Below are 226,721 nucleotides of genomic sequence, written 5' to 3'. Positions count from 1 at the left end.
GAATGTCGACGACGCGGCAATGCTCGAGTCGGCCGACGGGCAGCTCAAACACGCCATCGCGATCACGACCGGGCTGGTGAGTTATCTGATCGGAGTGGCCCCGGGCGGTACGTCACCGGCCGCATCGCCGGCCGACAGTCCCGCGAGCGCGCCGCAGACCGGTGCATCGGAGAGCACCACGTCGCCGAGCGCCACCCCCCAGAGTCCGGCACCGCAGAATGCCGCGCCGGAAAGTGCGTCCCCGCAGGGATCGGCGACGCAGAATTCGGATGCCCAGAGTTCCGGCACACCGAATTCAGCCACCCCGAATTCCGGCACCCAGAATTCGGGCGCTCAGAATTCGGGCGCTCAGAATTCGGTTGCGCCGCAGCAGAATTCGGCAACCGACACGTTGCGTGGCGCGCCGAACTCCGGCGCCACGCAGTCCGCACCGGCATCCACCTCGCCGTCAGCGCCGGGCACGACGCAACCGGGTTCGAATCCGGCGGGCGCTCCGGCCGGTACCTATCACACGGCGCCGGGAACCTATTCGACCACCGAGCCGGGCACGTCCGGGGCCTCGCCGCAGACCTCGACCGCACCCGGAACCAACGGCACTCAGAAGACGCCGCAATCCGGTTCCGCCGCCGGTAATCTCGCCACCACCGCGCTGCGGTTGCTGCTGCCGCTGGCGAAATCGCTCGGCCTGGGCGACGGTGCGCTCGATTCCGAACTGGTGAATCTCGCCTACGCCCTGGTCTCCACCCTCCTGGGGCCGAGTAAGTAGTCGGTCCCGTTCGTGCCCGCCCCTCCGCACGAAGGGGCGGGCACGACCTCGTCCGGGCCTGGGTAAGCTCGGCCGAATGGATCGGCGCATACCTGTTCTGGTGGTCGCGGGATTTCTGGGAGCCGGTAAGACCACGCTGCTGAACCATCTGCTGCGGCGACGCGAGGCCCGGATCGGGGTCGTGGTCAACGATTTCGGCGCGGTGAACATCGACGCGATGCTGGTCGCGGGCCAGGTGGACGCCATGGTCTCGCTGGGCAACGGCTGTGTGTGCTGCGCGGTGGACGTGACCGAACTCGACGAGATGTTCGCCCGGCTCGCCGAGCCGCGCCACGGCATCGACGTGATCGTGGTCGAGGCCAGCGGCCTCGCCGAACCCCGCAATCTGATCCGCATGGTCATCGGCAGTGACAATCCGCGCATTCGCTACGGCGGACTGATCGAGGTCGTTGATGCCGAGCATTTCGACGACAGCCGCACCCGCCATCCCGAACTGGCCAGCCATCTACGCCTGGCCGATCTGATCGTTTTGAACAAGGCCGACCGGGTACCGGCCGCGCGGTTGGACGCGGTGCGCGCCGAGATCGAGCGGATCACCGCGGGGGCGCCGGTCTATGCCACCGCGCACGGCCGCATCGATCCCCCGCTGCTGTTCGATGTGCCCGAACGCGGTGAATCGACGGTCGCCCGCCAGTTGTCGTTCGACGAACTGCTCGACGATCACGACCACGACGCCCCCGGCCACCACCATCTGCACGACGGCTACGACAGCGTATCCTTCACCACCACAACCGATCTCGACCCGCGCCGCCTGGTGGGCTTCCTGGAGGATCCGCCGCCGGGGTTGTTCCGCGCCAAGGGCGCTACCGCCTTCGGCGTGGGTGGTGAGAGCCGAAAGTTCCTGCTGCACATGGTCGGCCGGCATGTGGTCTTCGAACCGGCGGCGTGGTCGCGCGGCGAAACCCGCGAAACCCGTGTGGTACTCATCGGATCCGGACTCGATCCGGAATCCGCGACCGCCCGTCTGCACGCCACCGTCCACACCGGACCCGAACCGCTGGACGAACAGGCGTTGCTGCCGGTGTGGCGGTATGTGCCGAGGGACGACACGGATCGGAGCGGCTGAAAATCAGAGCGCGTGAATATCGGGCGCCATCTCGATCAGGCGTTCCAGGCGCGGCGGGGTCCATGGCCCGTCCGGTCCGAGAATCACGTGGTCTATTCCCGTGGCGGCCAGAGTTTTCAGATGCTCCAGCACGGGTCCGTGACCCGCGTCGATATCCAGGGCCGTGGTGACGGTCTTCTCGATCGTGGAATAGTCGCGGCCGATCTCGTCGCACCGGCGCCGCAGCACCGTGAGTTTGTGCGCCAGATTGTCGGCGTAGCCGGTACCGGGGAGGTCGAAGAGATTGCAGGCGTCGGCATATCGCGCCACCAGCGGCAGGGTTTTGCGTTCGCCGCTGCCGCCGATCAGGATCGGCGGATGCGGGCGCTGGATCGAATTCGGTGAATTGAGCGGCCGCGCCAACTCGTAATGGTTGCCCCGAAAGGGCGTCTCGTCCTCGCTCCACATGCGGTGTGCGATCTGCAGGAGTTCCTCCAACTGTTCGAAGCGTCGCGGTAGGCGCGGGAACGGAATGCCCAGACCCTCGGCCTCGAACGTGGTGCGTGGTCCCATCGGTTCCGGGTCGAAGGGCGCCCCGGCGCCGACGCCGAAGATCAGGCGGCCGCCGCTGAGTACGTCGAGGGTGGTCGCGGATTTGATCAGCACGCCGGGGTGGCGATAGGGCACCGCCGTGACCAGGGTGCCGAGCCGGATGCGGTCGGTGATTCCGGCGAGAAATCCCAGCGCGGAGTAGGCCTCGAGCATGGGCGACTCCGGCGGATGCCCGCTGATGCCGATCTGGAAGAAGTGGTCCATCACCCAGAGGCTGTCGATCCCCGACGCGTCGGCGACCTGCGCGAGGTCCGTGACCGCCGAACCGATGCCGCTGCCCGGGATGGGCCAGGAGAAGTCGGTGAGCGCGATGCCGATGTGCACGTATGTCTCCCGTTCACAGTTATTAGCCGGGCAACGACTATAACGTGAGTCGGCTAACGAAAACAATAGCTCTACGCTGAACACACCATGACCGACGACGACTTCCAGACCGCGTTCTGGTCCACCAAACACGCCCTCGCCGTGGCGGCGGCCGCCGCCTACGCCCGGCACGGGGTATACGAGGGCCAGCAGTTCATCCTGCGACAGCTCTGGCAGGAAGACGGTCTGACGCCCGGTCAGGTGGCCAAACGACTCGGTCTGGCGACGCCCACGGTCACCCGGGCGACCACCCGGATGGAAGCGGCCGGACTGGTCCGGCGCGAACCGCATCCCACCGACCGCCGACTGGTCCGCCTGCATCTGACCGCGCGCGGGCGCGATCTCGAGCACGAGATCGAAGCCGAGAGTGCGCGGCTGACCGAACGGGCGCTGACATCGTTCAGCACCGCCGAACGCGCCGCGCTCTTCCGCGCGCTGCGCCGCATCGAAGCGAATCTCACCGACTCCGCGCCCGCCGCCGAGGCGAACCCCGGCCGGCAAGCGCGCTGACTCCGCCGGCCTAGCCGCAGGCGTTGACCCACTCGGACATGCCGTCGGCGAACAGTTGGCGCTTCCAGATCGGCACCTCGTGCTTGATGCGGTCGACCAATTCCGCGCACGTCTCGAATGCCTCGCGGCGGTGCGGCGCGGCGACCGCCACGGTGATCGCGAGATCCCCGACGGTCAGCGCGCCCACCCGGTGCACCGCCGCTACCGGTAGGCCGGCGGATTTGCCGACCTCGGCGCACACCCGGGTCAAGAATTTCTCCGCCTCGGGGTGGGCCGAATACTCCAGGGCCGAAACCGCCTGTCCGCCATCGTGATCGCGGACCTTGCCGGTGAAGACGACGACCGCGCCGTGTTCGGGTCCGGTGACCGCGCGCTCGACCTCGTCGGGCTGCAACGGCTGATCGCTGATGCGGGTGAGCGGGGTGTACTCACTCATGGCGGCCTCCTCCGGCGACCTGGGCCAGCAGATGATCCAGCAACGGTTCCAGGACCGCGATCCCGTCGCGGACCCCACCCGGTGAACCGGGCAGATTCACGACCACCGTAGTGCCGGACAGGCCGGCGACGCCACGGCTCAAGGCGGCCAGCGGAAACGCGGCCGTGCCACGCTGGCGGATCAGCTCGGCCACGCCCGGCAGTTCCCGATCCAGCACCGCCAGCGTCGCCTCCGGAGTGGCATCGGAGGGCGAGGCGCCGGTGCCGCCGGTGGTGATCACCAGTCCCGGCGTGCCGTCGAGTGCGTCGCGCAGGCCGGCCTCGATCTCGGCATCGGCGTAGACCAGCGGTCCGCGCACGGAAAATCCCAGTCCCGCAAGCCAGTCCGTCAGAACCGGACCGGTCTTGTCGACCCTGGTGCCGGCCGCGACGCCGGTCGAGGCGACGACCACGACGGCGGTCCGGGAGCCCTCGGCGTGCACCGCATCGCCGTGGTGGCGGCCGGAGTGCGCGCTCGCGGGCGACTCCGCGTGGTGCTGGGCCGGTCGGGTCTCGGCCGCCGCCTGGTGCGCGTGGTGTCGCCGGTGCCCCGTGGGCACCGCTGCTTGCGGTTGCGGAGGAGTTCCGGCCGAGTGGTGATCGGTGTCCGGCCGTTCCCAATGACCGCGCTTACCACCGTCTTTGGTCAGCAGACGCACCCCGTCCAGGACGGCCGCCGGATCCACCGCCTTCACCATGTCGTGCAGCGTGAGGCCGGCGATGGCGACCGCTGTGAGCGCCTCCATCTCGACGCCGGTGGGGCCCTTCGTCTTCGCGCGCGCTTCGATCGTGATCGCGGACTCGGCGAAACCGAAGCGCACATCCACCGATGACAGCGCCAGCTGATGACACAGCGGAATCAGCTCCGAGGTCTTCTTCGCCCCCGAGATACCGGCGATGCGGGCCGTCGACAGCACATCGGCCTTCGGCAGGTCGTCCGCGCGCACCAGCGCCACCACCTCGGGCGTCGTCCGCAACAGGCCGGCCGCGACCGCCACCCGTGCCGTCTCCGCCTTCGCGCTCACATCGACCATGCGCGCCCGGCCTTCCGCATCGACATGCGACAAAGCCGCGGCATCAGGCAGTTCGTTCACAGTTCGCGCACCCTCACCAGCGAACCGGCCGCCACCATCGTGACCTCGGCCGGAATTTCGATCAGAACATCGGCCTGGGCCATCGCCGCCACCAGATGCGACCCGGGCCCCGAGACCGAACGCACCCCCGCGCCTTCGCGCCGGCCCCGCAGGAACTGGCGCCGCCCCGCCGGGGAACGCACCGAATCCAGCAGCGCCACATCGTAATTCGGTACCGGGGGCAATCCGCTCAGCTGCCGCAGGATCGGCCGGGCGAACACCTCGAACGACACCATCGTGCTCACCGGATTACCCGGAAAACTCAGAATCGGAATCCCGTCGACCACACTGACGCCCTGCGGACCGCCGGGCTGCACGGCCACCGAACCGAACTCGCCGCCGAAGTCGGCCAGCACCTCCTTGACCACTTCGAAATCGCCCTGCGACACCCCACCCGAAGTGAAGACCACATCCGCGGCCGCCGTCGCGACCGACAACTTGCGGCGGAACTCGCCCGGATCGTCACGGCTGTGCGACACGTCCACCACATCGATTCCGTTGGCGCCCAACGCCGCAGCCAGCGCGATGCCATTGGAGTTGTAGATCTGCCCCGGGCGCAGCGCGACACCCGCCGACACCAGCTCGTCGCCCGTCGTCAGGACCGCCGCCCGGATCCGCCGCGCCGCCGTCACCGAGCTGATGCCCACCGCCGCCAGCGCCGCGATCCGATGCGGCGACAACAACGACCCGGCCGCCACCAGCAGCTCACCGCGCCGAATATCGGTACCCGCCTCGCGCACGAAATCGCCCGCGTTGCGGCCGCGTTCGATCGACACCCCGCCGTCGACGGCGCGGGTGTCCTCCACCGGCACCACACAATCGGCGCCCGGCGGAATCGGCGCACCCGTCATCACCTTCACCGCCGCGCCGTCCGGCAATCGGTCCGGGCCGCCCTGACCGGCGGCCACCACACCGGCCACCGGCAGCGTCACGGGCGTCACCGCCACCGACTCCGCCCGGACCGCATACCCGTCCATCCCCGAATTGCGGAATACCGGCAGATCCAGCGGCGACCGCACATCCTCGGCCAGCATCCGCCCGCGCGCCCCGTGCAATGCCAACTGCTCCACCTGCCGTGTCGCCAGCGGTCGCAGCAACTGTTCGATCCGCTCCCGATGATCCTCGACGGACCGAGCCACAGTCTTGGCGGGCTGACTCATAGACGTCAGCCTAGCTGGGTCTTTGGCCTCCGCTCCGCTCCGGCGGGTCTCGGCCCCCTGGGCCTCGATTTTTCACTCCTCCGCTCAATCGCTGCGCTCCCTCGCTCCGTCGCTGCGAAATCGAGGCGGGCCGAGACCTTCGGGGTTCACCGTTGCGGGGGCGCGGACTGGGTGATCGGCCTCCGCGTTCACCTGCTCGGGGGTGCTCGGCTACCTCACAGGTGGTGACTTGCGGGACGTGAGGTGGGGGTGGCCCCCATAATGGAGGAGTGACCGTCGTTCTCATGGGGATTCCCGCCGTCCGGGGCGGGCGGCCCTCGCTGGACGGACGGCCCGGCACGGACCTGCTCGTCGACAGATTCGGTCGCACGGCCCGGGATCTGCGAGTGTCGATCACCGAAAAGTGCTCGTTGCGTTGCACGTACTGCATGCCGGAGGAGGGGTTGCCGGCCATTCCGGCCGACGAACTGCTCTCGGCCACGGAGATCGTGCGGCTGGTGGAACTCGCGGTGCGTCGGCTGGGTGTCCGCGAGGTGCGCTTCACCGGCGGCGAGCCGCTGATGCGGCGCGATCTCGAGCAGATCGTCGCCGGATGCCATGCCGCCGTTCCCGACACACCGCTGGCGATGACCAGCAACGGCATCGGGCTGGAACATCGCGCGCGCGGGCTGGCGGCTGCGGGGCTCGGCCGGGTGAACGTCTCGCTCGATACCGTCGACCCTGCCGGGTTCGCCCGGCTCACCCGCCGCGACCGGCTCGGTTCGGTGCTGACCGGCATCCGCGCCGCCCATGCCGCCGGCCTCTACCCGGTCAAGGTCAACGCCGTCCTGATGCGCGAAACACTCTCGGGTGCGGTCGATCTGCTGCAATGGTGCCTGAACGAGGGATGCGAACTGCGCTTCATCGAGGAGATGCCGCTCGACGCCGATCACGAATGGGCGCGGACCAACATGGTCACCGCGGCCGAACTGCTCGACGTTCTCGGCACGGCCTTCACTCTCACCGAGGCCGGGCGCGCCGACCCGTCCGCCCCGGCGGAGACCTGGCTGGTGGACGGCGGTCCGGCCACGGTCGGCATCATCGCCTCCGTCACCCGCCGATTCTGCGGCGACTGCGACCGCACCCGCCTGACCGCCGACGGCATGATCCGATCCTGCCTGTTCAGCGACCAGGAATACGATCTGCGTTCACTGCTGCGCGCCGGCGCGAGCGACGACGAACTGGCGCAGCTGTGGCGCGGCGCGATGTGGAACAAATGGGCCGGGCACGGCATCGATGCCGCCGATTTCGTCCCCCCGGAACGCACGATGGGAGCCATCGGTGGTTGAGGTCAGATATTTCGCCGCGATCGCCGACGCGGTCGGCAAATCCAGCGAACATCTCGACCTGCCCGAGTCGGCAACGGTCGGTGATCTGCGCACGGCGTTGCGCTCGGCCTACGGCGCCGACGTGGATCCGATGCTGAAGGTCTGTGCCTATCTCGTGGGCGAGGAACTCACCCGCGACGACAGCACGCGCCTGACCGCCCGCGTCGACGTCCTACCACCGTTCGCGGGCGGCTGACGCGGATCAGCTCTCTTTCCACCACGTGTCCAGCGGCGACACCGGAACGGTGCGCTTGTGCCGGGTGTTGCGGTAGATCTCCTCGACGCGCTCGGCGACCTCCGGTGAGACGTCCTTACCCTCGAGGTAGTCGTCGATCTGGCTGTATTTCAGGCCCAGCGCCTCTTCGTCCGGCAGGGCCGGGCGGTCGTCTTCGAGGTCGGCGGTCGGGACCTTCTGCCACAGCTGTGGCGGCGCGCCCAGCTCCTGCAGCAGCGCCGCACCCTGCCGCTTGGTCAGGCCGGTCAGCGGAGTGATGTCCACACCACCGTCGCCGTACTTGGTGAAGAATCCCGTCACCGCTTCGGCGGCGTGGTCGGTGCCCACGACCAGCAGATTCAGCTGTCCGGCAACCGCGTACTGGATCACCATGCGTTCGCGGGCCTTGATATTGCCGCGGACGAAATCGCGCAACCGGGCCTGGTCGCCGAGCAACTCGCGCACCCCCTCGGCGGTGGCGGCCGCCACCGCGTCGGCGCCCGGTTTCACATTGACCTCGACCGAGCGATCGGGCCGGATGAAATCCAGTGCCACCTCGGCATCCTCGGCATCGGCCTGAGTGCCGTAGGGGAGCCGGACCGCGACGAACGTCGCCTCCCGGCCGCGGGCCCGCAGTTCCTCGGCGGCGAGCTGGCACAGTTTGCCGGTCAGCGTGCTGTCCTGACCACCGCTGATGCCGAGAACGAAACCCGTTGCCGGGGTGGAACTCAGATAGTCGGCCAGGAATTGGACCCGGCGCCGCACCTCGACCTTCGGCTCGATCTCGGCCGTGACACCCAATTCGGCGATGATCTGTTCGCGCAGATTCCCCATGGGGCCCCACTCTACTGGGCGGGTGCCACGAGTGCGCGCACCACGTTTTCCCAGTGGTCGGCGATCTGTTCGGGCCGATAACCCAGGACCCGCAGTTGATGCAGAACCAGGCCGGCGTCGAGGATGGCCAGCAGTGTGTCGGCCGTCAGCGCGATATCGCCACCCACCTCGAGCTGCCGAAGCAGCAGCGAGACATGAGTTTTCGAGATGTTGTACGGCGCGCTGGCGTAGCGGCCGGATTCGTCGGCGGCGCGGCGCATTTCGCCCTCCACCTCGATGCCGGCCAGGCGGGCGCGTCCGTAGGCGATCAGCCGCTGCAGCGGCGGAGCGCCCGGGCCCAGTGGCGGCGGCCCGAACATGAACGCCGCCTGCAGTTTCTGCTCGGACTGGTCGAGCAGCGCCAGCATGAGACCGGAGCGATTGCCGAATCGACGGAACACGGTGCCCTTGCCGACGCCCGCGCGTCTGGCGACGGCGTCCATCGTGACGCCGTCGGCGCCGAATTCGCGGACCAGTTCCTCGGCGGCGTCGAGCAGTAGTTGCCGATTGCGTACGGCATCGCTGCGCTCGGAGTGTTCGGCCACCGGCAGCGCGGTGGTGATCGCGGACGGCGGCAGTTCGATGGCCACGGCCTCCAGCGGCAGCGTGCCGGGACGTGGCGCCGCGGGGAAGACCGGATCCGAGGCGTGCGGATCGGACGAATGGGACGAATTCGATGGCGGCGAATCCGGAGTGTCGCAGTTCACAGTTCGGTTACCCCATGACCCGGGAATGAAAGCGGACCGTAGTCCGGTTAACGTGTCGTGAAAGCGGAAGCCACCGCCGCCCCACCGCACAAGGAGTGATCATGTCACAGACTCGCATTCTGGCTCTCGTCGGCAGCTTGCGTGCCGGTTCGATCAACCGGCAGCTGGCCGAGGCCGCCGCCCAGACCGCACCGGAAGGTGTCGAGGTCGATATCTACGACGATCTCGGGAATATTCCTTTCTACAACGAGGACATCGACGTATCGGGTCAGGTGCCCGCGCCGGCGCAGGCGCTGCGTGATGCCGTCGCTGCCGCCGACGCGCTGGTGCTGTTCGTTCCCGAATACAACGGCACCATTCCGGCCGTGCTCAAGAACGCCATCGACTGGGCCTCCCGCCCCTACGGCGCGGGTTCCATCAAGGGCAAGCCGGTCGCCGTGATCAGCGCCTCGATCAGCCAGAACGCCGCGAAGTGGGCGCACGGTGACACGGTGAAGGCGGTCGGGGTGGCCGGTGGCGCCGTCGTGGAGAGCGCGCACCTGCACTTCGGCACCATCGGCCAGCGCTTCGGCGAGGCTCATCCGCGCGAGGACGCCGAGGCTCTGACCCAGCTCGCCGCCGCGATCACCGAACTGGTCGCCGCGCGGGAATCGGTCAACGCCTGAGCGTGAGGCGGTAACCGGCTCGAGCTTTCGAGGGGTCGCACCCGACGGTGCGGCCCCTCGGCGGCGTTGGGGCGGTCATCGGCCGGGCGACGTGACGAGCGTCCTAACGGCCGTGGCATACGGCTCTATAGGATATGAAAACCATTTCCACTAGGAGGTCGTCATGAAGGTGCGGAACTCGCTGCGTTCATTGAAGGACAAGCCGGGCGCCCAGGTGGTGCGACGCCGTGGCAAGACCTATGTGATCAACAAGAAGGAGCCGCGGTTCAAGGTCCGCCAGGGCTGATCCGGCCCAGCGCCGACACGCCGGACAAGACTGGCGGGGTGCCGCGTTCGTTCTCTGGAACGGGCGCGGCACTCGCCTGTTTCGGGCGTGTCGCAGTGGGCATGTTGAGGTCCGCGTGACCGATGTGACCAAAGGTGGCAGTGGGTTTGCTGAGAAAGAGCTGGACATGAAATCGTGATCTGCGCCACTGTCGTGTCGGGTTGCGAATCGACTGTCCTGGTACTTACCGCCGTCGAATTTCATCTTTGTGGTTCGCAACATGTCGTGTCGTAGGAAACTGTCGGCCACTAGGTGTAGTGTCTTGAGCGCTGGAAGGAGAGACGAACTCCGAGCCGATCATCACCGTGTGATCGCCGGTGGTGCCCCTACTTCCAGGGGTTTGCGCAGTACCAGATGGATCGTGCTCAGTACGGATGCTCACAGCAGATGGCGTACCGATTCAAGGCTGCATCGGATAAGGCAAGGAGAGAGGGTCACCCATGAGTATCACGGTCTACACCAAGCCCGCTTGTGTCCAGTGCAACGCCACCTACCGCGCGCTCGACAAGGCCGGTGTGGAGTACGACGTCGTCGATATCTCCGAGAACCCCGAGGCCCGCGACTACGTGATGGCGCTGGGATATCTGCAGGCCCCCGTCGTCGTCGCCGGCGACGAGCACTGGTCCGGTTTCCGCCCGGACCGCATCAAGTCCCTGGTGACCGCCGCGGCCTGATCCGCTTCGGTCACCGTTCGTCCGATGTGGGAAGGGGGAGTGGGATGGCTGGGTTGTCCGGGGAAGGGACCCAATCGACGCCCGCTCTGGTCTACTTCTCGAGCGCTTCGGAGAACACGCACCGCTTCGTCGAACGGCTGGGTTTGCCGGCCGTTCGCATTCCGCTCCACACCGCCGATTCGCTGCGCGTCGACACGCCCTATGTGCTGATCTGCCCCACCTACGGTGGCGGCCGGCACGTGTTCGACGCGCAGCGCGGCGAGGGGGCAGCCGGGCGTTCGGACAAGGAATTCGTCCCCAGGCAGGTGGCGAAATTCCTCAACGATCCGCATAATCGTGCGCTGTTGCGCGGGGTGATCGCGGCCGGCAACACGAACTTCGGCGATACGTATTGCTATGCGGGAGAGGTGATCTCGCGCAAATGCGGGGTGCCGTACCTGTATCGCTTCGAACTGATGGGAACCGCCGAGGACGTCGAGCGCGTCCGAGAGGGATTGGGATTGTTTTGGCAACGACAACAGCACCGGCCGGAAAGACGGCCCGCCTAGAGCGCCCGGTCAGCACCGAGACCTCGACCGAGGGCTTGGACTATCACGCGCTCAACGCGATGCTGAATCTGTACGGACCCAACGGTGAGATCCAGTTCGACAAGGATGTCGCCGCCGCCCGGCAGTACTTCCTGCAGCATGTCAACCAGAACACCGTCTTCTTCCACAACATGGACGAGAAGCTCGATTACCTCGTGGAGGAGAACTACTACGAGGCCGAGGTACTGGATCAGTACAGCCGGGCCTTCGTGAAGCAGCTCTTCGATCAGGCCTACGCCAAGAAGTTCCGGTTCCCGACCTTCCTCGGCGCCTTCAAGTACTACACCTCCTACACGCTGAAGACCTTCGACGGAAAGCGCTATCTGGAGCGGTTCGAGGACCGGGTCTGCATGGTCGCGCTGACCCTGGCCGCCGGTGACGAGATCCTCGCGCAGCAGCTCGTCGACGAGATCATCGACGGCCGCTTCCAGCCGGCCACCCCCACGTTCCTGAACTCGGGCAAGAAGCAGCGCGGCGAACCGGTCTCGTGCTTCCTGCTGCGCATCGAGGACAACATGGAGTCCATCGGGCGCTCCATCAACTCGGCGCTGCAGCTGTCCAAGCGAGGCGGCGGAGTCGCGTTGCTGCTGAGCAACATTCGCGAGCACGGCGCGCCGATCAAGAAGATCGAGAACCAGTCCTCCGGCGTCATCCCCATCATGAAGCTGCTCGAGGACTCCTTCTCCTACGCCAATCAGCTCGGCGCGCGCCAGGGTGCGGGCGCGGTGTACCTGCATGCGCACCACCCCGACATCTACCGCTTCCTCGACACCAAGCGGGAGAACGCCGACGAGAAGATCCGCATCAAGACGCTGTCGCTGGGTGTGGTGATTCCCGACATCACCTTCGAGCTGGCGAAGAAGAACGAGGACATGTACCTGTTCTCGCCCTACGACGTCGAGCGCATCTACGGTGTGCCGTTCGCCGACATCGACGTCACCGAGAAGTACTACGAGATGGTCGACGACAAGCGCATCCGCAAGTCGAAGATCAACGCCCGCGAGTTCTTCCAGACCATCGCCGAGCTGCAGTTCGAATCCGGTTACCCCTACATCATGTTCGAGGACACGGTGAACCGGGCCAACCCGATCAAGGGCAAGATCACCCACTCCAACCTGTGCTCGGAGATCCTGCAGGTCTCCACGCCGTCGGTGTTCAACGACGACCTGTCCTACGCGAAGGTCGGCAAGGACATCTCCTGCAACCTGGGCTCGCTCAATATCGCCAAGGCCATGGACTCACCGGATTTCGGGCAGACCATCGAGGTCGCGATCCGGGCGCTGACCGCGGTCTCGGATCAGACCCACATCTATTCGGTGCCCTCGATCGAACAGGGCAACAACGAATCCCACGCGATCGGCTTGGGCCAGATGAACCTGCACGGGTATCTGGCGCGCGAGCGGGTCCACTACGGATCCGAAGAAGGTGTGGACTTCACCAACATCTACTTCTACACCGTCGCCTACCACGCGGTGCGGGCGTCCAACAAGCTCGCCATCGAGCGGGGCAGGGCCTTCGGTGGTTTCCCGGAATCGAAGTACGCCAGCGGCGAGTACTTCGACAAGTACACCGAACAGGCTTGGGAGCCGAAGACCGACCGCGTGCGGGAGATCTTCGCCGAAGCGGGCGTGCACATCCCGACTCAGGAGGACTGGCGCGAGCTGAAGGCCTCGGTCATGGAGCACGGCATCTACAACCAGAACCTGCAGGCGGTGCCGCCGACCGGGTCGATCTCCTACATCAACCACTCCACCAGCTCGATCCACCCGGTGGCATCGAAGATCGAGATCCGCAAGGAAGGCAAGATCGGCCGCGTCTACTACCCGGCTCCCTACCTGACCAACGACAATCTGGACTACTTCGCCGACGCCTACGACATCGGCTACGAGAAGATCATCGACACCTACGCCGCGGCCACCCAGCATGTGGACCAGGGCCTGTCGCTGACGCTGTTCTTCAAGGACAGCGCCACCACCCGCGACGTCAACAAGGCCCAGATCTACGCCTGGCGCAAGGGAATCAAGACCCTGTACTACATCCGCATCCGGCAGATGGCGCTGCAAGGGACTGAAATTGAGAATTGCGTTTCCTGTATGTTGTGATGTGTAGCACATAGACGACTCGATGCGGGGGGTTCGATGGGTAAGCCGAAAGACGGTGTCATCTACGGAGTTCGCCTCCGCACCGAGTACGACTATCGCTATATAGGGTTGACGACGAAGTCGGAGCATGTACGGCTCCGGCAACACCTCAAGGAAGCCGGTGCAGGTCGCAAGACGCCGTTTTACGACTGGCTGCGCAAACAGGACCGAGATGCCGTCATTGCGGATGTGCTGGACTGGGTATACGGCCTCCAGGAGCTGGGACGCGCTGAGATCGCGTGGATCGCTTATCTACGGAAAGAAGGTCAGCCACTACTCAACCTTTGCGAGGGCGGACTGGGGCCAGTTGGTGTGATCTGGACCGCGGAAATGCGGGAGGCCGCGCGGATTCGGTCGACCGGCCGTCGGGGTGTGAGTCGTTTCGGCGAAGAGAATCCGTTTTTCGGGCGTACGCATTCGGCGTCGCAGCGTGCGAAATGGTCGATGGAACGCAAAGGCTCTTTTCAGAATGAAGCGAATCCCAACTTCGGGAAGTTCGGCGCCGCGCACCCGGGATTCGGCCATGCTATGTCGGAAGAATCGCGTCGGCGTCTTTCGGAGATGCGCAGGGGGGCAGGAAATCCGAACTTCGGGCGGACAGCCAGTGCCGAGACTCGGGCGAAGATGTCCGCCGTCCGGAAGGGTCGGCCGATGCCCTCGAGTAGGCGCAGTGCTCATACGCGGTATCACACGAACAAAGGCGTCTTCAAGGATGCGTGCCGATACTGCGACGAGGATGCCGCCAAAACCAACGACGAGTGAAGCGGCGACTGGTTTCAGCGGTTCGGCAACGCAGCCCGCTGAGGTGTAACCTGCATGCCAGGCGTTGTACGCCCGCGCGATGATCAGGCGACGGTGCAGGTTATCGCGGGTGCCGGGTGGCGCGGAAATTCTCTGACGGTGAAGTGCTGGCGATGAGGAGGTGGGTGGCTGTGCGTAGCGAACCCCCGAGTCGAAGGCCGCGCGGCGCCGTCCTCCTGTTCTGCCGGTAGAGCTTTCGGTGGCGAGGTCGGTGCCTCGCGGTGTGATCCGTGACCCCGTACCCACTCGCAGTATGCCGAGGTTCTGTCATGTCGACCGATCTGTTCTTTGCCGCGCCCGCACGCCCTGATGTCCCGGATGACGGACACGTGGCGACCCCTGTGCCGGCCGATTCGGCGGTCTGCGGTGCCGCCACCGCCGAAACGACTGTCGCCGAACAGCATTCGGATCACGTCTCGCTTCGCGACCTCATCGACGACCGCCGCGTCGACGCCGCGCTGAACTGGCTGGACGACCACGCCCCGCATCGGATCGCCGACGAGCTCGCGCGCATGGACGCCGTGCACGCCGGCATCGCGTTCCGGCTGCTCGACAAGGACCGGGCGCTGGCGGTGTTCGAGGAGCTCGAGCCGGTCGACCAGCAGCAGATCCTGTCCGGAATGCGCGATCAGAGCTTCCGGGAACTGGTCGAGGGCATGGACCCCGATGATCGGGCCCGGATGCTGCGCGAGGCCCCCGCGACGGTCGCGAAGAAGGTGCTGGCCGGGCTGAGCCCGCGCGAACGCCGGATGACCGCGGCGCTGCTCGGCTATCCCGAGGGTTCGGTCGGTCGCTATATGACGCCGGAAGTCGTTGCGCTGCACTGTGATCTGACCGTCGAACAGGCGCTGCGGGTGGTTCGCGCCAAGGGCGCGCACGCCGAGACCGTGTACACCCTGCCGGTGGTGGACGGCGGTCGCCGGCTCACCGGCGTGGTCGAGATGCGTGAACTCGTCCTCAGTGATCCCGCCACGATGCTGACCGAACTCGTCGTCACCGCACCGGTTTTCGCCCGGGCGACCGATGCCGCGGAGAAGGCGGCGCGGCTCATGCGCGAGACCAACCTGATCAACCTGCCGGTCGTCGACAGTGAGGATCGGCTGGTCGGACTGCTGACCATCGACGACGCGGTCGAGGTCATCGAGGCCGCCGACAGCGAGGATATGGCGCGGCAGGCCGGTGCCAGCCCCTGGTCCGGGCACTATATGGCCGCCGGTGTATTCCAGCTGGCCCGCTACCGCGCGATGTGGTTGCTGTTGCTGCTGGTCGCGGCCACCCTGACGGTCACGGTCACCGACGCGTTCGAGGCGACGCTGGCCCAGGCCGCGAATCTGGCGCTGTTCATTCCGCTGCTGATCGGCGCGGGCGGCAATGCCGGTGCGCAGGCGGCGACCTCGTGCGTGCGGGCCTTGGCCGTCGGCGAGGTGCGGGTATCGGATCTGCTGAAGGTCATTTGGCGCGAATGCCGGGTCGGATTGGTGCTGGGCTCGATGCTCGCGGTGGTCGGCACGGTCATCGGCGCGGCGTTCGTCGGCGCGCAGATCGCACTGGTCGTCGGCATCACCCTGGTGATCATCTGTGGCTGGGCCGCGACCATCGGCGGCACGATGCCGTTGCTGGCCAAGAAATTACGCATCGACCCGGCGGTCATCTCCGCGCCCATGGTGACGACGCTGGTCGATGCGACCGGGCTGATCATCTACTTCACGACCGCGAAGCTCGTACTGGGGATCTGAGCCGGAACCGCGCACTTCGGGAGCAGATGCGGGGCACCCGGCGAGGTTGGCGTCGAACAGGTACCGAATGGCTTTCTATCGGTAGCAAGCCATACTCCCCGCCGGTGAGACTGTCTCCACGCGAAGTGATCGAGGCGGAGTGCCTCGACTCCGTGGCTGGAGAAAGTGGGAAAAGAACATGGGGACATACGTTTTGGTGCCCGGCGGTTGGAAGGGTTCCTGGTCGTTCGAGGCGGTGGTTCCGCTCCTGGAGCGAGCCGGTCACACCGTCCACGCCCTGACCCTGACCGGTCTGCGGCCGGACGACGACGCCGCCACGGTCGCGACGACCACCCTCGACACCCACGCCGGCGACGTCGTGCGGTTCCTCGACCGCGCCCACCTCACCGGCGTGACGCTGGTCGGTCACAGTTACGGCGGAATGGTGATCGCCGCGGCCGCCGACCGCGCCGGCGGCCGGATCTCCCGCCTGGTGCATCTCGACGCGTACGTCCCCCGCGACGGCGAATCGTGCTGGTCCGCAACGAACGACTACTTCCGCGAGGTCCTCGCAGCGGGCGCCGCGACCACCGGCTACGCCGTCCGCCCGCCCGGCAACGGCGACCCCCGCCGCCGCCCCCACCCCCTCGCGTCCTTCATGCAGGCGATCCGGCTCACCGGCGCGTTCGCCCGCGTCCCGCGCCGAGAGTTCGTCTACTGCTCGGGCTGGGAAGACCGCACCCCCTTCGCCGACCTCCGCACCCGCCTGAAGGCCGACCCCGAATGGCTGGTGCACGACCTCCCCACCGGCCACGACGCCATGCACGAGGCCCCACAGGCCGTAGCCGAACTGCTGCTCGGCGAGTGAGGGCGGCTCGTTCGGATCGCTATGGCAAACTCTCGGCATCGTTGCTGCGGTCTTGGCGGCGGCAGTAGCCTGTGCATCGCGCGCTCGTCATTCGCTCTCGGCCGCGGTGTGGAACTTCCCACCCCGGAACGCATTTGCCCAGGACATGGGAGACACAAGCCCTTGTGCTGTGCTGAGCGGAGGCCCACTAGGAGTAGTGTCCGAGCGTACAATGACCGGCGAAGCGGGAAGGGTGAGTGAGCGGGCGTGAAGCTGATCGATCGAGTGTCTGCGATCAACTGGAATCGGGTGCCCGACGAGAAGGATGCCGAGGTCTGGGACCGGCTCGTCGGCAACTTCTGGTTGCCGGAAAAGGTTCCGGTGTCCAACGACATTCCGTCGTGGAACACGCTGAACGCGCACGAGAAGCAGTTGACCATGCGCGTGTTCACGGGTCTGACCCTGCTGGACACCATTCAGGGCACGGTCGGTGCGGTGAGCCTGATTCCGGATGCGCGGACCCCGCACGAAGAGGCGGTGCTGACCAATATCGCGTTCATGGAGTCGGTGCACGCCAAGAGCTACAGCTCCATCTTCTCCACGCTGTGCTCCACCCGTGAGATCGACGATGCCTTCCGCTGGTCGGAGGAGAACCCGAATCTGCAGCGCAAGGCCGAGATCGTGCTCGAGTACTACCGGGGCGACGAGCCGCTCAAGCGCAAGGTGGCCTCCACCCTGCTGGAGAGCTTCCTGTTCTACTCCGGTTTCTACCTGCCGATGTACTGGTCCTCGCGCGCCAAGCTCACCAACACCGCCGACCTGATCCGCCTGATCATCCGCGACGAGGCCGTGCACGGGTACTACATCGGCTACAAGTACCAGAAGGGTCTCGAGGATCTCACCCAGCCCGAGCGTGACGAGCTCAAGAACTACACCTTCGAGTTGCTGTTCGAGCTGTACGAGAACGAGGTCGAATACACCCAGGACCTCTACGACGAGGTCGGCCTCACCGAGGACGTCAAGAAGTTCCTGCGCTACAACGCCAACAAGGCGCTGATGAACCTCGGCTACGAGGGTCTGTTCCCGCGCGACGAGACCGACGTCAACCCGGCGATCCTCTCGGCACTGTCCCCGAATGCCGACGAGAACCACGACTTCTTCTCCGGCTCCGGTTCCAGCTACGTCATCGGCAAGGCGGTCAACACCGAAGACGAGGACTGGGAGTTCTGAGTTTCGCTCTCGCGTGACGAACCCGGGCGTATCGCATTGCGTACGTCCGGGTTTCGCGTATGTGGGGAGGCTCCGTGTGCCGGCCGGCCCCTGCGGCGGATGGAGCCGTTCAGTGCCTCGTCGGATCGAGAGCTTCCGCGCACGTGGTCAGGTCTCGGTGCAGGCGTTCGGCGTCGCCTGCGGGCAGGGCCGCGATCATCCGGCCTTCGACCTCCGCGACGACGTGACTGGCCCGTGCGAGCAGGCGGGCGCCCTCGTCGGTGAGCCGAGTCGGTAAGGCCCGCCCGTGCGGTGCGGCCGACGGACGTGCGAGGAGACCGCGATCCTCGAGTCCTTGCAGCACCGTATGCATGGACTGGCGTGTGACGAACGTGCCGCGAGCCAGTTCCGCGGCGGACAGGCCCGGTCGCTGCCCCAGCAATTCGAGGCATGAGTATTGCGGCACGCTCAGGCCCAGCGGCCGCAGGGCGGTATCCATGGCGCCGCGCAGGGCCGCGGCGGCCTGTTTGAGGACATAGCCCACGGACGAATCGAGATCCACCTTCTCTTGCGACATGTCAGGATTCTGACATACTCTTCTATGTCAGAACCCTGACATAGAAGGAGAAGCTCATGTCGACTGTCACCGGACCCGACTTCATCGCCCTGCAGGTGCGTGATGTGAATGCGGCGGCCGAGTTCTACGAGACGCATCTCGGATTGCGCCGCGCTCCGGCGAGCCCGCCCGGTGCGGTCGTATTCGACACGGCCCCGGTATCTTTCGCGGTGCGGACGCCGCTGCCGGGCGTCGATCTCGATGCCGTCGCGCCGCGCCCGGGCGTGGGGGTCGCACTGTGGCTGCACGCCGGCGACGCTCAGCAAGTGCACGATCATCTGGCCGCGGCTGGAATCTCGATCCTCGCCGCACCCATGGACGGGCCCTTCGGCCGAACCTTCACCTTCGCCGATCCCGACGGATATGCCGTCACCATTCACGACCGCGCCTGAGGTGGGCGACATCCCGAGGGCTCCGCGGTCGACAATCGGATGGCGGCAACAGGTGGTAGTCGAGGCTGAGTCGCTGTGCGCAAGCGCTTCGACGTTGTCCGCGTCACTGAGGGGCTCGGGGTGGGCAGAGGCTCCGGTCGCTGCCGACATCTGGGATCGGTCAAGTGCGCTGGGGGGGAAGGAGATTCGATGCGCGGCCGGGTTCGGTATCGTCGGTGGCTCGGTCGATCCGTTCGGTCAAATCGGCGTAGTCGACCGGGATGGTCGTGTCGACGACGACGAGCGGGACGAGTCCCAAGGGCGTGGCCTGGTCCGCCCAGAGGTCCCAGTGCGTGCTCAGACGCTCGTTGTCGTGGAAGAAGTCGGCACGGCGCCGTCGCGTGTAGCGGGCCCTCGCCACCGCCGCCGGCGCGTCGCACCAGACTTCGACGGCCCGATCCGCGCCGACCTTCTCGATACCGGCGCGGGCGAATTCCCGGTCGCGCGGTACGAACCACCAGGAATCGATGACGACCGAGGTGGGGCTGGTCCGGGCCAGCGACCAGACCGCGTCCATCGCGACACCGCCCAGATCCGGGAGGCCGGCGGGGTCGTCGACGCAGGCCGCCAACGCCTCCTTGACTGTGTCCTTCGAGAGGAATCGGGCGCCCAGGACCCGTGCCAGCGCCTGTCCGACGGTCGATTTGCCAGCGCCCGGAAGGCCGTTCACCAGCACGAGAAGTCTTCCCACCCGTCCCATCATGACGTGCCCGGACGGGGTACGGCCCGGATGCGGTGGGTCGGGTGTCGATCGGGCCGACCGCTCGGTATCATTCGAATATGTGTTCGAGTTCCGGTGAGGGTGTGTCGTCGGAGCGGGCGGCCGAGGGGTTCTCCGGCCGGGCGCCGCGACGGCTTCCGGACGGTGTTCCGCGGACCGAGGGGACCGAACCGCAGCTGCAGTATCCGAACGAGGCCGGCTATTACTACCGGGTGCTCGTGCAGCCGCCGAAACCGGTGTGGGTGCGATTGGACGCGATTCTCATCCGCGATCCGGGCGCGCCCAAGCATGTCAACGGGGCGGGGCTGGATATGACGGGGGAGCGGCCGGGGACGCTGACGCACTGGGTGCCCTCGTTCAGCGGCGAGTGGCTGGGCCGGGTGAATTTCTCGGTCTGCTACGCGGACGGGCGGGCGCCGCTGCATCTCACCGACCAGTTGGTGCCCGCCTACGCGCTCCGCCCACGCGCGGCCGCCGACGATCCGCGCCGACCACCGGCGGGCCGGCCGAACACGTCGTCGCGTATCGAGCGACGGGCGGGTGACGCGGACGGTCGTTGAACCGCGGCCCGACGCGTGCCGCATCGGCGACGGCGTGTCATCGGCTCAGTCCGTCACATACCCGTTGAGCGTCTTGCGCAGGTCGTCGAGGATCGCCCGCGCCGCGGTGAGTCCGCAACCGTGCCAGAGGTCGTCCTCGACGGCGAAATCGCGTTTGTCGACGATCGCGCCGAGCTTTTTCCAGTCGTCGCTCTTCATCACTGATTCGCCGTGGCTCTTACCGTCGGGGCCGTCGAACATCAGATAGATGATGTCGCCCTCGATCTTGTTGCGGTCGCTCTCGGTGGCGAGGCTGTCCACCGTGAACGAGCGATCGCGCTGGGCGCCGGGGCGCTGCACGCCGGCGTCGGCGAGTACCTGTCCCGCGAACGTGTCGGTGCCCTGGACCTGAATATCCTTGGGGGAGAAGCGGATCACCGACGCCTGCGACAGGTTGGCGGCGATCGAGGCCCCGGTTTCGCGGGCGTCCGTGCGGTAGTCCGCGAGCGCCTTCGCCCCGGCCGAACCGCGGCCCAGGGCCTCGGCGTAGGCGGTGAAATCGTCCTGCCAGCCGCGATGGCCGACCAGCACGGTGGGGGCGATCCCGCGCAGCGCGGCGAGATCCCCGTCACCCGCGGCGCCGAGAATCAGATCCGGTTGCAGCGCGGAGATTTTGGCCGTGTCCACCGCGCCCGAGGTCCCCACGCTCGGGATCTTCAGGACACCGGTACCCAGATAGTTCGGCTGCGGTGCCGGTCCGGCCGGGGTGGTCGCACCGACGACCCGCTCCCACAGGCCCACCGCGCAGACCGCGTCCAGCGCCGCGGTATCCAGCACGACAATGCGTTTCGGATCCGCGGGCACCTGGGTCCCCGCCACCGTGTGGGTGCCCGACGCCTGGTCGGGGGCGCTGGGCAGCGCGCAGGCGCGGGTGGTGTCGCGCTCGATGCCGACCACGCTCGCGCCGGCGATATTGGTGGTGGTCCGGACGATCGAACTCGCCGCGTCGTCGCCCCCGGTCCCGCAGCCGGTGACCAGGACGGCCACGGCGCCCACGGCCGCACCGCCGAGCGCGAGCCGGCGCGCACTGGTGCGCTTGCGGGTCTTGGGCTTTCGGGTGGAGACGCGTTCGCTCACCGGCATGCAGCGTAGGGTACATGCGCCCACGTGCGGGATGAGTGCGGCACCGTCCGCGCGGCGAATACGACACAGAGTAGGACCCCGTCGGACGCCTGCGACGCCACGGTTTACGATGCCTCTAGCGCAAGCCACCGTCGTTTCGTCATGCGCCGGAACGCACGAGCGTGCGAAACGAGCAGAAGGCACACCTTCAGGAGGATCAGTGACTGCTGTAGAGCCCCAGCCAGTCCCCAAGCTGGAAGCGACACGGCCGTATCCGGCACGACTGGGCCCGAAGGGTTCGTTCATCTACAAGGCCGTCACCACCACGGACCCGAAGGTCCTCGGTGTGATGTACCTGGTGACCGCGATGTCGTTCTTCATGATCGGCGGTCTGATGGCCCTGCTGATGCGTGGTGAGCTCGCTCGTCCGGGTCTGCAGTTCCTGTCGCCGGAGCAGTTCAACCAGCTGTTCACCATGCACGGCACGATCATGCTGCTGTTCTACGCGACCGCGATCGTGTTCGGCTTCGCCAACATCGTGCTGCCGCTGCAGATCGGTGCGCCCGACGTCGCCTTCCCGCGTCTGAACGCGTTCAGCTACTGGCTGTATCTGTTCGGCGCGACCATGGCGACCGCGGGTTTCATCACCCCCGGTGGCGCCGCCGACTTCGGCTGGACCGCCTACACCCCGCTGTCGGACATCGTGCACTCCCCGGGTGTCGGCGCCGACCTGTGGATTCTGGGTCTGGCCGTCTCCGGTCTGGGCACCATCCTCGGTGGTGTCAACATGCTGACCACCGTCGTCTGCCTGCGCTGCCCGGGTATGACCCTGTTCCGGATGCCGATCTTCACCTGGAACATCGCCGTCACCAGCGTCCTCGTGCTGCTGGCCTTCCCGCTGCTGACCGCCGCGCTGATGGCGCTGGCCTACGACCGTCACCTGGGCGGCCACATCTACGACCCGGCCACCGGTGGTTCGCTGCTCTACCAGCACCTGTTCTGGTACTTCGGCCACCCCGAGGTGTACATCATCGCGCTGCCGTTCTTCGGCATCGTGTCCGAGATCTTCCCGGTCTTCAGCCGTAAGCCGATCTTCGGTTATACCACCCTGGTCTACGCGACCCTGGGCATCGCGGCGCTGTCGATCGCGGTGTGGGCGCACCACATGTACGCCACCGGCGCGGTGCTGCTGCCGTACTTCTCGTTCATGACCTTCCTGATCGCGGTTCCGACCGGTGTGAAGTTCTTCAACTGGATCGGCACGATGTGGAAGGGGCAGCTGACCTTCGAATCACCGATGTTGTTCTCGGTCGGCTTCCTGGTGACCTTCCTCTTCGGTGGTCTGTCGGGCGTCATCCTGGCCAGCCCGCCGCTGGACTTCCACGTGTCCGACACCTACTTCGTGGTCGCGCACTTCCACTACGTGCTCTTCGGCACCATCGTGTTCGCCACGTTCGCGGGTATCTACTTCTGGTTCCCGAAGATGACCGGCCGCATGCTGGACGAGCGCCTGGGCAAGTGGCACTTCTGGGCCACCATGGTCGGCTTCCACACCACCTTCCTGGTGCAGCACTGGCTGGGTAACGAGGGTATGCCGCGTCGCTACGCGGACTACCTGCCGACCGACGGTTTCACCACCCTGAACACGATCTCCACGATCGGCGCCTTCATCCTCGGTGCCTCGACGCTGCCGTTCATCTGGAACGTCTTCAAGAGCTACCGCTACGGCGAGGTCGTGACCGTGGACGACCCGTGGGGTTACGGCAACTCGCTGGAGTGGGCCACCACCTGCCCGCCGCCGCGGCACAACTTCTACGAACTGCCGCGGATCCGCTCCGAGCGTCCGGCGTTCGAGCTGCACTACCCGCACATGGTGGAGCGCATGCGGGCCGAGGCGCACGTGGGCTGGGGCTCGAAGTCCCAGCACGTGGCCGAGCTCGAGAAGGTGTCGAGCTAGTACGCATCGAGTAGCGAAGTCCCGGCGCGGCGGCCGTCCAGTGCGACGGTCGCCGCGTTCGGCGTTTCGGGGGGTGCCGCGCCGGGCGGGGGATGCCGGCGGTGCCTCCGGTGACCGGTGCGCGCCGGTGGCCGCACCCGACCTGAGAGAATGTCTGCTGGCCGTCGGCGGACCGCGATCGCCGGCGCGAGGAGCTGTGACGAAGAGATGGAGTTGCGCGTGGGCACGTCCGAGTCCGATCGTGGCACCGCCACCGAGACGACGGTGCTGATCACGGTCACCGGACCCGATAAACCGGGCGTGACCTCGGTGCTGCTGGCGGCGCTGTCCCGGCACGGCGTGAGCCTGCTGGACGTGGAGCAGGTCGTGATCCGGGGCCGGCTGACCCTCGGTGTGCTGGTGACGAGTCCCGGCGATCCGGAGGATCTGCAGGATCAGCTCGAGGATGCCATGGCGACGGTCGGCATGCAGGTCGACGTCGAGATCGGGGCCAACTCGGTCTCCGGGGCGCCGCTGTCCACGCACGCGGTGGTGGTGCTCGGCAGCCCGGTGACCGCTCGCGCGTTCAGCACGATCGCCCGCACACTGGCCGCGCAGGAGGTCAACATCGACTCCATCCGCGGCGTCGCCGACTACCCGGTGACCGGCCTCGAATTGATGGTGACAGCACCGGCGACCGAGGACGCCCTGGCCGAAACCCGCCTGCGCACGGCGCTGGCCGAGGTCGCCGCGAAGGAAAAGGTCGACGTCGCCGTCGAGCGCGCGGGTCTGGCCCGGCGGGCCAAGCGGCTCATCGTCTTCGATGTCGACTCCACCCTCATCCAGGGTGAGGTGATCGAGATGCTGGCCGCGCACGCCGGTGTCGAGGAGGAGGTCCGCAAGGTCACCGAGGCCGCGATGCGCGGGGAGATCGACTTCGCCGAATCGCTGCGCCAGCGCGTCGCCACCCTCACCGGACTGGACGAGACGGTGATCGATCAGGTCGCCGAGCGGATCGAACTGACCCCCGGCGCGCGGACCACCATTCGCACCCTGCGCCGGCTCGGATTCCGCTGCGGCGTGGTCTCGGGCGGCTTCCGGCAGGTCATCGAACCGCTGGCGCACGAACTGGAATTGGATTTCGTGCACGCCAACACCCTCGAGGTGGTCGACGGCAAGCTCACCGGCCAGGTCATCGGCGAAATCGTCGACCGGCCCGGAAAGGCGGTGGCGCTGCGGCGTTTCGCGGCCGAGGCCGGCGTGCCGATGGAACAGACCGTCGCGGTCGGCGACGGCGCCAACGATATCGACATGCTCAACGCGGCCGGCCTGGGTATCGCCTTCCAGGCCAAGCCCGCGTTGCGGGAGGTCGCCGACACCGCGCTGTCGCATCCGTTCCTGGACGCGGTGTTGTTCATCCTCGGTGTCACCCGCGACGAGGTCGAGGCCGCGGACGCCCGCGACGGTCTGCTGCGCCGGGTGCCGTTGAGCTGATGACCGAACCCGAGCTCGACGCGCCCGGCCCCGCCGCCGCACCGCCGCTGGTACTGGATGCGGGTTTCCGTGCCCGGCATGCGGAGCTGGCGCTCGGCTACGGTGGCGGCGGCGATCCGGACGACCCCGCGCAGGTGCAGGCGATGCAGATGGTCCTGCACATTCCGAAAGCCGAACCGCCGCTGCGCAGTGCGGTGCTGGAGGCGGCCGCAGCTTCGGCCGTCGCGCTGTGCCTGGATCCCCGCGTCGGCCCGGGCGGGGAGTGGGAGTCGCGTTATCTCGCGTGGAAGCGGTCACGGATTCGGAAGGTGGCGCGGCGAGCCCGGGGCGCGCAGTGGATCTCGGCCGGTGATGTCGACGGAATCACGATCGACGTGGGTGGTGCCCAGGCCCGCGCACTCGTGCCGGGCCCGGTGGGCGAGGTCGACCCGCGCATCCGCAAACTGCAGATCGGCGGCACCGACCTCGAACCCGACGAACCCGGCCCGCCGGATCCGGAATCGCCTGTGCTATGGGTGAATTCGGCTCTCGGGATGACCGTCGGCAAGGCGGCGGCGCAGGTCGGTCACGCGAGCATGTTGCTGGCCGGTGCGCTCCCGGTGGAACAGGTCTTCGCCTGGGCCGAGCAGGGATTCCGCTGCGCGGTCCGTGACGCGGAGCCGGATCGCTGGGCCCGGCTGTGCGCCCGAGTGAACGGCGGCGCCGGGCCGGAGACGATCGCCGCGGTCCGGGATGCCGGATTCACCGAAGTGGCGCCGGGCTCGATGACGGTGATCGCGGTGGCACCGTAGGGTGCTCAAACGTGCGGAATCTCACTGCGGCAATGGCCGATTCGGATCGTGAGGGAGCGGGAGGCCGACTATGACGGATAGCGTGCACACCGACCACGTTGGCAACGGATCGAGCGCGTCGGCAAAGATGGAGCTCGTGCCGCAACCGGATCCCGATCTGCTCATCGATTTCAACGAGGTGACCGTCCGGCGGTCGGGCCACACCCTGGTGGGTCCCGTCAGCTGGCAGGTGGAGCTCGACGAACGCTGGGTCGTGCTCGGCCCCAACGGCGCCGGGAAGACGTCGCTGCTGCGGATGGCCGCGGCCGAGTTGTATCCGACCTCGGGGTCGGCCACGTTGCTGGGCGAGGTGCTCGGCAAGACCGACATCAGCGAACTGCGCCCGCGCATCGGCCTGTCGTCGGCGGCGGTGGCCAGCCGGATCCCGCTCGACGAGACGGTGTCGGATCTCGTGGTGTCGGCGGGGTACGCCGTGATGGGCCGCTGGCGGGAACGCTACGACGAGGTCGACACCGACCGCGCGGTCGACATCCTGGAAAGCCTGGGCGCCGAACACCTTTCCGACCGCGCCTACGGAACCCTGTCCGAGGGCGAGCGCAAACGTGTCCTCATCGCCCGCGCCCTGATGACCGATCCCGAACTGCTGCTGCTCGACGAACCGGCGGCCGGGCTGGACCTGGGTGGCCGCGAGGAACTGGTCGAGCAACTGGGCGATCTGGCCGCCGACCCGGATGCGCCGGCGACCGTGCTGGTCACCCATCACGTCGAGGAGATTCCGCCCGGCTTCACCCACGCACTGCTGCTCAACGAGGGCGATGTGATCGCGCAGGGCCTGCTCTCGGATGTGCTGACCGCGGAGAATCTCAGCGAGGCCTTCCGCCAGTCCATCGCCCTCGATCGCATCGACGGCCGGTATTTCGCGCGACGCTCGCAACGCTTCGGCCGTCACCGCGCCTGAACCGGATCTCGCGGCGGGCGCCGGTGCCGCTTTCGGGCACCTGCTGCCGATCGGAACCGAGCGCGCGTTATGGTGCGATTGTGAGTGAATCTGTTGCGGAATCCCCGACCGAGCCACCGGCGCCGAAGGACGCTTCGACCGTAGTGCTCGTGCGTGACGGCGCATCCGGTCCGGAGGTTTTCCTGCAACGACGGGTCAAGGCGATGGCCTTCGCGGCCGGCATGACGGTCTTTCCGGGCGGTGGTGTCGACCCCTCCGACGCGGATGCGGAAATCGGCTGGGCCGGGCCGGACCCGACCTGGTGGGGTCAGCGTTTCGGGGTCGACCGCGCTCGCGCGCAGGCGCTGGTGTGTGCCGCGGTCCGGGAGACCTTCGAGGAATGCGGTGTGCTGCTGGCGGGCCCGACCGCCGACACCGTCGTCTCCGACACCGTCGCCTACCGCAGTGCCCGGGAGAAGCTCGAACGCCGCGAACTGTCGTTCGGCGATTTCCTGGCGAACGAGAACCTGGTCCTGCGCGCGGATCTGCTGCGCCCGTGGGACAACTGGATCACCCCGGTGGTGGAACCGCGCCGCTACGACACCTATTTCTTCGTCGCGGTCCTGCCCGAGGGGCAGCGCGCCGACGGCGCCACCACCGAGGCGCACGACGTCGCGTGGCGGACCCCCGCGCAGGCGCTGGATCGCTGGCGGGCCGGCGAGGACGTCCTGCTGCCGCCGACCTGGACCCAGCTGAGCTCGATCGCCGAATTCGCCTCCACGGCAGAGATTCTCGCGGCCGACCGCGCGATCAGCCCGATCATGCCGATCTTCGAACCCGTCGACGGTCAGCCGATGCTGCAGTTCCCGAACAACACCCGCTATTTCGCCGATATGCCGGACGCGTCCCGGCTGCAGGGTTCGAAGCGAGACTGAACCGGCGCGAACATCCCGACGTCCGGTGCGTCCCGCCGCGCACAGTAGGCTCGCCGCCGTGGCCGAATTCGTGACCGTGGACCGTGTCGAGGCGGGAATCGCCGTACTGCGTTTCGCGCGGCCGCCGCTGAATCTCATCGATCTGCAGCTGGCGCTGGAACTCGCCGCGGCCGCCGACGCCCTCGCGGCGGACGACGAGGTGCGGGCGGTGATCGTCTACGGCGACGAGCGGATCTTCAGCGCGGGCGACGACGTCGCCGAACTCGCGCGCTGGACGTCCGAGCAGGCCGGCGCGGTCGCCGCGGATCTGCAGCGGGCGCTGGGCTGCCTGGCCCGGATTCCGCAGCCGACGATCGCCGCGATCACCGGGTACGCGGTCGGCGCGGGCCTCGAGCTCGCTCTGGGCGCCGACCGCCGGCTGATCGGTGACAACGTCAAGCTGGGCTTGCCGCAGATCCGGGCGGGCCTGATCCCGGTGGCCGGCATTCGCCGGCTGGGGCTGCTCGTGGGCCCGGGCCCGGCCAAGGATCTGGTGTACACCGGCCGCTATGTCGATGCCGAGGAAGCGGCGGCGATCGGGCTGGTCGACGAGGTGGTCGCTCCCGACGACGTCTTCGGCGCGGCGCTGCGGTGGGCGCGGCAGTTCACCACCGGTCCGGCCCGCGCGCTGGCCGCCGCGAAACGGGTCTTCGAGGCCGGTCCGCACGGCCTCGACCGCGCCCGCGCCGAGTGGGCGGAGCTGTTCGACACCGAAGACCGCAGCGTAGGAACACGTTCTTATTCGGCGTCCGGTCCGGGCGCCGCGGAATTCCTGGGCCGCTGACCCACTCCGCGTGATCACTCGATACGCTGTGCGACCATGACCGCACGTCTTGACGACCCCGCGCCGAACCCGCACGCCACCGAGGCCGAGGTCCAGGCCGCGCTCACCGACAACAAGCTCGCGCAGGTCCTCTACCACGACTGGGAGGCGGAGACCTACGACGACAAATGGTCCATCTCCTACGACGAGCGGTGCATCGAGTACGCGCGCGGCCGCTTCGACGCCGTCGCCCCGAATGCGCCGCTGCCGTACGAGCGGGCCCTCGAACTCGGTTGCGGCACCGGCTTCTTCCTGTTGAATCTGATGCAGGCCGGGGTGGCGAAAACCGGTTCGGTGACCGACCTGTCACCGGGCATGGTCAAGGTCGCCACTCGCAACGCGCAGAATCTGGGGCTGGATGTCGACGGCCGCGTCGCCGACGCCGAGACCATTCCCTACGAGGACAACACCTTCGACCTGGTCGTGGGACACGCTGTGCTGCACCACATTCCGGACGTGGAGCAGGCGCTGCGGGAATGCCTGCGGGTGCTGAAGCCGGGCGGCCGCTTCGTCTTCGCCGGTGAGCCGACCACCATCGGCAACTTCTACGCCCGCAAACTGGGCCAGATCACCTGGAAGGTCACCACCGAGGTGACCAAGCTGCCGTTCCTGTCCGACTGGCGGCGACCGCAGGCCGAACTGGACGAGTCGTCGCGGGCCGCGGCCCTGGAGGCCGTCGTCGACCTGCACACCTTCGACCCCTCCGAACTCGAGCAGATCGCCCGCAGCGCCGGCGCGGTGCAGGTGCACGCCGAGACCGAGGAATTCGCCGCCGCGCTGTGGGGCTGGCCGGTGCGCACCTTCGAGGCCGCGGTGCCGGAGGAGAAGCTGACCTGGCGCTACCGGATGGCCCAGTACAAGGCGTGGCTCGGTCTGAGCAAGCTCGACGAGAAGGTGCTGCGCCACGTGGTGCCGCGCCAGTTCTTCTACAACGCCATGATCACCGGCGTGAAGCCGGGTGCCGCCGGAAAGTAGTGGGCGGCAGGCTGTTTCGCACCGGCCGGGGCCGCGCTGATGGGATATTCGTTCACCTCGCGAGACGTCGACTATCTGGCCAGTGCGGCCGGCCGGGACGCGCTGTCCGCGGTCGGTGAACACGCGCTGACTCCCGCGACGATGCTGCGGGATCTGGATACTCTGCGGCGCGAACACGGCGGCCGTACGGCCGCACTGGTGGAGACCGTGCAGCTGCGCCGGCGCGCGGCGGCCAAACTCGACGACGCGGCCGAGTGGCTGTTCACCGACGACGCCCTGCAACAGGCGACGCCGAGTCTCGTGGCGCGGCATCGGGCCCGGCGGCTGGCGGGGCGTGCCGTGCACGACGTCACGTGCTCGGTCGGCGCGGAACTGGCCGCGCTGCGGCGGGAATGTCCGGCGGTGCTCGGCAGCGATCTGGACCGGGTGCGGCTGGCGATGGCCGCGCACAATCTGGCCGACGCGCCGAATGTCGCTCTGCTGCAGGCCGATGCGCTGCGGCCGTGCAGTACCGGCACCGTGGTGATCGCCGATCCGGCGCGGCGCGCGGGAGGCCGGCGCACCCACGATCCGGATCGGCTGCAACCACCGTTACCGCAGCTGCTGACCGTCCATCGGGACCGCGATCTGGTCGTGAAATGCGCTCCCGGACTGGATTTCGACCGTTTCGCGCTGCGGCGGCCGGACGCGCGACCCCTGCCCGCGCGAACGGACCGGGCGGCCGCCGACGGCTACGAGGGGCTCTCCTGGGACGGTGAGGTCGAGGTGGTCTCCCTCGACGGCGCCGTGCGAGAAGCCTGCCTGTGGTCACGCGGACTCACCGAAGCCGGGGTGACCAGGCGGGCGACGGTGTTGCGTAGCGACGGTTCCTCGTGGTCGCTGACCGACGCCGAACCCGACGACCTTCCCGACCGCGAGCCCGGGACCTGGCTCGTCGACCCCGACGGCGCGGTGGTCCGGGCCGGTCTGGTCCGCCACTACGCCGCGAGATACGGCCTCTGGCAACTGGATCCGCGCATCGCCTATCTCACCGGCGACGCCGTCCCGCCGGGGGTGCGCGGATTCCGCATTCTGGATCGGCTGGAATTCCGGGAGAAGGCCCTGCGCGCCGAACTCCACCGCCGCGACTGCGGTCCGCTCGAGATCCTGATCCGCGGCGTCGACGCCGATCCCGACGCGCTGCGCCGCCGGATCAAACCCCGGGGCGACACGCCGCACACCGTGGTGATCACCCGGATCGGCCGGACCGCAACGGCATTCGTCTGCGAAACCCCGCCCGCCCGCTGAGCGGGGAGGTCAGCGATCCGGTGTGAAGGCGAACAGTTCGCCGATCCGGGTGCCGACCACGACCTGGCCGTCGGGCCCGATCGCGGTGGACACCGTCGTGCCTTGCGCGCCCGGCAGCGGGGCGGAGGCGATCGTCTTACCCGACTTCGTGTCGAAGGTCAGCAGATGCAGCGCCTCACCCATCGGCACCACCACGTAGCCGGTGTCGCCGGCGGTCTGCACCGGACGCCCGCGCAGCGTGAGATCCTTGCGCTCCCAAGCGATATCGACGCTGTCGCCGGTGTCGCGCAACGCCATCAGATGTCCGTCGTCGCCGGCCGGAATCAGCAGGCCGTCGAGCAGGGAGATGCCGCCGCGCGGACTGAAGCCCAGCGGCTGCGTCCACTTGGTGTGGCCGTCGGCGGTGTCGACGGCGAGCAGCCGTCCGCTGTTGTCACCCACGTACAGCGTCTTCCCGTCCACCGACAGCGCCGGGCTCGTCGCGCTGCCGTCGGTGAGAATGTCGACGCTCCAGTCCTGGGTGACCTTCTTGTCGGCGTAGTGCAGCGCCACCAGGGACGCCGTGGGGGCGCCCGTGCGCCACGCGGTCAGATAGAAACGGCCCGAATTCGGGTCGAGCGCAGACACATTCGCCACCGCGCACTGCGGACCGCCGACGGCGCAGTCCTCGATGCCCAGCCCGTCCGGCGGGCGCGTGACGTTCGGGTGGGCGAGGAAGTCGGGGTCGCCCAGCACCTGATAGGTCGACACCTCGCGATCGCCGGTCTGGCGGTCCAGGACGTCGACCTGGCCGGACTGCGACACCGACAGCACGGTGCCGTCGTGGGTGAACTGCACCGAAACCGGAACGCCGGCAACGGGAGTGCGCCAGCGCGGCTGCCCCAGCGGGTTGAACGAGAACACCCCGCCGTCGTCACCCACGTACACATTGCTCGCACCGTCGACGGCCGAGGCCGCCGCGACGGCATCCGGTCCCAGCGCACTGCAGAAGCGTTTGCGACCGGTGGGCATCTGGAACGAGAAGATCATGCCGGTGGTCCCCGGCTTGCCGACACAGTCGGTGGTGGTGCGGGAGGTGACGAACAGCTGGCCGTCCGGGCCGATCGTGGTCGCGTTCGCGAGCGGGCCGCCGATCGGCCGCGACCAGCTCAGGCTGAGATGGCGGGCGCCGGTGACCGAACTCGCGCCGCTGTTGCGGGCGTCGTGGAACGCCGACTGCCAGCCCTTGCCGGAACCGACCTTGATGTCATCGATGGTGCTGCTGCCACATCCGGTCAGCATCAGTAGGCCCAGGGTGCCCACCGCCGCGATCACGCGCCTCGGGGCGCCTCCCCGAATTACCGAGTGGCGCAAGATCGTCGGGTGGTGTCCGCCGCGGTCGTGCTCGCTGCGCTCGGGTCGCCGGCTGCCGCTTCGCACCTGCTGGACTCCCATCTGTTCGTAACGGGCCTGCACGAGACTAGAACATTCACCGCCGTGACAGCGGGCTGGGTGAGAATGCGACCGGCCCCCCGCCCGCCGGGGAGCGTCCGCGACCCGATTTCCCGGGGCGCAAGCGCGCGCTCGCGGCGCGAAAGTACGCTGGTACCTCGATCAGGTGACCACCGAGGTAACCGTCGCCCGAGGAAAGGGAGCTGGCCCGTGACGAGCATGTGGGGCGCACCGTTGCGTTCGCGTTGGCGGGGTTCGCGCCGCCGGGATCCGGAGCAGGCGCGCTTTCTGACCGTGGCGTCGCTGCGCTGGGTGCTCGCCAATCGGGCGTACACCCCGTGGTACCTCGTGCGGTACTACCGGCTGTTCAAATTCCGGCTCGCGAATCCGCATATCGTGCTGCGCGGCATGGTCTTCCTCGGCCGCAATGTGGAGATCCACGCCACCCCGGAGCTCGGCCGCATGGAGATCGGCAAATGGGTGCACATCGGCGACGGCAACGCGCTGCGCTGCCACGAGGGTTCGCTGCGCATCGGCGACAAGGTGGTCTTCGGTAAGGACAACGTCGTCAACACCTATCTCGATATCGAGATCGGCGAGTCGACCCTGGTCGCGGACTGGTGCTACATCTGCGACTTCGACCATCGGATGGACGATGTGACGATGCCGATCAAGGATCAGGGCATCGTGAAGAGCCCGGTTCGCATCGGCCCCGACACCTGGATCGCGGCCAAGGTGACCGTGCTGCGCGAGACCCGGGTGGGCCGGGGCTGCGTGCTCGGCGCCCATGCCGTGGTGAAGGGCGAGATCCCCGACTTCAGCATCGCCGTCGGCGCTCCGGCGCGCGTGGTCAAGAACCGCAAGAAGGCCTGGGACGACGCCGCCGAGGAGCGGGCCCGGCATGCCGCCGCGCTGGCCGATATCGAACGCAAGAAGGCGGGAGTCGGCGCCGGATCGGACTGATCCGACGGCTCGGCATTCCTGCCGCCCTTCAAGCGCTATCGGCTCGGTAGCGTGCGGGGCAGTCCGAACCACGGCAGCATCGTGCTCTCGAATCGGGCCAGAGCGCTGATGCGCTCACCGGTGAGCGACAGAACGTACAGGCCGGTCCCGTGACTGCTGCCGTCCCGGCCGCGCAGGTAGGCGCCGAAGGCCGGTTGGCCGTTGGCCCGGGTCGGAACCAGGTCGAAACGTCGCCCGGCCGCGAAGATTCCGGCGCAGAAGCGGGTGGCGGCCTCGCGGCCCACGTATTCGAACGGGATCGGCGGCATCGAGATGAAGACGTCGTCGGTCAGCAGTCGCACGAGCGCGTCCACGTCGGCCGATTCCCACGCGTGCGCGAATCTCGCCACGATCGCCTCCTCGTCGGCCGATCCCTGTGCCGGTGATCGGCCGATCGGGCGGCGCCGCTCGAGTGCCGCGCGGGCCCGGGCGAGGGCACTGTTGACCGAGTCGACGGTGGTGTCGAGCATCCGGGCGGTCTCGGTCGCGCGGAATCCGAGGACATCGCGCAGGACGAGGACGGCGACCTGGCGCGGCGGCAGCAGTTGCAGCGCGGTCACGAATGCCAGCGAGACGGACTCGCTCAGCTCGTAGCGTGTCTCCGGGCCGGGAGGCGCCTGCTCGAGCAGTGCGTCGGGACAGGGCTGCAACCATACGACCTCGCCGAGCCGGGAGGGCTCGGGCGGTTCCACGTTCGGCACGTCCCACTCCTTCGCCCGGCGCCGGCCCGCGGCCCGGCGGGCGTTCAGGCACCGGTTGGTGGCGATCCGATACAGCCAGGTGCGCAGCGAGGAGCGCTCCTGGAATGCGCCGATACCCTGCCACGCGGCCAGCATCGTGTCCTGTAAGGCGTCCTCGGCATCCTGGAGCGAGCCGAGCATCCGATAACAGTGCACCTGTAATTCCGCGCGGTACGGCGCGGTCAATGCCCGAAACGCCGTGCCGTCGCCCGCCCGCGCCCCGGCCATCAGTTCGCGGATCGCCGCCGCGTCGTCATCTCCGTCTGTCATGACACACCTCCACCCGATATGGACACCGCGGCGACGGTGAATGTGTCGGGCCGAACGCGACCATTTCGGCCGATGCGGCGGTGTCTGTCTCTGTGGCAGTCCCACCACCGACAAGAGGAGTACCCCATGGGAACGATCGTCGTCTTCGAGAATGTGTCGCTCGACGGAGTGACCCAGGATCCGACCGGTGAGGAGGGTTTCAGCGGCGCGGATTGGCGTGCGGCGCTGTCTCCGGACGACCGCGCGGAATGGGCCCGGATGATTCACGACGATGTGCTGGACGCGCAGGCACTGCTGCTGGGCAGGCGCAGTTACGAATACTTCGCTGCCCGGTATCCGCGGCGCACCGGCGCCACCGCGGACCGCATGAACGGTATATCGAAATACGTTGTGTCCGCGACGCTGTCGAATCCCGAGTGGAACAACACGACCGTGCTACGGGGTGATCTCGCGGAGCAGGTGTCGAGGTTGCGACATCTCGTCGACGGCGAGATCCGGGTCTACGCGAGCACCGAACTGGTGCACGCGCTGACGGGCCACGGGCTGGTCGACGAGGTGCGCCTGGCAGTGTTCCCGGTGGTGATGGGCGCGGGGACCCGGCTCTTCACACGCGCCGGCGACTCGGCACCGGTATCGCCGCGCCCCCTGCGGCTCACCGGCGTTCGCGCGGTCGGCACGAGCCTTGCCCACCTGACCTACGAACGCATGCCGGACGTGTCCGCCGGATAGCCCGTCCGGGCCGCCGAATCGAGGACTTCCTGTCGGTGCCGCCGGGTAGCCTTCCGCTCATGAACCGGTATGCGGCCTGGTTGCGGGGAATCATGCCCAGCAACCCGAATATGCGCAACGAGAAGGTGCGGGCGGTCTTCGAGGGACTCGGCTACGAGGGTGTCGGGTCGGTGCTGGCGAGCGGGAACATCGTCTTCGGCAGCACCGAAACCGATATCGCCGCAATGGAATCGCGTATTCAGGCAGCGTTGCAGGCCGAACTCGGCATCGCCGGTGGCACCATCATCCGCAGCCGAGACGAAGTGCAGAAACTGGTCGATTCGGATCCCTTTCCCGGCCTCACGCACTGCCGTGGCACCTACCTCACCGCCACGTTCGTGAAGGATCGCGCGGGTTCCGCGCCGCCCGAACTGCCCGGCGACCTGGAGTCGGCCGTACGGATCGTACGGTTCGACGAACCGGCGCGGGCCCTGCTGGCGGTCATCGACAACTCGGTCGCGGGGACTCCCAATCACATGGCGTGGCTGGAGACCGTCTACGGCAAGGACATCACCACCCGCACCTGGCTCACCGTCCAAAAAGTGCTCGCCAAGCTGTAGTTTTTCCTTCCTGAGGTCTTGACTGGAGAAAAATCAGGAGGAGACTTAGTGGTACACCGGAACACCGGAAACAATCACGTAGTCGGTTGAGACGTCGACCGACCAACGAGATGGTTTCCAGGATCTGGCCAGGCCCCCGGCAAGCCAGTCGAACATCCCGAACGATCAGCGACGACTGAAGTTCAGGCATCGACGGAGACTACCGGGGACTGCTCTGTCCGGGGGTATTCAGCCGAGAATCATTCAGCCGAGAGTCATTGCCGCGCGGACCTGTTCGGGGTCGAGCGCGCTGCCCGGCAGGGGATGGGCGGCCTCGGCGCGTAAGCCGTCGAGCAGGACCGTCAGATGCCGGCGCCACGCCTCGGGTGCGACGTCGCGCACGCCGTCGGTCGCGCGCACCACCGACCACAGCAGGAGACCGAGATCGGTTTCGGTGACGTCGCCGCGCAGCTGCCCGGCCTCCTGCGCCCGGGCCACCAGTTGCCGGAACAGCGTGTGGCCCCGATGTTTTGCCACCTCGATCGGACTGTCGGCGGGCAGCGAGTACACGCAGATATCGGTGAAGCCGCGATCGTTGGCCTGCCACTGCGCCAGCGTCGTCAGATGGTCGACCAGGCCCGTCCAGGGGTCGGCGGCCCGCAGTGCCTCCTCCGCGCTGCGGCCCGACGCCACGACCAGGTCCAGGAGCGCATCGTCGATCAACGCTTCGCGGGTGGGGAAGTGGTTGTAGAGCGTGCCGATGCTGACTCCGGCGTCGCGCGCGATCTGATTCAGTGAGGCGTCGAGGCCCTCGGCCGTGAACCGCCGCCGGGCCGCCGCGGCGATCTTGGCCCGATTGTCCCGGGCGTCACGACGCCGCGGACGCGCGCCGACCGTCGCATCCCGGGTACTCGCCACTTTCTCGGCCATGACCTCACATTAACAACTTGAAAACCCACTCGACTTGACCTTAACTTGAGATGGGACTCAAATTGAGTGCCCACTCATATTATGGAGGTTCGGTCATGCCACATCTGGCTGTGTTCGGTGCGGGTCCCGCGCTCGGATTGTCGGCGGCGCTGCGTTTCGGCCGTGCGGGCTATTCGGTGACGTTGATCGGGCGCAACCCCGAGACGCTCGAACGGCTGCGGGCACGGCTCGCGGCCGAGGAGATCGAGGTGGACGTGCTACTCGCCGACCTCGCCGACGACGCCCGGGTCGACCACGCGCTCGCCGAATTGCGGGCGGCGCACGGGCTGGCGGACGTCGTGATCTACAGCCCGGGTGATGTGAGCCGGCTACCGGTGGATGCGTTGTCGCTGGACGCGGACACCTTGCGCAGCTGGCTGCCGATCAACCTCACCACGCCGGTGCGCATCATGCACGCGCTACTGCCCGCGATGACGGCCCGCGGCTCCGGCGCCGTTCTCATCGCTCAGGGGGGATCGGTGCGCGAACCACAAGCGGCGCTGGCCAGTTCGAGCGTGCCGCAGTCGGCCTTGCTCAACTATCTGCACTCGGTCGACCAGCAGGTCCGCCCGAGCGGCGTGCGGGTGGGCGCTCTGCTCATCACCCGCCTCATCGAAAACAGCGCGGCGCAACAGCTGTTCGATTCCGGCCGTTTCGCCACGGTGGAACCCAACGACATTCGGCGCGTACATCCCGATGCCCTCGCCGAGGATCTGTTCGCCATGGCCACCACCGACGCGGAAGTCGAGCGGGCGGCCTGAGACTCCGGCGCCGTGTGTTCCGGCCCGCATCGTCGTCGCGGGCCGGAAGGGGGAACTTCGGTGGGAATACTCGGTGGGAATGACGCTAAGCCGCTTGCCGGTGCTCGGGTACCGTCGTCGCCCGCGGCTTGTCGCTCTCGTCGAAGCCCGGGCGGCCCGTGCCGATGAATGCCACCAGCCAGGACAGGACCGCGACGAAGCGGTTGCGGAAGCCCACCAGATAGAACAGGTGGACGGCGAGCCAGGTGGCCCAGGCGATGGTGCCGGTGAACTTGACGCGGTCGTTGAGCTTGGTGACCGCGCTGAACCGGCTGATCACCGCCATCGAGCCCTTGTCCCAGTACACGAACGGTGTGCCGGGCTGCTTCTTGCGGCGGATGATGTCGGCGACGTGGCGGCCCTCCTGCATGGCGGTCGGCGACTGGCCCGGATAACCGTTCAGCGAGGTCATATCGCCGATGGCGTAGATATCGGCGTGCCCGCCCACCGTGCAGTCCGGGTTGATGAGAAGCCGTCCGGCGCGGTCGGTTTCGCAGCCGGTGGCCTCGGCCAGCAGCGTGGCGAATCCGCCGGCCGCCACACCCGCCGACCACACCACGGTCTCGGCGCCGATACCGCGTTCGACACCGTCCTTGGTCTTCACGGTTACCTTGCCCGCTTCGATATCGGTGACGAAGGTGTCCAGGAGGACCTCGACCCCGTTGCGGCTCAACGAGGTGCGCGCATACTCCGACAGGCTGCCGCCGAACGGCGGCAACACCGCGCCGGCGCCCTCGACCAGGGTTACCGAGATTTCCTGGTGGTAGTGGCGTTTCGCGAGCTCCTTGAGCTGGCCGGCCACCTCGACGCCGGTCGGGCCCGCGCCGACGACGACGAAGCTCAGCAGCCGTTCACGGGTTTCCGGATCGGCCTTCGCCGCTTCGGCGAACACGCGCTCGATCTGTGCCCGCAGCAGTTTGGCATCGTCGATGGTCTTGAGCGAGAACGTCTTCTCCGCGAAATCGTCGCGGCCGAAATACGATTGAGTGGCCCCGGTGGCCGCGATCAGCGAGCCGTAGCGAATCTTGCGCTGTCCCTGCTCGGTGTCGTAGGTGAGTACGGCGGCATCGGCGTCGATATCGACGACCTTGCCCAGTCGTACATCCGAGCCCTTGTGCCGACGCAGGATCTGCGCGATCGGCGGGGCGATATCGGTGGACGGGAGCACACCCGTCGCTACCTGATAGAGCAGCGGCTGGAACAGGTGTTCCGGTGTCGCCGAGATGAGCACGTAATTGATTCCCGATTTGCTGAGCTGCTTCGCGGCGGCGAGCCCGCCGAACCCCGAACCCACGATGACCACATCGGTGGTTTCGATTCCCGCATCCACGTGTTGCATGACAGCCTCCTTCTGTCATGAGTAAACGCGATTCATAGGCTGGATGTTTCGGGGGTCAGGGCGCATAATATTGATGACTCTTATCTAGATCATTCATGAATGGAGATCTTGATGGAACTGCGTCAGCTCACCTACTTCGTCGCGGTATGCGAGGAGTTGAGCTTCAGTCGCGCCGCTGTGCGCTGCTTCATATCGCAATCGGCTATCAGTCATCAAATCGCGCGGCTCGAACATGATCTTGGTGTTCAGCTCTTCGAACGCTCTACGCGCTCCGTTGTTCCGACTGAGGCAACTATTCGGCTACTTCCCCTTGCGAAACAAATGCTGAGCCTCGAATCCGCTATTCGCGCAGCTGTACGCGACTCGGGGCCACGCATTCGCCTGGCGGCGAACATGTCTTTCGCAACAAGATCGCTATCGGCGATAGCCGGAGCACGCGAAGCGCATCCGGGTGCCGAAATCGAGTTCGTGATCAAGCCTTTCCGGCAGCGCATCGCTGCCGTCGCAGACGGTGATTGTGATCTTGCTCTCATCAGGGGCAGTGTCGAACAGCCCGGTCTCACCGTCGAACAGCTGTGGGTGGAGGACCTCGTCATCGCCGCTTCCACCGCTCACCCGTTGGCCGGCCGCGGTGATGTGACATTGGCCGAGTTGGGGAAATATCCGCTCCTGCTGCCCCCGGAAGCGGAACAGGTGCTTCTGCACAACGTCGTCCGGCACGCGTTCGCCGAACTGCCGACCCGGCCCAGCTACGGTCCGCCGATCCCCCCGGACCACACCGCGACGATGGAATTGATCAACCGGCCGGACGCCTGGACCATCCTGTACGCCGACAGTGCCACCGAAGGTATCGCCACCCTGAAACTCGCGGGCCGGCCGCTGCGCATTCCGGTATCGGCCGTGCTCCGCAGCGATATCCGGCGCTCACCCATCCTGGTCACCCTGCTGGCCGCCCTGCACAGCTCCTGAGATGAGCAACGCCGCACCGGAAGCCGGTGCGGCGTTGCTCGGGTCGGAAACGTTCAGGACCGCGGTTCGAGCCGGTGGAACAGGAATTCCACCAGCGTGATCAGCGAACGCAGGCAGGTGCCGCGGTCGCGGGCGTCCAGCGCGGTGAGCGGGGTGCCCGGTTCCAGATCGAGCGCATCGCGGATCTCGCTGAGCGGGAAGCGATGCGCACCGTCGAACTCGTTGATGGCCACGGAATACGGCACGCCGCGTTCCTCGAGGATGGACAGCACCTCGTCGGCCTTGTCGATGCGGCGGGTGTCGACCAGCACCAGCGCACCGAGTGCGCCGTTGGCCAGCTCCTCCCACAACGGCAGGAATCGGCGCTGCCCCGGTGTACCGAACAGATACAGCGCCAGTTGCGGATTGAGCGTGATGCGCCCGAAATCCATGGCCACCGTGGTGGTCTGCTTGCCCGGCAGTCCGGCCATATCGTCGATACCGACGCTGGCCTCGGTAATGGTCTCCTCCGTGCGCAGCGGACGGATCTCCGAGACGCTGCTGACGAACGTGGTCTTACCGACGCCGAAATTGCCTGCTACCAACAGCTTCACCGACCGCGTGACCGTTTCCGGTACATAGTCGACCGTACGGTCGGTCACAGCGGCTGGTCGTTCGGACAGGGCAGTCGGGCGCTCAGACGGCGAGAGCGCGGAGCCCATTCAGTACCTCCTCGAGCAGGGCGACCTCCGGCACATGATCCGCCGGGGTCGGGTTGACCAGATGGCCGCTGTCGAGCAGGTCCGATACCACGATCTTCACTACCGAGGGCGGCAGGTCGAGATATGCGGCCACCTCGGCGAGCGACAGTGCAGCGTGCCGACTGCAGACGTTCAAAACCCGGCGCGCGTCCGGACTGGCACCGGGCGTCGGATCCTGTGCTGCCACAACAAGTGTCACCAGGTCGACCGAACGACTCGCACGGGTACGTCCGCCCGTGCGTACGTAGGCACGGACCAGGTCGGGATCGCGCCGGTGCTTGCTCATGCCCGATCGCTACCGGGCCTGTGGCGGGGCAGGCTGCCGAGTTCGCGGCCGACTCTGACGGCGAGTTCGTTCATCCGGTGCGCGACCATGCTGACATCGACGTCGGGCATGGTCGAGACGCCGATCAGGGCGCCCTCACCGGCTGCGGTGATGAAGATCATGCCCTCGTCGTACTCGGTCATGTTCTGCCGCACCGTATTCGCGGGGCCACAGAATTCGCTGAGGGCCTTGCCCAGGGATCTGAGGCCGGAGGCCGCCGCGGCGAAGCGTTCGGCGTCGTCGAGGGAGATGGCGCCGACATGGGCGATGCGCAGGCCGTCTTCGGACAGTAGTACGGCGAATCGGACGCCGGGAACGGTCAGATCCTCGAGCATCCACGACAGCTTGTTGTCGCCGTCGGTCACAGTGGTGCCGGGTGTGGCCATCAGGATGTCATCCCTTCGGAGTTGTCATGTGCGGCTGCACGTCCGCTGGTGGAACCGGTCTGCCAGGCTTCGGCGATATCGACGCGGGGCAGGCCGGTATCGGTATGCGGCTGTCCGGTATCGGTGCGGGGCCCGCGGGCGGAGGCGGGCAAGGCCACGCTGCGCCGCCGCCGGCGCGGCAGCCCGCCCGGCGTGATCTCGTGCACCGTGGACGACTGACCGGTCGGTGTCGGGTCCGCGGCCGGCAGCGGTTCGGCCTCGGCGACCGGGGCGGCCGGTGCCGCGGCGAGGCTCACCGGGGCGGGGGCGGCGTTGCCGCTCGCGACCGCGGCGGGCACCGGGGCGACCTCGATCGGTGTGGAAATCGGTGGAGCCGTGACGCTTTCGAGGTTGTCGGGCCGCGCGGCCAGCAGTCCCTCGGGTACGTAGACCATCGCGCGCATACCACCGTAGATATTGGGTCCGTCGATGTACACGGTGAAGCCGTAGCGGCGGGCCAGCGCGGCGATGCCCGGGAAACCCACCCGCGGGGTCGGGCCCAGCTGGTGGATGTCGACGGTGCGCTCGCCGGCGAGGACCTGGCGGGCCTCTTCCATCTGCTCGGGGTTCATCCGCACACCGGCGTCGTCGATGATCACCGTCAGGCCGTGGTGGCCTTCCTGGAAGGTGACGTCCACGAACGAGGTCGGCGGCGAGTACCGCAGCGCGTTGTCCAGCAGCGTGGCCAGCGTGTGCACCAGCGGTTCGACCGCACGGCTGATGATCACCCGGTCGAGCTGCTGCGGCCGGATCCGGGTGAAGTCGCGGACACGGCCGATCGCGCCGCCGACGATGTCGGTCAGCGACTGCTGCGGCCAGCGGCGGCCGGGCAGACCACCGCAGACGATCACGTACGACTGCGCCTGGCGGATCATCTGCTGGACGCTGTGGTCGATGCGGATCAGCGTCTCGTAGACGTCGTCACCGCGGTGCTGGCGCAGTGCGGCGCTCACCACCTGGCCGACGTCGGCGCCCAGGCTGACCACGGAGGTGCCGAACGCGCGCACCGCGGCGCTGGTCGCCTCGCGGGAGGCGTTCTCGACCTGTTCGCGGATGCTGGCCTCGGTGGCGGAGATCGCCTGCTGCTTCTCGTAATCCAGCTCATGGCTGGTGCGTTCATGGGTTTCGGCGGCCACTCGGTGCAGGTCGTCGGCGTAACGCTCGGTCAGCCGCTGCAGCAGCTGGGCGAAGCGAGAACCGCCGCGGTCGATCGCGGGCAATTCGACCGTCGATTCGGCGCGGCGCACCGAGTCGGCCACCAAACCCATTGTGGTGCTCGTGAAATGTTCGAGCTCGTCCTCGTGGGCGCGCAATTCCGCCTCGGCACTGCGGGCGCGGGCGCGCTGCTGCGACGCGTAATACGCGGCATACAGAGCTCCCGCGATCGTCAGTATCAGAATTGCGGCGAGGATCCACGAAAGAGTCACGGCGGTAGCTTGATTCATCAGTTCCCTCGGTGCCGGATTTCCGGCCGCTTCGTCCTTCCCTACTCGACGACCGCGAACGACGCGGCCGGGATAACACTCAGGTCGGACGGCGGGAACGCGGCAGGCAGGATGATACTGCACCTAACCTGAATGGGACCTCGAAGCGCTTACCGGACAGGCGAATTCACCATCGACTTACCGGCGGAGGATCCCGATCGGCCCCAGCACCCGACGACAGCAAAGATAGCAGCAATTCCGGGTGGCAGCGACCGATTCGTTATCTACGGCTCGGTAGGGAATATGTTCATCGCCGGTGTTTCGGACTCGGCGGGTTCGCCGGGCCTCGATTCACCTCGAAAGACGCCGCGACGGCGTGCAGCGCGGTGGCGACGGCGAGGTGTAACCGCAGGTCTTCGGGTGCGTGATCATCGACGGCCCAGGTTATTTCCTCCATCGCCCGCAGAAACGCCCACCGCCATGCTCGCCCGGGGTCGACGCCGGTGGCCGCGGCGGTGGCGGTGACCATTCGTTTCGCGTGCTCGGCGGTCGGCAAGCGCTGAATCCGAATCATGATCAGGAAGCCGATATCGAATGCGGCCTCGCCGAGATACGGTTTCGGGTCGATCAGCAGCCACGGCTCCCGTTCGGCGGCAACGATATTGCCCAGGTGGGTATCGCGATTGACGACGACCAGCGGTTCGTGCGGCCGGGACAGTTCGGCGCATCGAGCCACCGCGGCGTCCAGCAGGGTGGACGGAACGGCGTGGGTCAGTTCGGGTTTCGGCCGTCCGAAGCGGACCGTCCAGTCGGCGACCAGGGCGGAAACGGTGGGAATGTCCGGATAGCCGTCGGGAAGCGCGACGGGCGGGCGGCGCAGACGCCGATACAAGCGGCAGGCCAGATCGACTTTGTCCGCATGTTCCGACAGACCTTCCAGGCTGGGGAATCCGGGCTGCGCCAGCAGTGGCGTACCCGGCCGCGCCCACTCCAGCAGCAGGGCGCCGCTGCCGGGATCGTAGGCGTGCAGGCGGACCGCCCCGTCGCCGTCGTAGCAGTACAACCCGGCCGCCTCACCCACGTTCTCCTCGTCGACCACCGGAATCTTCAGCACCGCCACCGAATCGTCGGCGCGGCGGACGGGAGCGGCATAGGAATGGGTGCCACCGGCGAACGCGGAGCCGAGCAACGTCAGTTGCCAGAGCGCGCACAGAGTCTCGACGCGCGCGGGGAGTTCGGCGAGCCAGGTCCGGCCGCGCGCGCCGAAGACCGTGGTGACGGTCTCGACGACCTCGGGTGGGAGCGCGATCGGCGGTCCGGTCGGAGTCGGCACCGCCTCAGCCTGGTCGAGCGCGGCGGGGGAGCGCAAGCGGATTACCGCCTGCCCGTAGGGGTTCCGGGTGATGTTCCCCGGCGCGTGGCGAGGGTCGCCTCTAGGCTTGGCCCGTGGGAAACGAGCACGTGCGGGCCTCGGACGCGGACCGGGAGAAGATCGTCGAGCGATTGCGCTCGGCGATGGACGAGGGGCGATTGAATCTCGCCGAATTCGACGACCGGGTCCAGCAGGTCTATGCCGCGCGCACCTACGGGGAGTTGTCGCCGATCCTGTCGGATCTGCCGGCGGTACGGGAGCGGCCGGACGCCGCCCGCGCCGGGCGGGTGCCGCCCTGGGTGCTGATCATGTGGACCCCTTGGGTCTTCGTCAACATCCTGTGCGTCGTGATCTGGCTGGCCACCGGCGCCGGCTACTTCTGGCCGTTCTGGGTCGAGGTGCCGTGGGGGCTCGCGCTGTGCATACCGACCGTCATCGGCATCACCGTCGGCAGGAACCAGGCGCCGCGTCCGCTGGACTGAACCGCGCGAACGCAGACGGCTCGCCGAACCGATACCGCGAGGTACCGATTCGGCGAGCCGTACTCCCTGCAGGGGTCTCGATCAGCCCTTGTGGGTCTTGACCGCCTCGGTCAGCTGCGGCGCGACGTTGAACAGGTCGCCCACGATGCCGTAGTCGCTGATCTCGAAGATCGGCGCTTCTTCGTCCTTGTTGACGGCGACGATGGTCTTCGAGGTCTGCATGCCGGCGCGGTGCTGGATCGCGCCCGAGATGCCCAGGGCCACATACAGCTGCGGCGACACGGTCTTACCGGTCTGGCCGACCTGGAACTGGCCCGGGTAGTAGCCCGAGTCGACGGCGGCACGCGAGGCGCCGACCGCGGCACCCAGCGCGTCGGCCAGCGGCTCGACGACCTTGTGGAAGTTGTCCTCGCTGCCGACGCCGCGGCCACCGGAGACCACGATGGTGGCCTCGGTGAGTTCCGGACGGTCGCCACCGACGACGGGCTCGCGGGAGGTCACCTTGGTGACGCCCTCTTCCTGAGCCGGAACCTCGACGGTGACCTTCTCGCCGGCGCCGGCCTGCGGGGCCGCCTCGATCGCGCCCGGGCGCACCGAGATCACCGGCACGTCGCCGGTGGCCTTGGCGTCCACGGTGAACGCGCCACCGAAGATGGAGTGCACGGCGGTGCCGTCGTCCTTGACGTCGATGACGTCCACCAGCAGGCCCGAGCCGATGCGGGCGGCCAGGCGACCCGACACCTCCTTGCCCTCGGCGGAGGCGGCGACCAGGACGGCGGCCGGCGACGCCGACTCGACCAGACCGGCCAGCACGTCGACCTTCGGGGTGACCAGGAAGCCCTCGACGTCGTCGGACTCGGCGACGTAGATCTTCTCGGCACCGGCCGAGGTCAGCGCGTCGGCCAGCTTGTCGGCGGTGCCGGGCGCACCCAGCACGACCGCGGCCGGGGTGCCCAGCGTGCGGGCGGCGGTGAGGAGTTCGGTGGTGACCTTCTTGGGGGCCCCTTCGGCGTGCTCGACGAGCACGAGTACTTCTGCCATGTTGGTTCTCCTGAAGTCTGTGGTGATTGCGCTCGGTGGGCTCAGATGATCTTCTGGCCGATGAGGTACTGCGCGACCTGGTTGCCGCCCTCGCCCTCGTCGACGACCTTCTCGCCCGCGGTGCGCGGCGGCTTGGGAGTAACAGCGGTGACACCCGTTCCCGCATTGCCCACGCCGACGGTCGACGGGTCGATGCCCAGGTCGGCCAGGGTGAACGTCTGCACTTCCTTCTTCTTCGCGGCCATGATGCCCTTGAAGGAGGGGAAGCGGGGTTCGTTGATCTTCTCGGTGACCGAGACGATGGCGGGCAGGTTCGCCTCGAGTTTGAACACGCCCTCGTCGGTCTCGCGCTCGCCGGAGATCTTGTCGCCGTCGACGGTCAGCTTGCGCAGGTGGGTGAGCTGCGGGATGCCCAGGTACTCGGCGATGATGGCCGGCACGGCGCCGGCGCGGCCGTCGGTGGCCTCGTTACCGGCGATGACGAGCTCGATGCCTTCGATCTGGCCCAGCGCACCGGCGAGCACCCACGCGGTCTGCACGGCGTCGGAACCGTGGATGGCCTCGTCCTTGACGTGGATGGCCTTGTCGGCACCCATGGACAGCGCCTTGCGGATGGCCTCGGTGGCACGCTCGGGACCCATGGCGAGCACGGTGACCTCGCCGCCCTGGGCTTCCTTGATCAGCAGAGCCTCTTCGACGGCACGCTCGTTGATCTCGTCCAGGATCGCGTCGGCGGCCTCCCGGTCGAGGGTGTAGTCACCATCGCTGAGCTTGCGCTCGGACCAGGTGTCGGGAACCTGCTTGATCAGTACGACGATGTTCGGCATTGGTCTTCGTCGACCTCCTGTTCTGGTGGCACGTGAGGTGGGGTCGCACGATCGGGTGGCCGTACGTCCACGTGAAAAGCTCCGTCACATCTAAAGCTCCGTCCGGGAGATTACCCTACATTAAGTTACTCACGGGTAACTTAGGGTGTGATGTTCTCCATGGCCGGTCCGGGCGCCGGTGTGATACAGGCAACCGCTAACCTCGTCCCAATGAGTGAGGCTGTCGTCTCCCCGGTGAGCGGGGAGTCTGCCGGGGTGGAGTCGCTGCCACTGACCGGCGAACGGACCGTGCCGGGTATCGCGGAGGAGAACTACTGGTTCCGCCGACACGAGATCGTCTACGCGCGCCTGCTCGAACGCTGCGGCGGGGCAACGGTTCTGGAGGCGGGTTCCGGCGAGGGCTACGGCGCGAACATGATCGCCGACGTCGCCACCCGGGTGATCGGGCTGGACTACGACACCAGCGCGGTGGAACACGTGCGTGCGGCCTACCCCCGGGTCGAGATGATCCAGGGCAATCTCGCCGACCTGCCGCTCGACGACGCCTCGGTAGACGTGGTGGTGAACTTCCAGGTCATCGAACATCTCTGGGATCAGGGGCAATTCCTGCGTGAATGCCTGCGGGTGTTGCGTCCCGGCGGGCAGTTGCTGATCAGCACGCCGAACCGGATCACCTTCTCGCCCGGTCGCGATACGCCGTTGAACCCCTTTCACACTCGCGAACTGAACGCCGCCGAACTGGCGGAACTGCTGGAGCAGGCCGGATTCCGCGTCGACGTGATGGCCGGTGTCCATCACGGCCCGGCGCTGGTCGCCCTCGACGAACAGTGGGGCGGCTCGTTCATCGACGCGCAGATCGAACGGGCGCTGGCCGGTGAACCCTGGCCCGCCGAACTCACCGCGGCGGTGGCCGGTGTGCGCACCGGCGATTTCGAATTGCGCCCCGCACCCGGGTCGGTCGTCCCGGCGTGGGATCCGGATATCGATGCCAGCCTCGATCTGGTCGCCGTCGCGGTGAAGCCGTGAGCGATTCGCGGGCGGTGCCGGGCCGGTTCAGCCTGGTCCTGCATTCCCATCTGCCCTGGCTGTTGCATCACGGACGCTGGCCCGTGGGTGAGGAATGGCTGTATCAATCGTGGGCGGCGTCCTATCTGCCCGTCGCCCGGGTATTGAGAACCCTTGCCGCGGAAGGACGTTCGCATCTGCTCAGCTTCGGCATCACGCCGGTGCTGGCCGCGCAGCTCGACGACCCGCACGCGCTGGCGGCCATGCACCACTGGCTGGGAAACTGGCAGATGCGTGCCGACGAGGCGTCGATGGCCGGCAAGCGCGAACTGGGCGGCTACGAACATGCACTGGCCGCCGAGGCGCTCGCCGATTTCGAACAGCGGTGGCGGCACGGCGGTTCGCCGGTGTGGCGGGAGCTGATCGAGGCCGAGGCGATCGAACTGCTGGGCGGTCCGCTCGCGCATCCGTTCCAGCCACTGCTGGATGCACGCCTGCGCGACTTCCAGTTGCGCGAAGGTCTGGCCGATGCACGGCATCGCTGGGGGCGCACCCCGGCGGGGATCTGGGCGCCCGAATGTGGCTTCACCCCGGGGATGGAACAGGGCTATGCCGCGGCGGGTGTGACGCATTTCATGGTCGACGGTCCGGCGCTGCGCGGCGACACCACCCTGGGCCGGCCCGTGTGGGACAGCGATGTGGTCGCGTTCGGGCGGGATCTGCAGGTCAGCTATCGGGTGTGGTCGCCGAAATCGGGCTACCCGGGCCAGGCTCACTACCGCGACTTCCACCACTACGACCACGAGACCGGTCTCAAACCGGCCCGCGTCACCGGCAAGCAGGTCGCCGGTCCGGACAAGGCGCCCTATGATCCCGCGGCCGCCGCGGCGGCGATCGAACGCGATGTCGCCGATTTCGTGGCGACCGTGCGCGAGCGGCTGATCACCGAATCCGAGCGGATCGGCCGGCCGGCGCTGGTGGTCGCGGCCTTCGACACCGAACTGTTCGGCCACTGGTGGCACGAGGGTCCGCAGTGGCTGGAACAGGTGTTGCGCGCCCTGCCCGAGGCAGGCGTCACCGTCGGCACCCTGGCCGATGCCCGGGCGGACGGATTCGTCGGCGCACCGGTCGAGCTGGCCGACTCGTCGTGGGGGTCGGGGAAGGACTGGCGGGTGTGGGCCGGCGATCAGGTCCGCGACCTGGTCGACCTCAATGCCGAGATCGTGCGCGCGGCCCTGGACACGCTGGACAAGATGGCCGCGCAGTCCGACGGTCTGCGTGATCCGGTCGCCGATCAGCTGCTGCGCGAGGCGATTCTGGCCGTGTCCAGCGACTGGGCGTTCATGGTCAGCAAGGACTCCGCGGCCGGATACGCCCGCGATCGCGCGCATCAGCACGCGCACGCCGTCCGCGAGATCGCCGCGGCCGTCACCGCGGGCCAACTCGCCAAAGCACGGCAGTTGGCGGCAGGATGGTACGCGGCCGACGGATTCTTCCCCGCTCTCGACGCGCGACGACTCGACGCACGCGGTACGGACATCCCCGCAGTCGGTCACGGCTCGGCGGGAGCAACAGAAGGACCGGCATGAAGATCTTGATGGTGTCGTGGGAGTACCCACCGGTAGTTGTCGGTGGGCTCGGCCGGCACGTCCATCATCTGGCCGTCGAACTGGCGGCCGCCGGTCACGAGGTCGTCGTTCTCGCGCGCCGGCCGATGGGCACCGATGCCACGACGCATCCCACCCACACCTTCATCGAGGAACGGGTGCTGGTGGTCGCGGTCGCCGAGGATCCGCCCGCCTTCGACTTCGGCGAGGATATGCTCGCCTGGACGTTGGCCATGGGGCACGCGATGGTCCGCGCCGGTATCGCACTGAGCAAACCGGGTATCGCCGAGGGCTGGACGCCGGATGTGGTGCACGCCCACGACTGGCTGGTCGCGCATTCGGCCATCGCCCTGGCCGAGTACTACGACGTGCCGCTCGTCTCCACCATCCACGCCACCGAGGCGGGCCGGCACAGCGGCTGGGTCTCGGGCCGCGTCAACAAGCAGGTCCATTCGGTCGAATGGTGGCTGGCTCGCGAATCCGACGCTCTCATCACCTGTTCGGCCTCGATGCAGGACGAGGTGGAGAAGCTCTACGGTCCCGAACTGGTGCCGGTGACGGTGATCCGCAACGGAATCGACGTGGGGGCGTGGACGTTTCGCGATCGGGCGCCGCGGTCGGGTCCGCCGCGACTGCTGTATGTGGGCCGGCTCGAATACGAGAAGGGCGTCCAGGACGCCATCGCCGCGCTGCCGCGGATCCGGCGCGCGCATCCGGGCGCCACGCTGACCATCGCGGGTGTGGGCACGCAGTTCGAATGGTTGCGCGAGCGCGCGCGAGTCCATCGGGTGGCCCGCGCGGTGAATTTCGCCGGCCGCCTGGACCACGCGGAACTGCTGGGCTGGCTGCACGGCGCCGACGCGATCGTGCTGCCCAGTCGCTACGAGCCGTTCGGCATCGTCGCCCTGGAGGCCGCGGCGGCCGGAACGCCGCTGGTGACCTCCACCGCGGGCGGCCTCGGTGAGCTGGTGATCGACGGCGTCACCGGGGCCTCGTTCGAACCGGCGGACGTGACCGGACTGGTCGAGGCGGTGACGGCCGTCCTCGACGATCCGATCGCGGCGCAGCAGCGCGCCTACGCGGCCCACGATCGGCTGACCGCCGATTTCGCCTGGGATGTGGTGGCGGCGGAGACGATTCAGGTCTACCAGGCCGCCAAGCGCCGGGTCCGCAACCCGCTGGGCCGCCCGGTGATCACCGAACGCCCACTGCCGGAACGGGATCCGAACAACCCGTTGTGATCGGCCGGGGCGCGGCGGCGGCCGCCGGGCGGCGGGGGCAGAATTTTCCTATGGCTGTTCCGACGACTCGACTGCTAGTGCTGGCCCTGGTGCGGCTGCTGCAACCCGTGCACGGCTACGACGTGCGGCGTGAGCTGCTGTCCTGGCATGCCGACGAATGGGCCAACGTCAAACCCGGCTCGGTCTACGGTGCGCTGAACACTCTGCAACGCGACGGACTCATCACCGTCGAGGGCGTCGGCCAGGACGGCGCGCGACCGGAACGGACCTCGTATCGGCTGACGTCCGAGGGGGAGAAGGTGCTCGCCGATCTGATCCGGGAGGGTTTGTGGTCGGCCGAGCAGCCGAAACATCCGTATCACGCGGCGGTGGCGTTGTTCCCGTTCGCGCCGCGCGGCGATGTGATCGCGGCGTTGCGCAGCCGCATTCTGAAGTTCGAGGCCGATCTGGGCTACTTCGAGCGGGAGGAGCGGCGGATCCTGTCCGGCAGCGGCGATCCGACCGAAACCGAGCCGTATCACGTGGCCGACGCGATCGCGCTGGCCGCCGCCCACACCCGTGCGGACCTGGAGTGGTCGCGAAAAACCCTGCGGCGCATCGAGAACGGCGAACTCGACGTCTGGTCCGCGGCACCGTACACCCTCTTCGACCATCCGCAACAGGACGCCGGAGCCGCAATTGATCAAGACTGAATAGTAAAGCTTGACTATTTGGGTCGTCGTTCCTACCGTGAGCGGTATGGAAACGACGGCTACCGTTCGTGACCGCACCCGCACCTCGGCGATCCGACTGCGGGGGCTGGCACGGACGTTCACGACGAAATCAGGACCGGTGCAGGCCGTGAACGGCTTGGACTTCGAGGTCCGCGAGGGCGAGATCGTGGGACTGCTGGGTCCCAACGGCGCCGGTAAGACCACCACCCTGCGGATGATCGCGACGCTGCTCGCGCCGACCGCGGGCCAGGCGCAGATCGCCGACGCCGATCTGCGCCGAGCCCCGCGTGAGGTGCGCGCCCGCATCGGGTACGTCGCCCAGGGCGGTATGACCAACGACGAGGAGTTGGTGATCGACCAATTGGTCCTGCAGGCAAGGCTTTTCGGGCTGAGCAAGGCGCAGGCCACGCAGAGCGCCGAACATCTGCTGCGGACGCTGGAATTGGACGGACTCGGCCGTCGCCGCTGCCGCGAACTGTCCGGCGGGCAGCGCCGCCGCGTCGATATCGCACTCGGCCTGGTACATCGGCCGCGGCTGGTCTACCTGGACGAACCGACCACCGGACTGGACCCGCAGAGCCGCGCGAACCTCTGGGACCACGTGCGGCGGTTGCGGTCCGAGGGCACGACGATCGTGCTCACCACGCATTATCTGGAGGAAGCCGACGCGCTGTGCGACCGGATCCTGGTCATGGATCACGGCGGCATCGTCGCCTCCGGTACCCCGGACGAGCTGAAACAGCGGATCTCCGGCGATGTGATCAGCCTCGACATCGCCGAGGCGCAAGCCGATCTCGCGATCGAGATCGCCGATTCGGTGCTGGAGTTGCGCTCCAAACTGCGTGCCGACGGACTGGTGCATCTGACGGTGGCGCGCGGCGATGCCGCCGTCGTGCCGCTGCTGCGCGCACTGGACGAGCACGGCATCGTGCCCGGTGCGCTGACCGTGAAACGACCGAGCCTCGACGACGTCTTCCTCACCGTCACCGGGCGTTCGCTGCGGGAGGGACGATGAGTTTTCTGCGGGAGACCGGGCTGGTGTTCTGGTCGCAACTGCGCACCCAGCTGCGCAATCCGGTGTGGGTGATCATCGGATTGAGTCAGCCGGTGTTGTACCTGGTGCTGTTCGGTCCGCTGGTGAAGGCGATCGCACCCGCGCTGGGTGCCGACACCGATCCCTGGAAGGTGCTGACGCCGGCATTGGTGATTCAGGTCGGGCTGTTCGGCTCCATGTTCGCGGGGTTCGCGATGGTGCAGGAACTGCGGGCCGGCGTGATCGAACGCCAGCGCGTCACCCCGGCCAACCGGGGCGCACTGCTGGTGGGCCGGGTGCTCAAGGACATGGTCGTGCTGATCGTGCAGGCACTGGTCCTGGTCGCGGTCGCGATGGCGGCGTTCTCGTTGCGCCCCAACGTTTTCGGTCTGATCGCCTCGGTACTGCTGATTTCGGTGATGGCGGCCGGGCTGGCCTCGGGCTCCTATGCGCTGGCACTGTGGGCGCGTTCGGAGGACACGCTGGCATCGGTGCTGAACAGTGTCTCGGTGCCCCTGATGCTGCTGTCGGGCATTCTGCTGCCGATGAGCCTGGCGCCGCACTGGCTGCGGATCATCGCCGACGTCAATCCGTTCCAGCACACCGTCGAGGCCGCGCGGGCACTGTTCCGCGGTGATTTCGGGGTCACCGAGGTCTATCTGGGTACCGGTCTGACGGTGGCGGTCGCCGTCCTGCTGATGGTGGTCGGCGCTCGCAGCTTCGCGCGCGAGAACGCCTGAGCCGCTGCTCACCGCCGCCGCGCCGGTGCTCCGGTGCGGCGGTTTCGGGCGCGTGGGCCAACTCGGGGGAACGACGCAGTGAACGTTCGGTGTGACGGGGATCTCGTTCACCGGACTGGCATTCGCTCGACACTCGAACGTCGCCGCCTCGCCGAATCGGACTGGCTTCATCGACATCATGACGCCATCGTCCGTGCTGAACCCGACCCGCACGACAGGCCCAGGGGTGGCGGCGCCACAGTACTCCCTGGTTGTGTCCTCCGATCTCGACCATCGCCGCGCCGCGCAGCGGCTGCGCTACCGGGTGTTCGCCGGCGAACCCGGATTCGACATTCCCTTCAGTGCCGAGGGCCTGGACGCCGACCGGTTCGACGAGCACTGCGACCATCTGCTGGTCCGCGACGAGGCGTCCGGCGACTTCGTCGGCTGCTATCGGATGCTGCCGCCGGACAAGGTGAGCGCGGCCGGCGGGTACTACACGGCGACCGAATTCGATCTGAGCGCCATGGATCCCGAGGGGCGCCGGATCGTCGAAATGGGCCGCGCCTGTGTGGTTCCGGACCATCGCAACGGCTCGGTGCTGACGCTGATGTGGGCCGGAATCCTGCACTACATCCAGCTCACCGGCTACGACTGGGTGATGGGATGCGTCTCGGTGCCGATGCGCGACACCCCCGCCGATCCGCCCGGCGCCAACGTCGCCGCGGTGCGGGACCTGTTGCTGAGCAAGCACGCCGGCGATCCGGCCCGCCGCGTGCGCCCCTACCGCCCGGTCGTGGTCGACGGCCGCGGCCTCGACGAACTGGCCGCCCCGGCCCGGCCGAAACTTCCCCCGCTGCTGCGCGGTTACCTGCGCCTGGGCGCCGAGATCTGCGGTGAACCGGCCCACGACCCGGATTTCGGCGTCGCGGATTTCGTCGCCCTCCTGGGCCTGGAAACCATCAACACCCGCTACCTGGAACGCCTGCAGAGCGCCGCGGGAGCCATGGACGCTCGTGCGGCGGACGCCGACGCCGCGCGGGCCCGCGGTACGGGCGGAGGAGCACGATGACCGAGACAACCGATTTACGAAGCAGCGCGGACACCGTCGGCCGGACAATGGCCGACCCCGCCGGCACGGCGGAGGCGCCGTTCGATCCTCGGCCGGTGACGGAACCGCCGGCGGTCCACGCGTGGATGCCCGCGAGTCCGTGCGGCGCCGGCTGTGTGGCCGTGCCCGATACCGCGGGTGCGGTGCGGAGTGTGGTGCGGATCGCGGGTGTGCTGGGGTTGCTGGTGGCGTTTCCGATGGTCAATGTGGTGACGCCGGCTGCCCGCCGGACGGGCTTGCATCGTCGGTACGCACGGGCCGTATTGCGCTGCTGCGGAATCGCTTTGCGCGTCGTCGACGAGCGCGGTGCGGACGCAGAGGGTACCTCGTACCGCACGGGTGCGGTGCGAGGCGGCGGCGGCCCGGGTGATTCCGGGCGCGGCCTGCTGGTAGTGGCCGGGCACGTGGGATGGGCCGATGTGCTGGCGTTGGCGGCGGTCTCGCCGATGGGCTTCGTGGCCCGCGGTGATCTGGTGTCGTGGCCGGTGCTGGGGCAACTGGCCCGGCTCATGCGCGTGATCCCGATCGATCGGGAGCGGTTGCGGCAGTTGCCCGAGGTGATCGCGGCGATGTCGGCGCGGCTGGCGGCGGGGGAGCGGGTCGGCATGTTCCCCGAGGGCACCACCTGGTGCGGCCGGGCCCACGGCCGGCTGCGCCCCGCCCTGTTCCAGGCCGCGGTCGACACCGCCACGCCGGTACAGCCGATCCGGCTGCGCTATCTGGACCCCACCGGCGAGACGTCGACGGTCCCCGGCTTCGTCGGCGTGGACACCTTCATCGACTCGGCCCGCCGCGTCCTGCGCGCCAAGGGGATCGTCGCCGAACTCGTCCTGCTGCCGATCGAGGAACCGGGCAGCGACCGCCACGACCTGGCCGAGCGCTGTGATCGCGCCATCCGCGGCCGCACCGAAGTGCGTATCGACGCCCACGCGACGGCCATCGGCACCGGCCCGACCCGCGAGATCGTCGTCGCCGAAGCGGCCTCCTGACCGCAACCGGGAAGGTCGTCGCGCCGAGCCCGGCGGCCGGTGCGCTCAGTCGTGCGGGATCAGGCGGTGGGCGGTCAGGACGATATGGTCGACGCGACTGCGCAGGGCGGTGTTCTCGCCGTTCAGGCGGCGGAACTCGCGCATGAACTGCGCGGCCAGATCCCGCAGCTTGGTGTTGGTCTCCTGGGAACGCCAGCTCAGCACCCGGAACGCCTGTTCGGGGCTGATGCCGTAGGCCAGCGTCAGCGCGCCCTTGGCCTGTTCGATCACCGCGCGCGACTCGATCACCTCGGGCAGCACCTCCGACAGCGCATCGTTGCGCTCCTCGGCGATCGTCTCGGTGACGTCGACGAAATATCCACTGGCTCCGACCACCGTGCCGTCGTCGCCGGTGAGCTGTTCGCCGACGACGATGATCTCGTGGGTGTCTCCGCCGGTGTCGACGATGCGGTGCTGACCGCAGATCGGCTCGCCGGTTTTCACCGAGACCGCGATGCGCGCCGCCAGTTCCTCCCGGTCGTCCGGGTGTTTGTGCGACACGAGCAGTTCGGTGGTGGGTTCGGTATCGGCGCTCGGATACCCGTACATCTGCGCCGCCTCGTCCGACCATTCCCAGCGCTGATCGGCGAACCAGAATCGGAACCAGCCGACATGATCGCAAGGTTGTGTGCCGAGCACGCTCGTCAAGGGGTCGAGCGGCGCGACGCGCGGCGACTGTTCCGTACTCACCTTCACAGTATCCGCTGTGTTGCGGTCGGTCGTTACACCAGGTCGGACGGGATGTGACGTGCCCCGCGCGCGTTATCTGTTTGGTATGAGGGTTTCGGGGCATCTTTTCGTCGGTACACAGCACATCCAACTCGAGAGGACCGGGACAGTCGTGGTTGCGTTGCTCATGGTGATCGGCTCGGTATCACTGATCGTCATCGCGGTGCATGCGGCGGTGGTCGCGGTGTGGACGGCGAAATTGCGCCTTCGGCGCACCTCCGCCGCCCTGCGCGCGGCGGCGCCTCTCGTTGCGAAAACTGTTGTCCAGCAGCCTCTTCTCCGGCCTCGGGCCGGTGCCGACGCGACGTCCTGATCGTGGCCTGCCCCCCGGTGCGCGCAGCGTGTTCGGCCGGGGTCCGATAGGATCGGCAAGCCTCACGGTCGAAAAACGGGCCGCTGAGCAAGTCGGCGTGCGCTCGGGCCGCCACTTCGTTGATCGGAGGCAGCATTGTCGAAGCGTGCCGTCCCAGGCACGGTTGCTGTTCCCTCGTCGCGGTCCGAAGCAGCCGGTGCGCTGCGGGCCGACACCGTGCGCATTCGTCGCATCGACGGCGCTCCGCGGCCCCGCACGGTCGCGGTGACGGAACAGACCCCGCGGTTTCGCGATGTATCCAGCCGTTCCGCGGGCTACTCGTCCGAGGGTCCGAAATCCGCATCCGTTCGAGACGAGAGCCGCGGCGCCACCGCGCGCCCACCCCTCGACGGCGTCACGCCGCTGGGCACCGCGTCGCCGCTCGGGCAGACGATCCTGCTGGTCGAGGACGACCCGGGTGATGCCCTGCTGGTCGAGGAACTCGTCGCCGACGGGGCGCCCGGGGTGCGCCTGGAACATGTGCGCTCGCTCGCCGAAGCGGGGGCGTGGCTGGCCGCGGGCCTGCCCGACTGCGTGCTGCTCGATCTGAATCTGCCCGACTCCCACGGCCTGGACGCGCTCGCGCGGTTGCGGGAATACACCGATCAGGTCGCGGTCGTGGTGATGACCGGCCTGGACGAAGAACAGACCGGGCTGGCCGCGATGGCGGCCGGGGCGCAGGACTATCTGGTGAAGGGCCGGGTCGAGCCGGAGTGGTTCGGCCGAGCCGTGCGCTATGCGATTCAGCGCAAACAGGCCGAGCGCACCACCGCGGCCCTGCGCGCGAGCACCATGCGCGCCCAGGAGAACGCGCGCCTGGAACGCGGACTGCTCCCCAAACCGCTGTTGCGCGGCGCGCCGATCGTCGATGTGGTCTCCCGGTATCGTCCCGGTCGCGCGCATTCGCTGCTCGGCGGCGATTTCTACGACGTAGTCCAGGAGGCCGACGGCACGGTGCACGCGCTGATCGGCGATGTGGCCGGTCACGGCCCGGACGAGGCCGCGATCGGCGTGGGCCTGCGATTGGCTTGGCGCACACTGGTATTCAGCGGCATCACCGGACCTCGTCAGCTGCGACTGCTGGAGGAGGTACTGGTCGCCGAGCGCACCGGCCCGCAGACGTTCGCCACGCTCACCACGCTGTACGCCCCGCCCGGCCGAGGCGCCGTCGAGGTGATCCGGGCCGGTCACCCCGGCATGCTCGTGCATTCGCCGACCGGCACCGAATGGCTGGAGGTTCCGGGCGGACCGGCGCTCGGCTTCATGCCGGGCCTCGCGGACTGGCCGGTCACCGAGGTGACCGTGCCCCCCGGTACCGGGCTGGTGCTGTTCACCGACGGCCTGTTCGAGGTGCGTACCGGCACCGGTGGCTGGCTGGGCGAGGACGGTCTGCTGGCCATGGCGAAGGGGGTGTCGGTCGAACAGCCCGGACGCTATCTCGATGAACTGCTGGGGCAGGTCGAATCCGCGGCCGCCCCGGCGGGCGGACTCGACGACGATCTGGCGATCGTCTATCTGCGCTGGCACGGGGGTGAGCAGATCCGGTGAACGACGTCCGACACCGCGACGGGATCGTCGGCCGGCTCACCGCGCAGACGTGGTTTCAGCTGGTCCTCGCCCTGATGCTCGTGGTGGTGATCGCCGGTGCGATCGCCGCCGCGCAAGTGATATCCCGCACCGACGCCATCGAAGACCGGCTGCTCGATCGTGCCCAGCCCGCCGCGACCGAGGCATACCGCCTGCAGGCGGCCCTGATCAACCAGGAAACCGGCCTGCGCGGTTACGCGATCTCGGCCGACGAGCAATTCTTGCAGCCCTACAACAAGGGTGTCGCCGACCAGACGGCCGCCGCGGCACGGTTGCGTGAGGTGGCCGCCGGCCACACCACGCTGCTCGATGATCTGGACGCCGTCGAGGCGGCCGCGCAGCGCTGGCGCACCGAATACGTGCAGCCGATGATCGCGGCGGCGGGCAAGGTGTCGCCGGCCGAATCCGCCGCCATGGTCACTCGGGGCAAGGCCCTGTTCGACGAGATACGCAAGAAGTTCGCCGTGCAGAACGCGGATTCGGCGGCCGCGATCGCCCGGGACCGCCACGACCTGGACCACGCGCGCACCCTGCGCGACGGTGTGCTGATCGCGGTGGTCGTCCTCATCCTGCTCACCGGCCTGGCGCTGACCGTGCTGATCCGGCGGCTGGTCGCCCGCCCGCTCGACGATCTCACCGAAGCGTCCCGGCGGGTGTCGGCCGGCGAATTCCATCATCACATCGAGGCGCACGGACCGGCCGACCTGGCAACCGTCGCCGAAGCGGTCGAGGAGATGCGCGTGCGCATCGTCTCCGAACTGGGGTCCTCGCGGGCGCAGGAGGAGCTGCTCGCACAGCAGGCCGACGATCTGGATCGCCAGACGGTGCAGCTGCGCCGCTCGAATGCCGAGCTGGAGCAGTTCGCCTACGTCGCCTCCCACGACCTGCAGGAGCCGCTGCGCAAGGTCGCCGCGTTCTGCCAGCTGCTGGAGAAGCGCTACGGCGATCAGCTCGACGAGCGGGCCAAGCAGTACATCGATTACGCCGTCGACGGCGCCAAGCGGATGCAGCGGCTGATCAACGATCTGCTGACCTTCTCGCGCGTGGGCCGGGTGATCGAGGGCAACGAGATCGTCGCCTTGGACTCGACGTTGAATTCGGCGCTGGACAATCTGTCCGGCGCGATCGAGGAATCCGGCGCGGTGGTCGAGCGTCCGGAGCAACTGCCCGACGTGGCGGGCCAGCCGACACTGCTGACGATGTTGTGGCAGAACCTCATCGGCAATGCCGTGAAATTCCGGACCCCGGGGACCGCGCCGGTGGTGCGCATCGAGTGCGAGCCGGGCGATCACCCGGACCAATGGCGATTCTCCGTGTCCGACAACGGGATCGGCATTCCGCCGGAATTCGCGGACAAGGTCTTCGTGATCTTCCAGCGTCTGCACAACCGGGAGGATTACACCGGCACCGGCATCGGCCTGGCGCTGTGCAAGAAGATCGTCGAGTACCACGGCGGAGACCTGTGGATCGACACCGAATACACCGGTGGCGCCCGGTTCTGCTTCACGATGGCGACGCAGGCCGCCGCACCCGCATCCACCGAACTCGTATCCGAAGGAGCCGACGCATGACCGCACCGGTGAGCCAGCCCATCGACATCCTGCTCGTGGAGGACGACCCCGGCGACGAGCTGATGACCCGGGAGGCGTTCGAGGACAACAAGATCGGCAATACACTGCACGTCGCCCGCGACGGCCAGGAGGCGCTCGACTTCCTGTACCGGCAGGGGGAATTCGCGCAGGCGCCGCGGCCCGATCTGATCCTGCTCGATCTGAACCTGCCGAAATACGACGGCCGCCAGGTTCTGGAAAAGATCAAATCCGATCCGGACCTCAGCCATATCCCGGTGGTGGTGCTCACCACGTCGGCGGCCGAGGAGGACATTCTGCGCAGTTATCGGCTGCACGCGAACGCCTATGTGACCAAACCGGTCGACCTGGATCAATTCATCGCCGCGATCAAGCACATCGACGAATTCTTCGTTCAGGTCGTCCGGTTGCCACGTCAGCGATGAAGCCGGCGAGAAACGCGCCCGGCGGGCGCCGGATCAGGCCGAGGTGGTCTGCTCCGGCGCGGCCAGCGCGTCCGCGACGGTCGGGAACAGCCGCAGCAACGCGTCCAGCGCGGTCACCTCGATCGGGCGCCGCACCGCGGGCGACGCGACCACCCGCAGGCCTCCCGTCGCGGTGGACTGCGAGGTGGCGAGCAGCACGCTCAGCCCGGCCGATCCGAGGAATCCGACCTCGGTCATGTCCAGCACCACGGCGGTGGGCTCGGCCTGTAGCGCCCGGTCGAGGGCCGATTGCAGCTCCGGCGCGGAGTTCATGTCCACCTCACCGGCCACGGTCACGACCACGGCCGAACCTTCCGTGCGCTGCTCGGTGCGCAGCAGTGGGGACACCCGTTCGCCGCTCATCGGGCCGACCCCAGCGCGAGGCGATTCGTACCGCATTTCGCCACTTCGATACCTCCGGCGTATTCCGATCTGCGCCGCTGTCCGCGGCGTGGCGACGATTCGCCGCTGACCAACATACCCGTTCCGGCGCGATCCGAACGGGGGCCTTCACCGCGATCGGAGGGCGCCGGGCGGGCGCTCGCGTACGCTGTGAAATCGTTTCGCGGCACGATATTTGGGAGCAACGAATGGGCATGGTCGAGAAAGTGTCCCCGGACGCGGGGACCACTGCGGTCGGATTCCAGGTGCCGGCCGACGCGGCGCAATTGATGATGGTCCGGGCATTGACCGAAACCGTCGCTCTGGTCGCCGATTTCGGTATCGACGAGGCCACCGATATCCGTCTGGCCGTCGACGAGGTGGTCAGCGCGCTGATCGTGGACGCGGCCGCCGAATCGGTGATCGATTGCACATTCAGCGCGACCGATACCACCATGGACGTGCGCGTCGCCGCCGTCACCACGACCGCGGGCGGCCCGGACACCAACAGCTTCGGCTGGCATATCGTCTCGACGCTGACCCAGTGGGTGAAGACCGAGAGTTCGGACTACGACGCGTCCGTGGGCGGGCACCCGACCGTCGTCGAGTTCCGCTGGGCACGTGGCGGAACCGATGTCGACTGAGAACGGGTCGGGTACCGCCCGCCATCCCGACGGCTACGACGACGTCGCACCGCTGTTCGTCGAGCTCGCCGCCCTGCCGGAGGACGATCCGGAGCACGACCGGCTGCGCGAACGAATCATCAACCGGTGTCTGCCGCTCGCCGAGCACATCGCACGCAAGTTCAGCGGGCGCGGCGAGAACTTCGAGGATCTTCTGCAGATCGCCCGGGTCGGCCTGGTCGCGGCCGTCGACCGGTTCGATCCCACGCAGGGCTCGCCGTTCCTCGCCTTCGCGGTGCCGACGGTGATGGGCGAGGTGCGCCGCCACTTCCGCGATCACACCTGGGCCCTGCGCGTGCCCCGGCGGATCAAGGAGATCCAGACCGCGCTGGGACCGACGGTGGAGACGCTGTCGCAACAACTGGGCCGCATGCCGCGGGCGCGCGAGATCGCCGAGGAGATGGACGCCGATCTGGGCGAGGTGACGCAGGCGCTGATCGCCCGCAACGCCTATCAGACCCAATCGCTGGACACGCCGACCTCGGAGGACGACAGCCGTTCCAATGCGATTCTCGACACGCTGGGCGACGTGGATCCGACGTACGGTGCGATCGATGACACTCTGACCGTGAAGCCGCTCATCGATGCTCTGCCGGAGAAGGAGCGGTACGTGCTGACCATGCGTTTCTTCGGCGGAATGACGCAGGAGCAGATCGCGCGGGAACTCGGCTGTTCCCAGATGCAGGTGTCGCGGATCCTGACCAGAACGCTCAAACAGCTGCGCGAGAAGGCGCTGCGCGACTGAATGTAGGCGCACGGCGCCGCATGGCGCCCGGGAAAGGGGGTATCGCGGATGCCGAGGAGATCATCGAGTGGAGATCATCGGTTGCGATCGGAATGAGGACATGAGCGGATTTCCAGATCCCCCGGGCGACCCCGCCCCAGGGCCCGCGATACGCGAGCCGCACCCGCTACGGGTGGCCCCCTTCGAGGCGAATTTCCCGTCGCAGGCCGACCGGATCGCCGAGGTGCGCCACGATCTGCGGGCCTGGCTCGAGCGCGGGGGAATCGGCTCGGAACAGATCTACGACCTGTTGCTGGCGGTGGACGAGGCGTGCACGAATGCCGTGGAGCACGGCTACCGCGAGGGCGCCGGCATGGTGGGGCTGCGCGGGGAGATCAGCGGGTCGGACCTGTACCTGACCATCGTCGACCACGGCAGCTGGGAACCCCGTGCCGAGGTCCCGGATCCGGTGCGCGGGCGGGGACTGGCGATCATGCGCGCGCTGGTGCGCGACGTCGAGATCACCACCGGCGCCGACGGCACGCGCGTCGCGATGCATACCGAAATCGTCTCGGCGCCAACGGGTTCCGAGTCGACCGCGGGGCTCGACCGGGGATAGCCCGTTAATTCGCCCGCAGAGCGGGTATGCGGTAGGCAGAAGGCGGGCGAGGCGAGCGCCGCGGCGGGATTTTTCGGGCCTCCACCGGGGTTGTACCGGTGCGAGACTTGGGGCGGGGACCCGATTCGAAGGAGGAAGCGTGACCGACACGCGCACGGCGATTCTGGCAGGCGGATGCTTCTGGGGTATGGAGGAGCTGATCCGCAAGCAGCCGGGTGTGATTTCCACGCGCGTCGGATACACCGGCGGGCGCAACGATCACCCCACCTACCGCAATCATCCGGGGCATGCCGAGGCCGTGGAGATCGTCTACGACCCCGCGCGCACCGATTACCGGGCCCTGCTCGAGTTCTTCTTCCAGATCCACGATCCGTCGACGAAGGATCGCCAGGGCAACGACGTCGGCAGCAGCTATCGGTCCGCGATCTTCTATCTCGACGACGAGCAGAAGGCGGTCGCGCTGGACACGATCGCCGACGTGGACGCCTCCGGGCTGTGGCCGGGCAAGGTGGTCACCGAGGTGACCCCGGCGTCCGATTTCTGGGAGGCCGAACCGGAGCACCAGGACTACCTGCAGCGTTATCCGAACGGCTACACCTGCCACTTCCCCCGGCCGGGCTGGAAACTGCCCAAGCGCGCCGCGACCCCGCAGTAGGCCGGCATGTCGGACCGCACTCGTCGCGCACGCATCGGCAATCCGCTGTCGGCCCTGGGACGGGCGATCGCGCGCATCCCGTGGGTGATGCGCACCGGCCCGGTCGTCATCGTGCTGGAGCGCGTCATCCGCCGGCTCACCGGCGGCCGGCACGGCGTGCTCGACCTGGCGGGCCTGCCGTCGATGGAGCTGACGGTGCGCGGACGTAAATCCGGGTTGCCGCGGACGGTGTCGCTGCTGTACGTACCGGACGGGCCCGAGCGGTATCTGCTGATCGGGTCCAACTGGGGGCGGCCGGAACATCCGTCCTGGTCGGCGAATCTGGCCGCCGCCTCCGACGCCGAAATCCACAGTGGCGGTAGGCGAATCAAGGTCCGGGTCCGGCAGCTGAGCGGAGCCGAGCGTGCGGACGCCTGGGCCCGCGCGGTGGCCTATTGGCCCGGATACACCATGGAACAGCGCCTGGCGGGCACGCGCCGGTTCCGGCTGTTCGAATTGACGCCCATCTGAGCCGAGTTCGACGGTGCGCACCGGCCGGTTTCGCTCCCGCGGCGAGCCGGCCTGCTGGACAATGGGGCCGAGCCGACGATGTGCGGCCCGGCCCCAGGCGCCGCCGGAACGCACGGTGCGGACCGAGCGGCGACGGGTGAGATGCGGATGCGATCAGGACAGGACAGTGCTCTGCTGCGGCGACGCGCGGCACTGGAACGGCAGTGGGCGCGCTGGATTCCGAGCCCGCGCGAAGCGGCCGAATCCGATGCGGCGCAACCCCGGGCCGAGGTGGCGCAGTCCTGGGTACGGTCCCGGGCGTTCGTCGACCCCGCCACCGACTGCGCGCCCGCGGTAGCGGGCGACATCGCGTCGACATGGGCCGATTCGCCGCTGCGCGGTCCCATCGCCGAACTCTCCGATCAGCTGCACAGCATCACCCACGACGCCGGATTCGTCGCCGCCGTCACCGACGAAGCGGGGACCATTCTGTGGTCCGACGGTGGTCAGGTGATGCGACGGCGCGCCGAGCGGGTCGGCTTCACCCCCGGTGGTCGCTGGGACGAGAACCACATGGGCACCAACGCGCTGTCGCTGGCATTGCACACCGGCCGCCCCAGCAGTGTGTTCTCCGCCGAACATCTGGTCGAGGCGTTGCACGGCTGGGTCTGCTACTGCGCGCCGATCCGGGGCGCCGACGGCCGGCAGCTCGGCGTGCTGGATCTGTCCACCACCTGGGATCGTTCGCATCCGCTGGCCATGTCGACGGTGTTGTCGCTCACCGCGGCGGTGGAGGCGAAACTACAAGGCGGCGTGACGAATACGGCCGCGGGGGTGCGTCTGGAATGTCTCGGCGCCGCCGTGCTGACCAGGGGTGGGCGGCCGCTGCGACTCCGCCGACGGCTGCTCGAGATCCTCACCCTGCTCGCCCTCGAACCCGACGGCTACACACCGGAACGGTTGCAGCTGGCCGTCTACGGCGACCGGCCCACCGGTTCCAGCACGCTCAAGGCCGACGTCTCGCATCTGCGCCGCGCCACCGGCGGTGATATCAGCAATCGTGTCTATCGGCTGACCACACCGGTCTCCTGCGATGTCACCGATATGCTCGCCGCCCTGGCCACCGGGGACACCGCGACCGCCGTGCGGCTGTATCGCGGCCCGCTGCTGCCGGGCTCGCAGACACCGGGCATCGTCGAATGGCGCGAACACCTCGAGGTGGGCATCCGCACCGCGGTCCTGTCGGCCGGCGAGGCCGAATACGCCCTGGACTACGGCGCGAAAGCGCCCGGTGACATCGAGATCCACGAACACGCGCTGCGGCTGCTGCCCGCCCGCGACGCGCGTCGCGCGGTGGCCGCCGCGCGGTTGCACAGCGCACTGCGTAGCTGATCGGTACCGCGTAGCTGATCGGTACCGCGTAGCTGACCGCGACGCGCCCGCCGCATTCAACCTTGTGCCAACCCTCGCGGCCCATAGTGGTCCACATCACGGCGAGCCCTGTCGTGATGCGACCCTTCGTGACTCATCGAGGAGCACCCGTCATGATCTACGCCAAGCCCGGCGCCGAAGGCAGCATCGTCTCCTACGCCGACCGCTACGACAACTTCATCGGTGGCGAATGGACGGCACCGGTCGAGGGCAGATACTTCGAGAATCCGTCGCCGGTCGACGGGGAAACCTTCTGTGAGGTGGCCCGATCCTCGGCCGCCGACGTGGACTTGGCGTTGGATGCCGCGCACGATGCCGCCGACGCGTGGGGTGCGACCTCGGCCGCCGATCGCGCCAACATTTTGAACAAGATCGCCGACCGGATCGAGGCGAATATCGACCAGCTGGCCGTCGCCGAAACCTGGGACAACGGCAAGCCGGTACGCGAAACCCTGGCCGCCGACCTGCCGCTGGCCGTCGACCACTTCCGCTATTTCGCCGGCGCCATTCGCGCCCAGGAAGGTGGCGTCAGCGAGATCGATGCCGACACCATCGCCTACCACTTCCACGAGCCGCTGGGTGTGGTCGGTCAGATCATCCCGTGGAACTTCCCGATCCTGATGGCGACCTGGAAGCTGGCGCCGGCGCTGGCCGCGGGAAACGCGGTGGTGCTCAAGCCCGCCGAGCAGACCCCGGCCTCCATCATGAAAGTGGTCGAGCTGATCGCCGATCTGCTTCCGCCTGGGGTTCTCAACGTGGTCAACGGTTTCGGCGTCGAAACCGGTAAGCCACTGGCGTCGAGCCCGCGGGTGGCCAAGGTGGCGTTCACCGGTGAGACGACCACCGGCCGGCTGATCATGCAGTACGCCAGCGAGAACATCATCCCCGTCACCCTCGAACTGGGCGGCAAGAGCCCCAACATCTTCCTGCCCGATGTGATGGCCGCCGACGACGCGTTCCTGGACAAGGCGGTCGAGGGATTCGTGATGTTCGCGCTGAACCAGGGCGAGGTGTGCACCTGTCCGTCGCGCGCGCTGATCCATTCCTCCATCTACGACGAGTTCATGGCGCGCTGCCTGGAGCGGACCAAGGCGATCGTCAGCGGCAATCCGCTCGACAGCGAGACCATGATCGGCGCGCAGGCCAGCAACGACCAGTACGAAAAAATCCTGTCCTACATCGACATCGGGCGTAAAGAAGGCGCCGAGGTGCTCACCGGCGGCAGCCAGCGCAAGGTCGACGGCCTGCCGAACGGCTTCTACGTCGAGCCGACGGTGCTGAAGGGCACCAACGACATGCGGGTGTTCCAGGAGGAGATCTTCGGCCCGGTCGTCGCGGTGACCACCTTCGATTCGACCGAGGAGGCGCTCGCGATCGCCAACGACACCCTCTACGGCCTCGGCGCGGGTGTGTGGAGCCGCGACGGCAACACCGCCTACCGCCTGGGCCGCGGCATCAAGGCCGGCCGGGTGTGGACCAACTGCTATCACGCCTACCCGGCGCACGCGGCCTTCGGCGGCTACAAGAAGTCCGGTATCGGCCGCGAGAATCACCGCATGATGCTCGATCACTACCAGCAGACCAAGAACCTGCTGGTGAGCTACTCGCCGAACAAGCTCGGCTTCTTCTGATGGGTACCCGCGTCGACCTGACCGAGGCCGCGCAGACGTTGCTGGACAATCTGATTCGTCAGCACGGGCCGGTGATGTTCCATCAGTCCGGCGGGTGTTGCGACGGCAGCGCGCCGATGTGCTTCCCACGCGGGGAATTCCGCGTGGGCGCCTCGGATGTGCTGCTCGGCCGGGTCGGCGCCGATACCCCGTTCTGGATGAGCGCCGACCAGTACGAGTACTGGAAGCACACCTATCTGACCGTCGACGTGGTCCCCGGGCGGGGGAGCGGATTCTCGCTCGAAGCCCCCGAGGGGGTGCGGTTCCTGATCCGTTCCCGGCTGCTCACCGATGCCGAAGTGGCCGAACTCGATTCCGGACCGCCGCCGCTCACGGGCGCGGACGCGGTGAGTTGACGAATGCCGCCGGCGAGGCGGATCCGCGAGCCCACACGGCCCGCGGATCCGCCTCGCCGCGGTGCGTGCGGCGTATTCTGGCCGGGATCGTCCGCCAGTATCCGTATCGAGGTGCCGCTCGACAACATGCCCGGCCCGCGGCATCGGTGACGAGAGGGGCCGCATGTCGGCACGTACGGCATTGTTCATCACCTGTGTCAACGACGTCATGTATCCGGGAACCGGCCGGGCGGCGGTGGCCCTGCTGCGCCGGCTCGGCGTCGAGGTCGACTTCCCGATGGCCCAGAGTTGTTGCGGCCAAATGCATGCCAACACCGGCTATCGGGCCGACACCGCGAAGATGGCGCGGCATTTCGTCTCGGTGTTCGGTGACTACGACCGGATCGTGGTGCCGTCGGCCTCGTGTGGGGCGGCGCCCGGCGAGTTCTACCGCGTGGTGGCCGAGCAGGTCGGCGACGCCACGCTGGCCCGCGATGCCGAGGCGCTGCTCCCCAGAATCCGGGAGCTGACCGAATTCCTCACCGACGACCTGGCTGTCGTCGATGTGGGCGCCTATTTCCCGCATCGGGTGACCTACCATCCGACCTGCCATTCGCTGCGCGTGCAGCGCATCGGCGACCGCCCCTACCGATTGTTGCGCGCGGTGGCCGGACTGGATCTGGTCGATTTGCCCGCGGCCGACGAATGCTGCGGATTCGGCGGCACCTTCTCGGTGAAGAATGCCGCCGCCTCCGGCGCGATGAACGCCGACAAGGCCGCGCACGTCCGCGAGACGGGCGCGAGCGTGGTGACGGCCGTGGACAATTCGTGCCTGATGAACATCGGCGGGCGCCTCGCCGCCGACGCGACCGCGGTGCGCGATCTGCATCTGGTGGAAATCCTGGCGCGCACGAAGGCCGACGGGCCGATGCCCGGGCTGCCGGTGGTCGCGGGAGCCCGTTCGTGAGTACGAGTTTCGTGGGCTGGCCGCCGTTCCCGCGGGCCGCGCGGACCGCGACCGCCGACGACCAGTTGCGCGCCAACGTGCACCGTGCCACCCACACCATCCGCGCCAAGCGCGATGCTCTGGTGGCGGAACGGCCGGACTGGCAGGAACTGCGGACTTCCGCGGCCGCGGTCAAGGACGAGGTGCTGCGCCGTCTCGACATCTACCTGGAGCGACTGGCCGATGCGGTGGAAGGTGCGGGGGGAGTGGTGCATTGGGCGACCGATGCCGCCGAGGCCAACGCCGTCGTCACCGCATTGGTCCGGGCGACCGGCGAAACCGAGATCGTCAAGGCGAAATCCATGCTGTCGGAGGAGATCGGCCTGGACGAGGCGCTGAGGGCGGCCGGAATCGATACCCGTGAAACCGATCTCGCCGAGATCATCCTGCAACTGGGCGACGATCTGCCCTCCCATATCGTGGTGCCGTCGATGCATCTGAACCGCAGCCAGATTCGCGACATCTTCCGCCGCGAGATGGGCAAGCACGGCCGTCCCGCGCCGGACGATCTGACCGACGATCCGCAGGCGCTCGCCGATGCGTCGCGGCTGCATCTGCGGGAGAAGTTCCTGCGCGCGAAGGTCGGCATCACCGGCGCGAATTTCCTTGTCGCCGAGAGCGGAACGATGGTGATGGTGGAGTCGGAAGGAAACGGGCGGATGTGCCTGACCCTGCCGGAGACGCTGATCACGGTGGCCGGCATTGAGAAGGTGATTCCGAGCTGGCGCGATCTGGAGATCTATCTGGAGTTGCTGGCCCGCAGCGCGACCGGCGAGCGGATGTCGCCGTATGTGTCGACCTGGACCGGCGTCACCGCCCAGGACGGCCCCTCGGCCTTCCACCTGATCCTGGTGGACAACGGCCGAACTCGCGCGCTGCGCGACGAACTCGGGCGGGAAGCGTTGCGCTGCATCCGCTGTGGCGCCTGCATGAATATCTGCCCGGTCTACGAACGCACCGGCGGGCAGGCCTACGGTTCGGTCTATCCGGGGCCGATCGGCGCCATTCTCAACCCGTTGCTGAAGGGTGCCGACGATCCGCAGACCGCCTCGCTGCCGTATGCGTCGGCGCTGTGCGGGGCCTGCGACGACGTGTGCCCGGTCCGCATCGATATCACCGGGAATCTGCTGGCCCTGCGTCATCAGGTGGCCGAGGGGGAGGCGGCGGTGAAGCATCGGGCCGAGCGGGTGGCCTTCGACGCGATGGCGGGAATCATGAGCCATCCGGCGCTGTGGGGTGCGGCGGTGCGTTCGGCGGCGCGCATCGGCGTCGCGGTCCCGAAGCGGCAGCTACCCGGCCCGCTGGGCGGGTGGACCGACAGCCGGCGGGTCCCCGACATCCCCGCCGAATCGTTTCGCCGCTGGTGGGCGCGCACCGAGGGCGGCCGTCACGACGACGCGCCCGCGCACGGCAGCACCGACGACGGGGGCCGCTCGTGAATGCGCGCGAGACGATTCTGCGACGCGTCCGCGAGGCCATCGGCGAACCGGCGGACGCGGTCACCGTGCCGCGCGACTATCTGCGGACCGCGCCGGGAGTGGATCCCGACGATCGTGCCGCGATCCTGGAGTTGTTCGAACAGCGACTGGAACGCTATGGCGCACAGGTGCATCGGACCACCCTGGCGGGGGTCGCCGCGACCGTGGACCGGGAACTGCGCAACGCGTCGGCGCGGGTGGTGCTGACGCCGCCCGGACTGCCGGACATCTGGACGGCGCTGTGGTCGGACCGCTCCGAGCACCGTGTGGTGACCGACGATCCGCCGCTGACGACGCTCGAACTGGACGAGGTCGACGCGGTCGTGACCACCTGCGCCGCCGCGATCGCGCAGTCGGGCACGATCATCCTCGACGGCGACGCCGGACAGGGCCGCCGCGCGCCCACCCTCGTGCCGGACTGTCACATCTGCGTGGTCCACGCCGAACAGGTGAAAACCGCACTGCCGGAGGTTGTTCCGCGTCTCGACCCCCGTCGGCCGACCACCTGGATCAGCGGTCCGTCGGCCACCGTGGATATCGAGATGACCCGCGTGCAGGGTGTGCACGGGCCCAGGCGATTGATCGTGATCCTGGTCGAGTGAGAACAGCCCGAATCGCCGCACCCCTGCGCTGTCGCGAGCGAGGGCAGAACACCTCGCCGGCGAGCAGACACCGGCCGCGTCGACCGGCAGCGTGTGCGCAACCGGATCCTCCGGCACGTCGCGGACGCGGCGGGAACGTCCTGCGGGCAGCGGTGGCCGAGGGGTGTTCGCCTGCTGGGAAGCGAGATCGACCGCTGCGTGAAGGAGGTGTCCGGTGACGGCGCAGGTGATGGGCCCGGGTGAGCTGGCGGCGCGGATCGTGCGGGCGGCGGAGGACGCGGGCGGGCGCCGGTACCTGGTCGGGGTCGCCGGTCCGCCGGGAGCCGGAAAGTCCACGCTGGCACAGGGTTTGGCGGATGCGGTGCGGAGTCTGGGAGTACCCGCCGAGGTGGCGGGGATGGACGGATTTCATCGGAGCTCGGCGCAGCTGCGTGACTCCGGTGCGCTCGGTCGCAAAGGGCAGCCCGACACCTTCGACGTGGCGGCGTTCGTCGCGCGGCTCCGGAGGCTGCGCGACAGTGCGATCGGCGTGCCGGTGCCGTGGCCGATCTACGATCGAGCCCGCCACGACCCGATCCCCGACGCGGTGACCTTCACCGGCGAACGGGTCGCGATCGTGGAAGGGAACTACCTTCTGCTGGATCGGCCGGGGTGGCGGGAGGTGCGGGCGTATCTCGACGAGGTCTGGTATCTCGATGCCGAGGAATCGGTCGTCGAACGGCGACTGCTGCGCCGGCATCGGCGCGGCGGTAAATCACCGGATCGCGCACGGGCCATGGTCGCCGGCAGTGACCTGCCGAATGCCCGTCTCATCGCGCAGACCGCGGACCGAGCCGATCTCGTGCTGCGCGCGGTCGCCGGCGGCTACCGTCTCCGCCCGGTCCGGTGAGCCTGTTTCGGCGCGAACCGCGGCCCGGTCACCTCATTCGGCCAACTCACCGAGCCGGTCGCCCCACGCGCGAGTACCGAAGAACCGGCACGACAGGGTGGCGACCGCGGCGGCGCGGGTGAGGGCGTCGACGAAGTCGTGGCCGCGCGCGTGGTACGCGCAGAACGCGCCGTGCAGGATGTCCCCGGCGCCGAGCGTATCCGCGCCGTCCACCTCACCCACCGCGATCTCGCCTCGAACACTGTTGGCGGAGTACATGATCGGTTGCCGCCCGCGCGTGACGGCGACCGCGTGGACCCCGATCCGGTGCAGGTGGTCGAACACGTCCTGGGAGCCCGGCGGCGTGAACGAGGCCGAGCAGATGGCGATGTCGACCAGCGGCAGCAACTCCGCGTGTTCCGGCTTCCAGCGCCCCCCGTCGAGCACCACCGGAATTCCCGCATCGCGCGCCACCCGCGCGATACCGAGGCCCAGTTCGATGTGATGCCCGTCGACGAGCACCATCGAGGCGTCCTGGAGGAGGGCCGCGAACTCGTCGTCGAACGACGCCTCGATGCGCGAACCGTCCAGCGAGACGACGGTTCTCGTCCCGGCGCCGGCCGCGACGACGATGGACGAGATCGGCGGCGGGTCGGTACGCCGCGTCGTCGTGTCGACGAGTTCGACACCGTGGGACCGCAGATCGTCGCGGATCAGCGCGGTGAGCGGATGCTGCCCGACGGCGGTGAGCAGGCGGGCGCCGCCGGTCAGTATCGCGCAGGCGACCGCGGCGTTGGCGGCCGGTCCACCGGCGCCCAGGAATTGTTCGCGCGCAAGGGTTTTGGTGTCCTCGACCGGGTAGGCGTCGACGGCGTAGGAGAGGTCGACGGTGGTGAGGCCGACGAATAGCGGGACGCTCATCTCATCCCTTCCGCGCCGGTCCGGCCGGACGCATCAGGAGCGGGGCGACGAACCGCTCCACCGTCCGGCGTTCCGCGGCGGCATCGGGCAGCGGCCAGGTGAGCAGCGACAACACCACCCGAACGATCCACTCCGCGGCGTCGTCGTCTCCGGCGATTCCGGTGAGTGCGATGGCGATGCCGCGCAGTTCGGGTGTGGCCACCACATGGTCGCCGGTGGCGCCCGCCCCCGCCAGGAACGCCGACAGCGTGGGTTCGGCGCGGATCGCCGCGAGCGAGGCGAGGACGGCCTCCACCACGCGCCGCGGGCCGCGCAGCGATGCCACGGTCGCCGCCACCCGTTCGGCGATATCCCGTGCCGCCGCCACCGTCACGATCCGGACCAGTTCCGGCTTCCCGCCGACGTGCCGGTACACGGTGGCCCGGGAGCAGCCCACGCGTTCGGCCACGTCGTCGATGCTCACCCGGTCGATTCCGCGTTCCAGGAACAGCTCGGCCGCCGCCGCCTCGATGCGGGAGCGCGCGACGGTGCGCCGCACCCCTCCCGCGAGCCAATCGACGTCGGTGGTTCGCATCGCCGGACAGGATCCCTTCGGTCTGCGGTGTCTCGTGTCGAGACGAGACAGCGTGATTGTCTCACGAGCTCTGCCGCCTGTATATGCCTGCGAAGTGGGCAAACAGCGCGACTCCGATCCCCCGGGGTGAACTCGGGGTAGGAGCGATGTCTTCGTGGTGTCTCACTGTGCGACGCCGATTGACACTCGTCTCCGCCGAGCGCACGGTGAGCGCACCCGTGCCCCGAGGGAGTTCACCGATGACCACGACAGTGCCGGACGGATCGGACCTGTTCCTGTCCGCCCATCTCGACGACCCGTACCCGCTCTACGACCGCCTGCGCGGTGAGGCTCCGGTCTTCCGGGTGCCCGGTACCGACTTTCATCTCGTGTCGTCCTGGGAACTCGTCACCGAAGCGGCCGCCCGCACCGCCGAGTTCTCCTCCCACCTCACCGCGGTGCTGCTGCGTCATCCGGGCGCCGCCCCGACCGCCTTCGACCTCGACGGCGGCGGTCGCGCGGTCCATGTTCTCGCCACGGCAGACGATCCGTCCCACGCCGGCCACCGCAAACTCGTCTCGAGTGTGCTGGCCGGGCGCATCCGGGAACTCGGCCCCGCGGTCGAGGATCTGGTGGACCGCCTGTGGTCGCGGCACGTGCGCGACGGCCGTATCGACTGGGCCGCCGATATGGCCGACCGGCTGCCACTGGCCCTCGTCGCGGCGGTGATCGGTGTGCCCGGCGACGATGTGCCCCAGCTGCTCGAATGGGCCTACGACAGCACCGAGATGCTCGGCGCCGTGGTGGACGCGCACCGTCTTCCGCGACTGGTCCATTCGGCGACGCTGCTCGCCGGGTACCTCCACGAACAGCTGCGGCGGACGCTGGGTGCGGGCGTTCCCGACGGTGCGCCGCGAACCGTGCTCGACGCGCTGGCCCGTGCGTGCCGCACCGGCACTGTCAGCGAGGAGGTCGCGGTGCTGATCCTCGTCCAGCTGGTCGGCGCCGGGGGCGAATCCACCGCCGGCCTGATCGCCTCCGCGGCCCGAATCCTCGCCACTCGCAGCGATATTCAGCACCGGCTCCGCACCGGCCCGCACCTGATTCCCGCCTTCCTCGACGAGGTGCTCCGCCTCGAGTCGCCCTTCCGTGGCCACTATCGCCACGTCACCACCGACACCGTTCTCGGAGATGTTTCCTTGTCCGCCGGAAGCCACCTACTGCTGCTGTGGGGCGCGGCCAATCGCGACCCGGCGGTCTTCCCGGAACCCGGCGCCGTCGAGCTGAACCGCCCGAACATCAAGTCGCACACCGCCTTCGGACGTGGTCTGCACTTCTGTGTCGGCTCGGCCCTGGCGAAACTGGAAGCCCGCGCCGCGATCACGGCCCTGCTCGACCGCAGCAGCGACATCGCGCTCGCCGCACCCCCGCGGTGGACCCCGAGCATCCTCGTCCGCCGCCACGCCGCCTTGCCGCTGCGCATCCGGGGTTCGGAATAGGACAGCGGCCGCCCCGGGTTGTCGGGAACGAAGACCCGACTCGCGAAAGGACGATCGATGCCGACCATGACGCGTACCGAACGGGAGCAGTTCCTCGCCGAATTGCATGTGGGGGTGATCGCCGTGGAGCGGCCCGATCGGGCGCCGCTGGCGGTGCCGATCTGGTACGGCTACGAGCCGGGCGGCGACGTGGTGGTGTGGACGGACGCCGGGACGGTGAAGGAGAAGCTCATCCGGGCGGCCGGGCGGTTCTCGATCACCGCGCAGGTGGAACAGCCGCCGTACCGGTACGTCACCGCGGAGGGCTCGGTCACCTCGATCGACGCGGCGTCGCCCGAGGTCGTCCGCGCGATCGCGGTGCGCTATCTGGGACCGGAGGAAGGCGCCGATTTCGCCGAGCAGAACCTCGGCCCGGATTCGGTGGTGATCCGCATGCGCCCCGAACGGTGGTTGAGCACCGACTACTCCAAGGAGTAGCGCGCCGAACGCCGCGAGCGGCGAGTGCGCACTAGCCTGTGAGTTTGCCAGGCCGGTGTGAACGATCGCGACCCCAGCTGCTCGACCGAGAGGAAAAGCGCTATGAAGGCTCTGCAGTACGTCACCGTCGGTGCCGAACCGGAAGTCCGCGAGATTCCCACTCCCGAGCCCGGGCCGGGGGAGGTGCTGCTGAAGGTCACCGCCGCCGGGGTCTGCCATTCCGACGATTTCGTGATGTCGCTGCCCGCCGAAGCCTTCACCTATCCGCTGCCCCTGACGCTCGGACACGAGGGCGCCGGGACGGTGGCGGCGGTGGGCGCCGGCGTGCGCGGCCTGGATCTCGGCACCAGCGTGGTGGTGTACGGACCGTGGGGCTGCGGCACCTGCTGGTTCTGCGCGCAGGGTCTGGAGAACTACTGTTCCCGCGCGGCCGAATTGGGTATCTATCCGCCCGGTCTCGGGGCGCCGGGAGCCATCGCCGAATACCTGATCGTCGATTCGTCCCGCCATCTCGTTCCGATCGGGGATCTGGATCCGGTGGCGACCGTTCCGCTCACCGATGCCGGTCTCACCCCGTATCACGCGATCAAACGGTCGCTGTCGAAGTTGCGTCCCGGATCCTGGGCCGTCGTCATCGGCAGTGGCGGACTGGGCCATGTGGCGATCCAATTGCTGCGTCACCTGTCGCCGGCACGCGTCGTCGCGCTGGACGTCAGCGACGACAAACTGGAATTCGCGAAATCCGTCGGCGCCCACGAGACGGTGTTGTCGAATGCCCAGGCCGCCGACAACGTCCGCAAGATCACCGGCGCGGCGGGCGCGAGCCTGGTGCTCGATTTCGTCGGATACCAGCCGACCATCGATATCGCGATGACCGTCGCCGGCGTGGATTCCGATGTGACCATCGTCGGTATCGGCGACGGAAAGTCCGCGGCGCGTATCGGTTTCGGCGTCAGCCCGTACGAGGCGACGGCGACCGCCCCGTATTGGGGTGCGCGCAGTGAGCTCATCGAATTGATCGACCTGGCGCACGAGGGCGTCCTCGATATCGCTGTCGAACGGTTCGCACTCGACGACGCGCCCGAGGCGTATCGCCGGCTCGCGGCGGGCACTCTGCGCGGACGCGCCGTCATCGTGCCCTGAGGCCGCCCCCCGCTAGTACCCCTTCGCGGGACGACCGGCGTCGGCCTGCTGGACGTTCGACGTCAGATTCGAGCCGTCCCGCGAGACGTGGTAGCGGTCCATCACGTAGTTCATGCTCGCCGCGATATTCGCCTCCGGATCGGTGATCTCGGAGGATGTTCCGGCGACGTGATATGCCTCGAAGGTGCTGGGAATGGTCTGGGTCAGGCCCTGTGACGGGTGACCGGCGGCGGCGTTGGAGTCGGTGGTGTTGATGGAGCCGGTGTTGCCGCTCGATTCGCGTTTGATGAGCGTCAGATAACCCTCGGTCCACCTCGCCCGTGCGGCGGGGTCGGTGATTCCCAAGCGGTCCAGCGCCTTTCCGATGTAGTACTCGAGTTCCTGATCACTGAGGTGACGGTTGGGCCCGCCACCGGTCGAGCTCACCGGCTGGGTGTATTGGCGGTCGTAGCTGCCGCTGCTGTTCGGCGGCACGTAGGTGCTGGGCAGGGCGCCGTAATTTCCGCCGCCGCCACCGCTGCTCTGCGGCTGGGTGGGAATTCGCGCGGAGTTCTCGTCGTGGAGTTTGTGCGCCTGAGAGACGACGAGATCGGCGTGTTCGACCGCCTTGTCGATCTTGTCGATCAAGGACAGTTGCAGTGCCACACTGGGGTGCGGTGCGACACCGCTGAGAATTCCCTTGATATCGGTTTCGAGTTGTTTGACCGCGGCGCGGGTCTCGTTGGCGATGCCGGCCGAATTCTCGGCGATATCGGACATCATGGTGTCCAGCGAGTTCCACTCCTCGTTGTACGTCCGGATCTTCTTCTGCCGATCGCCGTAGTCGGCGACCATCTCGCCGGTGATCGTCTCGGTCGGTTTGTCCGTCGCGGCGAGACTGGCCATCACGACCTTCTTGGCGTTGCCGTCGCCGAGGCCGTTCAGCAGCGCCTCCAGCACCTTCTCCAGGCGGCTGACGGCCGCGTTCAACAGCGGTGCGTCGGTCACCCGGGGCAAACTCACCGACTCGGTCATGACCCACCTTCCGCCACAGCCTGCCTGGGCCCCGCGTCGCCGCCGATGTCGCACTGCGACAGGCGTTCGCCGGAAGCATAGGTTCGTGACCGAGTCCCGCTATTCCCGTCGCTGGGAGTGCGCGCCTATCGGCGCGGGTGCGGGCGCAGGCGCAGCCCGGCGGGTTTGAGGGTCAGCGTTTCGCGCACGTCCAGCCGGTAGCCCGGTTCGGGTTCCAGGTCGAAGCGGTGCAGGATCGCGGCCAGGGCGACCATTGTTTCGTGCAGGGCGAACTGCCGGCCGATACAGGCGCGGGGGCCGGTGCCGAACGGTTTGTACACGCGCGGTCCCGCACCGCGAATGTTGCCCGGCAGGAAGCGGTCCGGATTGAATTCCTCGGCGTCGGGCCCCCACACCGGATCGCGGTGCGCGGCCTGCAGCAACACCAGCACCCAGTCCTTGGCCGCGATCCGGTAGCGACCGGAGCACAGGGTGGTGTCCTGTTTGGCGCGGCGGAAGTAGCCGGGCGCGGTCGGCCAGAGCCGCAGCGTCTCGTCGACCACCCGGCGCAGACCGCGCAACTTCGCCACCTCCTCGAACCCGATGGCGGGCGCGTCCGGCGCGGGCCATCGCTCGTCGATCTCGGATCGCACCTGCTGTGCGACGTGCGGGTGGGTGGCCAGGTAGTGCAGCGCGAAAGCGATGGTGTTGGCGGATGTTTCGCTACCGGCGATGAGGAAGGTAAGGATCTGATTGCGAATATTGGTGGCGTCCAGACGCTCGCCGGTATCGGGATCCACGCCGTCGATGAGCAGATCCAGAATGTCCTCGGACACGGCGTGCGGGTGCGCTTGTCGCGCCTCGATGATCGCGTCGACCACACCGTGCGCATGTGCCAGATCCGCTCGGTGGCGGCGGTACTCCGCGCGGCGGAACAGGCGTTCGAACCACGGCAGGACGTCGGTGCGGCGGTTGGCGTAGGTCAGCTCGCGGACCATCGCCGCCACGAACGGGTCGGCCGCGGAATCGGTCAGGGCGCCGAACGAATGCGAGAACCCGGCGCGCGAGATGATTTCGAAGGTCAGCGTATTCGTCGCGGCGGGAATGTCGATCCAGGACGAGTCCGCGGTCCACCCGGCGACCAATTCGTCCACCACGGCGACGATCGTGGCGTGGTAGTTCGCCATCGCCGTCTTGGTGAACGCCGGCAGCGCAATGTTGTGCGCCTTGGACCAATTGGGTTCCCGGTTGAACGCGGTGAACAGTCCGTCGCCGGCCAGAGGACGCAATTTCATCAGGGAATGGCCGATGTGTTTCTCCCACACCCGCTCGTCGTTGACCTCGTCGATGGCCTCGGCGCCGGTGACGATGATCGCCGGATAGCCGAACAACTTCTGCTCGAAGACCGGTCCGAGTTCGCGGCCCTGTTCCGCCAGCCGCTGGCACGGTTTCGCGAAATCGGTGGTCAGCACGTCACCGAGCAGCGGCAGTCGCCACGGCGGATGCGGCAGCGTTCGGGTGGACGTGGTGTCGGTGCGGACGGTCATCAGGCGTTCTCTGCTTCCTGCGCGGCGCGGGGGAGGGTGCGGGGACGGTCGGCGAAGCGGGTGGCGGCGGGCCACCACCGGGCGATGCGGAGCAGTTCGTCCACCTCGTCGTCCAGGGTGGCCGAATCCGAGACCGGCGTCGCCGCGGCGCCGCCGGGCGGATCGCCGGTGCGGGAGCGTTCGCCGGCGGCGAGCGCCAATTGCAGGGCGTACCCGGCCGGTTCGGCATCGTGCGGCGGAATGCGTTCGGCTGCGGCGAAATTCGCGAACTCCGCCGGATTCACCTCGGCACAGTAGGGACGCAGCTCGAGGATCGCGTCGCGGATCTCGACCGTGGTGCGGTGCAGGCGCAGCCGGGTGATCCGGCGCGAACCCGGTTCCATCGGCAACCGGCTGCCGGGGAACATCGTGGTCATCGACTCCCACAGCGGTCGCAGCCGCCGCCACCGCCGGCCGGTGGCATCGAAACCCACCACCCCGAGTAAGGCCTCGACGATCGGTGCCGACGAGACGATCGCGATCACCGTCGCGATCCAGAAGAAATTGCGGGAGTTGGTGCGCAGCCGGTAGTCCACCGAATCCAGCACGCCGATCTGCTGCAACAGGGCCAGCCCGGTCGCGATGGCCGTGGTCACTCCGATCGCCGCGCCGGCCAGCGCTATTCCCGCGAGGACCACCTTCTCACCGCGGGTGACGCCGTGCTGGCGATATTCCGACCAGCAGCGAGCGATCATGCGGACGGCGAGAAACAGCGGAAGAATCGAGAAGGCCAGCCAGACCAGCACTTCGGCCCAGCCGCCCGACACCTCGACCGGCCGCCGCTCGTGGCGGGCGCGGGTTCCGGCTGCCAGGACCGCGATCGACAGCGCCGCCGCGATCAGATGATACCGCCATTGCCGACTGCGCACTTCCCGGGCGGCGCGACCGGACAGCAGATCGATGACGCACAGGAACGGTGCGATCGAGACGACGATGGTGCACAACGAAATCTGTTGCACCGTGGTCACGGTCGTGGGCAGGACGGCGACGATCGCACGCTGTGCCACGTCCTCGCGCAGCACCTGGGTCGCCGCGATGATCGTCAGCGTCGCGTTGAGATACCGTTCGGCCGCGGTGCCGTCGAACCACACCCACCGCGCCGCCACCACCAGGACGGTCACGACGATGACCGGCCAGGCGATCATAACCGGCACCGACGAGGTCATCGCCCCTTGAACAGCACGTTGCGCAGGCTCTGCCCGCGACGACCGGCGGTTGCCGAGACCATGACCATGCTGGCGAACAGTTCGGCCTCCCGTTCGGGTCCGCTGCCGTATCCGGACCGGCCCAGTACCGCGCGCACGGTGCCCGGGTCGATATCGGGCAGCGCCGCGCTCAGGGTGGAATCGCATCCGCCGCCGGATGTTCCGCGGTCGTGGCCGAGTACCATATGCCCGATCTCGTGGCAGACGATCTGGTCGATGTGGTACTCCGAGGTGGCGTCCTCGTGGATGATCACGTCGTCGTCCTCGCGCACCAGCCACAACCCGCACGGGCTGTCGATCACGTCGTGCATGGCCATCGGAATCAGGGTGATCGGGCGCCCGCGGACGGCGGCCACCGCGGCCACGAAGCGAGTGCGATCCCAGGGATCCGGCACCGGCATCCGGTCGAGCACCTTCTTGATCCGCCTGGCCGATGCCCCCATGGTTACGGTCCGTCCTGGTCTTCCCGTTCGTCCCCGTCGATCGGGGGCAGATTTTCCAACTCCCGCGCGCGGTCCACGATCGACGCGATACTGGACAGAGTTCGCGGTGTCAGCCCCGACGCTCGCAATGCCAGATTCCGCACGCCCGCATCCTTCATAGCCTGTAACAGGCTCAGCTGCGAGTCGAGCGCCGCATCGGTGCCGCTGTCGAGCAGATAGGACGCGGGCACTCCGAAGAACTTGGCGATCGCCCGTAGGTGGGCGACCGTCGGATTCGATTTCACCCCCGACCGCAACTGCCACAGATAGGCCGCGCTGATCGAGGTGCCGGTGGCCTTGGTGATCGCCTCGGCAGCAGCCACATTCGACAACGGCGGCTCGGACGGTGGGTGCATCACCGCGAGCAGGCGATTGATCTTGGCGGCCAGCTCGGTCGGCTCACCGTCGGCGCGCGGCTTAGCGGTCGGGTCCTCGTCCACGGCCCTCCCTCCGAGTAGAGGCGGATTCGACAACAGTACATGAGCCGACGATTGACATATACCACCGTTCATGACACTGTCATGGGCGTCTACGTGAGTACACGTTGGGACACAACGTGTTCACTGGCGAGGAGGGGGAGTCAGTGCGCACGCCGACGGGCCGGCGCCGCTGCGCGCAGCGGGCCGGTCGCGGCGCTCCGGTCGACGATGCCCGGAGCGCTCCGGAGTTCTTCGCGTCGGTGTTCTACTCCGTCGCGCACTTGGACCATTTGTTGAACGGTCCCGATACCCCGTAGTTGTCCTGTGCGCTGGTGATGGCCTTGGATTCGGCCTCTTCCGCGGTGGTGCCCCAGGTGGAGGCCCAGCCGTTGTTCTGGCCGACGACCACCGCGACGCAGGCGTTGCGCGCCCACGCCGCCGGCTGTGCGCAACCGGGGCAACGGGTTTGGACCTGGTTGGTGGCGTCGTCGGAGCTGACCGTGCTGCGCGCCCAGGTCACCTTGCCGGTGTCGACGTCGTAGCCCGCGGCGATCCAGACGTCGGCCGGTGTGGCCGGGGGCGGGGGAGCGTAGCGGGTGGTCTCGCGGGTGGTGGGTGCGGTCGAGGTCGAATACGTCGGCGAGGGGCGGGTGGTCGTCGACTGCTGGGCGGCCGCATCGGTATCGCTGTTCTTGTTGTGGTTGTGCACCACGATCACCGCGACGACCGCGCCCAGCACGAGGACCGCCGCGACCACTGCCGCGACGATCGCCAGCACCTTGCCGCCACCCGAATTCTGCTGCGGCGCACCCGGATACGGGTAGGGCTGCCCGCCGTACTGCGGGTCCGGATACGGCTGCGCGTACGGTTGCCCGCCCGGATAGCCGCCTTCCGGATAGCCGCCCGGCGGATAGCCCTGCCCGTACATCGGGGGCTGATTCGGATCGCCCGGATACGGCACCCCGGCGGGATATCCCTGTCCCGCGTGCACGGTGGGATCGTCCGAACCGGGCGGTGGGCCCGGTTGCCCGCCGGGATACGCCTGGGTCGGCGGCGCCTGCTGCTCAGGGTAGGCCTGCGTCGGCGGGGCGGGCTGTCCCGGATAGGCCTGGGTGGGCGGAGCCGGTTGCTGCGGCGCGGGGCCGCCGGGTTGCGCGCCGGGATCCGGCACGCCACCGGGGTAGGCCCGGGTCGGCGGCGCCGGGGGCGGGCCCGACTCGCCGGACGGCGGCTGCTGCGGGGAATCCCGGCGATCGTCGGTGGCCATCGCCTACCGCGCCCGGCTCGTCGAAATGCGCTGTGTCGTGGTCGGTGTCGACATCGACCGTGCCCCCGTCCGTGCTGTGAATCGTATCGGCGAGCCACTGTAACGCATACCCATGACGTCGAGTTTGCCCGGAATAGCATTCTCGAATTTGGAGAGCAATATTGCCGACCCCACTATTCTGTGAAGTCGGAGCCTGAGACCGGGGACGCCCGAGAGGACAGCATCGTGACCGAGCACGCCGACGACCACAGACAGCCGCGCTACGACTTCGATCGCCATGCGCCGCAGTACCGCGACAACTTCGACGCGATCACCACCGACATGCACCGGGAGTGCCCGCTGGCCTGGTCGCCGACCTACGGCGGGCACTGGGTCGCGGCCGGCAGCCGGGAGGTGTTCAGCCTCGCGCGGTCGGAACACGTATCGAGCGACCACGATCCGAACGGGGAGCGCCGCGGCTACCGCGGCATCACCATTCCGTTCCCCGAGACCGGGAACGTCATCCGTAACGGCATCCTCGAGATGGATCCGCCCGAACAGCGGCTGTGGCGCCAAGCGCTCAATCCCTATCTGTCGCCCGCCGCGGTGCAGCGCTGGGTGCCGTTCGTCGACGAGGTGGTCCGGGCGAGCCTGGACGACCGGATCGAGAGCGGGCGGATCGATTTCGTCGACGATCTGGCCAATATCGTGCCCGCCGTCCTCACCCTGGCGATGCTGGGCATACCGCTGCGCAAATGGCAGTTGTACTGCGAACCCGCGCACGCCTCGGTCTACACCCCGCCCAATTCCCCTGACATCGAACGGGTTCGGCGTCAGCACGAGGCGATGGGGCTGGATCTGCTGATCAACCTCACACAGGTGCGGGAGAATCCGCGTCCGGGAATCATCGAGGCGCTGACCCGGCTCGAGATCGACGGGAACGCGCCGCCGGACATCGAACTGCTGGGAATGCTGGGCCTGCTGATCGGCGGCGGTTTCGACACCACCACCGCGCTGACCGCCCATGCGCTGGAATGGCTCTCGGACCATCCGGATCAGCGGGCGATCCTGAGCGCGGAACGCGAGTTGCTGTTGGACTCGGCGACCGAGGAATTCCTCCGGTACTTCACTCCCGCTCCCGGCGACGGCCGCACCATCGCCGCGGATTGCGAATACGCGGGCATCCGGCTCGAGGAGGGGGAGCGGCTGTGGCTGTCGTGGGCGATGGCCAATCGCGATCCGGAATCGTTCCCGGATCCCAACACCCTCGATCTGGAACGGAAAGGCAACCGGCACTTCAGCTTCGGTCTGGGCGTGCACCGCTGTATCGGATCCAATGTGGCGCGCACGGTATTCAAGCGCATGCTGGTCGCGGTGCTCGATCGGCTGCCGGATTTCCGGTGTGATCCCGGCGGCGCGGTCCATTACGACACGATCGGCGTGATCCAGGGTATGCGCCACCTACCGGCCACGTTCACACCCGGCCGCCGGCTGGGACCGGGGCTCGACGAAACCCTGGAGACCTTGCAGCTGCTCTGCGATGAGAATCGCTTGGCCGAACCGGTCACCGTCCGGCGCGACGGCGCCGGCCTCTGAGCGCGGAAGGCGCTGCGGCCGAGCCCGGTGCACCACGCGAACCGCTTCCGCGCAGACGCCCGTCCCGTAGTGGGACGGGCGTCGCTCGCGCTCGCTACCGGATGATCTGCCCGCCGTCGACGTTGAGGATGTGCCCGGTGACCCACGCCGCGTCGTCGGACAGCAGATACAGGCACGCACCCACCAGATCCTGCGGGGTGCCGATCCGCTTGAGCGGCAGGCGGTTCACCATGTCGTTCACGATCGAGCCGGGGGTGACGGTCTGCGTCGCCTCGGTGTTGATCGGCCCCGGCGCGATGGCGTTGATCCGGATGTTGGATCCGCCGAGTTCGACCGCCAGCTGCTGGGTGAGGCTGTTGACCCCGGCCTTGGCGAGGCCGTAGAAGTTCGAATACACCCATGCGGCGGTGGAAGACTGGTTCACGATGGACCCGCCGCCACCTTTCGACATGTGCTGCCATACCGCGCGGGTCATGTTCAGCGCGCCGTCGAGGTTCACGCTCATGAACTTCTTGTAGTAGTCCCACGGCACCGTCAGCAGCAGGTCCAGCTTCATCCCGCCGTAGATGGCGGCGTTGTTGACCAGATGGTTGATCGCGCCGAATTCGTTGTGCGTGTAGTCGGCCAGCGTGGTGACCGATTCCGGATCGGAGACGTCGACAGGATGGAAGACCGCGGTGGCGCCGCCGCTGCTGATCTCCTCGGCGACCTGTTTTCCCTTGTCTTCGTTGAGATCCGCGACGACGACGGTGGCGCCCTCGCCGGCCAGTGCTTTCGCGTATTCGGCGCCGATGCCCTGCGCCGCGCCGGTGACGATCGCGACGCGATCGGTGAAACGAGCCATGAGTTGCCTTCTCCTGTCGATAATTCGCGACGAGGTCGCGTGCTGTCTATTTCTGCGCGGTGGCGATCAGCTTGGTTTCGAGGTACTCCTCGAATCCGGCCACACCGAGTTCGCGGCCGATGCCGGACTGCTTGTAGCCGCCGAACGGGGCGTCGGCGCTGTACCAGATACCGCCGTTGACGCCGAACGTGCCGGTCCGAACACCGTTGACCACGTGGTCGATTCGCGCCTGGTCGGTGCCCCACACCTCGCCCGAGAGCCCGTAGGGCGATTCGTTGGCCAGCCGGATGGCGTCGTCGTCGCCGTCGTGCGGGATCACCACCAGCACCGGGCCGAAGATCTCCTCCTGGGCCACGGTCGAGGTGTTGGATACGCCGCTGATCAGGGTCGGTTCGATGAAATACCCGCGCTCGCGATCGGGACTGCCGCCACCGGTGACGATGGTGCCGCCTTCGGCGCGTGCGATATCGATGTAGCGCTGCACGCGTTCACGCTGCCGCGCCGAGATGACCGGCCCGCAGACGGTGCCCGGTTCGTTCGGATCGCCCGGGACGATGCCGCCCATCGACTTCGCCGCCGCCGCGACCGCGGTGTCGTAATGCTCGCGCGGGACGAGCAGGCGAGTGGTCAGCGCGCAGCCCTGGCCGGCGTGGACGCAGACGGTGAAGCCCGCGTAGCTCGCCGCGGCGGCCACGTCGGTGTCGTCCAGGACGATGAAGGCCGACTTGCCGCCGAGTTCGAGGAACACCTTCTTCAGGCTCTGCGCCGCACCGGCCATGATGGTCCGGCCCGTCTGCGTCGATCCGGTGAACGAGATCATGTCCACCCGCGGATCGGTGACCAGCTGGGCGCCGAGCTGGTGGTCGTCGGAGGTGACGATATTGATCACGCCGGCCGGAATGTCGGTCTGTTCGGCGATCACCGTGCCGACCAGCGCGGCGACCCACGGCGTGTCGGGAGCCGGTTTGAGCACCACCGTGCACCCGGCCGCCAGGGCGGGACCGAGCTTGGCGAAGTTGATCTGATGCGGGAAATTCCACGGCGTGATGGCGCCGACCACGCCGATCGCTTCCCGGCGCAGCGTGCGCGCCGTGGGGATCCCCATCGGCTTCGCGACGCCGAGATCGCTGACCCATTGGTAACTTTCGGCCAGATCGGCGAAGTAGCCGAGATCGCCGATCGGGCCCTCCAGTTGCGGGCCGCTGGTCAGCATGCGCGGAGCGCCCACCTCGGCGATGGTGATCTCGCGCAGTTCCTCGATGTTGTCGCGTAGCGCGTCGCGCAGTTGCCGCAGGCAGCGGGCCCGGAACGCGTGATCGCGCGACCATTCGGTGTTGTCGAAGGCCGCGCGGGCGGCGGCGATGGCCGCGTCCATATCGGCGGCGTCGGCGTTGGCGGCCTGGCCGAGGACTTCCTCGGTCGCCGGATTGACCGTTGCGAACACCCCCGCGCCGCCGGCGACCAGTTTGCCGTCGATCAGAAGCCGGGATCCCTCGCCAGGGGGGAGCAGTTTCGTCATTCGCCTCTCCGATAGGGCTGTCTGGACACCTGTACGGAATATAGTTTGGACGGAGCTGTGAATACAAGAACGTGTTGCAGAGTGATCGAATCGTGAGAGGCGGGTACCGGCGATGACCGGAGATGCGGCGGTGGCCGGCAAGGCGGCGATCGTGGTGGGCGGCGGCAGCGGTATCGGCCGGGCCGTCGCCGTCGAACTGGCGCGCCAGGGGGCGGGCGTGGTGGTCAATTCGAGGACCGAGGCGGCGGTGGACGCGGTGGTGGACGAGATTCGCGCGGCCGGTGGTCGCGCGGTCGCGGTCGCGGGCTCGGCCGCGGACGAAGCGATCGCGGACGCGCTGGTGAACCGGTGCGTGGAAAGTTTCGGGGCCGTCGATGTTCTCGTCAATTGTGCCGGGATCGCCGAACCCGCGCACTCCTCGATTCTCGATATCTCGACCGCGGACTGGTGCGCCCAGCTGGATTCACACCTGACCACGGTGTTCACCACCTGCCGCGCGGTGGCGCCGCTGATGGTGGCGCGCGGCGCGGGTTCGATCGTCAACACCGGCTCGTTCGCCTACCTGGGCGACTACGGCGGCACCGGCTATCCCGCCGGGAAAGGCGCGGTCGCGAGCCTGACGCTGGCCCTGGCCGCGGAACTGAAAGAGCACGGCATCCGGGTGAACGCGATCTGTCCCGGGGCCAGGACGCGCCTGTCCACCGGCCCGGAATACGAGGAGAAGATCGCGGAGTTGCGCGAGCGCGGCCTGCTCGACGAGTTCACCGCGCAGTCGTCACTGGACGCGCCGCCGCCGGATTACGCCGCCGCGCTCTATGTCTATCTCGCCTCCGACCTCGCCACCGCGACGGGCCAGATATTCGTTGCCGCAGGCGGTTTCGTCGGTCGCTTCGCGCGACCGAAGCTCGAGTCCATCGGCTATCGCGACCATCCCGACACACCGCCGTGGTCGGTGGCCGAGTTGCAGCCGCTCCTCGGCGACGGGGCGTGAGGGGGATGGCGGCGCCCGCCTGTCCGGCGACCGTGCCCACTCTTGCGAGACCGCTCGCCCATTGTCCGGATTCCGGTCCGGTGGTAGCGTCCAGACACATGTCCAGTCCTGTGTCTCGGTTGGCGGTGTGCGGATGAGGCTCGATGTGAACGCGTTATATTTCGAGAGGTGGGTGTGATGACTGTGGCATCTGCGCAACCGGTCGTATTCGATCCCTACGACTACCGATTCCACGAGGATCCGTATCCGGTCTATCGGCGGCTGCGGGCGGAGGCGCCGCTGTACTACAACCCGGACCTGGACTTCTGGGCCCTGTCGCGCCACGCCGACGTGACCGCCGCGTTCCGCGACGCCGCCCGCCTGTCCAGCGCCAACGGCGTCTCCCTGGATCCGGCCGCGTGGGGCCCGCACGCGCACAAGACGATGTCGTTCCTCGCCATGGACGATCCGCGTCATCTGCGCATGCGCCAGCTGGTCAACAAGGGCTTCACCCCGCGCCGGATCGCCGGCATGGGCGACCGGATCCGGGAACTGACGCTGCAACATCTCGAACCGGCGCTCGAGCGTGGCAGTTTCGACTGGATCGAGGATTTCGCGGGCAAACTGCCCATGGACGTCATCTCCGACATGATGGGCGTGCCGGAACCCGATCGCGCGGAGATCCGCCGGATGGCCGATCTGGTGGTGCACCGCGAGGAGGGCGTACTCGACGTGCCGGAGGCGGCCATCGAGGCCTCGCTCAATCTGGTCGTCTACTACTCCGACATGGTCGCCCAGCGTCGTCGCAGCCGCACCGAGGACCTCACCTCGGCGCTGCTCGACGCGGAGATCGACGGCGACAAACTCACCGACGACGAGATCATCGGCTTCATGTTCCTGATGGTCGTGGCCGGTAACGAGACCACCACCAAACTGCTCGGCAACGCGCTGTACTGGGCCGGCCGCAATCCCGACCAGTTCGCCAAGGTGGTCGCCGACGGCGATCTGGTGCCGGACTGGGTGGAGGAGACGCTGCGCTACGACAATTCGAGTCAGATGGTGGCGCGCTCCGCGGTCGTCGATGTGCCGTTCGAACACGGGGTGATCCCCGCCGGTTCGAAGGTGGTGCTGCTCATCGGCTCCGCCAATCGCGACGACGCGGTCTTCACCGACGGAGATCGCTACGACATCGAACGCACCGACAAGAGCGCGCTGGCCAGTTTCGGCGGCGGCGTGCACTTCTGCCTGGGCGCGCATCTGGCCCGCTTGGAAACCGTGGTCGCGTTGCGCGAGTTCGCCTCCCGCGTCCGGGAGTACTCGGTCGACGAGTCCGCCATGGAGCGGGTGCATTCGACCAATGTCCGGGGGTTCGCGAAACTCCCTGTCACCGTGGAGGTTTCGTAATATGCCGCGTTTCGATCCGCATCCGGATGTGCGACCGGTTCTGATCGCGGGGGCGTCGTCGGGAATAGGCGCCGCGACCGCGATCATGCTGGCCGAGGCCGGATTCCCGGTGGCGCTCGGTGCGCGCCGGGTGGAGACTTGCCGCGAGCTCGCCGACAAGATCACCGCCAACGGCGGCACGGCCTTCGCGGGCTCACTCGACGTCACCGACGACGCGTCGGTCGACGCCTTCGTCACCGCCGCCGAGGAGTCGCTCGGCCCCATCGAGGTCGCGGTATCCGGTGCCGGGGACATCGAATTCGGCCTGGCCTACGAGATGGACCCGCAGACCTTCCTGAAACAGGTCGACGTCCATCTGGTGGGCGCGCAACGGCTGGCCCACCGCATCCTGCCCGGCATGATCTCCCGGCGTCGCGGCGATTTCGTCTTCATCGGCTCCGACTGCGCCGACCAGGTCCGCCCCCGTAACGGCGCCTACAACGCCGCCAAGACCGGACTCGAAGCGATGGCCCGGCAGCTTCGGATGGAGTTGGAGGGCACCGGTGTTCGCGCCTCGATCGTGAGGCCGGGCGCGACCCAGACCGGCATGGGGATGAACGCCGCGCCCGACCAGGTCGGACCGCTGCTCGACGACTGGGTGAAGTGGGGCTTCGCCCGCCACCCCTTCTTCCTGCGGGCCTCCGACCTCGCCGCCGCGATCGCCGCGGTCGTGAACACGCCGCGCGGTGCGCATCTGGTGCTGGTCGAGGTGCAGCCGGAGGCCCCGCTGCGCGAGCCGGCGCAGGCAGATGAGGAGGCACATCGGCGGGCCGATGAGGAGGGACATCGGCGGGCCGATGAGGAGGGACAGAGCTGATGCGTATCGAAGTGGATCTGGACCTGTGTCAGGGCCACGCGATGTGCCAGGCCGAGGCGCCGGACTACTTCGACGTGCCCAAACACGGCAAGGTCGAAATCGTGCGCGCGGAGGTGGACGAGGCCGATCGCGCCGACGTGGAGAACGCGGTGCGCTACTGCCCGACCCAGGCCCTGTCGATCGTGCGGGATCAGTGATGGGCGCGATCAGGGTGATCCAGTGGGCGACCGGCGGTGTCGGGCGGGCGGCGATCGAGGGCGTTCTCGATCACCCCGAACTCGAACTCGCCGGTGCCTGGGTGCACAGCCCCGACAAGGACGGCGTCGACCTCGGCACCCTCGTGGGCCGCGACCCGGTGGGCGTCACCGCCACCACCGATGCCGAGGCCCTGCTCGCCCTCGACGCCGACTGCGTGGTCTACAGCCCGGTCTTCGCCGACACCGCGGTCCTGCGCGCGATCCTGCGCTCGGGCAAGAACGTGGTGACTCCGCTGGGCTGGTTCTATCCCCGGCAGCGTGACCGCGAGAAATTCGACGCGGTCTGTGCCGAGGGCGCGGTCACATTGCACGGCACCGGAATTCACCCGGGCGGTCTCACCGAACGTTTGCCTCTGGTGGTCTCGGCGCTGTCGGGTTCGGTGACCGGGATCCGTGCCGAGGAGTTTTCCGATATCCGCACCTACGGCGCCCCGGATGTGGTGCGGCACTGGATGATGTTCGGCGCCGATCCGGACAAGGCCGGTCAGAGCACGGTCGCGGCTATGCTGGCCGGCGGCTACAGCCAGTCGGTGTGGATGCTCGCCGACGAACTGGGATTCGATCTGGATCCCGATATCCGCACCACCCACGACATCGCGGTCGCCACCGCGCCGATCGATTCGCCGATCGGCATCATCGAGCCCGGACAGGTTGCGGCCCAGCACTTTCGGTGGGAGGGCACGGTCGACGGCGAACCGGTGATCACGGCGGCGGTCAACTGGTTCATGGGGGAGCGGGACTTCGACCCGGCGTGGAGCTTCGGGCCGAACGGGCAGCGGTTCGAGGTGGAGGTGCGCGGCGACCCCGGCTGTGTCCTGACCCTGTCCGGGCTGCACGCCCACGATCCGGCCGAGGGGGCCCGGCGCAATCCCTCGATCGTCGCCACGGCGCTGAACTGTGTGAATGCGATCCCCGATGTCGTCGCGGCCGCTCCGGGTCTGCGGACCTATCTCGATCTGCCGCTGCCGGCGGGGCGGGCCGCGCCGCATCTGCATCGCGACCGGAGAACGAGGTGAGCGGATGAACGAAACCCGCCGTTGAATTCCCGTGTGCTACTCGGGCTTTCATCGACCGAACAGTGCGATACAGACGAATAGTGTTGGGCGATGTGCGTCCGGACGATCGGGAAATCCCTTCGATCGGACTTTGTTTCGTATGCTCGAAATAGTTTTGTCATAACTTCTGTTCTTCCGGAATGCGCGCGTCCGCAGCCCTTTTCCGCTGCAGTGCAACGTGTTCTAATCAAGGAAGAACACGTTTCGAAAAAATCCATGATTCGCAGTGCAGCGGACACGAGGAGGAACTGTGGCTGCTCCGTCGATACCGGCCGGATTCGATTTCACCGACCCGGGACTGTGGGCCGCGAGAAGTCCGGTCGCCGAATTCGCGGAATTGCGGCGTACCGCGCCGGTCTGGTGGAACGCCCAGAGCGAGGAGCAGGCCTACCCGTTCGAGGACGGCGGCTACTGGGTGGTGAGCCGCCACGAGGACATCAAGGAGATCTCCCGCCGCTCGGACGTCTTCTCCTCGGAGAAGAAGGGCTCCATCATCCGGTTGCCCGGTTTCGCGACGCCGGAGCAGTTGTCGGTCACCAGTGCGCTGCTGGTGAATATGGATCCGCCCAAGCACACCAAGATCCGCCGCATCATCTCGAAGGGTTTCACGCCGCGCGCGGTGGAGAGCCTGCGCGCGGCGTTGACCGAGCGGGCCGAGCGAATCGTGCGCGCGGCCAAGGAATCCGGCGGCGGCGACTTCGTCGAGCAGGTGGCCTGCGAGTTGCCGCTCCAGGCCATCGCCGAACTGCTCGGCGTCCCGCAGGACGATCGGCACAAGCTTTTCGACTGGTCGAATCAGATGCTCAACTACGACGACCCCGAATACGGGGATTCGGTGGTCGCCTCCGCCGAAATCCTCGGCTACGCCTGGAATATGGCGGAGGCGCGGCGGGCGGAACCGGTGGACGATATCGTCAGCCGATTGGTGAGCGCGGATATCGACGGTGAGGCGCTGGGATCGGACGAATTCGGATTCTTCGTCATTCTGCTCGCCGTCGCCGGAAACGAAACCACCCGCAATGCGATCACCCACGGGATGAAGGCGTTCGTCGACAATCCGGACCAGTGGGAGCTGTACCGGCAGGAGCGCCCACGCACCGCGGTCGACGAAATCGTGCGCTGGGCGACTCCGGTCACCGCGTTCCAGCGCACCGCGACCGAGGATGTGGAACTCGGCGGGCAGCTGATCAAGGCCGGCGATCGGGTCGGATTGTTCTACAGCTCGGCCAATTTCGACGAGGCGGCCTTCGACGAGCCCTTCGACTTCGACGTGCTGCGCGACCCCAACCCGCATCTCGCCTTCGGCGGCACCGGCGCGCACTTCTGCGTCGGCGCCAACCTCGCCCGCCTGGAAATCGACCTGATGTTCAACGCCATCGCCGACGTCATGCCCGACCTGCACCAGGTCGCCGACCCGCAGCGCCTGCGCTCGGGCTGGATCAACGGCATCAAGCACTGGCAGGTCGGATACTCCTAGACCCGGGGAAAAGGGCTGGGGGACAACCGAGGGCCGCACGATCATTCGTGCGGCCCTCGGTCGTGTGCACGACATGCACTGTGGCCCGGCGTTGTTCCCGGCGCGGTGGGTCGGGGCCGGTGGCCGTCACGCCGGTGCTCGGTGGTCGGGTACGCGAAGACCGTCGAGCACGACGGCGATCAGAGGGTTCGGTGCGTTGCGCGCCCGGGCGCGGCGTTCGACCGTCGCCGCGCCGATGACCAGGTCGAGCACGTCGGCGACATCGACCTCGGAGCGTACGGCCCCTGTCTCTTTCGCCCGGGAGAGCAGGGTGTCGAACGACCGGATGAACTCTTGCCGGAGCCGGTCGGGGATCGCTACGGCCGTGTCACCGTCGTCCAGCGCTTCGCACAGGGCCTGGTTGAGGGCGACCTCACCGACGAGGTGGGTGAAGTAGCCGAAGAACGCGTCCTCCGGCGCGGTATCGGCGCCCGTGAGCACGCGTGCCCGTTCGGTGAACTCCTCCACCCGGCCGACGACGACCGCTTCGAACAATGCGGAACGGGTCGGGAAATGCCGGTACACGGTGCCGACGCCGACGCCCGCTCGGCGTGCGATCTCGTCGAACGACGCCGACGAGCCGTCGACCGAGAGCATCTCCCGGGCGACGGCCAGCACCTGGTCTCGGTTGCGTCGCGCGTCCGCGCGCAGTGGCTTGGCACCCTGCTCGGCGTCGTTGCTCATCGCTCGATCGTAGCGGCGACCATTGCGAAACGGAGAAGGCTCTCCGTATAGTGGCTCAAACGGAGATCATTCTCCGTTTACTGCGGCTTGTCGGCGCGGTATTCGAAGATCCGCCTACGGAGGGCATATGGAGCAGGTTGTTTTCGTCACCGGCGCGACCGGACAGCAGGGCGGGGCGGTCGCGGATCGTCTGCTCGCCGACGGATGGCGGGTCCGGGTGCTGACTCGCCGCCCGGACAGCGACAGGGCCCGGAACTTGGCGCAAGCGGGCGCGCAGGTGGTCGCGGGCTCGCTGGAGGACCCCGCGACGATCGACCGCTGCGTCGACGGCGCCTACGGCGTGTACAGCGTGCATCCCGGGCCGCTGGCACCGGAGCAGGACGAGGTGAAGGCAGGCAAGGCCGTCACCGACGCCGCGGTGAAATATGGTGTGGCACATCTGGTTTACAGCTCGGGCCTCGGCGCCGACCGCGGCGGCCAGCCGGCCAAATGGGAGATCGAGCAGTACATCGCCGCGTCGGGTGTCTCGGCGACGGTGCTGCGGCCGAGCTCCTTCATGGAGAACCTGATCACGCAGTCCGACACGGTCGGGATCCGCGACGGCGCACTGCGCACCGCCGCCGCCGCGCACGTGCGTCAGCAATTCATCGCACTCGACGATATCGGCGCGTTCGCCGCACTCGCGTTGCGGAATCCGGACGACTATCGCGGCCGGACACTGGAACTGGTCGGCGACGTGCTGACCCCACCCGAGGTGGCCGTGCAGGTCAGCGCCGCTGTCGGGCGAACGGTCCCCTATATCCAACGTCCGATCGAGGAGCTGCGTCGCATCAACGAACGATTCGCTCGCGGGTACGAATTGCTCAACAGCGGTGACGGCAGCATCCCCGACGTGGACATCGATGAACTACGGACGTTGCACCCGGGATTGACGACCTTCCGGGACTGGCTCGATGTCAAGGGCGCGACGCTGATCCGGTCCCTGCTCGACACCCGGCCATGATCATCGCCGATGAAGGACGGTCTTGCTGTCCGGTGTCATGATCCTGACCCTACTGCCGTGAGGGCCGGTAAAGGCTTGCGCGGCAGGTTCTTACGGCTGCTCAGCCGAAGTGGCAGACGTAGTGCAGGGTTTCCCGCACGTCGATGTCGAACGAGCTGTCGCCGGGCACGGAGAACGATTCGCCGCCGCGGTAGGTCGTGGGCTCGGTTTCGCCGGGCAGAGTCACGGCGCATTCACCCTCGACCAGCTCCATGATTTCCGGGGCGCCGGTGGTGAAGGTCAATGCCGCCGGCAGGATCACGCCGACCGACTTCCTGGTGCCGTCGGGCAGCGTGATGTCGTGGCTCACGCATTTGCCGTCGAAGTACACATTGGCCTTCGTGGCCACACTGACGTTCTCGAACTGCGACATGATCTCTTTCCCGGAGGTGATGTGGAGTAGTCAGCCTACTGACGCCACCTCCGGGCACCGCGCGGCGGGATCGAGATGCGGTCGATGGTTACCGCGCGGGTCGTCAGTGTCCGCGCTTGATCCACTCCGGCAGGTGAGGTGCTTCGGCGCCGATGGTGGTGGAGTCGCCGTGGCCGGTCAGGACGGTGGTGTCCGCGGGCAGATGCAGCAGGCGGGTGCGGATGGATTCGATGATCGTCGGGAAGCTCGAGAACGAGCGGCCGGTGGCGCCGGGACCGCCCTGGAACAGAGTGTCGCCGGTGAAGACCGTCTTCTCCGAGGCCAGGTACAGGCTCACCGCGCCGGGGGAGTGGCCCGGTGTGTGCAGGACCTCGATCTCGCTGCCCGCCACCGGGATTCGCTCCCGATCGTGCAGCGGTTCGTAGCGGGTATCGGGGTAGAGCGCGCTCCACAGCACCTCGTCGGCCGGATGCAGCCGGATCGGCGCCCGCAGCGCCGCGGCCAGTTCGGTGGCCACGTTGATGTGGTCGTTGTGGGCGTGGGTGCAGACGATCGCGCGCACCGTGCGATCGCCGACGGCCGCGATGATCGGCTCGGCCTGGTGGGCGGCGTCGATGACAACGGCCTCGCGGTCGTCACCGACGACCCAGACGTTGTTGTCGACATCCCAACTGCCGCCGTCCAATTCGAACTTTCCGGAGGTGACTACGCGGTCGATCCTCACAGCGTCACCACCGATCGCAGGACGTCGCCGTGGTGCATGGTGGTGAAGGCCTGTTCGACCTGATCGAGAGCGACGCGCTCGCTGACGAACCGCTCCAGCGGCAACCGTCCCTGGCGGTAGAGGTCGAGCAGCATCGGGAAGTCGCGTTCCGGCAGGCAGTCGCCGTACCAGGAGGACTTCAGCGAGCCGCCGTGCGAGAAGAAGTCGATGAGCGGCATCTCCAGCTTCATATCCGGCGTCGGCACGCCGACCAGCACCACCGTGCCGGCCAGATCGCGCGCGTAGAAGGCCTGCTTCCAGGTTTCCGGCCGCCCGACCGCGTCGATCACCACGTCGGCGCCGAAACCGCCGGTCAATTCCTGCACCCGCTCGACCACGTCGTCACCGGCCTCGAGGGCGTGGGTGGCGCCGAGTTCCTCGGCCCACTCCAGCTTTCGCGGATCGCGGTCGATCGCGATGATGGTGGTGGCGCCCGCCAGCCGCGCTCCCGCGATGGCCGCGTCACCGACGCCGCCGCAGCCGATGACCGCGACCGAATCGCCGTAGCTCACGCCGCCGGTGTTGATGGCCGCGCCCAGGCCGGCCATCACACCGCAGCCGAGCAGTCCGGCGACGGCGGGATCGGTCTCGGGGTCGATGACGGTGCACTGCCCCTCGTGGACCAGGGTCTTGTCGGCGAAGGCGCCGATGCCGAGGGCCGGGGTCAGTTCCGTGCCGTCGGCCAGCGTCATGGGCTTACTGGCGTTGTGGGTGTCGAAGCAGTACCACGGCTTGCCGCGTTTGCAGGCGCGGCACTGGCCGCACACCGCACGCCAGTTCAAGACCACGTGATCGCCGGGCTGAACGTGGGTGACGGCATCGCCGACGGTCTCCACCACGCCGGCCGCCTCATGGCCGAGCAGGAAGGGGAATTCGTCGTTGATACCGCCCTCGCGGTAGGTCAGATCGGTATGGCACACCCCGCAAGCCCGCACCCGCACCACCACGTCGTGCGGACCCGGATCGGGAATGACGATATCGACGATCTCGACCGGGGCGCCCACACTGCGGGCGATGACGCCGCGAACCTTCTGGGACATGGAATCTCCTTTACGCGTCGAGGGTGCCGGTTCACCTACGGGTCAGTGTATGCCCGCACCGGCCGCCTCGGACATGTGTCCAGACGATAGTTCGGTTTCACCGGTCGTATCGCCCGCGTGCTGGTGGAAACCATTTTCATCTCCACCGTCGGGTGGCCGCGGACCGTCGGGCGCATGGCGGGCGCGAACGTTTCGCCGGCGCGAGGGAGTCTCGGTGCGGCCGTTGCCGTGCCGGTCCCCGGTAGCGGGCGGAGTTACCGGCGTCGTTGCCGGGGCCTGCGGCGGGCACGCGTCAGGAGGCGAACCGGCGGCGGAACTCCTCGCTCACCGCGCACCACAGTGCGTGGTAGTGCGGCAGCAGGGAATGTGCTTGCGCCAAACTCGGCGTGTCGATGAACACCACGCCGTGGCACGAATACCGCACCACCCGGAAATTCTCGAAGCATGCGGTGGCGAGGCTTGTTTCGTAATCGGTGAGGTGCGTGATCTCCACTTGCTCGCCGTCGCCGACCCGCCACCACGCGGAGGATGCTCCGACCTTCGTCCGGAAGTGGCCGCTATTCGCGGTATCGGTCACGGTATTTCGCCTCTCCGGCGCGGTTTTCGCGCGCGATCCGGTCGATGATCGCGCGCACGGAATCGCGCGATTCGGGTTTGGAGATCTGCTCGGGCCAGAACACCGCGAGCACGATCACAGCGAGCGGAATACTGATCAGCAGAACGAATTCCCAGAACATCGGCCTCACTCCCTACCTGAATCCGGTACCAGGTGTTTCGCTTCGATAAGCCGCTGCTTCGCCTGCTGTTTCACCGGGCACACGCACAAAGCGCAGTCGATGTGCAATTGCATGATGATGTGCGCGTACGAGACGGTCATGATCGGCATTCGATCGTGGTTGAGCAGTCCCATGGTGGATACTTTCCCTGCGATGTGAAAGTGATTGTCGGCGTTGAGGTTGCATCGACTCGGCCGCGAGTTGTAGTCGAATGGCGGGGAATTCGGGCTGACGTTGCCATCCCGATTGTTCGAACCTGTCCGGTAGCAACCTGTCCAGTGGGGACCTGTCCAGAAAACCGGGACACAATCGATAGGGGAGCTGACGACATGGGGTCAGGGAGCACGCTCGCGCAGCGAGCATTGGGGCGCGAACTGCGACGGCTGCGAAACCTGAAGGGAATCGGGCAATCTCAGGCGGCGCGCATCGCGGAGACATCGCATCAGACGATCGGCCGCATCGAAGAGGGGCAGACGACGAGGATCACGCAACTGCAAGTGAACGCACTGTGCGACAACTACGGCGCGACCGACGAGGAGCGGAGGATCTGCCTGGATCTGGTGAAGGAAATTCGCGCGTCGCGGGAGGGGAAGGTGACGGCCAGTTGGTGGAGGGCGTATGCGGACCAGATTTCGACCGGGTTCAACCACTACCTGGCGTTGGAGGACGCGGCAGACCGGCTCACGATCTGGAAAACGACGATTGTTCCGGGGTTGCTGCAAACACCGGACTATCGCCGCGCTCTGGCATGGGCTGAACACCCAGATCTGCCTGGTGAGCAGTTGGAACGTCGGATCGAGTGGCAGACACATCGCCAGGAGCGACTGAACGATCCGAGTCTGCAAGTCACGGCCCTGCTGCACGAGGCTGTTCTGGCTGATCAAGTGGGAGGCGAAGCGGTGATTCGTGAACAGCTGAAGTTCTTCGTATCGCTGTCCGAGCGATCGAACATCAGCATCCGCGTTGTTCCGTTCACGGCATCGAGTGCTCTCGGTTCCTACGTCGGTTCATTTACATGGCTGGAGTTTCCAGACCTGATATCCGGATTGGCTCAGCCTCCGATCGTGTACGTCGAGGGTTGGGCCGGCGACCTCTATCTCGAACGGGAGGCTGAGCTGCAGCGATATATGCCAGCGCTCCGGGAGATTCGTCGTGTAGCGTTGTCCGAAGGTGATTCTGTAGCACTGATCAAGGAGCGCATGCAGTGAGCAACGACCTGTCCGGGGCGAATTGGTTCAAGTCCAGCTTCTCGGGATCGACCAAGGACTGTGTCGAGGTGGCGTTCCTCGATGACGCTGTGGGCGTTCGTGATTCGAAGAACCCCACCGGCCCGGCCCTCATCTTCGCACCCGCCGAATGGGCCGCCTTCACCACCAGTGTCCAGCGCGGCCGGTTCGATCGGGCGTAGCTGCTCCGCTCACCACGGTTCGAGAACCCCCGAAGCCCGTATCTCCCTTGGGCTTCGGGGGTTCTCGGTGTTCTCAGCGGAGATGCCGGTCGGCGAGGGCCCGAGCGGCGGCATCGGGCACGTGTGTCGCACACGCGGTGATGAGAGCCCGGATCCCGCGAACGGTTTCGGTGGTGAGCGCCGCATGGCGTACCACGTCGAGTTCGTTGGCGATGGTGAGAAGTGCGAAGTCCGCGAGATCGGTGCCGTCTACGGCGACCACCTCGCCGGTGAAGCGGTCGGTGATCGGAAGCGGGGTGGTGCCGAGGTGGGGATAGGTCTCGGCACGGTCGCACGCGCCGTAGCGGTAGACCAGAGTTTCCGCGCCGTGACCGATTGCCGCGCGCAGGCGTGATCGCCGGTCGGGTGGCAGCAGCGAGTGTGGGAAGCCGTCCGTGCCGTAGGTGGCGTGGGTGAGTGCGGCCAGCCGAACCCGGTGACCTCCGCCGAGGTCCGCGACCAGCTGCCGGACCCGCTCGAGGTGATCGAGGAGATCCCCACCGGGATGCTCCACCCCGGCCGCGCCGAGTTCGCGCAGCAGCGCCAGCGCCGGCCACGGTGTCGTGAGATCCGCGATCGTCCGCGCCAACGCCTCCGGCTCGTCACGGGCGACCAGATGGCCGGCGCCCGGTATTCGGGTCACCGTGGCGTGCGGAGCCAGCTGGAGCAACCCGTCCGCCTCGACGTCGGTGAGCGGCGAGTCCCGACCGGCACGGATCAGAAGGATGGGGATATCCAGTTGTGCGGTGATCTGTCGCAGGTCCGGGACGTGGGCCAAGACATCGTCGATGAAGTCCGGGTAGACATTCGACAGGCCACCGGCATCGAGAAAGCGCCGCACCCGGCCCGCATCGAGATTGGGCACCACATCCACCAGAACCAGCCCCGTGACCTTCGCTCGGGTGCGCGGATCACCCAGTGCCGCAACGGCGGCGAGCCCACCCAGTGAGGCGCCGACGAGCACGCATCCGGGTTCCGCGTCGACTATCGCGGCAATATCGCCCCCGCACTCGTCCAGCCTCCTGAGTGACCCACCGCTGTCGCCGTGGCCGCGCTGATCGAAAGCGACACACCGCATTCCGTCTTCGACAAGTCGCTCCACGACGGGATCCCACACCTGCCGCCGCTCGCCCCCGGCGTGCAGCAAGACCACCGTCGGCCCATCGCCGACCTCGTCCCCGTACAGGTCTACGTCGGGACGCGCAATATGCCGCGCTCGCACCACATCCATGGTCTACCCCCGTGCGATAGTCAGGCCGTTCACGATAGTGCCACGCTCTGATTCCCGCCGATCCCGCGTCCGGCTGAACTTTTCGTGCAAACCTCGCCGCCGATGACAAATCGCCACATTTCGCCGAGGTTTGCACGATGAGTTCACCCCCGCACCGGCCCACACGTTTACCTGCCACATCGGGGGTAGGACCTGGACATGACGACTACACCGATGCTGACCCTGAACAATGGCGTCCGGATGCCCGCGATCGGGCTGGGGGTTTTCCAGACGCCCCCCGACGAGACGGCCGCGGCGGTCGATGCGGCGCTGGCGACCGGGTATCGGCATATCGACACCGCGGCGGCCTACGGGAACGAACGCGAGGTGGGGGAGGCGATCCGGGGCTCGGGCGTGGACCGTTCCGAGGTCTTCATCGAGACCAAGATCTGGATCAGCGACTTCGGTTACGACGCGACGTTGCACGCGTTCGACAAGAGTGCCGGCAAACTCGGTGTCGACCGGATCGACCTGCTGATCCTGCATCAGGCGCTGCCCTCGCGATTCGATCTCACCGTCGACGCCTACCGTGCGCTGGAGCAGTTGCTCGCCGATGGTCGCGTCCGTGCGATCGGGGTCAGCAACTTCATGCGCGAGCACCTCGAGAATCTGCTGAAGCGGACCTCCGTGGTCCCGGCGGTGAATCAGATCGAGGTGCATCCGTATTTCCGCCAGCCCGACGTCCTCGCCGCCGACGACGAGTACGGAATTCTCACCCAGGCCTGGTCGCCGATCGGTGGCATCACCTTCTACCGCGACAGCGGACACACCAGTACCCTCGACGACCCCGTCATCACCGCGATAGCCGAGGCGCACGCGAAGACGCCGGCCCAGGTGATGCTGCGCTGGGGCCTGCAACAGGGCCGCTCGGTCATCCCCAAATCGACACGGCCGCAACGCATCGCCGAGAACTTCGACGTCTTCGACTTCGACCTCACCGGTGCCGAACTCGCGGCGATCGACGCCCTCGACACCGGGCAGCGCGGCGGCCCCGAACCCGCCGACGTCACCCTGGAAACCTTCGGCATCGACATCCCGGAACCCTGAAGGTCGAGGACATCTTCGCGACCCGAGTGCACGCCAGCTGAGGTCATCCGCATGTGAGTAGGCATTTCCGTCACGGGGTAGCGAATTGTTGCCTCGAAGGCTTGACGAACGGGTACTTAGCGGAGATAAGTTAACCGTGATGCGCGCTACAGTGGCGCTTGGGCGACGACTCGTCCGCCGGTTGACGACCCAGGGAGACCTACCTATGCCCGATGACGTGCAGAAGGCCGAGCGTAAACGGCGGCTCGCGGCGGCGATGGCCGACGACGAGGTGCGCGCGGCCTGGCCGGATGCGGACGTCAGCGCCGCACTCGCGCGTCCCGGGCTGCGGCTGGCCGAACTGATCGACACGGTCGTGACCGCGTACGCCGACCGTCCGGCCGTCGGGCAGCGGGCCGGTGAGATCGTCGTCGATGCCGAAGGGCGCCGGGTGCGGCGGCTGCTGCCGCGCTTCGAGACGCTGAGCTATCGGCAGCTGTGGTCGCGCGCCGGTGCTCTGGCGAGTGCCTGGCAGGCGGCGGGGGTGCGGGCCGGGGATTTCGTGTGCACCGTCGGATTCGTCAGCAGCGATTACGTCACCGTCGACCTCGCGGGGGTGCGGCTCGGCGCGGTCGCGGTGCCGCTGCAGGCCACTGCCGCTGTGGCCCAATGGCATTCGATCATCGCGGAGACCGAGGCGCGGGTGCTGGCCTGCAGTGCCGAACTGCTCGACGCCGCCGTCGAGGCCGCGCTGACGAGTGCGACGATCGGGCAGCTGGTCGTCTTCGACAGCGCCGACGACGATGCCGAACGCGAGGCCGTCGCGGCGGCTCGCACCCGGCTGGCCGAATCCGGTCGCGATATCACGATCGACTCGCTGCACGACCTCGTCGAGCGCGGTCTCGCCTTACCGGCCGTACCACTCGCGAGCGCCCCCGGCGACGACCCGTTGTCGCTGCTCGTCTACACCTCCGGCAGCACCGGAACACCCAAGGGCGCCATGTACACCGACCGCCTGGCCGCCGCCATGTGGCTGTACACCGCGAAGGCGCCGGTACCCGCGATCACACTCAACTACTTGCCGCTCAGCCATGTGGCCGGGCGTCTGCAACTGGGCGGCACGCTCGCCCGCGGCGGCACCGCCTACTTCACCGCACGCAGCGATATGTCGACGCTGTTCGAGGATCTGGAGCTGAGCCGGCCCACCGAACTGGTCTTCGTGCCGCGCGTCTGCGAGATGCTGCTGCAGCACCACCAGGGTGAGGTGGAGGCCCGCATCGCGGCCGGCGGTGAGCGCGCCGTCGTCGAGGACGAGGTGAAAACCGAACTGCGCGAACGACTTCTCGGGGGCCGCTTCCTCGGCGCGATGTGTGCCAGCGCGCCGCTGGCGCCGGAGATGCGCGCCTTCATGGAATCCGTCCTGGGCATCGGCCTGCACGACGGATACGGTTCCACCGAGGCCGGCGGCAGCGTCATCGTCGACAACAAGGTCCGGCGCCCACCGGTGCTGGACTACAAGCTGGTCGACGTGCCCGAACTCGGCTACTTCGGCACCGACCAGCCACATCCGCGTGGGGAACTGCTGCTCAAGACCACCACCATGTTTCCGGGATACTTCAAACGCCCCGAGATCACCGCGGAGATGTTCGACGAGGACGGCTTCTACCGCACCGGCGACGTGGTCGCCGAACTCGGCCCCGACCATCTGGTCTACGTCGATCGCCGCAACAACGTGCTCAAGCTGTCGCAGGGCGAATTCGTCACCATCGCGAAGCTGGAATCGGTGTTCTCCACCAGTGCGCTGATCCGCCAGATCTTCGTCTACGGCAGCAGCGAACGCGCCTATCTGCTCGCGGTGATCGTGCCGTCCGAGGAGGCGCTGACGCTCCCCGATCCCCGTGCGGCACTGGCCGAATCGCTGCAGGAGCTGGCGAAGGAGGCCGGGCTCGACAGTTACGAGATTCCGCGCGACTTCCTGCTCGAGACCGAACCGTTCACCCAGGACGACGGCCTGCTGTCGGGAATCGGAAAGTTGTTGCGGCCCAAGCTGAAGCAGCGGTACGGCAAGCGCCTGGAGCAGCTCTACGCCGAACTGTCGCAGGAACAGGCCGACGAGCTGGCCGCACTGCGCCACGGCGCCGCGGACCGTCCCGTGCTGGAGACGGTCGGCCGGGCCGCGCGGGCCCTGCTGGGCTGTGCGAGCACCGATATCCGGCCGGAAGCGCATTTCACCGACCTCGGCGGCGATTCGCTGTCGGCGCTGTCGCTGTCGAATCTGCTGACCGACCTGTTCGGCGTGCAGGTGCCGGTGGGCACCATCGTCCATCCGGCGAATACGTTGCGGCGCTTGGCCGAATACATCGACGGCGAACGGAACGAGGGCGGCCGCCGCCCCACGCTCGCCTCCGTGCACGGACCCGGCACCCGCGTGCGGGCCGCGGATCTGACCCTCGACGCGTTCATCGACCACGAAACCCTCACCGCCGCACAGTCTCTGCCGCCCGCGTCGACCCCGCCGCGCACGGTTCTGCTGACCGGGGCCAACGGCTACCTCGGCCGGTTCCTGTGCCTGGAATGGCTGGACCGGCTCGACACCTGCGACGGCACGCTGATCTGTGTGATCCGCGGCCGTGACGCCGAAGCCGCGCGGGCGCGTCTGGACGAGGTGTTCGACAGCGGGGATCCTGTTCTGCTGCAACGGTATCGGGAGCTCGCGCAGCGGCGGCTGACCGTCCTGCCGGGCGATATCGCGGAACCGAATTTCGGACTGGACGAGGACCGGTGGCGTGAACTCGCCGAAACCGTCGACCTGGTGGTGCACCCGGCGGCGCTGGTCAATCACGTCCTGCCCTACGACCAGCTGTTCGGGCCGAACGTGGTCGGTACGGCCGAGGTCGTGCGCCTGGCCATCACCGCGCGCCGCAAACCGGTGACCTATCTGTCCACCGTCGCGGTGGCCGCCCAGGTCGACCACTTCACCGAGGACGGCGATATTCGCGAGGTCAGCCCCGAGCGGGTCATCGACGGCGGCTACGCCAACGGGTACGGCAACAGCAAGTGGGCGGGTGAGGTGCTGCTGCGCGAGGCGCACGACCTGTGCGGACTGCCGGTCGCGGTCTTCCGGTCCGATATGATCCTCGCGCACAGCGACTTCGCGGGGCAGTTCAATCTGCCCGATATGTTCACGCGGCTGCTGCTCAGCGTGCTCGCCACCGGTCTCGCGCCGGAATCGTTCTACCGCCCCGCCCCCGGCGGGGGCCGCGCTCGCGCCCACTACGACGGCCTGCCCGCGGACTTCACCGCCGCCGCGATCACCGCGCTCGGTCCCGGCGCCGACAGTGGATTCGAGACCTTCGATGTGCTCAACCCGCACGACGACGGCATCGGCCTGGACACCTTCGTCGACTGGCTGGTCGACGACGGTCACCGCATCACGCGCATCGCCGACTACGCCGACTGGCTGGCGCGGTTCGAGACCGCACTGCGCGCCCTGCCCGAACGGCAGCGGCGGCATTCGGTGCTGCCGCTGCTGCACGCCTTCCGCCGCCCCGCCCCGGCTGTTGCGGGATCGGCGCTGCCGGCCGAGCGGTTCCGGGCCGCGGTGCGCGCGACGCGGACCGGTCCAGACGGCGGCATACCGCATCTGAGCCGAGAATTGATCGGCAAATACGTTCGGGATCTGACCGCCGCCGGTCTGCTGTGAAGATTGCCGAAACCGGACACGGCCGGGGCGTGCCGGGCGTACCGTTTTGCCCCACAGCGTTGGTCGGCGTAGGCGCCGAGGGTGACTGCGTCGCCCCGAGCGCTCGCCGAGTGCGACAAGGAGGTCGATTCCGGTGCACCGACTCGAGAAGTCCGCTCTGTGGCGCTGTGTGCTGGACGGATTGTCCGCCCTGGGTGCGGGATTCGGCGCGATGGTTCCGGTCTTCCTGAACGAATGCCACGTGGACGACTACCGCGACGCCGAAGCGGCCGAGGCCGAATGGGATTGGTCGATCCCGTACCGGTGGTTCGACCACGCCAACGGATGAGCGTGCCGCCCCGGCGCCGGTCGATGTGGGCCGATCGTGGCCGGGCCGTCGCCGCGCGGCGACAGCTGGTCGGCTCGGCCGTCCGTGAACGGTGGTCGCTTCGCCGCGAGGGGGCGGAGCGGGGCCGTGGCGGTTCGCCCGACTCCGCATCCGACGATCAGGCAGTCGGATCGGCCGCGGTGGCCAGGTAGTCGGCCCCGCCGACGTGGACCGTGTGGCCGGGCTCGGTCTCGGCGGTGGTGGCGTCGGCGATCGCGGTGGCGAATTCGTCGATCGTCGGCAGCGCGCCGTGCGCGGTCCGCGCCGCCACCGCGTCCGGATCGCGGCGTTCGAGGAGGCGCACGATGATGGTGCCCTCGATCATGTCGCCCGACACGACCGTGAAACCGATACCCCGCGAATCGAATTCGCCGATCATGGCGCGCAGCGCGTCCTCACCCGCCCGCTTGCTCAGCGCGATGGGCTCGTAGTCCGGCGGGGTGGGTTTGCGGCCGTGGAAGTGCGCCTGGTGACTGGTGACGAACACGATGCGTGAACCCGGGGCCAGCAGCGGCAGAGCCAGCCGGACCAGCCGTACCTGGGCGTCGCGGTTGATCGCCATGGCGTAATCGGGCGCCGCGCCGTGTTCCAGCCCGCCGGAGGCGTTGAGGATCAGGACGTCCAGCCGCCCCAACCGGGTGCGGATCTCCTCGATCATGGCCGCGGCCGCCTCGGGATCGGACAGATCGGCGCCCACCGGTGTCGCCACGCCGCCGTCGGCCGCGATCGCGTCGGCGAGATCACTTGCCCGCCTGCGCTTCTCGCGATAGTTCAGGACGACGTGATCGCCGCGCCCCGCGAGTATCCGGGCGGTCTGCGCCCCGATACCGCGGGAGGCGCCGGTGATCAACACGATGCGTTGTGAATCCACCCGGTACTCCCAGTCGTCGCTTCTATTTTAGAATCACTATGGTGGTTCGAAATGAGAAGTGCAAGAGAGCGCGAGGGCGGCCCGCAGGCGGCGATGGAACTGCTGGGGCAGCGCTGGATGCTGCGCATCGTCTGGGAACTGACGCCGGGACCGCTCGGTTTCCTCGAGCTGCGCCGACGCATGGACAACTGCTCCTCGAGCATGCTCTCGGTGCGTCTGCAGACCCTGTGCGGCGCCGGTGTGATCGTCAAACGCGCCGACAAGGCCTACGAATTGACCACGGCCGGAAGCGAACTCGTGCGCGCACTGGAACCGCTGTGGGTGTGGGCGGCGGGTAATCTCTCCGCCGGCGCGGTGGTGGGGGAGCAGTAGCCGCTCTCCGGTCCTGGTGACGAGGATGCGGATTGCGCATGTGCGCCGGTGTTGTGAGCGCCCGCCCGCCGAATCGATCCACTAGGTTTGTGAGACACGCCCACGGGCGGCGGGTGGAGTTCGACGAGATCTGGGGACTGACATGAACGGTGACACGATTCGGCGCGGTGGCCGCCCGCTGTTTGGCGCGGCCGCGGCTGCCGCCCTGCTGATACTGGCCGGCTGCGGCTCGTCCGACTCCGGGAACGCCCGCCCGGCCGACCCGGTCGCACCGAAGGCGACCACCACCAGCACGGTCCCGGAAGTGATCGACTGTTCCTTCAGCAAGCCGGCGGTTCGGCCGGAGAACATGATCCTCGCCTGCGCCGATCTGGGTGCCCAGGTGGAACAGATCGTGTGGCAGAGCTGGGGCCCGGATCAGGCGCAGGGCGACGGGATCGAACGGGACAACACGTGCGAGCCCAACTGTGCCGCCGGCAAGTACGTCACCAAAAAGGTGCATCTCACGCTGACCGGCGTCGCGCGGCCGGGCAATGTCTTCACCAAGGTGACCACCGTGGATGCCGACGGCCACACCTACACCTGGCCGAGAACTCCGCGCTGATCCGCTCCGGCGGCCAGAATTATGTGGTACTCAGGGTGTCGCTTACCGTCCGATAATTGCTACGCTGCTGTAGCAACGGTGCCGGTGCGGCCGGAACCGATGGCCGAGATGACGACCAGGAGTACCGATGAAGTTACTTCCCATGCGCAACCGTGGCGTGGGCGATCCCGGTGAGGTGGCACTGCACGCGCGCAACGTGCAGTTCGACTGGCGAGCCACCCCGCTGCACTGGCTGGCCGCCGAACCCATCGCCTCGCACGTGTTCAACTCGCTCAACCTGCTGCTGCCCGAGGGCGAGCGGATGTTCATCCAGACCTTCTCCGAGGCGCTGCCGCTGATCAAGGACGAGACGTTGCGGGAACAGGTCATCGGCTTCATGGGGCAGGAGGCCATGCACGCCGAAACCCACAACGATTCGCTGCAACAGGTGTTCCGCGCCCACGGCGTCGACGTCGACAGCTACGCGCGGCAGATGGAATACATCTTCCGCAAGGCGCTGGGGCCGCGGGACGGGCAATCGCCGCGCGAGGAGTTCCAGACCCTGGTCGAACGGCTGGGCTTCATCGCCACCCTCGAACACTTCTTCGCCTTCCTCGGCGACTGGATCATCAACGCCGATCTGGAGCGGTTCGACGCCGCGCCCAACATGCTCGACCTGTATCGCTGGCACGGCGCCGAGGAGGTCGAACACCGCTTCGTCGCCCACGATGTCGCCACCTACTTCGAGGTCGGCTACGTGCGCCGCTGTGCGCTGATGGCGATCACCTTCCCGATCTTCGTGGCGCTGCTGCTGCGCGGCACCAAGTACCTGGTGCACCAGGACACCGAGTTGCCGAACATGGGGTATCCGCGCATCGTGGGCAAGGCGCTCGGGGCGATGTGGCGGGGCGCGCTGCCCGGAATTCCCTCGCTGCTGTGGTCGGCGCTGTCGGTGGCCAAGCCCGGGTACACCCCGGCCTCGGTCGGATCGACCGCGCAGGCCGTGGCGTATCTGGCGAAATCGCCTGCGGCACGGGCACTCGCGTCGTGACGACCCGCAGACCCGTGCCCACCGACCTGCCGCCCGACCTCTACGGCGGGCGCGGTTCGGACCGGCCGATCCGCATCATCGGCGCGGTCGCCGAGGCACGGATGCGGTGGGCGTCGCTGATCCACCGGCGTCCGGTGACCGGCGCCGTCGACAGTGGTCGCTTGCGTGTGCGGGTGGTCGAGCGGCGGATCGAGGCCCACGACGCCGACGTGGTGAGCCTGGTGCTGCGCGCCACCGACGGCAGCGCGCTGCCGACCTGGCGACCGGGCGCCCATCTGGACCTGGAACTGCCCTCGGGCCGGTTGCGGCAGTACTCGCTGTGCGGTGACCCCGCCGATCGGTATCGCTATCGGGTCGCGGTGCGCCGGATACCCGGCGGGCTCGGTGGATCGGTCGAGGTGCACGACGAACTCGGGGTCGGCGCCGAACTCACGATCCGCGGGCCTCGCAACGCCTTCCCGTTCGTCCTGCCCGGTCACGGATCCTCCGCTGCCCGTGTGCATTTCGTCGCGGGCGGCATCGGGATCACGCCGATCCTGCCGATGGTGCGGATGGCGCACCGGCTGGGCGTGGACTGGACCATGGTCTACACCGGCCGCAGCCGCGACACCATCGCGTTCCTCGCCGAAATCGAATCCTTCGGCAGCCGGGTGACGGTGCGCACCGACGACGACGGCGGTCTGCCGGCGGCGGCGGATCTCCTGCCCGGCGTCGGCGTCGACACCTCGGTCTATTGCTGCGGACCGGTCCCGATGACCGCCGCGATCGCCGCGGCGGTGCGCGAAATGCCCGGCGTGGAACTGTATTCCGAGCGCTTCTCCGCCGCACCGGTGGTCGACGGAAAGCCGTTGCGTGTCGAACTCGCCCGCACCGGTGAGGTACTCGACATCCCCGCCGACCGCACGGTGCTCGACGAAGTGCTGCGCGTGCGGCCCGATATCGCCTACTCCTGCCGGCAGGGTTTCTGCCGCACCTGCAAGGTGCGGGTGCTCGACGGGCAGCCCGATCATCGCGACACCGTTCTCACCCCCGCCGAGCGCGCCGAGGGCGAACTGCTCATCTGCGTCTCACGGTGTGCGGGTGAACGTCTGGTGCTCGACCTCTGACATCCACTCGCCCCCCTTCGAGGAGATTCTCGTGACCGACACCGCGCCCGTCCCGGACACCGAACATTTCGTCCGCAACGGTGAATTCGATATCGCCGTCTACGAATACGGCGATCCCGCCGCACCGACCATGCTGCTCGTCCACGGCTGGCCCGACGACCATCACCTGTGGGATCGCGTGATTCCCAAGCTGGCCGGGCGTTTTCACGTCGTCGCCTACGACACCCGCGGCCACGGCCGCTCCACCCGCACCGACCGCACCGAGGACTACGGCCTGGACCGTTTCGCCTCCGACTTCTACGCGGTCGCCGACGCGGTGAGCCCGGACCGGCCCGTGCACGTGCTCGCCCACGACTGGGGTTCGGTACAGGTGTGGGAGGCCGTGTGCGAGCCGCAGGCCGCCACCCGGGTGGCCTCGTTCACCTCGGTGTCCGGCCCGAATCTCGATCACCTGGCGAAGTGGACCCGGAATCGGATGGGCCGCGGCGCGGTGTGGGGGCCGGCCACCCAGTTGCTGTCGTCGGCCTACACCTTCCTGTTCATGACCCCGGGACTGAACAAGGCGGTGATGCGGCCGCTGTCGTCGGAGAAGGTGTGGAAGCGGTTCATCGGCCTGATGAACGAAACCTCCCCGGAGAACGTGAAACTCGGCCCGGCGTTCCGCCAGGACTTCTTCGACGGGATGCGGATCTACCGCGCGAACATCCTGCCGCGCATGCTCGGCCCGCGCGAGCGGCACACCGAGGTTCCGGTGCAGCTGGTCATCGCCCGCCGCGACATCGCCGTGCGCCCGGCCGGGTACGACGACACATCGAAGTGGACCGATCGGCTGTTCCGGCGCGAGATCGCCGGCGGGCACTGGCTGCCGTTCTCCCATCCGGAGCTGCTGGCCACCTCGGCCACCGAACTCGCCACGGCCGTCGACACCGGTGACTATCCGCGCACGCTGCGCCGCGCCGAGGTCGGGGCGCAGGCCGGGCCGTTCACGGATCGGCTGGTCGTCATCACCGGCGGCGGCAGCGGCATCGGCAGGGAAACGGCGCTGGCCTTCGCTCGTCGCGGCGCCGAGGTCGTCCTGTCGGATCTGAACCTGGACGCCGCCAAGGAGACCGTCGAACTGATCACGGCGGACGGTGGCCGTGCCCACGCCTACGCCGTCGACGTCTCCGACGAAGCGGCGATGAGCGAACACGCGAGCGCGGTGATCGCCGCCCACGGCGTGCCCGACATCCTGATCAACAACGCCGGCATCGGCCAGGCCGGAGACTTCTTCGACACCTCCGCCGCCGAATTCGACCGGGTCCTGCGGGTGAACCTCGGCGGTGTGGTCAACGGCTGCCGCACCTTCGGCGCCGCCATGGCCGAGCGAGGGCTCGGCGGACATATCGTCAACCTGTCCAGCATGGCCGCCTACAGTCCGCAGCAGGGTTTCAGCGCCTACTCGACCAGCAAATCCGCGGTCTTCATGTTCTCCGACTGCCTGCGCGCCGAACTGGCCGGCAAGGGGATCGAGGTGCACACCATCTGTCCGGGCATCGTGCACACGAATATCGTTGCGACGACGAAGTTCTCGGGCCTGTCCGACGCCGCCGAGGCCGCGAAGCAGGCCCGGTACGACGCGCTGTACCGCAGGCGCGGCTACGGCCCGGAGAAGGTCGCCGACCGCATCGTGCGCGCGGTGGAACGTCACCGCGACATCGTCCCCGTCACCCCGGAAGCCCATCTTCAGTACCACTTCAGCCGATTGGCTCCGGCGCTGCACCGCTTCGTCGCCGCGCGGGTGAAGCTGACGTAGGACGCGTGGGGCGTCCGGTTCTCCGTGCGGTTTCCCGCCCAGCGGACCGGTGCGAAACTTCCGCGATCAGCCTCGCGACCGCACCTGACCACATGCCGCGGCCGCGGAAGACTGGGCATTCACTCCGGATGGGCCGGGTTCTGCTGTGGTGTTCGTTCCGCCTCCGTCCAGGACGGTCGGACATCCAGCGGTCTGCGGTCCTGGCCGGGATCGGCGGTGCTCTCGGTCTCGGTGGATCTGTCGGCCTGCGGCGCATTCGCGTCCGCGGGGGTCGACCGTTCCAGGAAGCGCAGCAACTCCACGGGGAACGGGAGGACCAGGGTCGAATTCTTCTCTGCCGCAACCTCGACGACGGTTTGGAGCAGCCGCAGCTGCAACGCCGCCGGGGCGGTCGCCATCCGTTCGGCGGCGTCGGTCAGCTTCCGCGAGGCCTGGAGCTCGCCCTCGGCGGTGATGACGCGGGCGCGGCGTTCGCGCTCGGCCTCCGCCTGCCGCGACATCGACCGCTTGAGCGATTCCGGCAGTGCCACATCCTTGATCTCCACCCGGTCGATGTGCACGCCCCAGGCGAGGGCCGGACTGTCGATCATCAACTCCAGCCCCTTGTTCAACTGTTCGCGGTTGGACAGCAGATCGTCGAGTTCGCTCTTACCGATGATCGAGCGCAGCGACGTCTGCGCCACCTGCTCCACGGCGAACAGATAGTCCTGGACCTCGACCACCGCCTGCGCCGGGTCGATCACCCGGAAGTACACCACCGCGTCGACCCGCACGGTCACGTTGTCGCGGGTGATGCCCTCCTGGCCCGGCACCGGCATCGTCACGACCTGCATCGGCACCTTGCGCATCTTGTCCACGAACGGAATGAGCACCCGTAACCCCGGATTGCGCACCCCTCGTACCCGCCCGAACCGGAACACCAGTCCACGCTCGTACTGCTGAACCACCCGCAACCCGGTGCCGAAGGCGATGCCGGCGCACACCGCCCCCGCACCCACGATGAATGCGGCAAACGTCGCAACGTCCATAGCGTCACCACCATGCGAAACGCCCGGCACGCCCGCGACCGGGCTCCTGCCATCGATCATGGCACCGTTGCGCCGAGCGGGCTATCGCGCTTTCGGGCGGGGCACGACCGGCCGGATCGCTCGCAGCGGGGGCCGCGCCACAACCGGCTCAGCGGGCGGAGGACGGGTTGTGCGGTTACCGTCCGCTCATGCTTTTCGTCGTCATCGCCGCCGTGGTCGGCACACTCGTCTGGATCTCGGTGGCGGCCGTCCGCCATGAAATATCGTCGGCGACGCGCCGCCGCCGATGGCAGGCCGGCGATCCGAGTGGTGGCGGCCGCAGATCCGGCGGAAATGATTGCGGCGGAGGCGGTTGCAGTACGGCCGGCTGTGGTGGGGGCAGCGGGGGCAGTAGTTGCTCTGGAGGCAGTAGTTGCGGCGGGGGCAATAGTTGTGGTGGCGGGAGTAGTAGTTGTGGCGGGGGAACCAGTAGCAGTTGTGGTGGCGGAAGTAGTTGCGGTGGGGGGAGCAGCTGTGGCGGTGGGAGTAGCAACTAGGCGAGCGGTCAGATCGGGGCCCGCGATCGGGCGACCCAGCGGATCGCTGGTGATCGTGGCCGGGCCCGGTCCGGGCGCATACAAGGCCGACTTGCAGATCGCCGAATTGCGCCCGGTCTCTTCACGCCGACCCGAGTGAATGCGGCCGGAGTATGTGGCCGGAAATCTTCGTGCCGAGTGATGCTCGATGTCGCCGACCGGCGTGATGGTCACTGTCCTCGGCCAGGTCCGGGCCCGTCAGGCAGGGGAGCGGTGCGGTGAGCCCGGGATGATCTCACCCAGGGCGGTTTCCACCTCGGTGACCCGCCCCGGCGACACGCCCCACGGATTCTCCACTCCCACAACGGTATCCAGATCCCACAACACACACTCCTCGCCCGGGTCGGCGACGATGGACCAGGCGACGACGGTGCGGCCGAGCTGAGTCGCCATCGGCACACCGCTGCCGCCGCCGTAGCCGTCTCCCTCGGGGAAATGGTGCAGGAACCGGCCGTAGGCGGCATCACAGAAGTCGCGATATCGCTCGGTGCACAGGATCAAACCGTGCCATGCCTCGTCCACGGCGCGGGACGGCATTCCGATCACCTGGTCGTCGGCCATTGCCGCACCGCAGCACCGCAACCATTGCCGCAGACCGGTTTCCACCACGTCTCGCGGCTGCCAGGGACAGGTTTTGAAGACGGCCTCCGGCAATCGCAGCGCATCGACGGCGCGCCGGGTGCGGACCGGATCGATACGCCGGAAGCGGGACAGCACCGGCCCACGGTACGGCGGAATTTCGGTGAGGGACAACTCCGGGGCCCACCGGTCACGTACTTCTCATCGAGCGGGAGTGTCGACGGTGGGGGAGTCGCCGTCCTTCTCACTCCGGGTTGCCAGCAGGCTGGTCACGGTCACCGCGCCGAGCACCACCACGATCACCAGCAGGGAGGCGGCGGTGGGGATCTCCGGCAGCCAGTCCCAGTAACCGTGTGCCCAGTGCAGTACCAGTTTGACGCCGATGAAGCCGAGGATCACGGCCAGGCCGTAGGCGAGGTGGACGAGGCGGGCCAGGACGGCCTGCAGGACGAAGTAGAGGGCGCGCAGCCCCAGCAGGGCGAAGGCGTTGGTGGCGAACACCAGGTACGGGTCGCCGGTGACGCCGTAGACCGCGGGCACCGAGTCGATGGCGAACACCAGGTCGGTCGCCATGACGGCGGTGACCACCAGGGCGAGCGGGGTCAGGGCGCGGCGGCCCGCCTCCCGCACGGTCATCTTCGTGCCCCGGTAGTCGTCGGTGACGGGCATCAGTCTGCGCATCAGGCGCACCGACCGCATCCGGGAGATGTCGACTTCCTGTTCGTGCCCGGTGACCGCGTCGCGGATCAGCTTGAGCGCGGTGAGCAGCAGAATCGCGCCGAACAGCAGGAACGCCCAGTCCAGCGAGGCGAGCGCGGCCGCGCCGACGGCGATGAAGATGCCGCGCAGCACCAGCGCGCCCACGATGCCGAACAGCAGCACCCGCTGTGCCAGCACCGCCGGGACCGCGAAGGCCGCCAGCAGCAGCATGAAGACGAACAGGTTGTCCACCGAGAGCGACTTCTCCAGCAGATAACCGGTGATGAACTCCGTGGCCGGCTTCGACCCGAATCCGGCCCACAGAATGCCGAAGAACGCGACCGGCAACGCCAGGTAGAACACGGTCCAGCCGACCGCCTCCCGCATCGACACCTCGTGCGGTTTGCGAGTGACGACGAAGTCCAGCGCGAGCAGCACCAGCACGCCGGCGATGGTGGCGACCCACAGCCACGGACTGCCGATGGTGTGCAGCTGTTCGGCTGCGAGAACGGACGAATTCACAGGTCTCCTCGGGTATGCGAAAGCACCCGAGGTCTCCTTCACCCGATATCCGGGTGGCCATCCGGGGATCCCGACGGCGGAATCCGTACTGACCGGTGTGGCGCTTGGGAAGTACTCCCCTCGGAAGCGAGGATAGCGAAACCTTTGCCCGAAAACCAAGCGATCCGGACGAATGTGACCGGTCCGACCGCCGCCCGCGTCACCTCCGCGGGCTGAGCACCACGACCGATATGGGCCGATCGGTCATCGTCTGATACTGCGTGTACCGGCCTTTGTTGACCTTGTCGACCAGCGTCCACCGCCGCGCGTACTCGGTGTCCTCCGGATACGTCGGCCGCGCGGTCACCGGAATCCGCCGATGTCCGACCTGGATCTCACACTCCGGCGCCGCCTTCACATTCGCCAGCCACCCCGGCGGCCGCGGCGACCCGCCGTTGGACGCCGTCACCAGATAGTCGTCACCGTCTCGCGCATAGGTCAGCGCACTGGTCCGCGGCTGCCCCGTCTTGCGCCCCACCGTCCGTAACAACAGGGTGGGATTTCCGAACAGCAGCCGGTGCCCCAGATACCCGTCCGACTTCTCGTAGATCCACTGATGAGCCCGCAGCGCAGTGGAAAACAAATCAGCCATCCCACACCTCCGATCAGGCAACCCCTTTGCCCAACCCTAACCGCCTCGGACCGCGAAAGCCCGCAACGAGATTCAGCCGCACCCCGTGCACGAGCGATCCACGCGAAAGGCCGGGACGCGGCTGCCGGGAGCTCAGATCGTGAAGCGTCCCGCGAAGCTGCGCAGCGGCAGGTCCGCGCTGGTGATGATGCCGGGGCGCGCGGCCACGACGGATCGGATGGCGTTCAGGGCCGGCAAGCCGGTGACGGTCATGCCGATCGAGGCGAAGTTCTCCGGGTTCGACAGGTCGAATCCCTTGCGCGGGAAGATCATGTGTTTGCTGTAGATGTTGGGGTCGCCGGTCACCTGAGTGATGTAGCAGCCCTTGATCTCCCACGACGGGTCGGTGTGCGGCGTCATCTGCCATTCGAGATGGGTCTCCACGCGCGCGACGCCGTCGACCATGCCCTGATACTTGATGTAGTTGGCGCCGAGCGAGCCCTTGGGCATGAAGTACCAGCCGAGGTCGACGTCCTTGGTGCAGGCGCCGAGTTCGTAACTGAACTTCACCTCGTCGAGCTCGAGGCCGAAGGCGTCGGCCATGAGGTAGACCGAGTCGGCGAACACCGCGGTGTACCGGTAGAGCGAGTCCGGAATCGTCGGGTCGTCGATCGGGCGGCCGTAGCCCACCGCCTTCCAGGTATCGACAGAGTGATGGCAGGAGACGTCGACCGATTCGGTGACGGTGATGTTCTCGATGTCGGCGACGTCCGCGGTGTGCACGATGCCCAGAATCTGGCACAGGCCCGGGTTCATGCCGGTGCCGTAGAAGGTGGCATTACCGCGCTCACAGGCGGCCTGGATCACCTCGCTGACCTTGCGGCCCGAGGGATGGGCGTGGTTGGTGTCGCGGTGGAAGCCGGTGATCCAGTCCGCGGTGGTGACCACGTTGATGCCCGCTTCGAGCACCTTCTCGTAGAGGTCTTCGTCGGGGAAGACACCGTGGAAGGTGAGGACGTCGGGTCGCGCGGCAATGATCTCCTCGACGGTCCCGGTCGCGGTGACCCCGATCGGGTCGAGGCCGACGATCTCACCGGCGTCGCGGCCGATCTTCTCGGGCGTGTAGCAGTGCAGGCCGACGAGTTCGAGATCCGGATGGTTCCGGATCCGGCCGATCATCTCGGTGCCGAGATTGCCGGTGGCGACCTGGAATACCCGGATCGTGTCGGAGGTGCTCATCGCATGCCTTTCGGTGTGTTCGGTGACGGTACTCGAGCGGTCGCGTCGGCCGCGGGATGGATTGCCCCGCTGTGGGGTCGGCGCGGGCCGGTGCCCGCGGGGCCGCCGTCGGGATAGAACTGCAGCGCCCATTCGCGCAGCGCGGTGAATCCCTGAAATTCCTTGCGGCTCAACGCGGGTGGGTCGGAGTAGCGCTGGTGGGCCCAGATGTCGATGTCGGCCTCGAACTGTTCGATGACGAAATCGGCCATCGTCTTGCCGTATCGGGTGATCTCCGGGCTGTCGTCGCCCGGCTTGCGGCCGATCCACACGGTGAACCGGACGTCGGAGGTGAATTCGTCCACCGGGGTCACCGCGGGCATGGTGCGGTTGTCGACCATGCCCCAGCTCTTGGTGATCGAACAGCCCAGACCGGCGTTGATCGACTCGACGCCGCTGTTGACCTCCGATTCGCTGACACCCTCCTCGAAGGCGATGGTGAAGTCCACGAAGGAGACCGGGCCGGAGAAGTCGTGGCGGGTGAATTCCGGCACGAACGGCGTTTTGTGGACGACCTTGAAATGCGCGAAGTCGACGCCGTTCTCCATGATGTATTGCGGATGCAGTTCCAGCCCCGGCCGGAACAGCGTGGCCGCGGGCACCGGCGGGTAGTAGTCGGCGGCGGTCTTGTCGTCGCCGAACGCCTCGAAAATATCCGGCACCTCGAAATACGGTGCGCGACCGTCGATGTCGTACCAGATCCACACGGCCTCGTTGCGTTCGACGACCGGATAGCTGCGGATGCGGCGGCCCTTGTTGGGATGTGACTCGTAGGGGATGCAGACGTTGCGCCCCTGCCGATTCCACTCCCAGCCGTGGAACGGGCACACCAGGTTCTCGCCGTCGACGCGCCCGCCGTAGCCCAGGTGCGCACCGAGATGTTCGCAGTAGGCGTCGAACACCGCCAGCTGCCCCGATGCCGAACGCCACGCGACCATCTCGCGGCCGAAGTACTTCATCTTGTGGACGGCGCCGACCGGGATCTCGGTGCACCAGGCGACCTGGAACCAGCCCGTCGGCTCCATCGACAGAGGTGGTTTCGCCATCTCGATCCTCCACGTTCGGCGAGGGCTGCACATCGCGGCGCGGACCGCTCGACGCGCGCCCGGCGACACAAGGGTAGAACCCTCTATGAAAGAAAACAAGAGGGTTCGTTGAAACTGGATGCCGCAGATCAGGCGCGGTATTATCGACCGTCGTGACGGATGTAGCGGTGACCGGGAGGCGTGCGAACAAGCGCGGTATCCAGTCGCGTGAGGCCATGCTCGAGGCGGCGATCGCCTCGCTGGCCACCGGCGACCCCGCGGCTGTATCCGGCAACCGGATCGCCCGTGACATCGGCGCTACCTGGGGAGTCGTGAAGTACCAGTTCGGTGATATCGACGGTCTATGGGCGGCGGTCCTCCGGTACACCGCCGACAAACGCGGCGACCTGCCCGCCGGCATCGCCACGGAAGGCACCCTGGCCGAACGGGTCGGCGCCCTGATCAACACGATGGCGATCGGCTTGCGCCGCCCCGAATCCCTCGCCATCGAAACCCTGCGCGCCGCGCTGCCCCGCGACCACGCCGAACTGGAGCGCGACTACCCCCTGACCGCCGCCGAACTCGCGTCGTGGAAACCCAACTGGGACAAGGCCTGTGAACGCGCCTTCGCCGACCTGGGTGTCGACCCGGTGAAAATCCGCCGCGTCGCCGCCCTCATCCCCGCAGCCATGCGCGGCATCACCTCCGAACGCACCCTCGGCACCTACGGCAACCTCGACGACGCCATCCAGGGACTCGTCGACGGAATGATCGCGTACCTGGAGACGTGAGGGCCGGGCCCCGAGCCGCCGCTACGACCGGCTCAGCGCCCGGTGCAACCAATCCTGCGCCGCGCCCGTGGTGGTCGTGCCGGTGATCTCGGTGGTGAGCGTCCAGTACCGGCGAATGCGCGGATCGTCATCGTCGGCGCCGGAGAGAAGTCGGCGCCGGAACTCGGCCGTGGGACGGACGCCCCGGGCGGCGGCGTGAGCGGCGAGAAACCGATCGAGTTCGGCTCCGGGACGCGGTTCGACGTGGGCGGCCACCAGCGGGTCCACGATCGCGCAGGCCTCGGCGATACCGGCAAGCAGTGCGCGTTTGTCGCGAACATGGGTGGGGTCGTGCCGCCAGAGCTGTTTCGCCAGCGCGGCGGTCAACACCGGATCGGTTGCGGCGGTGGCGAGTTCGGCGTAGGCGACGACCTGCCCGGGGGTGGGATCGGCAGGCGGGGCCGGAATGTTCATGTCGACGAAGGCGTCGAACAATTCCGGTGCGATCGGGGTGAGCAGGCGGCGCCAGAACGCGACGAGATCGTCGTAGGCGCGCCGGCGGTCACCGACGGCGGCCAGCAGTTCCAGCCGCGCGGGCGATGCGTCCCGGACCGCCGCCAGCGCGGCCCTTCGCCAGGTCAGGGCCGCCAATTCGGTATCCAGGGAAGCCTTTTCGATGGCGACGGCGTCGGTGATCGACGTGGCCCCGGTGAGTACGCCCATGATCGCGTGCAGCCCGAGGCCCAGCGCCCGCAGCCGTCGCACCAGCTGCAGTCGATCGACCGCGGTCGCCGCATCGAACAGTCGATGCCCGGCCGCGCTGCGGTGCGCTTCCAGCACCCCTTCGTCGCAGTAGAAGCGGATGGTGCGGACCGGGACGCCGGTGCGCCCGGACAGCTCCCCGATGGTCATCAGACCGTCTCGACGTGTGCTGTAGGTCACAATTGCTGGAACCTCCACCCGACTGGAACTCCTACGGTACTGCAACACCGATCAAGCGAGGAGTTCCGAAAATGGCGAGAAGGACATCGATCGATACCGAGCAGATCTGGCAGGCCGTCGCCGCCGAACGCACGAGTCTCGTCGAACTGTTGCGGTCGCTTCCCGACAATGGGTGGGAGCAGCCTTCGCTGTGCGCGGGCTGGCGGGTTCGCGATGTCGTCGCGCACCTGATCCTGTCGGCCGATTCCGGCCTCGGGGCGATCCTGCTCAATCTGATCCGAGCCCGAGGCGACTTCGACCGGATGGTCCGCGACACCGCCATCCGCCACGCCGACCGCCGGACCACCACACAGTTACTCGCCGAGCTGCACGACAGCATCGGCGCCCGGATCACACCCGTCGGCACGACCGCCGTCGACCGGCTGATGGATCTACTGGTGCACGGTCAAGACATCGCCATCCCACTCGGCATCACGCGCGAAATGCCGGTAGCGGCAGCAGAATTGGCACTCGACCGCATATGGAACGGCGGCTTCCCGTTTCACGCCCGCAAGAAGTTCGGCAGTTACCGCCTCGTGGCCACCGACAGTGCATGGACCGCCGGCGCCGGACCGGTGATCGAAGGCTCGGTCACCAACCTGCTCCTGCTCATCACCGGCCGCCGGCCCGCCCCGGACCGGCTCACCGGCGACGGCGCGGCCCAGCTGATGGCGAAGCCTGCGCGGACGCGACAGTCCTGACGGCGGCGTCGCCCCTCGCTGTGGCGAGAATGCTTGTTCCACAGTGTAATTCGCTCCCTGTACGGCAGCCGACAGCTAGGGCGCGCCGAGCGGGACCGACGTGCCCGACGGACCACGGCCGGCCGGGTACTCATCGGTCGCACCGATGAATTTCGGGTGGGCCCGCCGTCGATGTCTGTGAACGCACCGACCGACAGGAGTTCAGCCATGGCCAGACCGTTTCGATTCGGGGTTGTCGCCCCGCTCATGACCGACGTGCCGACGTGGCGGGATCGCGTGCGCCGCATCGCCGACAGCGGATACTCCACGCTGCTGGTGCCCGACTTCCCGCTCACGCAACCGGCGCCCGGCCCCATGCTGGCCACCGCCGCGGCCCTGACCGACCTGCGCGTGGGCACCTGGGTGTACGCCTCTCCGCTGCGCCCGCCCTGGCAGACGGCGTGGGAAGCGCACTCGCTGTCGCTGCTGACCGAGGGGCGGTTCGAGATGGGCATCGGCACCGGCAGGCCGGGAATCGAGGACGAGCTACGCGATAAAGGGCTGCCCGTCGTCTCGCCGAGCGAACGGCTGGCCGAGGTGCGTAAGACGGTGGAGGCGCTGCGAGATCTCGACGGCTCCGACCGTCACACCCCGGTGGCGATGGCCGTCCTCGGTGCGAAGGCCCGGGCGCTGGCGGCCGAGATCGCGGACACGGTCACCTTCGCGCTGGGAGCTCAGCCTCGCGGCGAAGTCGAGGAGCTGGCCCGCGACTTCCGCATCACCGGAGACCTGGAGCTCGCCCTCGCCGTGCCGGTCGTCGGTGACTCCGTCGCCCCGCATATGGCGCCCCCCGACACCGACCCCGCCGCACTGCGTGCGGTGGACGCGCTGGCCGTGCTCCCGGACGACCCGGCGGCCGCGGCCGAGGAAATCCAGCGGCGGCGCGAGGAGATCGGCTTCTCCTACTTCATTTTCGGGGCCGACGTCGCCGAGCGGCTGGCTCCGGTCGTCGCCGAACTCGCGGGGCGATAGGGCGCGCCGGTCATTGCAGAATGCGCTGTCGCGGCGATCGGACGGTGGTCCGGGTGGCCTCTCGGCGGAAATGACGTCAGAAACGCAAGTCGTGCGGCCCTGCGGCCGGGTCGGTCGACGGCCCGCCGGCATTGCGCGCTTCGACGGCATGAATGGTCTTGACGAGTTCTCTGTCCAGGACGCGTTTGCCGACCGTGCCGATCACCGCCCCGAGGAGATGTCCCGTCAAGTTCTTGCCTTCGCGCACCACGACGGCATCGACTTCGGTGGTCCCGTCGGGCAGCGGTGTGAGGGTGTAGGTGTGGCTGGATGCGCCGCCCCACATGTTGGAGTCGGTGGTCGTCATGACGACGTGGTGCGGGTCGGACCAGTCGTAGCGCAGCCGCTCCCAGATGCGGTGCGAGCCCTCGGTGACGTCGGCGTGGGTGGCGTCCTGGGCATGGACGTGGAGGTATTCGTCGGTGCTGTTGCCGAACAGCTTCGACCGGCCCGGGCCGAAGTCGGTGAGGGCAGCGACGAACTGCTCCGGTGTCGACGTGGTGGTGTGCGTGAGGTGGATGGTGGACATCGTGTGCTCCCTGAAACGAGTGGTCGAGGTGGTGAAACGACGGCGGCAGGCAGCCTCCTACCCGCTCGGCGGCCATGTCGTACCGGAGGCGGGCGGACCGCAGCGGCGCCGGGTGTCGAAACCAGCCTTGCACCATGGCCCCGCCGCTGCACCCGGAACGGATCTCCTGATTCAGTGTGGTTACCCTCGCAGACGGCCGTGTCGCGGCTCGCCCACATCCTTGTGCGGGCAGCTCGCCCCGGCGGCACCTCGCGGTCGAGTAGTACGTTCAAGCGACTCGATCGGCGGCCCGGGCACCTGCTGTTCCGTACATCAGGCAGGGATCGGCCATCGAGCGGATATGTCCGAGTCCGAGCAGGCGCTGTGGCGGATCGACCCGGCTGAACCGTTCACTGTTGCCACTGGTGAGAGGAATAAGTGGGGCGGGTGGGGCTCGAACCCACGACCAGCGGATTATGAGTCCGCGGCTCTAACCGACTGAGCTACCGCCCCTCGCCGCGCTGCACGCGCGTGGGGGATGCTACCGGGTCGGGGGTGCCACGGCCTAGTTGGGCTCGGGCGGGCGGCCGCTCGCGGTGAAAACGGATGGCGCGAAGGTGGTTTCGCTGTTTCGCGTCCGTAGCCGGCGAGCAGGGCGTGCAGTCTGGTCAGCTGGGCGGGAGTGAGGAAGCTGCGGAAGCCGGGGTGGCTGCGCAGAGCCGACCGCGTTGCCGACCATGACGTAGCACGCCTGTCACTCCAGCGCCACAGTCCGATAGCGAACGGGCTGCAGGATCGGCTGATGACAGCCATCTACGCGAGTGAGCAGGTAGTCGAACAACCGAGTCCGTGCATCGGGCCCGTGCAGTCGCGGTATCGGGAGATGTTCGGTCACACCTGGTACGAGGAACGGATCGGCGCGCTGGTCATGCGGTCGGGGCGGCTGTGCGCGGTGATGACACCCGCCGGGCTGGGCGCCTCGGTGCTCGGCGTACTCGGCGATCTGCAGGTGCCGGTGATGGCGGTCGGGGTGGGGGATCGGTGCGTGTGGTCGTTTCTCGCCGAGAATCCCCGCTGTGGTGAGGGCGCGGGCTGGTGGTCTGTGGACCTGTTCCGCTGCTTCGTGACCCAGACCAGACCCGGCGCATTGATCGCCCTCCCGACACCCGGCAATCCGCGCCGGAAGTGGGTGCGCGAACCGCAGGGCATCATCCCGGATCTCCGCCTGGTCGCCGATACGATCGTCGCTGCCTAGGGCGATCACACAGATCGCCCGTAAGCGAACGGCACGGCCGACAGCGTCGCGGAATGACCGACTTCGAGACACCCCGGCAGCTCTATCGCAAACTGAGTGCCGTCGCCGACCTCGAGTCCGCGGTCGATCTGACCGACACCACCGGATTCACGGTCGACGACCTGGACGACGACGATCCCGTACTGCTTACCGCCGCAGACGGTTTCGTCGTCGACACCTGGTGTGAAGGCTATCCGTACGACGAACGCCTCGGGCGTGAGGTCTACGAGGACGACAAGCGCATGGGTCAAGGCCACGGGCCGGCGTCCGGTCATCGTGTTCTAGGGACGCGACGTCGCCGGCAAGGGCGGCACCATCGAGCGCTTCATGGAGCACCTCAACCCGCGGCGCCCTCGACGTGGTCGGTCCTGAGGCCGTTCACGGCGTGCGATCCAGCACGAGATCCGACAGCCGCACCGCATACATCGAAACCAGTACGGCCTCTTCGTGTCCCGGCACCCCGGGCGGGACATACGCGCACACGGTTTCGGTTTCGCGCACCAGATCCAGCAGCGCAGCCCGCAGTACCTCGGGGCGAGGGGAGGTGGTCAGGGTGTGAAAGCTGTAACGCCAGCGGTAATCGTCGATCAAGCGGTGCAGCCGCTCGGCCTCGACCACATGGTGATGCCGCACCCCTTGCGAATGGGAGTCCATGGCGATCAGCAGCTGCTCGACTTCGGCCAGCCGCTCCTCGGTGCCGACCGGTGGTGCGCTGTAGGCGATCTCGCCCGAATCGCGGACGGCGTGTGCGCAGGCCTGCGGCAGATTCCACGGCAAGGACAGCTGCGCCGGCGAGCCCTCTTCCGGTCCCGGCCAATGCGAGCCCGGACCGGTGTCGACGGCGAACAGCACCGCGTAGGGATAGCCCGCGCGGTGCAGCGGTTCGTTGTCCTGCCACGCCGGTCGCTGCGCCGCATAGTCCAGCATTCGCCGGCGTAACCGGACCATCGTGCGCAACGCCCGGTAGCGGTCGGGCCGGGCCCAGCCGAAACCGTTGGCGATCAACTCGTGACGCACCGTCGCGTTCAGCCGATCCCAGCCCGGGCCGTCGGTGCAGGCGGCGATGCGCACGGAGTATCCGTTGCCGAACAGGTGGCGCAACAACTGACGCTCCTCCGCGGCCACCGAGTCGGGCGGGCCGGGCAGCAGGACCGCGCGCAGCGAATCCGCCCCGTCGAATCCGTCGCTACCGATATGCACATCGATATGACCACGGATCGCGAGTGCCGCCAGCTGCGCGGCGACAATGCGGCCGTAGCGGGCGGCACCTTGTTCGTGCATCGTCGGCGCGAGCAGCATTCCGGCCTGCAGCACCGTCATTCGGGCCGATAATCGTTCGAACGCCGCCGTCATCTGGCCGGGATCCGGAGGCATGCACACCACTCACTCTGTGACACAGGGCAATCAGGTCCGCACCAGTGTAGAGCCCGGTGTGGCGTACATTCGGCAATATCGGGACCGATCCCCTGTCAGACCGTGATCCCGGCCCGGATCAGCTTTCCGGTGATGTTGCGCGGCAAGGGCTCCGCGGTGATCCGCCATCGTTCGGGCACCTTGAAATAGGCCAGCCGCTCCCGGGCGAATTCGCGGAGATCCGCCTCCGACGCCGTGGACCCCTCGGCGAGGACGACGACGGCCGCCACCTGCTGCCCGAGATCGGGGTGCGGTTCCCCGACAACGGCACATTCCACGACGTCGGGGTGTTCGTCGAGGCACTGCTCGATCTCGACCGGGTAGATGTTCTCGCCGCCGCGCAGGATCAGATCCGATCTGCGGCCGGTCAAGCGCAGGCGGCCCTGTTCGACGACGCCGAAATCGCCGGTGCGCAGCCAGCGCTCGGCATCGATCGCCGCCGCGGTGGCTTCCGGATCGCGCCAGTACCCCAACATGACGAAGGGGCTGCGGACGTAGACCTCACCCTCGACGCCCTCGGGCACGGGAGTCCCGTCGGCATCGCGGATCTCGAGTGCCACGCTGATGATCGGCCGGCCCAGGGTGCCGGGGGCTTGGGCGAGGTCGGCGGGGGTCGCGACGGCGACGGCGGTACTGCATTCGGTGAGGCCGTAACTGTCCACCAGGGCGTCGGCGGCGAACGGAACCTCCTCGCGCAGACGCTGTTTGAACGCCGGTGACGACGGCGCCGACGCCAGTGCGAACGCGGTGAGCGAGGAGGTGTCGTAGCGTCCGATATCGCCGTGTTCGAGCAGCCGGGAGGCCATGGTCGGCACCGCACCCCAGTTGGTCACCCGTTCCTTCTCGATCAGGCGCAGAATCCGGTCGGCGTCGAACCCGCCCCGCGGCATGATCACGGCACTGCCGGTGGCCAGCCGCGGCACCACCAGATTGTGCAGGCTCGCGATATGGAACAGGGGAGAGGTCAGCAGGCAGCGCAGATCCAGCGGTGCACCGGGCTGTGGCGTCGTCCCGGTGAACGCGGCGGCGAGCGCGTCGGTGTATTCGAAATAGCCGGTGACGGCGAGCAGGTTGCGCTGGGAATGCAAGGCCGCCTTGGGTTTTCCGCTGGTACCGCTGGTGAACAGGATGACGGCGGGATCGTCCTCCGCCACGTCCGGGACCGTGGGTTCGGCGCCGGCGTGGGCGGCGATCAGACGCGGCAGATCCTCGTCCATGGTCACCACGGCCGCGGAGCTGTCGATATCGGCGAGCAGTTTCGCCCGCTTCGCGTCCACGACCACCACGGCCGGTTCGGTCGAGGCCAGTCCGTACTCGATTTCGCGCGGGACCCACCACCCGTTGAGCCCGACCGCGATCGCGCCGAGGCTCTGCGCCGCCCAGAAGGTGATCACCCATTCGACGGTGTTCGCGGCGAGGATCGCGACCCGATCACCGCGTCGCACCCCGAACTCCTCGTGCAGCGCGGCCGCGAGAGCGGCTGCGGCCGTGGCATGTTCGCGATAGCTCAGCCGCCGGTCCTCGGTGACGAGATAGTCCCGGTCACCGAAGCGCAGCGAGTCAGCGAGCAGTTCCGCGACCGCGCGTCGGCGGTGCCGCAGCACCGGCATACGCGCGCCGAGAACCTCCTCCTCGATGAGCTCGAACCGGCCGCCCGGACCGGTCAGCTCGCGCATGACGGCGGCGATATCAGGCATGGACGTGGTCATGGGTGGTCCTTCTGTGTGGAGCATCACAACCACCGCACTGTGTCACGCCCGCCGAAGGCAGATGCCGGCGTTTCCGCTCAGCGAGACTCCCGCCCGGTTACGCGCGACTCGGCGAGGAGGCGAGCGGGCGGCCGCCCGTCCGGACCGCCTGACCGCGCCGCGCGGCCGGCATCTGCCGTCGCCCGTGGGTCTCCGCGGCCAGCACGCGCGAGGTGCGCGAAGCCGCCTCCGCGACCAGCGGGGCGAGTCGTTCCATGGTGGCGAAGTTCGTCTCCCCGCACAGGCAGATCGCGGCCAGCGGGCCCTGCGGACCCCGGATCGCGGCGGCCACACTCGGAAGTACCCGGCCCACCATCGCATTGGCGTATTCGCCGCGGTCGAACGACAATCCGCGGTTGCGGCGGATCCGGTTCAATTCGCGATGCAGGCTCGCCACATCCCATCCCCGGCCCTGCACCGGATCGGAGAGCTGTTTGCCGAGCAGCGCCTCCACCTCCTCCGGGGGCAGCCAGGCCAGCATGGCGCGGCCGCCGGTGGTGAGGTGAGCGAAACTGCGGCGTCCCACATGCGATTCGAGTGTGCGCGCGAACGGGCCGCCGAGTTTGTCGAGGAACACCTCGTCGGCGCCCTCCAGCGCCGCCAGGTGGACCACCAGTCCGGTCCGCAGCTGCAACTCGTGCAGATGCTCGGCCGCCGCCTCGCGGATCTCGCCGTGGCGGCCGTCGTACCCGCCGAGTCCGAGCGAGCGCCGGCCCAGGCAGTAGCCCGAGGGGGTGTGCTCGAGCCAGTGCAGTTTCACCAGCTGGTCGAGGATGCGATGCGCGGTGGAGCGGGGGAGTCCGCTGTGTGTGCAGATCTCCACGAGGCTCAGCCGCGTCGACCGGTGCTCGAACATGTCGAGAATGAGCGTCATCCGCTCCACCATCGATGGCGGCAGGGGCCCGGGTGCCGAAGTGGCCAGTGGCATCGATGCCTCCGATCGTGAGTCGCTTCCATCCTGCCCGTCGAAGCTGGGCGAGAACCGGAATTGAAGCCCGAGTGTAGTGACGCCAGACACACCGCGCGATGGCGGTCTGTTCCGTTCATCCGGTATCCCGCTGACCGGAACGGCGCCGGAACCGGTCTGACGTACCTGACAGCGCGGGATTTTTCGGAGCGAGAGGAATGGGCGTGATCGAGGCCGGACCCTGATGGTCGACGGCGGCTCGATCAAACTCCGCTGAGGCCGTTTCCGTCCCCGCGCGCGGACGGACAGGCGGCTATCGTGGGGTTATGGGCGTGTTCGGTGAGATATTCCCCGGCAAGAAGCTGACCGACGAGAGCGGCGGTGACAGCGACGGGCAGCAGCATCGGCCGCGGCTGGATCTCGACCTGGACGCGGGCGTGATCCGGCTGTCGGGGACGCCGCGGTCGGATGAGGAGTCGTCCGAGTAGTCGGTCCGGTCTGTCACTTCGTGGAGTTCGTGTGGACCTGGATCTAGCAATCTAGATTGCTAGCATGTTAGCGTTCTCTCGTGGGTGCCGAGGAAGTCAAGCAGTTCAACGTGTATCTCCCGGTGGAGCTGATCAAGCAGGTCAAATACCGGGCGGTCGAATCGGAGATGTCGCTGTCGGCTCTGGTGGCCGAGGCGCTGCGGGCGTACCTCGGCGCCGAACCGCCGACGCGTGAGAAGGAGAAGTGATATGGCCGCCAGAGGTGTCGAGGCGATTTTTCTGGAGACCCACAACTGGGGGAAATCGGCGAAGTTCTTCCAGCAGTTGGGCTTCGAACTGGAATTCGCCACCGACCACAACTCCGGACAGCTCCGCAACGGGGACGGTCCGTACCTGTTCATCGCCGAGGTGCCGGCGGACCGCGAACCCGGAATGCAGGTCGTGCTGAAAGTGCAAGCGGAACAAGACTTTCCGGCGCCGGTCGAGGTGGTGTCGCCGTTCGCCGACACCCATTACGGAACCCGCGAGATGACGGTGCGCGACCCGGACGGGCGGGTGTGGACGCTACAGGCTCCCGGTGGTGACCGATGAGCGATACCCGGACCGGTGCGGTGCCCGAGCGCACCGTGGTACCCGACCAGACCGCTGTGCGGGTTGCGCTGTGGCGCGCGCTGCACGTCCAGCTCGATCCGCCGCCGCATGTGCTCGACGACGAGATCGGCCTGCGACTGGCCGATCCGCCGGCGGGCTGGCGTGAGCGCGGTGATATGGATCCGGTGGGCACCAGCCGCTTTCGGGCGAGCATCGTGGTGCGCTCACGATTCGTGGAGGATCTGCTCACCGAACAGGCCGGGCGCGTGGACCAGTACGTGCTGCTGGGCGCGGGACTGGAGACGTTCGCGCAGCGCAGACCCGAGATCGCTTCTCGCTTCCGGATTTTCGAGGTCGACCAACCGCAGACGCAGGAGTGGAAGCGCCGGCGCCTGGTCGAGACCGGCTATGAGCTCCCGGACTGGTTGCGTTCGGTCCCGGTCGATTTCGAGAAGGATTCGTGGTGGGAGCGTCTGACCGCGGCCGGCTTCGATCCGGCCCGGCCCGCGACCGTCGCCTCGCTGGGGGTGAGCATGTATCTCACCGACGAGGCCAACCGTGAAACGCTGTCGCTGCTGGCGGCCTCGGCGCCCGGTTCCACGGTCGTCATGTCCTTCATGCCGCCACTGGAACTGCTCGAGGAACAGGACCGAACGAGCCGGGAGTTCGCGGAATCGGGCGCGGCCGCCTCCGGCACGCCATTCCGCAGCTTCTACGCCCCGGCGCGGATCGTCGCCATGGCCCGGGAGGCCGGTTTCGCTCAGGCGCACCACATTTCGGCGGACGAGCTCAACAACCGGTACTTCCCCGGGCGCCCGGACGGGCTGCGCACTTCGAACGGCGAGGAGTTGCTGGTGGCGGCGACCTGAGTCCCGCCTACGATGAGCCGATGGCGAAATCCCAGCGCTTGCACATCGTGCCGTCCCGCTTCAGCGTCGACCACATTCCGGCCGCGACCTTCCCCGAGGACGACGAATGGGTGGCGCTGGTGCGAGCGCCGGAGGGACTGACGGTCGTCCGCGAGGCTCCGCCGTGGGAGCGGGAGTCGTGCTGGCTCGGGCTGTACGCCGCCACGCCGCGCGAGCTGGACACCTCCGGCGCGCTGACCGCGATCCTGGAACCGTTGGCGCAGCACGGAATTCCGGTGTTCGTCGCCTCGACCTACCACGCGGACCTGGTGCTGGTCCCCGAATCGCGCAGTGCCGCCGCGACCGATGCGCCGACCGAGGCCGGATTCGAGATCGCCGGGGACGCGGGCTGACACCGGTTCAAATGTGGTCGCCCTTGTCGCGGTTGCAGCCGCGGCACAGGATCTGCAGATTCGCCGCACTGGTCGCCCCGCCGCGGCTCAGCGGAATGATGTGGTCGAATTCGAGGTAGTGGGTGGCGCCGCATTCCACACACCGGCCGCCGTCGCGATGCCACACCTCGGCCTTGATATCGGGTGCGATGGACCGGCTGTCGCGTCTGCCCGGTGCGACGGTGAGCCGTTTCGCCACGCGTAGTGCGCCTTCCACGATCGCGGCCACCAATTCCGGCTCGTCGACATCGAATTCGGCGCCGCCGCGCGCCGAGGTGGCCGCCACCGTCACGCCGGTCTCGGTGGCCGATACGGAAACCGCTCGGGTCCAGGGGATTTCGATACCGGCGTCCGGCCCGATGAAGCGCAGCTTCCGGTTCGAGCAGATCAACCGCCCGGGGGACGCGTGGGTGCCGCGCCCCGTCCGTCGGAGGCGGGTGGCGGCGGTGTCGAGGTGGACGCGTTCCTGCGGGTCCAGATGCAGATCGGGCACCGCGATCACCGGAAGCTCGCCCGCCCGCAGCCGGGACAGGATGCGCAGCCGGCGCAGACTGCGCCGCAACTCGTCCACGGCCCCGTCGCGCACCCGGAGCGCGGCGACCGTCGCGTCGAATCGTTCCAGTTCGGCGCCGGTGATCGTGCCGTCGGCCAGGGCGAAGGCCGCCGTGCGCTCGAGATGCGAGACGGCGGGTCCACGCAGGGCCGCGCGGGCGGTGTCGGGGTCGATGCGCTGATGGCGGATCCGCGTCCACAGCTCGTCCCAGTCGGGTCCGCTCGGACCGGTGGTGGTCAGGACGCGAAGCGCTCGGATGCGCCAATCGGACAGAAAGTCCTCGACCTCCGCCGCGCACGCGCGGCAGGGCGCGGCGCCGAGCAGTCGCCAGCCCCGCCGTCGGCCGCAGCGAGGACAGCCGCGCGGGTCGGCGGGCGGACGTGCCACCGTCTGCCCGGTCCATCGGGAGCCGTCCCACCAGCGCAGTGATGCCGCGTCCGCGGGATCGGGATGCCAATCGGGGCGTTCGTCCGGCGGCGCGGCCATCGGCGGGGCGAACCTGGTGCGCTGCAACGATAGTCGCTGCGATCGGTGCTGCGCCGAATCCGCGACGGGTGCGCCGAAGGTCGTGAACAATTCCGCCGCGTCGGCGTGTTGCGGCCCGCCCCGCACGAACCACCAGCGGTTCTCGGCCCGGCGGAACTCTCCGAACACCGCGGCCCGCGCATCCGGTGCCGCGGCGACGTCGGCGCGCGCCACCAGGCCCTCGGCGTCCTCGATCGACACCGAGAGCCCCGGGAGCACCGCCAGGGGCTCGTCGGGACCGGACCCGGTGATCAGGATGCGGACGATCTCCGCCTCGGTGCGGGGTAGTGAGATCGACAGCCGCGCGGTGCCGGGCTGCGGATCCTGATCGACGGTCACCGCCTGGGAGGGATGGCGCGGCGCGTTGAAATACACCACGTCGCGGGCGGAGCGGACGCGCCCGCCGGCGGTCAGCAAGACCGCATGCGCATCCAGCGGCGCCGTCGAACGCCATGAAACCAGTACCGACAGAAGCGAAGTCGGTACCGGCGTGGCGTCGCCGTCGACGGTGGGGCGCGTGGTTGTCATCGCCACGAACTATGCCAGGCCGTCCCGACACGAACCGCGGGGTCGGCGCGGAGCTTTTCGTGACCGTCCGGGTGCGGCACAGTGGAACCATGACGAACCCGAAGGGTGACTCCGGGCGCAAGCCCGGCGGCGCGCGGGTGCCGGGTGCGACGGAAATCCTCGCCGCCGCCCAGGCCGCCGCGCAGGCCGCACAGACCGCCGCGGGCCAGGCCATCGACGCCGCGCAGGTCACCGCCGGTACCGCCTTCGGCACCGCGGTGCGGCTCCCGCCCGCGTCGGTACAGCTGGCCGCGCAACTTCCGGATCTGATCGAGAATCTGGCGACCGCCATCGACCGGCTCAATTCCACCATCGACCGCCTCGACCGGACCCTGGCCCTGGCCGATCCGGCCTTCGCGGCCTACGACCGGCTGCTGCCGCGGCTCGAGGCCGTGATCGCGCTGGGCGAAGACGTGCTCAGCCGGCTGTCCAAACTTCCGGGCATCTCGATGCTGGGCCGCCTCACCGGCCGCGAGGCCGAACCACCGCAACCGGAGCCGAAGTCACGTCGACGCGGAAAATAGACCCGCCCCGTCCGCCGATCGCGGCATATCCACCGTGGCGATCACCGCGCGAGCCGCGGCAGCGGCCTTGAGCACCATCTCGTGGAATTCCGCGTCGGCATCGGAGTCCAGCACCACCGCGCCGCCCGCGCCGACACGCCAGCCGCGCTCGTCCCGGACCGCCGTGCGGATGACGATATTGAGATCCGCCGTGCCGCCCAGTCCCAGAAATCCGATCGTGCCCGAGTAGATGCCGCGCGCCTCGGTTTCCAGCCCGTCGATGATCTCCATGGTCCGCAGCTTCGGGGCCCCGGTCATCGAGCCGCCCGGGAAGCAGGCTCGCAGGCAATCGATCGCGTCCACCTCGGGGCGCAGCCGGCCGCGCACGGTGCTCACCAGCTGATGCATGGTCGTGTAGGTCTCCGCGACCATCAGCTCGGGGACGTGCACACTGCCCAGCTCGCACACCCGGCCCAGATCGTTGCGCAGCAGATCGACGATCATCAGATTCTCGGCACGGGTCTTGGGGTCCAATTCCAATGCGCGGCACAGGTTTTCATCGGCTTCCGGGGTGGCGCCGCGGGGAGCGGTGCCCTTGATCGGTTTGGTCTCCACCGTGCGGGTGCGGTCGACCTTGAGGAAGCGCTCCGGTGACGAACAGGCGATATGGAGTTCGCCGAATCTCAGGTACGCCGCGTACGGGGCAGGATTGCTGCGCCGCAGCACCCGGTAGACGTCGAGGCCCGGCGCCTCGGAATCGATCCCGGCGCTGTCGGTGAGGTTCACCTCGTAGGTTTCCCCGGCGCGTAGTTCGGCGTCGATCGCCGCGATGTCGGCCAGATAGCGGTCCCGGCCACGGCTCAGGCGCGAGACGACGGCCTCTTCGTCGGCGGGCAGTGTGAGCGGTTCCGGATTCTGCCGATCCGGCAGTGTCGTGACGATCGCGCGGGTGTCGGCCAGCCAGCGGCGATTCGCCTCGGCGGACTCCGCGTCGGTGACGGCGAGCAGATGGGTGCGGCCCGCGACGTGATCGACCACGACCAGCCGATCGGCGAAGATCCACTGCGCATCCGGATAGGGCGATCGATGCCCGGCCCGCGCACCGCAGTCGGCCTTCATCTCATAGCCCAGATAGCCGACGTAGCCGCCCACGAAATCGAAAGGCACATCGGGGAATCGGATGTTCAGCTCGTTCAGCCGCGCCGACAGATAGTCGAGCACCGGCCGCGGATCGGTGCGGGTCCCGGATCGATCCTCGATCACGCATCCCGCGCCGACCCGATATCGCACCACCTCCGCCAGCGGCCCGGACGCATCACCGGCGAAACTGAACCGATCCAGGCCCGGCTCCACATGCGCACTGTCGAGCCAGAACACGGTCGGTGAATCCGGATACATCCGCAGCACAACGGATTCCGTGTCCACTGCGCGGTCGATCACCTCGTGGAGGACGGTGAGGGTGGTCGCGGAGCGGATCGAGGACGGCGAGGTCGCGGCCTCGGCGGGACCTGTGCCGGAACCCGGCTCGGAAGCAGAGGCCGGCGCGAAGTCTCGGACTCGCGTCGCCGAGTCGTCCCGTGGGCTACCCGCACCGTCTCCGGAACCGGTGCTCACCGACACCGACCGATACCGCCGCCCTTCCTGACGTGCCCACCACTCCCGCGTCAGCCGCGCGAAATTCCCCAGCACTGCGGCGCCGAATTCACTCGACACCGATTCCGGATGGAACTGCACACCCCACTGCGGGCGGTGGCGGTGCCGAACGCCCATCACCACCCCGTCGGGCGCGGTCGCGGTGATGGCCAGCGCGTCCGGCAGCGGCTGGGCGGCGCACAGCGAGTGATAGCGCACGGCCAGGAAGTCGGCGGGAAGTCCCGCGAACAGATCCCTACCGTCATGGCTGATGCGGTCCGGATAGCCGTGCCGGGGGGCGGGCGCCGGAATCACCTGCCCGCCGGCCGCCAGCACGATGCCCTGATGGCCCAGGCAGACGCCCAGCAGCGGGAGCTCCGCCCGCTCGATCAGCGCCTGAGAGATTCCGAAATCCCTCGGTGTATCGGGGCGTCCGGGCCCGGGGGAGACGACGATGTTGTCGAACCGGTCGAGATCCAGCTCGGCCAGGGTGTCGATCTCGTCGTTGCGCAGCACGGTCGGTGCGGCTCCGGTCACCGTGCCGATCAATTGGAAGAGGTTGTAGGTGAACGAGTCGTAGTTGTCGACCAGCAGCGTGCGCACGGGGGTCCGGGTCCGGACCCCGTGGTCGAAAGTGGTCTCGCCCGCATGCCGAGACCAGGACGTGCTCATGTGCATCACCGTATCGGGCATCTCGGACCATGCAGTGAGGGCATATGCCTTCAGTTGACCGGTCGTGGTGGTGCACAATGTGGGACATGTCTGTGGTGCAACCGGCCGAGGTCGAGCGCGAGGTCGTCGACTTCGCGGCCGTCGGCGAATGGATGGATGAACAGGGCCTGCCCGGCGGTGACTTCGAGGATGTGACCTCACTCGGCGGCGGCACCCAGAACATCATGCTGCGGTTCCGCCGGGGTGGCCGCGATTTCGTGCTGCGCCGCGGACCGAAACACCTGCGTCCCAAGAGCAACGACGTCATCCGCCGCGAATCCCGCCTGCTCGGCGCGCTCGCGGGCACCGGCGTGCGCGCCCCGCGGGTGATCGCCGCGGGCGCCGACGAATCGGTGATCGGCGCGGTCTTCTACCTGATGGAGCCGATCACCGGCTTCAACCCGCAGAACGAACTGCCCGCCCTGCACGCCGGCGATCCCGAGGTGCGGCGGCAGATGGGACTGTCGGCGGTGGAGGCCATCGCCCGGCTCGGATCGCTCGACTACGAGGCGCTGGGCCTGTCCGATTACGGCAAGCCGGACGGTTTTCTGGAACGTCAGGTACCACGCTGGCTCGGCGAACTCGAGTCCTACAACAGCAACGACGGCTACCCCGGCCCGCAGATTCCGGGCGTGGACCGAGTCGGGGACTGGCTCGACCGCAACCGGCCCGCGCGGTGGCGGCCGGGCATCCTGCACGGCGACTGCCACCTCGCCAACATGATGTTCTCCTACGACGGGCCCGAGGTCGCCGCCATGGTCGACTGGGAGATGTCGACGATCGGCGATCCGCTGCTGGATCTGGGCTGGCAGATCGCCACCCGGCCCGAACCCGGAACCACCGGCGCCGCCCTGGTCGGCAAGCTCGGCGCCGCGGGCGGCCTGCCCACCGCCGAGGAGATGATCGCCCACTACGCGACCTTCTCCGACCGCGACCTCGGCCACGCCACCTGGTACACGGTGCTCGCCTGCTTCAAACTCGGCATCGTGCTCGAGGGCACGCACGCCCGGGCCTTCGCCGGCAAGGCGTCCAAGCAGACCGGCGATTTCCTGCACGCCATCACGCTGGAACTGTTCGACAAGGCCGACCGGCTCTGCGAATGAGCCGACGCGGCACGGCGTCAGCCGGCGTCGAGCAGGTCGGCGACGATGGCCAGATCCTTGTCGCCGCGGCCGGACAGGCACAGCAGGATCAGCGCGTCCTCGGCGATCCCGCCCTGTTCGGCCGCCTCCAGCAGATATCCCACGGCGTGCGCGGATTCGAGCGCGGTGATGATGCCTTCGGTCCGGCACAGCGTATCCAGTCCGCGCAGCGCCACCGCATCGGTCGCGACAGCGTGATCGATGCGCCCGATGTCCTTGAGGTGGCTCAGTTCCGGGCCGACCCCCGGATAATCCAATCCGGCCGCGATGCTGTGGGTCCGCGCGATCTGCCCCTCGTGGTCCTGCAGGACGTAGCTGAACGCGCCGTCCATCTCACCCGGTGTCCCCGCGCTGAGCGTGGCCGCGTGCTCGCCCGTGTGTAATCCGCGGCCCCCGGCTTCCACGCCGATCAGCCGCACCTGCGCATCGCCGGTGAACGGGTGGAACATGCCGATCGCGTTACTGCCGCCGCCCACGCAGGCGATGACGTGGTCGGGCAGCCGCCCCGTCGCCGCCAGCAGCTGGGCCCGGGATTCGATGCCGATCCGGCTCTGATGGTCGCGCACCATGCGCGGATACGGTGCGGGCCCGGTGGCGGTGCCGAACAGGAAATGGGTGCTCTCGGTGTGCGCCACCCAATCTCGCACCGCCTCGGTCACCGCGGCCTTCAGGCGGCGATCACCGGAACGAACGGCGCGCACATCCGCCCCGAGCAGGCGCATCCGTACGACGTTGCTCTGCTGACGGGCCATATCGTCGGCGCCCATGTAGATCACACACGACAGGCCGAGCATGGCGCAGACGGTCGCCACCGCGACGCCGTGCTGCCCTGCCCCGGTTTCGGCGATGATGCGGGTCTTGCCCATCCGCACGGCCAGCAGCGCCTGCCCGAGCGCATTGTTGATCTTGTGGGCGCCGGTGTGCGTCATATCCTCACGCTTGAGGAATACGCGCACCCCGGGCACTCCCAGCGCCCGCGCGAGCCGCGGCGCCGCATGCAGCAATGTCGGCCGGCCGACGCGCTCGCGCAGCAACCGGTCGAGTTCGCCGTGGTATTCGGGATCCGCCCAGGCCGCTCGATGGGCGTTCTCCACGTCGGTGAGCGCCGCCATCAGCCCTTCGGGAACGTAACGCCCGCCGAAGGCGCCGAATCTCCCGGGGTCCCGGATGCCGTCCCGAGTGGTGGCGTGGGTTGGCCTGTGTCCGATCACCATTCGCATCCGCGCTTTCTTCTCGCCGTCCGGCTCGGACAGTGTGTGCGATCCGCTCGCACACCTGGTCACCTGCCGGCAACGAGTGAGTTAACAGCACGGAAGCGGTCATCGTCAGTGGTGGTAAGTCGGCGCGGGTGGCGAGATCAGCCGCAGCGGAGTAATGCGTCCCGGACGGCACGGGCCCGCGCATCGTCGAGAACGGCGGTGCCGAGGCGGTTCATCACATAACCGAAACCCAAACCCGTTGCCGGATCGGCGAATCCGAACGACCCCCCGTAACCGGTGGTGCCATAGGCGCGCTTGTCGCTGCCGAAACGGAAGCTGCCACAGGATTTGCGGAACCCCAGGTGGTAGCGGCTGCGGGTGAGCAACACCAGATCGTCGGCGGGCACATCGTCGACGGTGTCCGCGCTGGCCAGCCGGCCGAGAATGCCCGGTGCGATGGGCAATTCACCGGTGCGTCCCGCCGCCGCGCCATAGACCCGCGCCAGGGACCGTGCCGTGCCCACGCCGCCCGCGGCCGGGCTCTCGACGCCGAGGAATTCGCGGCGGGTGGCACGTTCGGGCGCGCCGGTGCGGGGGCTGCTCAACGCGCGATAGGTCAGACCGCGCCGCAGCAACATCTGAATCGCGATGCGCAGCGGCACGTCTCGCTCGTACCGCAGCACGTCCAACCCGGAGGTGGACGCGAGCGTGGCGACGCGATCGAGGGATTGTTCCTCCGGCAGTCCGATGAAGAAGTCCAGCTCGAGCGGGCCGGCGAAGTCCTCGGCGAAGATACGGCCCAGGGTGCGGTGCCGCGGATCGACGCGGCGGAGCAGTTCGCCCTGATACAGCCCGGCGGTGATCGGGTGGTAGCCCTGCCGGGTGCCGGGACTCCACAGCGGTTTCTGGTCGGCCAGGATCTCCGCGAGCCGATCCCGGTCGGCCATGTCCGACAGCCGCACCACCCGATCGAGCACCGGCAGGCCCGCACGATGGTCGAGCAGCTGCCGCACGGTGATCGCTTCCTTACCGTGCGCGGCGAATTCCGGCCAGTACTGCGCGACCGGCGCCTGGTAGTCGAGCACCCCGCGGGAGACGGCACTCGCCACGGCGAATGCCGTCATCCCCTTCGTCGAGGAGAACACCGGAACCATGGTGTCGCGCTCCCACGGCAGCTGTCCGCGGCGATCGCGGAACCCCGCCCACAGATCCACCACCGGCCGGTCCCCGTCGTAGACGGCCACGGCCGCTCCGATCTCGCCGAACCGGGCGAAGTTGCGCCGGAACGCGTCCGCGACCGGCTCGAAACCGCTCGCCACCTCACCGTGTACCTCAGCAACCTCGCCCATAGTGCAACCGATGGTAACGGTCAACGCTGCGGTGTCGTACGGTGTCCAGCCGGATCGGAAACCGATCAGGCCGCGTGGATCCGGGAGCTGTCGGCGAAGTAGTCGAGGACGGCGCGATGCCACGCCTCCGGCGCCTCGTGCATCAGCACGTGTCCCGCCGCCACCTCGATGTAGTCCGCGCCCGGAATCGCCGCCGCCAGTTCGCGCGAATTGGCGGGATCGACCAGCAGATCCGCCGTGGCGGCGATGACCCGGGTCGGCACCGCGACCCGCGGCAGATCGGCGCGGGTGTCCACCCGGGTCACCAGATCCGCCTGCGCCGCCGCCCCACCCGGAACCTGGGCAGCGATCTGCTCCAGATACTGCGAAAACATCTCGTCCGACAGCGAATTGGTGAACGCGGCACTGTATCCGGACAGCAGCACCACGCGGGCGAACGCGTCGTGATCGCGCGCGGCGAGCGCATCGAGCCACAGATCCAGCACGAGCCGGGCCCGATGGTCGGCTCGCGCCAGCCCGGCCGCGAGCACCAACCCGGTGACCCGATCGGGATGACGCACGGCGGCCCGCACCGCCACCGCGGTGCCGAGCGAGAACCCGATGATCGGGAACCGCTCGGCGCCCGCCGCCACGGCCTCCTCGACCAGTGCGTCGGCCAACCCGTCGAGGGTCAGGACGGTGTCGTCGGCCGGATAGTCGGAGCCGATCACGGTGTGGCGCTCGGCGAGCAATGGGATCAGAGAACCGAAGTTGGCCTCGATCCCGCCGCCCGCGCCGTGCGCGAGAACGACCGCGGGACCGCTGCCGATGACGGATGTGGATAGTGAAATGTTCGTCATGGCCGCGACGTTAGGGCTTGACATGAGTGTGAAGGTCAAGCTCGGGAGGGTGCGATGCTGATCGGCGAGCTGGCGAACATTACCGGCGTCAGCACCCGCCTGCTGCGCTACTACGAGGAACAGGGACTGCTGAACGCCCGCCGCGACGGCAACGGCTACCGCGTCTACACCGACGACGCACCGCAGCGGGTGCACCGCATTCGCGAGTTGCTCGCTGCCGGACTGCCGACCAGCGCCATCCGCGAACTGCTGCCGTGTGCGACCGCCACGGGCTTGCAGCACTGCGATCTCACCCGAAAGATCATGCGGGAAGGCATGTCTCACCTCGACGCGCAGATCGCCGAGCTGATCCGGCGCCGCACGCTGCTGGCCCGTCAGGACGAGCAACTGGTGGCCGCGCCCTATCGCAGCGACGGCCCGGCGTAACCGGCCTCCCCGCGGCGGTGGGCTCGGGCCCTTCTCGTAGGCTCGGTGCCGTGCGAGCACTGGAACAGATTCGCGACTGGCCCGTCCGGCACGCCGCCGCGGGCGTCGTCGATACCCATGGCGTGGTCGGCACCGAGGGGGACCTCGATCGCGTGTTCGCCCTCGCCTCCGTCACGAAACCCCTTGCCGCCTATGCGGTTCTGGTGGCGGTCGAAGAAGGTGCGATCGAACTGGACCAGCCCGCCGGACCGCCCGGCTCCACCGTGCGGCACCTGCTGGCGCATACGGCCGGACTGGCCTTCGACACCACCGTGATCATGGCCGAGCCCGGGCAGCGCCGCATCTATTCCAGCGCCGGATTCGACGTGCTCGCCGAGTTCCTCACGCGCGAGACCGGAATCGAATTTCCCGAATATCTGCGGCAAGCGGTATTCGAGCCACTCGGAATGAAATCCTCGGTACTGGCCGGATCCGCCGGCCACGCCGGCCGATCCACGGTGAACGATCTGCTGCGTTTCGCCGGAGAATTGCTGAACCCGATCTTGATATCCGGTGACACCCTCACCGCGGCGACCTCCGTGCAATTCCCGGGCGTCGGCGGAGTACTTCCCGGATACGGATCGCAGCGCCCCAATGATTGGGGTCTGGGATTCGAGATCCGCGACCACAAGACTCCGCATTGGACGGGGGGAGCCAACTCGCCGCGAACCTACGGGCATTTCGGGCAGTCCGGCACCTTCCTGTGGGTGGACCCGGAGATCGAGGTGGCGTGTGTGGCGTTGAGCGACGAGAATTTCGGCGATTGGGCCCGAGCGGTGTGGCCGACGCTCAGCGATGCGGTCATCGCCGATATCCAGCGGATTCGCGACACGGCCGAAAAGTAACAGCCGTAACATCGGGCACTCCAGTAAACTCGGGCAACGCCTGCGCTCGACGGGATGTTGGGGAAGACGTCCGACGTCGAGGCTGGAGGTGTACAGGTGCGCGCATCTGATCAGTTCGCGGATGTGACGTGTGGTGTGGTGTACATCCACGCGTCACCGGCCGCGCTGTGCCCGCACATCGAATGGACGCTTTCCTCCACTCTGAAATCGCCCGCGTCGCTGCGCTGGACCGCCCAGCCGGCCGCCGCGGGACAACTGCGCGCGACCACCGACTGGGTGGGTCCTGTCGGCACCGCGGGCCGAATTGCCAAGGCGTTGCGGGATTGGCCGGTGCTGCGCTTCGAGGTCACCGAGGATCCCTCCGAAGGCGTCGACGGCGAACGCTACAGTTTCGTTCCCGGCCTCGGATTGTGGACCGGTGCGATGAGCGCCAACGGCGACGTCATGGTCGGCGAGATGCGCCTGCGGGAAATCGTGCGCTCGGCCCGGGCTCGTGGCCGCCACGGCGACATCTCCGCCGATATCGATCGCGCCCTGGGCACCGCCTGGGACGACGAACTCGAACCCTTCCGCACCGGCGGCGAAGGCGCCGAGGTCACCTGGCTGCGCCGCGACGTCGGCTGAATCCCGCAACCATCGGAAAACACGACGGGTGGCCTCCGCAGCGGAGACCACCCGTAACGTATTGCCGCCGAAGGCTTTACAGCGGAATGTTCTTGTTGTGGCTGGGCCGCGCCGGGGCCGAGGCCAGCGCGGCGGCAATGGTGGACCGAGTCTTGGCGGGGTCGATGACCTCGTCCACGACGCCGATGGACAGCGCCCGCCCGACTCCGCCGGCGATGGTCTCGTGTTCGGCGGTGAGACGCTCGATCAGAGCCTCGCGCTCCTCCTCGGGAGCCTTCGCGATGGCCTTCTTGTGCAGGATGCCGACCGCGGCCTTGGCGCCCATCACGGCGACCTCGGACTCCGGCCAGGCGTACACCGCGGTGGCACCCAGCGAGCGGGCGTTCATCGCGATGTAGGCGCCGCCGTAGATCTTCCGGGTCACCAGCGTGACGCGCGGAACGCGGGCCTCGGCGAAGGCGTGCAGCAGTTTCGCGCCGCGGCGCACCACGCCCTCCCATTCCATGCCGACACCGGGCAGATAACCGGGCACGTCGGTGATCACGACCAGCGGAATGCCGAAGGAGTTGCACAGGCGCACGAAACGCGCTGCCTTCTCGGCGGATTCGCTGGTGAGGCAGCCGCCCATGCGCAGCGGGTTGTTGGCGAGCACACCGACCGTGCGACCACCGAGGCGGCCGAGACCGGTGACGATGCTGCGGGCGTAACCGCCCTGCAACTCCTCGAAGGACGATTCGCCGTCGCCGTCCGGCGAGGGGATCTTGTCGAGTAGCTCGCGCACGACCGGCTTGACGTCGTAGGCGCGCTTGGCCGACTCCGGCAGCATCGCCTTGAGGTCCACATCGCCGTGGGCGGCGGCGGACAGGTCGAATTCGCCCTGTTCGGCGAACATCGAGACCAGGCGGCGGCCGCGGTGCATCGCGTCGTTCTCGTCGTCGGCGACGATATGGCACACGCCGGACTTCTTGCCGTGGGTCTCGGGACCGCCGAGGGTGGCCATGTCGACGTTCTCACCCGTGACCGACTTGACGACGTCCGGACCCGTCACGAAGACGCGGCCCTCGGGCGCCATGATGACGACGTCGGTCAGCGCGGGACCGTACGCGGCGCCGCCGGCGGCGAAGCCGACCACGATCGAAATCTGCGGGACCAGGCCCGACGCGCGAACCATGGCCTCGAAAACGGTGCCCACCGCGTGCAGTGCCTCGACGCCCTCCGCCAGGCGCGCACCGCCCGAATGCCAGATGCCGACCACGGGAATCCGGGAGTCGATGGCGGTATCGATCGCGTCCACGATGTGCTTGCATCCGTCGACACCCATGGCGCCACCCATCACGGTGGCATCGGAGCAGTACGCGACGGTGCGCACGCCGTCGACCTCGCCGATGGCGGCCAGCACGCCGGACTTGTCGCGGGGGTGGAGCGGGAGGACGGTTCCGGGATCGAAGAAGCGCTGCAACCGGCCCAGCGGATCACGGGGATCGGTCGTGGCGTCCGCCTGCGCGGGGGCCATGATGGTCATCGCGGTCTCTCCTCGAGGGAAATGTGGAGTCGCTGACGCGGCTGCGAAAGATGAAAATCCCGGTGGGGCTTTTCGACGAGGGGATCTGCCTTGGCCGAAAAGCCCCACCGGGTTCGCTGAAGTTGTCGACAGACGTTGTCGACGAGTCGGATCAGTACCGTCCGAAGGCGAGCGCCACGTTGTGGCCGCCGAAACCGAACGAGTTGTTGATCGCGTACTCGATGTCCTGGCGACGGGCCTCACCGTGCACGACATCCAGGTCGATCTCCGGGTCCTGGTTCTCCAGGTTCAGCGTGGGCGGAACGATGCCGTCGCGAATGCTGAGCACTGTGAGTACCGACTCGAGGGCGCCCACAGCGCCGATCGAGTGGCCCAGGGCGGACTTGGGCGCGTAGACCGAGGCGTGCTTACCCACGGCCTTGTGGATCGCGTTCGCTTCCGCTGTGTCCCCGATCGGGGTGGCGGTCGCGTGCGCATTGATGTGCGTGATGTCGGACTTCGTCAGTCCGGCGGTCTGCATGGCGCGCTCCATGGCGCGCGCCGCACCGGCACCCGTGGGATCCGGGGCGACCAGATGGAAGCCGTCGGAGGTGATGCCGGCACCCAGCAGGCGAGCGTGGATGGTGGCCCCGCGCGCCTTGGCGTGCTCTTCGGTCTCCACGACCATCAGCGCACCGGCCTCGCCGAAGACGAAGCCGTCACGATCCTTGTCGAACGGCCGCGACGCGCCCTTGGGGTCATCGTTGCGGGTGCTCATCGCCCGCATCATGGAGAACGCGGCGATCGGCACGTCGGAGATGTATCCCTCGACACCGCCGGTGACGACCATGTCGGCGTCGCCCATGACGATCATCCGCCACGCGTTGGCGATGCCCTCGGATCCCGACGAACATGCCGAGACCGGGGTGACCACTCCCGCCTTGGCCCCCAGTTCGAGGCCCACGACAGCGGACGGCCCGTTCGGCATGACCATCTGAACGGCCAGCGGCGAGATCTTGCGGTAGCCGCCGTTCTTCAGCTTGTCCACCGAGTCGATGAGCGCGTCGCCGCCGCCGAGGCCGGTGCCGATCGCCACGGCCAAGCGCTCGGGGTCCACCTCGGGGCTGCCGGCGTTCTTCCACACCTCGCGCCCCAGCACCATCGCCAGCCGCTCGACATAGGCCATGCGGCGGATCTCGACTCGGCTGAGCAGGGTGTCCGGCGAAACCTTCAGGTGGCCGCCGATGCGAACCGGGAGGTCGTATTCCTCGATGAAGGAATCCTCGAGAACGTCGATGCCGCTCTCGCCGTTGAGGAGTCCCTTCCACGTCGCATCGACGTCACCGGCGATCGACGTGGTCGCCGCGAGACTGGTGACGACTACGTTCGGGAAGTTCCCGTTCAAAGTGGAAGGAGTGGTCACGGTATCGGCCCTTTACTCGGCGCTACCGAACTTGGCCTTGAGCTCAGCGGCCGCGTCGGAGTTCTCGGCCTCGAGCTTCTGGATGTAGGAGACGGCGTCACCCACGGTCTTGAGGCTGGCGAGATCCTCGTCGGGGATCTTCACGCCGTACTTGTCCTCGGTCTGCACGGCGATCTCGACCATCGACAGCGAGTCGATGTCCAGGTCATCGACGAAAGACTTCTCGATCGTCACCTCGGAGGGCTCGATGCCGGTCACCTCTTCGATGATCTTGCCGAGCTCTTCGACGATCTGTTCCTGGGTCAGAGCGGCCACTTGGTGGCTCCCTTCTTGTTCTTTCGTTGGTCCGACGTGAATCGGAGGTCCGATTATTTTTCGGTACGAGCTGGACAAACGTTTCGTCCTGCTCGCTCGCGGTCGCATCACTACGAGCCGCGAGGAAAGCTAGCCGGTTGCCGAGAGCTCGACAAACGCGGGGATGTTCTCGGGGGTCTTCAGCGCCAGATTCGGGGTGCCCTTGAGCTCCCGCTTGGCGATGCCGACCAGGGTTCCGGCCGGTGGCAACTCGGCCACCGCGGAAACCCCTGCCGCGCGAACGGTTTCGGTGCACAGATCCCACCGGACGGGCCGGGTCACCTGTGCCGCCAGCTTCTCGATGGCGTCTGCGCCCGAGTCGACCGGCTTGCCGTCGTAGTTCGACAGCAGAGTACGGGTCGGCTCACCCGGAACCATCCGGGAGATGGCTTCGGCCACGGCGTCCTGGGCGGGTGCCATGAACGCGGTGTGGAAGGCCCCGGCGACGGGCAGTGCGCGAATCCGCGCCTTCTCCGGCGGGTTCGCGGCCAGTTCCGCCAGCGCATCCAGCCGGCCTGCCGCCACGATCTGGCCGACCGCGTTGCGGTTGGCCGGAACCAGGTCGAGCTCGGCGAGCCGGTCGAGCACGGCGGCCTCGTCGCCACCGAGCACGGCGGACATGCCGGTCGGAACCAGCGCGCACGCCTTGGCCATCTCCGCACCGCGGATCGCGGCCAGTTTCACCGCGTCGTCGGAGGAGACGACACCGGCGACGGCTGCGGCGGCGAGCTCGCCGACCGAATGTCCGGCGACGATGGTATCCGCCGGAACCGCTTCGTGCGGAATCTCGGCGAAAGCCAGCAGCGCGGCGGCGACGACCAGCGGCTGGGTCACCGCGGTATCGGTGATCTCCTCCGCGGTGGCGGTGGTGCCGAGGCGGAGCAGATCCAGGCCGGACGCCTTGGACCACAGTTCGAGGCGGTCACGCGCGCCGGGAAGATCGAGCCATGGCGCGAGCATGCCGGGTGTCTGGGAGCCCTGTCCAGGGGCGAACAACGCGATCACGCCTCTAACAAAACACCGTGAGGGGGCTCCGTGGAGATGTCGGTGCCGATGATGTTTGAGGGACGCTTTTGTGTGGACCCCACAAAACGCCACGTGGGTTGTCGCGATCGACCGATTCCCGAGATCCGTTACAGGCGATCTTCGTAGAAAGTTGCCGGCGAGTCCTCTGGGGCAGGTGTTGACGATTCGTTACGGGTTCGTGTCAAACGACCCACTGTTGCCGCGATTCGGAGCACATAGGCGTCGCGAGGATTCATCGGATCCCGGCCCGTGACCTCGGCGATGCGCTTGAGCCGGTAGCGGACCGTATTTGGATGAACGAACAGCTGCCGCGCACATGTCTCGACCGCTCCACCGCAATCGAGGTAGGCGTCGAGAGTGTCCGACAAGGCCGACCCGGCGGCGGCCAACGGTAGCACAAGATACTCGTTGAGAGCGTCGACCGCAGCCCGATCGCCGAGCAGTGCTCGCTCGGGCAGAAGTTCGGAGGCGTGCACCGGTCGCGGCGCCGCCCGCCAGCCCACCACGGCCTCCATTCCGGCCATCGCCTCCACCGCGCTGACGTGGGCAGCCGACAGCGTGCGCGTGGTCGGGCCGATCACCACGGGCCCCTCGGAGAACGCCTCGGCGAGCAGATCCATCAGGAACGGCGAGGGATAGCCGGTATCGCCGAGATTGCCGCTGACCACCATCACCAGCCGCGAACCCTGTACCACGGCCAGCGCCGCGCGGCCGTGCCGGGCGGCGATGACGTGCACCGAACTCACCACGGCCACTTGATCTTTCGGCGGCGTGCCGACCAGCACCGTCGCCGCGGCGGTGGCGTCCCAGTTCAATGTGGCCGCGCGCGAGAGCATTTCGGCACCGGTATCGCCGCGCACCACCGCGTCGACGACCAGCGCCTCCAGACGGGTGTCCCAGGCGCCGCGGGATTCGGCCGCCGAGGCGTAGACCGAGGCCGCGGCGAAACCGAGTTCGCGGCCGTAGCGCAGCACCGCCTCGGTGAGCGCCACCAGCTGGCGGTCGTTGCGGGCCAGCGCCGGCAGCCACTGCTCGAAGAACTCCATCGCGACCCGGACCATGTCCACGGTCTGGCGCAGGGTCAGCCGCCGGGCGAGGTCCTGCGGGATCACCTGGAACGCGTCGAGGCTGAAGCGGATATCGCTTTCCGGATCCTGCAACCACTCCAGGAAGTTGACCACCGCGGTTTGCACCAGCATCTGCACGCCCGCACGCTGGGCGGCATCCAGGTCGCCGAAGAACGGTAACCGGTCCTCCATCGAGGCGATCGCCTCGGTGGACAGCCGCCCGGAGAATTGCTTCACCCTCTTGAGCAGGGTGTCCGGCAGCGGATCGCGGGTTTGCCGATTGGGTGACAGGGCCCCGGTCGGCAGATAGACCTCGTGCTCGGACGACCCCTCGGAAACCCGGCGAGGTCGCGGCGGTTTACGTTCCACTGTTCAATATTCCGTCATCGCGCTGGTCGGTCTCCGCAACCCCCCGGTGGGGGCGCGATTCGCGCCCCCACCGGACCGGTCACGCGAGCTGTTCTTCGCTGCTCATCGATTTCGGTGCGGCATCGACGTCGTCGATGCGGTAGCGGGCCGCGGCCTGCGCGACCACCGCCGGATCGATACCGCCGGTGCGTCCCAGGGCCTCCAGCGCCGCCAGGGCGATGGATTCGGCGTCGACGTTGAACACCCGCCGCGCCGCCTGCCGGGTGTCGGAGAACCCGAATCCGTCGGTGCCCAGCGTGGTGTAGTCGCCGGGGACCCACTTGCGGATCTGGTCCGGCACCGCGCGCATCCAGTCGGATGCCGCCACGAACGGCCCCTGCGCCTGCGACAGCACCCGCGTCACGTACGGCGCGTCGGTTCCGGCGTCCGGATGGCGCAGCGTGTGGATCTCCTTGGCCAGCGCCTCCCGGCGCAGCTCGCTCCACGAGGTCACCGACCACACGTCCGCCTGCACACCCCAGTCCTGCGCCAGCAGCTCCTGCGCGCGCAGGCCGTCGGGCAGCGTCACACCCGCGACCAGGATCTGGGCGCGCACATCGCCACCGCGGCGAGCCGCGTCATCGTTACCGCCGCCGCGGCGGTACAGGTAGATGCCCTTCAGCAGGCCCTCGACGTCGAGGTCGTCCGGCTCGGCCGGCTGCTGATACGGCTCGTTGTAGAGGGTGATGTAGTAGAAGACGTTCTCGCCGCCGAACGTGTCGTTCGGCATCACCGGATGGGTACCGGGCGTCTCCGAGGCGAGGGTCCCACCCGGGCCGAGTTGCGGCCGCCCGCCCCCATACATCCGGCGCAGGCCGTCGCGGACGATATGGGCGATCTCGAACGCGAACGCCGGATCGTAGGCGACCACCGCCGGATTGGTCGAGGCCAGCAACAGCGAATGGCCGTCGTTGTGCTGCAGACCCTCACCGGTCAGCGTGGTGCGCCCGGCGGTCGCGCCGAGGACGAAACCGCGGGCCAGCTGGTCGGCGGCCGCCCACAGTCCGTCGCCGGTGCGCTGGAACCCGAACATCGAATAGAAGATGTAGAGCGGGATCATCGGCTCGCCCTGGGTGGCGTACGACGTGCCGGCGGCGGTGAACGATGCGGTCGACCCGGCCTCGTTGATGCCCTCGTGCAGGATCTGGCCGACTTGGCTTTCCTTGTAGGCCAGCATCAACTCCGCGTCGACGGAGGTGTACAGCTGTCCGTTGCGGTTGTAGATCTTCAACGAGGGGAACCACGAGTCCATACCGAAGGTGCGGGCCTCGTCCGGGATGATCGGCACGATGCGCTTGCCGATCTCCTTGTCGCGCAACAGTTCCTTCATCAGCCGCACGAACGCCATGGTGGTCGCCACGTTCTGCTTGCCCGAACCCTTGCGCACCGAGGCGTAGGGCGCGTCGCCGGGCAGCTGCAAAGGCTTTGCCGCCGAACGTCGTTCGGGCAGGTAGCCGCCCAGCGCGCGGCGCCGGTCCAGCATGTAGCCGATCTCGTGCGAATCCATGCCCGGGTGGTAGTACGGGGGCAGATACGGATCGGCCTCGAGCTGGGCGTCGGTGATCGGAATGCGCTGCACATCGCGGAACGCCTTCAGATCGTCGAGCGTCATCTTCTTCATCTGGTGCGTCGCGTTGCGCGCCTCGAAGTGCTTGCCCAGGCCGTAACCCTTGATGGTCTTGGCCAGGATCACCGTCGGCTTGCCCTGATGCGCCAGCGCCGCCGCGTAGGCCGCGTAGATCTTGCGGTAGTCGTGGCCACCGCGCTTGAGGTTCCAGACCTGCTGATCGGTCAGGTCCTTCACCAGATCCTTGGTGCGCGGATCGCGGCCGAAGAAGTGCTCGCGCACGTAGGCGCCGTCGTTGGCCTTGTAGGTCTGATAGTCGCCGTCCGGGGTCGAGTTCATCAGGTTGACCAGTGCGCCGTCGCGGTCGGCGCCCAGCAGCGCGTCCCACTCGCGGCCCCAGATCACCTTGATGACATTCCACCCCGCGCCGCGGAAGAACGATTCCAGTTCCTGGATGATCTTGCCGTTACCGCGGACCGGGCCGTCGAGCCGCTGCAGGTTGCAGTTGATGACGAAGGTCAGGTTGTCCAGCCCCTCCAACGCCGCGACCTGCAGCAGACCGCGCGATTCGGGTTCGTCCATCTCGCCGTCGCCGAGGAAGGCCCACACATGCTGATCGGAGGTGTCCTTGATCCCGCGATCGTGCAGGTAGTGGTTGAAGCGGGCCTGGTAGATGGCGTTCATCGGGCCCAAGCCCATGGAAACCGTGGGGAATTCCCAGAAATCGGGCATCAGCCGCGGATGCGGATAGGACGACAAGCCGTGTCCCGGACCGCCGTGGCTGTATTCCTGGCGGAAGCCGTCGAGCTGATCTTCGGTCAGGCGGCCCTCGAGGAAGGCACGGGCGTAGATGCCGGGGGAGGCGTGGCCCTGGATGAAGATCTGATCGCCGCCGCCGGGATGGTCCTTACCGCGGAAGAAGTGGTTGAAGCCGACCTCGTACAGCGCCGCGGACGACGCGTAGGTCGAAATATGGCCGCCCACACCGATTCCCGGCCGCTGCGCGCGGTGCACCATGACCGCGGCATTCCAGCGGATCCAGGCGCGGTAGCGGCGCTCGACCTCTTCGTCGCCGGGGAACCAGGGCTCGTTCTCGGTGGGGATGGTGTTGACGTAATCGGTGGAGGTCAACGACGGAATGGTGACGTGACGTTCACCGGCGCGCTCGAGCAGGCGCAGCATCAGATAGCGCGCGCGGCCGGGGCCTTCGCGCTCGAGCATCTCGTCGAAGGAATCGAGCCACTCGCTCGTCTCCTCCGGGTCGATGTCCGGTAGATATGACGCCACCCCCTCGCGGATCACGCGCACCCGCGCACCGGCCGGGCGGGCGGGCGCCGACTGGTGGTCGGCGGAACCGTTGCTGCTCGTCGGCTCGGGGTCGGATGCAGAACTTGACGAAATCGGGTGCATCAGGTCGGTCAAAATCAATGCTCCTCGTACAGGGGTGGACAAGCTGATGGCTCTAACCCCGGGCAGCACCGCTGGTGTGCGGGCCGTCCGTCGCTCACGGTTTGGGGCGCACCTCACATCCTTGTCGATGATGCGTCCCAGGTCATCATGTCAGCCGTAAATCCAGTACCGTTCGCTAGGCTGTGACGCTCGTTGCAGCGAAGCTCGCCACAGAACATTCTTTCGACTGCTCGAGAAGCGGGGAGGACGATGAAACTGCTGAACCCACGTGGGTTCGGACTGATGTGCGCGACCTTGGCGGTCGGCACCGGACTGGTGGTGGCAGGATGCTCTACCGCTGTCCACGGTACCGCGACGGTGAACCAGGCGGACGCGGCCGCGTTCCGCACCGAGATGGCAGCGTCCTCGGCCGCGGCCACCTCGTCGAAAAAGGCTGCCGCACAGACGAAAGCCGTCGCCGACAACTGCAATCCGTTCCGTGAGACCACCGGTACCGCGGTGACGAAGTACAACGACTTCGTCGACGCGCACGACGCGAACGCCCCCGACCAGGACGCCAAGCGCGATTCCGCCGCCCAGACCCTCGAGGACGCCGCGCGGACCGTGGAGGGACGAGTCACCGCCGCCGGCGACGCGTTACCCCCGGAGCTCGCGCAGAAGTTCACCGAATACGTCAACGCCGCCCGCGGCCTGGCCGACGAATCCCGCAAGATGACCTACACCGCGCCCGTCGGCACGCTCAACGACGCCAGCAAGCGAGTCAACGACGCGCTGAACGCGGTGCGTACCGCATGCCCGGCGCGATAGCCGGAAACGGGTGTCCCGGGGCCGCTCAGGGCGTTGCGAACCGCCTCTGCGCGCTTCGCTCCGGGGCATGCATCCGCGACATTTCGGAGGTTATTTGGGCGGATCGGCTTGCGTTGCGGCCGATAACCATGTTCGCTTGCAACTATCTGTTGTCGGGAGTTGAGGAGGACACCACCGTGGTCGCCGCGGCGGACGCGCAGAACTACGCTCAGAAGCTTGGCATTGCCCACGGCATGGCGGTTCAGGAGTTGGGCTGGGACGAGGACACCGCAGACGAGTTGAGGGCGTCTGTCGAGGACGCGATCGGCTCCGAACTACTCGACGAGGACACCGACGAGGTGATCGACGTCGTACTGCTGTGGTGGCGCGACGGAGACGGCGACCTGGTCGACGAACTGATGGATGCCATCGGTCCGCTCGCCGAGGACGGTGTCGTATGGGTGCTCACTCCCAAGACCGGCCGGCCCGGGCATGTCGATCCCAGCGAGATCGCCGAATCCGCCCCCACCGCGGGGTTGACGTCGACCACACCGGTCAGCCTCGGCACCTGGACGGGCACCAAGCTGATGCAGCCCAAGACGCCCTCGAAGCAGCGCTGACCCACCGCGTGACTATTGTTTCGCACGGGCGGCCGCCGAGTACCGGAACAGCCCGCCGTCGAAGACAGGAGGACTGCGCATGCCGCTCGAAGTGGGTACGGCCGCACCGGATTTCACGCTGAAGGATCAGAACAACCAGGATGTGAGCCTCGCCGATTACCGGGGCCACAAGAATGTCCTGATCGTCTTCTACCCGTTGGCGTTCACCGGCATCTGCCAGGGTGAGCTGTGCAAGGTGCGCGACGAACTGCCGAAGTTCCAGAACGACAACGCCGAGATCCTCGCCATCTCCGTCGGACCCCCGCCCACCCACAAGATCTGGGCGGCCGAGCAGGGCTACACCTTCCCGCTGCTGTCGGATTTCTGGCCGCACGGCGCCGTCACCCAGGCCTACGGTGTCTTCAACGACAAAACCGGCTTCCCCAACCGCGGCACCTTCGTCGTGGACAAGGACGGAATCATCCGTTTCGCCGAAATGAACGGCCCCGGAGAGCCCCGTGACCAGGCGGCTTGGGAGAAAGCGCTCACTGCACTAGATTCATGAACCGCCGCGCACGGACCCGGACACCCGGCCCGCGCGGCACATCATCTTCACCGCCGCCCGGCCGGTGAAGTCCGGGCGTATAGCTCAGTGGTAGAGCACTGGTTTTACACACCAGCGGTCGGGGGTTCGAACCCCTCTGCGCCCACTTCATTTTCCCAGGTAGAAGATCCTTTCTTCCACGATCTCGCGCCCCATGCGGGTGGCGCGAGCTGTGAAGTGGCCGATAAGTGGCCAACGTGCGATGCCATCATTCGGCTGTTTCCACGGGGACGCGACGTCACCAGGCAATCGGTCGGCAAGAAATAGGTATACGCGGAGGTAGTTCTACCGTCGCGGCGCTGCCCCTCGGTGACGAGGCTGGAGTGCGTTCTATCGGTCACGTTGCGGAGGATTCGATGTCTGCACCCAAGCTTCAGCACAGGTCTCAGATCGGCACGACGACCTCGGAAGAGGTCTTGATGATCCGGCGATGCGCGAAATGTGACAAGTTGTACGCGCCGCTGACGGCGGGATGTTCCTCGTGTGCGTCGGATGTCCTGGAACGGGTGCCGTCGGCGGGGGAGGGCTCGATCGTGTCGTGGCGGGTGGTGGAACGTGCCGGCCGGGGTGGTGTGCTGACTCAGTCGACGGTCGCGATCGTCGAACTCGACGAGGGCCCGTGGGTCTACACCTCGCTGGAGGGAGAGGTGCCGTTGCTCGCGGATCGGCCGGTGCGTGTGCATTTCGAGCCGCGTCCGCGAGACGACAGGTTTCCGGTCTTCGTCGTGTGTGCCGACCGCCGGCACAGGCAATGCCGGCGCGAATCGGTGACTTCCTCCGACCTCGGTCGAGGGCACCGTTGACAGAGATCCAGCTCCAGCCGAGGCTCGCGTAACGCTGGGCTCGAACCGCTGATGCCGCGCCTCTCGCGCGTCCCGAAACAACCATCCCTGCCCACGTAGGGTTCGGGTGTACGCGCCTGTGTGCCGGCGGCGGAGGCAGCTGCCCCGGCCACCCCCCACGGTGAAGGAGTGTCAGCTGTGCACATCGACTTGACGGGTAAGACCGCGCTGGTGACCGGGTCGACGCAGGGGATCGGGTTGGCGATCGCCGGTGGGCTGGCGCGCAGCGGTGCTCGGGTCGCGGTGAACGGCCGGACTGCGGATCGGGTCGAGGGCGCGGTGTCCGCGCTGCGGGAGGCGGGGGGTGACGTGATCGGTGTCGCCGCCGATGTCACGACCACCGCGGGAGTGGAACAGTTGCTGACGGAACTTCCCGAGGTCGATGTCCTGGTGAACAATCTGGGGATTTTCGGTGCGGTGCCGGCCCGGGAGATCTCGGATGACCAGTGGCGCGACATCTTCGAGGTCAATGTGCTGTCGGCCGCTCGATTGATTCGTGCCTATCTGCCCGGGATGATCGCGAGGGGCCGGGGGCGGGCGATTCAGATCGCCAGTGATTCGGCCGTGGTCATCCCCGAGGAGATGATTCACTACGGTGTGTCCAAGACGGCGATCCTGGCGTTGTCGCGCGGGTTCGCCAAGGATGCGGCCGGCACCGGCGTCACGGTCAATTCCGTCATCGCCGGTCCGACCCACACCGGCGGGGTGGAGGACTTCGTCTATCAACTCGTGGACCGCGACCTGCCGTGGGACGAGGCGCAGCGGGAGTTCATGCGCGAGCATCGGCCGCAATCGTTGATCCAACGGCTGATCGAGCCGGAGGAGATCGCCAATATGGTCGTCTACCTCAGTTCGCCCTTCGCCTCGGCGACCACCGGGGGCGCCCTGCGCGTCGACGGTGGATACGTCGATTCCATCCTCCCGTAGCGCAAGCTCGTACGCCGTAGTGGCCATTTCGTCCACCGTGCGCACTCGACCGGAGTCGCCGGGGAGCGTGCCGCCCGGCGGACCGATTACGCCGCTGTTCCCGGAACCAGGCGCACCAGGCCTCCGTCGACGAGCAGGTCCTGACCGGTGATGTACGACGCCTCGTGCGAGGCGAGGAATGCCACCGCATCAGCGATGTCCTCGGCCGAGCCGATCCGCCCGGCGACGATATCGCCGACCACCGCGCTCTGCGCGGCCGCGGGCAGTTCGGACCGCAGCGCGGGCGTGTCGATATATCCCGGGCTCACCGAATTGACCCGAATTCCCTTGCCGCCCAATTCCGCTGCGAGTGTGCGCGCCAGATTGTGCGCGGCGGCCTTGGTCGCCGAGTAGAGCGAGCCGAACGGCATGCCGCGGTGCAGTGCCCACGAGGCGTTGATCACGACAGCGGCGCCCGTGGACAACAGCGGGATCGCCTTCTGAATGGTGAAGAACACCCCTTTGAGGTTGACGCCGACCACCCGATCGAAATCGGCCTCGGTCACCGCGCCGGTCGGCGGGAAGAATCCCATGCCCGCGTTCACGAAGAGCACGTCCAACCGGCCGTACCCGTTCTGGATGGTGTCGAACAGGGCATCGAGAGCCGGGAGATCGGTCGTATCGGCGGTGATCGCGAGCGCCTCCGGTCCGAGTTCAGCGGCGGCCGCGGCCAGCCGTGCCTGGTCGCGGCCGGTGACGATCACTCGCGCACCCTCGTCGCGCAAACGCCGCGCGGTGGCCAGTCCCATACCGCTCGTACCGCCGGTGACCAGTGCGATCTTGCCGTCGAATCTGTTGTGTGCCATGCCGAGAAGCCTGCCGACGATCGCCCTGGACAACCAGTGCGAGGTCAACGTGGGATCACTGCCACCAGGCTATGCGGGTGCGGCCGACCGTTCCGGCGTCAGCAGGCCGAGTCGCTGCTCGGTCTCGGTGCCCGGCCGCGGGTTGTACAGCACCAGATGTAGATCGGGATGGTCCGCGACGATCAGCGTGGTGGTGTCGAAGTACAGGTCGCCCGCGTCCGGATGGCGCACCGCGTGTACCGCCTGCGTCGGGGCGCCCACGTCGTGCCGTGCCCACAATTCGGCGAATTCGGTGCTGACCGTGCAGAGTTCGGTGATCACCCGATCGAATTCGGGGTCGCCCTGCGCCGCATCGGCACGATAGGCGGCGACGACCGCGGGTGCGGCGGCGATCCAGTGCGGATGCATCTGCCGGTAGCTCGCGTTGGTGAAGAACGAGACGAGACAGTTGTAGTCGTGGCAGTCGTAGCCGAAGGCCGTGCGCGCGCCGGCGTTGACGGCCAGGATGTTCCAGTACCGGTCACGCAGCACCGCGGGCCGCGGCGACCATACCGTGAGCAGGTGCCGCAGTTCCTCGGTGACCCGCGCGTCCCGATCCGCCACGGCCCGAGGCGGGTTCAACCCGGCCAGGACATACAGGTGGGCCAGCTCCCACTCGGTCAATCGCAGTGCTCTCGCGACCGCGTCGAGCACGTCTGCCGACACCGTGATATCGCGCCCCTGCTCGAGCCAGGTGTACCAGGACACGCCGACCCCGGCGAGCTGTGCGACCTCCTCGCGCCGCAGTCCCGGCGTGCGGCGCCGCCCGCCCGGCGCGAGCCCGACCTCGGCGGGGGTGAGCCGCTCCCGGCGACCGCGGAGGAACTCGCGCAGCTGTTCCCTACGCCGGTGCGCGTCGTTGGTCATGAGAAACAGTAACAACGCGCACTCCGCCTGCTGCCCACGCGGCCTGGTCACCGCTCATCCGACGACATACGCGCCGCAGCGATGGGACGAGGTCCGGGACACGTGCTGTGCCGCCCCATCATGTCGATCACTCTCCGTATTGCGCGCTGTGCGCGCGCGATCCACAGGATTCTCGTGCCCCGACTCGTAATGTGGACCGTGCCTTCGGTTGACCGCCGTTCCCGCGGCCGACTCGACGGTTGGAACGCATTTCAGATCATTTTCTGGAACTCCCGGGACCCGCGAACATCGTCGTGACCCTAGGTCACGATCCGCAGCGGGTGCTCGACCAGCTCCTTCAGTTGGGCGAGGAATTGCGCGGCGACGGCTCCGTCGATGGCGCGGTGGTCGGCGGACATGGTGACGCGCAGGACCTTTCGGCTCACGACCTCGTCGCCGTCGAGTCGCAGTTCGTCGGTGGCGGCGCCGATCGCGAGGATGGCGGCTTCGGGCGGATTGATGACGGCGGTGAAGTGTTCGATGCCGTACATGCCGAGGTTGGAGAGGGTGAAGGTGCCGCCGGTCATCTCCTCGGCGCGGAGTTTGCGGTCGCGTGCGCGTTCGGCCTTGTCGCGGGTTTCGGCGGCGATGGCCGACACCGTTTTGCGGTCGGCGTCGCGAATGACCGGAACGAGCAGGCCGGCGGGGGTGGCGACGGCGACCCCGAGGTGAATGCCGTGGTGGCGGCGCAGGGTGTCACCGGCGAAGGAGACGTTGACCGCGGGGTTGGCGCGCAGTGCCGTGGCGACGGCTTTGACGAGCAGATCGTTGACGCTGACCTTGCCGGCTCCGGCGCCGGCGAGTGTCTCGTTGATCCGGGTGCGGAAGGTGAGGAGTTCGGTGACGTCGATGGCGCTGGTCAGGTAGATGTGTGGTGCCTGCTGTTTGCTCTCGGTGAGGCGAGTGGCGGAGACGCGCTGGATGGTGCTCAGCGGGATTTCGTCGTAGTCGCCTGTTGCCGGCGTGGCGGTGGTGCCCGGTTCCGTGTGTTCCGGTGCGGCGGTCGTGTGCGATGTGTCGGAAGAGCTTGCGGTGTGGGCGTTTTCGACGTCGAGTCGGGTGATGCGGCCGCCGGGGCCGGTTCCGGTGACGGTCGTGATGTCGACACCGAGTTCCTGCGCGATCTTGCGCGCCAGCGGCGAGGATTTGCGGCGGACGGCGCCCGAGGCGGAGGACGCAGCGGACGCTGCCGGCGCTTGCGGTTGCTCGGTGTGCTGCCGTGCCGATGCGGCCTCGGTCCGCTGAACAGTCGAAGACGGCGCGGGTGACGCAGCGCTTCCACTGCCGTCGCCGAGGATGGCGATGGGTTCGCCGATCGGCACGCGGGTTCCGGGTGCGGCGATGATGCGTTCGAGGATGCCGTCGTCGTAGGCCTCGAGTTCCATCAGGGCCTTGTCGGTTTCGATTTCGGCGAGTACTTCGCCGCGGGTGACGGTGTCCCCGACCTGTTTGAGCCAGGTGGCGACGACGCCGTCTTCCATGGTGTCGGAGAGGCGGGGCATGGTGATGTCGGACAACGGTCTTTCCTCTCAGCGTCGCTTGCCCACGGCCGCAAGGGTTTCGACGGCGGCGGTATAGAGCGATTCGACGGACGGCAGGGCCAGCTTCTCCAGCGGCTTGGCGTAGGGGAGCGGCACTTCGGCCATGGCGACGCGGCGCACGGGGGCATCGAGATAGTCGAAGGCGCCGTCGGAGATCGAGGCCGCGATTTCGGCGCCGATGCCGTAGGTGAGCCAGTCGTCCTCCCCGACGACCGCGCATCCGGTGGTGCGGACCGAGCGGACGAGGGTGTCGCGGTCGAGCGGCCGGAGGCTGCGCAGGTCGATCACCTCGGCGGAAATACCCTCGGTGGCAAGTCTTTCCGCGACCTGAGTGCAAACCGTGGCCATCCGCGAGTAGCCGATGAGTGTGATGTCGGTGCCCTCGCGGGTGACAGCGGCCTTGCCGATCTGCGCGGGCGGGAGGTCGTCCGGTACCTCGCCCTTGGTGTTGTAGAGCGACAGGTTCTCCAGGAACAGCACCGGATCGTCGTCGTCGATGGCGGCTTTGAGCAGGGCGCGGGCGTCGGCGGGGGTGCTGGGCGCGACGACTTTGAGGCCGGGCACGAACGCGTAGTAGAGCTCGATGTTCTGGGAGTGGGTGGCGCCGAGTTGTTGTCCGCCGCCGCCCGGGGTGCGGATGACCATCGGCACACTGGTCTGCCCGCCGAACATGCCGTAGATCTTGGCGGCGTGATTGACGATCTGGTCGAGGGCCAGCAGCGAGAAGTTGATCGTCATGATCTCCACGACCGGGCGTAACCCCAGCATGGCGGCGCCGATGGCCGCGCCGACGAACCCTTCCTCCGCGATCGGGGTGTCGCGAACTCGCTTGTCGCCGAATTCGTTCAGCAGTCCGGCGGTGATCTTGTAGGAGCCTTCGAAGACGCCGATCTCCTCACCGATGAGGAAGATGTCGTCGTCGCGGCGCATTTCCTCGCGCAGGGTCTCGCGCAGCGCTTCGCGGTAGGTCATGACAGGCACGGGTGATCCTCAGGCGGTGAAGAGCGGGTCGGCGGGCAGGCGGCGGGAATCGCCGGGGACCGGGGTGGCGTAGGTGTAGTCGAACAGGCTCGACGGCTGTGGGTGCGGACTGGTGTGGGCGAACTCGACGGCGGCGGCGACCTCGGCGATGATCTCCGCGTCCAGGGCGGTGGCCGAATCTTCGCTGAGTGCGCCGGTTTTCAGCAGCGCGCTCTTCCAGATCTCGATCGGGTCGTGGGATCGCGCCGCGGTGACCATTTCCTCGGTGCGGTATTTCGCGGGATCGACCACCGAGTGGCCTTTCAAGCGGTGGCTGACCGCCTCCAGCAGGGCCGGCCTTCCCTCACGGCGTGCGGTGTCGATGAGCTGCCCGGCGGTATCGCGAACGGCGAGGACATCGGTGCCGTCGACGCGTTCGCCGCGCATGCGGTAGGCGGCGGCGCGCTTCCACAGATCGGGTTCGGCGGAGGACTTCTCGACGGTGGTGCCCATGCCGGTCTGGTTGTTGACCACCAGGAAGACGATCGGCAGATTCCACAGCGCGGCCAGGTTCAGCGATTCGTGGAAGGCGCCGATATTGGTTGTGCCCTCACCCATTTGACAGACGACGACGTCGTCGCCGCCGCGGTAGTCGATGGCCAGTGCGGCGCCGACGGCGAGCGGTACCTGGCCGCCGACGATGGCGTAGCCGCCGAGCAGCCGGGTCTGGGTGTCGTACATGTGCATCGATCCGCCCCACCCTTTGGAGGTGCCGGTGGAGCGGCCGTACAGTTCGGCCATGACCCGGCCGGGTCCGATGCCCTTGGCGAGCGCGTAGCCGTGTTCGCGGTAGTTGGTGAACAGGTAGTCGGTGGGCCGCATCGCCGCGCCGAGGCCGATCACGGTGGCCTCTTCGCCGAGGTTGAGGTGGCAGTAGCCGCCGATCTGGGCCTGCTGGTAGCTCTGCGCGGTGCGCTCCTCGAATCGGCGCACGAACAGCATGTCGCGATAGAGCTTGCGCAGCGTGCCGGGGTCCTCGGCCGCCACTCGTGCGTCGAATGATGCTGTCTGGGAGGCGGTTCGGTCGTCCGGCAGAGATTCGCTCGATGCGATCCCGGTCGTCTCGGTGGTCACGGCCGGTTGTTTCGGTGCGCGCCGGGACGACGTGCGCGTGGCCTTCTGTGGGGTTGTGGTAGTCACGGTGGTGCTCCTCAACGTGAACGCGGCGGGATGTGGACCGGCAGGCCGAGCCCGGTCAGGGCCGCTTCCATACCGATCTCGCCGAGGGTGGGGTGGGCGTGGATGGTGTCGGCGAGTTCGTCGAGCGTCGCTTCGAGCGACATCGCCAGCGCCCCTTCGGCGATCAGGTCGCTCGCCGAGGGGCCGATGATGTGCACGCCGAGCACTTCCCGATGGCGGGCCCCGGCCACGATCTTGCAGAAGCCCTGGGTATCGCCGAGCGCTTCGGCTCGCCCGAGCGCGGCGAACGGGAACTTCGCGGTGACCACCTCGTGGCCGCCGCCGCGAGCCGCGTCCTCGGTGAGGCCGACGCTCGCGATCTCCGGATGGGTGAACGTCGCCGCGGGGATGACGGTGTAGTCGATGTGGGCGTCGTGACCGGCGATGACGTCGGCGGCGGTGAGTCCCTGGTGAGAGGCCACGTGGGCCAGCAGCGCCTTTCCGGTGACATCGCCGATGGCGTAGACGTGCTCGACCGTGGTCCGCAGCCGGTCGTCGACCGGAATGAAACCTCGTGCGTCGGTGTCGATTCCGGCGTATTTCAGGTCGAGGTCGGCGGTGTTCGGTCGTCGTCCCACACCGACGAGCACGACGTCGGCCGCGACCTTCCGAGTCGTCGCGCCGCTCACGTCGACCGCCAGCGCCTCACCGATCCGGTCGATGCCGGTGACGGTGCAGCCGGTCAGGACGGTGATGCCGCGCTCGGTGAACGAGCGGCCCAGCGCGGCGCCGATCTCGCTGTCCTCCGCGGGAACCAGCCGGTCCTGCACCTCCACGACGGTCACTTCGGCGCCGAAGGCGGCGAACAGGCCGGCCCATTCGACGCCGACCGCGCTGCCGCCGATGACGACCAGCCGCCGCGGCACCTCGGTCAACCCGAACGCGCCGTCGGAGGTGATCACGCCGGGCAGGTCGGCGCCCGGCACGGGCAGGACCGCGGGCACGGACCCGGTCGCGACGATCACGTCGGTGGCCGTCACGGTTCGCGTCGGGGTCCCGGTCGGGGCCGCGGCGTAGCGCGGACCGTCGGCGAAGACCGGCGAGGGACCCGGCTCGAATACCTCGACCGTGGTCGGTCCGGTGAAACGGGCGTGCCCCTCGATCACGGTGACGCCGTTGGCCCGCAGGAGCCCGGCCACGCCGCCGGTGAGTTTGCCGACGATCCCGTCCTTGCGCCGGCGCACGGCCGCGAAGTCGAACCGCACGTTGTCGGCGTGCACACCGAAATCAGCTGCGGCGCTCAGTGTTTCGAATACCTCCGCCGAGCGCAGCATGGCCTTGGTGGGGATGCAACCCCAGTTCAGGCACACCCCGCCCGGGCGTTCCTTCTCCACCACGGCGACATGCAGGCCGCGCTGGGCCGCGCGGATCGCGGCGACGTACCCGCCCGGCCCGCCACCGATGATCAAGAGATCGAATTCCGGCACTTGTGGTGCTCCTCGTCCTGAATCGCGTGACCCGAACCCGGTTGCGGTGTGGGCCATCAGGTGTGGAGTCTTATCCGCGGACGGGCGCCGGACAATTCCCGGCAAGCCCAGGTTTTGCGACCCGCGATTGGGCGCTGCGCCCAATATCGCTTCCGCCCGCGCCGCGCGAAACGTTCAGCCGGCGGAGTGATCGAGCAGGTCGCGGGCGGTGAGCGCGAGGGCGAGTTCGAATTGGTGGCGCCGGCCCTCGAGCGGCCGCCCGAGCAGCGTCGCGGCGCGCTGGAGCCGGTTGATGACGGTGTTGCGATGGCAGTGCAACAGCGGTGCGGCGTGCGCGGCCGAGCAGTTCTCGGCCAGCCATACCGTCAGCGTGCGCAGCAGGATGTCGCGCTCTCTGGCGGGCAGCGCCAGAATCGGGCCCAAGCACCGCTGGACCAATCGCTGCGCCAGGTCGGGCGCGCGCACCAGCAAGGCTTCCGGGTAGCGATCGTCCAGCAGCGTGAGGGTGGCTTCGCGGGCTCGCGGCGCGGTATCGAGTGCCAGCGTGGCGAGTGCGTGGGCGACGTCGATCTCGGCCACACCGTCGACCGCCGGGGAGAGCCCCGCGCGTCCGAGAACGAGCGGCCCCAGCAGCTCCGCCACCTGCTGCGGCGAATGCTGTTCGAGCGCCACGATGCCGACCGTGTAATCACCCCGATCGTGGCGGACCGAACGAATCCCCATGGCCGCCAACGCACTTTCGGTGCCCGGCCGCAGCGGCTGCGGCTCCCCGCGAGCGACGACCACCAAGTAGCCACCACCGGCGGGAAGGTCGAGTTCCCGCGCCGCATACGCCGCGAAGGCGGCATCGCGACCACGTCCCGAGAGGACGTCTTCGATCAGGGCGTGGCGGCGGCGCTCGTCGCGTCGAACCCGGTCGAGTTCGGCGCCGCGATAGGAGGTCACCAGCGCCGAGGACATCCCGTCGACAACCGCCCACATCGCGGTCCCGATTTCACGGAAATCGGCAGATGACATATTGCCGGCACGATCCATCAGCGCTTCCCACACGATGCGCCCGCCCAGGCGGAAGGTGCGCTGCATGGCCTCGAGCGGAACACCCTGCGCGGCGCGCTGGCGGCCGATCGCGGCGGCCACATCGTCGCGCTCGGCGCCGGCCCCCTTCGTCGCGAGCAACTCCAGTACCCGCGTCAGGAACCGCCGGCATCCGTCCCGCAGGTCGGTTCTGCTCACCGCCGAATAGTCGGTCCACTCCGGGTTGTCGGTGAACACCGCCGCCATGAGCCGGGCGGTGAGCTCGGCGATATCGCTCCCGCACGCCCTCGCCAACTCCGCGGAGTCGGGCACGGGTTCGGGGATTTCTGCGGGCGCCACGACGGCCACAGTACGTCGAGAGCGGATGCGCGGACGACGCCGGTAGGAGGGCGCGGGGACGGTTTCGCCCAGCCCGATGTGCGGTAGCACCAGCCGTCGCGACGGCGGAGGCGGTCACGGCGGCCGGATACGTGGTCCGATGGGCGGATCCGGCCGGGATCCCCGGCCGCCGCCGTTTCCACACCACCGATCCGGTGGGCAATCGCCTGGAATTCCTGGCCGGCTGAGGTATCGGGTCGAAGGTGGGCGTACGACAGTGCCTATCGGTTTCTGTCCGGTTCGGACGTGATCTCGGCGCTGTGGTCGCGGAGGGCGCCGACGATGGCGGTCAGGACGCGGTGCGTGGCTTGCAGGTCGGAGTCGGGGAGGTCGGCGAGTGCGGTTCGGGTTCGCAGGCCGATGGGGGTGAAGAAGCCTGCGGCCACGGTCATGCCGTGGTCGCTGTAGTGCAGTAGCACTCGGCGTTTGTCGGTGTCGTCGGCTTCGCGTTCGATATGGCCCGACTCGATCATGCGCTCGATCAAATAGGTGATCGCGCCGGGGGAGACGCCCAGCAGCGCCCCGAGTCGTCCGGCGGTGAGGGGTGTTCCTTCCGCGTCGGCGGTGGCGATATGCATGAGGGCGCGGAAGTCGTTGGGGCGCAGATCGTTCGAATGGGCGAAGAGGTGCGAGATCTGGTCCGAGACGGCGCTGAGCGCGCGGATGTCACGGGCGATCGCCGTCTCGAGGTCGTCGCGGTCGCGATCGGTGGGCGCCGCGTCGGTCGAGCGCTCGGTCACCTCTGTCTCCCTTCTCCCGCCGGTGTGCGTGCACACAGGGTAATCGGCCCGGAGGTCGAACCCTTTGCAAACTATTTCAGTTTCTGAAATAGTTTCGGGATGGGCGGATGGGACCGATATGCGCAGATCGTCTCCGCGCGGAGAGGGTGGATCGTCCTCGTCGCGTTGGTTGTCGCCGCCGTCGCGGTGCTCGGCTTGTCCGGTGGGGGCGAGTCGGGTGGCTCGGCGCCGAACTCGCTGCCGGATGACGCGGAATCCGCGCAGGTGCAGCGGTTGCTGCGACAGTTCCCCGGCGGGGATTCGGCGGCGGCGGTCCTGATCGTCACCCGCGCCGACGGCGAAGTCCTCACCCCCGGCGATCGAGCGCAGGCCGACGCGGCGCTGGCCCGGATTCGCTCCGGTGCGAGTGGGCCGGGTCTCGTGCTGTCGCCCGACCAGCGCGCCGCGCTCGGGCAGACACCGATCCCGGCCGAGCTGAACGGCTTCGCCCTGACCGACCGGATCGACGAATTGCGCACGGCCGCGCGGGCGGGCGCGCCCGCCGATCTGCGGGTGCGAATCACCGGCGGCCCGGCCTTCGGCGCCGATATCGCCGACTCCTTCTCCGGCGCCGACACCCTGCTGCTCGCGGTCACCGCCGCCGTGGTGATGGTGTTGCTGATAGCGACCTACCGTTCCCCCGTACTGTGGCTGATTCCGCTGTCGGTGGTAGCGGTTGCCGACCGGGTCGCCTCCGCGGCGGGAAACGCCCTCGCCCAGGTGAGTGGTCTGACGTTCGACGGTTCGACGGCGGGAATCACCAGCGTGCTGGTATTCGGGGCGGGCACGAACTACGCGCTGCTGCTGGTCTCCCGGTACCGCGACGAGTTGTATCGGACCGAGGACCATCGGACCGCGCTGCGAATCGCCACGCGGCGAGCCGGGCCCGCGGTGCTCGCCAGCAATCTGACGGTCGTGCTGGCCCTGTTGACATTGCTGCTCGCGCTGCTGCCCAATACCCGCGGCCTGGGCGCGTTCGGCGCACTGGGCCTGGTGATCGCCGCGGTCTTCGTCCTCGTCGCGCTGCCTCCCGCGCTGGCCCTGTGTGGACGAAAGGTGTTCTGGCCGTTCATTCCCCGAGTCGACGGCCACGACACCGCGACCTCGGGCGCCTGGCATACCGTCGCGGAGAAGGTGGTACGGCGACCCGCCGCGGTGGCCGGTCTCTTCCTGGTGGTCGCGGCCGCGTGTGCCGGCGCGCTGCCCTTCGCTCATGTCGGCCTCGCGCAATCCGAACAGTTCCGCGTGCACGCGGAATCGGTCGACGGTCTCCGGGCGGTGAGCGAGCATTTCTCCTCCGGCGCAAGCGATCCCGCGATCGTGCTGGCGCGCACCGAAACCGCGCCGCAGGTGCAGGCGGTCCTCGACGGCACCCCGGGCGTCGTGCGCGCGACCCCCGCCGGCGTTTCGGACAGCGGCTCGACGCGCTGGTCGGTGATTCTGGATGCGCCGCCGGCCTCCGATGCCGCGTTCGCCGATGTGAGTCGCCTGCGCACCGCACTGTCCTCGGTGCCCGGTGCCGAGGCACTGGTCGGCGGCTCCGATGCCGTCGCCATGGACACCCGGGACGCGGCCCGGCGTGATCAGCACCTGATCATTCCGCTCATTCTGGTGGTCGTCCTGCTGGTGCTCCTGGTGCTGTTGCGGGCGCTGCCGGCCGCGATACTGCTGGTGGCGGTCACGGTGCTCAGCGCCCTGGCCGCGCTGGGGATCGGAAGCCTGCTCAGCACTGACGTTTTCGGGTTCCCGGCCCTTGATACCAACGTGCCGTTGTTCGCCTTCCTGTTCCTGGTGGCGCTCGGTGTCGACTACACGATCTTCCTGGTGACGCGAGCACGCGAGGAGACGCCCGGCCACGGCGTGACCGGCGGCATCGTCCGCGCGGTCGGCTCCACGGGCGGGGTGATCACCAGCGCCGGAATCGTGCTGGCGGCGGTGTTCGCCGTCCTCGGCGTCCTCCCGCTGATCACGCTGACCCAGCTGGGCATCGTGGTCGGCGTCGGAATTCTGCTCGACACGTTCGTCATCCGAACTTTGGTGATCCCGGCGCTGTTCGCGCTGATCGGCCCCAGGATCTGGTGGCCGGGACGCTGGATCCGAGAGGTGGGCGCGGCACCGGACGCGCCCGGATCGCCGGCACGATCGGTCGTCACGGCCGATGCGTCGGCACCCGACCGAAGTCGGTGACCAGAACCACCTTGCCGGTCAGATCGAACAGCTCGTCGGCATATCCCACGGCGTCGTCACCTCGACAGCCACAGATCGGCGGGCGCGCAGGGCAATCCCACCTCTTTCAGCGTCGAGATGCCGGCGGGCGCGCGGGCGACGTCGAATACGGAGTTCACCGCGGGCATCGCGGTCATGGTGTCCCACTCGTGATTTCCCCAGCTGTCCGGCGGGACGAACCTGATCCGGGTCCGCACCTCGGGTTCTCCCTCGATGACGATGTCATAGTGATCGTCATCGAATTCCCAGCTCTCGTTCAGCTTTTCGGTCAGATACCAAGCGACGTTCGAGCGGACGACGGATTTCTCGCCGACTTTGCCGGCCCATCCGCCGCGCACCGCGGCAATGGTGTCCTTCTCGATGCGGATCCAGCCCAGATCCACCGTCTCGGCGGCGGTCGCGTACTCGATGGAGAAATCCATATCATCGAATTCGTATCCCAGGGCCGCGCCCATGCGCCGCACCGAATCCCGGAAGGTGCTCATCCACAGTTTCGCGATCTCGATCAGCTCCGGGGTGGCCTCGGGTCGTGAAATGCCCAGGGCCTGCCATGTTTCCGCGGATTCGTAGACCGAGACATCGGCCGATTCGCAGATCGAAATCGATCGGACGTCACGGCACACCGCGGTCAACGCGGTGGTCACGGCGTTGACCCAGCCGGGGTTGATGCCCGTGATGTGCAGCGAGCTGTTGCCGCGTTCGCAGGCGGCGGCGAGTTTCTGCTCCGTCTCGCCCTGAATTCCGCCGACGTTGAGGAACAGGTTGGTGCTGATGACGTCGTGGCCGCTCTCGAGCAGCCGCGTCGCATGGTCGAGGTCGGCCATGAACGGCGTGTAGATGACGGTGTCGGCATCGAGCGCGATCAGCGCATCGATATCGGCCGTGGCGAGTACCCCGGTATCGGGCCGCCCGCACAGCCTGCCCGCATCTACCCCCACCTTGTCGCCGGAATAGGCGTATACACCGGCCAACTCGAGGCGCGGATCGTCGAGAATCCCTCGCAGACTGAGCTTTCCGACCTTCCCGGTGGTCCATTGAATGACGCGCACGTGATCGACCTTTCGAGCTGCCGGTGCCGAGAATGCAATTCTCCTAATTGGAAATTAGCATCACGAGCGCGGGGGAACAAGGTCCGCGCCGATCTCGCGGCGACGTCGGAGCGAGGTGGTGCGCCCGCCGATCACTGTCGTTGTGGCGAAACCTCTGCCGGGGCGGCGCCGGTCAACTCCGACAGTGCGGAGGGGAGGCTCTTGACGATTTCGGCGGTGTCCGGTGCGGGCACGTCCTCCCAGCCGGGGCCCGCCAACAGGACGCGGGCGCCGCGTTCGGCGCATGTGCGCACGGCCGAGAGGAGGGCGGTCGATTCCTGCTGTGACCAGAGCACCGCTGCCGAGTCCGGCGCGCTGCGATCGAGGGCGTCGCCGAGGGCGGGGGTGGGGACATTGGGGCCGAGCATCGTGGCCGGGACGTCGCGCTCGGCGAGGGCCGCGCGCAACACCTCGAGTGGCAGGGAGTGTGTTTCACCACTGGTGCAGGCGAGCAGCACGGGTGTTGCGGACGTGTCGGCCGGCGGTGGGACCGCGCGATGCAGTGCGGCCGAAATGCACCAGGACAGAAGGTGTTCGACGTCGATGCATCCGATGCCCGCCCCTTGTCGCTGGACGATCTCGGCGAAGGCCGGACGGCACAGTCGATCCCAGGTGTCGACTACGCCGAAGGCGTGAATGTGGGCGAGCAGCAACGACTGCAGAGTGGTGGGGTCGGAGGTGAAGGCGGCGTCGAGGAGTGAGGCGTGGTCTCCGGCGACCGGTAGTGGTCCGCGCACGGACTCGGCCGCTCGCGCCGGACTCGATCCGCCGCGTACGAGCACGACCATGCGCTCGAGCCGGGCGATGTCGGCCTCGGAGTAGAGGCGGTGGCGACCGCGCCGATGCTGGGAGGGTCCGATGCCGTAGCGCTGATTCCAGCTGCGCAGGGTCGCGGTGGGAATGCCGATGCGCTCCGCGACGGTGCGTACCGAGAATCCGGTCGCGTCGTTGTCGGGGGGCGAGGCATCGGACATGACGATCATTCTGCCTTTCGCGGGCATGGGCGTCGCATCGTCGCAGTGCTGCGACACCCGCGCGGGGGCGGCGCGTGGGGTGACACTTCCAGTATGCATCGATTACGCATCGATTGCTGTAGGATCGTCTGTGTCGTCGAACCCATGCTCATCGAACAGAGGAGTCGCAGGTGCTCGGACATCGTTCGCAGGTAGATCGGCCCGCTGACTTCGACGGGAAGGTGGGGGGAATGCTGACCGAAGGTGTCCGCCGCGTGACCGCGTTCGCTGCGGCAGCGATGCGCCCGGCTCGGCTGGCAGGTGTCGCGGTGCTGGCGGCGGTCGTGTTCGGCGGCGTCGGGGCGCCCGCCGGTGCGAGTCCGGCGGACGGTCCCGCGCCGGTTACCTCGCTCGATCTGAGCCGTTACGTCGGAACGTGGTACCAGGTCGCCGCGATTCCTCAGTATTTCAATCTCGTCTGCGCCCGCGATACGCGCGCCGAGTACGCGGCACTGCCGAACGGTGATGTGTCGGTGCACAATTCGTGTACCACGTGGTCGGGCGGGAGCAACGACATCCAGGGTGCGGCGCGCGTGGTCGATCCCGTGACGGGCGCGCAGTTGCGCGTGGCGTTCCCGGGGGTGCCGACGCAGGAAAGCCTGGACGGTCCGCCCAACTACATCGTGACCGCACTCGGCCCGGACTACTCCTGGGCCCTGGTCACAGACCCCTACCGGATCTCCGGATTCGTACTCTCCCGCACACCCGCACTGGACGCGGTGCAGTGGAACAACGTGGTCGCCGCGATCGAGGCCGCCGGTGAGCAGCCCTGTCTGTACCTGACCTCGCCGGTGACCGGTGGGCGCGAGGACATCACTCCGCTGTGCCGGCTGTGAGCCCCGGGGCGACGTACCAGTCAGGACAGGCGCGGTGAGTGGAGGTGAGTAGCGATGGGTGTGGCGGTAGCTCTGTTCACCCGTGATCTGCGGGTTCACGACAATCCGATGCTGACCGCGGCGCAGCGTGCCGGCGATGCGGTGGTTCCGCTGTTCGTTCTCGACGAATCATTGGTCGCCGGCTCGGAGGCCGCGCCGAACCGGGTGCGATTCCTCGCCGCGGCGCTGGACGAACTCGACGACGAATTGCGTACGCGCGGTGGGCATCTCGTTCTACGGCGCGGCAAGGTTGTCGACGAGGTCGAACGGATCGTCGCCCAGACGCGGGCGGAGTCGGTCCACCTCGCGGCCGAAGTCAGCTACTACGGCAAACGACGCGCGTCGGCCTTGCGTGACAGGCTCGAATCCCACGGTTGCCAGGTGCATACGCACGCTGCCATTGTGACCAGTGTGGACCTCGATGCGATCGAGCCGAGCACCGGACGCGATCATTTCGCGGTGTTCACGCCGTACTTCCGGCGCTGGGAAGGCGCTCGCCATCGGCGTCCGCTGCCGCCGCCCAAGAACCTCGAGGTGCCGCGACTGGACGGCGAACAACCGGGTCTCGACACACTCCGCACCGCGCGGACCTCACCGAACCTGCGCGTCGGCGGCGAGACGACCGGGCGAAAGATGTTGCGCCGCTGGCTGTCCGATGCGGTCACCGCCTATGACGATGCCAACGACGATCTCGCTGCCGACGCCACCTCACACCTGTCGCCGTACCTGCATTTCGGATGCCTGTCCGCCGCGGAGGTGGTGTGGCGCCTGGACATGTCGGACCCGGGCGCCCACAGTTTCGCCCGGCAATTGGCCTGGCGCGACTTCCATCATCAGGTGCTGGCGGCCCGGCCCGCGGCGGCGTGGTCCGATTACCGCTCGGGTCCGGTCGAGATCCGCACGGATGAGCAGGCATTCGAGGCGTGGACGCACGGTCGCACCGGTTTCCCGATCGTCGACGCGCCGATGCGCCAACTGCGCGACGAAGGATGGATGCCGGGACGCGCGCGGCTGATCACCGCATCGTTTCTGGCCAAAACCCTGCGGCTGGATTGGCGAATCGGCGCAGCCCATTTCCGGTACTGGCTGGTCGACGGTGATGTGGCGAACAACCAGATGAACTGGCAATGGGTCGCGGGCACCGGAACCGACACCCGCCCCAATCGCACGCTCAATCCACTGCGGCAAGCGCATCGTTTCGATCCGGAGGGTGAGTACGTCCGCCGCTGGCTGCCCGAACTCGCCCACCTGTCCGGCGCGGCGGTGCACCGCCCGTGGCGCGAAGACATCGACGAGGCGACCTATCCGGCGCCGATCGTGGAAGTGCCCGGCATGTAACCGATGCGGTGATCAGGAGACGGTATGCGATGTGTGGTGTTCGGTGCGACCGGCTACATCGGTGGCCGATTGGTGCCCGAGCTACTGGCCGCGGGCCACGAGGTGCGGGTACTGGCCCGCACACCGGCCAAACTCGACGACGCCGCCTGGCGCGACAGCGTGGAAGTCCTGCGCGGTGATGTGCTCTGCGCCGACGATGTGGCCGCGGCCTGCGCCGAGACGGATGTGCTCTACTACCTGGTGCATTCGCTGACGCGAACGGATTTCGACGATGTCGACCGCCGCGCGGCGACCCTGGTGGCCGAGCAGGCGGCCCGGGCGGGGGTAGGCAGGATCGTGTACCTGGGCGGCATCGTTCCGCCCGGTCAACGACTGTCGCGGCACCTGTCCTCCCGTGCCGAGGTCGGGCGAATCCTGCTCGCGGGATCGGTTCCGGCGATAGCGATGCAGGCCGCGGTGATCATCGGATCCGGTTCGGCCAGTTTCGAAATGCTGCGGTATCTCACCGAACGGCTGCCGGTGATGGTCACGCCGCGCTGGGTGCGCAACCGCATCCAGCCGATCGCGGTGCGCGATGTGCTGTACTACCTGACGCGGGCGGCCGAACTACCGCCGGATGTGCGCGGCGCCTTCGATATCGGCGGCCCGGATGTGCTCACCTACGAGCAGATGATGCGTGACTACGCCGAAGTGGCGCGGCTGCCGCGGCGTGTGATCGTCCCAGTCCCGGTGCTCACCCCCTGGCTGTCGGCGCAATGGGTCAATCTCGTCACCCCGGTTCCCAGGTCGATCGCGGTGCCGCTGATGGAATCGCTGGTCAACGACGTGGTCTGCGAAGATCACGCGATCGCCGAGCACATCCCCGATCCGGAGCGCGGACTGATCGACTACCGCACCGCGGTCGAACTGGCGTTGACGCGCATCCGCGACCTCGACGTTCCCACCCGCTGGTCGGATGCCGACCAGCAAGGTCGTGAACCGTCGTCCCCGCTGCCCACCGACCCCGCGTGGTCGGGCGGTTCCCTCTACGTCGATGTGCGAGAACGCCACACCCGCGCCGATCCGGCGACGCTGTGGTCGGTGATCGAATCCATCGGCGGAGAATACGGCTGGTATTCGTTTCCGCTGGCGTGGTCGTTGCGTGGCTGGATCGACCGGCTGGCCGGCGGTGCCGGATTGCGCCGGGGAAGACGGGATCCGCATCGGCTGCACGCCGGTGAGGCGCTGGACTGGTGGCGAGTGGAACGCATCGAGCGACCGCGCACCTTGGTGTTGCGCGCGGAAATGCGGGTGCCGGGGCGGGCGTGGCTGGAGCTCAGCGTGGACACCGATGCGCGTGGCACGGTCTATCGGCAGCGGGCCGTATTCGATCCGCACGGCCTGGCCGGTCATCTGTACTGGAAGGCCATCGCGCCCTTCCACGCGCTCATCTTCGGCGGAATGACCCGCAACATCACCGGAGCGGCCGAAGAGGCTGTGTCCCAGCCGGTTTCATAGCACCGGCAACGCGACTCCGAGACCAGGCGGCAGCGGCGAGACCGCGGGTTCCCACCGCGGCACGTCGTGCAATACCGACGCGGGCACGGTGAACGAAGATGTCGAAGTCCAGGCTCTCGATACGGTCCAGGATTTCCGAATAGAGGGTGAGCGCGGCGGCGACGCACGGGCGCGACCGCGGATCGAGCAGGGCGATACCGGCACGGGCGTAGTCGTAGATGCCGCGCGTGTGGGCGTGCTGGGCGATCAGGGCACGCCGGACGCGGGGGTCGGTGCGGCGGTGCGCCTGGCACCACAGCAGCAGATCCCGGTCGACGCCGTGGGCCGCGAGTTCGTCCGCCGGCAGATACACCCGATCCCGGACGAGGTCCTCGTCCACGTCGCGCAGAAAGTTGGTCAGCTGGAAGGCTTTTCCGAGCGCGGCGGCGTAGGGGGCGGCCTCGTCCACCGGGCACACCGTGCCCAGCACCGGTAGTACCTGTAATCCGATGACTTCGGCGGAACCGTAGACGTAGCGGTCCAGCGCGCGCCGATCCGGATAGTCGGTAACAGTGAGATCCATGCGCATCGAATCCAGGAACGAGTCGAACAGCGACGCAGCGATGCGGTAGGAGTGTGCCGTGTGCAGGACAGCCGGGAGGACCGCGTCGGCATCGGCGTCCTCGGTGGTGAACTGCGCGGCCAGCGCGTCCAGTCGCGCCGCGCGCTCGGTGACCGGGCGGCTCGGGTCGATGTCGTCGAGGATGTCGTCGGCGCGGCGGGCGAAGCCGTAGAGCGCGTGGATCGCCGGACGCTGATCCGGGGCGAGTAGCCGGGTGGCGAGGAAGAAGGTCTTGCCGTGGCGCGCGTTGAGCGTCCGGCAGGCGCGATAGGACCGCTGCAGCTGCGTATCGGCGCGGCCGTTGTCGAGGAAAGCGATGGTGGACATGAGTTTCCGATCAGCGGACGATGGCGGCGGTCGGTGTGGGAAGGGCGGGCGCGGGCCGGCGTGTGTGCCGTGGCGAAGAAATCGGTCCGGTGACGCGGTCCGCGGCAAGCCGTCCGGAGATCAGCACGGGCGGTATGCCCACGCCGGGGACGGTGCTGCCACCGGCCAGCACTACGTTCTCGAGACCGCGGATCATGTTGGCCGGTCGGAAGGGGCCGGTCTGGGTGACGGTGTGCGCCAACGCGAAGGGGCTGCCGGCCAGCATGCCGCGCCGTGCCCAGTCGGCGGGCGTGGTGATGTGCAGCAACCGGGGATCCGACAGCGGGAACGGCAGGCGATCCCGGACCGTGGTCAGGATCTCCTCGGCGTAGGCGGGACCGAAGCGGTCCCAGTTGATCGGTCCCCGAACGAGATTCGGTACCGGAGCGAGGATGTAGAGCAGGTCGCGACCGGGTGGGGCGAGGCTCGGATCTCCCGCGGTGGGCCTGGTGAGTAACAGCGACGGATCCGCCATGACGCTGCCGCGGGCGATGATGTCGTCGAAGGCGTCGTCCCAGGCGCGGCCGAAGAGTAGATGATGGTGTGCCGCCCGGGGCATCGCCTCACAGCCCACGTGCAACACGACGGCAGACGGTGCCGCCGTGGGACGCAGCGGACGGCGCGGGGAGTGGCCCGTCAACCGGTAGGTCTCGGACAACTCGGTGGTGAGCACGACCGCATCGCACGGGATGCGCTCGCCGGACGAGGTGACGACCGCGCGGATCCGGGATCCGCTGCGGTCCAGGCTCGTCACGGCGGTGCCGTAGCGAATCTCCACGCCGGCGTCGAGTGCGGCCGCGGCGAGCGCGTCGGGCAGCGCTCGCATACCGCCGCGCGGGAACCAGACACCGGCGATCGTGTCCATATAGGCGATCACCGCGTACGCTGCTATCGCCCGGCTGGGGGCGACGCCGGCGTACAGGGACTGAAACGTGAACAGGCGCCGCAATTCCGGATCATCGATGTGCTGTGCGACCGCACGGTCCCAGCGGCGAAATCCGCCCATCGCCGCCAACCGCGCCAGCGAGGGACGCAGCGCCGAGAGCGGTGAATCGAAATTCGCCGCGACGAACGAGTCGAATTCGGCCCGGTAGAGCCGGGTCAGCCAGGCGCGCAGTCGCCGGTAACCCGCCGCCTGCGCGGGCCCGGCGAACTCGGTGATCGCGGCGGCCATGCGGTCGGCGTCGCTGTGGACCTCGAGATGACGCCCGTCGGCGAAATGGGCCCGATAGGCCGGATCCACCGGCACCAGCGACAGGCGGTCGTCCATCCGCTCACCGACCGCGGCGAACGTCTCCTCGACCAGGTGCGGCATGGTCAGCACGGTCGGGCCCGTGTCGAGGCGGTAGCCGTCCACATCGACGCGGCCGGTCCGGCCGCCGGGAACCGCATCACGTTCCAGCACGGTGACTGCGCGGCCGCGGCCGGCCAGATGCAGTGCCGCCGACAGTCCGGACAGCCCCGCTCCGACTACGACGATATGGTCGCTGCGACCTGTGGTCGTGCGCATGGTCTTCCTCCTCAGGGGTGGCGGGTGACGCAGATGAGTCCCATGCCGTCGAGTACGCGGCGCATCGGTTCGGGCAGGGTCGCGCTCTCGGTGGCGTGCCGCGCCTCGCCGATGCGGTCGCTGATCATCGCCTCGATCCGGGCGGGCGCTCCGGAGGCGGTGATCAGGGCGCGCAGTCTGTCGGTGGTGCCGGCATCGACGACCGGTGCCGACAGGAGGGTGTCGAGTTCGCGGCGGGCGGCGGGTTCGGCGAGTTGTCGGGCGGCGATCACCACGGTGGTCGCCTTGTGCTGAGTCAGGTCTCCGTCACCGGGTTTGCCTGTGGCGTCGGCGCTTCCGAAGACGCCCAGCAGGTCGTCGCGCATCTGGAACGCCTCGCCCACGGCGCGTCCGTACCGGCTCAGCGCCGACAGGGTCGGCTCATCGCATCCGGCCATCGCCGCGCCGAGTTCGAGTGGCCGGCGCACGGTGTAGTTGCCGGATTTCGCACGTGCGAGCGCCAGTACCTGCCCGAAATCCGGTTCCGTGCGGACGTCGTTGAGGAGATCGCCGAACTGTCCCACCGCCAGCTCGATACGCATAGCGTCGAAGCGGGGCCACACGCGGAAGAGGCAATCGGGGCGAATTCCGCTGTCGCGCAGCATCTTGTCCGCCCAGACCAGGCAGATGTCGCCGAGGAGCACGGCCGCCGACTCGCCGAAACGTGCGGCGTCGCCGGGCATTCGGCGATCTCGGTGCGCGTCGGCGAAGGCGACGTGTCCGGTGGGCGCGCCGCGACGCAGCGCCGACGCGTCCATCACATCGTCCTGGATCAACGCGAAGGCGTGGACCAGTTCCAGCGCGGCGGCGGCTCGCAGGGCGGCGGCATCCGGGGCCTCGCCACACAACCAGCCGATGTACATGAACGTCGATCGCAGGCATTTGCCGCCTGCCACGTATCGGCGCGCGACATCGTCGACCGCGATCCCGTGGACGGCGCCGATCCGGTTCTCGCGCAGGAAGGCGTCCAGTTCGGTCAGCACTCGATCCCGCACCGCGGTACGCCATCGTGCGACACCGTCCGCCACGTTCACCGGGTGATCGGCCAGAATCGTTGCGGGGGAACACAATCGGCGTGAATTGTCGATGGTGACGCTCACGTCCACTCCTCGGTTCGGCGGTGCGGCGATACGGGTGCCGGCTTGGTCTGCGAGGCGGGGATCGGGATCGTGCGTTCCGGCCCGGGTGGTGGATCCTCCCTCGACGTCCGAGCCCCAGGCTACCGCAAACGATGCATAAATGATGCGCTGAAAACCGTATTCATCTGCGATGGTGCCCTGTGTGCCGCGCAGCAGGGGCGAGGTTCGGCGATCGACTCGTGCGAGGTGGGTGCGGTTCGGCAGCCGCTACCGCGTTCGGGGCGAGCATTGCCCAAATTGCATCGTTTATGCATCGAACTGCGGGTATTCTGGCTGAGACGAACCAATCAGAGGAGGCCCTCATGTCTCGTTCTTCCGCGCGTCGCGCGCTGTTCGCTCTCGTCTCCGGTGGCGGTATCGCATTGACCTCGGCCGCGTTGCTGGCCGCGCCGGCCCAAGCCGACTCCACCAGCTGCCCGGCGCCGGGCGCCACCTCGGTCGCCGACACGGGAGCCGATGCCGCGTGTTCGGCCACCAGCACCGGCGGGGGTGCGGCTGCCGCCTACGGCATCAACGGTACGGCTACCGCGAACGCGGGGCCGACGAGCTTGTCGCTGGCCATCGCGCAAGGCGGGGGCACCGCCCGGTCCACCTCGGGGCCGTGGTCGGGGCCCGCGGCGATCGCGGTCGGTTCCGGCGCGACCGCCGACCTGAGCGGTGTCCGGCCGGGTCTGGCCATCGGCATCGCAGGGCCGGGCGCCACGGTCACCGTCTCCGGCGTCGGGACCCCGGTGTGTACCGGCGGCCCGGGCTTCGCGGGCGATTTCCAGACCCTCCAGGGCTGCCTGTCGATGCGGTGACCCCACACCGCCACGGCACGGTCCTCGTGCCGGTTCCGTGCTGGCGTGGGGTGGCGAGTGATCCGGCGTGACCGCGGCGGAAGTGCGAGCGATCGGGATCTCGGCGCGTAATCTCGAACGCGGCAACCCGCCGGCGTCTATGTCTGGTTGTGCCGGCTTCCCTCGAACTCCCGGGAGTCGACGTGGAACCACTGACCGAGCAGCTGCGCCGCGACCGCGCGGATCGGGCGAGCGCCGTCGCCGCCGCCCTGAGTGCCCGGGATGTCGACGCCGTGGCCGTCACCTGGGTCGACACCGGCGGCATCGTCCGTACGAAAGCCGTTCCGGTGGAACGGTTCTCGCACGCGGCCGCCTGGGGTATCGGCGCGTCGCCGGTCTTCGACGCCTTCCTGGTCGACGACTCCATCCTGACCGAACACGTCGCCGGTGGACCGACCGGTGACCTGCGGCTGTATCCCGACGTCGACCGGGCCACCGCCGTGGCAGCGCTACCGGGCTGGGGTTGGGCGCCCGCGGATCGCTACACGCAAAGTGGCACCCCGCATCCACGCGATCCCCGGTTGCTACTGCGCCGGCTTGTCGCCGAACTGGCCGGCGACGGCTACGAATTGCGTACCGCGATCGAATTCGAATGGACGATATCGCGCCCCGACCCACTCGACCCGGACGCTTTCACCCCCGCCACCTCGGCGCCCGCCTACGGCATGGCCAGACTCGGCGAACTGGCACCGTACCTGCGCGATGTGGTGTCGAAGGTGCGCGACGGCGGTATCGGTGTCGAGCAGATACATCCCGAATACGAGGTGGGCCAGTTCGAACTGTCGATTGCCTCCGCCGATCCGGTCCGCACCGCCGACAACGCCGTGCTGGTGCGCGAGGTCGTCCGGGCCGTCAGCCACGCCCACGGATTGCGGGCGACCTTCAGTCCGATGGTGGTGCCCGGTGTCGTCGGCAACGGCGGCCACGTGCATCTGAGCCTGTGGCGCGAGGGTGTGAATCGGATGTGCGGCGGTCCCGGTCCGTTCGGCATCGGTGCGGAGGGGGAGCACTTCGCCGCGGGGATCCTGGACCATCTGCCCGCGCTGCTGGCCGTCGGCTGCCCGGCGGTGGCGAGCTATCTGCGGCTACAGCCCAGCCACTGGGCGGGGGTCTTCCGATGCTGGGGGTTGGAGAACCGAGAGGCCGCCCTGCGCTACATCACCGGAAGCGAGGGTGAACGCGACCGCGCGGCCAATATCGAGATCAAGACGTTCGACGCCGCCGCCAACCCCTACCTGGCGCTGGCGGGCCTGCTGGCGGCGGGCCGGGCGGGCTTGCGCGCGGGCGCGACCCTGCCCGAGCCGGTCGCCGGCGATCCGGCCCGCCTCGACTCCGCCACGCGGTCCGCGCGCGGGATCACTCCGTTGCCCACCACGCTCGCGGACGCGGTGGCGGCTTTCGACGCCGACGAGGTGCTCTGGGCGGCATTCGGCGACGATCTCGCCGACACCATCGGCAGCGTCCGGCGCGGTGAGATCGCGTTGTTCGCCGACGCCACGCCCGAGCAGATCACCGACGCGTGCCGGTGGAGGTACTGACCCGCGCGGTCGTCAGCTCGCCGCCGGCTCCGTACTGCCGGCTCGTTCGAGCAGTGAACGCACGAACGCCAGATGGCCGGGCACCACGCCGAACCACACGTCCGGCGCGCGGGTGCCGCGCATGGCCACGAAGGTCGACAGTGTGACGACGCCGTCGCGGACCTCGAGTGCCAGTTCGCCGTGGAAGCCGAGTCCCGAATCGGCCCGCAGCAGAAGGCAATCCGGTGCGGAGAAGGTGATGCGCCAGCCGGCGACGGTCTCCGGCGCACCGGGGGTGAGGTCGAGTTCGATACCGGCCCACGCCGCACGCAATCGCACCCGGACCTCCTCGGGGACGTCCTCCATGATCGTGCGGGCCCACTGCTCGGCGGTGCGGCCGGTGGCGGCGGGGGTTTCCAGCACGTGGCTGTCGATGTAGACGACGTCGTCCAGGGTGGTGAGGGTGAGCAGCTCGGCGGTGATTCCGCGTTGGCGGACGCTGGGGGAGGTGTGCGTGGACATGACGAGAACCTTCTGGTTTCGGTACTGCACGATAGATACAGAACAGTACTGTATCTATCGATAGGTGATCTAATCAAGGGCGAGCCGGTCGAGAAGGAGGACGTGATGGCACCACCGGTGCGAACTCCGCGGCAGGCGTGGGTCGATGCCGGCCTCTCCGTGCTCGAGCATCAGGGTCCCGACGCGGTCCGGGTGGAAGCGCTGGCGGCACAACTCGGCGTGACCCGCGGTGGTTTCTACCGGCAGTTCCGCTCCCGCGACGAGCTGCTCGAGGCGATGCTCGACGACTGGGAGCGCCGTGCCGTCGACGATGTGCGCGAACAGGTCGAACGCGAGGGCGGCGACCCGAAGCGCAAGATCCGGCGGGCGGGCACGCTCACCTTCGCCGAGGACTTGACCCCGCTGGACCTCGCCATCCGGGCCTGGGCCCGGCGCGACCCGGACGTGGAGGCGCGGCTGCGGAAAGTGGACAACGCCAGAATGGACTACCTCCGCACGCTCCTGCGGAACTCCGGCGTCGCCTCGGAAGACGTGGAAGCGGTTGCGCTGCTGTCGTTTTCGACGGTCATCGCCAATCACCTGATCAAGGCCGAACACCCCGGGCAGAGCAGATCGGATGTGCTCGCCCACGCCGCGCGGCTGCTGTTCGGCTGACCGCGCGGGCATACTGGCGGGGTGAGCGATGAACAAGGCGTTCCGTCCTTCCACATCGACCAGGTCGACCACCCGGAACAAGACCTGATCGTCCGAATACTCGACAATCAGGCCGCCTTACCCGGCGTGGTGCGGATGCGCGCGTGGGCGCGCGCCGCGCTGGACCCGCGACTTGGCGAAACCGCCCTCGACGTGGGCTCGGGCACCGGCACCGAAGTGGTGGAGCTGGCCGCTCTGGTGGGAGAGTCCGGGCGGGCCATCGGTATCGACCCGAATCCGTCGATGCTCACGGTGGCACGCGAGCGCGCCGCCGACGTGAAGGCCGAATTCATCGAGGGATCGGCCTACGATCTGCCGCTGCCGGACGCATCCGTCGACGCGGTTCGCTGTGAGCGGGTCTATCAGCACCTCGACGATCCGGCGAAGGCCACCGTCGAGATCGCGCGGGTGCTGCGGCCGGGCGGACGAGTGGTGCTGATCGACAGCGACTGGTCGACGGCGATCTTCCATCCCGGCGATCCGGAGGTCGTCGCGGCCTTGCAGCAGCGGATGGAAACCAACAGTCCGAATCGCAACTCGGGCAGGCATTTACGAGGCCGGCTGGTCGAGGCGGGACTGGTGATCGACGATATCGGTTCCGAGGCCGTGATCTGGGAGCCGGAGGCGATCCTCCCGATGTTCACGGCGGTCACCGAGCGAGGTGTGACCGACGGAGTGATCACCGCCGCCCAGCGCGATCGCGTTCTCGCCGATGTCCGGCGTGCTGCCGAGAGCGGCGACTATCACTTCTCGGTGACCATGTTCGCGGTGGTGGCGCACAAACCCTGACTCTGGCTCACGGCGCGACCGGATCCGCCACCGGCGGCCGTCGCGCCGCGAGCGCGGCAGCAGCCGCCGCCGCGACGATCGTCACCAGCGCACCCAGCATCATCGCCGCCGCCTCGGCCGGAACCAGCACGTGCAGCTGGGTGCCGACGGTGACGGCCGCGACCGGCACACCGATCTGAGCGGCGGCCAGCGCGCCGAGGGCGACCGGCTGTCCCAGCATCCGCATGAGCAGATGCACCAGCAGCGCACCGGCCCCCAGCGCGAGTCCGAGCAGGATCAGCCGCGGGCGGTCGGCGAATTCCCGCAGATTCAGCCGAGCGCCCAGCCAGACGAAGAACAGAGGAGCCAGGAATCCGTCGGTCGCGGCGAACAATTGCCGCGCCACCCGGCGCGGTTCGCCGACGGCCGCGACGGCCAGTCCGGCCGCGAACCCGGCCAGCATGATCGAGACGTGCGTGCGGGTGGCGAGGGCGGCCATCCCGAAGACGATGGCCAGACTGACCCGCAGTTCGAGCGCGAATTTGCGGCGCTCGGAGACCCGGTGCGCCTGCCGGCGCAGACCGGATCGTTCCAGCCACCGCAGCAGGAAGAACAAGACCAGCGCGGTGCCGATCACCGCCAGCGCTCCCAGTGCCGCGCGTGCGGCGTTGCCCGTGTCGATCACCAGCGGTAGCGCGACGATCGATGCGGTATCGGCGATGGCCACCTGCGCCGTGAGCTCCAGCACCGATCTGCCCCCCAGCCCTTGGGAATCGATGATCGGCAGCACCAATGCCGCGGAGGAGGAGGCGAGCAGGACCGCGTAGATCGCGCCGTGGCCGGTGCCGAAGAACCCGGCCAGCAGGTAGCCGACGACGGCCGCGGCCGCACCGACCAGTACGGCGCGCACGGCGCCGATTCCGAGTGCGGAGCGGATCCGCGGATCACGAATCGGGACATGAGTGCCGGCCACGAACATCACCAGTGCGAAACCCATATCGGCCAGGAAGGCGAACACCGGATCCGAGGCATCGAGCAGCCCGAATCCGGTGACGCCGCAGATGATTCCGGCCAGCAGTTCGCCGACGATCACCGGTATGTGCCAGGCTTCGCGCCACGCCAGCAACGGTCCCGCCAGCCCGAGCGCCAGCACCAGGGCCAGGGTGGACAAACTCATCGGTGCCTACTTCTTCCGCTCGACCTTCTGCCGCTCGACGTCGTGGACACTGTCCGCCGTGCACCACTCCCGGTCACGCCGACACGCCGTCGCCTGCTGTCCGGCGCCGTGCCCGGCTGCTTGCGCGGAGAGCCGGGCACGGCGGTGGCTCAGTGCGTGACGCCCTGGGCGTGTTCGGCCTGCAGCTGGTTGTACTTCTGTGTGCCCGCGGCGATTCCGACCGGAATGGCGACCGCGATTCCGCCGACACTCGCACCGAGGCCACCCACCGCGACCACGCCGACCAGGCAGGCCGCGGCCATCGCGGGCACGGTCATGGTGCCGGCGGTGGCGACGGAGATCAGCGTGCCGCCGGTGGCGATACCCAGGGGGCAGCCGATGGCCGCGCCGATCACCGACCCGGCCATACCACCGACCGCCATCGCCAGACCCATGTGCGGTCCGGCCGCCGCGACGGCCTGGTTGAGATCCGACATCTGCGTGTCGGCGACCTGATTCGGCTGTGCCGCAGTGGTTTCCACGGTACCGGCGACGGTCTGGGTGGGTGTCACCGGCGAGCTGGACTCGGCCGTCGCGGGAACCTCGATCGGAGTTCCGAGCAGTGTCCTACCGGCGCCGTCGCGAATGTCGAACTGTCCGGGGCGCACTGCCACCGCGCCCAACGGAGTCTGTAGCGCCGCGGTGCCGGTGGTCGTGTCGTCCTGGTAGCGGATGCCGGGACCCAGATCGGTACCGGTCCAATTCGATTGCGGGGCAACAGGTGCGGGGACGGCGGGGGCGGGGGCAGTGGGCGCCGGCGCGAGGGCCTCGCCCTGAGCAGCCCCGGCCGCCGCGACGACGGCGGTGGCCAGCAGGGTGGACACGGCGATGGTCCGGGTGGTGGTCTTCATGTATTCGTCCGCTCTGATCGGTGGGTGAATGTCGATTACCGTGCGTTGCCGTCGGCCGGCATCGACTGTGCGATCAGGCCTTTCGAATGTAGCGAGTTGTACTGGTCGCCCACCGCGTTCGCCAAGCTCGGCCCGCCGGTGACGATGCCGCCGGCCATACCACCGAGGAATCCGAGTGTGCCCGCGCCGAGAATGCATCCGCCCACGACGCCGATCGGTGTCAGCACCGGCACCGGAATGGTCAGCGTGCCACCGGTGATCGCGCCGAGGGGACAGCCGACGGCCAGGCCGGCTGCCGTGCCCACGACCTGACCGACCGTCGAGTCGTCGGCCCACGCACCGGCGATGGTGTCGAATGCGTTCAGATACTCGGTGGTCGGGTCGACCGGTGTACCGGCGGGGGCGGCCGGATCGGCCGGTGTGCCCTGCTCGCCCGCGACCGTGGCGGTCGCGGGCGACCCAGACTCGGCGAAGGCCGGAGCGGCGATGCCGACCGTGGCGGATGTGGCGAGAACCGCGATCGCGGCTGCGCGAATGACGTGACGCATGATTCTTCTTTCTCGATGTCTGATATCGCCCGTGCCCTCTCGGTCGGTGAACCGAGGGTTCTCACGAGCCGTCCGTACATTAGCCACCCGCGCTTCGCGCCGGCGCGGGGCGGTCGGAGGCGATCGGACCGAGAGATCTACATCGGCACCACGGTTTTCAGCCAGCCGGTCCGGCGCAGATCGAAGGCCTCCTAGGCGTCGGTGATGAACCGGGTGGAATCGGGATCGCCGCGCCGGAACCGATGTGGACGCCCTACCCGCACGGTGCCGAGATATGCCCGGGCTGTCGGCCGGCTATTCGGCGCGGGCCGTCGCCAGCGTCGCCCACACGACCTTGCCGGTCGGCCACCGCCGGACGCACCCCCAGGCCGAGGCCAATGCGGCCACGATGTGCAGGCCGTGCATCCGGTGCCCGTCGGCGCCCGGCACCGATTCCATCAGGACGGCCTCGTGCGGGTCCGGATCCGCGATCGCGATGGTGAGCAGGTCGTCGCGAAATTCCAGCCGTACGTCGATATCGGGAACCCCGGTGAACAGGCCGTGCAGGTCGGCGTTGTCGACGAATTCGGTCGCGATGATCTGGGCTACCTCGCTGATGTCACCGATGCCCCATTCGGCACAGACGTCGTCGATCATTCGGCGCACTCGATGCCCGGTGACCGGGGAGAGCGCCACCGTCAAGTCGGTCCGCCGGCGGGGCGGTGGCTCGGCCGCCGCGGCGACAGCGGCGGCGACAGTCGGTTGCACCGCCAGAAACCGGTGGACGGCGCTGCGCCCCAGCCGGCGTCGTAGCTCCGCGTCCTCGGTGACCAGCAGGAACGGCACGCACGGCCAGTTCAGTGTGCGCAGCCAGGCAGTGGTGAACGCGGTGAGTGCGGGCTCGGACGCGATGGTCATGCCGTCGACGCGCACGATGACGGCCCGAGGTTGGCCGGCCGCGAATTTGACCAGGTCATCGCTGAATTGGCGATAAGTCCCCGCATCGAGGGTGAGATCGGGTTCGAGCACCACACAGCGATCGATGTCGGTCGGCTGCCACCGAATGGGGGGAACGGAATTCACGGCCGGTCGCATCCGCGTGCCGACACCTCGACACCTGAGCCTGCCCGGCGACCGGCACCCGTGGATGAGTGCGTGATGCACATGACCCGACCCTACGCCTGTCGAGGCCGCCGGCGATCGGTCTCAGCGGACCGGGGCCCCGTCCCCGGTGAGCGCGCGGGAGAGTCGGTGCAACCCCGCCGGCGTCGGCCCGGCGCCCCGAGACCACTGCTAGTCGGCCGAATACCTGGCCGTGAGTTGCTCGGCGGCATCGAAGTCACTCGAATTATCGTGTCCCAGTTGCACATTGAGCTCTTCGGCCGCGGCGCCGACCACCACCGGGGTGTGCACCGGTGCGTAACCGCTCGCCACCACCGTGTAGGTGCCGTCGTGCAGGTCGGCGAAGGTGTAGGCGCCGTCGGGGCCGGTGACCATGGTGTCGACGACGGTGCCGTCCCAGTCGGTGAGAGTGACCAGGGCGTCGGGCAGGGGACGGCCGTCGCGTCCGCGCACCACGCCGTGCAGGCGGGCGCAAGGCCGCAGCGTCACGTCGAGGCGCGGTGTGTCGCTGCCACCTGCTCGCACCGGAAGGGCGGTCGGGTGAAAGCCGTTGGCGCTCACCGCGATCGTGAAGTCGCCTTCGGGCAATTCGGCGAGGCCGAACGCGCCGTCGTCGGTGGTGGCCGCGGAGGAGAGCACCTCACCGCGTGCGTCGAGGGCCGACACCCGCGCGCCCGCGATGGCGGTGCCGTCGTCGCCGCGCGACACGGTGCCGGCCAGTCCGGCCATCGCGGTGAGCACGACATCGCAGGGCACCGGATGGTGCGCGAGGTGCACCGTGGACGCGTCCGGGCGGCGCCCGTCGATCGAGGCGATCAGCACGTACGAGCCGGGTTCGGGAGCGGCGAGTTCGAAGTAGCCCTCGGCATCCGTCAGCGACCGGCCGATCTGGCGGCCCGACATCGAGATCAGAGTCAGCACCGCATTCGGCAGCGCCGCACCGCGGGAGTCGTGGACGCGACCGAAGGCGACCGGTCCGGACCCAGTGGGCCGGCGCAGCGTCTGCGCGATACCGTTGCGCTGCACCGTATCCGGCGCCGACGCGACGGTATGTTCCGTGGAGTGCGAGCTGTGCTCGGCATCCATGTCCACCGCGGCGGTCGCGGCGATCGCGGCCGACCGATGCCCCGGAATGAAGGTCGCCACCAGTGCGCCGGCCACGGCCACACCACATCCGATCAGCAGCGACACGCGGAATCCGTTCTCGCTGGCCACGGCATGCCCGCCGAGCGAGATCGTCATCTGCGCCAGCACCGCGCCGACGACGGCGGCCGCGACGGAGGTGCCGATCGCGCGGACCAGCGTGTTGAAGCTGTTGGCGGCGGCGGTTTCCGACTGCGGCACCGCGGCCATCACCAGGGCCGGCATGGCGCCGTAGGCGAATCCCACGCCGGTGTTGATGATCAGTGTCACGATCAGCAGGCCCCAGGTGCTGCCCATCAGCGCCATCGAGGATCCGTATCCGGCGGCGATGATGACGCAGCCGACGATCAGGGTGATCTTGGGTCCGCTGCGGGCGGAGAGTGTGGCGCCGACGGGGGAGACCAGCATCATCATGAGCCCGGCCGGTGCCATCCACAGACCCATGGCCATCATCGATTGCCCGAGTCCGTAACCGGTGGCCTTCGGCAGCTGCAACAGCTGCGGCACCACCAGCGACTGGGCGTACATCGCCATGCCGACGACCATCGAGGACGCGTTGGTCAGCAGTACCTGAGGTCGCGCGGTGACGCGGAGATCGACGAGAGGGTTGCGGGCGGCCAGTTCCCACCATCCCCACAGGAGCAGGACGACGACGGCGGCGACGAACAGGCCGATGGTCAGGCCGCTGCCCCAGCCCCAGCTCGACCCCTTGGACACCGCGAGCAGCAGGCACACCAGGCCCACCCCGAGGCCGAGGGCGCCGAGCACGTCGAACCGTCCGGTGGCGGCGGAAGTCGGCGGGGTGGCGGGAATCAGGGTGAAGATCAGCACGCCGATCACCGCCGCGAGCGCGGCCATCGTCCAGAACAGCACCCGCCAGTCGGAGTACTGGATGACCGCGGCCGCCATCGGCAGGCCCAGCGCCCCGCCGATACCGAGCGAGGAGCTGATCAGCGCGATACCCGATCCGAGGCGTTCGCGCGGCAGCAGATCACGCAGTGCGGCGATGCCGACGGGCACGATGCCGGCGCTCATCCCCTGCAGGCCGCGCCCGACGATCATCGGCCACAGCGAGGAGGACACCGCGCAGATCACCGATCCGACCAGCAGTGGCACCGTCGAGCCGAGCAGCACGAGGCGTTTGCCGTAGAGGTCGCCCAGTCGGCCCGAGACCGGTGTGGTGACCGCGGAGGCCAGCAGGCTCACGGTGACCACCCAGGTGGCGTTGGCCGGGCTGGTGTGCAGGATTTGCGGCAGCTGGCCGAGTAACGGCACGACGACCGTCTGCGTCAGCGAGACGACGATGCCGGCGAATGCCAGCACCGCCAGTATCGCGCCGGAACGTCCGGCGGTATGTGCTTTCTCCACGCCCTACTCCTCGATCATCACCAGGCCGAAGTTTGCATCATACATATGAGATGCATCATGCACATCTGATGAAAATCGCCCGTTTCGCCCGCCGGCCCGTTGTGCCGCGCACCCATATCGGCGCTCGGACTTCGTGAGTTGTGAACGACCGCCGCCCGATCGGCTCTCCGCCGTACCCGCCGACCGTATGGTGTGCCTGCGTCGGGGCAGTCATTCACAAAGGGGCACAGTGATTTTCGGTGTAACATCCAAATCTCGCCGGCGGTTCCTCCCGGCGGCTGTTCTCGCCGCCGGCGTCGTCGTGGCCTACGCGGTCGGCGGCATGGCGGTGAGTTACGCGCAGGTGCCGTCAGCTGGGGATATCGTGGTACCCGGCGGGTGCTTCGAACCCGATCTCGGCTCCAGTCACTACCGCCCCGGCACGGGGCTGGTCGATCGGTTGTGGAGGTTGCTGTGAAACGAGCCAGGACGCTGCTGATCGTCGTGCTCGCGGCATGCGCCCTGCTGGCGTCGATGACGGTTCGCCCACCGCTCGGTCGTGCGGACAACGGCCCGGCGCCCACGGACTCGACCGAATGGCAGCAATGGATCGATCGGACGATCCCGGCGCCGAACCTGCCACCCGCGCCGTCGCCGCCCAACGCACAACTGCGGCCCGAGCTCGCCGCGCTGTGGCGGTCGGTGTTGTCGCCGCCGGCCGGTGATCCGCTGTTCGATCAATGGCCGGCCGGACTCGATGCCATGCGTCCCGGCGATCCGATCGAGGTGCGCGATGTGACGGCCACGGCCGCGCCGCTGGCGGTGGTGCCGATCGCCCGCGCGCTGCTGCTGAAATTCCGCTCCACGGGCGCGACCGGTGCGCCCTCGTTCGGCACGGCGACGCTGCTGATTCCCGCCGCGAACTGGACCGGTCCCGGACAGCGGCCGATGCTGGTCAATGCCATCCCGATCAATTCCCTGGGCCTGCGCTGCACCCCCGGTTATGCGATGGCGCACGGACTGCATCCCAAATTCAGCGCGGGTGATCTCTTCCCGCCGACCACATGGTGGGCGCTCTCACGCGGGTACGGAGTTCTCGTACCCGACCACGAGGGCCCGTGGATGGCCTATGCCGAACCGCATGTCGCCGGGCATGTGATCCTCGACGCGATGCGCGCGGTGCGCACGGTCGAACCGAAGACGTTGGGAGACAGCAAGTTCGCGATCGGCGGCTACTCCGGCGGTGCGATCGCGGCCTATGCGGCGGATATGCTGCTCGGCGAGTACGCGCCGGAACTGGCGGGGTCGATCGTCGGGGTGTCGGTGGGTGGTCTGGCCACCGACTACAGCGAGGTGGCCCGTCATTTCAACGGAAATATCGCGTCGGGAATCCTGATGGTCGTCGCGCTGGCCTTCGCCCGGGAACACCCGGAACTGCTGGACCAGCTGAACCATCTGGGGGAGTGGCTGGCCACCTCCCCGGTGAAGGACACCTGCGGCGACAGCAACGGGCCGCTGGGCGTGACCGGCGTGCCGATCGAGCTGGCGACCGACACCGCCCATCCGCTCGACACCGACGCGGCCCGCGCGCTGTTCGCCGCCACCGATCTGCGCGACCGCACCTCCGCCGCGCCGCTGTACATCTACCACGGCCTGCTCGACATCTGGATTCCCGAGGTCGAGTCGACCGATCTGTTCCGCGCGCAGTGCGCTCGCGGCGTGCCCGCCGTGTTCCGCAGCGTACTGGGAGAGCATTCGATCACCCTGATGGCCGGTTTCCCGGGTGCGATCGACTGGCTCGATCAGCGACTGCGCGGTCTCCCCGCCCCGAATGAATGCCCCGCCCGCTGAAAAGTGATGCGGCGGAACAATTCCGGCATCAGTTCGCCGCGGCCGACCCGGGTCGCGGCAATCCGAAGTGGTCACGCAGCGTGGTGCCGGTGTATTCGGTGCGAAACAGCCCGCGGCTGCGCAGAATGGGCACGACGGTGCTGGTGAACACCTCGAGTCCGCCCGGATAGTAGGGCGGCATGACGTTGAATCCGTCGGCGGCGCCGTGGCGGAACCAGTCCTCGATGGTGTCGGCGACCTGTTCGGGCGTACCCGCGAAGACCCGGTGCCCGCGCGCGCCCGCGAGCCGGTGCAGCAGTCCGCGCAGTGTGGGTTGCTCGCGGGTGACGATGCCCGCGATCACCTGCCGGCGGCTGGCCGCGTTGTCGGTGACATCGCCCGCGTCGGCGAACAACGCGGCGGGCACCGGTTCGTCGAGCGCGAGATTCCGCAGCGATTCCCCCGCGAGGCTTTCCAGCTGGCCGAGACCGTATTCGGGCACGGTCAGCTCGTTGAATTCGCGTTGCAGCTGTTTCGCCCGCGCCTCGGTATCGGCGATGAACGGGCTGATCCCCGGCAGGATCTTCACATGCTCGGGGTCGCGGCCGAAGTCGCGGGCCCGGCGCTTGATATCGGAGTAGAACGTCTGGGCGTCCTCGAGCCGCTGGTGCGCGGTGAAAATGGCCTCGGCGTAGCGGGCCGCGAAGGCTCGTCCGTCGTTGGAGGCGCCGGCCTGCACCAGGACGGGATGGCCCTGCGGAGTGCGCGCGGCGTTGAACGGTCCGCGCACGCGCAGATATTCGCCGCGGAAATCGATGCGATGGATCTTGTCGGGATCGGCGTAGATGCCGGCGGCACGGTCGAGGAGCACCGCATCGTCGTCCCAGCTGTTCCACAATCCGACGACCGCGTCGACGAATTCGCGTGCGCGCGCATAGCGTTCGGTGTGATCGGGGTGGCGGTCGAGGCCGAAATTGGCTGCGGCGAGGTCGGTTCCGGTAGTGACGATATTCCATCCGGCGCGTCCGCCCGAGATGTGATCGAGGGAGGAGAACAGCCGGGCCAGATTGTAGGGCTCGTAATAGGTCGTGGACGCGGTCGCGATCAGGCCCAGATGCGTGGTGGCCGAGGCGATGGCCGTCAGCAGCGTGATCGGTTCCAGACCGGGTGCGGCGTTGTAGCGCACATCGGTGCGCAGCGCGGGGCCGTCGGCGAAGAACACCGCATCGAGGGTGGCGGCCTCGGCGGTGCGGCCGATCTCCTGGTAATAGGTCACATCGTAGATGCGATCGGGCCTGCTGTCGGGATGCCGCCACGCGGCCTCGTGATGGCCCGCGGGATAGATGAAGGCGTTCAGATGCAATTGCCGTTCACTCATACGAGCACACCCGTCCGATAGTCGCGATGCGCCCGGTCTGCGGACCGGGCGAGGGCAGTCAACCAAACGGGTGCGGTCGCGTAAACGGTTTGTGCGGGGCCTGATTCGAATTCCGCCGGTGCCTGCTACGCCGGCACAGAATCGTGCTGATCGTAAGGATTCTCCGCCGCCGGGGCGCGGGCGAGTATTTCCGTCGGGCATATGTCCGGCGACGGTTTCGGGCCCGTTTTCGAAGGAGTACGGCGATGAGCGAGGCATGGCAGATCGATGCCGATGTGCTGGTGATCGGTGGTGGACCGGCCGCCTGTTGGGCCGCGATCCACGCCCGCGAGGCCGGGGCCGAGGTGGTGCTGGTCGACAAGGGGTACTGCGGCACCAGCGGCGCCACCGCACCCGCGGGGACGGGTGTCTGGTACGTGGCGCCGGATCCGGCGGCCCGCGCGGCGGCCAAGGCCAGTCGCGAGGAGTTGGGCGGCTTCCTCGCCGATCACCACTGGATGGACCGAGTCCTCGACCAGACCTACGCGAACATGCATCGACTGGCCGAGGAGGGCCGGTATCCGTTCCCGGTCGATCCGAACACCGGCAACCCGATTCGCACCGGCGTGCAAGGCCCGGAATACATGCGCCGCATGCGCGCGTGGGTGCGGCGGCTGGGCGTGCGGATCGTCGACCACGCCCCGGCCCTGGAGCTTTTGGTCGATCGGGACGGCACGGTCCGCGGCGCGGCCGGCTACCTGCTGCGCGAGCACCGCGACTACCGCGTGCACGCCGGTGCGGTGGTGCTGGCCACCGGCGGCTGCGCCTTCCTCTCGCGCGCGCTCGGCACCAACGTCGACACCGGTGACGGCACACTCATGGCCGCCGAGGTGGGCGCACGCTTCTCCGGGATGGAATTCTCCAACGCCTACGGCATCGCCGCGAAGGGCTCGACCGTCACCAAGACCGCCTATTACCGCTACGCCACCTTCTTCCACGAGGACGGCAGCGTTCTCGACGGCGCCGGATCGGTGCAGGGACGGTCGGTCATCGCGCGAACCTTGTTGCAGGAGAAAGTGTTCGCGCAACTGGACCGGGCGGATCGGACCACTCAGGAGCAGATGCGGCGCGGACAGCCGAACTTCTTCCTGCAATTCGATCGCCGCGGCATCGACCCGTTCACCCAGCGCTTCGAGGTGGATCTGCTGGCCGAGGGCACGGTGCGCGGCACCGGCGGGATCGAGGTGGTCAGCGACGAGTGCGCGACCTCGGTGAGCGGACTGTATGCCGCGGGCGACGCGGCCACCCGCGAACGCATCTGCGGCGGATTCACCGGCGGCGGCAGCCACAATGCGGCATGGGCGATGTCGTCGGGCAGTTGGGCGGGCCGGGGTGCGGCACGGTTCGCGCGGCGCGGTGGACGGCCGGACGGCTTGACGCGAGCCGGGCGAACGGGATTGCGGCCCACCGGGTCCGGACGCATCGGCGCGGACGAGGTGCTCGCCGCGGCACGCGCCGAACTGCTGCCGGTGGAGAAGAACTATCTGCGCCACGGCGAGCGGGTTCGTCCGGCACTGGCCACCCTGGACACGGTGTGGACGGAGTCGGCCGCGGGGCTGCGGGCCACCGGCGCCGACCGCGTGCGGGCGCGCGAGGCCGCCGCGATCACTGCGGTCGGGCGGCTGATGTACCGATCCGCGCTGGCGCGCACCGAATCTCGCGGTATGAGCAAGCGGGCCGACCATCCGGAGCTGGATCCCGCACAGCACCACCACATCCTCAGCGGCGGGCTCGACGAGGTGTGGACGGTGGCGGCGGCGCTGCGGTCGGCCGATGCTCCCGCGGTCGCGGCGGTGGCCTGATGATCGAACTGGTTCACGCCCCGGCCTGCATCGCCTGCGACAAATGCGTCGACGTCTGCCCGACGAACGTCTTCGACCGCGGGGGCGACGGAATTCCGGTCATCGCACGGCAATCCGACTGCCAGACCTGCTTCATGTGTGAGGCGTACTGCCCGACCGACGCGTTGTACGTGGACCCGCAATCCACGCCGCTGCCGCCGCAACAGGCGGTCCCGCGCGAGCACATCGGCGCGTATCGGCGCGAGATCGGCTGGGGAAAGGGCCGCCGGCCGGGCAGTCTGAGGGCGGTGGGGCCGGAACTTCCGCCCGGCCCGGCTCCGCGGCCCTCGGGAGCGTGAGCCGGTCGCCTCGGCAACGGCCGGTATCTCCTCGCCGCGGACGCACAACTCGGGCGCGACGAGGTGAAACAATCGGGCTCGCAACACAATTCCCGATTCGCGTGAAATGATCCGGCTGAATGCAACCGGTGGCGTCGAGGGCGGCTATCGATACCGTCGGGGGATGGGTAGCAGTGCGCGACGCCGGCCGCTGAAGATCGTGACCGGGGTCAGTGGTTCGCCGAAAATCTACGATGCCGCGATCGATCCGCGGCGCTCGACGCTCGACGATGCGCTGGGTGTCGCGAAACTCGCCGAGGAACACCGCTTCGACGCGTTGTTCGCGGCGGATCTGCTGAGTTTCGGCGCGCAGGGCGCCATCGGGGCGCAGGAACCGCTGATCTTCCTGTCCGCCCTCAGTGCGGTGACCCGGCATGTGGGCCTGATCGCCACGGTCACAACGACTTTCCATCATCCCTACAACCTGGCGCGACTGTTCGGAACGCTGGACCACATCAGCAACGGGCGCGCCGCGTGGAATGCGGTGACCTCCTCTCTGGGCGAGGAGAACTACGGTGCCGGGGACCTGCCGAGCCCGGAGGAACGCTACGCCCGCGCGACCGAAGTCCTCGAAGTCGCGAACGCGCTGTTCGACAGCTGGCAGCCGGGGGCGCTCACGCCGGACGGTCACGGCGGCGCTGTCCTGGATGCCGAGCTGGTCCGTCCGATCGACTATGCCGGACGGTATTTCACCGTGCGCGGCCCCCTGAACATTCCGTCGCTGCCGCAGCGACGCCCGGTGCAGTTCCAGGCCGGGCAATCCGAGGGCGGCGTGGAATTGGGCGCTCGGTTCGCCGAGGTGGTGTTCACCTCACTGGCGACGCTCGACGACGCGCTCACCTACACCAAGAAGATCCGCACGCGCGCAGCGGATCTGGGCCGCGCCGACGGACTTCCGTACATCTTCAGCTCCCTGCACACCACCTACGGCGCCACCGAGGAGGAAGCGCGGCGGCTGGTTCGCGAACGTGCCGAGGCCACCGATTTCGAGGCGGGCCGCCACGCGCTGGCCGATATGCTCGGCGGCGATATCGACCTGTCGGAACTGCCGCTGGACCGGCCGATCCCGGACTCGCTGCTGCCCGATGTGCGCGCCGTGAACCGCCGCCGCGGCCGCGTGGAGATCTTCACCGCGCTGGCCCGATCCGGAAAAACGTTGCGTGAGTTGATCATCGCCGCCAAGGACACCGGACACTGGGCCGCCGCCGGCACTCCCGAACAACTCGCCGACGCGATTCGGGAACGCTACGACGCCGGCGTCCTCGACGTGATCGGCCTCGGTGGCCTCGACGACCCACGCAACCGCGACTTCCTGCTCGAGGGCCTGCTCCCCGAACTTCGCCGCCGCGGCATCGTCGGCTCCGACTACGTGGGCGAGACCTTCCGCGACAACCTCGAACTTCCTCCGTTGCCGCCGCGGAACGAGTAACGCGCTCTTCAGAATTCGAGGACGATGCGCCCGCGGACACCGCCGGCTTCGAGCAGCTCATGCGCTCGAGCGGCCTGTCCGGCGGGGAAGGTCCGGGCCACGCGCAGGGTGAGTGCGCCTTCCGAGGCGAGCCGGCTCAATTCGCTCAGCGCGTGCGGTTCGTCCAGATGGTCGGCGACCATCACGAGGTGGACCGAAATGCCGCGCTCCGGAGTGGCTCCGCCGCCCAGGGCCGCGGGCCGCAGGATGACGAACGCACCGCCGTCGCGCACCGCCGCGAGCACCGCGTCGCCTTGTAGCGCGGTGTCGATCAGCGCGTCCACGCCGTCGGGAGCGTGGGCGCGGATGCGGGAGGCGAGATCGTCGCCGCGTGGCAGGACGATATCGGCGCCGAAATCGCGGACCAACTGTTCATCGGCCGGTTTCGCGTCGGCGATCACGGTGTAGCCGCGCGTCTTCGCCAACTGGATCACGTAACCACCGACCGCACCGGCCGCCCCCGTCACCGCGATCGTGCGCCCCGCGCGCGGGTCGAGCGCGTCCAGAGCGAACCAGGCGGTGAGACCGTTCATCGGAAGCGTTGCGGCGGAGACGAAGTCGCTTCCCTCGGGCAGGCGCGCCACCTGGCCCGCGGGTACCACGATCTTCTCCGCGTAGGCACCGCCCCCGGCCAGTACCGGCAGTGTGATCGCGACGACCCGGTCGCCACTGTGCCAGCCGGTCTCGGGGCCGGCCTCGTCGACGATTCCCGCGGCGTCCCAGCCGGGGACGTACGGCGGCGTCACCTCCCGGTAGCGATCGTGCGCCATACCGGACCGGGTCACGGTGTCGGAGGGGTTCACGGCCGCGGCCGCCACCCGGATCCGCACCTCCCCGGCCCCGGCGTGCGGTTCGGGCACCTCGACCGGTCGCAGTACCTCCGGACCACCCGGCTCCTCGAATCCGATCGCCAGCATCGCACCTCCCGAGTTCGCAGTCTGCTATCTCTCGGGGCAACCGCGGTCGGCCGGAGATTTGTTCCGAGGGTTGCGACGATCGTGGTCGCCGGTGCGCGCAGTACCGCAGCCGGTTTCGAGAGCCGCCGGTCGACTCAGCCGTTCACGGTGGTTCTCGCGCGAACGAGATGCGGGCCCGGGAGCGCCGGCCCGTGGGCGGGGATGTCGGCATAGGACCGCACCAGCGCGATCCCCGAGTGGTCCTCGATGTCGGTGAATCCGGCCGACTCCAGTTCGGCCCGCATCTGCTCTTCGGTGAAGAAGCTCACCCACGGTTCACCCACGGCCGCAACGCGTTTTCCGCGGGCCTGCTGACCCGCGTCGGGTGGGTAGGAGTAATCGAACACCAGGACCGCACCGCCGCCCTGGCCGGCGATGTAGCGCAACGTCTCGGCGATGGCGTCGTGCTCGAGGTAGACCACCACGCCGAGCCACACGTACACCGCGCCGAGGGAGCGATCCAGTCCCGCCCGTGCCAGCGCGTCGGCGAGATCGTCGCGGTGGAAGTCCACCGGCGCGAAGGTCATCGAATGGGGAACCTCGATTCCCGCTTCGGACAACCGATTTCGCTTCCACGCCTGCGTATCGGGGTGGTCGACCTCGAAGAACCGCACATCCGCATGGGGATTGCGGTAGGCGGCGGTGTCCATACCCGCGCCGAGTACGACCACCTGGCGGGTTCCACCGGCGACCGCCGCCGCGACGGTGTCGTCGGCGAAGCGACTGCGCGTGGCGAGGAACAGCCGGCGGCGCCGGGCCAGTTCCGGATCCACCCCCTTGTCGAAGGGATTGTCGCGAGCCGCTTCCTCGCCGACGATCCGCACCGCCAGCGGATCGGTGAAGATCCGCGGTTCGTCGGCGAGTTGGTGATAGGCCCGTGCCTGTGCGGTGGCCATCGCGGTTCTGCTGGGTTGCCCGACCTGCATACCGGTCACCGTACGCCCGGGTCGCGGCGTGATCATCGCGAGATCCGTCACGCGTACTTGCCGGGGATTCGCTGGTTACCCCGTGTGAAACTGGAACACGTTATAGATTGTGGGCAGTCGAGAGTCTGGAGGAACGATGTCCGCGAACGCGTCGGCGGCGGAACTGCTCGCCACGGTGGAACGATCCCCGCAGGCGGTCGCGGTGCACGATCGTTCGGCCTGGGTGAATCTGTTCGCACCCGACGGCCGGGTCGAGGATCCGGTCGGCTCGCGCCCGCACATCGGCCGACAGGCGATCGAACGCTTCTACGACACCTTCATCGGCCCCAACCACATCGTCTTCCACAGCGACCACGACGTCGTGCGCGGTGCAACGGTCTTCCGCGATCTGGCTCTCGCCACCACCATGTCCACCGGTGTCACCCTGCGCGTGCCGATGCATCTGCGCTACGACCTGACGCGCATCGGCGGCGAATGGAAGATCGCCCGCCTCTACGCCCACTGGGAGCTACCGGTCATGGTCGGTCAACTGCTCGCCGCCGGCGGGCGCGGGCTCGGCGCGGCCATGAAACTCGCGCCGCAGCTGCTCGGAAACCAAGGCATCGGTGGCGCTGTGGGTTTCAGCCGCGGTTTCATCCGGGTCGGCGCGGCAGGCAAACGCGCCGCCACCGGATTGCTGGAAGCGGCCGGTCGCGGCGACGTCGCCGGTGTGCGCGCGGTACTCAGCCCACGCGCGGTCGTGGAATGGCCGGCCGGTTCCGATGTGGGCCATGCCGAATTCGTCAAGCGGGTGCGCGGACTCGAGGTCGGCAAGACGATCGCGGCGGGCCGATTCGTGACCGTCAGTGTGCGCACCCCGGCCGAACGAGGGATCGCGGAACTGGAGGTCGACGGCCGGCGGGTCGTCGCACTGCGCGGCTTCGTCGCCGAGGACTGAACCGGTTCGCCGAGGTCGTGGTCGCCGGCGAACGGCTGTCGAGGTGCTCGCGGGGCGCAGGGGCGGCTCGATCGCCGGGTACGGTCAGGTATCCGGCTCAGTTCATCGCGAAACCTTCGGTGGAGAAGGTGAACCCCTTTCCGGAGGCATCGTCTCGGCACGACACGCCGGAGTCCCGGGCTGTACAGGTGAAGCCGTCGGCCGCCAGGGATGTGTTGTAAGGCAACACTTTTGCCTCGTTCGGCGTCTGCCGGAACACCGCTTGCCCCAGGACCGCGAAGCGGGGGTCGCCGCCCCGCTCGATCATGATCGTGTCGGGCGGGACCTGTTTGTGGGAGTAGTGGCTCTCCACCGTCGGAGCGCCTTTCACGCCGATTCCCGCGCCGGTGTTCGTCGCGGGCTGGCATCCGGCCATATGTGGATCACCGCCGACGACGATCGCGCAATGCCACCGCCCGGCCGGAGTGGTGAAGTAGTAACCGTCGATCCCGCCGGAGTTCGCGAAGTACGACCGGGCATCGGACACCGCTACGCCGGGCATCGCCATATTCGACAACGCAGCCGATGTGCCTGCGGGCGAGGCTGTCCCGACACTCCGAATATCGGAAGCCGCCTCGTCGTCGACCGCCTCGCCGGCCGAACCACCGCACCCGACAACGCCCATCGTCAGCAAGCAGATCGAAATCGTGACGAACGGTGAAAGAACTGCACGCCTGTTCATCGCACGCTTTCCGAAACCTTCACGGTCTCATCAGGTTCGAGTGGTCGGCCGACTTGCCGCAGAACGGCTACCGATTATCGCGGGGCTGGACGGCGTCCACAATAAGCTGTTCGACCGACAGCCGCGCAGGTCTTCGACCAGTCCGGTTCGCCGCGCGGAGTGTCGGACGGCGCGTCGGTAAAACCTGGCAACGCCTCGCGCTGCGCCGAAATCGCTCACGGGAAACGATTCGCGATGGCCGTGGCGATTTCATGGGGCGCGTGTTCCTGGATGAAATGCCGAGCACGGGGCAGTTCGACCGTTTCGACATCGGTGAAGGCGGTCCGCATGCGCGGGATGCACGCTTTCGCACGGAATACGGGGTCGCGCATCCCCCACACCAACAGCGTCGGCTTGTCCCCGAGAAGTGTGGGAACGTCTCGCGAAAGTCGCTCCAGCAGCGGGGTCGCAGCACGAATTTCTCTGGGCATCACCGCAAGTCCGCGACGCGCTGCCGCGGTGGGTTGTACCGCGCGATAATGCTCGGCTTCCGTGGCGGTGAGTGTGCGCCCCAATTCCGAGAGCAGCACGCGCTCGATGAGAAAGTTCTGCTCGAGTATTCGGCGCCGCATCGGACGGCTGCTCATGATCGCGCTGAACGCCTTGTTGGCCATTGCTTCGATCGGCCAGAACACCGTGTTACCCAACACGATTCCCCGCACCCGATCCGCCCGCGCGGCCGCCGCCCCCAGGCCGATGGGCCCGCCCCAATCCTGTCCCATGACGATGAACTCGTCGAGCCGCAGATGATCGATCAGCTCGCCGAGCACCGCGGTGAGTTCGGCGACGGTATATCCGAAATCGGAAGGTCGCTCGGACAATCCGAACCCTGGATAATCCACCGCGACACACCGATATCGATCCCGCAGTTCGGTGACGATGTGGCGATAGAGGAAACTCCACGTCGGGGACCCGTGGCAGAACAGGATCGTCGGCCCGGACCCCTCGTCGATGTAGTGCATGCGCCCGGCCGACGAGTCGAACCAGCGCGACTCGAACGGATACAGACTCTTGTCCGGAACGAAATCGATCATCAAGGTGCCCTCCCTCCGGCCCAGGCTATCCCGGCCACCCGCCCGGCCGGTGCGCTCTGCGACCCGAATCACCGAGGTCACCCGGGCCGGAATCAGAGCAATCCGATCTGCCAGATCCGGGACTACCTCGGCATGGGCGGATGCGTCTACCACATCCCTGAAACGAAAAGTTCAGTTTTCGGCTTGACCTTGACCCAGGGGCAAGGTTCGACGATGGTCCGCATGAACGACAACGCACTGCACGCCATCGCCGACCGGATCCGCTCGCAGGTGGACGCCTTCTGCGAATCGGACAAGGTCCCCGGCTACGTCGCCGGTGTCCATCACGCGGGCGCACAGATTCTCGTCTCGCACGGCACCGCGAACCTCGCCACCGGCGCCCCGATGCGCGAGGACACCGGGTTCCTCTTCGGTTCCGTCACCAAGGTGCTCACCACGACGCTCGTACTGCAACAGGTCGAACGCGGACTGCTGAAACTCGATGCGCCGGTGGTGGACTACCTGCCGGAATTCGCGCTCGCCGAACCGGGCGCCGCGGACGAGATCCTGGTCCGGCACCTGATCTCACACACCAACGGTATCGACGCGGACCTGTTCTTCCCCGACGCCGAGGGCCGCGACGCGCTGAAACACTACGTCGAGGGCCTCTCGAAGTGCGGCGCCCTGTTCGCACCCGGTGAGCAGCTCAGCTACTCCAACGGCGGCATGATCGTGGCGGGCCGACTGCTCGAGGTGGTCACCGCAACGCCCTACCCGGACCTGCTGCAGCGGGAGTTGTTCGGCCCGGTCGGCATGACGACGTCGAGTACCTCCGCGCGACAAGCGATTCTGCGCAGCACGGCGGTCGGCCACTTCATCGATCCCGGCACCGGGAGCGTCGAGCCGACCGCCATGTTCATGCTCCCCGACAGCTGGGGACCGGCCGGCGGCACCCCCATCGGCACGGTCGCCGACCTGCTGGCGTTCGGACGCACTCACCTCGCCGGTGGCGTCGCGCCCACCGGTGTGCGGATCCTGTCCGCGGAATCGACGGCGACGATGCAACGAGTCGCCCACGATATGCGCACTCCGAACGTCCCGCCGATGGGACTCGGCTGGGTGCGGTACCCGTTCGGCGACACCACGGTGCTGGCGATGTCGGGCGCGTCACCGGGCGGGGTGTCCATTCTGTGTGTGGTCCCCGAACATGACCTGGTCTTCACCGCCTTCGGCAACACCTCCGGAGCGATCGTGCTGCACGACCGGCTGCTGCGGTGGCTGCTGACCGAACATCTGGGAATCGAAATCCCCACGCTCGTCGAGGAATTCGATGCGGAGTTCGACCTCGCCCCGTACGCCGGCACCTACCGGTCGGGCCAACTCCGCGTCGATGTCGACGTCGTCGACGGGCAGCTCGAGGAGCGCGTGACCTACGAACCCGACGACGCGACGCAGGAACGCATCTTCACCGCATTCGCCGGAGGCGCGACCTCGGCACCGCCGCAACGGTATGTTCCGGTCCGGCCCGGCCTGTTCGCGCCGGCGGGCTATCCGCCGGAAATCTTCGACGGGTATCTGCGATTGCTGCTCGTCTCCTACCACGACATTCGCAACGGTCGTGCCCGTTTCCGCGATGCCGGCGGCCGCCTGACCCGGCGTTCCTGATCGCCCCGGCGCGCGCAAGGATGTACCCATGCTCACGATCGGACAGCTCGCGGACTACGCGGGAGTGACCGTCAAGGCCGTGCGCCACTATCACCAGCGCGGTCTGCTCGCCGAACCCGACCGCGACGCCTCGGGCTATCGCCGCTACACCGCGCAGCACGCGATCGATCTGGTCAAGATCAGAACATTGGCCCACGCCGGGGTGCCGCTGGCCCGCGTCGAGGAACTGCTCGACGCCGACCCCGGCGCCCTCGCGGCGGCCCTCACCGAAATCGACCACGACCTCGAACAACGCATCGAGCAGTTGCGGCGCACCCGGGAACAACTCACCCACTTGCGCTGCGGAGAACGTCTCTACGTGTCCGCGCGCGTCGCCGATCACCTCGACGAACTGCGTGAACTCGGCGTCAGCGAGCGGCAGATCCGGCTGGAACGTGACGGGTGGATCCTCATGCACACCGCCTCACCCGCAGCGGCGGAGACGTGGATCGCCGAAAAGCGCGAACTGCTCACCGATCCCGCATTCCGCGCCATCTATCTCGACTACGACGCCGTCTACGATTGCTCCCCGGAGGATCCGCGGCTACCCGAGTTGGCGGCGCGGACGCGAGAGTGGTTCGCGCACAGAGATAACGAAGCGAGCGGTGTCCCGGAACACGACGCGACCATTGCCCGGCTGGCGGTCCAGTCGCAGCCCGGCGCGTCATCCCCGGCATGGGACCGGCTCGCCGAGCTGATGCGGGAGCAGAGCGAGGACCGGTAACGCTCGCCGCCGAGCAGCAACCCGCACGCAACAAGCTACCGCGCTGGCTGTTTTGTCAAAAACATTGAAGTACAACGGTTTCCGCTAGGGTGTCCGCCGTGCCCATACAACGAATGGCAGGCAATCTCGCAGGACGTCGGACAGGACACGCAACATCTCGCGCGGGGGACTCATGCTGAACGACGCAGACGCGGTGCCTGACAGCGGCCGGACGTCCGGCCACGGTTCCCCGGCGCGCTCCGCGGAACCGCAGATCCGGCTCGATTCCACCGACTTCGCCGCGGACCCGCACCGCGCCTACGAATCCATGCGCCGCCGTGGGCCGCTGGTACCGATCGAGCTGGCGCCCGGGGTGCCGGCCACTCTGGTGATCGGATATCAAGCGGCACTGCAGATTTTGAACGACGAGGCCCGCTTTCCCGCCGATCCGCGCCGGTGGGAGAAGAACGCACCGGCGGACTGCCCGGTGACGCCGATGCTCGGCTATCGGCAGAACGCCCTGCGCACCGCGGGCGCGGAACACGCCCGTTACCGGCGCACGATCACCGACGCGCTGGACACCGTCAACCTGCACAAGGTCCACGGCGCGGTCGCACGCGCCGCCGACGCTCTCGTCAACTCCTTCTGCGAGCGCGGCACCGCTGATCTCCGAATGGATTACGCCTTCCCGCTCACCTTTCGGGTTCTCAGTGAGCTGATGGGCTTTCCCGAAGACGCCGCATCGGCGGCCTACCAGGGCATGGCCGCGATGCTGGACGGGGTCGGCGCCGAAGAAGGTCAGCAGCGGTTCATCGAGGCGCTGCTCGGGGTGGTCGAGCAGAAGCGCGAGCGCCCCGGCGACGATCTCACCTCGCGGCTGCTGACCCACCCGGACGGCCTGGACCCCATGGAGATGGTGAACCAGGCCGCGTTGCTGTTCTCGGCAGGCACGGAGCCGACCTGCAATCTGATCCTGAACACTCTGCTGCTGTTGATGGCCGACGAAGAGTACGGCGGTAACGTGCTCAGCGGTGCCATGGACACCCGCGATGCCATCGACGAGGTCCTGTTCGCGGATCCGCCGCTGGCCAATTTCTGCATGACGTATCCGCGACAACCGCAACTCATCGGCGACGTGTGGTTGCCGGCCGATCAGCCGGTCGTCGTCAGCTTGGCGGCATGCAACACCGATCCGCACATCGTCGGCGGGGACCGGCGCGGAAACCGGTCTCATCTGGCGTGGGGAGTCGGCCCGCACTCGTGCCCGGCGCAGCCCCTCGCACAGACGATCGCCCGGCAGGCCATCGATCTGCTGCTCGACGCGCTTCCGGATATTCGCCCGGAAGTTCCTGCGCGGCAACTAAGTTGGAGGACCGGGCAGTTTCACCGCGCCTTGGCAGCCCTGCCGGTGGTGTTTCCCGCATGCCCGCCAATGCGTCTCACCTGATGGAGGGTCTCCGATGACAGATACTCAGCCGCTGGTACTGGACCCCAGCGCCGCCGACATCCAGGGCGAGCTGACCCGCATCCGTGCTCGCGGCCCGGTGACCGAGGTGGTGCTTCCCGGCGGCGTGCCGGCCTGGTCGGTCACCGACGCCGCCGTCCTCAGGCAACTGCTCACCGATCCGCGTGTCTCCAAGGACGCACATCAGCACTGGCCGCGGTTCATCGACGGCGAGATCGGTCCCGACTGGGTGATGTTTCCGTGGGTGGCGGCGAGAAATATGCTCACCACCTACGGCGAGCAGCATCAGCGGCTGCGCAAACTCGTCGCGCCGGCGTTCACGAACAAGCGCACCCAGGCACTTCGGCCGCGGATCGAAGCGTTCGTCACCGAACTGCTCGACGAGTTGTCCGCCGGCTCCGACAGCGAAATCATCGATCTGCGGGCCGGTTTCGCCACCGAGTTGCCGATTCGCGTCATCGGCGAACTGATGGGTGTTCCGGCCGGGATGGATGAGCAACTACGCGTTCACGCGGACGGAATCCTCGATACCAGCCTCGACCCCGCCGAAGTCGGTGCGCATTTCGGCGCGCTGTTCGTCCTCATGGACCAGCTTCTGCAGTACAAGCGGGACAATCCCGGCGACGACCTCACGAGCGTGCTGATGAACGCACACGACGACGCGGACGGATCGCGGCTCGACGAACAGGAGCTGCGCGACACACTGCTCCTGATCATCACGGCCGGGCATGAGACCACCGCGAATCTGTTGGACCACAGCATCATTGGTCTCCTTACTCATCCCGAACAACGGAAGGCGGCCATCGCGGAACAAACGCCGTGGTCCGAGGTGATCGAAGAAGGTCTCCGGTGGAACGCCCCGCTGGCGCATATGCCGATGCGTTTCGCGGTGGAGGACATCGACATCGCCGGAGATTCCGATTTTCCGGGTGTGCGGATCAACCGGGGTGACGTGATCATCGCGTCCTTGGCGGGTGCGGGCCGGGATCGAAAAGTGCACGGCGACAATACCGATGTGTTCGATGCCGGGCGGCGGTCGAAGGAACACCTCGCGTTCGGGTACGGGGTGCATCATTGTCTGGGGGCGCCGCTGGCGCGGTTGGAGGCGGCGATAGCGCTTCCTGCATTGTTCTCGCGCTTTCCCGAATTGGAACTCGCGGTGGATGCTGCGGAGCTGAAGCCGATTCCGAGCATTGTCACCAATGGGCATCGCGAAATTCCGGTCTACCGGATGGCGCGCGAATTCTGATCGGAGCCGAAGGATGGCCTCGACCCAGGCGGGACGGGGCCATCTTTTATGCGAGCCAACGCGCAGGTGGGTTGTGGCGATCATCGCGGCCGCGCCGGCCGGTGAGCGAACCATGCGGACCCCGCTGGCCCAAAGACTCGCCGATGCGCGTACGGCGTGTGATCACGTGACCTACGGTGAGCTCAACACCCGATTCTCCGACGACATCACCCCACGGGTGGAACCCGCGTGCGTCCTTGCTGCCGGGCGCGCTCACCGAACCGATCTGCGGGGAGACGAAACCGGCCAGCGGAGTCCAGAGCGCTCCAGCTTCTCTGGCTTCGCGGTGGACCGTTGCGGAACTTCTCGATTCACGACGAACCGTCGGAGCCGGCTCCTCTCGGCGGCAATATCTACGTTTTTACTACGGCCGGTGTGCGGAACGCGCGCCGATACGCACCCGGCGTGGTGCCGACCTGGTCGCGGAAGCGGCGACGCAGATTGACCGCCGAGCCCAGCCCCACCCGGACGGCGACGGCATCGACCGGTAAGTCCGTGTCCTCCAACAGAACTCGTGCCCGCGCTACCCGTCGCTCCAGCAACCATCCGCCGGGGCTGGTGCCGACCTGATCGGCGAACCGGCGCGCCAGCGTACGGGGTGAGACGTTGAGGTGCGCGGCCATATCGGCCACCGACAACGATGTCTGGAGCCGCGCCTCGGCCCATTCCAGCAAACCGTCGAATCCGTCCTCGACCGGCGACGGCGGCGCGTACTGAACCTGACCGCCATCCCGATGCGGCGGCATGACCATGTGCCGCGCGATGAGTGCGGCATGCGCGGCACCGTGATCCGTGCGCACCAGATGCAGGCACAAGTCGATTCCCGCACCCGCCCCCGCACTCGTCGCCACATCGCCGTGGTCCACATACAGCCGATCCGGCTCCACCCGAACCTGCGGAAACTCCCGCGCCAATTGCCCGGCCCGCGCCCAATGGGTCGTGGCCGAACGCCCGTCCAACAGCCCGGTCCGCGCCAACGCGAACACTCCGGAACAGATCGTCACCAGCCGCGCCCCACGGCCGTGCGCGCGAATCAGCGCCCGCCGTACGGCGCCCGGCAATGGCGTCTCCACCGGTAGCCACCCCGGAATGATCACGGTGTCCGCCGAGTCCAGGGCCGCCAATCCCCGCGTCACCGATATCGCATAACCCGCAGTCGTGGGCACCGCCCCCGGGGCCTCCGTACACACCTCGAACTCGTAGTACTGCGGCACGCCGTCCCGCTGAGTACCGAAAACCTCCACGGCGCAACCGAGTTCGAACGTCGACTGCACCGGCCGCACCAACGCCACCACACGATGCATGGCAAGAATGTACCCCTCGACGTCATCTCAGACACTGTCGGGACCGCGTCGAAATCCGGCACCGTGGCAGATATGAACCTCGAGATCCTCGCCCAGCCCGGCTACACCTGGACCTCCGTCGCCGACGCTCCGAGCCGCGAACTCTTCCCCGGCATCCGCCTACGCCACCTGTGGAAGGGCGACAACGGCGCCCACGCCCACGTGCTGGAAATGGACCCCGGCACGTCTTGGCCTCGCCGCGACGTGCACGAACCCGGGCCCGAGGAGGTCTACGTCCTGACCGGCACGTTCAACGACGGCGCGCGAGATTACCCGGCGGGCACCTTCATCCATGCCCCGGCGGGAAGCTGGCACGTTCCGGCGAGCGAGACGGGGTGCACCCTGTTCCTCTTCTATCCCGAGGGATAGTCGGTCCCGCGTCCGCCCGCATTCGGCTCAGAACTCCGGGCCGGACCAGGGAATACTGATCGGGAACGGGAGGGTGATGGTCACCGCACCGGCGGCGCGCCGGGAGACCAGGCTCCGGGCAGCATGTAGTTGGCGCGGTGCAGCACGGCAATTAGCGGGCCGGAGGAACACGTCGGCTTCGGTGCTTACCCGCCAAGCACCGGCCGGTTCTTGAAGGTGCCAGCACGCGTTTCGCAGGCTCGTGTCCTACGAAACGCGTGGCGATTCGTCGCCGGGCGGCATGATTGCGAATGTGCGCGGCGGGGCCGCTATGCGGTCGGAGCGATGAGCCCGCCGAGCTTGACGGCTGCGGTGAAGGCATCCCAGTCCGCCGGAGCGAAGGCGAGTGCGGGTCCTGTCGGGTTCTTCGAGTCGCGCACCCCGACCTTGCCGTCGGGGAGGAAGGCTACTTCGACACAGTCCTGGCTGCCGCCGCTGTGGCTGCTCTTGAACCAGCGAGCCATGGATAGATCAGCGCTCACTTCGCGAACTCCCTTGCCTTGTCCCGCAGCAATTTCCTGCTGTCCTGCTCATCCAACGCTACCTGTCCGAGTGCAGCGTGCGCGCGGTGATACCGACGCACGATATCCGCATCGTCGAAGTACATGGCTCCCGTGTAGCCCTCGGCGTATACGACGGGAGGTTCGGCCGGCCGGCCGTCCCCGGACTCCCCGAAACTCAGGATGGTGAAAGGGCCGGTCAAGTCGCCCAGCGGGAGGCCGGCGGCGAACGGCAGGACTCGGAGTCGGATGTTCGGTCGAGTTCCGGCATCGGCGAGGTAGCGCAGTTGTGCGTCCATGATTCGCCGGTTTCCGATGATCCGTTGCAGCGCCGACTCGTCGAGGATGATGTCGGCCGGTACGGGATCCGACTTCTTGGTCAGCAGCACCTGGCGTCGCACCCGCATCTCGACCCGGCGGGCAATTTCGCCGTCCGACTCCAACGGATGTGCCTGCCGGGTGACGGTTCGCGCGTAGTCAGGTGTCTGAAGCAGACCGGGTATGAGTTCTTGGAATGAGATCAGCTTCGCGGCCGCCGCTTCCAAGCCCATGTAGACATCGAAGCTGACCGGGATCAGATCCCCGTACTGATGCCACCAGCTCTTGCTGTTTCCCTGCTGCGCAAGGCCTTTGAGCGCTTCGGTGGTCGTGTCGTCCGCGCCGCAGACTTGGCAGATCGCGTCGACGTCCCACAGCCGGATCCGGTCGGCGGTGCCGGTCTCCAGCCGCTGGACCGTGGTGGCGCCGCGTTCGATGCGGCGCGCGAGCTCCGCGATCGTCAGGCCGGACCCCTGACGGAGCTCCCGTAGATACCGGCCGAGTTGACGGCGGGGGAGTGTCGAACTGATATCCACCATGACGAGCTGCCTCCTTTGGATGCGGCGGTCCGGGGTTCTGGATGGACACCGCGGGGTTCTGGGACGACGAGCTTGGACTTCTGATGAATCCCAACGGATTATCCACACTTGCTTGTCGGTTCTCGACGAATTCGCTGTGCTGGGACTGCATCTGGGGCGGGGCGTGCTGAACAGCCGTCGTCGGCCCCTCCCATCGAACCAAGGCATCGCCAGTGATGACAGCAGATCGAGTGGAACGGCCTGGGCAGGCAAACCCGTTGGCGCGCATACGCGGAGAGGATCACGCGGCAGTCGGTGAGCGTATCACCGAGGCCGAGGGGTTGCGTGCGGTATGGCGATCGACCCGGGACCCGCGGGGCCGCGTCGAGATATCGGCCGTAGTCGACGCCGGCGCAACTCCGGAACGGGTCTGGCGGTTCGCGCCCGGTACGGATCTGGCTCAGGCTCGGGAATTACATCCGAAGTGGAATCTATTGTGGGACAACGTCAAGCGCGACTTCTGGGCGGACATTGCGGCTTCGGCCGGTTGCTCACCGGTGACCGGAGGGGAGAACCCTCGATGAGAAATACGAGTGCCATGCGCGCGCGGTCATCCGAAGAACCCGTCGCCGCCTTGCCCGATCACGGCGCGCAATCCGCTCCCGAGGAGCGCCCTCGCCCCCGTCTTCCTGGCCGGGCCAGCCGAGCCACGGTTCGAACATCCATCGTGAAGGACCTGGACATGGAGGGCCCGAATCCCGCCAGGGAAGCGACGGAATCGATTGCGGCTCTGCGGGATGTCGCCGGTGCGCTGGCGGTCATGTCGGTGGCGCGCAGCAAGGCTGTCGGGTTGGTACGCACCGAGATCTCGGGGCCCGACACCGCGCGACACGACATCGAAATCCAATGTCTTGCTCACCATCTCGGGTTTCGCTGGCTGTGCACGCTGCGTCCACCCGAGGGTGCTCGAGACCCGATCGGCGACATCCTCGCGATCGCGTCGGGGATGGACGCGTCGGCCGTCCTCGTCTACGACCTGGCCCATGTCGACGATCGGCCCGAACGTGTGAGCGCCGATTTCGATCTGGCCACCGTCGCGCCACCGCGGTTGTGGCTCGCCGGAAGGACGGAACCATATGCCGTAGCACCGCCACCGTTGAACGACTGCACCTGGGAGCCCACTCACCTCGAACGAGACTGCGCTCGCCGCTTGTGGGAGATCCACCGTGACTGTTTCCCCGGCTGCCTGGCCGGGCTCGCGGCGAGCGCAGCGCTGTCGGCGCTGGACGAGGTGGACTGATTCGACGCAGGGTGGCCGAGGCGCGGCGGGCCCCGGCCCGCCGGGTGTAGCCAGGCGGGTGCCGTGTCACGCGAAGTGGTCGATAGGCCAACGGAATAGCGCTGCCGCAGGGTGCGCGCCTTCTGCTCACAGGACGCCTGTCCCTTTTACGAAAACGCTAGCTGGAGGGCTGCCGCAGCCCCTATTCTCACCAAGCACGAGGTGACGCTGTCGCTGACAGCGAATCCCCTGCCGCGCTTGTTGGTTCATTCTCTGGAGTCACCCCCTTTGTCAACCCCACCTTCCGACCTGTCTGCGGCCCCCGGCTGCCCTGTTCATCAGGCCGGCACACCCTTCGACACAGACGGCCCCCGAATCGTGCTGGACACACCGGCATTCGTCGCCGACCCCCATAGCGCCTATGAAGCGATGCGCCGTCGCTACGGCTCCATGGTGCCGATCGAGCTGGCGCCCGGTGTGCCTGCGACGCTGGTCATCGGCTATCACACCGCGTTGCAGATCCTCAACGATCCCGACCATTTCCCGGCCGACCCGCGGGCGTGGGAGCGAACCGTTCCCGCGGATTGCCCGGTGCGGCCGATCATGGAGTGGTATCCGAACGTGATCCGCAGCGCGGGCAGCGCGCATGCGCGGTATCGGCAGGCGTTCACGGCGGCCTTCGACAGGGTCGACCTGCACGAATTGCACACCACAGTCGAGAAGATCGCCATCCCGCTGATCAACGAGTTCTGTGAGTCGGGTTCGGCGGATCTGGTGTCGCAATACGCCTTTCCGCTGGCTTTCGAGGTGCTGAACCGTATGGTCGGATGTTCGGCGGATCTGGGCCGGCGCGTGGCCACCGGAATGGCGGCGATCTTCGACACGGTGAACGCCGCATGGGGGATGGAACATATGAGTCAGGCCCTGATGGAGCAGGTGCAGTTGCGCCGCGCCGCGCCCGCCGACGACGTCACCTCGCATCTGGCCCACCATCCGGCCAAGCTCAACGACGAGGAGATGGTTCGCAACCTGATCGTCTTCTACGGCGGGGGCATCGAACCGCAGCAGAATCTGATTTCCAACACCCTGTTGCTGATGATCACCGACGAGCGTTTCGGCGGCGACATCCTCGCGGGCAGCCTGTCGACTCGCGACGCGCTCGACGAGGTGCTGTTCACCGATCCGCCGCTGGCCAACTTCTGCATGACCTACCCTCGCCAGCCGATTCTGATCGACAACACCTGGCTACCCGCCAATCAACCGGTCGTGATCAGTCTGGCTGCCTGCAATAACGATCCCGAGATCGCGGGCGGCGATCGCACCGGTAATCGCTCCCATCTGGCCTGGGGCGCGGGCCCGCATGCGTGCCCGGCCCGTTCGGTGGCGTATCTGGTGGTGCAGGATGCGATCGATCAGCTGCTCGACGCGCTGCCGGAAATCCGCCTCGCTGTCGATCCGAGTGAGATCAGCTGGCGGCCTGGGCCGTTCCATCGCTCGATGACGGCGCTGCCGGTCACGTTCCCGCCCTCGCCGCGGCTGCGTCTGGTCCAGGAGAGGCGGTAGGCGGTGTAGCGGACCGTGTTCGCTTCCCGAATCACCGATGCGACGAAGAGGGACTGTTCCAACTGCGCGAGCCGCGGATCCGAGGTCGGCAAGGCGCCGCAGACGCGGTGACCTATGCGATCTGCTTGCTCCGCCGACCCTCCGGCCCGGTTTATGAATCTGGGGGAACGCCACTTGTGCGCCCGACTTCCTCTCTTGTGATGATCAATAAGTGGAACCGAGTGGCCGTCGCGTGCGTCCTAGACTCCAGGAGGACGTGTGCGCGGGGATCGACGGGAGGCATCGGTGATACGTAAGGCGGCTACGGCTGTGCTGGCGGCTGCGGCGGTGTTGGTGGGGGCCGGGTGTTCCTCGTCGACTTCGGGGACGGCTTCGCCGGAGACGAGTGAGCCGAAGGCGGCGACGGCGGCGTTATGGGACCCGTGCACGCAGGTTACGGATGGGGTGTTGCGACAGGTGGGAGTCGATCCGACTACGCGCGAATCCGGCATCGGCGGGGTGGCCGTCGACGGGTGGAAGTCCTGTACTTGGCACGACACCCCTAACTGGGAGTATTCGCTGACGGTCTGGTCATCGGTCAACTCCATCGACGACCTCAAGCAGAAGGATGGCAACACCGACTTCGTCGACACAACTGTCGCTGGACGGACGGGCGTTCAGTACAAAGGCAGTTCCGGGGCGAATGGTGAACAGTGCTTTGTCTCGTTCCCTGCGAAACAGGGCATCGTGGAAGTTTCGGCGTTGAACGTAACGACTCGTACGTCGGTATCCGCGTGTGACCGCGTTTCGTCCGCAGCTGCCGTAATCGTTCCGATTCTGCCGCGCTGAAGGGTTTCCTATGAGCTCGAATGATGACATCTCTTTGTGGCAGCACCTGGCCGAGGAGTCGAAGGCCGGGCGTCTCGATCTCGATCCGTCTGTATCTCGCGATTGCTTGAAAGCCTGCGAGGACCAGATTCAGGTCTACAAGGAATGTCAGACGATGCTCGGCAACATGACGCACGTCAGCGGGCTCGGCGACTTTCCAGCCGCAGACCAACTGGCAAAGATGCTGGGCGCCAAGGCGAAAGGTGGAGAAGGAGACTTCAACACCGCCTTCACGGAGCACATCCAGGTACTGGAGTTGATCCGCGACACCATCAAGCACTCCGTCGACCGCCTCGTCGACCACGACGAGCAGAACGCCGGCACCATCGCCGGCTCCGAGAACCACTGACCGGGGGAGCACATGGTACTTCCACTCGTCCCGCTGGTTGCTGCCCTCTGGGAGCAGCACAAGGGCGGCCCGCCCGACTCCTTCGCGAATGCGCAGGGCGATCAGAGCCCGGACGCGACCGCGGCGCGTAACCGGATCAACCAGATCGTGAACAGCGGTTTCGGAGGGCAATACCAGAATCCGCAGGTCGGGCAGGACGCGTACAAGAATCCGCAGAATATCGACAATCTGTACGACCGCATTCAGAAGATGCAGCCCAGCACCGTGGTGACGTTGCACAACTTCTGGGAGGGGCTGCGGAACAAAATCGAGAACGGGCACAACACTTTCGGGCCGCAGATTCAGAAGGCCATTCAGGAGAAGTGGCAGGGTGCGGCGGCTCAGAAGACTGCCGAGGGCATCAAGAGTTTCACCGACAAAGAGAAAGATCTGGTGAGCTCAGCCCAGTTGGTCAGCGAGAAGGTGAAGCTGGTTCGCTCGGCGGTGGAGATCACCAAACCTGCCGCGCAGCCGACCCCGCACACGAGTTGGACCAGCGATCTCGCCGGTTGGGTGCCGGGGCCGACATGGAAGCTGAACGACCACCGCAAAACTCAGGCCAACGCGGCGAACGAACACCTGATCAACAACGTGTTCTACCCGGCCGTGCGCGAGAGTGACACGCAGGTACCGTTGGCGCCTCCCCCGTACAATCCCGTGAATACGCCGGACGACAACACGGGATGGAAGCCGTCGGGAGTTCCACCGGTGGACCCACCCTCGAAAGGCCCTGACGACGGCCACGGCCCCGGTGACACGAACCAGCCGAAACCGCCGAATCCCGATCAGGGTTCCGGCGACGGCACCACGCCGACCGCTGCCGACCCGTCGGCGCCGAGCAACTCGGCGCAGAATCCCGCAAGTACCACGGCGGCGAGTGCCGGCCGCACCGGCTGGGACCCGGCAGCAGCGGGTGCGCAGACCAGCCCGTCTTCGGTGACGCCCGCAGGTATCGACCCGCGTACCGGGCTTCCGTACGGCTCGGGCGGTCCCGGCGTCGCGGGAACCTCTGGCGGACAAGGTAATTCGGCCGGACGCGGAACCTCGGTACCCGGTTCCGGCGTTTCGCAGCAGGGGGCGGCTCGCGGGGCCGTGTCCGGTGCGGGCAAGGGCGCAGCCGGGCTGAACGGTCTGCCCGGCATGATGCCGCCCGGCGCGAAGTCCGAGAAAGAGGACGAGAAAACTCATAAGTCCAAGATCAGCGAGGAGTTGGTGTCGCGGGACAACGGCGACGAACTGACCGGGCTCTCCGAGGAACAACGGCAGAAGACCGTCCCGCCGGTCTTGGGTGAATAACCCATGGCAGGTTGGACTTTCAGCGCGCTCGGCTTCACCGTCCTGTGGCGTGCCGCCGGACACGACGTCCTGCCCTACCCCTTACAGTTCCGCTCCACCGCCGAGACCTCGGACGAGCTGGAAGCCCAGTGGAAAGCCGAAGCCGCCGACCTCGCCGGCCGCATCGACGACAACGCCGAAGCCGCGGTGCGTATCCTCCACGGCCCCGAATCACGCATCGAGATCGCCGGATTCGCCGCCGCGTCGAACGGTTCGGGCGATCTCGAGCAGATGGGCGATCCGCGCCATCGCGTCCGCATCCACGCGGCCGTGCACTACCGGCAGGCGGTCCTGGTGACCCAGCAACCCTCATCCGACCCGGAATCCGGTGGGACCGTGCGGATGTCGCTCCTGCGCGCCGAAAACCTCACCCGCCACCTGCTCGCCGCCATCCCCGGCCACCCTCGAGGCAGCCGTCCCGCCCTGCAGGTCAACCGCGCCGACCTCACCGACGACGACCGCCCCTACACCGCATTCCACGACGACGCCCCCCGCTCGCCACGCGACGAAGCCGCCCGCTTCTTCGAACGCCCCCGCAGCACCGTCCTCCACGTCGCCGTCTGCCCCGGCCCCGCCTGGGACCGCCGCCCCACCCCGGCCCGCGATTTCCACATCATGGACTACGTGGACGGCCGCTACCTGGTCCGCCACACCAAACACGACCTCCGCGCCGACCCCGCCGACACATCCATCGTCCAGAACCACCTGCAACGCCTCATCGACGCGACAGTCCAGGGGTTCCGTGAGGACAACGATCCGAGTTATGCGTGAGACGCAATTCGGCCCTCGGTCGTCGGTACTCGAGTTCCTGCCAACCGATGACGATGGGGAACGGGAAATCTATCCGCACCCCTTCCGAGTCGGCGGGAGACCACTCGCCGGCAAGTAGGTAGTTGGCCGGATGTAGCGGCCGAACGCCCGGGGGGGTGTCCCTATGGTTTTCGTCAAGTTGCTGGTTGATGTTTTGCCTGGTGACGCTTCGGTGGTCGGTAGCGTGATTTGAGTGGTGTCGAAGGCTGAGCGGCAGGCTGCCCGGGATCGTGTGGCGGCGTATCACGAACTGTGTCTCGGTGAGTTGGTCGAGCATGTCGGTCAGGCTCTGGATCGGTTCCGTGCTGGCCGGATGGACGCGTTCGAGGTCGATGCTGTGATCCACCAGTACCACCGGGCGGCTCAGCGGTTATGGACGTTTTGCGATCAATCCGGTGCGCAGGTGGAGGCCGCCGCGCATTTCATCGAAGACATGTCCCGTGCGGGCGAGGTGATCGATTGGTGGCAGCGCGGCAAGTCGGCCAGGGCTCGGCGTGCCGAGGGGCTGGACGCCTGACCCGGTATGGTGTTGGGGATCAGGCCGCTGGTGCTGGAACGCGGTAGGGCTGTTTGGTTTTGAGCATGGCGTAGAGGACATCGCAGCGTCGGCGCGCCAGGCAGATGAGGGCAGCGTTGTGTTTCTTGCCCTCCTCGCGTTTCCGCGTGTAATAGGCGCGGCTGGCCGGGTCGTGCAGGGCCGCGAACGCGGACAGGAACAGGGCGCGTTTGAGTTTGTGGTTGCCGGATCTGGCGGGGTGCTCGCCCTTTATGGAGCTGCCGGAGCGATGGGTGACCGGGGGCGATGCCGGCGTAGGCGGCCAGGTGCCCGGCGGTGGCGAAGGCCGAGCCGTCGCCGACTTCGAGCAGGATGCGGGCTCCGGTCCTGACTCCGACGCCAGGCATCGAGGTCAGGACCTTGGCAAGAGGGTGCGCATCGAGCATCCTCTCGATGTCCTCGGCGATGGTTTCGCGTTGCAGCAAAACGCTTTTCAGGGAGTCTGCCAGTTTGGGCAGCACGATCTCCGCGGCGTTGGAACCGGGAACGGTGACCGACTGTGTCGGCAGCGCGGCCAGGATCTCATCGACCAGCCGCGCGCCCATCCGAGGCGCGTGTTTGGCGGCGATGGCGGTGAGTTTGCGTCGACCCGCGGCGTGGATTCCGGCTGGCCCGCCGCAGCGCGAGAGGATCTCCAGGACGGCCGGGTGTGCGATGCGTGGGCCCAGGACGCGTTCGAGTGCCGGGTGGATACTGGTGAGCAGGCCGCGGATGCGGTTGCTGGTGCGGGTCGCTTCTCCGGCGAGGTCGTCATCGAAGCCGACGAGGACGCCGAGTTCGGTGAGGGCTTCGTCGCCGGTGTCGACGCGGCGCAGCGTGTGGGGCATGGTCCGGGCCGCGTCGGCGATGATGTAAGCGTCGCGGGCATCGGTTTTCGCCTGTCCCGGGTAGAGATCGGCGATGCGGCGCATCGACAGGCCGGGCAGATAGGCCACATCGTGGCCGCATGCGCGGGCGACAGTGACCGGCAGCGCCCCGATGGTGTTGGGTTGGTCGACCACTATCAGCAGTGGCCCGTGGGTGGCGAGCTTGTCGAACACCGCTCGTAGCCGGGCTTCGTCGTTGGGTAATGCCTTGTCGTACAACCGTTTGCCGCCGGTATCGAGACCGACCGCGTGGTGTTCGCCTTTACCCACGTCAACGCCGCAGAACACGGCATACGCCTGTGCCACTTCGCAGTTCCTTCATCACGTCGAACCCTCGGAACAGCCGCCCGATCCGGCGTCAACGCCCGGCACCCACGTTATGAAGAGACCTACCCTCGGCCCTGTCCCCATCAGCGGTCCATCGACGCCGACCAGGACCCGGCGACACCACCCCCCGGATCATGCGAACGACAGGGGCAAGAAGTCATACCAGGCCTGGCGACCGTAGCCCTCAATCAAGGGCTGCGAAAAAGATAACGGGGAGATCGCCGTGACCCGTTTCGAGGGCGTAGGCACGAATCGTGGCTATCGCGCTTTCCGTGCGGGCCTAGGTCACCTCCCAGTACCAGGGGATTGCGGCACCCGCATAGCGTGCCTACCTCGCAAGCAGCACGAAACGTGTTCTGTGGGAGTAAATTTCGTTCTGAAGAGGTTGTATGGAGAGCGTCTGTCGCGGTGGATCCGGACCGACGCTTCGGCCATGACCACCAGGTGTGCACGCACCCGGGAATGCGAGGAGAACTGATGCCCGGACCGGAGTTTGCGACGCTGCGCGAGCAGGTAGCCGCGTTGCAGGCCAAGACCATCTCGGCGACCGAACTGCTCGAACTGAGCATTTCGCGGATCGAGAAGTTCGACGAGAAGGTCAATGCTGTTGTGGTGCGGGACTTCGAGCGCGCTCGCATTGCGGCGGAACAGGCCGATGCGGCGCTGGCGCGGGGTGAGGATGCGCCGCTACTCGGCGTTCCGGTTGCGGTGAAGGAATCGTTCAATATCGCCGGTCTGCCGACCACATGGGGACTGCCGGACGCGAAGGGCTGGGAGCCGGCCGAGGACGCGGTGCTGGTGTCACGTGTCAAGGCAGCGGGCGGGGTGGTCGTCGGCAAGACGAATGTGCCGTTCTTCCTGCGTGATTGGCAGTCCTACAACGACATCTACGGTACGACCAATAATCCTTGGGATCTGACCCGTTCGCCCGGTGGCTCGTCCGGAGGGTCGGCCGCGGCGCTCGCGGCGGGGTACGTCTCGCTCGCGCTCGGTTCCGATATCGGCGGTTCCTTGCGGGTGCCGGCGCATTTCTGCGGCGTCTACTCGCACAAACCGTCGCGCACACTGCTACCGGGGCGCGGACATGTACCGCCGCGCACCCCGGCGCTGGCCGCACCGATGGACCTTCCCGTCGTGGGGCCGATGACTCGCAATGCCGCCGACCTGACCTGGGTGACACGGTTGCTGGCCGGGCCCGACGACGTGGAGGCGGTCGCCTACAAGCTGGAGCTACCACCGCCGCGCGGCGAGGAACTCGCACAGTTCCGCGTGCTGATCGTCGACAGCCATCCGTTGGTGCCGACATCCACCGTGATTCGCGACGGTTTCGACCGCATCGCGCGGGCGCTCGAGAAGGCCGGTGCGGTGGTGGCGCGGCAGAGTGCGCTCCTGCCCGACCTCACACTGACGGCGAAAACCTATTTCACACTGCTGATGTCGCAATTCGGCGCCGATGCCTCGCCCGACGCCATCCGGGCGATCCAAGCCGTGGTTGCCGAAATTCCGCCGGAGACCGACACCGTGGAGGCGGTCATCCAACGAGCATTCGTAGCCAGCCACGGCGACTGGATGAAGGCCGACCGCGTCCGCATCGGCCTGGCCGACAGATGGCGCCACCTGTTCGACGAATTCGACGTGGTGCTGTGCCCGATCACGCCGACACCCGCCTTCCCTCACGACCATTCGGAAATGGACACCCGCACGCTCGACATCGACGGCACCGCCTACCCGTACGACAACAACCTGGTCTGGGCGAGTATCGCGACCCTGCTCGGGCTCCCGGCCACCGCGGCTCCGATCGGACGCTCACCGGAAGGGCTGCCCTTCGGCATGCAGATCATCGGGCCCTATCTCGAAGACCCGACGACCTTGCGGTTCGCCGAATTGCTCGAGCAGGAGTTCGGCGGATTCACCCCGCCGCCGGGCTTCGAATAGGGTTCCGGCGCCGTCGACCGAACAGGCGGCGCAACCGTCTTCGCTCGAATTCGATTCAGGTGGGTCGTCAGGCGTCATCACGACGGCTGACGACCCAGCCGAGGGGCGACGAATACGCCCCGGTCGCAAGTGATGACCGAACTTTCCGGACTCGAACTCGGTTGCGATTCACCGGGATTCAGCAGCCTGCTTGGAACGGATAACAGGTTGCCCCTTCGGTAGGCGTTGCCGAACGCGGTGCGGTGCCTTGCCGGTCAGTGGGCGCGACGGGCGACGCCGGGATCGGTGTTGTTGTCCTCTCGGGTGGGCGGACCTGGGATGGTGCCGGTTGAGAGCCGGATTGGGCACGGGGGTGGTCTTTGCCGGCCAGGTAGCCGATGCCGCAGATGAGAATAAGGGCAGCGGCGATTCCCAGGAGTGCGGTGCGGAGGCGATGATTTGCCGGCGGTTGCGCTCGGGGGTCGAAGTTCGCGAAGTCTGGGCCTGGCTCGTGCCGGTCGGGCTCCGGCGCGTCCGCCTGGGGGGACGTGATCGGCGTGGAGGGGACGACGGTGTCGGACGGGGAAGGGGTGCGGGTGGGCTCGTCCGTTCTCCGCGGAGGGGCTGACGGTGGGATCGGGGCGGACTTTGTGGGCTGCGTCGTCGGGGCCTCCGCGCCAGTCGGTGCCGGTGTCGAATCGGATGTCGACGCGGCAGCCGGTGTGGGACCCACTCTCGGTGCGGGTCCGGGTGCGGCCGCGGATGTCTCCTCCGGGTGCAGAGCCTGTGTGGACGCGTCGTCCGGGACCGCTCGCGAAGTCCGCGTTGAGGAGGGTGTCGGCTTGGCATGCGAAGTCGACGCGGTCGTAAGGAGGGGGCCGGCGTCCGAGGCGGGGGAGCTCGATGAGATCGAGGGATGTGGCCTGGCATAGGAAACCGGTGAGGTCGACGAAACTGGTTCAGCCGATGTCCGAGGGGCCGGTTTCTCCGACGAGGTGAAGGCGGAGGCCGAGGTCGGCGGGGCCGGGGGGTTCGCGGATGCGGGCGACGAAGCGGCTGGGTCCGTGTCTCCATCCCGCCGAGCCGTCGGCACCTCGGTCGGGAATCCCTCCGCCACCAGGTCGGCGTAGAGCCGGCGGCGGCTTTCGGCGTCGCGGGTGCGGTCGACTCGCAGTGCTGTCAGCACGGTGACGACCAGCTCCGCGGTCCATGGGGTTCGGTCGCGGTGCTGGGCGGTTCGGCCGAACCACGAGTAGAGCTGGGAGGCGCTGTCGCCGAGGAGGACAGTGAACCCGCCGGGCATCGGGCCCTTGTCGAGGGTGACCGTGTTTCCGGACTTCGGTATGAGCAGGATGAGGCCGTCTACGAACGGTTCCGGGCCGCGTGTCAGTTCGGCGACGAAGGTTCTCAGGGCGGAGACGGGCCTGCGCACTTGATGCAGCGGGTTGAGGTCGTCGCTGCGGCGTTGGACCGGGTCGCCGTGGATGCCGGGTGCGGACCACCGCTCGTTCATCGAATACGACAGCGGTCCGCGGGTCTTCTTGCGGAGAGCGTCGACCTCGATGACGGCCGCCGCGTGCGGAGTGAAAACCAGAAGATCGGCTTCGGTGCTCCCGCCGTCCAGTCTCGGGATGTAGACGCCGGAGACGGCGATTCCGGGTTGGGTGACGTAGTTCGCGAGCCATTCGACGACCTGCTGTTGGGTCTTCGGTTTGGTGATGTCGCCGTTGATTATCAGCATGGCCGGTTCGACCTCCAGAAGCGTTGTAACACATCAACGTTAACCGAGTGCTTCCACCGAAAGTCGCGTGATAACACTGCGCTACAACGGCTTTCGGGCGGTAATGGCTGGTGGGCTGGTCGACGGCCGATGGGCGTCCGAAAAGTGAGATAAGACAACAAATTCCGACCGGACGGAATGTCGACTCGGAGTCGCTGAGCGTGTACGCGGAGCGGTCGGATCGACGTTCCGCGTCGTCGGCGTTGCCTGTCGGAGCGGCGGTGCCGTTCGGAAGGCATCGACCTGGGTCCGGTGCGGGCGGCGGCCCAGCGTAGACAGCTCGCGGCAACCACGAACGGTATCAATATTCTCTACTATGGAATTCTCATTCTCATTGAGAGAGAATGCTTCCATGCCTGACATGCCTAGCCCTGCCACAGCACTCGATGACGCCCCCGCGCCCGAGGGCGCCGACACGGTCTACTGGGACCCGTTCGACCGCGAGATCGCCAAGGATCCCTACCCGATCTATCGGCGGATGCGGGCGGAAGCGCCGCTCTACTACAACGACAAGCACGAGTTCTACGCCCTCACCCGCGCGTCGGATATCGATCCGGCGCTGCTCGATTGGGAGACGTATTCGTCGTCGCGGGGGCCGATCCTGGAGATCATCAAGGCGGGGATCGAGATTCCGCCGGGCACGTTGCTGATGGAGGATCCGCCGGCGCACGACATTCACCGCGCGCTGCTCAAGCGGGTGTTCACGCCCAGGCGGGTGATGTCGCTGGAGCCGCAGATCCGCGACCTGTGCCGGCGGTCGCTGGACAGGCTCGCCGGGAAAGACCAATTCGATCTGATGACCGCGTTCGCGAACGAGGTGCCGATGCGTGTGATCGGCATGCTGCTCGGCATCCCGGAGGCCGATCAGCAGACCGTACGCGACAAGGCCGACAGCGCGCTGCGCACCGAACCCGGGCAGGGGATGCAGATCTCCGACAAGGCGATTCCGGATGCGGAGCAGTTCGCCCAATACATCGACTGGCGCGCGGACAATCCGTCCGACGATCTGATGACCGAGTTGATGCGCGCCGAATTCGTCGACACCGCGGGCGTGACGCGGACGCTGACGCGCGACGAGATCCTGACCTACGTCTCGGTCGTCGCCGGAGCCGGCAACGAGACCACCGCCAGGCTGATCGGCTGGCTGGGGGCACTGCTCGCCCGGCATCCCGAACAGCGCGCCGAACTCGTCGCCGATCCGAGCCTGATCCCGAATGCGATCGAGGAGACGCTGCGATTCGAGCCCACCGGGCACGCCATCGGCCGCTACGTCATGAAAGATGTGGAGCTCTACGGGACCACCGTGCCCGCCGGTAGCGCGATGATGCTGCTGGTCGCGTCGGCGAACCGTGACGAGGAGCGCTGGGACGCCCCCGAGCGGTTCGACATCCACCGCAAGATCAGCAACCTGCGCACCTTCGGCCTCGGCACCCATTTCTGCCTGGGCGCGGCGCTGGCCCGGCTTGAGGGGCGCGTCGCGCTGGAGGAATTGCTGCGCCGCTTCCCGACCTGGGACGTCGACTGGGACGACATCACCTTGTCGTCGACGTCGACGGTGCGGGGCTGGGAAACGTTGCCGATCATCGTGAGCTGACGTCGGCGTCTCGGCGGCCTCGTCGTCGCCGTGCGATCGGCCGTGCCGGGGCCGCGCAAGGGCAGGGCGACAGCAGAGTTCACCGAACTGTCGTTTCCGGGACGTTCCGGTATGTCAGAGTCTGACGGTATGGGTGTTCTGCGGCGCGTGGCGGCCGGTGGTGTCGTCGCGATGAGTCTGGTCGCACTGTCCGGATGCGGCGGGAACAGCGAAACCGCACAGCAGGGCGCGATACCTTTGGTGTCCACCGGCGACCTCCCGTCGGCGCGGGCCGGTGAGGTGCATCTGTTCGGGTTCAACGATCTGCACGGCAATCTGGAGCCGCCGGAGGCGAGCAACGGGAAGGTGGGGGAGTACACCGCGGGTGGGGCGACGTATCTGGCCACGCATTTGCAGCGGTTGCGGGCGGCGTATCCCGACAGTGCGGTGGTGTCGGCGGGGGACGATATCGGGGCGAGCCCGCTGGTGTCGTCGCTGTTCCACGACGAGCCGACGATCGATTTCCTGAATCAGGTGGGGGTCGCGGCGTCGGCGGTGGGTAATCATGAGCTCGACCACGGGGTCGTCGAGCTGGGGCGGTTGCGGGCGGGCGGTTGTGCGCTCGACGGGTGCTCGCCCGGGGAGCCGTTCACCGGTGCGCGGTTCGATTTTCTTGCCGCCAATCTCACCGACTCCCGCGGTGAGCCCCCGGCCGGGGTGCGGCCGTGGACGATGCTGACGATCGGCGGGCACAAGATCGGTGTGGTCGGTGCGGTGACGCCGGATGCGGTGAATCTCGTTTTCCCGGAAGGCATTCGCGGCTACAGCTTCGGCGAGGAGGCCGAGGCGATCAACAAGTACGTGCCGGCCATGAAACAGGCCGGCGCGGAAACCGTTGTCGCCCTGGTGCACGACGGCGGCGCGCAGGGAACACCGGCGAAGACCACCGACTACAACGGTTGCGCCGACATCAGTCCCGATGTGCCGGCGCTCGCGGCGCACACGGATCCCGCCGTTCAGGTGCTGCTCACCGGGCACAGCCATCAGGCCTACAACTGCGAATTCGACGGCAAGGTGATCACGCAGGCGTCGTCCTACGGGCGCCTGATCACCGATGTCACGCTGCGGTTCGACCACGGGAGGGTGTCCGCGCACGCGGTGAACCGGGTGGTGACCCGCGATGTCGCTCCCGATCCGGCGGTGGACAAGTCGATCGCATTCTTCTCCGGCCAGGCGGCGCCGCGCGCGCAACGGGTCGTGGGCACCGCGACGGCCCCGCTGACGCGCAGCGATCGGGGTGGCGGTGAATCCCCGCTCGGTGCGGTGATCGCCGATGCGATGCTCGATGTCACCCACGATTCGGCGCAGGCCGTGGCGGCGTTCATGAATCCGGGCGGCGTGCGCGCCGACATCGGCCCCGGGCCGATCACCTACGGCAGCATCTACGAGACGCAGCCGTTCGGCAATCAGGTCGTCACCGTCACCCTGACCGGCCGCCAGATCCTGGACCTGCTGGAACAGCAGTGGGACAACAAGAGCAAACCCGCTGTGCTCTCCGTCGCGGGCATCTCCTACGCCTACGACGACAAGGCCGCGCCGGGGCACAAGGTGGTCGCCGACTCCGTCCGCATCGGAGGCCGGCCCGTGAATCCGGTCGCGACCTACCGGGTGACCACCAACAACTTCCTCGCCTCCGGCGGCGACGGGTTCGCGGTGTTCACGCGGGGTACGGACACGACGGTCGGCCCGACCGATCTGGACGCGCTGGAGACCTACCTGCGTGACCGGGGAGCGATCGGCCCGCCGGAGGAGCGCGTGCAACGCCGGTGAACGGTGGCGTGGCTGTCGCCGCGAGCGCGCGGAGGCCGACCCGCGGCGGCGCGATACGCCGAGTTCGCCCACATGTGTGCTCGCAGCAGGCACAATGCGGACATGCGCGGCGGGCGGGAGCGGCCAGCAGCAGACCGCCGGGCGGGACGGGAGCCGGGCGGGGATGGGGTGCGGAAACGGCACGGTCGGCATTACACGCCGCCGCGGTTGGCGGAGTTTCTCGCGGAGCGGATGCTCGCGCACGTGCGACCTGGTCGTGAATTATCGGTGCTCGACCCGGCCTGCGGGGACGGTGAGTTGTTGTCGGCGCTGGCATATGTTGCGGCGCAACGCTTTCCGGATACCTCCTTGTATCTGGTGGGGTACGACCTGAATGCCGCGGCGATTGACGAAGCTCGGGCCCGGGGCGTGTCGTGGAAAAGCCGGCCCGGGGCGGGTACCGCGCCGCCGTCGAATCGTGTCGTGATCGACTGGCGGGTAGGCGATTTCCTCTGTGCTGCCACCGAGTTGGCCGATGCGCGCTTCGACGCCGTGATCACGAACCCGCCGTACGTGCGGACCCAGCAACTGGGCGGCGCGACCGCGCAGATGCTGAGCAAGCAGTTCGGGCTGTCGGGACGTATCGACCTGACCCATCCGTTCGTCGCGACGATTCCGCGGTTGTTACGCCCCGGTGGGGTGCTGGGTCTGCTGTGCGCCAACCGGTTCCTCAGCACGAAGGCGGGGGCGAACCTGCGGGCGCTGCTGTATGCGGAGCTGACGCCGGTGGAGCTCTACGACCTCGGGGATACCCGGTTGTTCGAGGCGGCGGTCCTGCCCGCGGTCACGATCGCTGTGCGCGGGCACGAGCAGCGGAGCTGCCGCTTCGTCACGGCCTACGAGTCCGAGCGGGAACCGACGGCCGCTGCCGACCTGTTCGACGCTGTGGTGGGCCCGGCCGATTCCGTGGTCGAACACGGCGGCCGCCGCATCGCGGTGGAGACCGGAACGCTGTGGACCGGTGCGCACGACGGACCGGGCCGGTCCGGGAACCCGGGACGCGGTCCGGCCGGCGGGCCGTCTTTCGATCCCGCCACGCCGTGGCGCATGTCGCGACCCGATACGGACGCCTGGTTGGCGGGAATCGCCGCCGGCACGTGGCGCACGTTCGGTGAGGTGGCGCGAATCAGGGTGGGGATCAAGACGAATGCGGATCGAGTCTTCATCTCGGACCGCTGGGAGGATCGGCCCTGCTGTCCCGAGCCCGAACTGCTCCGGGGGCTGCTGACTCATCACGATCTCGTTCCGTGGCGGATCGCACGCGCCCACGATACCCGGGTGCTGTATCCCTACGATGCGTCCTGTCCGTGCCGCACACCGATCGATCTGAACGAATACCCGCTCGCCGCAGCGTATCTCGCTCAGCACAAGGACACCCTGGCCGCTCGGGACTACCTGACCGGTACCGGGCGGGAGTGGTTCGAGATCTGGGTGCCGCAGCGGCCGCATTTGTGGTGCCGGCCGAAGGTGGTGTTCCCGGATATCAGTGTGGCGCCGCGGTTCGCGCTCGATCGCAGCGGGGCGGTGGTGAACGGGGACTGTTACTGGATGTCGCTGGCCGATATCGGCGACGAGCGCCTCGCCTATTTGCTGATGGGCGTGGCCAATTCGACGCTCGGGCTGCGGTTCTACGATGCCGTGTGCGGAAATCGGCTCTATGCCGGGCGACGGCGGTGGATCACACAGTATGTCACCAGGCTTCCGCTGCCCGATCCGAATACCGGTGCGGGACAGAAGCTCACCGCTCTGGCTCGCGAATTGGCCAACGGCGGAGCCGAACCCGATATCGCGCTGCTCGACCGGCGAGTGGCAGCGGCGTTCGGGCTCGGCGAGCTCGGGGCACGCCCGTAGGACAGTGCCTTCAGGGAGTCTTCGCGACAACGGCGACGGCCGCGGGCCGTCGGTGCAGCCGCCAGACAGTCAGGAGGTGCGGGCGCCGACCATCGGCAGCAAGGTCCGCCGGGCGAAGGCGCGGGCGGCGTCCGCGTCCGAGAGCGGGATCAGCCCGTCGGGAGTCAATGCCAGCGATTGCGCCAGCCGGGCCATGATCTCGGCGACGAGGTCGGCGTCGAAATCCAACTCGGCGTTGGTCTTCTGCAGTCCGCGCAGCTTGTCGCCCAGGTAGGCCCGGCCCACCGCGAGGATCGGGCCGGCGTCGGTGGTCAATCGGGGCAGGATCAGCTCCGGTTCGGTGCGCAGCAGACGCTGCAGCAGCTCGTTGTGCGCCAGCGCGGTGATGAAGACGACGAAGATCTCCACCAGCTGATCCTGGTTGTCGGTGATACTGCCGACCCGCTGTTCGATATCGGCGACGAAGCGCTGCGCCTCGCGCACGCTCACCGCCTCGACCAGATCGTTCTTCGATTCGAAGCGGCGATACAGTGTCGCGGGGCTGATGCCGGCGCGGCGCGCGATCTCACCCATGCTGGTGCGCTTGATCCCGAAGTCCAGGAAGGCCGACAGGGCGCTCTCGAGCAGCTGCTCACCGTCGGAGCGGGGCTTCTCGAGGATGCGGGCCAAGATGGACGGAACAGGGGGCATGGGGTCTCCAGTCGAGTCGGCGAGGGACCGCGTCGATGCGGAAGGCTGACGATCATTATCTCATCGCGCCGGGACCGTCACCGATGTCCGCGACCGCCCGCGCTCATCGCAGATTGAAGGCGGCCATTTCCTGCTCGATCGCATTCGCGGCGAAATCGCTTCCGCTGGAACGTAATTCGTGGACCCGGCGCTGCAACGCCTCGATGCCACCGGGTTGGGCCGCGATATCGGCCACACTGATCCGCCCCTTGGGTCGGTGCATACCGGACTGCTCGTACGACACCGTCTAACCTCCTGCATACCCACGTCGCAGTACGCCGCCCGAGGCGATGACTCACTGCCGCGGACCGCGAACATGCTGCGACGATGCTACCAAGAGATCAACCTGGACGCTTGACCAGTGTGGTTCGTCTCACAGCTGGGTGCCGGTGTCGCGGTGAGTGCTCATATTGTGCAGATAGACCGCGGCGTTGAGCTTGATGCGATCGCGTTCGGCATCGCCGAGTTCGCGCCGCACCTTGCCCGGTACACCCGCGACCAGGGAGCCGGGCGGGATCTTCGCCCCCTCGGGAATCAGCGCGTTGGCGGCGATGAGACTCCCCTCGCCGATCACCGCGCCGTTGAGCACCGTCGCGCCCATGCCGACGAGAACGTCGTCGCCGATCGTGCAACCGTGCAGGATCGCGTTGTGGCCCACCGATACTCCGCTGCCGACCTGCAGTGCGAAACCCGGATCGGCGTGCAGGACGCACCCGTCCTGGATGTTGGTGCCGGCGCCGATCTCGATGTCCTCCAGATCGCCGCGGATCACCGCGCCGTACCAGACGCTGACCTGTTCACCCAGCCGCACCCGGCCGATCACCGTGGCCGTCGGCGCCACCCACGCGGTGTCGTCGATCTGCGGCTCGTGCTCACCCAGCTTGATCCTCATGCGGGTCAACATAGCTGGCCCGGAACTGGGCGCGATGTGCGGCCGGTGGCAGTCCGAGCGTGCGGTGGAAATGGTGGCGCAAATTCATCGCCGTGCCCAGGCCGGTCTCGGCGGCGATGCGGTCCATCGTGTCGTCGGTGGATTCCAGCAGCAGCCGGGCGCGGTCGATGCGCTGATCGAGCAGCCAGCGCTGCGGGCTGGAGCCGGTGCGTTCGCGGAAACGGCGGGTGAAGGTGCGCCGCGACATCAGGGCGGTGCGAGCCCAGCTGTCCAGATCGATCGGGTGATCCACATGTGTTCGCGCCCAGGCCATCGCGCGTTCGATCGGATCGTCGTCGTCGGCATCGGGCACCGCGAGCGGTATGTACTGGGCCTGTGAGCCGGCGCGATAGGGCGCCAGCACCAAGGTGCGCGCGAGTTCGGTCGCGGCGCGGGCGCCGTGGTCGGCGCGCACCAGATGCAGGCAACAGTCCAGTGCCGCAGCGACTCCCGCGGAGGTGACCACATCGCCGAGGTCGGTCCACAGCCGATCCGCGCGTACGGTCACCGCGGGAAACGCGCGGGCCAGGGCTGCGGCCAGACCCCAGTGAGTGGTGACTTCGCGCCCATCGGCCAGGCCGGTCGCCGCGACGACCCAGGAACCGCGGCACAATCCGACGATGCGGGCGCCACGGCCGTGCGCGCGCCACAGCGCCGACGAAATGGCTGCGGGCACAGGCAGTTCCGGGTTCCAGCTGGGAATCACCACGGTCTCCGCCCGATCGATCGCCTCGGGGCCGTGGCGCACGACGAGATCGAAATCGCCGGGGGTGCTCAGGATTCCGGGAACTTCCGCACAGGTGAGCACCTGGTAGGGCGCGCTGTGCTGCACGCTGGTGCCGATGCGCCCGAACACCATTGCGGGGACGGACAGATGAAACGGGCTGATCCCGTCGAAGGCGACCACCGCGACCACATGCATGGCCCGATCTTATCGAAGCATGGCCTGCGGGCCACTGTTCGAACCTGCCGGATCGGTACAGGCTGGTGCTCATGACGAACACGCTCTCCACCACGGTCGAACTCCTGCACATCGGCGGACCCACCGTCCGGCTGAACTACGGCGGGCTGGTCTGGCTGACCGATCCGACCTTCGACGAACCCGGCGACTACTCCGCCGGCGCGCTCACCTTGCACAAACTGACCGGACCGGCAGTCGCCGCGGATCGGGTGGGTCCGGTGGACGTGGTGCTGCTCTCCCACGATCAGCATCCCGACAACCTCGATCCGGCCGGGCGTGACTTCATGGCCGGCGTCGAGACCGTGCTGTCCACGCCGGAAGCGGCCGGACGGCTGGAAGGCGTTCGGGGACTGACGGTGTGGGAGTCGGTGAACATCGGCGCCGTCACCGTCACCGCGGTGCCCGCACTGCACGGGCCGGAGGGAGCCGAGGCGTTGAGTGGCACGGTCACCGGCTTCGTGTTGCAGGCCGAGGGGCTGCCGACGGTGTACATCTCCGGCGACAACGCCTCGGTCGACTACGTCGAACGCATCGTGGCGAGGTTCGGCCGGATCGATGTCGCCCTGCTCAATGTCGGCGCCGCGAACGTGGGCCGGTTCGACGATCGCGACGTCACGCTCAACGCGCGCACCGCGCTGGCAGCGGCGGCGGTGCTCGGGGAGGCGGTCGTGGTGCCGGTACACGCCGAGGGCTGGGCACACTTCACCGAGACGCTCGATCATCTGCGTCGCACCTTCGGCTACGGCGGGCGTGAGAAGCAGCTGCGGATCCCGCCGCTGGGCGAGCCGGTCACCGTGTGACGAGGCCGGCGGGCGGCCGGGCGCGGATCGATTGCCGATCGGTTGCGGTTCGGCGAATCGCCGCGACGTGATCATGGCGCCGCGCCCGGATCAGGGCCACGATGGCGGTATGAGAATCGGTGTTCCGCGCGAGATCAAACCGCAGGAGAGCCGGGTCGCGCTCGCCCCGGCCGGCGCCGTCGAACTCACCCGGCACGGTCATCGGGTGCTGATCGAATCCGGCGCCGGACTCGGGTCCGGATTCACCGACGCCGATTACGCGGCCGCCGGGGCGACCATCACCGCGACCGCCGACGCGGTGTGGGACGAGGCGGAACTGGTGTTGAAGGTGAAAGAGCCGGTCGCCCCCGAATATTCACGGATGCGCGAAGGGCAGGTGCTGTTCACCTTCCTGCACCTGGCGGCCTCCCGGAAATGCACCGACGCCGTGCTGGCCTCCGGCATCACCGCCATCGCCTACGAAACCGTACGCGGACCCGACGGATCGCTGCCGCTGCTGACGCCGATGAGTGAGATCGCGGGCAAACTCGCACCGCAGGTCGGCGCCTACCACCTGATGGCGCCCGAAGGTGGTGCCGGAGTGTTGCTGGGCGGTGTGCCGGGGGTGCGGCCGGCGGAAGTGGTGGTGATCGGCGGCGGGGTGGCGGGAACGAGTGCGGCGACGGTCGCGGTCGGGATGGGTGCGCGGGTGATCGTGCTCGACAACAATCCGGTCCGATTGCGGGAGCTCGATGTCCGATTCGCCGGTCGCGTCACCCCTCTCGCCTCGAACGCCGCCGATATCGAGCGGGCCGTCGTCGCCGCGGATCTGGTGATCGGTTCGGTGCTGGTGCCGGGAGCCCGTGCGCCGCAACTGGTTCCGGACACCCTGGTGCAGCGGATGCGGCCGGGGACCGTGCTGGTCGATATCGCCATCGACCAGGGTGGTTGTTTCCAGAGCTCGCATCCCACCACACACGCCGAACCGACCTTCGCCGTGGCCGATTCGCTGTTCTACTGCGTCGCGAACATGCCCGGCGCGGTCCCGCACACCGCCACCGTCGCGTTGACCAACGCCACCCTGCCGTATGTGCGGACCATCGCCGATCTCGGCTGGCGGGAGGCCTGCCGGGCCGACCCGGGGCTCGAGGCCGGGCTCAACGCCGATGCGGGACAGCTCCATTCCGCGGCGGTGGCGCGAGCGCACGGTCTGGTCGGGGTCGGTCCCGGCGCGAGCGGGCGCCCCTGACCGAGCCGCGCATGATCGAGCCGCGCCTGATCGAGCACGGTCTCACATGATCCAATCCGGTTCGCCCTCGGGCAGATCGTGCAGCTTCTCCGGGTTGCGGACGATCGCGATCGAGGTGATGCGGTCCTCTTCGACGGTGAAGGCCATGATCCCCAGATGGTTGCCGTCGAACACCATGAGCCCGGGCAGGCCGTTGACCGCGACCTTGCGCGCCCACGCACCGGTTCCGGCGCGGTACCAGCCGAAGTACAGCTTGGCCACCAGCTCCGCGCCCTGCACCGGCTGCCGGATCGCCGGCACGCGGCCGCCGCCGTCGGCGGTCAGGGTGACGTTCTCGTCGAGCACACCGAGCAGGCCGCTCAGATCGCCGGACCGCCACGCCGTCGAGAAGGCCGAGACCACCCGCTCGTGTTCGTCGCGGGAGGCGGGGAAGCGGGGGGTGCCGTCCTCGACGTGTTTGCGGGCGCGGGAGGCGAGCTGGCGGACGGCGGCGGGGGTGCGGCCGACCACGTCGGCGACCTCGGGACCGGTCATGCCGAAGATGTCCTGGAGTACGAAGGCGGTGCGTTCGGCGGGCGAGAGCGATTCGAGGACCACCAGCAGGGCGGTGGTGACGCGCTCGTCCTGCGAGATGCGGTCGGCCGGGTCGTCCCAGCTGGTGACTTCCGGTTCGGGCAGCCATTCGCCGACGTACTGTTCGCGGCGCGCCCGGGCCGAACCCAGCTGATCCAGGGCGAGGCGTCCGGTGACGGTGGTCAGCCAGGCCCGCAGGTTGTCGATTCGATCACCGGGAGAACGGGTTTCGTACCAGCGCTGCAGCCGCAGCCACGCCTCCTGTACGACGTCGTCGGCATCGCTGAGGCTGCCCAGGGTGCTGTAGGCCACGCGGCGCAGATACTGGCGGTGCTCCTCGAACTGCCGTGCCAGTTCGGTCTGGTCGATATCGTCGTGTCCGGTCGTCACAGCTGCTGCCATCCTCGTCTCGCCGCGCGGGCCCGCCGCCCGGGTGCTTCCCCCATGGTGACGATGCCGCCGTGCCGAGTGTGACATCGGGGTGCCGGAGAGGGCCGATAGTCTCGCCCGGTGCGATATGGAACGGCGCGGGCCGCGGGACTGCTGATCGGATTCGCGGCGGATCGGATATTCGGTGATCCGCGGCGGGGACATCCGGTGGCGCTGTTCGGATCGGCGGCGGCCGGGCTGGAATCGCCCTGGTACCGCGATACGCGCGCCGCCGGGGTCGTGCACGAGATCGTGCTGGTGGGCGGGATCGTCGCGCTGGGAGCCGGTGCGGAAATCGTCGGCCGGCGATCGGCAGCCATCCGGGGACAGGGTGCGGTGGCCTCGGCGGGGCCGGATCGGCGCAGGCGCGGCGGCGCGGCCGGGCGTAGGCGGGGCGGGTGTACCGGCCCTCGAACAGCAGTAGCCCGAGGGCACTCCGGTCTGCGCGCAGGGCTCGGCACCGTCGGGATCACCGCACTCGGCACGTGGATCGCGCTCGGCGGCACCACGCTCGCCCGGACCGGCCGCGATATGGCGGATCGGTTGGAGGCAGGCGAGTTGAGTGGTGCGCGCGAGGTGCTGCCCTCGCTGTGCGGACGCGATCCCGAGGTACTCGATGCCGACGGATTGGCCCGTGCCGCAGTCGAATCCATCGCCGAGAACACCTCCGACGCCACCGTCGCACCGCTGGTGTGGGGTGCGATCGCGGGTGTGCCCGGCCTCTTGGGCTATCGCGCGATCAACACCCTCGACGCGATGGTCGGCTATCGCAACGAGCGGTACCGCAACTTCGGCTGGGCCGCCGCGCGCGTCGACGATCTCGCGAATCTGCTGCCCGCCCGGGTGAGCGGTGCGCTGACCGTCGCGCTCGCGCCGCTGGTGGGCGGACGGCCCGCCGATGCGTGGCGGGCGTGGCGCCGCGACGCCGGATCACATCCGAGCCCCAATGCGGGTGTCGCCGAAGCCACGATGGCCGGAGCTCTGGGCGTCGCGCTGGGCGGGCGGACCGAATACCGGCACGGGATCGAGATGCGGCCGGTGCTGGGCAGCGGGCGGACTCCGCAGGTACCCGATCTGCGGCGAGCGGTGCGATTGTCGAATGGAGTGCAGCTGGCGGCCGCGGTAGCAGCGGCCGCGTATGCGCTCGGCCGCCGGTCAGTTCGGGCCGAATTGCCGGAGTAGCGCCGCGGTGTCCAGGTACTGCCGGTCCCGCACGACCGCGAGGTCGGTGTCGAAGACCAGCACTTTGGCGTAGGCGATCTCGAACCGCCGGCCGGTCGCCGGGAGCACCGTCACACCGGCGACGACGAAGTCGTTGACCGCGGTGGCGCGGCCGGCCAGTTCGGCGACTGCCGAGTTCGGCGCCGGATGGAGCGCGCGAATGTCCTCGGCGTAGTCCGGAAACGCCGTGAACCAGGCGCGACTCCAATCCAGGGTGCCCGCGAGATCCAGTCGCAGGCCGGTGCCGGTGTCGAATTCGTAGTCGTCGGCGCAGGTGGCCGCCCAGGCATCCCACTGCTGTCCGGTCCACGATCGCTGGACGGCGTGGTAAGCCTGCTGGATGGCGTTCATCCGGTTCTCCGCTCGTATCGAGTCGATCTAGCTATACGAATCTATAGCCAAATACGAGCCACTGCCACCATGCAGCGGGCGAATGCTGCGAGAGCCGGTCAGCGACGGGCGTTGCCGTAGCGGTCGGCGAGGCGGTCCGCGGTGGAGCGTGGTTTCGCCGGTGGTTCGCCGGATACGGGCGTGGTCTCGGAGTGCGCATCCGGGGCGGGGTCCGAGGGGGCGGTGGCCGGAGCGTCGCTCGTGTCTCCGGTTGCGGTACTTGCTGTTTCGGCCCCGCGCGATCCGGCCGCGCTCATCGCCGGAACCTGCTCACTCGGTGTGACCGCCGCCGCGGCGGCACGGTCGCGGCGGCGTTCGCGGAGTTCGGCGTAGACGAAGTAGCCGAGTCCGAGCGGGGCCATGACACCGAACGCGATCCACTGCAGGCCGTAGGACAGATACGGGCCCGCGTCGAGCTGGGGGAGTGCTTCCGGGGTGAAGGCGCCGGGCTGGCCGGCGTCCAACTGCAGATAGCCGCCGTGCTCACCGGTGGCGAAGCTGGTCAGCGGCGTGCCGAGAACGGTGGCGAGCTGAGCGGTAT

The 226,721-nt window shown here is 67.9% G+C and carries 225 protein-coding genes, 2 tRNA genes and 3 pseudogenes (2 of these 230 only partly in view); 129 read left to right on the top strand and 101 right to left on the bottom strand.

Annotated features, from left to right (window positions below; all coding sequences use genetic code 11):
- Positions 1-766: the 3' portion of an N-acetylmuramoyl-L-alanine amidase gene (locus tag NMI01S_RS21355; protein WP_062999712.1), read on the top strand. It extends 698 nt beyond the left edge of the window; only the last 766 of its 1,464 coding nucleotides appear in the window; the start codon falls outside the window, past its left edge; it ends in the stop codon at positions 764-766.
- Positions 767-842: 76 nt separating this feature from the next.
- On the top strand, positions 843-1,892 hold the full coding sequence (locus NMI01S_RS21350; protein ID WP_062999710.1) for a CobW family GTP-binding protein: 1,050 nt from the start codon (positions 843-845) through the stop codon (positions 1,890-1,892).
- Between the two features lie 3 nt (positions 1,893-1,895).
- Here NMI01S_RS21350 and NMI01S_RS21345 read toward each other — a convergent pair whose 3' ends face one another.
- A complete protein-coding gene (locus NMI01S_RS21345; protein ID WP_062999708.1) occupies positions 1,896-2,807 on the bottom strand; it encodes an LLM class F420-dependent oxidoreductase in 912 nt (303 codons plus the stop codon).
- 87 nt (positions 2,808-2,894) lie between these two features.
- Between NMI01S_RS21345 and NMI01S_RS21340 the strand changes: the two genes are divergently transcribed.
- Positions 2,895-3,356, top strand: a complete 462-nt coding sequence (locus NMI01S_RS21340) for a MarR family winged helix-turn-helix transcriptional regulator (RefSeq protein ID WP_062999706.1) — start codon at positions 2,895-2,897, stop codon at positions 3,354-3,356.
- A gap of 10 nt (positions 3,357-3,366) precedes the next feature.
- Here the strand turns inward: NMI01S_RS21340 and NMI01S_RS21335 are convergent, their stop codons facing one another.
- Genes NMI01S_RS21335 through NMI01S_RS21325 form a run of 3 tightly spaced genes read right to left on the bottom strand, consistent with a single transcriptional unit; the run spans position 3,367 to position 6,123 of the window.
- Positions 3,367-3,792, bottom strand: a complete 426-nt coding sequence (locus NMI01S_RS21335; RefSeq protein ID WP_062999704.1) for a molybdenum cofactor biosynthesis protein MoaE — start codon at positions 3,790-3,792, stop codon at positions 3,367-3,369.
- Positions 3,785-4,864: a bifunctional molybdenum cofactor biosynthesis protein MoaC/MoaB gene (gene moaCB / locus NMI01S_RS21330; protein ID WP_062999990.1), complete on the bottom strand. Its 1,080-nt coding sequence runs from the start codon at positions 4,862-4,864 to the stop codon at positions 3,785-3,787. The genes NMI01S_RS21335 and moaCB overlap by 8 nt, the downstream gene beginning before the upstream one ends.
- Before the next feature lie 56 nt (positions 4,865-4,920).
- A complete protein-coding gene (locus tag NMI01S_RS21325) occupies positions 4,921-6,123 on the bottom strand; it encodes a molybdopterin molybdotransferase MoeA (protein WP_062999702.1) in 1,203 nt (400 codons plus the stop codon).
- A 269-nt stretch (positions 6,124-6,392) separates the two neighbouring features.
- Between NMI01S_RS21325 and moaA the strand changes: the two genes are divergently transcribed.
- Positions 6,393-7,451 carry a GTP 3',8-cyclase MoaA gene (moaA, locus tag NMI01S_RS21320; RefSeq protein WP_062999700.1) on the top strand — a complete coding sequence of 353 codons (1,059 nt, stop codon included), beginning with the start codon at positions 6,393-6,395 and terminating at the stop codon, positions 7,449-7,451.
- Entirely contained in the window at positions 7,444-7,686 is a 243-nt protein-coding gene (locus NMI01S_RS21315) for a MoaD/ThiS family protein (RefSeq protein WP_062999698.1), read from the top strand. The genes moaA and NMI01S_RS21315 overlap by 8 nt, the downstream gene beginning before the upstream one ends.
- A gap of 6 nt (positions 7,687-7,692) precedes the next feature.
- On the opposite strand, the gene nadE is transcribed toward NMI01S_RS21315, so the two are convergent.
- Together nadE and NMI01S_RS21305 are read right to left on the bottom strand one after the other, a co-directional pair.
- Positions 7,693-8,538, bottom strand: a complete 846-nt coding sequence (gene nadE, locus NMI01S_RS21310) for an NAD(+) synthase (RefSeq protein WP_062999696.1) — start codon at positions 8,536-8,538, stop codon at positions 7,693-7,695.
- An 11-nt stretch (positions 8,539-8,549) separates the two neighbouring features.
- The gene (locus tag NMI01S_RS21305) at positions 8,550-9,161 is read right to left on the bottom strand and encodes a TetR/AcrR family transcriptional regulator (RefSeq protein WP_439956289.1); all 612 of its coding nucleotides are present in this window, start codon (positions 9,159-9,161) and stop codon (positions 8,550-8,552) included.
- 224 nt (positions 9,162-9,385) lie between these two features.
- On the opposite strand from NMI01S_RS21305, the gene NMI01S_RS21300 reads away from it, so the two are divergent.
- The 9 genes from NMI01S_RS21300 (at position 9,386) to nrdF (ending at position 18,269) form a co-directional block, all read left to right on the top strand.
- On the top strand, positions 9,386-9,949 hold the full coding sequence (locus NMI01S_RS21300) for an NAD(P)H-dependent oxidoreductase (RefSeq protein ID WP_062999694.1): 564 nt from the start codon (positions 9,386-9,388) through the stop codon (positions 9,947-9,949).
- Between the two features lie 163 nt (positions 9,950-10,112).
- The gene (gene ykgO, locus NMI01S_RS21295; RefSeq protein ID WP_062999692.1) at positions 10,113-10,235 is read left to right on the top strand and encodes a type B 50S ribosomal protein L36; all 123 of its coding nucleotides are present in this window, start codon (positions 10,113-10,115) and stop codon (positions 10,233-10,235) included.
- Positions 10,236-10,714: 479 nt separating this feature from the next.
- On the top strand, positions 10,715-10,948 hold the full coding sequence (locus NMI01S_RS21290; protein ID WP_039780008.1) for a redoxin NrdH: 234 nt from the start codon (positions 10,715-10,717) through the stop codon (positions 10,946-10,948).
- 44 nt (positions 10,949-10,992) lie between these two features.
- Positions 10,993-11,496, top strand: coding sequence for a class Ib ribonucleoside-diphosphate reductase assembly flavoprotein NrdI (gene nrdI, locus NMI01S_RS21285; RefSeq protein WP_051756104.1), 504 nt, complete (start codon positions 10,993-10,995; stop codon positions 11,494-11,496).
- 35 nt (positions 11,497-11,531) lie between these two features.
- Positions 11,532-13,637, top strand: coding sequence for a class 1b ribonucleoside-diphosphate reductase subunit alpha (gene nrdE, locus NMI01S_RS21280; RefSeq protein WP_218021080.1), 2,106 nt, complete (start codon positions 11,532-11,534; stop codon positions 13,635-13,637).
- Positions 13,638-13,673: 36 nt separating this feature from the next.
- Positions 13,674-14,438 carry an NUMOD3 domain-containing DNA-binding protein gene (locus NMI01S_RS34305; protein WP_084513111.1) on the top strand — a complete coding sequence of 255 codons (765 nt, stop codon included), beginning with the start codon at positions 13,674-13,676 and terminating at the stop codon, positions 14,436-14,438.
- 308 nt (positions 14,439-14,746) lie between these two features.
- Positions 14,747-16,213, top strand: a complete 1,467-nt coding sequence (gene mgtE / locus NMI01S_RS21275) for a magnesium transporter (RefSeq protein ID WP_084513110.1) — start codon at positions 14,747-14,749, stop codon at positions 16,211-16,213.
- 178 nt (positions 16,214-16,391) lie between these two features.
- Positions 16,392-17,060 carry an alpha/beta fold hydrolase gene (locus tag NMI01S_RS21270; RefSeq protein ID WP_062999688.1) on the top strand — a complete coding sequence of 223 codons (669 nt, stop codon included), beginning with the start codon at positions 16,392-16,394 and terminating at the stop codon, positions 17,058-17,060.
- A 246-nt stretch (positions 17,061-17,306) separates the two neighbouring features.
- A complete protein-coding gene (gene nrdF / locus NMI01S_RS21265) occupies positions 17,307-18,269 on the top strand; it encodes a class 1b ribonucleoside-diphosphate reductase subunit beta (RefSeq protein ID WP_030515669.1) in 963 nt (320 codons plus the stop codon).
- Between the two features lie 109 nt (positions 18,270-18,378).
- Here nrdF and NMI01S_RS21260 read toward each other — a convergent pair whose 3' ends face one another.
- Entirely contained in the window at positions 18,379-18,825 is a 447-nt protein-coding gene (locus NMI01S_RS21260; protein WP_062999686.1) for a MarR family winged helix-turn-helix transcriptional regulator, read from the bottom strand.
- A 56-nt stretch (positions 18,826-18,881) separates the two neighbouring features.
- Here NMI01S_RS21260 and NMI01S_RS21255 point away from each other — a divergent pair, with 56 nt between their 5' ends.
- On the top strand, positions 18,882-19,256 hold the full coding sequence (locus NMI01S_RS21255) for a VOC family protein (RefSeq protein ID WP_062999684.1): 375 nt from the start codon (positions 18,882-18,884) through the stop codon (positions 19,254-19,256).
- Positions 19,257-19,416: 160 nt separating this feature from the next.
- Here the strand turns inward: NMI01S_RS21255 and NMI01S_RS21250 are convergent, their stop codons facing one another.
- Complete coding sequence (locus tag NMI01S_RS21250; RefSeq protein WP_167669921.1) at positions 19,417-19,986, bottom strand: P-loop nucleotide/nucleoside kinase family protein; 570 nt, start codon at positions 19,984-19,986, stop codon at positions 19,417-19,419.
- A gap of 89 nt (positions 19,987-20,075) precedes the next feature.
- Between NMI01S_RS21250 and NMI01S_RS35555 the strand changes: the two genes are divergently transcribed.
- Positions 20,076-20,576: a hypothetical protein gene (locus tag NMI01S_RS35555; RefSeq protein ID WP_063920800.1), complete on the top strand. Its 501-nt coding sequence runs from the start codon at positions 20,076-20,078 to the stop codon at positions 20,574-20,576.
- Positions 20,577-20,621: 45 nt separating this feature from the next.
- On the opposite strand, the gene NMI01S_RS21240 is transcribed toward NMI01S_RS35555, so the two are convergent.
- Positions 20,622-21,698, bottom strand: coding sequence for an ABC transporter substrate-binding protein (locus NMI01S_RS21240; RefSeq protein ID WP_062999680.1), 1,077 nt, complete (start codon positions 21,696-21,698; stop codon positions 20,622-20,624).
- A 199-nt stretch (positions 21,699-21,897) separates the two neighbouring features.
- On the opposite strand from NMI01S_RS21240, the gene ctaD reads away from it, so the two are divergent.
- From ctaD to NMI01S_RS21200, 8 genes are all read left to right on the top strand, one after another.
- Positions 21,898-23,634 (top strand): aa3-type cytochrome oxidase subunit I, encoded by a 1,737-nt coding sequence (gene ctaD, locus NMI01S_RS21235; protein WP_062999678.1) that lies wholly within the window; start codon positions 21,898-21,900, stop codon positions 23,632-23,634.
- A gap of 219 nt (positions 23,635-23,853) precedes the next feature.
- Entirely contained in the window at positions 23,854-25,107 is a 1,254-nt protein-coding gene (serB, locus tag NMI01S_RS21230; protein ID WP_245716955.1) for a phosphoserine phosphatase SerB, read from the top strand.
- The gene (locus tag NMI01S_RS21225; protein WP_062999674.1) at positions 25,107-25,898 is read left to right on the top strand and encodes a peptidyl-tRNA hydrolase; all 792 of its coding nucleotides are present in this window, start codon (positions 25,107-25,109) and stop codon (positions 25,896-25,898) included. Before serB ends, NMI01S_RS21225 begins: the two co-directional genes overlap by 1 nt.
- Positions 25,899-26,025: 127 nt before the next feature.
- Complete coding sequence (locus tag NMI01S_RS21220; protein WP_062999672.1) at positions 26,026-26,856, top strand: ABC transporter ATP-binding protein; 831 nt, start codon at positions 26,026-26,028, stop codon at positions 26,854-26,856.
- A gap of 80 nt (positions 26,857-26,936) precedes the next feature.
- The gene (locus tag NMI01S_RS21215) at positions 26,937-27,770 is read left to right on the top strand and encodes an NUDIX hydrolase (protein WP_062999670.1); all 834 of its coding nucleotides are present in this window, start codon (positions 26,937-26,939) and stop codon (positions 27,768-27,770) included.
- A 58-nt stretch (positions 27,771-27,828) separates the two neighbouring features.
- Entirely contained in the window at positions 27,829-28,593 is a 765-nt protein-coding gene (locus NMI01S_RS21210) for an enoyl-CoA hydratase-related protein (protein ID WP_062999668.1), read from the top strand.
- 36 nt (positions 28,594-28,629) lie between these two features.
- A complete protein-coding gene (locus tag NMI01S_RS21205) occupies positions 28,630-29,607 on the top strand; it encodes a class I SAM-dependent methyltransferase (RefSeq protein WP_039779972.1) in 978 nt (325 codons plus the stop codon).
- Positions 29,608-29,646: 39 nt separating this feature from the next.
- Complete coding sequence (locus NMI01S_RS21200) at positions 29,647-30,894, top strand: THUMP-like domain-containing protein (protein WP_062999666.1); 1,248 nt, start codon at positions 29,647-29,649, stop codon at positions 30,892-30,894.
- Positions 30,895-30,903: 9 nt separating this feature from the next.
- On the opposite strand, the gene NMI01S_RS21195 is transcribed toward NMI01S_RS21200, so the two are convergent.
- The gene (locus NMI01S_RS21195) at positions 30,904-32,208 is read right to left on the bottom strand and encodes an outer membrane protein assembly factor BamB family protein (protein WP_245716954.1); all 1,305 of its coding nucleotides are present in this window, start codon (positions 32,206-32,208) and stop codon (positions 30,904-30,906) included.
- A gap of 336 nt (positions 32,209-32,544) precedes the next feature.
- Here NMI01S_RS21195 and NMI01S_RS21190 point away from each other — a divergent pair, with 336 nt between their 5' ends.
- Positions 32,545-33,288 carry an acyltransferase gene (locus NMI01S_RS21190; protein WP_174372322.1) on the top strand — a complete coding sequence of 248 codons (744 nt, stop codon included), beginning with the start codon at positions 32,545-32,547 and terminating at the stop codon, positions 33,286-33,288.
- Between the two features lie 35 nt (positions 33,289-33,323).
- Here NMI01S_RS21190 and NMI01S_RS21185 read toward each other — a convergent pair whose 3' ends face one another.
- Positions 33,324-34,337, bottom strand: coding sequence for an RNA polymerase subunit sigma-70 (locus tag NMI01S_RS21185; protein ID WP_062999664.1), 1,014 nt, complete (start codon positions 34,335-34,337; stop codon positions 33,324-33,326).
- Positions 34,338-34,463: 126 nt separating this feature from the next.
- Between NMI01S_RS21185 and NMI01S_RS21180 the strand changes: the two genes are divergently transcribed.
- Positions 34,464-35,066, top strand: a complete 603-nt coding sequence (locus NMI01S_RS21180) for a dihydrofolate reductase family protein (RefSeq protein WP_062999661.1) — start codon at positions 34,464-34,466, stop codon at positions 35,064-35,066.
- Between the two features lie 59 nt (positions 35,067-35,125).
- A complete protein-coding gene (locus tag NMI01S_RS21175; protein ID WP_062999659.1) occupies positions 35,126-35,665 on the top strand; it encodes a DUF1697 domain-containing protein in 540 nt (179 codons plus the stop codon).
- Between the two features lie 243 nt (positions 35,666-35,908).
- Here the strand turns inward: NMI01S_RS21175 and NMI01S_RS21170 are convergent, their stop codons facing one another.
- Complete coding sequence (locus NMI01S_RS21170) at positions 35,909-36,574, bottom strand: TetR/AcrR family transcriptional regulator (protein ID WP_062999657.1); 666 nt, start codon at positions 36,572-36,574, stop codon at positions 35,909-35,911.
- A 95-nt stretch (positions 36,575-36,669) separates the two neighbouring features.
- Between NMI01S_RS21170 and NMI01S_RS21165 the strand changes: the two genes are divergently transcribed.
- Entirely contained in the window at positions 36,670-37,374 is a 705-nt protein-coding gene (locus NMI01S_RS21165; protein ID WP_062999655.1) for an SDR family NAD(P)-dependent oxidoreductase, read from the top strand.
- An 85-nt stretch (positions 37,375-37,459) separates the two neighbouring features.
- On the opposite strand, the gene NMI01S_RS21160 is transcribed toward NMI01S_RS21165, so the two are convergent.
- Positions 37,460-38,752 carry an NAD(P)/FAD-dependent oxidoreductase gene (locus NMI01S_RS21160; protein ID WP_062999652.1) on the bottom strand — a complete coding sequence of 431 codons (1,293 nt, stop codon included), beginning with the start codon at positions 38,750-38,752 and terminating at the stop codon, positions 37,460-37,462.
- Positions 38,753-38,863: 111 nt separating this feature from the next.
- On the opposite strand from NMI01S_RS21160, the gene NMI01S_RS21155 reads away from it, so the two are divergent.
- Positions 38,864-39,721 (top strand): LysR family transcriptional regulator, encoded by an 858-nt coding sequence (locus NMI01S_RS21155; protein ID WP_062999981.1) that lies wholly within the window; start codon positions 38,864-38,866, stop codon positions 39,719-39,721.
- Between the two features lie 53 nt (positions 39,722-39,774).
- Here the strand turns inward: NMI01S_RS21155 and NMI01S_RS21150 are convergent, their stop codons facing one another.
- From NMI01S_RS21150 to NMI01S_RS21130, 5 genes are all read right to left on the bottom strand, one after another.
- On the bottom strand, positions 39,775-40,422 hold the full coding sequence (locus NMI01S_RS21150) for a GTP-binding protein (protein ID WP_083871019.1): 648 nt from the start codon (positions 40,420-40,422) through the stop codon (positions 39,775-39,777).
- Complete coding sequence (locus NMI01S_RS21145; protein WP_039779967.1) at positions 40,397-40,747, bottom strand: DUF742 domain-containing protein; 351 nt, start codon at positions 40,745-40,747, stop codon at positions 40,397-40,399. Before NMI01S_RS21145 ends, NMI01S_RS21150 begins: the two co-directional genes overlap by 26 nt.
- Entirely contained in the window at positions 40,744-41,172 is a 429-nt protein-coding gene (locus NMI01S_RS21140) for a roadblock/LC7 domain-containing protein (protein ID WP_051024835.1), read from the bottom strand. Before NMI01S_RS21140 ends, NMI01S_RS21145 begins: the two co-directional genes overlap by 4 nt.
- A complete protein-coding gene (locus tag NMI01S_RS21135; protein WP_245716953.1) occupies positions 41,172-42,638 on the bottom strand; it encodes an ATP-binding protein in 1,467 nt (488 codons plus the stop codon). The genes NMI01S_RS21140 and NMI01S_RS21135 overlap by 1 nt, the downstream gene beginning before the upstream one ends.
- A 304-nt stretch (positions 42,639-42,942) precedes the next feature.
- Complete coding sequence (locus NMI01S_RS21130; protein WP_063920799.1) at positions 42,943-43,968, bottom strand: aminoglycoside phosphotransferase family protein; 1,026 nt, start codon at positions 43,966-43,968, stop codon at positions 42,943-42,945.
- 113 nt (positions 43,969-44,081) lie between these two features.
- On the opposite strand from NMI01S_RS21130, the gene NMI01S_RS21125 reads away from it, so the two are divergent.
- Complete coding sequence (locus NMI01S_RS21125) at positions 44,082-44,489, top strand: DUF1707 domain-containing protein (protein ID WP_062999648.1); 408 nt, start codon at positions 44,082-44,084, stop codon at positions 44,487-44,489.
- Positions 44,490-44,570: 81 nt separating this feature from the next.
- On the opposite strand, the gene NMI01S_RS21120 is transcribed toward NMI01S_RS21125, so the two are convergent.
- Together NMI01S_RS21120 and NMI01S_RS21115 are read right to left on the bottom strand one after the other, a co-directional pair.
- Complete coding sequence (locus NMI01S_RS21120) at positions 44,571-45,530, bottom strand: electron transfer flavoprotein subunit alpha/FixB family protein (RefSeq protein ID WP_062999646.1); 960 nt, start codon at positions 45,528-45,530, stop codon at positions 44,571-44,573.
- A 41-nt stretch (positions 45,531-45,571) separates the two neighbouring features.
- On the bottom strand, positions 45,572-46,357 hold the full coding sequence (locus tag NMI01S_RS21115) for an electron transfer flavoprotein subunit beta/FixA family protein (protein WP_062999644.1): 786 nt from the start codon (positions 46,355-46,357) through the stop codon (positions 45,572-45,574).
- A 210-nt stretch (positions 46,358-46,567) separates the two neighbouring features.
- Here NMI01S_RS21115 and NMI01S_RS21110 point away from each other — a divergent pair, with 210 nt between their 5' ends.
- The 8 genes from NMI01S_RS21110 (at position 46,568) to NMI01S_RS21075 (ending at position 54,775) form a co-directional block, all read left to right on the top strand.
- Positions 46,568-47,383, top strand: a complete 816-nt coding sequence (locus NMI01S_RS21110) for a class I SAM-dependent methyltransferase (RefSeq protein WP_062999643.1) — start codon at positions 46,568-46,570, stop codon at positions 47,381-47,383.
- Positions 47,380-48,951 carry a 1,4-alpha-glucan branching protein domain-containing protein gene (locus NMI01S_RS21105; RefSeq protein WP_062999641.1) on the top strand — a complete coding sequence of 524 codons (1,572 nt, stop codon included), beginning with the start codon at positions 47,380-47,382 and terminating at the stop codon, positions 48,949-48,951. Before NMI01S_RS21110 ends, NMI01S_RS21105 begins: the two co-directional genes overlap by 4 nt.
- Positions 48,948-50,210 (top strand): glycosyltransferase family 4 protein, encoded by a 1,263-nt coding sequence (locus tag NMI01S_RS21100; protein ID WP_036504044.1) that lies wholly within the window; start codon positions 48,948-48,950, stop codon positions 50,208-50,210. Before NMI01S_RS21105 ends, NMI01S_RS21100 begins: the two co-directional genes overlap by 4 nt.
- Before the next feature lie 50 nt (positions 50,211-50,260).
- Positions 50,261-50,902, top strand: coding sequence for a PadR family transcriptional regulator (locus NMI01S_RS21095; protein WP_157126285.1), 642 nt, complete (start codon positions 50,261-50,263; stop codon positions 50,900-50,902).
- A 46-nt stretch (positions 50,903-50,948) separates the two neighbouring features.
- Entirely contained in the window at positions 50,949-51,938 is a 990-nt protein-coding gene (locus tag NMI01S_RS21090) for an ABC transporter ATP-binding protein (protein ID WP_062999638.1), read from the top strand.
- A complete protein-coding gene (locus tag NMI01S_RS21085; RefSeq protein ID WP_062999637.1) occupies positions 51,935-52,696 on the top strand; it encodes an ABC transporter permease in 762 nt (253 codons plus the stop codon). The genes NMI01S_RS21090 and NMI01S_RS21085 overlap by 4 nt, the downstream gene beginning before the upstream one ends.
- A 178-nt stretch (positions 52,697-52,874) precedes the next feature.
- Positions 52,875-53,747: a GNAT family N-acetyltransferase gene (locus NMI01S_RS21080; protein WP_062999977.1), complete on the top strand. Its 873-nt coding sequence runs from the start codon at positions 52,875-52,877 to the stop codon at positions 53,745-53,747.
- A complete protein-coding gene (locus NMI01S_RS21075) occupies positions 53,744-54,775 on the top strand; it encodes a lysophospholipid acyltransferase family protein (RefSeq protein WP_245716952.1) in 1,032 nt (343 codons plus the stop codon). Before NMI01S_RS21080 ends, NMI01S_RS21075 begins: the two co-directional genes overlap by 4 nt.
- Positions 54,776-54,820: 45 nt before the next feature.
- Here NMI01S_RS21075 and NMI01S_RS21070 read toward each other — a convergent pair whose 3' ends face one another.
- Positions 54,821-55,504: a PAS and ANTAR domain-containing protein gene (locus NMI01S_RS21070; protein ID WP_245716951.1), complete on the bottom strand. Its 684-nt coding sequence runs from the start codon at positions 55,502-55,504 to the stop codon at positions 54,821-54,823.
- A 151-nt stretch (positions 55,505-55,655) separates the two neighbouring features.
- Between NMI01S_RS21070 and NMI01S_RS21065 the strand changes: the two genes are divergently transcribed.
- The 4 genes from NMI01S_RS21065 (at position 55,656) to NMI01S_RS21050 (ending at position 59,496) form a co-directional block, all read left to right on the top strand.
- Positions 55,656-55,856 carry a hypothetical protein gene (locus NMI01S_RS21065; RefSeq protein WP_157126284.1) on the top strand — a complete coding sequence of 67 codons (201 nt, stop codon included), beginning with the start codon at positions 55,656-55,658 and terminating at the stop codon, positions 55,854-55,856.
- A gap of 402 nt (positions 55,857-56,258) precedes the next feature.
- Positions 56,259-57,443, top strand: coding sequence for a PP2C family protein-serine/threonine phosphatase (locus tag NMI01S_RS21060; protein WP_245716967.1), 1,185 nt, complete (start codon positions 56,259-56,261; stop codon positions 57,441-57,443).
- Between the two features lie 74 nt (positions 57,444-57,517).
- Complete coding sequence (locus NMI01S_RS21055) at positions 57,518-59,053, top strand: sensor histidine kinase (RefSeq protein ID WP_062999968.1); 1,536 nt, start codon at positions 57,518-57,520, stop codon at positions 59,051-59,053.
- Complete coding sequence (locus NMI01S_RS21050) at positions 59,050-59,496, top strand: response regulator (RefSeq protein ID WP_036504039.1); 447 nt, start codon at positions 59,050-59,052, stop codon at positions 59,494-59,496. The genes NMI01S_RS21055 and NMI01S_RS21050 overlap by 4 nt, the downstream gene beginning before the upstream one ends.
- 33 nt (positions 59,497-59,529) lie before the next feature.
- Here the strand turns inward: NMI01S_RS21050 and NMI01S_RS21045 are convergent, their stop codons facing one another.
- Positions 59,530-59,898: an STAS domain-containing protein gene (locus NMI01S_RS21045; protein ID WP_062963217.1), complete on the bottom strand. Its 369-nt coding sequence runs from the start codon at positions 59,896-59,898 to the stop codon at positions 59,530-59,532.
- A gap of 233 nt (positions 59,899-60,131) precedes the next feature.
- Between NMI01S_RS21045 and NMI01S_RS21040 the strand changes: the two genes are divergently transcribed.
- The 12 genes from NMI01S_RS21040 to NMI01S_RS20985 all read left to right on the top strand — a co-directional run bounded on the left by NMI01S_RS21040 (position 60,132) and on the right by NMI01S_RS20985 (position 70,497).
- Positions 60,132-60,560: an ATP-binding protein gene (locus tag NMI01S_RS21040; protein WP_062999966.1), complete on the top strand. Its 429-nt coding sequence runs from the start codon at positions 60,132-60,134 to the stop codon at positions 60,558-60,560.
- Positions 60,550-61,344 (top strand): SigB/SigF/SigG family RNA polymerase sigma factor, encoded by a 795-nt coding sequence (locus NMI01S_RS21035; RefSeq protein ID WP_062999964.1) that lies wholly within the window; start codon positions 60,550-60,552, stop codon positions 61,342-61,344. The genes NMI01S_RS21040 and NMI01S_RS21035 overlap by 11 nt, the downstream gene beginning before the upstream one ends.
- Before the next feature lie 100 nt (positions 61,345-61,444).
- Positions 61,445-61,942 carry an ATP-binding protein gene (locus tag NMI01S_RS21030; protein WP_157126283.1) on the top strand — a complete coding sequence of 166 codons (498 nt, stop codon included), beginning with the start codon at positions 61,445-61,447 and terminating at the stop codon, positions 61,940-61,942.
- Positions 61,943-62,129: 187 nt separating this feature from the next.
- Positions 62,130-62,597, top strand: a complete 468-nt coding sequence (gene msrA / locus NMI01S_RS21025; protein WP_255535590.1) for a peptide-methionine (S)-S-oxide reductase MsrA — start codon at positions 62,130-62,132, stop codon at positions 62,595-62,597.
- Between the two features lie 6 nt (positions 62,598-62,603).
- Positions 62,604-63,107, top strand: coding sequence for a nitroreductase family deazaflavin-dependent oxidoreductase (locus tag NMI01S_RS21020; protein ID WP_063920798.1), 504 nt, complete (start codon positions 62,604-62,606; stop codon positions 63,105-63,107).
- Positions 63,108-63,254: 147 nt separating this feature from the next.
- Positions 63,255-64,478: a transcriptional regulator gene (locus NMI01S_RS21015; RefSeq protein WP_157126282.1), complete on the top strand. Its 1,224-nt coding sequence runs from the start codon at positions 63,255-63,257 to the stop codon at positions 64,476-64,478.
- A 152-nt stretch (positions 64,479-64,630) separates the two neighbouring features.
- Entirely contained in the window at positions 64,631-66,148 is a 1,518-nt protein-coding gene (gene adh / locus NMI01S_RS21010) for an aldehyde dehydrogenase (protein ID WP_062999630.1), read from the top strand.
- Entirely contained in the window at positions 66,148-66,543 is a 396-nt protein-coding gene (locus NMI01S_RS21005) for a DUF779 domain-containing protein (protein WP_039784274.1), read from the top strand. Before adh ends, NMI01S_RS21005 begins: the two co-directional genes overlap by 1 nt.
- A gap of 163 nt (positions 66,544-66,706) precedes the next feature.
- Entirely contained in the window at positions 66,707-67,489 is a 783-nt protein-coding gene (locus tag NMI01S_RS21000; RefSeq protein ID WP_062999627.1) for a (Fe-S)-binding protein, read from the top strand.
- Positions 67,486-68,967 (top strand): lactate utilization protein B, encoded by a 1,482-nt coding sequence (locus NMI01S_RS20995; RefSeq protein WP_062999625.1) that lies wholly within the window; start codon positions 67,486-67,488, stop codon positions 68,965-68,967. The genes NMI01S_RS21000 and NMI01S_RS20995 overlap by 4 nt, the downstream gene beginning before the upstream one ends.
- Positions 68,964-69,608 carry a LutC/YkgG family protein gene (locus NMI01S_RS20990; RefSeq protein WP_062999624.1) on the top strand — a complete coding sequence of 215 codons (645 nt, stop codon included), beginning with the start codon at positions 68,964-68,966 and terminating at the stop codon, positions 69,606-69,608. Before NMI01S_RS20995 ends, NMI01S_RS20990 begins: the two co-directional genes overlap by 4 nt.
- 214 nt (positions 69,609-69,822) lie before the next feature.
- Positions 69,823-70,497 (top strand): nucleoside/nucleotide kinase family protein, encoded by a 675-nt coding sequence (locus NMI01S_RS20985; RefSeq protein ID WP_245716950.1) that lies wholly within the window; start codon positions 69,823-69,825, stop codon positions 70,495-70,497.
- Between the two features lie 33 nt (positions 70,498-70,530).
- On the opposite strand, the gene NMI01S_RS20980 is transcribed toward NMI01S_RS20985, so the two are convergent.
- Positions 70,531-71,397 (bottom strand): PfkB family carbohydrate kinase, encoded by an 867-nt coding sequence (locus NMI01S_RS20980; RefSeq protein WP_062999622.1) that lies wholly within the window; start codon positions 71,395-71,397, stop codon positions 70,531-70,533.
- A gap of 1 nt (position 71,398) precedes the next feature.
- Positions 71,399-71,971, bottom strand: a complete 573-nt coding sequence (locus tag NMI01S_RS20975) for a TetR/AcrR family transcriptional regulator (protein ID WP_062999620.1) — start codon at positions 71,969-71,971, stop codon at positions 71,399-71,401.
- Positions 71,972-72,210: 239 nt separating this feature from the next.
- Between NMI01S_RS20975 and NMI01S_RS20970 the strand changes: the two genes are divergently transcribed.
- The 3 genes from NMI01S_RS20970 (at position 72,211) to NMI01S_RS20960 (ending at position 75,069) form a co-directional block, all read left to right on the top strand.
- Positions 72,211-73,449 carry a cytochrome P450 gene (locus NMI01S_RS20970; RefSeq protein WP_062999618.1) on the top strand — a complete coding sequence of 413 codons (1,239 nt, stop codon included), beginning with the start codon at positions 72,211-72,213 and terminating at the stop codon, positions 73,447-73,449.
- A 57-nt stretch (positions 73,450-73,506) separates the two neighbouring features.
- Positions 73,507-73,926 carry a pyridoxamine 5'-phosphate oxidase family protein gene (locus NMI01S_RS20965; protein WP_174554551.1) on the top strand — a complete coding sequence of 140 codons (420 nt, stop codon included), beginning with the start codon at positions 73,507-73,509 and terminating at the stop codon, positions 73,924-73,926.
- A gap of 102 nt (positions 73,927-74,028) precedes the next feature.
- Positions 74,029-75,069: an NAD(P)-dependent alcohol dehydrogenase gene (locus NMI01S_RS20960; protein WP_062999614.1), complete on the top strand. Its 1,041-nt coding sequence runs from the start codon at positions 74,029-74,031 to the stop codon at positions 75,067-75,069.
- Between the two features lie 12 nt (positions 75,070-75,081).
- Here the strand turns inward: NMI01S_RS20960 and NMI01S_RS20955 are convergent, their stop codons facing one another.
- The 6 genes from NMI01S_RS20955 to NMI01S_RS20930 form a co-directional block, all read right to left on the bottom strand.
- The gene (locus NMI01S_RS20955; RefSeq protein ID WP_084513103.1) at positions 75,082-76,083 is read right to left on the bottom strand and encodes a transglycosylase SLT domain-containing protein; all 1,002 of its coding nucleotides are present in this window, start codon (positions 76,081-76,083) and stop codon (positions 75,082-75,084) included.
- Positions 76,084-76,208: 125 nt separating this feature from the next.
- Positions 76,209-77,609 carry a cytochrome P450 gene (locus NMI01S_RS20950; RefSeq protein WP_084513102.1) on the bottom strand — a complete coding sequence of 467 codons (1,401 nt, stop codon included), beginning with the start codon at positions 77,607-77,609 and terminating at the stop codon, positions 76,209-76,211.
- Positions 77,609-78,793, bottom strand: a complete 1,185-nt coding sequence (locus NMI01S_RS20945; protein ID WP_062999610.1) for an MAB_1171c family putative transporter — start codon at positions 78,791-78,793, stop codon at positions 77,609-77,611. Before NMI01S_RS20945 ends, NMI01S_RS20950 begins: the two co-directional genes overlap by 1 nt.
- A 17-nt stretch (positions 78,794-78,810) precedes the next feature.
- Entirely contained in the window at positions 78,811-79,296 is a 486-nt protein-coding gene (locus NMI01S_RS20940; RefSeq protein ID WP_062999608.1) for a hypothetical protein, read from the bottom strand.
- A 2-nt stretch (positions 79,297-79,298) separates the two neighbouring features.
- Positions 79,299-79,691 (bottom strand): helix-turn-helix domain-containing protein, encoded by a 393-nt coding sequence (locus NMI01S_RS20935; protein ID WP_245716966.1) that lies wholly within the window; start codon positions 79,689-79,691, stop codon positions 79,299-79,301.
- Positions 79,692-80,019: 328 nt separating this feature from the next.
- Entirely contained in the window at positions 80,020-81,021 is a 1,002-nt protein-coding gene (locus NMI01S_RS20930) for a DUF4189 domain-containing protein (RefSeq protein ID WP_062999604.1), read from the bottom strand.
- 222 nt (positions 81,022-81,243) lie between these two features.
- On the opposite strand from NMI01S_RS20930, the gene NMI01S_RS20925 reads away from it, so the two are divergent.
- Positions 81,244-82,596: a cytochrome P450 gene (locus NMI01S_RS20925; RefSeq protein WP_062999960.1), complete on the top strand. Its 1,353-nt coding sequence runs from the start codon at positions 81,244-81,246 to the stop codon at positions 82,594-82,596.
- 94 nt (positions 82,597-82,690) lie between these two features.
- Here NMI01S_RS20925 and NMI01S_RS20920 read toward each other — a convergent pair whose 3' ends face one another.
- Together NMI01S_RS20920 and NMI01S_RS20915 are read right to left on the bottom strand one after the other, a co-directional pair.
- Positions 82,691-83,440: an SDR family oxidoreductase gene (locus NMI01S_RS20920; protein WP_062999602.1), complete on the bottom strand. Its 750-nt coding sequence runs from the start codon at positions 83,438-83,440 to the stop codon at positions 82,691-82,693.
- Positions 83,441-83,486: 46 nt separating this feature from the next.
- Entirely contained in the window at positions 83,487-84,959 is a 1,473-nt protein-coding gene (locus tag NMI01S_RS20915) for an aldehyde dehydrogenase (RefSeq protein WP_062999600.1), read from the bottom strand.
- Positions 84,960-85,071: 112 nt separating this feature from the next.
- On the opposite strand from NMI01S_RS20915, the gene NMI01S_RS20910 reads away from it, so the two are divergent.
- The 6 genes from NMI01S_RS20910 (at position 85,072) to NMI01S_RS20885 (ending at position 90,978) form a co-directional block, all read left to right on the top strand.
- Entirely contained in the window at positions 85,072-85,950 is an 879-nt protein-coding gene (locus tag NMI01S_RS20910; RefSeq protein WP_062999598.1) for an SDR family NAD(P)-dependent oxidoreductase, read from the top strand.
- Positions 85,951-86,127: 177 nt separating this feature from the next.
- Entirely contained in the window at positions 86,128-87,333 is a 1,206-nt protein-coding gene (locus NMI01S_RS20905; protein ID WP_062999959.1) for a cytochrome P450, read from the top strand.
- A 1-nt stretch (position 87,334) separates the two neighbouring features.
- A complete protein-coding gene (locus NMI01S_RS20900; RefSeq protein ID WP_062999596.1) occupies positions 87,335-88,189 on the top strand; it encodes an SDR family oxidoreductase in 855 nt (284 codons plus the stop codon).
- Entirely contained in the window at positions 88,189-88,386 is a 198-nt protein-coding gene (locus NMI01S_RS20895) for a ferredoxin (protein ID WP_062999594.1), read from the top strand. The genes NMI01S_RS20900 and NMI01S_RS20895 overlap by 1 nt, the downstream gene beginning before the upstream one ends.
- Entirely contained in the window at positions 88,386-89,462 is a 1,077-nt protein-coding gene (locus tag NMI01S_RS20890) for an NAD(P)H-dependent amine dehydrogenase family protein (RefSeq protein WP_062999593.1), read from the top strand. Before NMI01S_RS20895 ends, NMI01S_RS20890 begins: the two co-directional genes overlap by 1 nt.
- 289 nt (positions 89,463-89,751) lie before the next feature.
- Positions 89,752-90,978 (top strand): cytochrome P450, encoded by a 1,227-nt coding sequence (locus NMI01S_RS20885; RefSeq protein ID WP_062999591.1) that lies wholly within the window; start codon positions 89,752-89,754, stop codon positions 90,976-90,978.
- Between the two features lie 126 nt (positions 90,979-91,104).
- Here the strand turns inward: NMI01S_RS20885 and NMI01S_RS20880 are convergent, their stop codons facing one another.
- The gene (locus NMI01S_RS20880) at positions 91,105-91,701 is read right to left on the bottom strand and encodes a TetR/AcrR family transcriptional regulator (RefSeq protein WP_062999589.1); all 597 of its coding nucleotides are present in this window, start codon (positions 91,699-91,701) and stop codon (positions 91,105-91,107) included.
- 127 nt (positions 91,702-91,828) lie between these two features.
- On the opposite strand from NMI01S_RS20880, the gene NMI01S_RS20875 reads away from it, so the two are divergent.
- A complete protein-coding gene (locus NMI01S_RS20875; protein ID WP_062999587.1) occupies positions 91,829-92,704 on the top strand; it encodes an NmrA/HSCARG family protein in 876 nt (291 codons plus the stop codon).
- Positions 92,705-92,804: 100 nt separating this feature from the next.
- Here NMI01S_RS20875 and ppnP read toward each other — a convergent pair whose 3' ends face one another.
- The 6 genes from ppnP to NMI01S_RS35370 all read right to left on the bottom strand — a co-directional run bounded on the left by ppnP (position 92,805) and on the right by NMI01S_RS35370 (position 95,829).
- Positions 92,805-93,116, bottom strand: a complete 312-nt coding sequence (gene ppnP, locus NMI01S_RS20870; protein WP_062999585.1) for a pyrimidine/purine nucleoside phosphorylase — start codon at positions 93,114-93,116, stop codon at positions 92,805-92,807.
- A 103-nt stretch (positions 93,117-93,219) separates the two neighbouring features.
- A complete protein-coding gene (locus NMI01S_RS20865; protein WP_245716949.1) occupies positions 93,220-93,840 on the bottom strand; it encodes an MBL fold metallo-hydrolase in 621 nt (206 codons plus the stop codon).
- Positions 93,837-94,919, bottom strand: a complete 1,083-nt coding sequence (locus NMI01S_RS20860) for an S-(hydroxymethyl)mycothiol dehydrogenase (protein ID WP_062999581.1) — start codon at positions 94,917-94,919, stop codon at positions 93,837-93,839. Before NMI01S_RS20860 ends, NMI01S_RS20865 begins: the two co-directional genes overlap by 4 nt.
- Before the next feature lie 292 nt (positions 94,920-95,211).
- Positions 95,212-95,496 carry a hypothetical protein gene (locus NMI01S_RS20855; RefSeq protein ID WP_062999579.1) on the bottom strand — a complete coding sequence of 95 codons (285 nt, stop codon included), beginning with the start codon at positions 95,494-95,496 and terminating at the stop codon, positions 95,212-95,214.
- Complete coding sequence (locus tag NMI01S_RS20850; RefSeq protein WP_157121733.1) at positions 95,477-95,656, bottom strand: hypothetical protein; 180 nt, start codon at positions 95,654-95,656, stop codon at positions 95,477-95,479. The genes NMI01S_RS20855 and NMI01S_RS20850 overlap by 20 nt, the downstream gene beginning before the upstream one ends.
- A 5-nt stretch (positions 95,657-95,661) precedes the next feature.
- The gene (locus NMI01S_RS35370; RefSeq protein ID WP_167331926.1) at positions 95,662-95,829 is read right to left on the bottom strand and encodes a hypothetical protein; all 168 of its coding nucleotides are present in this window, start codon (positions 95,827-95,829) and stop codon (positions 95,662-95,664) included.
- A 195-nt stretch (positions 95,830-96,024) separates the two neighbouring features.
- Between NMI01S_RS35370 and NMI01S_RS20845 the strand changes: the two genes are divergently transcribed.
- Both NMI01S_RS20845 and NMI01S_RS20840 read left to right on the top strand, forming a co-directional pair.
- Positions 96,025-96,903 carry a helix-turn-helix domain-containing protein gene (locus NMI01S_RS20845; protein WP_062999575.1) on the top strand — a complete coding sequence of 293 codons (879 nt, stop codon included), beginning with the start codon at positions 96,025-96,027 and terminating at the stop codon, positions 96,901-96,903.
- Complete coding sequence (locus tag NMI01S_RS20840; RefSeq protein WP_062999573.1) at positions 96,900-97,103, top strand: DUF397 domain-containing protein; 204 nt, start codon at positions 96,900-96,902, stop codon at positions 97,101-97,103. The genes NMI01S_RS20845 and NMI01S_RS20840 overlap by 4 nt, the downstream gene beginning before the upstream one ends.
- A gap of 73 nt (positions 97,104-97,176) precedes the next feature.
- On the opposite strand, the gene NMI01S_RS20835 is transcribed toward NMI01S_RS20840, so the two are convergent.
- On the bottom strand, positions 97,177-98,373 hold the full coding sequence (locus tag NMI01S_RS20835; RefSeq protein ID WP_062999571.1) for an alpha/beta fold hydrolase: 1,197 nt from the start codon (positions 98,371-98,373) through the stop codon (positions 97,177-97,179).
- A gap of 198 nt (positions 98,374-98,571) precedes the next feature.
- On the opposite strand from NMI01S_RS20835, the gene NMI01S_RS20830 reads away from it, so the two are divergent.
- From NMI01S_RS20830 to NMI01S_RS20820, 3 genes are all read left to right on the top strand, one after another.
- The gene (locus NMI01S_RS20830; RefSeq protein WP_062999569.1) at positions 98,572-99,459 is read left to right on the top strand and encodes an aldo/keto reductase; all 888 of its coding nucleotides are present in this window, start codon (positions 98,572-98,574) and stop codon (positions 99,457-99,459) included.
- Between the two features lie 205 nt (positions 99,460-99,664).
- Positions 99,665-103,141, top strand: a complete 3,477-nt coding sequence (gene car / locus NMI01S_RS20825; protein ID WP_062999567.1) for a carboxylic acid reductase — start codon at positions 99,665-99,667, stop codon at positions 103,139-103,141.
- Positions 103,142-103,274: 133 nt separating this feature from the next.
- Positions 103,275-103,469 carry a hypothetical protein gene (locus NMI01S_RS20820; protein ID WP_039784217.1) on the top strand — a complete coding sequence of 65 codons (195 nt, stop codon included), beginning with the start codon at positions 103,275-103,277 and terminating at the stop codon, positions 103,467-103,469.
- A gap of 157 nt (positions 103,470-103,626) precedes the next feature.
- On the opposite strand, the gene NMI01S_RS20810 is transcribed toward NMI01S_RS20820, so the two are convergent.
- A complete protein-coding gene (locus NMI01S_RS20810; protein ID WP_245716948.1) occupies positions 103,627-104,379 on the bottom strand; it encodes an SDR family oxidoreductase in 753 nt (250 codons plus the stop codon).
- Between the two features lie 51 nt (positions 104,380-104,430).
- Here NMI01S_RS20810 and NMI01S_RS20805 point away from each other — a divergent pair, with 51 nt between their 5' ends.
- From NMI01S_RS20805 to NMI01S_RS20785, 5 genes are all read left to right on the top strand, one after another.
- Positions 104,431-104,751 (top strand): winged helix-turn-helix transcriptional regulator, encoded by a 321-nt coding sequence (locus NMI01S_RS20805; protein ID WP_062999563.1) that lies wholly within the window; start codon positions 104,431-104,433, stop codon positions 104,749-104,751.
- A 142-nt stretch (positions 104,752-104,893) separates the two neighbouring features.
- A complete protein-coding gene (locus NMI01S_RS20800) occupies positions 104,894-105,355 on the top strand; it encodes a hypothetical protein (RefSeq protein WP_062999561.1) in 462 nt (153 codons plus the stop codon).
- A 127-nt stretch (positions 105,356-105,482) separates the two neighbouring features.
- On the top strand, positions 105,483-106,385 hold the full coding sequence (locus tag NMI01S_RS20795; protein WP_062999560.1) for a metal-dependent hydrolase: 903 nt from the start codon (positions 105,483-105,485) through the stop codon (positions 106,383-106,385).
- The gene (locus NMI01S_RS20790) at positions 106,382-107,491 is read left to right on the top strand and encodes a PDR/VanB family oxidoreductase (RefSeq protein WP_062999558.1); all 1,110 of its coding nucleotides are present in this window, start codon (positions 106,382-106,384) and stop codon (positions 107,489-107,491) included. Before NMI01S_RS20795 ends, NMI01S_RS20790 begins: the two co-directional genes overlap by 4 nt.
- Before the next feature lie 31 nt (positions 107,492-107,522).
- Positions 107,523-109,286, top strand: a complete 1,764-nt coding sequence (locus NMI01S_RS20785; RefSeq protein WP_439956284.1) for an SDR family oxidoreductase — start codon at positions 107,523-107,525, stop codon at positions 109,284-109,286.
- Positions 109,287-109,405: 119 nt separating this feature from the next.
- Here NMI01S_RS20785 and NMI01S_RS20780 read toward each other — a convergent pair whose 3' ends face one another.
- From NMI01S_RS20780 to NMI01S_RS20755, 6 genes are all read right to left on the bottom strand, one after another.
- On the bottom strand, positions 109,406-110,314 hold the full coding sequence (locus tag NMI01S_RS20780) for a slipin family protein (RefSeq protein ID WP_084513100.1): 909 nt from the start codon (positions 110,312-110,314) through the stop codon (positions 109,406-109,408).
- Between the two features lie 773 nt (positions 110,315-111,087).
- Positions 111,088-111,606: a UCP032817 domain-containing protein gene (locus NMI01S_RS20775; protein WP_062999556.1), complete on the bottom strand. Its 519-nt coding sequence runs from the start codon at positions 111,604-111,606 to the stop codon at positions 111,088-111,090.
- 63 nt (positions 111,607-111,669) lie between these two features.
- The gene (locus NMI01S_RS20770) at positions 111,670-112,689 is read right to left on the bottom strand and encodes a TerC family protein (protein WP_062999554.1); all 1,020 of its coding nucleotides are present in this window, start codon (positions 112,687-112,689) and stop codon (positions 111,670-111,672) included.
- 199 nt (positions 112,690-112,888) lie between these two features.
- The gene (locus NMI01S_RS20765; protein ID WP_062999552.1) at positions 112,889-113,320 is read right to left on the bottom strand and encodes a nitroreductase family deazaflavin-dependent oxidoreductase; all 432 of its coding nucleotides are present in this window, start codon (positions 113,318-113,320) and stop codon (positions 112,889-112,891) included.
- Positions 113,321-113,452: 132 nt separating this feature from the next.
- Complete coding sequence (locus tag NMI01S_RS20760; protein WP_062999550.1) at positions 113,453-114,538, bottom strand: NAD(P)H-dependent amine dehydrogenase family protein; 1,086 nt, start codon at positions 114,536-114,538, stop codon at positions 113,453-113,455.
- Entirely contained in the window at positions 114,535-115,623 is a 1,089-nt protein-coding gene (locus NMI01S_RS20755) for a Rieske 2Fe-2S domain-containing protein (protein WP_062999548.1), read from the bottom strand. Before NMI01S_RS20755 ends, NMI01S_RS20760 begins: the two co-directional genes overlap by 4 nt.
- A 152-nt stretch (positions 115,624-115,775) precedes the next feature.
- Here NMI01S_RS20755 and NMI01S_RS20750 point away from each other — a divergent pair, with 152 nt between their 5' ends.
- The gene (locus NMI01S_RS20750) at positions 115,776-116,393 is read left to right on the top strand and encodes a TetR/AcrR family transcriptional regulator (protein ID WP_062999546.1); all 618 of its coding nucleotides are present in this window, start codon (positions 115,776-115,778) and stop codon (positions 116,391-116,393) included.
- Between the two features lie 21 nt (positions 116,394-116,414).
- On the opposite strand, the gene NMI01S_RS20745 is transcribed toward NMI01S_RS20750, so the two are convergent.
- A complete protein-coding gene (locus NMI01S_RS20745) occupies positions 116,415-117,314 on the bottom strand; it encodes a MerR family transcriptional regulator (RefSeq protein WP_157126279.1) in 900 nt (299 codons plus the stop codon).
- A gap of 71 nt (positions 117,315-117,385) precedes the next feature.
- On the opposite strand from NMI01S_RS20745, the gene NMI01S_RS20740 reads away from it, so the two are divergent.
- Both NMI01S_RS20740 and NMI01S_RS20735 read left to right on the top strand, forming a co-directional pair.
- On the top strand, positions 117,386-118,054 hold the full coding sequence (locus NMI01S_RS20740) for a maleylpyruvate isomerase family mycothiol-dependent enzyme (RefSeq protein WP_062999543.1): 669 nt from the start codon (positions 117,386-117,388) through the stop codon (positions 118,052-118,054).
- Between the two features lie 207 nt (positions 118,055-118,261).
- A complete protein-coding gene (locus tag NMI01S_RS20735) occupies positions 118,262-119,065 on the top strand; it encodes an LLM class flavin-dependent oxidoreductase (RefSeq protein WP_062999541.1) in 804 nt (267 codons plus the stop codon).
- Positions 119,066-119,141: 76 nt separating this feature from the next.
- Here NMI01S_RS20735 and NMI01S_RS20730 read toward each other — a convergent pair whose 3' ends face one another.
- Both NMI01S_RS20730 and NMI01S_RS20725 read right to left on the bottom strand, forming a co-directional pair.
- Entirely contained in the window at positions 119,142-119,633 is a 492-nt protein-coding gene (locus NMI01S_RS20730; protein WP_062999539.1) for a hypothetical protein, read from the bottom strand.
- Between the two features lie 418 nt (positions 119,634-120,051).
- Positions 120,052-120,125 (bottom strand) — tRNA-Ile (locus tag NMI01S_RS20725).
- A gap of 289 nt (positions 120,126-120,414) precedes the next feature.
- On the opposite strand from NMI01S_RS20725, the gene NMI01S_RS20720 reads away from it, so the two are divergent.
- Positions 120,415-120,867 (top strand): hypothetical protein, encoded by a 453-nt coding sequence (locus NMI01S_RS20720; protein ID WP_062999530.1) that lies wholly within the window; start codon positions 120,415-120,417, stop codon positions 120,865-120,867.
- Positions 120,868-120,995: 128 nt separating this feature from the next.
- Positions 120,996-121,263 (top strand): annotated as a pseudogene (locus NMI01S_RS34290) (polyphosphate kinase 2); the annotation flags it as partial.
- A gap of 21 nt (positions 121,264-121,284) precedes the next feature.
- Here the strand turns inward: NMI01S_RS34290 and NMI01S_RS20710 are convergent.
- The 3 genes from NMI01S_RS20710 to NMI01S_RS20700 all read right to left on the bottom strand — a co-directional run bounded on the left by NMI01S_RS20710 (position 121,285) and on the right by NMI01S_RS20700 (position 124,941).
- The gene (locus tag NMI01S_RS20710; protein ID WP_062999526.1) at positions 121,285-122,226 is read right to left on the bottom strand and encodes a hypothetical protein; all 942 of its coding nucleotides are present in this window, start codon (positions 122,224-122,226) and stop codon (positions 121,285-121,287) included.
- Positions 122,227-122,375: 149 nt separating this feature from the next.
- Positions 122,376-124,028: a steroid-24-oyl-CoA synthetase gene (casG, locus tag NMI01S_RS20705; protein ID WP_062999524.1), complete on the bottom strand. Its 1,653-nt coding sequence runs from the start codon at positions 124,026-124,028 to the stop codon at positions 122,376-122,378.
- A 97-nt stretch (positions 124,029-124,125) separates the two neighbouring features.
- The gene (locus tag NMI01S_RS20700; RefSeq protein WP_062999522.1) at positions 124,126-124,941 is read right to left on the bottom strand and encodes an IclR family transcriptional regulator; all 816 of its coding nucleotides are present in this window, start codon (positions 124,939-124,941) and stop codon (positions 124,126-124,128) included.
- A gap of 359 nt (positions 124,942-125,300) precedes the next feature.
- On the opposite strand from NMI01S_RS20700, the gene NMI01S_RS35365 reads away from it, so the two are divergent.
- The 5 genes from NMI01S_RS35365 to NMI01S_RS20680 all read left to right on the top strand — a co-directional run bounded on the left by NMI01S_RS35365 (position 125,301) and on the right by NMI01S_RS20680 (position 127,314).
- A complete protein-coding gene (locus NMI01S_RS35365; RefSeq protein WP_167669920.1) occupies positions 125,301-125,462 on the top strand; it encodes a hypothetical protein in 162 nt (53 codons plus the stop codon).
- An 80-nt stretch (positions 125,463-125,542) separates the two neighbouring features.
- Entirely contained in the window at positions 125,543-125,710 is a 168-nt protein-coding gene (locus NMI01S_RS20695; RefSeq protein ID WP_036499828.1) for a ribbon-helix-helix domain-containing protein, read from the top strand.
- Between the two features lies 1 nt (position 125,711).
- Complete coding sequence (locus NMI01S_RS20690) at positions 125,712-126,053, top strand: VOC family protein (protein WP_062999520.1); 342 nt, start codon at positions 125,712-125,714, stop codon at positions 126,051-126,053.
- Complete coding sequence (locus tag NMI01S_RS20685) at positions 126,050-126,922, top strand: class I SAM-dependent methyltransferase (RefSeq protein WP_062999518.1); 873 nt, start codon at positions 126,050-126,052, stop codon at positions 126,920-126,922. Before NMI01S_RS20690 ends, NMI01S_RS20685 begins: the two co-directional genes overlap by 4 nt.
- A gap of 20 nt (positions 126,923-126,942) precedes the next feature.
- A complete protein-coding gene (locus NMI01S_RS20680; RefSeq protein WP_062999516.1) occupies positions 126,943-127,314 on the top strand; it encodes an ACT domain-containing protein in 372 nt (123 codons plus the stop codon).
- A gap of 7 nt (positions 127,315-127,321) precedes the next feature.
- On the opposite strand, the gene NMI01S_RS20675 is transcribed toward NMI01S_RS20680, so the two are convergent.
- Positions 127,322-128,959 carry an HNH endonuclease gene (locus tag NMI01S_RS20675; RefSeq protein ID WP_063920797.1) on the bottom strand — a complete coding sequence of 546 codons (1,638 nt, stop codon included), beginning with the start codon at positions 128,957-128,959 and terminating at the stop codon, positions 127,322-127,324.
- Positions 128,960-129,048: 89 nt separating this feature from the next.
- Between NMI01S_RS20675 and NMI01S_RS20670 the strand changes: the two genes are divergently transcribed.
- A complete protein-coding gene (locus tag NMI01S_RS20670; RefSeq protein ID WP_062999951.1) occupies positions 129,049-129,522 on the top strand; it encodes a hypothetical protein in 474 nt (157 codons plus the stop codon).
- Here the strand turns inward: NMI01S_RS20670 and pabB are convergent.
- A complete protein-coding gene (gene pabB, locus NMI01S_RS20665) occupies positions 129,502-131,736 on the bottom strand; it encodes an aminodeoxychorismate synthase component I (protein ID WP_062999514.1) in 2,235 nt (744 codons plus the stop codon). The genes NMI01S_RS20670 and pabB overlap by 21 nt on opposite strands.
- A 155-nt stretch (positions 131,737-131,891) precedes the next feature.
- On the opposite strand from pabB, the gene NMI01S_RS20660 reads away from it, so the two are divergent.
- Complete coding sequence (locus tag NMI01S_RS20660) at positions 131,892-132,947, top strand: phosphotransferase family protein (RefSeq protein ID WP_062999949.1); 1,056 nt, start codon at positions 131,892-131,894, stop codon at positions 132,945-132,947.
- A gap of 17 nt (positions 132,948-132,964) precedes the next feature.
- On the opposite strand, the gene trpB is transcribed toward NMI01S_RS20660, so the two are convergent.
- The 3 genes from trpB to NMI01S_RS20645 form a co-directional block, all read right to left on the bottom strand.
- Complete coding sequence (gene trpB / locus NMI01S_RS20655; protein ID WP_084513141.1) at positions 132,965-134,206, bottom strand: tryptophan synthase subunit beta; 1,242 nt, start codon at positions 134,204-134,206, stop codon at positions 132,965-132,967.
- A 137-nt stretch (positions 134,207-134,343) separates the two neighbouring features.
- Positions 134,344-135,534, bottom strand: coding sequence for a serine hydrolase domain-containing protein (locus tag NMI01S_RS20650; RefSeq protein ID WP_062999512.1), 1,191 nt, complete (start codon positions 135,532-135,534; stop codon positions 134,344-134,346).
- Positions 135,535-135,599: 65 nt separating this feature from the next.
- Positions 135,600-136,373, bottom strand: coding sequence for an alpha/beta fold hydrolase (locus NMI01S_RS20645; protein ID WP_062999510.1), 774 nt, complete (start codon positions 136,371-136,373; stop codon positions 135,600-135,602).
- Positions 136,374-136,427: 54 nt separating this feature from the next.
- On the opposite strand from NMI01S_RS20645, the gene NMI01S_RS20640 reads away from it, so the two are divergent.
- The 3 genes from NMI01S_RS20640 to NMI01S_RS20630 all read left to right on the top strand — a co-directional run bounded on the left by NMI01S_RS20640 (position 136,428) and on the right by NMI01S_RS20630 (position 138,307).
- A complete protein-coding gene (locus NMI01S_RS20640) occupies positions 136,428-136,799 on the top strand; it encodes a MerR family transcriptional regulator (protein ID WP_062999504.1) in 372 nt (123 codons plus the stop codon).
- Between the two features lie 50 nt (positions 136,800-136,849).
- Positions 136,850-137,683, top strand: a complete 834-nt coding sequence (locus NMI01S_RS20635; protein WP_062999502.1) for a serine hydrolase domain-containing protein — start codon at positions 136,850-136,852, stop codon at positions 137,681-137,683.
- A gap of 96 nt (positions 137,684-137,779) precedes the next feature.
- Positions 137,780-138,307 carry a DUF3145 domain-containing protein gene (locus NMI01S_RS20630; protein ID WP_062999500.1) on the top strand — a complete coding sequence of 176 codons (528 nt, stop codon included), beginning with the start codon at positions 137,780-137,782 and terminating at the stop codon, positions 138,305-138,307.
- 76 nt (positions 138,308-138,383) lie between these two features.
- Here the strand turns inward: NMI01S_RS20630 and NMI01S_RS20625 are convergent, their stop codons facing one another.
- The 6 genes from NMI01S_RS20625 to aceE all read right to left on the bottom strand — a co-directional run bounded on the left by NMI01S_RS20625 (position 138,384) and on the right by aceE (position 147,075).
- Positions 138,384-139,829 carry an acyl-CoA carboxylase subunit beta gene (locus NMI01S_RS20625; RefSeq protein ID WP_062999498.1) on the bottom strand — a complete coding sequence of 482 codons (1,446 nt, stop codon included), beginning with the start codon at positions 139,827-139,829 and terminating at the stop codon, positions 138,384-138,386.
- Between the two features lie 151 nt (positions 139,830-139,980).
- Positions 139,981-141,231 carry a KasA/KasB family beta-ketoacyl-ACP synthase gene (locus NMI01S_RS20620; RefSeq protein ID WP_062999496.1) on the bottom strand — a complete coding sequence of 417 codons (1,251 nt, stop codon included), beginning with the start codon at positions 141,229-141,231 and terminating at the stop codon, positions 139,981-139,983.
- Between the two features lie 12 nt (positions 141,232-141,243).
- Positions 141,244-141,546, bottom strand: coding sequence for a meromycolate extension acyl carrier protein AcpM (acpM, locus tag NMI01S_RS20615; RefSeq protein ID WP_062999494.1), 303 nt, complete (start codon positions 141,544-141,546; stop codon positions 141,244-141,246).
- A gap of 129 nt (positions 141,547-141,675) precedes the next feature.
- Complete coding sequence (locus NMI01S_RS20610) at positions 141,676-142,590, bottom strand: ACP S-malonyltransferase (protein WP_084513097.1); 915 nt, start codon at positions 142,588-142,590, stop codon at positions 141,676-141,678.
- A 128-nt stretch (positions 142,591-142,718) separates the two neighbouring features.
- Positions 142,719-143,984, bottom strand: a complete 1,266-nt coding sequence (locus tag NMI01S_RS20605; RefSeq protein ID WP_084513140.1) for a PucR family transcriptional regulator — start codon at positions 143,982-143,984, stop codon at positions 142,719-142,721.
- Between the two features lie 142 nt (positions 143,985-144,126).
- Positions 144,127-147,075, bottom strand: coding sequence for a pyruvate dehydrogenase (acetyl-transferring), homodimeric type (gene aceE, locus NMI01S_RS20600; RefSeq protein WP_062999488.1), 2,949 nt, complete (start codon positions 147,073-147,075; stop codon positions 144,127-144,129).
- Between the two features lie 237 nt (positions 147,076-147,312).
- Here aceE and NMI01S_RS20595 point away from each other — a divergent pair, with 237 nt between their 5' ends.
- From NMI01S_RS20595 to NMI01S_RS20570, 6 genes are all read left to right on the top strand, one after another.
- Positions 147,313-147,870: an Rv2240c family protein gene (locus tag NMI01S_RS20595; protein ID WP_062999486.1), complete on the top strand. Its 558-nt coding sequence runs from the start codon at positions 147,313-147,315 to the stop codon at positions 147,868-147,870.
- Positions 147,871-148,046: 176 nt separating this feature from the next.
- The gene (locus NMI01S_RS20590; RefSeq protein WP_062999944.1) at positions 148,047-148,469 is read left to right on the top strand and encodes a DUF3052 domain-containing protein; all 423 of its coding nucleotides are present in this window, start codon (positions 148,047-148,049) and stop codon (positions 148,467-148,469) included.
- 79 nt (positions 148,470-148,548) lie between these two features.
- Complete coding sequence (locus tag NMI01S_RS20585; RefSeq protein WP_062999484.1) at positions 148,549-149,013, top strand: peroxiredoxin; 465 nt, start codon at positions 148,549-148,551, stop codon at positions 149,011-149,013.
- A gap of 73 nt (positions 149,014-149,086) precedes the next feature.
- A tRNA-Val gene (locus NMI01S_RS20580) sits at positions 149,087-149,158 on the top strand.
- A 250-nt stretch (positions 149,159-149,408) separates the two neighbouring features.
- The gene (locus NMI01S_RS20575; protein WP_062999482.1) at positions 149,409-149,855 is read left to right on the top strand and encodes a Zn-ribbon domain-containing OB-fold protein; all 447 of its coding nucleotides are present in this window, start codon (positions 149,409-149,411) and stop codon (positions 149,853-149,855) included.
- 177 nt (positions 149,856-150,032) lie between these two features.
- Complete coding sequence (locus tag NMI01S_RS20570) at positions 150,033-150,821, top strand: SDR family NAD(P)-dependent oxidoreductase (RefSeq protein WP_062999480.1); 789 nt, start codon at positions 150,033-150,035, stop codon at positions 150,819-150,821.
- An 86-nt stretch (positions 150,822-150,907) separates the two neighbouring features.
- Here NMI01S_RS20570 and NMI01S_RS20565 read toward each other — a convergent pair whose 3' ends face one another.
- The 8 genes from NMI01S_RS20565 to NMI01S_RS20530 all read right to left on the bottom strand — a co-directional run bounded on the left by NMI01S_RS20565 (position 150,908) and on the right by NMI01S_RS20530 (position 159,931).
- The gene (locus tag NMI01S_RS20565; RefSeq protein WP_062999478.1) at positions 150,908-151,666 is read right to left on the bottom strand and encodes a glucose 1-dehydrogenase; all 759 of its coding nucleotides are present in this window, start codon (positions 151,664-151,666) and stop codon (positions 150,908-150,910) included.
- A 69-nt stretch (positions 151,667-151,735) separates the two neighbouring features.
- Positions 151,736-152,623: a helix-turn-helix transcriptional regulator gene (locus tag NMI01S_RS20560; protein ID WP_245716947.1), complete on the bottom strand. Its 888-nt coding sequence runs from the start codon at positions 152,621-152,623 to the stop codon at positions 151,736-151,738.
- A gap of 248 nt (positions 152,624-152,871) precedes the next feature.
- A complete protein-coding gene (locus NMI01S_RS20555; RefSeq protein ID WP_174554550.1) occupies positions 152,872-154,128 on the bottom strand; it encodes a dihydrolipoamide acetyltransferase family protein in 1,257 nt (418 codons plus the stop codon).
- Positions 154,129-154,140: 12 nt separating this feature from the next.
- Positions 154,141-155,124, bottom strand: coding sequence for an alpha-ketoacid dehydrogenase subunit beta (locus tag NMI01S_RS20550; RefSeq protein ID WP_218021076.1), 984 nt, complete (start codon positions 155,122-155,124; stop codon positions 154,141-154,143).
- Positions 155,125-155,142: 18 nt separating this feature from the next.
- Complete coding sequence (pdhA, locus tag NMI01S_RS20545; protein WP_245716946.1) at positions 155,143-156,312, bottom strand: pyruvate dehydrogenase (acetyl-transferring) E1 component subunit alpha; 1,170 nt, start codon at positions 156,310-156,312, stop codon at positions 155,143-155,145.
- Between the two features lie 11 nt (positions 156,313-156,323).
- Complete coding sequence (gene lpdA / locus NMI01S_RS20540) at positions 156,324-157,778, bottom strand: dihydrolipoyl dehydrogenase (protein WP_062999472.1); 1,455 nt, start codon at positions 157,776-157,778, stop codon at positions 156,324-156,326.
- 174 nt (positions 157,779-157,952) lie between these two features.
- A complete protein-coding gene (locus NMI01S_RS20535; protein WP_062999938.1) occupies positions 157,953-159,152 on the bottom strand; it encodes a PucR family transcriptional regulator in 1,200 nt (399 codons plus the stop codon).
- 260 nt (positions 159,153-159,412) lie between these two features.
- Positions 159,413-159,931 carry a MarR family winged helix-turn-helix transcriptional regulator gene (locus NMI01S_RS20530; protein WP_062999470.1) on the bottom strand — a complete coding sequence of 173 codons (519 nt, stop codon included), beginning with the start codon at positions 159,929-159,931 and terminating at the stop codon, positions 159,413-159,415.
- Positions 159,932-160,030: 99 nt separating this feature from the next.
- Here NMI01S_RS20530 and NMI01S_RS20525 point away from each other — a divergent pair, with 99 nt between their 5' ends.
- On the top strand, positions 160,031-162,157 hold the full coding sequence (locus NMI01S_RS20525; RefSeq protein WP_062999468.1) for an MMPL family transporter: 2,127 nt from the start codon (positions 160,031-160,033) through the stop codon (positions 162,155-162,157).
- Between the two features lie 56 nt (positions 162,158-162,213).
- Here the strand turns inward: NMI01S_RS20525 and NMI01S_RS20520 are convergent, their stop codons facing one another.
- A complete protein-coding gene (locus NMI01S_RS20520; protein WP_062999466.1) occupies positions 162,214-163,245 on the bottom strand; it encodes an NAD(P)H-dependent amine dehydrogenase family protein in 1,032 nt (343 codons plus the stop codon).
- Between the two features lie 131 nt (positions 163,246-163,376).
- Entirely contained in the window at positions 163,377-164,258 is an 882-nt protein-coding gene (locus NMI01S_RS20515; protein ID WP_062999936.1) for a MerR family transcriptional regulator, read from the bottom strand.
- A 278-nt stretch (positions 164,259-164,536) separates the two neighbouring features.
- Here NMI01S_RS20515 and NMI01S_RS20510 point away from each other — a divergent pair, with 278 nt between their 5' ends.
- Genes NMI01S_RS20510 through NMI01S_RS20500 form a run of 3 tightly spaced genes read left to right on the top strand, consistent with a single transcriptional unit; the run spans position 164,537 to position 168,007 of the window.
- Positions 164,537-165,133, top strand: coding sequence for a lipocalin family protein (locus tag NMI01S_RS20510; protein WP_062999934.1), 597 nt, complete (start codon positions 164,537-164,539; stop codon positions 165,131-165,133).
- Positions 165,134-165,187: 54 nt separating this feature from the next.
- Positions 165,188-166,510: a cryptochrome/photolyase family protein gene (locus tag NMI01S_RS20505; protein ID WP_062999464.1), complete on the top strand. Its 1,323-nt coding sequence runs from the start codon at positions 165,188-165,190 to the stop codon at positions 166,508-166,510.
- Positions 166,511-166,534: 24 nt separating this feature from the next.
- Positions 166,535-168,007: an SDR family oxidoreductase gene (locus NMI01S_RS20500; protein ID WP_062999462.1), complete on the top strand. Its 1,473-nt coding sequence runs from the start codon at positions 166,535-166,537 to the stop codon at positions 168,005-168,007.
- Here the strand turns inward: NMI01S_RS20500 and NMI01S_RS20495 are convergent.
- The 3 genes from NMI01S_RS20495 to NMI01S_RS20485 are packed head-to-tail and all read right to left on the bottom strand — an operon-like array spanning position 167,964 to position 171,623.
- Positions 167,964-168,935 (bottom strand): phytoene/squalene synthase family protein, encoded by a 972-nt coding sequence (locus NMI01S_RS20495; protein WP_062999460.1) that lies wholly within the window; start codon positions 168,933-168,935, stop codon positions 167,964-167,966. The genes NMI01S_RS20500 and NMI01S_RS20495 overlap by 44 nt on opposite strands.
- 10 nt (positions 168,936-168,945) lie before the next feature.
- Positions 168,946-170,484, bottom strand: a complete 1,539-nt coding sequence (crtI, locus tag NMI01S_RS20490) for a phytoene desaturase family protein (RefSeq protein ID WP_062999458.1) — start codon at positions 170,482-170,484, stop codon at positions 168,946-168,948.
- A gap of 11 nt (positions 170,485-170,495) precedes the next feature.
- The gene (locus NMI01S_RS20485) at positions 170,496-171,623 is read right to left on the bottom strand and encodes a polyprenyl synthetase family protein (RefSeq protein WP_369689924.1); all 1,128 of its coding nucleotides are present in this window, start codon (positions 171,621-171,623) and stop codon (positions 170,496-170,498) included.
- A 341-nt stretch (positions 171,624-171,964) separates the two neighbouring features.
- Here NMI01S_RS20485 and NMI01S_RS20480 point away from each other — a divergent pair, with 341 nt between their 5' ends.
- Both NMI01S_RS20480 and NMI01S_RS20475 read left to right on the top strand, forming a co-directional pair.
- The gene (locus NMI01S_RS20480; RefSeq protein ID WP_062999454.1) at positions 171,965-172,462 is read left to right on the top strand and encodes a DUF6764 family protein; all 498 of its coding nucleotides are present in this window, start codon (positions 171,965-171,967) and stop codon (positions 172,460-172,462) included.
- Between the two features lie 182 nt (positions 172,463-172,644).
- Positions 172,645-174,039 carry a type I glutamate--ammonia ligase gene (locus tag NMI01S_RS20475; protein ID WP_245716944.1) on the top strand — a complete coding sequence of 465 codons (1,395 nt, stop codon included), beginning with the start codon at positions 172,645-172,647 and terminating at the stop codon, positions 174,037-174,039.
- 12 nt (positions 174,040-174,051) lie between these two features.
- Here NMI01S_RS20475 and NMI01S_RS20470 read toward each other — a convergent pair whose 3' ends face one another.
- On the bottom strand, positions 174,052-174,540 hold the full coding sequence (locus NMI01S_RS20470) for a hypothetical protein (RefSeq protein WP_063920807.1): 489 nt from the start codon (positions 174,538-174,540) through the stop codon (positions 174,052-174,054).
- A 105-nt stretch (positions 174,541-174,645) separates the two neighbouring features.
- Here NMI01S_RS20470 and NMI01S_RS20465 point away from each other — a divergent pair, with 105 nt between their 5' ends.
- Together NMI01S_RS20465 and NMI01S_RS20460 are read left to right on the top strand one after the other, a co-directional pair.
- On the top strand, positions 174,646-175,194 hold the full coding sequence (locus NMI01S_RS20465) for a TetR/AcrR family transcriptional regulator (RefSeq protein ID WP_062999450.1): 549 nt from the start codon (positions 174,646-174,648) through the stop codon (positions 175,192-175,194).
- 21 nt (positions 175,195-175,215) lie between these two features.
- Entirely contained in the window at positions 175,216-176,022 is an 807-nt protein-coding gene (locus NMI01S_RS20460) for a methyltransferase domain-containing protein (protein ID WP_062999448.1), read from the top strand.
- A 7-nt stretch (positions 176,023-176,029) separates the two neighbouring features.
- Here the strand turns inward: NMI01S_RS20460 and NMI01S_RS20455 are convergent, their stop codons facing one another.
- The 6 genes and pseudogenes from NMI01S_RS20455 to NMI01S_RS35990 all read right to left on the bottom strand — a co-directional run.
- Positions 176,030-177,178 (bottom strand): cation:proton antiporter, encoded by a 1,149-nt coding sequence (locus NMI01S_RS20455; protein WP_062999446.1) that lies wholly within the window; start codon positions 177,176-177,178, stop codon positions 176,030-176,032.
- Positions 177,179-177,327: 149 nt separating this feature from the next.
- Positions 177,328-178,068, bottom strand: a complete 741-nt coding sequence (locus NMI01S_RS20450) for a hypothetical protein (RefSeq protein WP_062999444.1) — start codon at positions 178,066-178,068, stop codon at positions 177,328-177,330.
- A 35-nt stretch (positions 178,069-178,103) separates the two neighbouring features.
- On the bottom strand, positions 178,104-178,616 hold the full coding sequence (locus tag NMI01S_RS20445; protein ID WP_062999442.1) for a hypothetical protein: 513 nt from the start codon (positions 178,614-178,616) through the stop codon (positions 178,104-178,106).
- 294 nt (positions 178,617-178,910) lie between these two features.
- Positions 178,911-179,678, bottom strand: a complete 768-nt coding sequence (locus NMI01S_RS20440; protein ID WP_157126277.1) for an ATP-binding protein — start codon at positions 179,676-179,678, stop codon at positions 178,911-178,913.
- A gap of 210 nt (positions 179,679-179,888) precedes the next feature.
- Positions 179,889-180,803, bottom strand: coding sequence for an MSCRAMM family protein (locus NMI01S_RS35995; RefSeq protein WP_281186734.1), 915 nt, complete (start codon positions 180,801-180,803; stop codon positions 179,889-179,891).
- Between the two features lie 27 nt (positions 180,804-180,830).
- A pseudogene (locus NMI01S_RS35990) lies at positions 180,831-182,228 on the bottom strand (MFS transporter); the annotation flags it as partial.
- Between the two features lie 229 nt (positions 182,229-182,457).
- Between NMI01S_RS35990 and NMI01S_RS20430 the strand changes: the two are divergent.
- Complete coding sequence (locus NMI01S_RS20430) at positions 182,458-182,685, top strand: hypothetical protein (RefSeq protein ID WP_062999436.1); 228 nt, start codon at positions 182,458-182,460, stop codon at positions 182,683-182,685.
- On the top strand, positions 182,682-184,058 hold the full coding sequence (locus tag NMI01S_RS20425; protein ID WP_245716943.1) for a lipase family protein: 1,377 nt from the start codon (positions 182,682-182,684) through the stop codon (positions 184,056-184,058). Before NMI01S_RS20430 ends, NMI01S_RS20425 begins: the two co-directional genes overlap by 4 nt.
- Positions 184,059-184,086: 28 nt before the next feature.
- Here NMI01S_RS20425 and NMI01S_RS20420 read toward each other — a convergent pair whose 3' ends face one another.
- Positions 184,087-185,415, bottom strand: a complete 1,329-nt coding sequence (locus NMI01S_RS20420) for an LLM class flavin-dependent oxidoreductase (protein WP_062999434.1) — start codon at positions 185,413-185,415, stop codon at positions 184,087-184,089.
- Between the two features lie 245 nt (positions 185,416-185,660).
- Here NMI01S_RS20420 and NMI01S_RS20415 point away from each other — a divergent pair, with 245 nt between their 5' ends.
- The 3 genes from NMI01S_RS20415 to NMI01S_RS20405 all read left to right on the top strand — a co-directional run bounded on the left by NMI01S_RS20415 (position 185,661) and on the right by NMI01S_RS20405 (position 189,062).
- A complete protein-coding gene (locus NMI01S_RS20415; RefSeq protein ID WP_062999432.1) occupies positions 185,661-187,256 on the top strand; it encodes an FAD-dependent oxidoreductase in 1,596 nt (531 codons plus the stop codon).
- Complete coding sequence (locus NMI01S_RS20410; RefSeq protein ID WP_062999927.1) at positions 187,256-187,594, top strand: 4Fe-4S dicluster domain-containing protein; 339 nt, start codon at positions 187,256-187,258, stop codon at positions 187,592-187,594. The genes NMI01S_RS20415 and NMI01S_RS20410 overlap by 1 nt, the downstream gene beginning before the upstream one ends.
- Positions 187,595-187,757: 163 nt before the next feature.
- Positions 187,758-189,062, top strand: coding sequence for an NtaA/DmoA family FMN-dependent monooxygenase (locus NMI01S_RS20405; RefSeq protein ID WP_062999430.1), 1,305 nt, complete (start codon positions 187,758-187,760; stop codon positions 189,060-189,062).
- Positions 189,063-189,070: 8 nt separating this feature from the next.
- Here the strand turns inward: NMI01S_RS20405 and NMI01S_RS20400 are convergent, their stop codons facing one another.
- A complete protein-coding gene (locus NMI01S_RS20400; RefSeq protein WP_062999428.1) occupies positions 189,071-190,018 on the bottom strand; it encodes an NADP-dependent oxidoreductase in 948 nt (315 codons plus the stop codon).
- 134 nt (positions 190,019-190,152) lie between these two features.
- Positions 190,153-191,019 carry a class I SAM-dependent methyltransferase gene (locus NMI01S_RS20395; protein ID WP_245716942.1) on the bottom strand — a complete coding sequence of 289 codons (867 nt, stop codon included), beginning with the start codon at positions 191,017-191,019 and terminating at the stop codon, positions 190,153-190,155.
- A gap of 100 nt (positions 191,020-191,119) precedes the next feature.
- Here NMI01S_RS20395 and NMI01S_RS20390 point away from each other — a divergent pair, with 100 nt between their 5' ends.
- Entirely contained in the window at positions 191,120-191,920 is an 801-nt protein-coding gene (locus NMI01S_RS20390; RefSeq protein ID WP_062999426.1) for a nuclear transport factor 2 family protein, read from the top strand.
- Positions 191,921-192,017: 97 nt separating this feature from the next.
- Here the strand turns inward: NMI01S_RS20390 and NMI01S_RS20385 are convergent, their stop codons facing one another.
- Positions 192,018-192,461 (bottom strand): hypothetical protein, encoded by a 444-nt coding sequence (locus tag NMI01S_RS20385; RefSeq protein ID WP_157126276.1) that lies wholly within the window; start codon positions 192,459-192,461, stop codon positions 192,018-192,020.
- A 395-nt stretch (positions 192,462-192,856) separates the two neighbouring features.
- A complete protein-coding gene (locus NMI01S_RS20380; protein WP_062999923.1) occupies positions 192,857-193,717 on the bottom strand; it encodes a haloalkane dehalogenase in 861 nt (286 codons plus the stop codon).
- 219 nt (positions 193,718-193,936) lie between these two features.
- Here NMI01S_RS20380 and NMI01S_RS20375 point away from each other — a divergent pair, with 219 nt between their 5' ends.
- From NMI01S_RS20375 to NMI01S_RS20360, 4 genes are all read left to right on the top strand, one after another.
- Positions 193,937-195,358, top strand: coding sequence for a serine hydrolase domain-containing protein (locus tag NMI01S_RS20375; RefSeq protein ID WP_218021072.1), 1,422 nt, complete (start codon positions 193,937-193,939; stop codon positions 195,356-195,358).
- A gap of 28 nt (positions 195,359-195,386) precedes the next feature.
- Positions 195,387-196,121: a MerR family transcriptional regulator gene (locus NMI01S_RS20370; protein ID WP_062999420.1), complete on the top strand. Its 735-nt coding sequence runs from the start codon at positions 195,387-195,389 to the stop codon at positions 196,119-196,121.
- A 172-nt stretch (positions 196,122-196,293) separates the two neighbouring features.
- Entirely contained in the window at positions 196,294-197,547 is a 1,254-nt protein-coding gene (locus tag NMI01S_RS20365; RefSeq protein ID WP_062999418.1) for a cytochrome P450 family protein, read from the top strand.
- A 13-nt stretch (positions 197,548-197,560) separates the two neighbouring features.
- Complete coding sequence (locus tag NMI01S_RS20360; RefSeq protein ID WP_062999416.1) at positions 197,561-198,814, top strand: cytochrome P450 family protein; 1,254 nt, start codon at positions 197,561-197,563, stop codon at positions 198,812-198,814.
- A 392-nt stretch (positions 198,815-199,206) separates the two neighbouring features.
- Here NMI01S_RS20360 and NMI01S_RS20355 read toward each other — a convergent pair whose 3' ends face one another.
- Positions 199,207-200,157, bottom strand: a complete 951-nt coding sequence (locus NMI01S_RS20355) for a GlxA family transcriptional regulator (protein WP_062999414.1) — start codon at positions 200,155-200,157, stop codon at positions 199,207-199,209.
- 72 nt (positions 200,158-200,229) lie between these two features.
- Between NMI01S_RS20355 and NMI01S_RS20350 the strand changes: the two genes are divergently transcribed.
- Positions 200,230-200,565 carry a cupin domain-containing protein gene (locus NMI01S_RS20350; RefSeq protein ID WP_062999921.1) on the top strand — a complete coding sequence of 112 codons (336 nt, stop codon included), beginning with the start codon at positions 200,230-200,232 and terminating at the stop codon, positions 200,563-200,565.
- Positions 200,566-200,873: 308 nt separating this feature from the next.
- On the opposite strand, the gene NMI01S_RS20345 is transcribed toward NMI01S_RS20350, so the two are convergent.
- Positions 200,874-201,086 (bottom strand): DUF397 domain-containing protein, encoded by a 213-nt coding sequence (locus tag NMI01S_RS20345; RefSeq protein WP_062999412.1) that lies wholly within the window; start codon positions 201,084-201,086, stop codon positions 200,874-200,876.
- Positions 201,083-201,961, bottom strand: a complete 879-nt coding sequence (locus NMI01S_RS20340) for a helix-turn-helix domain-containing protein (protein WP_062999410.1) — start codon at positions 201,959-201,961, stop codon at positions 201,083-201,085. The genes NMI01S_RS20345 and NMI01S_RS20340 overlap by 4 nt, the downstream gene beginning before the upstream one ends.
- 721 nt (positions 201,962-202,682) lie before the next feature.
- On the opposite strand from NMI01S_RS20340, the gene NMI01S_RS20335 reads away from it, so the two are divergent.
- The 7 genes from NMI01S_RS20335 (at position 202,683) to NMI01S_RS36415 (ending at position 208,699) form a co-directional block, all read left to right on the top strand.
- Positions 202,683-203,240 carry a hypothetical protein gene (locus NMI01S_RS20335; RefSeq protein WP_157126275.1) on the top strand — a complete coding sequence of 186 codons (558 nt, stop codon included), beginning with the start codon at positions 202,683-202,685 and terminating at the stop codon, positions 203,238-203,240.
- A gap of 288 nt (positions 203,241-203,528) precedes the next feature.
- On the top strand, positions 203,529-204,782 hold the full coding sequence (locus tag NMI01S_RS20330; protein WP_062999919.1) for a cytochrome P450 family protein: 1,254 nt from the start codon (positions 203,529-203,531) through the stop codon (positions 204,780-204,782).
- Between the two features lie 258 nt (positions 204,783-205,040).
- Entirely contained in the window at positions 205,041-205,610 is a 570-nt protein-coding gene (locus tag NMI01S_RS20325) for a DUF3558 domain-containing protein (RefSeq protein WP_084513095.1), read from the top strand.
- A 10-nt stretch (positions 205,611-205,620) separates the two neighbouring features.
- Positions 205,621-205,998, top strand: a complete 378-nt coding sequence (locus tag NMI01S_RS20320) for a hypothetical protein (RefSeq protein WP_062999404.1) — start codon at positions 205,621-205,623, stop codon at positions 205,996-205,998.
- Positions 205,999-206,010: 12 nt separating this feature from the next.
- The gene (locus tag NMI01S_RS20315) at positions 206,011-207,333 is read left to right on the top strand and encodes a hypothetical protein (protein WP_062999401.1); all 1,323 of its coding nucleotides are present in this window, start codon (positions 206,011-206,013) and stop codon (positions 207,331-207,333) included.
- A 3-nt stretch (positions 207,334-207,336) separates the two neighbouring features.
- Positions 207,337-208,143, top strand: a complete 807-nt coding sequence (locus NMI01S_RS20310) for an ESX secretion-associated protein EspG (RefSeq protein ID WP_062999399.1) — start codon at positions 207,337-207,339, stop codon at positions 208,141-208,143.
- Between the two features lie 232 nt (positions 208,144-208,375).
- Complete coding sequence (locus tag NMI01S_RS36415; protein ID WP_062999397.1) at positions 208,376-208,699, top strand: hypothetical protein; 324 nt, start codon at positions 208,376-208,378, stop codon at positions 208,697-208,699.
- 19 nt (positions 208,700-208,718) lie between these two features.
- Here the strand turns inward: NMI01S_RS36415 and NMI01S_RS34285 are convergent.
- Positions 208,719-209,910, bottom strand: a pseudogene (locus NMI01S_RS34285) (IS110 family RNA-guided transposase).
- A gap of 498 nt (positions 209,911-210,408) precedes the next feature.
- On the opposite strand from NMI01S_RS34285, the gene NMI01S_RS20290 reads away from it, so the two are divergent.
- Entirely contained in the window at positions 210,409-211,866 is a 1,458-nt protein-coding gene (locus tag NMI01S_RS20290; RefSeq protein WP_062999917.1) for an amidase, read from the top strand.
- Positions 211,867-212,044: 178 nt separating this feature from the next.
- On the opposite strand, the gene NMI01S_RS36410 is transcribed toward NMI01S_RS20290, so the two are convergent.
- Entirely contained in the window at positions 212,045-213,586 is a 1,542-nt protein-coding gene (locus NMI01S_RS36410; protein ID WP_084513094.1) for an NERD domain-containing protein, read from the bottom strand.
- 400 nt (positions 213,587-213,986) lie between these two features.
- Between NMI01S_RS36410 and NMI01S_RS20280 the strand changes: the two genes are divergently transcribed.
- From NMI01S_RS20280 to NMI01S_RS20270, 3 genes are all read left to right on the top strand, one after another.
- Positions 213,987-215,219, top strand: coding sequence for a cytochrome P450 (locus NMI01S_RS20280; protein ID WP_062999393.1), 1,233 nt, complete (start codon positions 213,987-213,989; stop codon positions 215,217-215,219).
- 129 nt (positions 215,220-215,348) lie between these two features.
- Positions 215,349-217,028: a bifunctional metallophosphatase/5'-nucleotidase gene (locus NMI01S_RS20275; RefSeq protein WP_063920795.1), complete on the top strand. Its 1,680-nt coding sequence runs from the start codon at positions 215,349-215,351 to the stop codon at positions 217,026-217,028.
- A 72-nt stretch (positions 217,029-217,100) separates the two neighbouring features.
- Positions 217,101-218,918 carry an Eco57I restriction-modification methylase domain-containing protein gene (locus NMI01S_RS20270; protein ID WP_084513134.1) on the top strand — a complete coding sequence of 606 codons (1,818 nt, stop codon included), beginning with the start codon at positions 217,101-217,103 and terminating at the stop codon, positions 218,916-218,918.
- A 69-nt stretch (positions 218,919-218,987) separates the two neighbouring features.
- Here NMI01S_RS20270 and NMI01S_RS20265 read toward each other — a convergent pair whose 3' ends face one another.
- The 4 genes from NMI01S_RS20265 to NMI01S_RS20250 form a co-directional block, all read right to left on the bottom strand.
- On the bottom strand, positions 218,988-219,608 hold the full coding sequence (locus NMI01S_RS20265; RefSeq protein WP_062999389.1) for a TetR/AcrR family transcriptional regulator: 621 nt from the start codon (positions 219,606-219,608) through the stop codon (positions 218,988-218,990).
- Positions 219,609-219,711: 103 nt separating this feature from the next.
- Positions 219,712-219,891 (bottom strand): hypothetical protein, encoded by a 180-nt coding sequence (locus NMI01S_RS20260; RefSeq protein WP_062999387.1) that lies wholly within the window; start codon positions 219,889-219,891, stop codon positions 219,712-219,714.
- Positions 219,892-220,020: 129 nt separating this feature from the next.
- Complete coding sequence (locus tag NMI01S_RS20255; RefSeq protein WP_174554549.1) at positions 220,021-220,539, bottom strand: gamma carbonic anhydrase family protein; 519 nt, start codon at positions 220,537-220,539, stop codon at positions 220,021-220,023.
- Entirely contained in the window at positions 220,520-221,500 is a 981-nt protein-coding gene (locus tag NMI01S_RS20250; protein ID WP_062999385.1) for a GlxA family transcriptional regulator, read from the bottom strand. The genes NMI01S_RS20255 and NMI01S_RS20250 overlap by 20 nt, the downstream gene beginning before the upstream one ends.
- 71 nt (positions 221,501-221,571) lie before the next feature.
- Between NMI01S_RS20250 and NMI01S_RS20245 the strand changes: the two genes are divergently transcribed.
- Both NMI01S_RS20245 and ald read left to right on the top strand, forming a co-directional pair.
- A complete protein-coding gene (locus NMI01S_RS20245) occupies positions 221,572-222,339 on the top strand; it encodes an MBL fold metallo-hydrolase (protein WP_062999383.1) in 768 nt (255 codons plus the stop codon).
- Positions 222,340-222,448: 109 nt separating this feature from the next.
- Positions 222,449-223,567, top strand: coding sequence for an alanine dehydrogenase (gene ald, locus NMI01S_RS20240; protein ID WP_062999910.1), 1,119 nt, complete (start codon positions 222,449-222,451; stop codon positions 223,565-223,567).
- Positions 223,568-223,609: 42 nt separating this feature from the next.
- Here the strand turns inward: ald and sigJ are convergent, their stop codons facing one another.
- Positions 223,610-224,530, bottom strand: a complete 921-nt coding sequence (sigJ, locus tag NMI01S_RS20235) for an RNA polymerase sigma factor SigJ (RefSeq protein WP_439956283.1) — start codon at positions 224,528-224,530, stop codon at positions 223,610-223,612.
- A 120-nt stretch (positions 224,531-224,650) separates the two neighbouring features.
- On the opposite strand from sigJ, the gene NMI01S_RS20230 reads away from it, so the two are divergent.
- A complete protein-coding gene (locus NMI01S_RS20230) occupies positions 224,651-225,751 on the top strand; it encodes a cobalamin biosynthesis protein (RefSeq protein ID WP_062999379.1) in 1,101 nt (366 codons plus the stop codon).
- On the opposite strand, the gene NMI01S_RS20225 is transcribed toward NMI01S_RS20230, so the two are convergent.
- A complete protein-coding gene (locus tag NMI01S_RS20225; protein WP_062999377.1) occupies positions 225,725-226,141 on the bottom strand; it encodes an ester cyclase in 417 nt (138 codons plus the stop codon). The two genes, NMI01S_RS20230 and NMI01S_RS20225, sit on opposite strands and share 27 nt — an antisense overlap.
- A 98-nt stretch (positions 226,142-226,239) precedes the next feature.
- Positions 226,240-226,721: the 3' portion of an SURF1 family cytochrome oxidase biogenesis protein gene (locus NMI01S_RS20220; protein WP_062999908.1), read on the bottom strand. 538 nt of this gene lie beyond the right edge of the window; only the last 482 of its 1,020 coding nucleotides appear in the window; its start codon lies off the right edge, out of view; its stop codon occupies positions 226,240-226,242.

The sequence above is a fragment of the Nocardia mikamii NBRC 108933 genome (assembly GCF_001613505.1).
Classification (GTDB): domain Bacteria; phylum Actinomycetota; class Actinomycetes; order Mycobacteriales; family Mycobacteriaceae; genus Nocardia; species Nocardia mikamii.
This window is presented reverse-complemented; position numbering and strand designations above follow the sequence as displayed.

Coding starts and splice junctions, on each gene's coding strand:
- NMI01S_RS20245 (WP_062999383.1), top strand. CDS start 221,572: ATGACGAACACGCTCTCCACCACGGTCGAACTCCTGCACATCGGCGGA.
- msrA (WP_255535590.1), top strand. CDS start 62,130: ATGGAGGAGCTGATCCGCAAGCAGCCGGGTGTGATTTCCACGCGCGTC.
- NMI01S_RS20275 (WP_063920795.1), top strand. CDS start 215,349: ATGGGTGTTCTGCGGCGCGTGGCGGCCGGTGGTGTCGTCGCGATGAGT.
- NMI01S_RS20310 (WP_062999399.1), top strand. CDS start 207,337: ATGGCAGGTTGGACTTTCAGCGCGCTCGGCTTCACCGTCCTGTGGCGT.
- NMI01S_RS21080 (WP_062999977.1), top strand. CDS start 52,875: ATGACGCCATCGTCCGTGCTGAACCCGACCCGCACGACAGGCCCAGGG.
- NMI01S_RS20835 (WP_062999571.1), bottom strand. CDS start 98,373: ATGGATGTGGTGCGAGCGCGGCATATTGCGCGTCCCGACGTAGACCTG.
- NMI01S_RS21290 (WP_039780008.1), top strand. CDS start 10,715: ATGAGTATCACGGTCTACACCAAGCCCGCTTGTGTCCAGTGCAACGCC.
- NMI01S_RS20975 (WP_062999620.1), bottom strand. CDS start 71,971: ATGCGAACCACCGACGTCGATTGGCTCGCGGGAGGGGTGCGGCGCACC.
- NMI01S_RS20915 (WP_062999600.1), bottom strand. CDS start 84,959: ATGACGAAACTGCTCCCCCCTGGCGAGGGATCCCGGCTTCTGATCGAC.
- NMI01S_RS20755 (WP_062999548.1), bottom strand. CDS start 115,623: ATGGCGAAACCACCTCTGTCGATGGAGCCGACGGGCTGGTTCCAGGTC.
- NMI01S_RS21175 (WP_062999659.1), top strand. CDS start 35,126: ATGAACCGGTATGCGGCCTGGTTGCGGGGAATCATGCCCAGCAACCCG.
- NMI01S_RS21190 (WP_174372322.1), top strand. CDS start 32,545: ATGTGGGGCGCACCGTTGCGTTCGCGTTGGCGGGGTTCGCGCCGCCGG.
- NMI01S_RS20660 (WP_062999949.1), top strand. CDS start 131,892: ATGTCTGTGGTGCAACCGGCCGAGGTCGAGCGCGAGGTCGTCGACTTC.
- NMI01S_RS21340 (WP_062999706.1), top strand. CDS start 2,895: ATGACCGACGACGACTTCCAGACCGCGTTCTGGTCCACCAAACACGCC.
- NMI01S_RS20375 (WP_218021072.1), top strand. CDS start 193,937: ATGAACGACAACGCACTGCACGCCATCGCCGACCGGATCCGCTCGCAG.
- NMI01S_RS20765 (WP_062999552.1), bottom strand. CDS start 113,320: ATGGCTGATTTGTTTTCCACTGCGCTGCGGGCTCATCAGTGGATCTAC.
- nrdI (WP_051756104.1), top strand. CDS start 10,993: ATGGCTGGGTTGTCCGGGGAAGGGACCCAATCGACGCCCGCTCTGGTC.
- NMI01S_RS21140 (WP_051024835.1), bottom strand. CDS start 41,172: ATGGCCACACCCGGCACCACTGTGACCGACGGCGACAACAAGCTGTCG.
- NMI01S_RS20510 (WP_062999934.1), top strand. CDS start 164,537: ATGCGCCCGGCTCGGCTGGCAGGTGTCGCGGTGCTGGCGGCGGTCGTG.
- NMI01S_RS21180 (WP_062999661.1), top strand. CDS start 34,464: ATGGGAACGATCGTCGTCTTCGAGAATGTGTCGCTCGACGGAGTGACC.
- NMI01S_RS20595 (WP_062999486.1), top strand. CDS start 147,313: ATGAAACTGCTGAACCCACGTGGGTTCGGACTGATGTGCGCGACCTTG.
- NMI01S_RS21200 (WP_062999666.1), top strand. CDS start 29,647: ATGGGATATTCGTTCACCTCGCGAGACGTCGACTATCTGGCCAGTGCG.
- NMI01S_RS20700 (WP_062999522.1), bottom strand. CDS start 124,941: ATGACGCTCATTCTCGACATGTTCGAGCACCGGTCGACGCGGCTGAGC.
- NMI01S_RS20360 (WP_062999416.1), top strand. CDS start 197,561: ATGACAGATACTCAGCCGCTGGTACTGGACCCCAGCGCCGCCGACATC.
- NMI01S_RS35555 (WP_063920800.1), top strand. CDS start 20,076: ATGTGTTCGAGTTCCGGTGAGGGTGTGTCGTCGGAGCGGGCGGCCGAG.
- NMI01S_RS20955 (WP_084513103.1), bottom strand. CDS start 76,083: ATGACCGAGTCGGTGAGTTTGCCCCGGGTGACCGACGCACCGCTGTTG.
- NMI01S_RS20945 (WP_062999610.1), bottom strand. CDS start 78,793: ATGATCGCCTGGCCGGTCATCGTCGTGACCGTCCTGGTGGTGGCGGCG.
- NMI01S_RS21005 (WP_039784274.1), top strand. CDS start 66,148: ATGGGTACCCGCGTCGACCTGACCGAGGCCGCGCAGACGTTGCTGGAC.
- NMI01S_RS20675 (WP_063920797.1), bottom strand. CDS start 128,959: ATGACAACCACGCGCCCCACCGTCGACGGCGACGCCACGCCGGTACCG.
- NMI01S_RS21000 (WP_062999627.1), top strand. CDS start 66,707: ATGTCGGCACGTACGGCATTGTTCATCACCTGTGTCAACGACGTCATG.
- NMI01S_RS21160 (WP_062999652.1), bottom strand. CDS start 38,752: ATGCAACACGTGGATGCGGGAATCGAAACCACCGATGTGGTCATCGTG.
- NMI01S_RS34305 (WP_084513111.1), top strand. CDS start 13,674: ATGGGTAAGCCGAAAGACGGTGTCATCTACGGAGTTCGCCTCCGCACC.
- NMI01S_RS35370 (WP_167331926.1), bottom strand. CDS start 95,829: ATGGGACTGCTCAACCACGATCGAATGCCGATCATGACCGTCTCGTAC.
- NMI01S_RS21260 (WP_062999686.1), bottom strand. CDS start 18,825: ATGTCGCAAGAGAAGGTGGATCTCGATTCGTCCGTGGGCTATGTCCTC.
- NMI01S_RS21020 (WP_063920798.1), top strand. CDS start 62,604: ATGTCGGACCGCACTCGTCGCGCACGCATCGGCAATCCGCTGTCGGCC.
- NMI01S_RS20880 (WP_062999589.1), bottom strand. CDS start 91,701: ATGAGCAACGACGCCGAGCAGGGTGCCAAGCCACTGCGCGCGGACGCG.
- NMI01S_RS20480 (WP_062999454.1), top strand. CDS start 171,965: ATGTCTCGTTCTTCCGCGCGTCGCGCGCTGTTCGCTCTCGTCTCCGGT.
- NMI01S_RS20420 (WP_062999434.1), bottom strand. CDS start 185,415: ATGAGTGAACGGCAATTGCATCTGAACGCCTTCATCTATCCCGCGGGC.
- NMI01S_RS20965 (WP_174554551.1), top strand. CDS start 73,507: ATGCCGACCATGACGCGTACCGAACGGGAGCAGTTCCTCGCCGAATTG.
- NMI01S_RS21015 (WP_157126282.1), top strand. CDS start 63,255: ATGCGATCAGGACAGGACAGTGCTCTGCTGCGGCGACGCGCGGCACTG.
- NMI01S_RS20845 (WP_062999575.1), top strand. CDS start 96,025: ATGGGGTCAGGGAGCACGCTCGCGCAGCGAGCATTGGGGCGCGAACTG.
- NMI01S_RS21150 (WP_083871019.1), bottom strand. CDS start 40,422: ATGGGCTCCGCGCTCTCGCCGTCTGAGCGCCCGACTGCCCTGTCCGAA.
- NMI01S_RS20410 (WP_062999927.1), top strand. CDS start 187,256: ATGATCGAACTGGTTCACGCCCCGGCCTGCATCGCCTGCGACAAATGC.
- NMI01S_RS20320 (WP_062999404.1), top strand. CDS start 205,621: ATGAGCTCGAATGATGACATCTCTTTGTGGCAGCACCTGGCCGAGGAG.
- NMI01S_RS20400 (WP_062999428.1), bottom strand. CDS start 190,018: ATGCTGGCGATCGGATTCGAGGAGCCGGGTGGTCCGGAGGTACTGCGA.
- NMI01S_RS20805 (WP_062999563.1), top strand. CDS start 104,431: ATGAGAAGTGCAAGAGAGCGCGAGGGCGGCCCGCAGGCGGCGATGGAA.
- NMI01S_RS20795 (WP_062999560.1), top strand. CDS start 105,483: ATGAAGTTACTTCCCATGCGCAACCGTGGCGTGGGCGATCCCGGTGAG.
- NMI01S_RS20415 (WP_062999432.1), top strand. CDS start 185,661: ATGAGCGAGGCATGGCAGATCGATGCCGATGTGCTGGTGATCGGTGGT.
- NMI01S_RS21145 (WP_039779967.1), bottom strand. CDS start 40,747: ATGAGCAAGCACCGGCGCGATCCCGACCTGGTCCGTGCCTACGTACGC.
- moaCB (WP_062999990.1), bottom strand. CDS start 4,864: ATGGTCGATGTGAGCGCGAAGGCGGAGACGGCACGGGTGGCGGTCGCG.
- NMI01S_RS20950 (WP_084513102.1), bottom strand. CDS start 77,609: ATGACCGTCCGCACCGACACCACGTCCACCCGAACGCTGCCGCATCCG.
- ald (WP_062999910.1), top strand. CDS start 222,449: ATGAGAATCGGTGTTCCGCGCGAGATCAAACCGCAGGAGAGCCGGGTC.
- NMI01S_RS21335 (WP_062999704.1), bottom strand. CDS start 3,792: ATGAGTGAGTACACCCCGCTCACCCGCATCAGCGATCAGCCGTTGCAG.
- NMI01S_RS20550 (WP_218021076.1), bottom strand. CDS start 155,124: ATGACCTACCGCGAAGCGCTGCGCGAGACCCTGCGCGAGGAAATGCGC.
- NMI01S_RS20720 (WP_062999530.1), top strand. CDS start 120,415: ATGACAGCCATCTACGCGAGTGAGCAGGTAGTCGAACAACCGAGTCCG.
- NMI01S_RS20910 (WP_062999598.1), top strand. CDS start 85,072: ATGACCGGAGATGCGGCGGTGGCCGGCAAGGCGGCGATCGTGGTGGGC.
- NMI01S_RS20500 (WP_062999462.1), top strand. CDS start 166,535: ATGCGATGTGTGGTGTTCGGTGCGACCGGCTACATCGGTGGCCGATTG.
- NMI01S_RS20850 (WP_157121733.1), bottom strand. CDS start 95,656: ATGTTCTGGGAATTCGTTCTGCTGATCAGTATTCCGCTCGCTGTGATC.
- NMI01S_RS21085 (WP_062999637.1), top strand. CDS start 51,935: ATGAGTTTTCTGCGGGAGACCGGGCTGGTGTTCTGGTCGCAACTGCGC.
- NMI01S_RS20350 (WP_062999921.1), top strand. CDS start 200,230: ATGAACCTCGAGATCCTCGCCCAGCCCGGCTACACCTGGACCTCCGTC.
- NMI01S_RS20465 (WP_062999450.1), top strand. CDS start 174,646: ATGGCACCACCGGTGCGAACTCCGCGGCAGGCGTGGGTCGATGCCGGC.
- NMI01S_RS21270 (WP_062999688.1), top strand. CDS start 16,392: ATGGGGACATACGTTTTGGTGCCCGGCGGTTGGAAGGGTTCCTGGTCG.
- NMI01S_RS20365 (WP_062999418.1), top strand. CDS start 196,294: ATGCTGAACGACGCAGACGCGGTGCCTGACAGCGGCCGGACGTCCGGC.
- NMI01S_RS20355 (WP_062999414.1), bottom strand. CDS start 200,157: ATGCATCGTGTGGTGGCGTTGGTGCGGCCGGTGCAGTCGACGTTCGAA.
- NMI01S_RS21110 (WP_062999643.1), top strand. CDS start 46,568: ATGAGTGAGGCTGTCGTCTCCCCGGTGAGCGGGGAGTCTGCCGGGGTG.
- NMI01S_RS20760 (WP_062999550.1), bottom strand. CDS start 114,538: ATGAGCACCTCCGACACGATCCGGGTATTCCAGGTCGCCACCGGCAAT.
- NMI01S_RS20740 (WP_062999543.1), top strand. CDS start 117,386: ATGGCGAGAAGGACATCGATCGATACCGAGCAGATCTGGCAGGCCGTC.
- NMI01S_RS20585 (WP_062999484.1), top strand. CDS start 148,549: ATGCCGCTCGAAGTGGGTACGGCCGCACCGGATTTCACGCTGAAGGAT.
- NMI01S_RS20470 (WP_063920807.1), bottom strand. CDS start 174,540: ATGTCCACGCACACCTCCCCCAGCGTCCGCCAACGCGGAATCACCGCC.
- NMI01S_RS20680 (WP_062999516.1), top strand. CDS start 126,943: ATGGCGAAATCCCAGCGCTTGCACATCGTGCCGTCCCGCTTCAGCGTC.
- casG (WP_062999524.1), bottom strand. CDS start 124,028: ATGACCACGTCCATGCCTGATATCGCCGCCGTCATGCGCGAGCTGACC.
- NMI01S_RS21030 (WP_157126283.1), top strand. CDS start 61,445: ATGAGCGGATTTCCAGATCCCCCGGGCGACCCCGCCCCAGGGCCCGCG.
- NMI01S_RS21185 (WP_062999664.1), bottom strand. CDS start 34,337: ATGACAGACGGAGATGACGACGCGGCGGCGATCCGCGAACTGATGGCC.
- NMI01S_RS20690 (WP_062999520.1), top strand. CDS start 125,712: ATGGCCGCCAGAGGTGTCGAGGCGATTTTTCTGGAGACCCACAACTGG.
- NMI01S_RS21095 (WP_157126285.1), top strand. CDS start 50,261: ATGGCTGTTCCGACGACTCGACTGCTAGTGCTGGCCCTGGTGCGGCTG.
- trpB (WP_084513141.1), bottom strand. CDS start 134,206: ATGCGAATGGTGATCGGACACAGGCCAACCCACGCCACCACTCGGGAC.
- NMI01S_RS20515 (WP_062999936.1), bottom strand. CDS start 164,258: ATGTCCGATGCCTCGCCCCCCGACAACGACGCGACCGGATTCTCGGTA.
- NMI01S_RS20250 (WP_062999385.1), bottom strand. CDS start 221,500: ATGCATGTGGTCGCGGTGGTCGCCTTCGACGGGATCAGCCCGTTTCAT.
- NMI01S_RS21035 (WP_062999964.1), top strand. CDS start 60,550: ATGTCGACTGAGAACGGGTCGGGTACCGCCCGCCATCCCGACGGCTAC.
- NMI01S_RS21225 (WP_062999674.1), top strand. CDS start 25,107: ATGACCGAACCCGAGCTCGACGCGCCCGGCCCCGCCGCCGCACCGCCG.
- mgtE (WP_084513110.1), top strand. CDS start 14,747: ATGTCGACCGATCTGTTCTTTGCCGCGCCCGCACGCCCTGATGTCCCG.
- NMI01S_RS20800 (WP_062999561.1), top strand. CDS start 104,894: ATGAACGGTGACACGATTCGGCGCGGTGGCCGCCCGCTGTTTGGCGCG.
- NMI01S_RS20670 (WP_062999951.1), top strand. CDS start 129,049: ATGACGAACCCGAAGGGTGACTCCGGGCGCAAGCCCGGCGGCGCGCGG.
- NMI01S_RS21165 (WP_062999655.1), top strand. CDS start 36,670: ATGCCACATCTGGCTGTGTTCGGTGCGGGTCCCGCGCTCGGATTGTCG.
- NMI01S_RS20650 (WP_062999512.1), bottom strand. CDS start 135,534: ATGGGCGAGGTTGCTGAGGTACACGGTGAGGTGGCGAGCGGTTTCGAG.
- NMI01S_RS20335 (WP_157126275.1), top strand. CDS start 202,683: ATGGAGGGCCCGAATCCCGCCAGGGAAGCGACGGAATCGATTGCGGCT.
- NMI01S_RS21205 (WP_039779972.1), top strand. CDS start 28,630: ATGACCGCACGTCTTGACGACCCCGCGCCGAACCCGCACGCCACCGAG.
- NMI01S_RS20730 (WP_062999539.1), bottom strand. CDS start 119,633: ATGTCCACCATCCACCTCACGCACACCACCACGTCGACACCGGAGCAG.
- NMI01S_RS21240 (WP_062999680.1), bottom strand. CDS start 21,698: ATGCCGGTGAGCGAACGCGTCTCCACCCGAAAGCCCAAGACCCGCAAG.
- NMI01S_RS21075 (WP_245716952.1), top strand. CDS start 53,744: ATGACCGAGACAACCGATTTACGAAGCAGCGCGGACACCGTCGGCCGG.
- NMI01S_RS35995 (WP_281186734.1), bottom strand. CDS start 180,803: ATGGATGCCGAGCACAGCTCGCACTCCACGGAACATACCGTCGCGTCG.
- NMI01S_RS20445 (WP_062999442.1), bottom strand. CDS start 178,616: ATGCGTCACGTCATTCGCGCAGCCGCGATCGCGGTTCTCGCCACATCC.
- NMI01S_RS20505 (WP_062999464.1), top strand. CDS start 165,188: ATGGGTGTGGCGGTAGCTCTGTTCACCCGTGATCTGCGGGTTCACGAC.
- NMI01S_RS21350 (WP_062999710.1), top strand. CDS start 843: ATGGATCGGCGCATACCTGTTCTGGTGGTCGCGGGATTTCTGGGAGCC.
- NMI01S_RS20315 (WP_062999401.1), top strand. CDS start 206,011: ATGGTACTTCCACTCGTCCCGCTGGTTGCTGCCCTCTGGGAGCAGCAC.
- NMI01S_RS20685 (WP_062999518.1), top strand. CDS start 126,050: ATGAGCGATACCCGGACCGGTGCGGTGCCCGAGCGCACCGTGGTACCC.
- NMI01S_RS20225 (WP_062999377.1), bottom strand. CDS start 226,141: ATGAACGCCATCCAGCAGGCTTACCACGCCGTCCAGCGATCGTGGACC.
- NMI01S_RS21325 (WP_062999702.1), bottom strand. CDS start 6,123: ATGAGTCAGCCCGCCAAGACTGTGGCTCGGTCCGTCGAGGATCATCGG.
- NMI01S_RS20640 (WP_062999504.1), top strand. CDS start 136,428: ATGCTGATCGGCGAGCTGGCGAACATTACCGGCGTCAGCACCCGCCTG.
- ykgO (WP_062999692.1), top strand. CDS start 10,113: ATGAAGGTGCGGAACTCGCTGCGTTCATTGAAGGACAAGCCGGGCGCC.
- NMI01S_RS21045 (WP_062963217.1), bottom strand. CDS start 59,898: ATGAGCGGCGAACGGGTGTCCCCACTGCTGCGCACCGAGCAGCGCACG.
- NMI01S_RS21050 (WP_036504039.1), top strand. CDS start 59,050: ATGACCGCACCGGTGAGCCAGCCCATCGACATCCTGCTCGTGGAGGAC.
- NMI01S_RS21220 (WP_062999672.1), top strand. CDS start 26,026: ATGGAGCTCGTGCCGCAACCGGATCCCGATCTGCTCATCGATTTCAAC.
- NMI01S_RS36410 (WP_084513094.1), bottom strand. CDS start 213,586: ATGCTGATAATCAACGGCGACATCACCAAACCGAAGACCCAACAGCAG.
- adh (WP_062999630.1), top strand. CDS start 64,631: ATGATCTACGCCAAGCCCGGCGCCGAAGGCAGCATCGTCTCCTACGCC.
- NMI01S_RS20370 (WP_062999420.1), top strand. CDS start 195,387: ATGCTCACGATCGGACAGCTCGCGGACTACGCGGGAGTGACCGTCAAG.
- nadE (WP_062999696.1), bottom strand. CDS start 8,538: ATGGGGAATCTGCGCGAACAGATCATCGCCGAATTGGGTGTCACGGCC.
- NMI01S_RS20920 (WP_062999602.1), bottom strand. CDS start 83,440: ATGGCTCGTTTCACCGATCGCGTCGCGATCGTCACCGGCGCGGCGCAG.
- NMI01S_RS20525 (WP_062999468.1), top strand. CDS start 160,031: ATGGGCGGATGGGACCGATATGCGCAGATCGTCTCCGCGCGGAGAGGG.
- NMI01S_RS20930 (WP_062999604.1), bottom strand. CDS start 81,021: ATGGCCACCGACGATCGCCGGGATTCCCCGCAGCAGCCGCCGTCCGGC.
- crtI (WP_062999458.1), bottom strand. CDS start 170,484: ATGCGCACGACCACAGGTCGCAGCGACCATATCGTCGTAGTCGGAGCG.
- NMI01S_RS20780 (WP_084513100.1), bottom strand. CDS start 110,314: ATGGACGTTGCGACGTTTGCCGCATTCATCGTGGGTGCGGGGGCGGTG.
- NMI01S_RS20270 (WP_084513134.1), top strand. CDS start 217,101: ATGTGTGCTCGCAGCAGGCACAATGCGGACATGCGCGGCGGGCGGGAG.
- NMI01S_RS20405 (WP_062999430.1), top strand. CDS start 187,758: ATGGGTAGCAGTGCGCGACGCCGGCCGCTGAAGATCGTGACCGGGGTC.
- NMI01S_RS20895 (WP_062999594.1), top strand. CDS start 88,189: ATGCGTATCGAAGTGGATCTGGACCTGTGTCAGGGCCACGCGATGTGC.
- NMI01S_RS21255 (WP_062999684.1), top strand. CDS start 18,882: ATGTCGACTGTCACCGGACCCGACTTCATCGCCCTGCAGGTGCGTGAT.
- NMI01S_RS20280 (WP_062999393.1), top strand. CDS start 213,987: ATGCCTAGCCCTGCCACAGCACTCGATGACGCCCCCGCGCCCGAGGGC.
- NMI01S_RS21090 (WP_062999638.1), top strand. CDS start 50,949: ATGGAAACGACGGCTACCGTTCGTGACCGCACCCGCACCTCGGCGATC.
- NMI01S_RS21120 (WP_062999646.1), bottom strand. CDS start 45,530: ATGGCAGAAGTACTCGTGCTCGTCGAGCACGCCGAAGGGGCCCCCAAG.
- NMI01S_RS20395 (WP_245716942.1), bottom strand. CDS start 191,019: ATGATCACGCCGCGACCCGGGCGTACGGTGACCGGTATGCAGGTCGGG.
- NMI01S_RS21300 (WP_062999694.1), top strand. CDS start 9,386: ATGTCACAGACTCGCATTCTGGCTCTCGTCGGCAGCTTGCGTGCCGGT.
- NMI01S_RS20565 (WP_062999478.1), bottom strand. CDS start 151,666: ATGGCACACAACAGATTCGACGGCAAGATCGCACTGGTCACCGGCGGT.
- NMI01S_RS35365 (WP_167669920.1), top strand. CDS start 125,301: ATGGGCGTGTTCGGTGAGATATTCCCCGGCAAGAAGCTGACCGACGAG.
- NMI01S_RS20265 (WP_062999389.1), bottom strand. CDS start 219,608: ATGCCCCCTGTTCCGTCCATCTTGGCCCGCATCCTCGAGAAGCCCCGC.
- NMI01S_RS20980 (WP_062999622.1), bottom strand. CDS start 71,397: ATGAGCGTCCCGCTATTCGTCGGCCTCACCACCGTCGACCTCTCCTAC.
- NMI01S_RS20970 (WP_062999618.1), top strand. CDS start 72,211: ATGACCACGACAGTGCCGGACGGATCGGACCTGTTCCTGTCCGCCCAT.
- NMI01S_RS20875 (WP_062999587.1), top strand. CDS start 91,829: ATGGAGCAGGTTGTTTTCGTCACCGGCGCGACCGGACAGCAGGGCGGG.
- NMI01S_RS20495 (WP_062999460.1), bottom strand. CDS start 168,935: ATGTCCACCATCGCTTTCCTCGACAACGGCCGCGCCGATACGCAGCTG.
- NMI01S_RS20940 (WP_062999608.1), bottom strand. CDS start 79,296: ATGGGGGCATCGGCCAGGCGGATCAAGAAGGTGCTCGACCGGATGCCG.
- NMI01S_RS20735 (WP_062999541.1), top strand. CDS start 118,262: ATGGCCAGACCGTTTCGATTCGGGGTTGTCGCCCCGCTCATGACCGAC.
- NMI01S_RS21040 (WP_062999966.1), top strand. CDS start 60,132: ATGGTCGAGAAAGTGTCCCCGGACGCGGGGACCACTGCGGTCGGATTC.
- NMI01S_RS20900 (WP_062999596.1), top strand. CDS start 87,335: ATGCCGCGTTTCGATCCGCATCCGGATGTGCGACCGGTTCTGATCGCG.
- NMI01S_RS20935 (WP_245716966.1), bottom strand. CDS start 79,691: ATGCACCCACCGTCCGAGCCGCCGTTGTCGAATGTGGCTGCTGCCGAG.
- NMI01S_RS20625 (WP_062999498.1), bottom strand. CDS start 139,829: ATGACCATCATGGCCCCCGCGCAGGCGGACGCCACGACCGATCCCCGT.
- NMI01S_RS20340 (WP_062999410.1), bottom strand. CDS start 201,961: ATGGTGGATATCAGTTCGACACTCCCCCGCCGTCAACTCGGCCGGTAT.
- NMI01S_RS21055 (WP_062999968.1), top strand. CDS start 57,518: ATGCTCGTGGTGGTGATCGCCGGTGCGATCGCCGCCGCGCAAGTGATA.
- NMI01S_RS21155 (WP_062999981.1), top strand. CDS start 38,864: ATGGAACTGCGTCAGCTCACCTACTTCGTCGCGGTATGCGAGGAGTTG.
- NMI01S_RS20710 (WP_062999526.1), bottom strand. CDS start 122,226: ATGACGGTGCTGCAGGCCGGAATGCTGCTCGCGCCGACGATGCACGAA.
- NMI01S_RS20860 (WP_062999581.1), bottom strand. CDS start 94,919: ATGTCCCAGAAGGTTCGCGGCGTCATCGCCCGCAGTGTGGGCGCCCCG.
- NMI01S_RS21170 (WP_062999657.1), bottom strand. CDS start 36,574: ATGGCCGAGAAAGTGGCGAGTACCCGGGATGCGACGGTCGGCGCGCGT.
- NMI01S_RS20390 (WP_062999426.1), top strand. CDS start 191,120: ATGTCCGCGAACGCGTCGGCGGCGGAACTGCTCGCCACGGTGGAACGA.
- NMI01S_RS20960 (WP_062999614.1), top strand. CDS start 74,029: ATGAAGGCTCTGCAGTACGTCACCGTCGGTGCCGAACCGGAAGTCCGC.
- car (WP_062999567.1), top strand. CDS start 99,665: ATGCCCGATGACGTGCAGAAGGCCGAGCGTAAACGGCGGCTCGCGGCG.
- NMI01S_RS21115 (WP_062999644.1), bottom strand. CDS start 46,357: ATGCCGAACATCGTCGTACTGATCAAGCAGGTTCCCGACACCTGGTCC.
- NMI01S_RS20290 (WP_062999917.1), top strand. CDS start 210,409: ATGCCCGGACCGGAGTTTGCGACGCTGCGCGAGCAGGTAGCCGCGTTG.
- NMI01S_RS20575 (WP_062999482.1), top strand. CDS start 149,409: ATGTCTGCACCCAAGCTTCAGCACAGGTCTCAGATCGGCACGACGACC.
- NMI01S_RS20905 (WP_062999959.1), top strand. CDS start 86,128: ATGACTGTGGCATCTGCGCAACCGGTCGTATTCGATCCCTACGACTAC.
- NMI01S_RS20645 (WP_062999510.1), bottom strand. CDS start 136,373: ATGACGAACATTTCACTATCCACATCCGTCATCGGCAGCGGTCCCGCG.
- NMI01S_RS20255 (WP_174554549.1), bottom strand. CDS start 220,539: ATGAGGATCAAGCTGGGTGAGCACGAGCCGCAGATCGACGACACCGCG.
- NMI01S_RS20455 (WP_062999446.1), bottom strand. CDS start 177,178: ATGAGTTTGTCCACCCTGGCCCTGGTGCTGGCGCTCGGGCTGGCGGGA.
- NMI01S_RS20830 (WP_062999569.1), top strand. CDS start 98,572: ATGACGACTACACCGATGCTGACCCTGAACAATGGCGTCCGGATGCCC.
- NMI01S_RS21100 (WP_036504044.1), top strand. CDS start 48,948: ATGAAGATCTTGATGGTGTCGTGGGAGTACCCACCGGTAGTTGTCGGT.
- ppnP (WP_062999585.1), bottom strand. CDS start 93,116: ATGTCGCAGTTCGAGAACGTCAGTGTGGCCACGAAGGCCAATGTGTAC.
- NMI01S_RS20890 (WP_062999593.1), top strand. CDS start 88,386: ATGGGCGCGATCAGGGTGATCCAGTGGGCGACCGGCGGTGTCGGGCGG.
- NMI01S_RS20385 (WP_157126276.1), bottom strand. CDS start 192,461: ATGCCCGGCGTAGCGGTGTCCGATGCCCGGTCGTACTTCGCGAACTCC.
- NMI01S_RS20450 (WP_062999444.1), bottom strand. CDS start 178,068: ATGAAGACCACCACCCGGACCATCGCCGTGTCCACCCTGCTGGCCACC.